Raw genomic sequence first — 230686 nt, 5'->3', positions numbered from 1 at the left:
GCTTGTCGGCACCATTCTCGTTTCGATGTTTTTGGGACGGCGGGAAGGACTCTACTACGGACTGGCGCTCGGGTTTTTGCAGGATGTGCTGTACGGACAGGTGATCGGCCTGTACATGATGACGATGATGGTGGCCAGCTACTTTGCGGGATTGATCGTCTTGTTGTTTCAGCGGGGCTTCGGGATGGTGTTTGTCACGTGCAGCCTGATCCTGTTCGCCCACGAGTGGCTGCTGTACAGCCTCCATCTGCTGTTCACCACGGCACCGGTTGACGTGCAGTGGATGCTCAACCGGCAGATCCTGCCGACCGTCGCGCTGAATGTGCTGTTTGCCCTGGTGATCTACACACCGATCAAGCGTCTGTGCGAATCCGTGCAGTCCAAGCGCGACCTCCCGTTGGAGTAGCGGCGCAAGCGGCCGGGTCATCCCGGCGGGGAACTGGAAAGGAGGAGAGGGGTCGTGGACGAAAAGAAAGAACAGCAGTCGGACATTCCCGTTCGATTAAATGTTCTGTTTTTGCTTGTGTTCCTGTTTTTTGCCGCCATCATCCTGCGTCTCGCCTACGTCCAACTGGTGGAAGGGGAGCAGTACCGACACGAACTGGAGAAATTCAGCATCCGCGAGCTGCCGATTTCCGCCCCCCGCGGCCGCATCCTGGACCGAAACGGCGAGGTGCTGGTCTCCAACAAGCCGGTGTACACGGTCACCTACGTGGAGGAGCAGGGGCAGGAAATCGACGAGGAAAAGGTGGCTGATCGGCTGGCCCGCATCCTGACGATGGACGGCCTGAAAATGGGGACGGACAAGGAACTGCTGAAAAAGACGGTCGAACTGGGCTCCACGCTGCCGGTTGCGTTTGGCCCCGAGGACACGAACAAGCTGATCGCGCAGATCGTGCCCAAGCTGCAGCAGGTGCCGAAGGTAAGCCAGATCGACGGCATGTCCGACTTTCAACTGGTCAAGACGGCGCTGTACGTCGGGTTGCATGTGCGCTCCCCGTTTGACGACACGTCGCGGAAAAATGCGTTGAGTCTGCTCAAAGCGAAGCTGAACGACCCGGGACAGCGCTCGGCGCTGGACGAAATGTCCGATACGGAGCTTTTGAAATACGCCATCGCCAGCAACGTGGAACTGAAGCTGACGCTGGACAAAGAGTACCGGGACGACCTGAGCAAGCAGGTGAAATACCAGATCAACATTCTGCCCAACCCCGAGGATTTGAAGCAGAAATCGGATACGGAACTGCTGCGCTACGCGGCCATTTTTGACCTGGACGTAAAGCTGCCGCTCAACGACCAGCAGCGCCAGTTCCAGTGGCACAAGCTTTCCCTGCTGCAGGAAATGCGCTCTCCGCATATGCCGAGCTACATCCCGCGCCGGGTAAAGGTGAACATCTCGGATCAGGAGCGGTATCAAATCGAGGAGCGTCTGTCCGAGCTGCCCGGCATTTCCGTTGTGCTGGAACCGGTGCGGAAAATTATCGAGGACGTGGACGGAACGCCGTTTGGCACCAACTTCCTCGGCTATATCAACGCCATCAAGCCGGAGCAGTTGAAGGAATACCAGGCGCAGGGATACAATCCGTTCGACCGCGTCGGCGTGACCGGTTTGGAGGCGTATTACGAGCGCTATCTGCGCGGCAAGGACGGCGTGATGCAAGTGCACGTCAACAAGAACTCGGAGACGGTCGAGAAGCGGATGAGCCGGGAGCCGGAACCGGGCAACGATCTGGTGCTGGCGATGGACTGGCGCTTCCAGAGCAAGGTGGAAGCCATTTTGAGAGAGGAGTTCCTCAAGTTCAAAAGCAAACCGTCCACGCCGAAGGAATTCAAGGAGGCCCACGTCCTGGTGATGAACCCGAACACGGGGGAAATCCTGGCGATGGCCAGCTATCCGGATTACGATGTGAACTGGTACTACGACCGCAAGAAGTTTAACGAGGTGTATTCGTCGGTCATCCTGCCCAACGAGGCAAACCGCTTCATTTACACGCCGTTTCCTCCGGCGTCCACCTACAAGCCCATGTCGGTGATGATCGCCTTGAACGAGGGACTTACCACCCCGAACGAGACCATCATCGACCGCGGGGGTCTCAAGGTGGGAAACACGTTCAAACGAAACTGGAAACCGGGCGGACATGGGGCGGTCAACGCCCGCCGCGCGCTGGCGGTGTCCAACAACACCTACATGTACGAGATGGCGATCCGCCTGGCGGGACGGGCGAAAAACCACTGGTCCGAACAGTTCTCCGTGCTGGACTACTACAACGCGCAGTTCGGACTGGGCGTCAAGACGGGCATCGATCTTCCCGGCGAGAAAACGGGATGGGAAAACCCCTACACGCACTACGGCAACCTGGCCGACGCCTTCATCGGCCAATACGACCTGTTCACGCCGATTCAGATCGCCCAGTACGTCTCCACGATCGCCAACGGCGGATACCGGGTGCGGCCGCATCTGGTCAATGAAATTCGCCGCGGCACGACGGACCCGAAACAGCCCGGGCAGACATTGACCGTGGTCGAACCGCAAGTGCTGAACCGGGTCAACGTCGATCCGAAGTACATCCAGGTGGTCAAGGAAGGGATGCTGGCAGTGACGAAGCCCGGCGGTACGGCGGCGCGCACGTTCCAGGGCCTTCCGTTCAACGTCGGGGCCAAGACGGGGACGGCGCAGACCGGGCGCAAGGCGGAAAACGCCCTGCTGGTCGGATTCGCTCCGTACGAGAACCCGCAATTGGTGTTTGTCGTGCTCGCTCCCGACAGCTTGCGCAACGGCACGTCCAGTTCGGACGCCACCGGTCCGATTGCCCGCAGGCTGCTGGAGGCGTACAACGAAATGTATCCGGGCGTGCTCGCTCCCGCCTCTCACGCCGCTTCGCAGCAGCAGCCGGCTGCGGCCGATCAGCGCTGATGCCGCAGCCGACTGCGTTCGGCAATTTTTTTAACCGGAGCAGGAATCTTTTGTAATAGTGGCGAATGGTATCGGTCGAGGTGAAACAGGTGACGACTGTGAAAAACAAGGTCACGATCAAGGGAACAAAAGATGGTCTCGTCTTTTTCATGGATGACGCCTGTTCCTTCGACGAACTTCTGGCCGATTTGCGTGAAAAGATAGAGCACAGCCATCAACAGATCTTGTCGGGTCCGTTGATTCGCGTTTCGATTAAATTGGGAAAAAGGTACTGCTCCCCTGAACAGCAGGAGCAGTTGACGCAAATTATCCGGCAAAAAGGCAATCTGGTGATCCACACGATCGAAGCGGACGTGATCACCAAGGAAGAAGCGTTTGCCGAACGTCTCAAATCGACTTTTTCCGTCCAGGTACACACGGTTCGCGCCGGGCAGGTGCTGGAGTTCGACGGCGATCTGCTGCTTCTGGGAGACGTCAACCCGGGAGGCATCGTGCGGACGACGGGCAGCATTTACGTGCTGGGCCATTTGCGCGGGTACGCCCACGCCGGGATCAATGGGGATACGCAGGTGATCATCGCCGCCGCGGTCATGAATCCAACCCAACTGCGCATCGCGGAAGTGATCAGCAGGCCGGGAGAAGAGTGGGCGAAAAACGGCGGCACGGAGTTCGCCTATCTGGAGGACGGCACCATGCTGGTAGCCAAAATGAACTATCTGCCCCGGATTCGCCCCGAATTGGGCGCGAAAAAAGTGTGAGGCGTTGAGGGTAAGAGGAGGAACGGACGTGGGTATTGGAATTGTCGTAACATCAGGAAAAGGCGGCGTGGGCAAGACGACCACTTCCGCCAATTTGGGAACGGCGCTCGCTCTCTTGGGCCAGAAAGTCTGCATGGTCGATACCGATATCGGACTGCGCAATCTGGATGTGGTCATGGGACTGGAGAACCGCATCATCTACGACCTGGTGGATGTGGCGGAAGGGACCTGCCGACTGCCGCAGGCGCTGATCAAGGACAAGCGGTTCGAAAACCTGTCCCTGCTGCCGGCCGCCCAGACCAAGGACAAGTCGGCGGTTTCCCCCGAACAGATGGAGGAAATCATCACGCAGTTGAAACGGGAGTTTGACTACGTCCTGATCGACTGCCCGGCCGGGATCGAGCAGGGATTCCGCAACGCGGTGGCGGGCGCGGACCAGGCGATTGTGGTCACGACGCCGGAGAAAGCTGCCGTCCGTGACGCGGACCGGATCATCGGGCTTTTGGAACGGGAACAGGTCGGCATGCCCAAGCTGGTGATCAACCGCGTGCGGCCGCACCTGGTGAAAAACGGCGACATGCTCGATGTGGAAGATATCCTGGATTTGTTGGCCATTGACTTGATCGGCGTTGTGCCGGATGATGATTATGTCATCAAATCGGCCAACCAGGGAGAGCCGGCGGTGATGAACCACGAGTCCCGTGCGTCCATCGCCTACCGCAACATCGCCCGCCGCCTGTTGGGCGAAGCCGTGCCGCTTCAGCCGCTGCAGGAAAAGACGGGCGTGCTCCAAAAGGTGCGCAGGTTTTTCGGATTGAAATAAAGCGTTTTTGCCATACCAAAAGAACAGGAGTTTTCCTGTTCTTTCATTCTTATCGGCGCGGATGCGCAGCGGATTCCAGGAAGCCGTGTCCCTCGTGAGAAGGGGAGCCAGGGAGGACGAAGGAAGGACTATGTTTGACCTTGAAAAACGACATCTCAAATCGATCGACTGGCCGATTGTCATGATCCTGTTTGGCTTGGCCGTCTACAGCTACATCGGCATCGCCGGCTCAGCCGCGGGCGTCGACAAAGCCAACCAGCAGATGCTCTGGTACGCAATCGGTTTCATGCTGCTTATCGCTACGCTGCTGTTCGACTATCGGCTTTATTACTCCATGTCGTACGTCTTGTACGCCATCGGCATCATCCTCTTGATCGGCGTGTACCAGACGGAGCCCATCAACAACGCGACGAGCTGGTACCGCCTGCCGGGGGGCGTTTTGTTTCAGCCGTCCGAGCCGATGAAGCTGTTTACCATCTTGACGGTGGCCCGCTACCTGTCCAACAAGGCTGACGATCCCGAGCGGTTCCGGTATTTCTATCAGCTCATTCCCGTCGGGCTCATCGTGGCCGTGCCCATGTTGATGATTTTGGTGCAGCCCGATTTGGGAAGCGCACTGGTGTACTGCAGCATTCTGGCCACCATGCTGATCGTGGGGGGCATCCGGCTCAAACACGTGCTCTACCTGGGCACGCTCGTCGGCAGCTTTTTCGGCGTCATGACGCTTCTGTACTTTTACAAGCAGTCGATTTTCTTCAAGATCATCAAGCCGTATCAGTGGGATCGGATCAAGTTCTGGTTGAACCCCGACCTGGAAGCGATGGGGCGCGGTTTTCAATTGAAGCAATCGCTGATCGCGATCGGCTCCGGCCAACTGTTCGGCAAAGGCATTGACACGCCGACCCAGGCCAGTTTCGGCTGGGTCCCCGTCGGCGAAAGCGACTTCATCTTCACCGTCATCGCGGAAAAGCTCGGCTTCGTCGGGGCAGGGGTGCTGATGATCCTGTTCTTCTTCCTGATTTACCGGATGATTCGCATCGCGATGGAGGCAAAAGATCCGTTTGGCTCCTACGTGGTGGCGGGGGTGGTCGGCATGCTGACGTTCCAGGTTTTCGAAAACATCGGCATGACCATCCAGTTGATGCCCATCACCGGGCTCCCGCTGCCCTTTATCAGCTACGGCGGCAGCTCGCTTTTGACCAACTTTCTGATCATCGGCGTCGTCCTGAACATCGGGATGCGCAAGGACACACTGCGTTTTGACTAAATGCGTGACAAACCGATCCGGATGTGATACACTCAATCTAAGTTAACCAGTTTTACTAGCTGTAGTGATTTGATATGGGTTGTGGAGTCGTACCTTGTTGAGAGACGCCACCATGTGGTCAAATCTCGGCTCGGTACGACTTTTTCCATACCGGCAAAAACTCCTCTGTAAAAACAGGTTAACGGAACACTTTTTCGCCCCGATTCGGGCGCATGTTTAGGAGGTTTTGTTTCATGCAACAAGGTATTGTAAAATGGTTCAACGCGGAGAAAGGATACGGCTTCATCCAGGTAGAAGGCGGAGATGACGTATTCGTACACTACAGCGCAATCCAGGCAGAGGGTTTCAAAACTCTGGAAGAAGGTCAAAAGGTTGAGTTCGAAATCGTCCAAGGCAGCCGCGGACCGCAAGCTGCCAACGTTGTGAAACTGTAAACGCCGGCAAATCAGAAAGCAGTCTCTCGATGGAGAGACTGCTTTTTTGCGTGTCGGGGCTGGCTGCAGCGGCCCCCGCGATCCGCCGGCATCCGTCCCTCTCGCAGCCTGCCGCGCCGGTTATAATGCGGGCAGACAAGTCATAAGATGGTACAAATGCTTGGCCATCGGAGGGATGGGACATGTTCGACGAAGTGGATCGTGTCAAAGAGAGGAGGCGGGAGCGGATGGAGCGGATTCGCACGCAGTCGCGCGACAGTCTGGCTCCGTTTGTCGACGACTGGAAAGATCCGATCGACCCCGACGCCGACCCGTTCCCGTACGCTTCCCGCCGGAACAGCGGCACCATGCCCCAACTGCCTCCCCGGGAAAAATGGGGCATCCAGATCTTCGCGTCCGCGCTGCTGGTGGGCATGGCCTATCTGGTTTTCCAATCGTCCGTCGTTCCGTTGGACTGGAAAAAATCGGCGCGCGAAGTGATGACGCGCGATTTTAATTTTGCCGGCGTGGCCGACTGGTACGAAGCGCGCTTCGGGGCACTGCCGGCGCTGCTGCCGTCCCTGTCGGTCAAGAAGGCGGTTCCGGTGAGCGGGTCCAGCACGCAGAAAGCCTGGAAATGGCCGGCTTCGTGGAAAGTGGTGAAGCCCTTTGACTCCGCCAGCGCCAAGGTTGTGCTGAGCACGGGGACAGGCGGCGCGGTCACGATGGGAGAGGCCGGGTGGGTGACGTTCGTGGGGGAAAAGCCCGGTTTTGGCACGACGGTCGTGGTACGTCTGGCCCAGGGACGTGAGATGTGGTTCGGCAATTTGGAGAAGATTCAGGTCGCGGTGAACGACTTTCTCCAGCCGGGACAGGTGGTGGGCGTCCCGCGTGCGGTTAATGAGACGGCCCGGTATCTGTACCTGGGGGCACGGGCGCAGGAGCAGGCGATCGACCCGCTGGAAGTGATCTCCTTTGAATGAGTGGCGCCCGTTCGGCATCCGCCTGCGCATTCACCTGCTGTTTTGGATCGTGATCGGCATGTCGCTCCTGCTGGGAAAGTTTTGGGAGGTCATCACCCTGTTCGTGATCGTGCTGATTCACGAGATCGGTCATGTCGCTGTCGCCAGGGAGCTGGGCTGGACCGTCACCGAAGTGGAGCTGCTGCCGTTTGGCGGCGTTGCCACGATGGAGGAAGCCTACGCGGCCGACCCGCTTGACGAGATTGTGGTGGCCTTGGCCGGCCCGTTTCTCAACGTGGTCATGATCGCGGTCTCCCTGGTATGCTGGCATGTTGGCATCTGGACGGACGAGTGGGCCCGGTTTTTCCTGGCCGGCAACGTGGCGGTCGCCGGCTTCAACCTGCTGCCGATCTGGCCGCTGGACGGGGGGCGGATCGTTCAGGCGATCCTCTGCTGGTACATGCCGTACCGCCGGGCAGCCATCGCGTCGCTGGCACTGAGCGCCATGCTGGCCGCGCTGATGCTGGGTCTGTCCGTCCTTGCCCTGCAGACGAATGTCGCCGTGGTGGCCGTGTACCTGCTGGCCGTAAACATCCAGGCTTTTTTTCGCTTTCCCTACCAATTCATCCGTTTTCTGATGGAAAAGTACGCGCGCCAGCCGGAAGAGTACGGCGTGCGGGCCTTGACCGTCCCGCCCGAGTCGACGGCGATGGAAGTGTCTCATCTGCTGCGGCGCGGCTGTTCCCACCTGGTCTACGTGCAGGGGAGCGGCCTCTTGGCCGAGGAGCGGCTGCTGCATGCGCTGCTGTTTGAAAAAAAGCACGACACCGCCGTCGGGCAGTTGGTGTGAGCGGGCGGTCCCGCCGCTTTTCTTTCCGCCTCCGCTGTGGTAGAGTACGTGTTGCAAGCGCCGTTTCCCTCTGGGAGCGGCGCGTTTGATGCAAGCGATGATGTGAACCCCGCCAAAGCCATGGCGGGCATGGCGTGGACGTACGCGGACAGGAGGCCGCCGTCCAGCCGGCCCATCCGTCTTTACGCGAGGGAAAAAGGAGAGGAACGGCGTGAAACAGGTGGCTATCAGCGGGGCCGGCGGCTGGCTGCGGGCGGCGCTGCTTGAACAGGGGCGGCTGGTCGAATGGCGCAGCGAACAGGCGGAGACGGAACCGCTGGCGGGCTGTGTCTACCGGGGCAGGGTGACGGATGTGCTGCCGGGGATACAGGCCGCCTTTGTCGACATCGGCCAGGGGAAAAACGCCTTCCTGTACGTGGACGATGCCCTGCCGCCGTTTCACGGAACGGAAAAGCGCCCGATCAACGAGCTGGTGAGAGTGGGTGAAACGCTGCTGGTGCAGGTGAGCAAGGAAGCCGCGGAAGGGAAGGCGCCAAAAGTGACGACGCGCGTCAGCATCCCTGGCCGTCTGCTGGTCTACCTGCCTCCGGAGGGACGAGCCGCCGGGATGTCGGCGAGCGGCCTTCCGGGCGCAGGCGTACCGGTCGAGCCGGGTGCCCGCGTCTCGGTCTCGCGAAAGATTGCGGACGAGGCGAAGCGGCGGAAGCTGCGTGAGCTGGCCGCCGGACTGCTGGCGGACGGCGAAGGGGTGATCGTGCGGACGGAAGCCGAGAATGCCGGCGATGAAGAGGTGGCCCGCGAGCTTGCCTATCTGCGAAAGCGCTGGCGGGAAGCGCTCGCGTCGGCCGCCGGGCGGAAAACCCCGTGCCTGATCTGCCGCGATGCCGACCTGATCGAGGCCGCGCTGCGCGACTTTGGGGCGGAGGACGTGGAGGAAATCGTCGTCGAAGAGGCGGCCGCCTTTCAGCGCGTCAGGGAACTGGCGGAGGCGCTGTTCCCCGGCGCGGCGGACAAGCTTCGCCGCTATCAGGGGAGGGAACCGCTGTTTGAGCGGCTCGGCGTGGCGGCCCAACTGGACCGGGCGCTGCAGCGGCGCATCCCCCTGCCGAGCGGCGGCCATCTCGTGTTTGACCGCACGGAAGCGATGACCGTGATCGACGTCAACACGGGGGCCTTTAGCGGAAAAGGGGGACAGCAGCGCGAACAGGCCGTGACCGCCGCCAATCTGGAGGCAGCGCGGGAGATTGCCCGTCAACTGCGGCTGCGCGACATCGGAGGAATCGTCCTGATCGATTTTGTGAACATGCAGGAAGCGGCCAATCGGGAGCGGGTGCTGACTGCGCTGCGCGCCGAAGCGGCCAAGGATACGGCGCCAGTGGCGGTGTTGGGAATGACCGCGCTCGGCCTGGTCGAGCTGACCCGCAAACGAGTGCGGGCCAGCCTGGCCGAACGCATGACGGAGCCGTGCCCCTGCTGTGGCGGAACGGGACGGGTCCTCTCCGTCGACGAGCTGGAGCGCCGTCTGTTCGACGAGCTGAGCGGGCTTGTCCGCAGCCAGGAGGCGGAAGCGGCGCTGGTCGAGGTGCCGGCCCGGCTGTACGAACGCTTGGCGGCCGGCGGGCACGAGGAGCGGGAGCGGCCGCTGCATCTGTACGTGCTGCGCTCCGACCGGCTGCCGCCCGAGCGATACCGCATCCTGTACGCCGGCCGCAGCGAAGAAGCGGAACGGCTGTATCGGGAAAAATCGGAAATGCCTTGACTGTGCGGCGGCAAGTATGGTAACCTAATGTCTGTCATGCAGCTATGCCTCGCGCATACTGTAACCGCTCGAATCAGGTTGGACAAGACGCCGTTCGCGGCGCACCTGCACAGGCGAGTCTGAGTATAGGAGGTGCACAACATGTACGCAATTATCGAAACCGGCGGCAAGCAATACAAAGTGGAAGAGGGCTCGGTTCTCTTCATCGAGAAACTGGCTGCAGGCGAAGGTGACGTTGTTACTTTCGACAAAGTTCTCTTTGTAAGCAAAGACGGCAAAGTTACGGCAGGTACGCCTACCGTAGCAGGCGCAACGGTAACCGGCAAAGTAGAAAAACACGGTAAAGGCAAAAAAATTATCGTGTACAAATACAAAGCCAAGAAAAACTACCGTCGCAAACAAGGTCACCGTCAACCGTTCACCAAAGTTGTGATCGAAAAGATCAACGCGTAATTTTGGTGACGCACCGAGATGATTACCGTAACCGTTCAGCGCAATGCGCACAGCGAGATTGAAGAGATTGCGATTTCGGGACATGCCAACGCCGGCAGGCACGGATCGGACATCGTCTGTGCAGCCGTGTCCGCGGTCAGTCTCGGGATCGTCAATTCGATTCAGCCACTGCTCGGATTTGTTCCGGACGTTCAGCACGCAGCAGAGGAGGGCGGGTTTCTCCGCTGGAGAGTGGGCCGTCTCGACGACGCCCGCCTTCATGAGAAACAGCAGCTCTTGGCTGAGAGCATGGTTGTTGCCCTGTTTGTTGTAGCCGAAACGAACGGAAAATACGTGGCGATTCACGATTCAAAATGGCAAGGAGGTGCCTGATATGAAATTCCTGTTCCCTGTTGACCTGCAGTTCTTCGCCTCCAAAAAAGGGGTAGGTTCCACCAAGAACGGCCGCGACTCCATCTCCAAACGTCTGGGCGTGAAGCGCGGCGACGGTCAATTCGTGAAAGCTGGCAACATCCTCGTACGCCAACGCGGTACGAAGATCTACCCGGGTGCTAACGTCATGAGAGGCGGCGACGACACGCTGTTTGCAACGGCCGACGGCATCGTTCGCTTCAAGCGTCTGGGCCGCGATCGCAAACAAGTGGTGATCGAGCCGGTCGCTTCTCAAGCGTAAATAGTTCGGAGACGAAAACCCAGCCTTGTCGCTGGGTTTTCTTTTTGTCCGGCACTGAGGATTTCTTTCAGTCGCTACGCCCGTGTGGTACAATGGTACAAGAAAGAAATTCTTATCGGTTTGGGTGGGGAAGATGAGGGACGAGCGCACGCTGTTCACGCAGCAAACAGATCAACTGCTGGCCGTATTGAACCGGCAGCGTCACGACTGGCTGAACCATGTCCAGGTTTTGCTCGGCTACCTGCGTCTGGGCCGCTTGGAGGAAGGAGAAAAGTACCTGAAACGCGTGGCGGAGCTGGCCATGCAGGAAAGCATGGTGGCCAGGCTGAACAGCTCGCTGCTGTCCGTCTTCTTTTTGACGTTTAACGCGCTGAACAATGACCTGCTGCTGGAGGTGGACGTCTGCAGCGAAGTCGATCTGCGGAAGGCAGCGGCAGACGAGCACGACCTGTTTCAGTTGGTGGCGGGCATTGTGTTCACGGTCCGCGAGCACCTGGACCGGAATGAATTTGAACCGGCCAGCATGCAAATCACCTTGTACCGGGGTGAGCAGGGCATCCATTTTCGCTTTGACCTGGCCGGGAAGCTGCGTGCATCCGGGCAGGGCGAACTGGAAAAACTGGTACGTGACAAGAGTCGGATTCCGGTGAAGGTCACCGCGTGCATACATACGGACGAGGAATGGGTACTGGAAACGGTTGTTCCAGTGGCGGAATGAGAGAGGTGACAGCATGTTTGTCGATCAGGTAAGGATTTACGTGAAGGGCGGAGACGGCGGAAACGGGGCCGTCTCTTTCCGGCGGGAAAAATACGTGCCGCTGGGCGGGCCGGCCGGCGGTGACGGCGGGCGCGGCGGAGATGTGGTCTTCGTCGTGGATGAAGGGCTGCGCACGCTGGTGGATTTTCGCTACCAGAAGCATTTCAAGGCCCCGCGCGGCGAAAACGGACGCAATAAAGGGCAGCACGGAGCCGGGGCGGAAGACCTCGTCGTGCGGGTTCCTCCGGGGACGACCGTGATTGATGACGATACCGGGGAAATCATCGCCGACCTGGTGGAGCACGGACAGCGGGCCGTCATCGCCAAAGGCGGCCGCGGCGGACGGGGCAACATCCGCTTTGCCACACCGGCCAACCCGGCGCCGCACATCTCGGAGAACGGCGAACCGGGACAAGAGCGCTATGTGAGACTGGAGCTGAAGCTGATTGCCGATGTCGGACTGGTCGGGTATCCCAGCGTCGGCAAATCGACGCTCTTGGCCAGCGTAACGGCGGCCAAGCCGAAGATCGCCGCCTACCACTTTACCACACTGACGCCCAACCTGGGCGTGGTCGATCTGGGCGAACGCAGTTTTGTCATGGCCGACCTGCCGGGGCTGATCGAAGGGGCGCACGAGGGTGTGGGACTGGGTCACCAGTTTTTGCGCCACGTGGAGCGGACCCGTCTGATCGTCCACGTGATCGACATGGCGGCCGTGGACGGGCGCGACCCGGTGGAGGATTTCCATCAGATCAACCGCGAGCTGAAGCTCTACAACCTGAAGCTGGAAGAGCGGCCGCAGATCGTCGCCGCCAACAAGATGGACCTGCCCGAGGCGAAGGAGAATCTGCGCCGCTTTCAGGAACAGGTGCCCGGTGTGACCGTGTACGAAATATCGGCGGCTACCCGTCAGGGGGTACAGGAGCTGATGCACGCCGTGGCCGATCTGTTGGAGACGCTGCCGGACAAGCCGACCGTCGAAGAAGTGGCGGAGGTGGAAGAGCGCGTCGTCTTCCGCGCGGAGAAAGAGCCGGAGCCGTTTGAGATTTCCCGCGACAACGAGGTCTACGTCGTCAGCGGCGAAAAAATTGAAAAGCTGGTCCGCATGACCAACCTGAACAGCTACGATTCCGTTCAGCGCTTCGCCCGCATGATGCGCAGCATGGGCGTGGACGAAGCCCTGCGCAGGCGCGGGGCCAAGGATGGCGACACCGTCCGCATCGGTGATTTCGAGTTTGAATTTGTGGAGTGATGACAGTATGGCAGACGTACCCTCCCTGACCCCGTTTATTGCGGACAAGCGGCTGCAGCGGGGCGGAGCGGTTGAACTGGTGGCGCCCGCAGCGGCGAAACAGCCGCTCGATGCCATCGTCGAACATGTCCATTCGGGTTATCTGATCCTCTCGTACGTGCAGGGCGACGCGGCCGTCTCCCTGTTGGGAACGGTCGTCCGTCTGCGCTTGGAAACGGATGAAGCGATTACCTGGCTGAGTCTGCAGGTGGTGCAGGAACAGGCGGTGTGGCCCGTGAAGCTGGCGCGCCTGGTGCCGGTGGGCATCGAGCAGGAAGCCAAGGGCGAGCGGCCGCTCCTGCAGCCGGATTTTGTCATCAACGTCCCGTACAAGATCATGGGAGCCCGACCCATGGAAGAAAACGGGGAAGGCGTCCTGCTTCGTTTTTCCCCGACGCATCTGATTGTGGGCACGGACGGTTTCGTCTCCGTCGGCGATTTTTTGCACTTGTCCTTTCTGCTTCCGCATTACAAGCAGGAGCCGGTGGCGATGACCAAAGTGGTGGAGAAGACGTTTCAGGACGGCTCGACGGTGCTGAAGCTGGTCATCACCGATATGGAGGAAAAACATCGCCACGTGCTGCAGAGCTATTACGAAAAACTGGCGCAATCCGCTCCCCGATAGGGGGCGGATTTTTTTGTGCGCTGCGCGTTTCCGCAGCCGGCCGGAACGCTGCCTGATCGAAACGGTTTGCTCCGCCGGCAGCATGGCCGATGGGACGGGGCTGTGCAGCGCGCATTCCGGACGCAGCGAATGACTCGCGCGGTTCCCACCGCGGCGAGAACGAATGCGTGAACGTCTCAGGGAAAAGCGATCATCGCGCACTTGACAGGAAATAAATGGAAGAATACAGGGCCAAAAAAGTATGCCTGGGGTCAGGCATACTTTTTCGCTGTGCCAGTTTACTTGTTGCCGCTCGGATCCTCCACAACGTGGGGAGACTGGGCGATTTTTTTGCCCCGCGTGTTGTCGCCGAACTGGTCCAAATCGCTCGGCCTGGCGGCGGGGTGATTGTTCCGGCGCTCCGATTTGTCCGTCTTGCCGCGTCCTGCCATCGGTCACTCACCTCGCTTTGCTCAGGATCCGTTATAGTCTGTACCAAGGGAAATCCGCTCATGTAAGGGAAGGCGAGCAGCGAAAGAAAAAACGCCGATAAGGATTGTCAGGGGGAAAAGGATCGGCTATAATGTCCTCTAGGTGAAAACAACTGTTTTTCTCAGGAGGACACAACACGTGAAGCGGGAAGAAAAGTTTTACTTGATCCGCTCCGACATCCTGCCGGAGTCGATCGCCAAGACCATCGAGGCGAAAAAGCTGCTGGAGGCCGGAGAAGTGGATACGGTAAACGAGGCGGTGGAACGGGTAGGCTTGAGCCGCAGCGCCTTTTACAAGTACAAGGACGGCATTTTCCCGTTCAACGCGATGATGAGTGAGAAGATCATGACCATCACCTTTTCGCTGGAACACCGCTCCGGCTACTTGTCCAAGGTGCTGCAGTACGTGGCGGAGCAGGGGGGCAACGTGCTGACGATCAACCAGACGATTCCGCTCCAGGGCATTGCCAACATTTCCATGTCGGTGGACATGGCCCATCTGAAGGTGTCCAGCACGGAGTTTCTGGAAGGACTGCAGGAGATAAACGGCGTGCGCAAAGCGATGATTGTCGGTCGCGGGTAGCGGCTGCCGGATAGGAGGAGAGAGACATGGACAAGCAAACGGTAAAACTGGGGTTGATGGGGTTCGGCACGGTGGGTACCGGCGTCGTTCGCATCATCCAGGCCCATCAGGAGGATCTGCAAAAACAGACGGGGCTGGGCATCGAGATCAAGCGGATTCTGGTGCAGGACGCGGAAAAGTCCCGCAGCATCCCGTCGATGAACAGCGTGATTACCACCGATGCGTCCGAACTGCTGGACGACCCGGAGATCGACGTGATCGTGGAAGTGATCGGCGGCATCTCGCCGGCCAGGGAGTACATCCTGGGAGCGCTGGAGCGGGGCAAGCACGTCGTCACCGCCAACAAGGACCTGATGGCCCTGCACGGCGGCGAAATCCTGCAGAAGGCGCAGGAAAAAGGTTGTGACGTCTTTTACGAGGCCAGCGTCGCCGGCGGCATTCCGATTCTGAGAGCCTTGGTGGAAGGCTTCTCGTCCGACCGCATCACCAAGATGATGGGGATTGTCAACGGCACGACCAACTACATCCTCACCAAGATGAGCCAGGACGGCGCCGATTACGGCGACGTGCTGAAGGAAGCGCAGGCGCTCGGTTACGCCGAAGCGGATCCCACCTCCGACGTCGAAGGCTATGACGCCGCCCGCAAGATGGCGATTCTGGCGACGCTGGGCTTCCGCGTGCCGATGAAGCTGGAGGACGTGGACGTCAAAGGAATCAGCGGGGTGTCCAAGGAAGACATCGCCTACGGCAAAAAGCTGGGCTACGAGGTGAAGCTCCTGGGTCTGGCCCGCCGGGACGGCGAAGCGATCGAAGTGAGCGTGCAGCCGACGATGGTCGCCAAGTCCCACCCGCTGGCATCGGTCAACGGCGTGTTCAACGCGGTCTACGTGCACGGGGAAGCGGTGGGCGAGACGATGTTTTACGGCCCGGGCGCAGGCGAACTGCCGACGGCGACGGCCGTCGTGTCCGACCTGGTGACGGTCGTGAAAAACATGAAGCTGGGCGTAAACGGACGCGGCATGGTCGCTCCGTACAAAGAAAAGATTCTCAAGGATGACAAGCAGAAATTGTCGAAATATTTCCTCCGCATCGTCGTGGCCGACAAGCGCGGCGTACTGGCGCAGATTACGCAGTTGTTGGCCGACAAGAACATCTCGCTGGAGCAGGTGCTGCAGCAGCCGTACAACAACGGAGAGCAGGCGGAAATCATCATGGTGACGCACCTGGCGTCCAAAGGGGACATGGACGAGGTGCTGCAGTGCATGGAGGAGATGGAGATCGTGAGCGAAGTGAAAAGCTGCTACCGCGTGGAAGGAGGCGAGCAGGCATGAGCCAACGGCAGCCGTCTGTTCAGGCCGACCGCCAGTCCGGCATCATCGCCCGTTACCGACAGTTTCTGCCGGTGACGGAAAAGACGCCGCTCGTCAGCCTTCACGAGGGAAACACGCCGCTGATTCACGCCCCGTCTCTCTCCCGGCAGTTGGGTGTGGAGCTGTACTTCAAGTATGAAGGGCTGAATCCGACCGGTTCGTTTAAAGACCGCGGCATGGTGATGGCGGTCGCCAAAGCGCTGGAAGAAGGCAGCACCACCATCATGTGCGCGTCCACCGGCAACACCTCCGCCGCCGCGGCTGCCTACGCCGCCCGCGCCGGGCTGCGCTGCATCGTGCTGATTCCGAGCGGCAACATCGCGCTGGGCAAGCTGGCGCAGGCGATCGCCTACGGGGCGGAGGTCATCGCCATCGACGGAAACTTTGACGAGGCGCTGCGCATCGTCCGCGACATCACCGCCAGCGAGCCGATCACGCTGGTCAACTCGGTCAACCCGTACCGGATCGAGGGGCAAAAAACCGCCTCGTTCGAAATCTGCGACGCGCTCGGCAAGGCCCCGGACATTCTCGCCATCCCGGTGGGCAACGCCGGCAACATCACGGCCTACTGGAAAGGCTTCAAGGAGTATCACGCCGCCGGCAAAACAGCCCAACTGCCGCGCATGTTCGGGTTTCAGGCGGCGGGGGCGGCGCCGCTGGTCCTCGGTCATCCCGTGCCCAATCCGGAGACGATCGCCACGGCGATCCGCATCGGCAACCCGGCGAGCAAGGAAGGAGCTCTGGCGGCTATCGCCGAATCGGACGGCCTGGTGGACAGCGTGACCGACGAGGAAATCCTGCGCGCCTACCAACTGCTCGCGAGAAGCGAAGGTATCTTCTGCGAACCGGCATCGGCCGCTTCCCTGGCCGGCGTGATCAAGCTGCGCGAGGCGGGCAGACTGGAGCAGGACTTGACGATCGCCTGCGTGCTGACGGGCAACGGACTGAAAGATCCCAATGTCGCCCTCAAGCTGGTGGGCGAGGAACCGCGCTCCGTGCCGGCGACGCGTGACGCGGTGATGGCGTTGATCCGCGAAAAGGCGGGGGACGTTTCGTGATGAACCGTCCTCTCGTGCGGGTCACCGTCCCCGCCAGCACCGCCAATCTGGGACCGGGCTTCGATGCCGTGGGGATGGCCTTCCGGCTGTACTCCACGGTGGAGATGGCGCTCAGCGAAACGACGGAAATCGTGCTGATCGGCGAGGAACTGGAGGGGCTGCCCACGGACAAGGGCAACCTGCTCTACCAGGTGGCCGCCGGACTGTTTGAGGAAGCGGGGCTGCCCGTCCCCGAACTGTATATCCGCGCGGAGACGGAAGCGCCGCTGACGCGGGGGCTGGGCAGCAGCGCGGCAGCGATCATCGGCGCGCTCGTCGCCGCCAACAGCCTGGCCGGGGAGCCGTTTGACCGGGAGCGGCTGTTTGCCATCGCCACCCGGCTGGAAGGCCACCCGGACAACGTGGGGGCTTCGCTGTTCGGCGGCATTGTGGTGGCGACGATGCCGGAGCGGGACGGAGAGCCGATCCCCTACGTCCGCCTTGCGCCCCCGGAGGGGCTGCACACGCTCGTGATCATTCCCGACTATCCGCTGTCGACGGAAAAGGCGCGCAATGTCCTGCCCGATGTGTACAGCAAACAGGATGTCATATATAATGTTGGTCATAGCAGTTTGCTGGTGGCCGCTTTGGCCCAAGGCAGATTGGACCTGTTGGGTCAGGCGATGGGGGATCGGCTGCATCAGCCGTACCGGGCCGCGCTTGTCCCCGGCCTGCGTGAGATCCTGGACGGGGCGACCCGCAACGGCGCGCTCGGCGCGGCGCTGAGCGGCGCGGGGCCGACGATTCTCTGCTACTACTCGACGGACGCCGAGCGGGAGAAACTGCAGGCGTTTGTGGACAGCGTGATGCGGGAGCACGGCGTTTCCTACCGGATGATGCGGTTGAGACCCGATGAGCGTGGCGCACAGGTGACAATCTCGACCAGATAGAGAATGCGGATAGGAGTATTGTCATGGAGAAACAATTGGCTTTTCTCGGACCGCGCGGAACGTTTTCGGAAGAAGCGGCCCGCGCCTTGACCGCGCGTCGGCCGTTTCGTTACCTGGCGTGTCCGAGCATCATCGACGTTCTGAACGCCGCTGCCACAGGAGAGGCCGACTACGGCGTGGTGCCGGTGGAAAACACGATTGAAGGCACCGTCAACGCGGCCATGGACTGGTTGATTCACGAGGTGGACCTGCCCATTTTGGCCGAACTGGCGCTGCCGATTTCGCAGCACTTGCTGGTGGCCAAGCGGGACGACGCCCTGCCGCTTGCGGCCATTACCCGGATTTTGTCGCACCCGCACGCCATTGCCCAGTGTCACAACTTTATCCGCGAGCACCTGCCCCACGCCGAGATTGAGTACACCAACAGCACGGCGCAGGCGGCACAGATCGTGAGCGAGCATCCGGAGGAACCGTGGGCGGCGATCGGGACCCGGCTCAATCCGGAAATCTACCCGCTGTCGTTTGCGCAGCAGGAGATTCAAGACTATTCCAACAACTACACCCGCTTTGTCCTCGTCGGCCGGGAACCGCTGGATATGCCGCCGTCCGACAGGGAAAAGACGACCATCCTGGTCACGCTTCCGGAAGATTTTCCGGGCGCCCTCTACCAGGTGCTGGCCGCGTTCGCCTGGCGCAAGATCAACCTGTCCCGTATCGAATCCCGCCCGACCAAGAAAGGGCTGGGCAGCTACCTGTTCGTGATCGACATCGAACAAAAAATGGACGACGTGCTGCTCCCCGGCGCGTTTGCCGAGATCGAGGCGCTCGGCTGCCAGGTCCGCCAGCTCGGCACGTATCCGTTTTATCTGAAGGTCATCTCCTAGGAGATGGCTTAGTGTGTAGACAAAGTGGCTGCTGGGGGGAGAAGCACGTTTCCGTCATCCGCTCCGTGCTCGCCCAGCAGGGAAGAACAGACTGCACGCTCCGCATCGATTTGCGGGGGATCGCCAAAGCCGCATTGCTACGCAGCCCATTCAAAGGTGGCGCTCCTTTTTCCCGCAAATCGCTGCTCCGCTCGGTAGGGCTCACAAGTCGCTCTGCCTGGAAACATGCTTCTCCTTCGATGCAATAGGTTTGTCTTCAGTCTAGGCCATCTCCTGGGAGATGGCTTTTTTCTGTGGTAGGATAAGGAAGAAACGAACTGCGCAAGATGGGGGAGCAAAGAACCTGCAGGGGCGGGGCATTGTCATCGTGCAGGAAAACGGGATGATCATCGAATCGGCGGGAGCGGAAGACGAATTGACCTATCACAATCGCTCCGACGATCAAGACCTGCTGAACAAGCTGAAACGGGCAGGGGTCAGCGTGAAGACGTACAAAAAGCTGGAAGCCTTGATCCGCCGCATGAATTGGGACGCGTTTACCACGACCGATCTGTCCGCCCACCTCGCCATGACGAACCGCAACGCGAGACGGATCATTGCCAGCCTGTGCGACTACGGCCTGGCGGAGTGTATCGGGGAAACGTCCCACGCCACGAGAGGGCGGCCGAGCAAAATGTACCGGCTCACGTGAGGAAAGGGGAACCCCCAATTCGGGCGCGGGCGGGCTGATCGCCGACCTTCTGAACCATTCGAACGGGCAAGGGCGTCGCGTTGGAGGAAAAAGGGCGGGTGAAGCGTTGCAAGTGCGTGACGGAGGGCGGCGGTTTCACTGCTCTGCCGCGGAACGCTCCCATCGGAACGGTTGTTTGACGACACGTCAGGCAGCCGTTTTTTCTTGCGCTCCGCAAGATGGGCGAAAGCCCTTTTTTGCCGGGGTGAGCAAAACGCCCATGGGTGCATACCATGGAAGGGAGTTTCCGAGAGGGAGGAGAAACAGTGAGAATCCACGTAGTCCAACGAGGCGACACCATGTGGAAAATCGCCAAAAAATACGGCGTCGATTTTAAGGAACTGCTGCGCCTGAACAGCCAGATAAAAAACCCCGACATGATTTATCCCGGCATGCGGGTAAAAGTCCCGGCCAGGCGCGTGCCGGTTCGGCCGCAGCAAAACAGGACGTCCCCGTCCCATGAATCTCCCCGGGTAAAAGAAAAGCCGATCAAGGAAGAACAAGTGGAGCCGGAAGTGCCGCAGCAGATCGAGAAGCGGCCGATGGAGGCACCGGAAGAAGACAGGGAATTGGAGCTGGAACCGGAAACGGAACCGGAGACGGACACAGACATCGGGCAAGACCGCGAGCTGGAAATCGAGGCGGAACCGGAAACGCCGCAGGCCCTGCCTCCCAAGCCGCCCGCGAACGTGAGCCCGTACATGCCGCCCGTGCCGCCTGCACCGCCCGGCCAAGTGGGACCGTTTGGGCCGAATGTGCCGCCTGCACCGCCCGGCTACGTGCGTCCGTTTGGGCCGAATGTGCCGCCTGCACCGCCCGGCCAAGTGGGACCGTTTGGGCCGAATGTGCCGCCTGCGCCGCCCGGCTATGTGCGTCCGTTTGGGCCGAATGTGCCGCCTGCACCGCCCGGCTACGTGCGTCCGTTTGGGCCGAATGTGCCGCCTGCGCCGCCCGGCTATGTGCGTCCGTTTGTGCCGTACGTTGCGCCTGCGCCGCCCGGCAGGGTATCGCCGCAGGTTGTGCCTCCCCCCCAGCGTCCGGTCGCCCCGCAGCCGCCGATTCAGCCGATCCGGCCGCCCGTGCCGCCTCTACTGAGGCCAGTTCCGCCGACGGCTCCTCCAGCCAAGGTGAGTCCGCCGCAGCCGCCGTCCTACGTCAGTCCGGCCCAGCCGCAGCCGCCGTACCGTCCGTACCCCGTCCGTCCGTATCCGACGCAGCCGATATGCCCGCCTTGCGGAAGGCCGCCGATGAGGCCGCAAGTGCTGCCGGAGACGCAGCCGCCGAACGCAAGGCCGCCGTGGATAAGCCCGGAGACGCAGCCGCCGAACGCAAGGCCGCCGTGGATAAGCCCGGAAACGCAGCCGCCGAACGCAAGGCCGCCGTGGGTGAGTCCGGAAACGCAGCCGCCGAACGCAAGGCCGCCGTGGGTAAGTCCGGAAACGCAGCCCCCGAACGCAAGACCGCCGTGGGTAAGTCCGGAGACGCAGCCGCCGAACGCAAGGCCGCCGCGGTTAAGTCCGGAGACGCTGCCGCCAAACGTGATGCCGCCGTGGGTAGGCCCGGAGCTGCTGCCGCCGAACGTGCCGTGGGTAAGTCCGGAGATGCTGCCGCCAAACGTGCCGTGGGCGGGTCCGGAGCTGCTGCCGCCGAACATGCCGTGGGCAGGTCCGGAGATGATTTCGCCGAACATGATGCCGCCGTGGGCGGGTCCGGAGCTGCTGCCACCAAATATGCCGTGGGTAGGTCCGGAGATGATTTCGCCGAACATGATGCCGCCGTGGGTAGGACCGGAGCTGCTGCCGCCAGACATGATGCCGCCGGAATACCTGTTTGAAGAAAGTCCGTACAGCCCGCCGAGGTGGCGGCGTCCGCCCGCCCGTACCCGCCGCAAGAAGAAGCGGCATCATCGGGAGTGGTGCGATTCGACGTCCAGCTCTTTCTCGTCCCGGGATAGCCGTCACGATGGTCCATATGACTTGCCCTATCAAGATTGTCGGTTTGACAGCGGCACACAGGAGAACGCTACACCGTTGACGTACCCTGCTTCCCATTCCATGCCGGCCCTGCCCGCTCAGGAAGTGTGGCCCAATTGGGAACAAGGGCACGATGAATCTTCCTCTTCCTGATCGTCAGGATATGAGCAGATCCTTTGTTCTTTCTCTTGAAAAAGCGTTCCGCTGCCGCATCTATGGGGTAAAGCCCCGGCGCAATGTTCATCTTCTCAAGACGGATCGGGGCCATTGGATCATCAAGGGCTACAAAGAACGGGAGAAGGCAGAGTGGGTGACCCGACTCTCCGATACCCTGCAAGAGAAAGGATTTTACCAAACGGTTCAGTACATCTCCGATGAGCGCGGAGAGAAAATCTTTCCGTTTCAGAACCGTTACTACACCGTGATGAAAATGATCGATGGCCGGGAAGCCGACAACACCTCGATATCCGACGTAAAAAAATCGGCCGCGACGCTGGCCAGATTTCACCTGGCGGCCCGCGGCTTCCCCGTCCCTCATCCCTATGCCTTTGAAGGAAAGCCGGCCATGCTGGACAAATGGGAAAGCCGATTGGAGCATTTCGAGCGGATCATCTGGCACGTGGAACAGAACGGCCCGCAAAACCGGCTGGAACAGATCATCCTGGAGATGGCAGATGAAGTCATCCGTGACGGCCGTGAGATTTTGCAGGCGGCGTACAAACTGCCGCTGGCGTCGGAGCTGTTTGCCGTGGTCGAACAGGGCACGCTCGCTCACCGGGACGTGGCCAGCCACAATTTTCTGATCACGTCGCGGGGCAGCTGCTACTTGATCGACCTGGACACCGTGGGCCACGACATGCAGCTCAGCGATCTGGTCCAGCTCATGGGGCGCATGCTGCTGATGCAGGGGTACCGCGTCGACTCGTTTGTGGAAGCGATTGAGGCGTACAGCAGCGTGAATGTGCTCAGCGATGCCCAAGTCTGGATGATCCACCAGCTTCTGCGCTACCCGGACAACTTTCTGCGCGAAGTGACGGGCGTGTACGCCAACAGACCGGGCTACACCATGCGCGGCGTTCTGCAGCTCGTGCAGATGGAAGCCCGCCTGCGCCGGTCGCGCCGGACGTTTCTGGAAGCGGGCCACGCCATTTTCCAGCGCTCTCCCTGGGGCTCCTATCATTTTGTCGGGTGAACGAAAAAAGCTGACGGCACGGATGCCATCAGCTTTTTTTCGCGTTACTTGGAGGCCGCCTTGGACAGGTCGATGGAGTATTTGGCAAAGCCGTTTTCCAGCGTGGTCAGGTACTTGAGATGCGGCATTTTATCGGCAAACGGTTTGGCGTCCGGGGACGTGGTGAAGGTCACGTTTACCTTCCCGTTTACCGGGGCGAACGACCAGTTGTTGTCGGCGGCCGGGTTGATCGTCTTTTGGCTGAGGATGTAATCGATCACGATCTGGCGGTTTTCGTCCGGCGAGTCGATGACGATGTTGCTGCCGTCCAGACCCGGGAAGTTGCCGCCGCCGCTGGCCCGGTAGTTGTTGGTCACGACGATGAACTTGTCCTCCGCCTTGACCGGTTTGCCGTTGTACGACAGGTTCTTGATCCGGCTCGCGTTCGGATTGACCATCTTGCCGTCTTTGTCGTACCTGGACGGCTGGGTGACGTCGATCTGGTAGGTGACGCCGTCGATCACGTCAAAGTTGTAGGTCGGGAAGGCATCGTTGATCAGCGGCTGCTCCTCCGTCTTGTTCACGTCGATCTGGTTGAATTGGCCGGCGGAGCGTTCCAGCCACTCTTTCAACTGCGCGCCGTTCACCAGCACCGCTTTCAACGTGTTGGGGTAGATGTACAGGTCGGACACGTTCTTGATCGCGATGGTGCCGGCCGGGATGTTGGTGTAGTAGCTTGCCCCGTTGCGGCCGCCCGCTTTGAACGGAGCGCCTGCGGACAGCACCGGGATGCCGTCATACTCCGTGCCCTTGATGTTTTTCTCCACGTACCACTTTTGGGCGTTGGTGACGATCTGGATGGACGGATCGTCTTGGACCAGCGCAAAGTAGCTGAAGATCGGAGAAGTCGTCGTTCCCACCGCGGAGCGCACCCACTCGACGGTGTGGTCGTGGTCGTCCTTCACGGCGTTGACGATGGACGTATCCACGTCGGCCAGCGCTTTTTTGTTCGTTTTGTCGTAGATCGGGATCGCCCGGGACGCGGATTCGACCACTTTCCATTTGCCGTTTTCCTGTTTCAGCGTCAGGTCGATCACGCCCAGATGGTTGCCCCAGTAGCCCGGCATGACGGCCGGCTTGCCGTTGATCAGCCCTTTTTCTCCGTCGACGCCCGGAATGTTTTCAAAGCCCGGGCCCGGGAAGACGGAGTGGGAGTGGCCGAACAGGATGGCGTCGATGCCGTCCACTTTGCTCAGTTGATAGCTGGCGTTCTCCAGATTGGCGCCCGCTTCGACGGGGCCGAGGCCGGAGTGGGGAATGGCGACGATGATGTCGGCTCCCTTTTTCTTCATTTCCGGCACGTATTTTTTCGCCGTCTCCACGATGTCCTTGGCGATCACCTTGCCTTCCAGGTTGGACTTGTCCCACAGCATGATCTGCGGCGGAACGAAGCCGATCACGCCCACTTTCAGCTTGACGTCCTTGCCGCTCTCGTCCTTGAACGTGCGCTCCAGGATCAGGTAAGGCGTGAACTTGTGCTGGTCGTTGTCCGGATTGTTGTCCTTGTCGTCCACGTACACGTTGGCGTTGACGTAGGGGAATTTGGCCCCCTTCAGGCTGCGCTCCAGATGCTCCAGGCCGAAGTTGAACTCGTGGTTGCCGATGTTGCCGGCATCGTAGTTCAACAGGTTCATCGCTTTGTAAACGGGATGGGTCTCGCCGTCCTTCAGCGGTTTTACCTTTGCCACGTAATCGCCCAGCGGATTGCCCTGAATCAGGTCGCCGTTGTCGAACAGCATCGAGTTTTTCGCTTCTTCGCGGGCTTTTTTGATCAGCGAAGCAGTCTTTGCCAGGCCGAACTCGTCCGTCTCCTTGTCCTGATAGTAATCGTAGTTGACGATGTGCGTATGGATGTCAGTCGTCTCCAAGAGGCGCAGCTTCAGCGTGGAGTCCCCGTTGGCGCTTGCCGGAACAAGCGGGAACGAAAGCGCTGCCACAACCAGGGAAGCGGACAGGAGAAAGCCCGCCAGCTTGTGTGTGCGTGCCTTTTTCATAGGATTGCATTCCTCCCATGGAAAAAATAATAGATCGAAAGCAACCATAGTGTATCACGTCTGTTGCGGGTTGGGTAGATTTTCCATGAAAAGTTGTCGCAAAGATGAGAATTTTGGCGATTCCCGGGTATTTCCTTCCATCAAATTGGCAATACTGGTTGGAAACGGGTGTAAAAGGAGTACTGGGAATCATGAGGCGGCATTGGTTGTTTTACATGTCGTGGACGGCCGTGTTTGCCGTCGGTTTGGCCGGCGGCATTGCGGTAGGAGAAATGATCCGGGGCCAAAACGGGAGCGGATTCTCCTGGCTGGCCGCGGAGGCAGGCGGATCACTGGACGCCCTGGAGAAGCCGTACCAACTGGTGCTGGCTCGCACCTATCTGTGCGGCGTCAAGGACGAGGAAATCAAACAGGTTCCGCACGATCAACTGGCGCAAGCCCTGGTGACGTACAGCGGGTGGGAGATTATCGCGTCCGATCCGGCCAAGCTGATCCTGTTTAAGCGGGAGAACGATCTCGCTCCGTCGTGCAAGGCAAACGGATACTTCGGCTTGTCGCCCGACGGCGTGCTGACCCTGTTCAACGGCCTGCCGGCGGATCAGCAGGTGGTGCAGACGTTTTACCGGATCGACACGGCCAAAATGGAAACGAGACTGTCCAAGGATGAGCTGGAATCGCTGAAACGGGGCATCCGTGTCCGCGATCTGGCGGAGTACAACAGCGTGCTGTCCACGTACAGCGAGTTTCAGGCAGACGAAGCAGACAGTTGAACAGGGAGGCTGCCCGGGTGTGGGCAGCCTTTACTCGTCGGCAAAAACACCGGTGATTTTCCACCGGGCCCAGGGGGCGGTTCGGTACAAGTGAAAGACCCAGCGATCCTGCTTTGTCGCGCCCTCGCTGTTTACGTAGTCGACCCGCACCGGGATCTCCACGGCGAGGGCGTCGGCGGTATCGCCGGGCCGGATCTCCTCTATCCGTTTGACGGAATCAATCCCCTGAAGGAACGAGGGCAGTGCAAAGCCGTCCGTGGTCATGCGCAGCGCCTGCAGATCGTGTTCGTTCAGGGAAGTGAGGAAGTAATCCACGAGCTGTTCCGGCGAGGCGGCCATCACCGTTTCCGGCAGTTTTCCCGACGCCTTCAAAATCATCAGGCTGTGGCTGGGGTCCGGCTCCTTCCGCCGGTGGGTGGAACTGCCCATAAAGTGGATGCAGAAATGGCCGGGGAACTGGTTGCCGCGGATCGCGCCCGCCCCGTGCGGCATGCCGTGCATCGAGGCGGCGAAGTACGTGCCGTTCACCTCCACCAGGATCGCCCGGCGCTTCCAGCTCCACCTGCCCTGGTAGATCTGCTTCATGATCCGGGTGTCCTCCTTGGTGAGCGGCTGCACGTCGGCGTGACGGCTGCCCGCCCGCCGCTGCACGCGGAACCGTTCCCCTGTCTCCAGGTCGATGACGGTGGCGTAGCCCATCCGTTTGAACACGCGGCGCACTTCGCTCCAATCAAGCGGTTTGCCGAAGTGGACCTGTTCCAGACGATGCACGTACCCGTCCAGCTCTTTGGCGGCATCGGCGGTCAGGTGCACGGCAGACTGCCGGTTTTGGTCGTACAAGCGGCCGTCATACCCGTACAAAAAGGAGCGGGAGCCGATGGTGACCGTCGCCCTGACGGGTTCGGGCGGGGAGCCGGCGGGGCCGGTGGGGCTGCGCAGGATGACCTGTGCCAGCCCGTCCGGTTGGCGAATCGACAGCGTGGACCAAAAGTCGGCATTCGGCCCGACGCTGACGGCGATCAGCAGATCGGGCGGGGGTGCGGCCGCTGTGGTCTGCAGGGGCTGCCCCAACAGCGCGGAGCAGAGGAAGAATGTGACGATCAGGACATAACGCAAGTCAGGACACCTCCCGCGTGATAGTGTGCCCTGCCGGGTGCATCCCGCTTGCGGAACAAATCTTGCCATCATAACAAGGAGACGCTCACGCCATACTGTTTTCATACGGCGCTCCAAGGAGGAGTCTTTCCAGCATGTCTTCGATGCCTCGAGGAAGCTACAAAGACCAGTATCACCAGCGTTTGTACATTCAATTGAACCAGGGGCACAACAAGCTCGACTATCGCCGGATCAACCAGATCCGCGAACAGATGCGGGATGGCGTGGACGAATACGCGCACATGCAGCACGACGAAGCGGATGCACTTGGATTGAACAAACACTAGGTGACGCCGTATGCAGCCCGACCCTGTGAAAGGGTTGGGCTTTTTATTTTGGGAATGGAAATGCACGTTCGCTTTTTCTCCGCTTTGTGGTACAGTAGGAACAGAAACTTGTACGCGGAGAGTGGGCCCATGCGCATCATCGGTATCGACCCCGGCATTGCCATCGTCGGGTTTGGCATCTTGGACAAACAGGGGAGTCAACTGCGCCCTGTGCAGTACGGCAGCATTCAGACGGAGGCGGGCCTGCCGGTTCCGCTGCGGCTGAAACAGGTCTTTGAAGCGATGCAGAGCCTGCTTGATACATACCGGCCGGAAGAGATGGCCGTCGAGAAGCTGTTTTTCAACAAAAACGTCACGACCGCGTTTACGGTCGGGCAAGCGAGGGGGGTCATACTGCTGGCCGCCGAAATGGCCGGCATTCCCGTCTACGAATACACGCCCATGCAGGTGAAGCAGGCGGTTACCGGCTATGGCGGAGCGGAAAAAAGGCAGATTCAGGAGATGACGCGAATGCTGCTCCGGTTGAAGGAGACGCCTAAACCGGACGACGTCGCCGACGCCTTGGGCATCGCCATCACCCACGCGCAGTTCCGCGCGTTTATCTCCCTTTCGGAAGGAGCGCAACGATGATCGATTTTGTGGAAGGCACGCTGGCATACCTGGATGCCGAGTACATCGTCATTGAGGCCGGCGGCATCGGCTATCGCCTCTTTTGTCCCAACCCGTACCAGTTCGTCCGGTACGAAGGGACGAAAACCAGGCTGTACACCCATCACCACGTCAGGGAAGACGCCATCCTGCTCTACGGGTTCGCCACGCGGGACGAACGCGACTTGTACCGCAAGCTGCTGGACGTCAACGGCATCGGCCCCAAAGGAGCGCTGGCCATCCTGGCCGCCGCGACGCCGGAACAGATCGTCATGGCCGTTCAACAGGAGAACGTCTCCTATCTGACGAAGTTCCCCGGAATCGGGAAAAAGACCGCGCAGCGGATGATCCTTGACTTGAAAGACAAGCTGACCGGCTACACGCCGTCGGCGGTCATGGCCGTCGCCGCGACGGAACTGGCGGCAGGCGAAAAGGCGGCTTCCGCGCTTCAGGAGGCGCTGGAGGCGCTGACGGCGCTGGGCTATTCCGACGCCGAACTGCAAACGATCCGCGGCGCCCTGTCCGAAGCGGCCAAGGGTGGCGCGGCGGTGGAACAGTTGATCAAGCAGGGGCTTGCGCTGTTAATGAGGGGGTGAGGAGTTGGATCATCGCATCATTACGACGCAGATGCATGCGGAAGAGGATGCGGCGGAGCTGAGCCTGCGTCCCCGCTATCTGAACGAATACATCGGACAGCAGCAGGTAAAGGATAATCTGAAGGTGTTCATCGAGGCGGCCAAAATGCGCAAGGAGGCGCTGGACCACGTCCTGCTGTACGGTCCGCCCGGCCTCGGCAAAACCACCTTGTCGCAAATCATCGCCAACGAACTGGGGGTAAACATCCGCACCACCTCCGGCCCGGCGATCGAACGTCCCGGCGATCTGGCCGCGCTGCTCACCAATCTGCAGGAGGGCGACGTGCTCTTCATCGACGAGATCCATCGGCTCAACCGCAGCGTGGAAGAAGTGCTGTACCCGGCGATGGAGGACTTTGCCTTGGACATTGTCATCGGCAAAGGGCCAAGCGCCCGCAGCGTCCGGCTGGACCTGCCGCCGTTCACGCTGGTCGGGGCCACCACCCGGGCGGGGATGCTCTCGTCGCCGCTGCGGGACCGCTTCGGCGTGGTCAACCGGCTGGAGTTCTACACCGTTCCCGAACTGACGTTCATCGTCACCCGGGCCGCCGACATTCTGCAGATCGGCATCACCGAGGGCGGTGCTGAAGAGATTGCCAAACGCTCGCGGGGAACGCCCCGGGTGGCCAATCGGCTGTTGAAACGGGTGCGCGATTTCGCCCAGGTGCAGGGAGAGGGCGTGATTACCGCGGAGATTGCCCGCGAAGCGCTGGAACGACTGCAGGTGGATGCCTGCGGACTGGACCACATCGACCACAAACTGCTGCTGGCGATCATCGACCGGTTTGACGGGGGGCCGGTCGGGTTGGACACGATTGCCGCCACCATCGGAGAGGAAGGGCAGACGATTGAGGACGTCTGCGAGCCGTACCTGCTGCAAATCGGCTTCATGCAGCGGACCCCCCGCGGCCGCGTGGTGACGCCGCTGGCTTATCAACACTTTGGTCGGGAGATGAAAGCGTGAATCCGGTAGCCAAACTGCTGATCATTGGAGGAGCCGTGCTGATCGCAATCGGTCTCTTGTGGCAGGTGGGCGGCCGCTTTCTGCCGCTCGGGCGCCTGCCCGGAGACATCGTGGTGGAAAAGGAAAACGTAAAGTTCTACTTTCCCATCGTCACCTGCATTGTGATCAGCATTCTGCTGTCATTGGCCGGCTATTTGTTCCGCCTGTTCAAATAGCCATGAAAGACGGGAGCCTGCCCTTCGTTTGAAGAGTGGGCTCCTTTTGTTGTACGGCCGGAAAAACAAGCAAGCGATCAGAGTATCCCGTTTTACCGGCAACCCGCCGGCCGTCCCTTCCCGAACATCGGTCTTTTTCCCCTCTCCCGGTCCCAAATTCGCAAACGGGGCAGGAAAAATCGCGATTTTGTCGAAAAAACATGGGAGTTGATGCCATTTTTCGACGCGCAACAAATCATCGGAGAGGAAGGACGAGACGGCATGTGCAAGCGTTGGATGGGGAAAGTCCTTACGGCCGGCCTTCTGTCGGCGGTGCTTCTGGCGGGACAGGTTCCCGTGGAGGCGGCCGACCCCAGCATAAGGGTCGCGCTGTTCATCGATATCGGACAAGGGTACCGCGGCGTGGTGCCGACAGTGACGTTGACCAGCGGCACGGGATTGGAGGTGACGCTGCGCGGCAGCGAGGGGACGGCAAAACTGCCTGCCCTGGGGCAGGATGCGGCGCGTTTTCGCGTCGACGAATATCACCTGCTGGTGACGGAAACAGGCGACCTCAACCGGGCCCAGCAGGTGGCGCAGCAGCTCAGCCAGCGCAAGTGGGACGCCTCCATCCAGGTAGCGCAGCGGGGCGGACAGACGCTGTACCAGGTGGTCAGCGGCACGTACGACACGTATCAGGCGGCGGCAGCCCAGGCCCAGACAATCGCCCAGGCGATCGGGCAGCAGCCGGCGGTCAAAGGGCCGATGAGGCTGGAAGCGGGCCGCTTCGGCAGTTGGCAGCAGGCGTTGGATGCGCAGACGGCGCTGGCTGCCGCAGGACTCCCGGCGTACCCGGTGCTGCTGGCGGACGGCGGCAAGCTGGAGTACGCCGTGTGGATCGGAGACGAGGTAAGCCAGGACGCTCTCCAGCGCCTGGCGCAAAAAGCGGCGGCGGCCAAGCCCGGCTATTCCTACCGGGCAGCGGCGGGGCGTTCGTACGCGGTGCTGAAAAAGGACGTGTACGGCTCCGAGACCATTTGGAAATACGCGTTTTCGCCGCAAGCCAAGCTGATCGTGGAGCCGAAGAAGGGAGGCGCCCTGCCGCTGATCGGCGTGGAGGAGCGGGACCAGCGCAAGTACCGGGGGAAAATCGAGCTGTCCGAGTACAACGGGCATCTGACGGTCGTCAATGAACTGCCGCTGGAGCAGTATTTGTACGGCGTGGTCGGCTCGGAAATGGCTCCGGGCTGGCCGCTGGAAGCGCTCAAGTCGCAGGCCGTGCTGGCCCGCACGCGGGCGCTCGGCCAAGGGAACAAGTACGGCGTCGCCAACGTATCCGACACCGTGTACGAGCAGGCGTACTACGGGTACGGGCGGGAGTCGGCCGATATCCGCCAGGCCGTCGACCAGACGGAAGGCGAAGTGATCAAGTACAGGGGGAAACTGGCTGAAGCCTTGTTCTATTCCAACGCCGGCGGCATGTCCGCCGACGGTACGGAAGTGTGGGGCAATCCCGTTCCTTACCTCCGTCCCGTGCCGAGCGAGGACCGCGGACCGCTGGAAACGGCCAACCGCTGGTACTACGTGTCGCTGCCGGACGGCACCCTGGGGTATGTACGCAGCGACCTCGTCCGGTTGAACGGGGGCGTCAATCCCATGGGATTGAAGCAGGCCGTGATCGCGACGGAGGGGACCAACTTGCGTTCCGGCCCCAGCACCACCTACCACCGCGTACTCTCCACGCTTCCGGCAGGGACGCAGGTGACAATCATCCGGGAGGAACCGGAAGAGAACGCCTACGCCTGGACCCGGGGACCGTATACGCCGGAAGAAGTGGCGGCGATGGTCAACGCCAGCCAGGATCGCAACAAGGCACCGCGGGTCGGCGGATCGGTGGAGTCGCTTGTCGTCACCAAACGGGGGCCGTCGGGACGTGTGCTGGAAATGGAGGCGAACGGCGTGACGCTCAAGGTGTCGTCGCCGGACGCGCACCGCTCGATCTTCACCCAGGGCGGAAGCGGTTTGCGCAGCACCAAGTTTGACGTGGAAGAAATGGGGACGTTTACGGTGCTGGGCGCGGACGGCAAACGGCGCGAGTACACGCGGGGCGGCAGCGTGGCGGCGATCGGGGCCGACGGATGGGAGCCGGCTTCAGCCAACGGCTACAGCTACCAGTTCCTGATTTACAGCGGCACCGGCGACTGGCGCACGCTCAGCAAGCGGCAGATGTTCCTGTTCCGCGGCAACGGCTTTGGCCACGGCCTCGGCGTCTCTCAATACGGCGCGAAGGCGATGGCGGAGAACGGGTATGACTACAAGCAAATCTTGCAACACTACTACCAGGATGTGACAATCGAGCCGTGATTGCGGTCGCGGCTCGTTGAACTGCAGATGAGGAGTCGGAATTGTGGACGTACAACTCTTTGATTTTGAACTGCCGGAACGGCTGATAGCGCAGCATCCCCTGAAGGATCGGACGGCGTCCCGACTGCTTGTCCTCGACAAGCGGACAGGGGAGATGGCGCACCGCCGCTTTACGGATTTGGTGGAATACCTGCGGCCGGGCGACGTGCTGGTGCTCAACGACAGCCGCGTGCTGCCCGCCCGCCTGATCGGGGAAAAGGCGGGGACGGGAGCCAAAATCGAAGTGCTCCTGCTCAAGTCGCTCGGCGGCGACCGCTGGGAGACGCTGGTCAAGCCGGGCAAGCGGGTGAAACCGGGGACGGAAGTGGTCTTTGGCGGCGGACTGCTGCGCTGCGTCTGCGAAGAAGTGACGGAGACGGGCGGGCGCATTGTCCGTTTTCAATACGAAGGGATATTTTACGAGATTCTGGACCAGCTCGGCACCATGCCGCTGCCGCCGTATATCCACGAACAGTTGGAAGACCAGGAGCGCTATCAGACGGTGTACGCTCGTGAACGGGGATCGGCGGCCGCTCCGACGGCAGGCCTTCACTTTACCGAGGAGTACCTGCGGCGGGTTGCGGAAAAGGGCGTCGAGATCGCCTATGTCACGCTGCACGTCGGATTGGGCACGTTCCGCCCGGTCACCGCTGATGTCGTCGAAGAGCACGTGATGCACGCCGAGTATTACGACATTCCGCCGGAGACGGCCGAGACGGTCAACCGGGCCAAGGCGGAAGGCAGGCGCGTCATCGCGGTCGGCACCACCTCCTGCCGGACGCTGGAGACGGTGGGCGGGCTGCACGACGGCAGGCTGGCGGCCGGATCGGGCTGGACGGACATTTTCATCTATCCGGGCTACCAGTTCCGGATTATCGACGGCCTGTTGACCAACTTCCACCTGCCCAAGTCGACGCTGGTCATGCTGGTCAGCGCGCTGGCCGGCCGGGAAAACGTGCTGCGGGCTTACCGGACCGCGGTTGCCGAGGAATACCGCTTTTTCAGTTTCGGAGATGCCATGCTGATTTTGTGAAACCGGGGGCTCACCCCCGGTTTTTCCTTGTGAAAAGCTGCCAGTTTCTATATAATAGGTGAGAATTACATCCAGAGGTTGAGGAGTGCACACAGATTGGCTGTACGCTACGAATTGATCAAAACCTGCAAGCAGACGGGGGCGCGGCTTGGCAAGCTGCATACGCCGCACGGGACCATTGACACCCCCGTGTTCATGCCGGTGGGAACGCAGGCGACCGTCAAGGCGATGAGTCCGGAGGAACTGAAGGAGATCGGTGCCGGCATCATCCTGAGCAACACCTATCACCTGTTTCTTCGGCCCGGTCACGAAATTGTCCGGGAGGCGGGCGGGTTGCACGGCTTCATGAACTGGGACCGGGCGATTTTGACCGACTCCGGCGGATTTCAGGTGTTCAGCCTGAGCAATTTGCGCAAGATCACGGAAGAAGGCGTCTTCTTTCGCTCCCACCTGAACGGGGAGAAGCTGTTTATCGGACCGGAAGAAGCGACTCAGATACAAAATGCGCTCGGCGCCGACATCTTCATGGCGTTTGACGAGTGCGCGCCGTACCCGGCCGAATACGATTACGTGAAGCAGTCGATGGAGCGGACCACGCGCTGGGCGGAGCGCTGCCTGAAAGCCCACACCCGGCCAGAGGACCAGGCGCTGTTCGGCATCGTGCAGGGAGGCATGTACAAGGATTTGCGCGAGCAGAGCGCCCGCGACCTCGTCTCGCTCGATTTTCCCGGGTACGCGATCGGGGGATTGAGCGTCGGCGAACCGTTTTCGTTGATGTACGAGGTGCTGGAGCATACGGTGCCGCTGCTGCCGTCCGGCAAGCCGCGCTACCTGATGGGCGTGGGTTCCCCGGACGCGCTGATCGAGGGAGCGATCCGCGGCATCGACATGTTTGACTGCGTGCTGCCCACCCGCATTGCCCGCAACGGGACATGCATGACAAGCCAGGGCCGGCTGGTGATCCGCAACGCTAAGTACGCCCGCGACTTCACCCCGCTGGACCCGAACTGCGACTGCTACACCTGCAAAAACTACACCCGCGCCTACATCCGCCATCTGATCAAGGCGGACGAAATCTTTGGCGTCCGGCTCACCACGTATCACAACCTGTATTTTCTGGTAAAGCTGATGGAACAGGTGCGTCAGGCGATTGCCGAAGACCGGCTGCGCGATTTCCGCGACCAGTTTTTCGCTCAATACGGATTGAGTGAAGATAGATCTTTCTAAGCAAAAAGGAGGACAATCATGCAACAACTGCAAAGCTTTCTGCCCATCATCATCATGTTTGCGATCTTCTATTTCCTCTTGATCCGCCCGCAGCAGAAGCGGCAGAAACAGCGCAACGCCATGCTGGCGGCGCTGAAAAAAGGAGATAAAGTCGTAACCATCGGCGGCATGCACGGCACGATTCAGGATCTGTCGGACGATACCGTCACGCTGCGGATCGCCCACAACGTTCACGTTACGTTTGACCGCGGCGCCGTCAACAACGTGGTGTCCGCAAGCGAACCGGCTGCGGAATCGAAGGAAGAGTCGAAGTAAGCCGCCGTCCACGCGAAAACATCCGGCCTCACGCAAAGGTGCCGGATGTTTTTCTTGTTTGCCCTCGGGCCCGGACGCGGGGCGAGACCGGATGCCGCTCCTGCGGCCGTGGTCCCGCGAACCCCTTCCGTGAACCGGTTCAATACCGCTTGGAAGCGGAGTTGACGCCGAATATGCCGCCGACGGCCGCCGTCACAAACGCTCCCAGCAGGTACACCAGGGTGTTCCACTGCATGGTCGCGTCGAAGCCCAAAAACCCGATCAAAAGCACGAGCAGGAAGTAGGACAGACCGGTCAGACCGCCGTAGTACCAGCCTTTTCCTCCGCAGCGGCGCCCTGTGACGTAGCCGCCCAACAGCAGGCCCAGCGCGTTGATCGCGTAGGTGAAGTACGGCAGGGAGCTTTCGCGCAGGTTGGTAAAGGACAGCAGCAGGGCGGCCAGGAGAGCGCCCGTCAGCACCAGACCGAGCGTGTACAACAGACCCGTAAACACCGAGGTGGAAGCACTCCGCACGGATAACCCTCCTCACTGGTCAGTTTGTACCATCTATATGACAGGCTTGGGCGGCGTATTCATCTTCGCGTTGAACATCGGAAGGAATTTTCGTATGATGGATGAGGAACCAGACGGGGGGTGAGGAATACGTGATCAAGACCTACTTTTACAACCACTCGGAACAGAAGATGTACCACGATGTCGACCTGAGCAAAAAGGACGAATGGCTGAAGTCACCGGAAGATTTGCTTTGGATTGATCTGTACGATGTGGGGAACAATGAACTGCAGTACATTGCCAAAATCTTTGACTTCCACCCGCTGGCGATTGAAGACTGCCTGCACGTCAGCCCGCGTGCCAAGGTAGACAAGTACGACGACTACTACTTTTTCGTGTTTCATGCCCTGCGCTACAACGAAGAGAGCGACGACGAAATCACCACGGTGGAACTGAACGTTTTTCTCGGTCCCAATTACATCGTCACGATTCACAAGTCGCCGATGAACACGATCGGCCGAATCGCGGCCATGTGCCACCGGAACATCTCCTATCTGAACCGCGGTCCCGACTACCTGCTGTACGCGATTGTGGACGGCATCACCGACGAGTACTTCCCGATCATGGACAGGATCAGCGTGCGGATCGACGAGTTGGAAGACGAGATCTTCGAGCACAAGATGGAGGAGATCACGGAAGAATTCCTGGCGCTGAAGCGAACGATTATTTTGATTCGTCGCGTGATTTTGCCCCAGAAGCGCATTTTCGCCAATGTCAACGGACGCTATTCGTTTGACATATCCGAGGAAAACGTTCCGTTCTACAGCGACCTGACGGATCACCTGGAGCGGATTGCCGACTCCACGGAAACGTTCCGCGACCTGGTCAACGGCGCGCTGGACACCTACTACACGATCATCAGCGCCAAGACCACCGAGACGATGCGCGTGCTGACGATCATCTCCACGATCATTCTGCCGCTGACGTTCATCACCGGCCTGTTCGGAATGAACACGTTCAGCTGGCTGGGCCCGGAGGCGGAGCCGTACATGCTGATCACCGCCCTCGTCGTCATGATCGGCATGACCTTTGCCATGCTGCACATCTTCCGCAAGCGAAAGTGGCTGTAGCGCAGTCGGGTGGGGATTAGTCAAAATTGGCGCTTATACTCGCACGGCCTCCCGCGGAGACTAACGTCAAACTCTGCGTGGGGAGGCCGACGGAAATGGAAGATCTGACAACCGCGCTGATGCGCACCCTGTTTTCCTATTTCTTTCTCCTGGTCCTGCTGCGCCTGATGGGCAAGCGGGAATTGGGAAAACTGTCCGTCTTTGACGTCGTCATCTCCATTATGCTGGCGGAGATGGCGGTGCTGGCGATTGAAGAAATCGACAAACGGGCGTTCCTGTTCTATATCCCGATGCTGCTGATCGGACTGCTGGAAGTCGGCATGGCGTATCTGTCGCTGAAAAACAAGAAGTTTCGCGACGTGGTTGACGGTTCGGCCGACTTGATCATTGAAAACGGCCAGATTCGCGAAGACGCGATGCGGCGCAACCGGCTCACCTTTGACGACCTGATGGTTCACCTGCGGCAGAAGAACATCAAGAACCTGGCGGACGTGGAATTTGCCGTTCTGGAGCCGACCGGGCAGATGAGCGTCTTTCCCAAACAGTCGAAGCACCCGCTGACCCGGGAAGACCTGAAGCTGCCGGATCCGAAACCGCAGGGCGGGGTGACGTTTGCGGGGCTGCCGATCCCGCTGATCCTGGACGGCCAGGTGCGGGAAGAGGCGCTGAGAAAAATCGGCCAGAACAAGCTGTGGCTGAAACGGGAAATCCGCAAGTACGGCATCAAGGACATCCGCGATGTCTCGTTCTGCAGCATCGACGAGCGGGGGATCATCTACCTCGACACCAAGGACAAACCGCTGCATTGACGAAAAAGGCGTCAGCGCCGGGGGAAAAAGATGGCCAACTGTTCGCCGATCCAGGGGATGCGGCGGACGTCCTGTTTGCCCAGAATCCGCATCGCCACGAGCAGCACCAGGTACAAAAGCGTGCTGGCGGCGGAGCAGAGGAGGAGCAGCCGGATGACCGGCGCGTCGGCAAACCAGTGGGCGGCCATGTACGAACCGGCGTATCCCATGGCCACCATCGCCGCGCCGATCTTGCACAGCTCCAGCACGTTCACGGTGAAGCCGATCACCTTGACCAGGCTGGCGAGGTGCAGGAGCGTGACCAGCGTGATGTTGATGTTGAGCGCGATCACCGCTCCGTGAATGCCGAACTGGGGCTGGACGGTGAAGACAAACATCGCGGCCGTCTTGACAACGGCGCCGATCAGCGTGTTGCGGAAGACCACCTGCGCGTAATCAAGACCCTGCAGCGCAGCCGCCAGCGGCGCCTGGAAAAAGAGGAAGACGGAAAACGGCGCCATCTCCTTCAAAAGCAGCCCCACGTCCGGGTTGTTGTAAAGCAGCCCGCAGAGCGGCTCGGCAAAAATGTACAGCAGGACGGTACACGGTGCTCCGATGACGAGTGTGATCCGCATCGCCTGGTAGATGCGCCGATGCACGAGAGGAGCATTTTTTTGATAGGACGCTTCCGCCACGGCAGGAACGAGCGAAACGGACAAGGAATAGGTTAAAAACGTGGGAAACAAGAGCAGAGGGACGGCCATCCCGGCGAATTGACCGTACAGGCTGGTCGCGACCGTCGTCGACACCCCGGACATCACCAGGGCGAACGGCACGATCATCGGCTCCAGCACATAGGCGATCGAGCCGACGATCCTGCTCAGGGTGACGGGAAGCGATACGCTGAACAACTGGCGCAGGCTCTTCCGGCTCTGTGAAAAAACAGCCAGCAGCGGCTGTTCCCAGACGCGCGCCGCCGTGTTCCGGCTGGACCGCCGGTACTGCCAGAGAATGTACAGAAGGCCGGCCGCTTCGCCGAAAATGATGCTGCCGACGGCGCCTGCGGTGGCGTATTGGATGCCGAGCGGCAGAAAGGCGAGCGTCATCACGACCACCAGCACCATGCGGACCACCTGCTCCACCAACTGCGAGACGGCGGTCGGCGTCATGTTGTGTTTGCCTTGAAAATAGCCGCGCAGCACCATCGAAATGCTGGCGATCGGGATCACCGGCACCGCGGCCAAGAGGACGATGTCCGCCCGCGCATCGGCAAACAGCAGCTGCGAGATGCGCCCGGACAGCGCGAGCAAAAGCGAGCACAGGATCAGGCTGATTCCCCCGGTGACCGCCAGCGCGAGCAGCAGGAACCGGCGGCTCTGCCGGCTGTCCTGCGCCGCCTCCGTTTCCGCCACCTGCTTGGCGATGGCGACGGGCAGACCAAACGTGGTGACCGTGATGAGAAAATACAGCAGGGGAACCACCATCTGGTACAAGCCCATCCCTTCCGCGCCGATCAAGCGCGACAGGACGATGCGGTTGGCAAAGCCGAGCACCTTGGTCACGCCGCCCGCGATGATGAGGATGACCGTTCCGTAAAAGAAAGACTGTCTCATGGCAGGCTCCTTTACCGCCCAAATTTCGTGAACAGTTCGTACTATAAGAATATGGACGTGCCGCTCACGGCATGACTACTTTGAGGGGGAGAGCAGATGGACGAGCAGCGCAAACGGGAATGGTACGCACAGGTGGCCGGCCTGTGCGAAAGCAAGGCAGAGGAATTCGCCCTGCTCGGCTACGAAAACGTCACGGCGGAGGACGTCTGGGAGTGCGTCACCGCCGCATACAAGGAAATTCCGCCCCTGCACTGCCTGGTCAACGACATCCTGTCGCTGAAACCGACCAAGTACATGAACTGGCTGATGCTGCAAATGTACAAGCAATCCCAGTGAAACTTTTCGCCTCAACATTCGTAAAAGTAGGCTGATGCGTACGACAAGGGGTTGGTTGCCATGGTTTTGCTTTCCAGCAAAAATTGACACGTTTTTTTCCACTTCGCTATAATGGGCATATTGGTTTGCGTCTTCTGACGGAACCCTGGAAGGAAAGAGGGGTATTACTACATGATCAAATGGGGAAGATTCCTCCTGTTCCTGGTCGTCGTGGGCATGCTGGCCACGCTCATCACCACGACGACCCAGCAGGTGGCAGGCAAGATCCGGCTTGGTTTGGACCTGCAGGGCGGCTTTGAAATTCTCTACGTCGTAGAGCCGCTGGAGCCAAACCAAAAAGTGGATATCGAATTGTTGAAAGCGACCGCGAGCATGGTCGAAAAGCGGGTCAACATCGGGGGCGTGGCGGAACCCGTGATTGAGACGGAGCTGCCCAACCGCATCCGCGTCAAGATCGCGTCCGAGAAGGCCAATCAGGACGAGCTGCGCGAGTTGATCGGCAAACCGGCGGTGCTGGAGTTCCGCGACGAAAAGGGCAACGTGCTCCTGCGCGGAAGCGACCTTGCCCCGGGCGGTGCGGGCGTCGGATACGACGACCTGAAACGTCCGGTCGTGACATTGAAAATTTCCGACCCGAAAAAGCTGGAAGACATCACCCGGGCCAATCTGGGCAAACATATGGCCATTTACCTGGACGACAACCTGCTGACCAATCCGGTCATCCAAAACGTGATTACCGGCGGAAGCGCCCAAATCACCGGCAACTACACGCAAGAGTCGGCGCAGGAACTGGCTGACATCCTCAATTCGGGCGCCCTGCCGGCGAAACTGATCGAGAAGCAGGTGACCTCGGTCGGCGCGTCGCTCGGTACGCTGGCGCTGCAAAAAACGATCTACGCCGGCTACGTGGGCGCCGCGCTGATCATCGTGTTCATGCTGCTGGTGTACCGTCTGCCCGGTCTGATCGCCAACATCACGCTTGTCGCGTTTACCTACTTCTGTCTTGTCGTGCTTGACTGGATGGACGCGACGCTCACCCTGCCGGGGATCGCCGGTTTCATTCTCTCCGTCGGGATGGCGGTGGACGCCAACATTATTACCTACGAACGCATTCAGGAAGAGATTCGCGCCGGAAAGACGATTCTGTCTGCATTCCGTGCGGGGGAACGCCGTTCGTTGATCACGATTATCGACGCGCACGTGACCACGCTGATCGCGACAGCGGTGCTGTTCTACTTCGGGACAAGCTCCATCCAAGGGTTCGCGATCGTGCTGGCCATGACGCTGATCGTCAGCGTCATCACCAACGTGTTTGGTTCCCGCTTCCTGTTGTGGCTGCTCGTCCGCTCCAACATGATCAAGAAGCCGTTCTGGTTCGGGGTAAAGGAGAGTGAGATCGGTGAGCTCTAAACGACACGAAGATATTGTCAAATTTGACATCGTCAAAAACCGGCGGAAGTTCTTTCTCTTTTCCGGTGCCATTCTCGTCCTGGGCCTGCTTTTCACACTGTTTATGGGATTGAACCTGGGGGTCGACTTCAAGGCGGGGACCCGCCTCGACATCTACATCGGCAAGGAGTTTAATCCGGCCGACGTGGAACAGTTGATCAAGCAGCACGTGCCGAATACCGTCTTCACCCATGTGACGCCCTATGGCGACCATCAGGCACAGACCCGTTTTGACCAGACGGTGGACGCTGAAAAGCTGAAAGCGCTGGAAAAGGCACTGAAGGACAAGTACGGGCCGCAGGTAACCAAGCAGGAAGCGACGGTTGATCCGAGCATCGCCCGCGAACTGGTGCAAAAAGCGGCAATTGCCGTAGCGATTGCCGGCGTCGGAATCATCGTGTACATCGCGATCCGCTTCCAACTGCTGTTTGGCATCGCCTGCATCATCGGCCTGATCCACGACGTCCTGATTCCGATCGCGCTGTTCTCCGTGTTCCGGCTGGAAGTGGATTTGACGTTCATCGCGGCGATTTTGACGATTGTCGGTTATTCGATCAACGACACGATCGTAATTTTTGACCGGATTCGGGAAAACCTAAGGACGATGAAGTCCAAAACCGTGGAAGATCTGGAACACCTGGTCAACGTCTCGCTGTGGCAGACGATGCGCCGCTCCATCTTTACGGTGGCGACGGTGTTCTTCACCGCCCTGGCGATTGCCGTACTGGGCAGTGAAAGCATCCGCAACTTCTCCCTGGCCCTGATTTTCGGTCTGGTGAGCGGGACGTACTCGTCCATCTTCATTGCCGCTCAGGTATGGGTGGCCCTGAAAGAACGGGAAATGAAAAAGAAACGTTTTTCTCCGGCTCCAAATGAGGGCTGAGTGACGAAACCGCGGGGGAGCTTCCCCGCGGTTTTTCTTCTCTCCACCATACTTCCCGCGAAAGGGGCGATGGCTGTGGATAACCGTTTGGCCAAGGCGCAGTTTGGCGCCTGGGTGGGAATCGTCGGCAACCTGGCGCTGGCCGCAGCCAAGCTGCTGATCGGCTGGCTGGCCAAATCGCAGGCGCTGATTGCCGATGCGGTCCATTCCGCCTCCGATGTGGTCGGGTCGGTGGCCGTCCTGATCGGACTGCGGGCGGCGGATCGTCCGCCCGACGAGGATCACCCGTACGGACACGGAAAGGCGGAATCCGTGGCGGCGATTATCGTCTCCGTTTTGTTGGCGCTGGTCGGCGTGGAAATCGGGTCGGCGTCGGTCAAATCACTGTTCGCCCCGTTGGAGCCGCCGGGCATGGCGGCCGTCTGGGCGGCTGTCGGCTCGATGATTGTCAAGGAGTGGATGTTCCGCTACAAGTACAACCTGGGCAAAAAGCTGAACAGCCCGTCGCTGATTGCCAACGCCTGGGAGCACCGCTCCGACGTCTTTTCCTCGTTTGCGGCGTTGATCGGGATTGGCGGGGCGATCCTCGGCGGCCGCCTGGACATCCCCTGGCTTTTGTACCTGGACCCGATCGCGGGCATTTTCGTCTCCGCCTTGGTGTTGAAAATGGCCTACCACATCATGATGGAATCGATTCACAACACGCTCGATCACGTGCTTCACGAAGAGGAGACGGTTGAGCTGCGCCGCGCCATCGAGGCGGTGCCCGGCGTGAAGCGGATCGATTCGTTCCGTGCACGCGAACACGGCCACTACCAGATCGTCGACGTGAAGATCGGCGTCGATCCCCACATCACCGTGGAAGCGGGCCACCGGATCGCGAAACAGGTCAAGCGGGAACTGATGGCCCAATTCTCCGCGGTTCGCGACGTGTTTGTCCACGTCAACCCGTACGATCCCCGCCCGGAGGAAAAAGCGGCGGACGTCCAGGCTCCTCCGGACGGACAGGCGTAAATGTTCGCCAGTTGTCAGTCTCCCGTCCTTTCCTCTATAATGAATGAGGATTGGAGGAAAGGCCTATGCTCAAAGCGAAAACACGCTGGCAACTGGCCGCGTATGACGAGAAGCTGGCGGACGAGATTGCCCGGGAATGCGGATTGTCTCCGCTGATCGCCAAGCTCCTGGTCATCCGCGGCATCGATTCGCCGCAGCGGGCGCGTGCCTTTCTGGAGGCAGGACCGGAGTTGTTTCACGACCCGTATCTACTGGACGGGATGGAAGAGAGCGTGCACCGGATTCGCCGGGCGATTGAGCGGAACGAACCGATTTGCATTTACGGCGACTACGACGCGGACGGTGTCAGTTCCACGTCGTTGATGGTTCATGTCATGCGCCAATTGGGCGCTGTGTTTGACTGCTACATCCCCAACCGCTTTACGGAAGGATACGGTTTACATAAAGACGCACTGGCCCACCTGCAGGAAAGCGGTTACAAGCTGATCGTCACCGTCGACACCGGCATCAGCGCGGTGGAGCAGGTGGCATTTGCCAATCAACTGGGGCTGGACGTCATCGTGACGGACCACCACGAACCTCCGGCAGTTTTACCGGAGGCCTTTGCCGTGATCAACCCGAAAAAGCCGGGCTGTCCGTATCCGTTTGACATGCTGGCCGGCGTCGGGGTGGCATTCAAGCTGGCCCATGCGCTGCTGGGAGAGCCGCCGCTCTATCTGGCCGATCTCGCCGCGCTGGGCACGATCGCCGACCTCGTCCCGCTGGTGGATGAGAATCGGGTTCTCGCCCGTCTCGGGCTGCAGCGGCTCAATCAGACCCGCAACATCGGACTGCAGGCGTTGATCCGCGTCTGCGGCCTGGCGGACAGCGAATTGACTGCGGGCCACGTCGGCTTTGCCCTCGGGCCTCGTCTCAACGCAGGCGGCCGGCTGGAGACGGCGGAAGCAGCCGTGAAACTGCTGACGACGCAGGATCCTGAGGAAGCGGACCAATGCGCCCGCATCCTGGATAACCTCAACCGGGAGCGGCAGGAGCTGGTGCAGGCCATCACCGACGAGGCCGTGCAGATGGTGCGCGAGCAGTTTCCCCTGGACGAAAACCGCGTGCTCGTCCTCGCCAAGGAAGGCTGGAACGTCGGGGTGGTCGGCATCGTCGCTTCCCGGCTGGTGGAGATGTTTTACCGGCCGACGATCGTGCTCGGCATCGATCGGGAAAAAGGAACGGCCAAAGGCTCCGCCCGCAGCATTGCCGGTTTTGACATGTACGAAGCGCTGACGGCGTGCAGGGAATGGCTGCCCCACTACGGCGGGCACACGATGGCGGCGGGGATGACACTGCCGATCGAGAATCTCGAGCCGCTCCGCGACCGGCTCAACCGGCTGGCCGCCGAGTGGTTGACGGAAGAAGACTTCGTGCCGCTGACCAAGGTGGATGTCGCCCTGGACCTCGCGGAGATCAGCCTCGACACGGCAGAGCAGTTGGAACAACTGGCGCCGTTCGGGATGGGCAACCCCACGCCGCTGGTGCTGGTGCGGGATGTGGAGGCAGCCGGCATGCGCACGATCGGCCGGGACGACAGCCATCTGAAATGCTCGCTCTGCAAGGAGGGCGGCAGCGTGGACGCGATCGGCTTCAACTGGGCCCATGTCGTGAGCGAAGTGACGCCGAAAGCGCGGTTTGAAGTGCTGGCGGAGCTGTCCGTCAACGAGTGGAACGGTCATCGCAAACCGCAGCTCACGATTCGCGATCTCGCCGTGCCGCACAGACAGGTCTTTGACTGGCGGGGGTGCCGGGACAAACAGGAAAGGTGGCGGCAGTTGGCCGCCCGGCACGAGATGCTGACCGTCCTGTTCCGGCGGGAAAGCTACGAGGCGCTGGCCGCCGGATTGGCCGCGGCGGAGCAGCCGGGAAGGCTCCTGGTCGTCGCGGATGACGCGTGGGACGGTCATGTGCCGGCCCTGCCGACCGTCGTCCTCTACGATCTGCCCAAGCGGCGGAGCGACCTGAACAGGGTGCTGGCCCGCCTCGAACAGGCGGAGCGGATCTACTGCCTGTTCGGCGATCCCGATCTGGGGGCGGAGCGGCTGTCGTGCCCGGGGCGGGAGCAGTTCAAGGCGCTGTACCAGTTTTTGCTGCAGGTCCCCTGCGTCCAGCGGATTCATCTGGACGCGTTGGCCCGTCGGTTGAAGCTGAAGCGGGACGTGTTGGACGGCATGCTGGCCGTGTTTGCGGAACTGGAGTTTGTCCGCTCGGACGCGGAGAGCTTCCGCCTGCAGCCGGAAGCGCCGAAACGGCCGCTGGAAAGCTCCCGCTACTATGCGGAGTGGAAGGAAGAGGCGGAACTGGCGACGGAACTCCTGCTTTCCTCGTACGACGCCCTGATTCACCATTTTCAACAACAGGTGGAGACTGTCACCTGGTAGGAGGAATTGTTTCATGGACTTTAAATCATACATTCGCGTGATTCCTGATTTCCCTCAGCCGGGCATTCGCTTCAAGGATATTACCACCCTGCTGAAAGACGGGGCTGCCTACAAAGCGGCGATTGACGAACTGGCCCAGTTTGCCCGCGAGATGCAGGCTGACGTGATTGCCGGACCGGAAGCGCGCGGTTTTGTCGTAGGCGCTCCGCTGGCCTACACGCTGGGCCTGGGCTTCGTGCCGATCCGCAAATCCGGCAAGCTGCCGTACGAGTCGATCAAGGCGGACTACAGCCTGGAGTACGGCAAGGACGCGCTGGCTGTACACGTCGATGCCATTCAGCCCGGGCAGCGCGTGCTGATCGCGGACGATCTGCTGGCGACCGGCGGCACGATCACCACCACGATCAACCTGGTCGAGCAGTTGGGCGGCAAGGTGGTCGGCGCTGCCTTCTTCATCGAGCTCACCTATCTGGACGGACGCCAAAAACTGGGCGACATTCCGGTCAAGTCGCTGGTTCAATACTAGCAGCGTTGCTCTCTGTCCCTCGCAGCGGACGGAGAGCTTTTTTTCCTTGGCCGCAAGGGCGTCAGGCAGCCGCCGCTGCCCGATTGTGGCCCTTTTCACGGTTCCTTCATACTTTGCGGGGAGAATCACCTTTACAAGGCAAACGACTTACAAGATAATAGTATGAAATAGACGTGTTGTATCGATTCCACCCTTACGACGAGATGGAACGGTTGAACCGGCTTCGTAGGAAGTTTTCTGTATGAGAGGATAAGGGAAGGGAACTATGAGCACCGGCGTTGAAGAAGTACTGAATAAAGCAAGCAGCTATTTGTCCCAAACCGATCTGGACCTGATTACGCGCGCCTACCGCCTGGCGGAGCAAGCGCATGAAGGTCAGGTGCGCAAATCGGGTGTTCCGTACATCATGCATCCGATTGCCGTCGCGGGGATCCTCGCCAACCTGCACATGGACGCGGTGACGATTGCCGCCGGCTTTTTGCATGACGTCGTGGAAGATACCGACATTACGCTGGATCGCATTCGCGAAGAGTTCGGTTCGGAAGTGGCTCTCCTGGTCGACGGCGTGACCAAGCTGGAGAAAATCAAATACAAGTCCAAGGAGGAGCAGTTGGCGGAAAATCACCGCAAGATGCTGGTGGCGATGGCCCAGGACATCCGCGTCATCATGATCAAGCTGGCCGACCGCCTGCACAACATGCGGACGCTGCGCCACATGTCCGAGGAAAAACAGAGGGAGATTTCCGACGAGACGCTGGAAATCTTCGCGCCGCTGGCTCACCGGCTGGGGATCGCTTCCGTCAAGTGGGAGCTGGAGGACACGGCTCTGCGCTACCTGAATCCGCAGCAGTACTACCGCATCGTCAACCTGATGCAGAAAAAGCGGGCCGAGCGGGAGGCGTACATCAACGAGGCGGCCGACACGATCAAGGAGAAGCTGAAAGAGCTGAACATCGAGGCGGAGATTTCCGGCCGGCCGAAGCACATTTACAGCATCTACAAGAAGATGACCAAGCAAAACAAGCAGTTCAACGAGATTTACGACCTGCTGGCGCTGCGCGTCATCGTCAACGACATCCGCGACTGTTACGCGGTGCTGGGCATCGTCCACACGCTGTGGAAGCCGATGCCGGGCCGCTTCAAGGACTATATCGCGATGCCCAAGGCCAACATGTACCAGTCTCTGCACACTACCGTGATCGGGCCGAAAGGGGAGCCGCTGGAAGTGCAGATCCGCACCTGGGAGATGCACCGGACGGCGGAGATCGGGATCGCCGCCCACTGGGCCTACAAGGAAGGCAAGAGCGTCGTGCAGGGCTCGTTTGCCGAAAAGCTGGGCAACCTGCGCGAGATCATCCAGGGCGGTTCCGAGGAGGCGCCCAACGCCCAGGAATTCATGGAGTCGCTGAAGCAGGACTTGTTCTCCGACACGGTGTTCGTCTTTACCCCAAAAGGAGACGTGGTGGAACTGCCCAAAGGCTCCGTGCCGCTGGACTTTGCCTACCGGATTCACTCGGCGGTCGGCAATCGCACCATTGGCGCCAAGGTCAACGGCAAGATCGTCCCCCTGGACTACGCGCTGAAAACGGGCGACATCGTCGAGATTCTCACCTCCAAGCATTCGTACGGCCCCAGCCAGGATTGGCTGAAGATCGCCAAGTCGGCCCACGCCCGCAACAAGATCAAGCAGTGGTTTAAAAAGGAGAAGCGGGAAGAGAACGTCGCCAAGGGGCAGCAGATGGTGGAGGCGGAGATCAAGGCCCGCGGCTACGACGTCAAGGAGGCGATGACCGAAGCCAACCTGAAAGAGGCGGCGGCCCGCTTCAACTTCCAGGGGCACGAGGACATGTTCGCCGCGGTCGGCTACGGCGGCATCACCGCCGCGCAGATCGTGACCCGGCTGATCGACAAGCTGCGGCGGGAGCGGGAGGAGCAGAACCCGCCCGCACCTGAGTACAAACCGAGCTCGTCCCCGCAGGTCGTACGCAGCGAATCGGGCGTAAAAGTGCGCGGCGTGGACAACCTGCTGGTGCGGATATCGCGATGTTGCACGCCGATCCCGGGCGATCAGATCATCGGCTTTGTCACCCGCGGCCGGGGCGTATCGGTTCACCGGCGCGACTGTCCCAACGTGCTGACGGAAGAGTGCGTGGAGCGGCTGATCGACGTGGAGTGGGATGCCGACGCCAAGCACAACTACAACGTGGACATCGAAATCACCGGCCAGGACCGCAGCGGCCTGCTCAACGACGTGCTGCAGGTCGTGGCGGAGACCAAGACCAACATTGCCGCAGTCAGCGGCAAGGCGGACAAAAACCGCCTCGCCACGATCCACATGACCATTACGATCAGCAATGTGGCTCACCTGCAAAAAGTGGTGGAACGCATCAAAAGCATCAAAGACATTTATTCCGTTCGGCGGATTTTAAGCACCTGATCGCGAGAGATTGGGTGCTCTTCATTTGGGAGAGAAGGGAGAATCATGCATGCGCGTAGTGGTACAGCGCTCCAGGGAAGCAAGCGTTACCGTAGGGGGAGAGATCGTCGGACAGATTGAGCACGGGCTGGTGCTCCTGGTCGGCATTACCCATGAGGACACCGAAAAGGACGTGGAGTTTGTCGCCGACAAAATCGCTCACCTGCGCATTTTTGAAGACAGCGAGGGAAAAATGAACCACTCCGTGCTGGAGCGGGAGGGACAGATTTTGTCCGTCTCCCAGTTTACCCTGTACGGGGACTGCCGCAAGGGAAGGCGGCCCAACTTCATGGCGGCGGCCCGCCCCGAACAGGCGGAACCGCTGTACGAGCTGTTCAACGCCAAGCTGCGGGAAAAAGGGCTGCGTGTGGAGACGGGCCGGTTCGGCGCGATGATGGAAGTGCGTTTGGTCAACGACGGCCCCGTCACGTTGATCGTGGAGTCGTGACACTTCCACGGCGGGAGGTCCGGGTTAATCGCGAAGCGTACGGGAATCGGAGAGGGGGATGGCGGTGGGACGGGAAGCGTTGGTGATCGGCGGGAGCGGCATGCTGGCCGGGGTCTCGCTGTGGCTGCAGGAAGCGGGATACCATGTGGCCGTGATCGGGCGAGACCGGAAGAAGCTGCAGGCCCTGGCGGAGCGATCCGGCAGGCCGGAGGGGGTTCTCCCTGCTGCCGGTCGATTATCACCAGACGGACCGGTTTCGGGAAGCGGCCGCGTCACTGGTTCGCGAGCGGGGCGGAATCGATCTGGTGGTCGCCTGGATTCACTCGACCGCTCCCCACGCGCTCCCGGCGGTTCAGCAGGAACTGTCGGCGCAACGCAGGACATGGCGGCTGTTTCACGTCTGCGGCAGCCGCGCCTACAAGGAACCGCCCCGCGTCGCCGACGTGCCCAACTGTTTGTACCGGCGGATTCTGCTCGGGTTTCGGCTGCAGGGAGACGACTCCCGCTGGCTGACCCACGCGGAGATCGCCGCCGGCGTCCGTGCGGCGATCCAGGGCGACCGGCCGTTCTCGGTCGTCGGCCAGGTGGAGCCGTGGGACAGGCGGCCCGTGTAAAGAGGAAACGAAGCCGAGCCTAGCTCGGCTGTTTGTGTTTCAACACCATGTGCACAGCCTCCACCACCGCTTCCGGCCGCACATCCGGGATCATGTGGGCGGTGCCGGGCAGCACCACCAACCGGGAGTGGCCGATCTCCCGATGCAGGCGGCCGGCTTGCAGCGCGGGGTGGAACGGATCGGCATCGCCGACGACGATCACGACCGGAGTGCGGATGTCGGCGTATCGCGGCTCCCACTGCGGGACCGTCCGGACGTAGGCCAAAATGTCTTCGCGATTGGCCCTCAACTGACCCGGCCTCGACCACAAGGCTCTGGCTCGTTCCAGGTAGCCCGGCGGCACCGGGTCAGGGGAAAATGCGGCCGTGACCATCGGTTTGACGAGCAGCCGCGCCAACGGCGGAAGCACGGTGTTGGCCAGCAGGCCGCCCAGCCAGGGAACGCGCAGCAGGCGGCCGATCAAGAGGTCCGCCGTTCCGGCCGGGTAGGCGTCACCCGCGTAGGCCCCCGGTGCCAAAAGCACAAGGCCGGCGATCTCGTCGGGATAGGCCAAGGCGTAGGCGAGCGCGAGCGATCCGCTCCACGAATGGGCCACCAGGACGGGCCGTTCGGCCTTGAGGACGGACAGCGCCTCCCGCAGCAGGCGGGCCTGAACCGCAGGCGTCGCCATGTCCCGCCGGGGCCGCTCGCTGTAGCCGTAGCCCGGCCGGTCAAACGCGATGGCCCGGAAGCCCGCTTCTGCGGCCAGCTCCAATACCCCGGCGTAATCGCAGGAGGAGAGAATCCCGCCGTGCAGCAGCACGACCGGCTGTCCCGCCCCCTGGCAGACGTAGTGCAGGCGCAGTCCTTCCGCCGTGACGAATGATCCACGCGGCGGAAAAGCGTTTTCGGCGCGGCGAACCTCCCGTTGATTGTGCGCATAAAGCGCCAGCATGACCGCCGCCACCCCCGTGATCGCACACATCCCCATCATCCCTTTCTATTCGTTTTACATACGTAAACGTATGAGAATAACGTACCAATCGGTATGTGGTTGCTGGCAAAAAACCCGTTTGCCTTTCAAACGGGTGCAGTGGCGTCGTCCGCCGAGGGCTGCAGGCCTTCCCAGAGGACTCTGGACAGCTCGGGCACCACCTGCTCAAAGCGGATGCGGTCTGGGTCAATCAGCCAGCCCAACAGCAGGCCGTTGATCAGCGCCTGGAACAGAACGGCCAAGGCGCCCGGGTCGCAATCGCGTTTGACGGCGCCGCTTTCCTGCAGCTGCGCGATGACGCCGCTGACGCCGTCGATGATCTTTCCGTACGCGGCCCGCAGCGCTTCGCCGACCGCCGGATCACGGCTGGCGGTGACAAATTCGAAAAACAGCATCGGATTGCCCTGTCCCTCCTCCACGCAGGCAAACTGCGACTGCAGCAAGCGGGCGAGCCCCTGCGCCGGAGCAGCCGAATTGAGGGCTGACTCCGCCTGCCGCGGCATCACCTGAAGCTGCTGCGTGAGGTTCTTCTCGCACAGGGCGGCGAACAGATCGCTCTTGCTTGAAAAATGCCAGTAGACGGCTCCCTTTGTCATTCCGGCGTCGGCGGCCACCTGCTCCAGCGACGCTCCGGCATACCCTAGCCGGGCGAATACGCGGGCGGCCGCATCCAAAATGCGCGTCCGCGTATCGGCCAGCGACGGCGCGCTGTCCGCCTGCTGTTGGGCCAGCCAGGCTCTCATCTCCTGCTTGCTGCCGAAGTGGCGTCTCACCGCTGTCCAGTGGACGCCGGCCGCTTTCGCCACATCGGCGAAACTGATTTTGTCAAAAGGGTGGCGGGCGGCCAACCGGCGGGCCGCTTCCATGATTCGTTCGCGTGTCGTCATCGTATCTCTCCGACCATGTATTCATTCCATACTGATGAGTATGTCTTCAGCATAACGGTTGCATGAAATGGATGTCAAGGAAATGGTTTCCTTGCATCGCGGACGAACGAAAAACCCCCTTGCCGCTTTCCGGATTGAAAACGGCCAAGGGGGTTCTCAGGTTATCCTCCCTGAACGTTCTGGGAGGCGAAGTACTGAAGGATGCCTTTGTACAGCCCTTCGGCAGCCAAATCCTGCTGTTTTTCGGAACGAAGCCGGATTTCTTCGTTGTAGTTGGAGAGGAAGCCGATCTCCGCCAGGATGGACGGAACCGGATTCTCCCGCAGGACGTAGTAGTTGCCGAACCTGGACTGCAGGTCCTTGTAGCTGGTCGCCTTGACGATTTCGCTTTGCACCAGCGAGGCGAGCTTGCTCGAATTGCCCTTGTTGTAATAAAAGACAATCGTGCCGTTGGTCAGCGTGTTGGGATGGGTGTTGTGGTGGATGCTGACGAAAATGTCCGCGTTGTTTTGCACGGCAATGTCCACGCGCTGCTGCAGCGTCAGCTTGCGGTCGTCGCTGCGGGTCATGATCACCTTGGCGCCGGCCGCTTCCAGCTTGTTTTTCAGCAGCAGCCCCACCTGCAGGTTGACCGTCTTTTCCAGCGTGGAAAAGCTGGAGCCGGTCGCTCCGGTGTCGTTGCCGCCGTGGCCGGGGTCGACCACGATCACCTTGCCGACCAGTTCGTTGCCCTTGATGACGGGGGGCATGCCCACCGGAGCCACCAGCCATCCGGCGACGTAGCCCGTCGAACCGTCGCGCAAGGTGATCTGGAACCAGTCGCCTTCTTTTTTGACAATCGCGTATTTTTCTCCGGGCTGTACCCGTCTGACGATGCCGTACTGGGTGCCGGGACCGGAGCGGATGTTGGTGTCCGGGTTCAAAATGGTGACGTGCGGACCGGACATCGCCGGCTCCTGCACGCTGATGAGCCAGCCGGCCACCCAGCCGGTTTTGCCGTCCGGTGTCTGGACGCGGTACCAATCTCCCTGCTGCTCCAGAATGGTCAGCGTGGTTCCCAGCTTCAACGTCCCCAGGACGGGGCTGGTTGTGCTGGCCTGGCCGCGCAGGTTGAGACCGTCCGTCTGGACCGTGGCCGTCCGCTTGGCGGGAGCTTGCGGCTGTCCGGAGCCGCTGTCAGGCGCGGGCGCACCGGCGTCCGGAACCGGCTGCGGCGGATTCGGATTCGGCTGGCCGCTGCCGGCGGCGGGAAGCGGTGTCTGGACCGTTCCCTGCTTGGGAATCCAGGCGTTGACGCCGCCGTAGGGAAACTGGATCCACCCGTTCTGTTCCGCCAAAACGGTGATGATTTCGCCGTCGTGAAGCTGTCCGATGGCTGGCTGCGCGGCGTCCGGAGCGGGGTAGACGTACGGCGCGTAGTCCAGGATCAGCTCGCGCCCCTGCTGATTCGGCTGTCCGCCGGGGGGCGTCACCGGTGCACTGCCGGTTGCCTGTCCGCCGGGGGGCGTCTCCGGCGCGCTGCCATTAGCTTGTCCGCCGCTTACGCCGCCGGGCGCCGCTGTCCCTTGACTGGCGGCGGGGTGCTCGGTGACCAGCCAGCCGGCCACCCACCCTTTTTTCTGGGAGGAAAGCTGAATCTGCAGCCACTGCCCGCTGCGCTGCACGATCGGATACCGGGTACCCGGATTGATGGTCTGAATGACGGGAAACGTCTGGCCGGGGCCGGAACGCACGTTGAGGTTGGTCGTTTGGCTCTCCGCCTGCGGTCCCACGCTCTGCTGGGCCACCGGTTTGACCAGCCAGTTGGCCACCCAGCCGGTGCGGCCGTCGGGAAGCCGGACGTTCAGCCACTCTCCCTGCTCGGCGAGGACGGGCAGGACGCTTTTGGCGGGCAGCGTGGTAAGCACCTGATCCTGCAGACTGGGCCCGGACCGAACGTTCAGATTGTCCACGGTGACCTGGACGGAGCCGTCCGCCCACGCGGCGGATACGGGAAACAATACGGCGCAGACCGCAGCCAGGATGGTCCGCAGAAGCTTTTGTCGCTCAAACACGGTAGACATCCTTTCCATGGTTTTGAAAGTCGATCAATGCATGATTTGCCAGCTAATACCTTCTGCCTTTCCCCTTCTTTTTCCTGCATCATCCGACAAACTTCTTCCGCGATTGCAAATAGTTACACGCAAAGCGGCACGCATCGACCCGCCCCGCTTATGCTTTTCCCCGGACGAGGCCATACTAGGGAGCAGAGCATTCATCGAGAAAGCGAGGAGGACACGGTGAGACAATCCAACAAGGAAACGTTTGCCCAGGAAGCCAACCGGCGCCTGTTTTCCGTCGATTTTCACGACTTTCTGGAGAAGGAATCCGCGCTCAACGACGTGGAACTGTCGAGGGAATTTCACATCAGTGTGCGGGACGTTCGGACATTGAGGCGAAAGCTGCACCAATGACGCGGCGCCTTCCGCCGGCCGCGTCCGGTTGACCCGGCTTTTCAGGTCGGATAAGATGAAGAATGGCATACTGAAAAGCAGGTGGAACCGATGATACAAGTCAAATGTGAAGGACACGCATTCGAGCGGGAAATCGCCTTGATTCTCGCTTTGTTTTACGAAGACCCCGACATCGCCTACGTGGACGAATGGAGCAGCGGCGAGGGGATCCGCATCCGGCTGGCTCTCGCGGACAGGGGCGGCAGCGTCTCGGCGGAAGGCGAGCTGATCGCCGGAGAACGCCGGTTCGTCCACAGCGCGGAGAGGCAGACCGCCGGCCTGGATGAGGTGGGCAAGCGGAAGGTCGCCAAGCAGGCGGTCAGCTACGTCCTGTTGGTCATGCTGGAGGAGTTCACCGGCATGGAGCAGGGCTGGGGCATCCTGACCGGCATCCGTCCCACCAAGCTGCTGCATCATCTGCTCTCCTCCGGCGCCAGTCAGGAAGAAGCGCACCGCCGGCTGCGGGAGGACTTCATGGTCCGGCCGTACAAGCTGCGCCTGCTGCAGGAGATCGTCGACCGGCAGTTACAGGTGGTGCCCGATTTGTACAGGATCGACCGGGAGCTGTCCGTCTACATCGGCATCCCGTTTTGTCCCACCAAGTGCGCCTACTGCACCTTTCCCGCCTACGCCATCCGCAGCCACACCGCCTCCGTCAATCCGTTTCTGGAGGGGCTGCACTACGAGATGGAGCGGCTGGGCGAGTGGCTGAGACGGCATGACATGCGGATTACCTCCGTGTACTTCGGAGGCGGCACGCCGACCAGCATTACAGCCGAGGATCTGGATCAACTGTTCGACAAGATGCACCGCTCGTTTCCGCACATGGCGGATGTGCGCGAGCTGACCGTGGAAGCGGGACGTCCCGATACAATCACGCGGGAAAAGCTGGCGGTGATGAAGCGCTGGAACGTGGACCGGATCAGCATCAATCCGCAGTCCTTTACCCAGGAGACGCTGCACGCCATCGGCCGCCACCACACGGTCGAGGAGACGATCGAAAAGTACCATCTCGCCATGGAGATGGGGCTGACCAACATCAACATGGACCTGATCATCGGCCTGCCCAACGAAGGACTGGCCGAGCTGGAACACAGCCTGCGGGAAGTGGAAAAACTGATGCCCGCCTCGCTGACGGTGCATACCCTCTCGTTCAAGCGGGCGTCCGAGATGACGCAGAACAAAGAGCGCTACAAGGTGGCCAGCCGGGAGGAGATCAGCCGGATGATGGCGCTGGCGTCAGAGTGGACGGCGGCCCACGGCTACCAGCCGTACTACCTCTACCGGCAGAAAAACATCCTCGGCAATCTGGAAAATGTCGGCTACGCCCAAGATGGCCGGGAGAGCATCTACAACATCATGATCATGGAGGAAGTGCAGACCATCCTGGGGCTGGGATGCGGCGCCGTCTCCAAGCTGATGGCTCCCGGCAGCGGCAAGTTGACGCGCTGGCCCAACCCGAAAGATCCGAAGACGTACAACGAAACCTACCGGACGCTGACGGAAGAAAAGCTCCGCGATCTGGACCAGGTCTACTTCGGGACGGCAGCCGCATCGGCAGGACAGGCGGAGTAACCGGTGGAAAAAGTTTTACCGAGCGCCTGTTGACGACCGATTGGCGGTTTGCTATGATTTTCAGTAAGCTTTCATGCTAGATCGATTGTCTGATCTGATGACGGGAACAAGTACCCAGGAGACGGATAGCCAGAGAGGAAGCGCCGCGGCTGAGAGCGCTTCTCTATAACGGCCTGGCGAATGACATCCCCGAGGACCGTCGGTGAACGGAAAACGGCCGCGCGCGTTTCGGCCGCCATCCCAGTAACCGGCAGGCGTACGCCGGCGTTAACGGCCAACAAGCGGGACTCCCTGTTGGAGTCCAATCAGGGTGGCACCACGGGAATACCATCTCTCGTCCCTGACATGTCCGTACGACATGTCGGGCGGCGGGAGATTTTTTATTTTGCTTACCAACGTTCCTGCGGGAACAGACAATGGAGGTTCAGGCAAGATGACAAGGATTCAAATTCCCCGCGGTACGCAGGACATCATGCCCGGTACCGTGGAGCTGTGGCACTACGTCGAGGCCAGGGCCCGCGATCTCTGCCGCCGCTACAATTATCAGGAAATCCGCACGCCGCTGTTTGAGAGCACGGAGCTGTTTCAACGGGGCGTGGGCGAAACCACGGACATCGTGGAAAAGGAGATGTACAGCGTCTCCAATCCGCGCAGCGACGACGCGCTGACGCTCAGGCCGGAAGGGACCGCCGGCGTGGTGCGCGCCTACGTCGAGCACAAGCTGTACGGGCAGCCCAACCAGCCGGTGAAAGTGTACTACCTGGGCCCGATGTTTCGCCATGAGCGCCCCCAGGCAGGACGCTACCGCCAGTTCGTCCAGTTTGGGGTGGAGGCGATCGGCTCCAGCGATCCGGCGATTGACGCCGAAGTGATCGCGCTGGCGATGCGCTTCTACCAGGAGCTGGGACTGACGGGCTTGAGCGTGGAGCTGAACAGCGTCGGCACCCTTGAGGACCGCGCCCGCCACCGCGAGCACCTGCTCGCCCACCTGAACGGCGTCCGCAGCGAGCTGTGCGCGGACTGTCAATCCCGGATCGACCGCAACCCGCTGCGCGTGCTGGACTGCAAAAACGAGAAGTGCCGGACGCTGACCAAGGACGCGCCGTCCATTCTCGACTACCTGAGCGACGAGTCCGCCGCCCACTTCGAGGCGGTCAAGCGCTATCTGACCGCGCTCAACATCCCGTACACGGTCAATCCGCGGCTGGTGCGGGGACTGGATTACTACACGCTGACGGCTTTCGAGATCAAGATGGCGGAAATCGGCGCCGTCGAAACGCTCTGCGGCGGCGGCCGCTACAACGGGCTGGTGGCCGAGCTGGGGGGCGAGGACATGCCGGGCATCGGCTTTGCGCTCAGCATTGAGCGGCTGCTGCTCGCGCTGGAAAAGCAGGGCGTCGAGCTGCCCGTGAGCGGGGGGATTGACTGCTTCGTGGCGATCCAGACCCCTGAAGCGAAGCAGGACGCGTTCGTCCTCGTCGACGAGCTGCGCCGCGCCGGGGTGTCCGCCGATCTGGACTACCTGGACCGCAAAATGAAGGCGCAGGTCAAACAGGCGGACCGGCTGGGCGCCGCGTTTACGGCGATTATCGGCGAAGCGGAGCTGGCAAACGGCACGGTCGTCCTCAAGGAGATGGCGACCGGTGAACAGCAGGAAGTGAAGCGCGACCAGGTCGCCGCCGTTCTGGCCGAACGCCTGGCGGCACGCGCGTAAAGAAATGTTTCGCGTTATTTCATAGACAAGAAGAGTGGAGGATTACCGAAGATGACGTGGCAATACCGTACCGTGCATTGTGGAGAAGTGGGCAAGGAACACATCGGACAGGAGGTTGTCCTGAACGGCTGGGTGCAGAAGCGGCGCGACCTGGGCGGGGTGATTTTCATCGACTTCCGCGACCGGACGGGCATCGTGCAGATCGTGTTCAACCCGGAGTTTAACAAAACGGCGTGGGAAATCGCCGACAAGGTCCGCAGCGAATACGTGCTGGCCGTAAAGGGAACCGTCGTCAAGCGCGATCCGGAAGCGGTCAACCCGAAGCTGAAAACCGGCGAAGTGGAAGTGCACGTCGCCGAAATCGAGATTCTCAACGACGCGAAAACGCCGCCGTTCCCGGTCGAAGACGAGATCGACGTGGATGAGCAGGTTCGCCTCAAGTACCGCTATCTGGACCTGCGCCGTCCGGAGATGCAGCGCTCCCTGATGCTGCGCAGCAAGGCGTCCAAGGCGTTCCGCGACTTCCTGGACAGCCGCGGCTTCGTCGAAGTGGAGACGCCGATCCTGACCAAGAGCACGCCGGAAGGGGCGCGCGACTACCTGGTGCCGTCCCGCGTGCATCCGGGCGAATTTTACGCGCTGCCGCAATCGCCGCAGTTGTTCAAGCAGCTGCTGATGGTCTCCGGAATGGAGCGCTACTACCAGATCGCCCGCTGCTTCCGCGACGAGGACCTGCGCGCCGACCGTCAGCCCGAGTTTACCCAGGTGGACATCGAGACGTCGTTCTTGTCCATGGAAGAGCTGCTGCCGATGATGGAGCAGATGGTCGCCCACGTCTTCAAGGAAACGATCGGCGTGGACGTCCCGACACCGTTCCCGCGCCTCACCTACGCGGAAGCGATGGCCCGCTACGGTTCCGACAAGCCGGACATCCGCTTCGGCATGGAGCTGACCGACGTGTCCGACCTGGTGGCCAACAGCGATTTCAAAGTGTTCGCCAGTGCCGTCGCCGGCGGCGGTCAGGTGAAAGCGATCAACGCCAAAGGGTGCGGCCATTACTCCCGCAAGGAAGCGGACGATCTGGGCAAATTCGCGGCCCGCTACGGGGCGAAAGGGCTGGCCTGGATGGGCTTCAAGGACGGCGAGGTGAAAGGGCCGATCGCCAAGTTCTTCTCCGCGGAGGAGATCGACGCGCTGAAACAGCGTCTGGCGGCGGAAGAAGGCGACCTGCTCCTGTTCGTGGCCGACAAGCCGAAAGTGGTGGCGGACGCGCTGGGCGCTCTGCGTTCCAAACTGGGTGCGGAGCTCGGCCTGATCGACCACAGCAAATTTGCTTTCCTGTGGGTGGTGGACTTCCCGCTGCTGGAATGGGACGAAGAGGCGCAGCGCTACGTCGCCCTGCACCATCCGTTCACGCGTCCGAAAGACGAAGACCTGCACCTGTTTGAAACCGACCCGGGACAAATCAGGGCACAGGCGTACGACATGGTGCTCAACGGCTACGAGCTGGGCGGCGGTTCGATGCGGATTTACAAGCGCGACGTGCAGGAGAAAATGTTCAAGGCGCTCGGCTTTTCGCAGGAGGAAGCGCGCGAGAAGTTCGGCTTCCTGCTGGATGCCTTCGAATACGGCACGCCTCCGCACGGCGGCATCGCGCTCGGTCTGGACCGTCTGGTCATGCTGCTGGCCGGCCGCAGCAACCTGCGTGAAGTGATCGCCTTCCCGAAAACGGCAAGCGCCAGCGACCTGATGATGGACGCGCCGGGACAGGTGGAGCCGGTGCAGCTCGCCGAACTGAACATCACCACCACGGTCAAAGGAGAAGACGAGAAGGCGTAAGCGTACTTGCACAGGCGCATCCGCCTCTGATACATTGGTAATACTGAAGAATAGCCCTGCGATGTACGTGACTTCCGAATAGTTTTGAGCCACAAACTCTTTTCAGGGAGTTTGCCGTCCCAAACCGCGAGGACATGCCTCCGTCGAGTGGACGTCCGGGACGGTTGGGCGAGACACCCACCTGCGCAGCGCAGGTTCAAAACTTCAGGAGCAGCACGGCATAATGGGGCTCCTTTTTTGCCCGGGATTCCTACTTTTCCGATGGATCATTTCAACGGGCAGCAGGGAGGAGCCGGGTCGTTCAGATCGTTTGAGAGGAAGAGGTTGACGGAAACATGCTTCATCAATTTTCCCGTTGTGAGTTGGCCTTCGGTCCCGAGGGCTTGGAAAAAATGAAAAACAGCGCCGTCGCCGTGCTGGGAATCGGCGGCGTCGGTTCGTTTACGGTGGAGGCATTGGCCCGCACCGGCGTCGGCAAGCTGGTGCTGGTGGACAAGGACGTGGTGGACATCACCAACATCAACCGGCAGATTCACGCCACCCTGCACACCATCGGCCGGCCAAAGGCGGAGCTGATGAAGGAGCGCATCGCCGCGATCAATCCGGAGTGTGAAGTGGTCACGTTGAACATGTTCTACAGCGAAGAGACGGCCGATCAGTTGTTCGCCCACAAGCTGGATTACATCGTCGACGCGATGGACATCATGACGGCCAAGCTTCACGTGATCCAAGAGGCGAAGCGGCGCGGCATTCCGATCATCTCAAGCATGGGGGCGGCCAACAAGATGGACCCGACCCGCTTCGAAGTGGCCGACATTTCCCAGACCAGCTACGACCCGATCGCCAAGGTGATCCGGCGCGAACTGCGGAAAAAAGGCATCCACAAAGGCGTCAAAGTGGTGTATTCGAAAGAAATTCCGGTAACGATCCGCGAAGACGTGCGAAACCAAATTGCCGATCCCCATTCTCCGATCAGCAAGGCGCGCCGTCCCCCGGCGAGCAACGCGTTTGTGCCTTCCGTCGCGGGGCTGATTCTGGCCAGCGTCGTCGTCCGCGACATACTGGGCTGGCAGCCGGCAAAAGGATAACCCAAGGAAAAGCTGCTGCGTACAGTGCGCAGCAGCTTCCAGTGTATAGACAAAGTAGCTGCTGGGTGGAGAAGCACGTTTCCGGCACCCGCTCCGTGCTCGCCCAGCAAGGAAGCATAGACTGCACGCTCCGCACCGATTTGCGGGGGATCGCCAAAGCCGCACCGCTGCGCAGCCCATTCAATGGTGGCGCTCCTTTTTCCCGCAAATCGCTGCTCCGCTCGGTAGGGCTCACAAGTCGCTCTGCCTGGAAACATGCTTCTCCTTCGATGCAATAGGTTTGTCCTCAGTCTGAAAGCTGCTGCGAAAAGGGCGCAGCAGCTTCTTTGACTGCAGACAATGTAATGACACAAAACCCACTGCCAGCTTTCGGTAGTGGGTTTTGTTCATTCATCGATCGGGCTGCTTCCACTTGATATTGCAGCCGAGGCTCGGTTTTTGCGGGACCGTCACGGGTTCGCCGTTCAGCAGTTGATCCAGGGCGGCGCGGATGGACGCGCCGGTGACGGGAATGTCGTTGCCGGGACGGGAGTCGTCCAATTGACCGCGATAGGCGCACGCCAGATTCCCGTCGAACACGTAAAAGTCGGGTGTGCACGCTGCCTGATAGGCGCGGGCGACCTCCTGCGTTTCGTCGTACAGGTACGGGAAGGGATACTTCCATTCTTCCGCCACCTGCTTCATCCGCTCGGGCGAATCGTCCGGATAGGCGGCAGCGTCATTGGAGCTGATCGCGATGAAGGACACGCCCTTGGGAAGGTAATCGTTCGCGAGCCGTACCAGCTCCGCCTGAACGTGTTTGACAAACGGGCAGTGGTTGCAGATGAACATGATCACCGTCGCCTTTTCCGAGGCAAGCTCGGAAAGCGACACGACCTTGCCGGTTACCGTGTCCGGCAGCGCGAAGTCAGGTGCCTTTCGACCGAGCGGGAACATCGTGGATTCTGTCCGGGCCATGTGGGGCACGCTCCTCTCCTTGGATATCGTTTCCGTCTACTATAGCGCATCCTCTCTCCCCGATCAACGGGGCTGCGCGTTTTGCTTATCATCACTCGCAAAACGCGCAATGTTTTTGACGATCGTAAGCAAAACGCTTATGATAAGGATATCTTTTCCGTAAACGAGGGAGTTTCCATGCAGCAAGAAGAACGTCTCGCCGCTGTCCTGCGCCATTTGCAGCAGCACCATCGAATCACCGTGGAGCAGATGTGCGACCGGTTCGGCATTTCCCGCGACTCGGCCCGACGCGATCTGGTCAAACTGGAGGAGCGGGGGGAAATCATCCGCGTCCGCGGCGGAGCGGTGCTGCCCACCTTGACCAAGCACGTGCAGAGCTACGAAGAGCGGCTGAACAACCCGGCAGGCAAACGGGAGATAGGCAGGGTGGCCGCGTCGTTGATCCACAGCGGTGACTATCTCCTGTTGGATACGGCAACAACGGTGCAGTTCGCAGCGGAATGGATGTCAGCCGAACCGCACGTCGTCGTCACCAATTCCATTGACGTGGCCGACATTTTCAGCCGGAAGCGGTCGGCGGAAATCCATCTGCTCGGTGGTCAGCTAAACGTTTGGCATCGCGGCTTGTTCGGACCCAAGACCATCGCCGCGCTGCGCGACATGCGCGTGGACAAACTGCTGCTTGGCGCTTGCGGCATCACGCCGGAAGGACTGACCGCCCACACGGTGGACGAAGCCTACGTGAAAATGGCGATGCTGGAGTGCGCCGATCAGGTCATCGTTCTCGCCGATTCCAGCAAGTTCGGCAAGCGGCTGTTTCACAAGGTGTGCGGCCTGGACAAGATCGACATCGTCGTCACCGACGCGGAGCCGGCCGAAGAGGTTCGCGCGGCATTGGAGCAGGCGGGCGTGGAGCTGCTGGTCGCTTCCCGATCGACGGAGCAAGGGAGAGGAGAATCGTGAAACAGGTAAACGTCGGGTTGATTGGCTACGGATTGTCCGGCCAGGTCTTTCATGCACCGGTGATCCGGTCGGTGCCGGGATTGAAGCTGGCAAAGGTCGTCTCGTCCCGTCCGGAAAAGGTGCGTGCAGACCTGCCCGAAGCGCAGGCGGTCGCCAGCGTGGACGAACTCCTGCGTGACGAACAGATTGAGCTGGTGGTCGTTGCCGCGCCAAACACCTTGCACTATCCGTACGCCAAGCAGGCGCTGGAGGCAGGCAAGCATGTCGTGGTGGAAAAGCCGTTTGTGATCCGATCTTCGGAAGCGGAAGAACTGATCCGGCTGGCCGAGTCGCGCGGACGCGTGCTCAGCGTCTACCACAACCGCAGATGGGACAACGATTTTTTAACGGTGAAACACCTGCTTCAATCCGGCGTGCTGGGGGAGATTTCCCTGTATGAAGCGCACTACGACCGCTACCGTCCGGAGGTGACCGACCGCTGGCGGGAGCGGGATTTGCCCGGTTCCGGCATTCTGTACGACCTGGGTTCCCATTTGATTGATCAGGCGCTTCATCTTTTCGGTCTGCCGCAGACGGTGATGGCCGACGTCGGCGCACAGCGCCCCGGAGCCAGGACGACGGACTACTTCCACATCGTGCTCGGGTACGGATCGCTGCGGGTGATTCTGCACGCCGGTTCGCTGGTCAGACAGCCCGGTCCCCGTTTCCAGATCCACGGCGACAAGGGCAGTTTCGTGAAGTACGGATTGGATCCGCAGGAAGACGCGCTGCGGGCGGGCCTGATACCGGGAGGACCGGAGTGGGGCAGGGATCGCGAAGAGACGTACGGACAGCTCACGCTGAGCGTGGGAGAACTGAACGTGAGCGGCAGCGTGGAAACCATCCCGGGCGCCTATCAGACGTACTATCAGCAGATGTACGAAGCGATTGTGTCCGCAACACCCGCGCCCGTTTCGCCTGCGGACGCGATGAACGTGATCCGGGTGATCGAGTGGGCGGAACAGAGCAGCCGGGAACAGCGCGTGATCACGGTGCGGTAGCGGGGAAACGGCAGTATGGGGAAAACGCTTTCGCCGCTGCGGACGGCTGACCTGCCGACTTGCCGGAACGCCGATTGGTTGCTTGCCAATGCACGTTTGTTTCCAGTATGCTATGATATTGAGACAACCCCATTAAAATGGAAGGGTATGTAGCAATGGATCTCTTTTCGTTCGCATACGAACAGCACGATTCGGGCAAACTGCAGCCACTGGCGGCGCGGATGAGGCCGCGCACCGTGGATGAGGTGCTCGGACAATCACATATTTTGGCGCCGGGCAAGCTGCTCAGGCGAGCGATCGAGGCCGACCAGGTCTCGTCGCTCATCTTTTACGGTCCGCCCGGGGCGGGAAAGACGACATTGGCAAAAATCATCGCCAACACGACCAAATCCCACTTCGCCGAACTGAACGCGGTGACGGCAGGGGTCGCCGACATCCGCCGCATCGTGGAGGAGGCGAAAGACCGTCTGGTGATGAACGGTCAGCGCACTACGCTGTTTATCGACGAGATTCACCGCTTCAACAAGGCGCAGCAGGACGCACTGCTCCCCTGTGTGGAGGACGGGACGATTATCCTGATCGGGGCGACCACGGAAAATCCGTTTTTTGAAGTGAACGCCGCCCTGCTCTCCCGTTCGCAGATTTTTCCGCTGCATCCGCTGAACGAAGAGGAACTGCGGCAGGTGCTGGAGCGGGCGATTACCGACCGCGAACGGGGACTGGGAGAATTGAACGTCACGGTCACCCCCGACGCCGCCGATCACCTGATCCGGTACGCCGAAGGAGATGCGCGGAGATTGCTGAACGCGCTGGAACTGGCCGTGAAAACGACGCCTCCGGATGAACGCGGCCGGATTTGCGTCACGCTGGAAGTGGCGGTGGAGTCCATCCAGCGGCGCGCCGTTCGCTACGACAAAAGCGGCGACAACCACTACGACACCATTTCCGCGTTTATCAAGTCGATTCGCGGCTCCGATCCGGACGCCGCGCTGTACTGGCTGGCGCGGATGATCGACGCGGGCGAGGATCCCCGGTTTATCGCCCGCCGGTTGGTGATTTCCGCCTCGGAGGACATCGGCAACGCTGATCCGCAGGCGATCACCATCGCCGTTTCCTGCTTCCAGGCGGTGGAGCTGGTCGGCATGCCGGAGGGGCGGATTCCCCTTGCCCAGGCGACCACGTACCTGGCGACGGCGCCCAAGAGCAACGCCGCCTACAACGGGATCAACCAGGCGCTGGCCGCGATCAGGAAGGACGGGCACAAACCGGTGCCGCTCCACCTGCGCGACGCCGCCTACAAGGGAGCGTCCCGGCTCGGTCACGGCGAAGGGTACCTCTATCCGCACGACTATCCCGGCGGATACGTCCCGCAGCGGTATTTGCCGGACGGGACCGACTACACGTTTTATCAGCCGAAGCCGATCGGCTACGAGCAGGAGATTCGCCGTCGGCAGGCGGAGCGCAAGCAGACGCCCGGACCGTAAACGTTCCCCCGGGTGGCGGGGGAACGAGCGTTCAGGTGCGGACGGTTCCTCCCGGTTTGTTGGGAAGATCGCCGTTTTCGTTCGGCTGTTTGCTCTGCTCGCTGGCTCCGTAGCGCGCCTTGTGGGCGATCGTGCCGGCCGGCTGGTCGTACAGCGTCGCAGAGGGATGGTTTTTGCCGTCTACCGCTTTTTGATTGGTGGCCATGTGCATTCACCCCCTGCAACGTAGTGTGTCCCCAACCGCCCGTCTCATGTAGGTCAACCGTCATGGAGGAGGTGGGCAGGGAGCGAGAGGAAAAAAAGGAGAGTTGGTACAGTGAAAATTTCTACGAAAGGACGTTACGGCCTGACCATCATGATGGAACTGGCCAACCGCTTCGGCGAAGGCCCGATTTCGCTGCGGAGCATTGCCCAGCGGCACGATTTGTCCGAGCATTACCTGGAGCAGTTGATCGCGCCGCTCCGCAATGCCGGACTGGTGAAAAGCATCCGCGGCGCGTACGGCGGGTATGTATTGGCGAAAAAGCCGGATGAAATCTCCGCCGGCGACATCATCCGCGTGCTGGAAGGGCCGATCAGCCCGGTGGAGTTTACCGAGGAGGAAGACCCGGCCAAGCGCTACCTGTGGCTGCGCATCCGCGACAGCATATCCGCCGTCCTCGATTCCACGTCGCTGCAGGATTTGATCAGCTACAAGGACGAAGGACAGACGGACGGTTACATGTTTTACATTTGACGCAACAGCGTACGAAGCAAAGGAGAGCGCGAGATGATCTATCTGGACCACGCCGCCACGACCCCTGTCCATCCGCGCGTGGCGGAAGCGATGCAACCCTATCTGACAAACGTATACGGCAATCCCTCCAGTCTGCACGGCTTTGGGCGGGAGGCGCGCATGGCCCTGGAGCAGGCGCGCGACCGGATCGCTCACATTCTCGGCGCCGAACCGCAGACGCTCGTCTTTACCAGCGGCGGGACGGAGGCGGACAACATGGCGATCATCGGGGGAGCGATGGCCCAGCGGGAGCGGGGGCGGCACGTCATCACGTCCAGCGTCGAGCACCACGCCGTCCTGCATGCCTGCGCGCATCTGGAGCAGATGGGTTTTGAGGTGACGTACCTGCCGGTGGACGAGACGGGCATGGTCAGCCTGGAGGAGCTGAAACAGGCGGTCCGGCCGGATACCGTGCTGGTCTCGATCATGTACGGCAACAACGAAGTGGGCACGATCCAGCCGATTGAAGAGATCGGCCGGTTCCTCCGCGAACGGAACATCGTGTTTCACACCGACGCGGTGCAGGCATTCGGCGTGATGCCCCTCAGCGTCAGCGAACTGCCGGTGGACATGCTCTCCGTCTCCGCTCACAAGATCAACGGCCCGAAAGGCGTAGGGGCCCTGTACCTGGGGCGGAAGGTGCCGTTTCTGCCGCATCTGCACGGCGGTAACCAGGAGCGGAAGCGGCGGGCCGGCACGGAAAACCTGGCCGGCGTCGTCGGCTTTGCAGAGGCGGTGGAGATCGCTGCCAGGGAGATGGAGGAGCGCGTCGCCAAGTACCGGCAGATGCGCGAAGCCATGCTTGCCGTCTGGCGGGAGTCGGGCATCGCGTTTCACGTAAACGGCCACCCCGAACGGCATCTGCCGCACATCCTCAACGTCAGCTTTCCCGGCGTCCATACCGAGACCATGCTGATGAACCTGGATCTGGCCGGAATCGCCGCCGCCAGCGGCTCCGCCTGCACCTCGGGTTCGCTGGAGCTGTCCCACGTCCTGAAGGCGATGTGTCTGGACGATCCGGTGATGCGTTCGGCTGTTCGCTTCAGCTTCGGCATCACCAACACGGTGGAAGAGGTGAAGCAGGCGGCGCAGACGGCGGCGGACATCGTCAAACGGGTGGCGCGGTAGCCCCGCAGACGGCCGCGGGAGACCGCGGCCGAGACGACGGGCGTGCGCCGTTCCATTGTCGGAAACGCAACCAAAAACCAGCAAGCGCAAGAGAACGCTGCTGGTTTTTTTCATGCCAACACGGCGTGCAGGACGACCCGTTCGCTGTCGGCGCGGTTGTCAGATCCGGCAAAACGATTTTATAATCGAACAAGAGTTTCGGGGGAATCCCGCGGGATTCTCCCATCCGGGAGGCGTGTGCGGTGTCGCAGCAGACACTTTCCTTGTTTGCCGAACCTTACATACGCGGCTATGTCGCGCAAGAAATTTTTTACAATGAAGAAACATGGTACGGTGTCATCCGTCTAACAGTGGAGGAGACTACAGAACCGGTGAAGGATGCGGAGGTCGTGGTCGTCGGCAACTTCCCCCGGCCGCATTCGGAGGAGCTGTACACGTTTTACGGCGAGTGGAAGACGCATCCGAAGTTTGGGCAGCAGTACGCGGTCAAAAGGTATGAACGGGAGACGCCCAAGTCCCGGGCAGGGGTGGAGCGCTATCTGGCCAGTGGGCTGTTTCAAGGCATCGGCAAAACCATGGCCAAACGCATCGTGGAACATCTGGGCGTAGAGGCGCTCACGGTCATCGCCGAGCAGCCGGAGCGGCTCGTGGAGGTGCCGGGCATCTCGGAAACGCGCGCGAGGCAGATCTACGAGTCGGTGATGGAACACCGCTCCCTGGAGCGGGCGATGGTGTTTCTCTACGAGTTCGGCATCGGCGTCCAGTTGGCGCTGCGGATTTATCAGACGTACAAGCTGGAGACCATGACCGTGCTGACGGAACAGCCGTATCGGCTGATCGAGGATGTCCAGGGCATCGGGTTCAAACGGGCGGACGACATCGCCCGGGCCACGGGAATTGCCGCTTCCTCGGAGGAGAGGGTCAAGGCGGCAGCCCTGTACGTGCTGCAGGAAGCCTGCTACTCCGAGGGACACGTGTTTCTGCCGGCGGACGAGCTGTGCGCCAAAACGCTCCGCCTGCTGGACGAGTGCGGGGGACACCGCTTTCAGCCGGAGGAGATCACGCTCGCCGTGGAATCGCTCTTTGTCGAGAGCAAAGTGGTTTGGGACGAAGACCGGGTCTATCTGCCCTCGCTGTTTTTCGCCGAAATCGGGCTGGCCAAGCGGCTGCGCTACTTTGCCGAGCGGGACGAGTTTGGCGCCTTTCCCGCTTCGGAGTTTTACCGGGCGCTGGGCGTGGTGGAAGAAGAGCTGGGCATCACGTACGCCCAGACGCAGCGGGATGCGATCGAGCAGGCGATCAAATCCGGCTTGATGCTCTTGACCGGCGGGCCCGGCACGGGGAAAACGACGGTGATTCGCGGGATCTGCCGCGTGTTTGCCCAACTGCACGGCATTTCGCTCGACCTGAAAAGGTACGACGAAGAAAATCCCTTCCCCATCCTGCTGGTCGCCCCCACCGGCCGGGCGGCCAAACGCATGTCGGAGACGACCGGTCTGCCGGCGATGACCATTCACCGCCTCCTGGGCTGGAAAGGGGAGAGCTTTGAGCACGACGCGGAGCATCCGATCCGGGGCCGGCTGTTGATCGTCGACGAGATGTCGATGGTGGACGTCTGGCTGGCCAATCAACTGTTTCGCGCCGTGCCGGACGAGATGCAGGTGATTCTGGTCGGCGACCCGGATCAGCTTCCGTCGGTGGGCCCCGGCAACGTGCTGCAGGACATGATCCGCTCGGGTCTATTGCCGCGCGTGCAGCTCAGCGAGATTTACCGGCAGGCGCAGGAGTCCTCGATCATCCGGCTGGCTCACGACGTCCGCAAGGGAATGGTTCCGTCCGACCTGTTGGCCACGACCCCCGACCGGCGATTTTTCACAAGTTCGCCACAAGATGTGGCGGAAGCGGTGAAACAAATTTGCGCCGGAGCCGTAAAGAAAGGGTATACGGCCAAAGATGTACAAGTCCTCGCTCCCATGTACAAGGGGAATGCCGGGGTGAACCGGCTGAACGAAGAACTGCAGGAACTGTTCAACCCCAAGACCGAACAGAAGCGGGAGGTGACGTTCGGCGACACCGTCTTCCGCACCGGGGACAAGGTGCTGCAGTTGGTCAACAACGCCGAGGAACAGGTGTTCAACGGCGACATGGGGGAGATCGTCGCCATTTTTTACCCGAATGAAAACGCAGAGAACACCGAGATGATGGTCGTTTCCTTTGACGGCCGGGAAGTGGTGTACAGGCGTTCGGAGTATCACCAGCTCACACTGGCCTACTGCTGCTCCGTGCACAAGTCGCAGGGCAGCGAGTTTCCCATCGTGGTCATGCCGTTTGTCCGAAGCTACCACCGCATGCTGCGGCGCAAGCTGGTGTATACGGGAATCACCCGCAGCAAGTCGTTTTTGATCATGTGCGGGGAGCCGGATGCGTTTCGCCTCGCGGTGGAAACCGACGAGGAAGGCGTGCGCTACAGCTACCTGGAAGAGCGATTGAAGCAAGGGTGAGCCTTGGAACAAGTTGTTCCGCATGGATCGTCCCGCTCCGCTTGATACTAAAGAAGCGGAAGGGGGATGTCCCGACATGCGCAAGGCATTGGATGTAATCGGCTTGCCGATCGTCTGCCTGGAAACGGGTGAGGAGCTCGGCACGGTCCGTGACATTCTCTGCGACTCCGCCTGGCGTGTAAGGGGAGTCTTGCTGAGCGAACAGGGCTGGTTCCACCCTGGCACCTGCATTCCTTCCGAACGCATCCACGCGGTAGGCGAATCCTGCCTTACCGTGACGGGCAAAGACGCCATCACCTCCCTTGACCGTCTCGCCGACCTGCCGCTTACCGGCATCCTGACGGGAAGGACAAAGCTGAAGGGGAAAACGGTCATCACCGCTTCCGGGGAACTCCTGGGCAGGCTGGAAGATGTTTACTTCTCTGCGGATTGGGAGAAACTTGTAGGGTACGAATTATCGAACGGTTGGCTTGCGGACATCACCGAAGGGCGCAAACGCCTGTCCGCGCCACCTTCCGTCATCGTCGGGGAAGAAAACCTGATCGTGCCGGACTGGGTTCGCAGCCAGGCGTGAAAGGGAGGAAAAGCGTGTGATGCGTGTCATATGCCCGAACTGCGGTTCCAAAGATATCGGCAAGATTGGAACCACGCAGTATTACTGCTGGAACTGCTTCATCGAGATGAGCGTCGACGGCGACCAGATCGCTTCCGTCTACCAGGTGGAAGAGGATGGCTCGCTGCATTCGCTCAACGACCTGTTTATCGAAGACCAGAATGTTTCCGCCCCGTTGAACATGTGAACAGACGGCCCATTACCCGAGGAGGTGTCATCGGCATGTCCGGACGCAATCTGATTGGCGTAATTGCCGCCAGCGGTCTGATCGCAGCGATCGGGTTTATGGTCGCGCCGCGGCGGCGCAGACGGCGGTTTGGGTTTCGTTTCAACCGTTTGCCCGTTTCGCTGCGCAACGTGATGAACGTGATCAACATGAGCCGCACGCTGCTTCGTGCCGTCGCCCGTTAGCCGGTGTCACATGGCAAGCGGAAAAGTCCATGAAAACAGCCCGAACGGTCCACTGCCGTCCGGGCTCTTTTTTTGCGGCTACGATTGTTCGGCCATGCGCTTTTGCTGTTGATTCTTCATGCGGCCGATCAGCAGGACGCCGACGACCACCGCCGTGATGATGATCCATTTCAGGATCGGGTATGCGGCGAAGAAACCGGCCAGCAGTTTCTCGCCCGTGATCATGCTGCCCGCGGTGTAGGCCAATACGGCGGCCCCGATGTAGATGACGGCGGGGAAGCGATCCATCAGCTTCAACACCAGGGTGCTGCCCCACACCATGACCGGCACGCTGATTAATAGGCCGACCACGACGAGCAGGAAGCTGCCGTGCGCGGCCCCTGCGACCGCGATCACGTTGTCCAGTCCCATCACGGCGTCCGCGACGATGATCGTCCAGATCGCCGAGGCCAGGCTCGATCCCGCTTTCACCGTCTCATGCCCCTCGTCCTGCACCAGCAGCTTCAGGGCGATCCAGATCAGCATTAATCCGCCGACGAGCAGCAGGCCCGGGATTTTCAGCAGCCAGACAACCGCCAGCGTAGCGGCGGCCCGAATCACGATCGCCCCGATCGTTCCCCAGACGATCGCCTTCTTCTGCTGATGGGCCGGCAGGTTGCGCGCGGCCATCCCGATTACGATTGCGTTGTCGCCCGCCAGCACCAGATCAATCACGATGATCGCCAACAGTCCAGACCAAAACGCGGGGGTAAACAACACGTCCATTTGTCTCTCCAACCTCCTTTATTGCGGACATTTCTCGTAAAGGCCGGCGTCCTCCTTCAGACAGACATTCGTTATGTAGTCTGCGTCAAGGGGAGGAAAACAAAACGACCTTTACCTCAACGGGTAAAGGTCATGTGAACAGAAAAGACCCTTACCCATACACGGCAAAGGTCTTGCTTACAACATTACGTTGCCAACAAAGCCGGGGATTTCTCCCGTAATGACGACTTTGCTGTAACAAGCTACTCCCCTTTGGAGAATATCCGTTTGTACTCCCATCGTACACCGGTGCGGCACGCATGTCAATACCGTACATGTTTTTCCGCGTCTTGCACACGCTAAATCATACGAATCAGAGGGAGGAGGGGGCAGGGTGGAGGAACTTCGCCGCAGCCGCCTGTTTGCCGCGGCCGTCTGGGCGATTGTGCTGCTGGCCATCGGCAATCTGCTCTGGCTGCTGCGCCCTGTGGTCGCCAAAACGTTTCACTTGCTGTCGGAGATCGTGATGCCCTTTCTCGTCGGCCTGCTGATCGCCTACGTGCTGCATCCGATCGTGCAGGCGCTGGAAAACAGACGGGTGCCGCGCATGGTGGCCGTGCTGCTGATCTACGCGGCGTTCATGCTGATCATCTCCATCGGGATCGTCAATGCCATCCCGATCTTCGCCAGCCAGCTCGCGGAGCTGTCCGACGATCTGCCGCGCCTGACGGAGTGGTACCACACGTGGATGCGGGAGTGGGAAGCGCACAAGTACTTTTTGCCGGACAGCATCTCGCTGGGGGTGGACCGGGTGATTGTCCAGTCCCAGGAACGGATGTCCCATTCAATTACGCTTTTGGTCGACAACGCGCGCAACACGCTGGGCAAGCTGCTCGCCTACGCGGTAGTCCCGTTCATCGCCTTTTACCTGCTCAAGGACATGAAAGACCTGCACCGTACAGGCATGTCCATCGTCCCGGCGAAGTACCGCAAGCAGGTGCTGGCCGTCCTGCGCGACGTCAACGAGTCGCTCGGCAATTACATACACGGCCAGATGATCGTGGCGCTGATTGTGGGCGCCTGCGCGTACGTCGGCTACTGGCTGATCGGCATGCCGTATCCGTTCGTGCTGGCCACGTTTGTCAGCCTGACCAACGTCATCCCCTACATCGGACCGATCATCGGCGCCGCTCCCGCCCTGATCGTAGCCCTGACGATTTCCATGAAAATGACGCTCATGGTGCTGGCCGTCAACGCTGTCATCCAGGTACTGGAGGGAAACATTCTCTCGCCCAACATCGTCGGCCGCTCGCTTCATCTGCACCCGCTCCTGATCATCATGGCCCTGCTGGCCGGAGAGGCGGCGGGGGGCATCATCGGCCTGATCGTCGCCGTTCCGGTGCTGGCCGTCTGCAAAGTGGTGATCAGCCGGATCGCCCTGATGCTGCACGAAAGTTGACAGGCTTCGGCAAACAATTTTATAATACGGATAATGGAAAAGAGCATGGATCGATGAAGGAACGAGTACGCTGCAGCCCTTCTCCAGAGAGGACGCTCCAAAGGCTGGGAGAGCGGCCAGAAGAAGTGCAGCGGAAGGCTACTCCCAAGACCGGGCAAAAACCGGCGGCTTGACACCGTTACCCGTCCGCAAGCGAGCGACAGGCAGACGCATGTGATCAGGCTGCCTGTAAGCAGGGTGGTACCGCGAGACAAGTTCTCGTCCCTGAGGGGATGGGGACTTTTTTTTCGCGCAGGCCCGCCGCTCCGGCCGGGAGGGAGCAGCCCTTTTTCGGATCATGTACGCGTTGTTTCACACTCATCTACGGGAGGATTTTTCCATGAAGAAACTGACTGGCAGCCAAATCCGCCAAATGTACCTCGATTTCTTCAAAAGCAAGGGACACCATGTGGAGCCGAGCGCGCCGCTGATTCCGCACGACGACCCGTCGCTGTTGTGGATCAACTGCGGGATGGCGCCGCTGAAAAAGTACTTTGACGGCCGCGTCGTGCCGGACAACCCGCGGATCACCAACTCGCAGAAATCGATTCGCACCAACGACATCGAAAACGTGGGACGCACGGCCCGTCACCACACCTTCTTCGAAATGCTGGGGAACTTCTCCATCGGCGACTACTTCAAGGAAGAGTCGATCACCTGGGCGTGGGAATTCCTCACCAGCCCGGAGTGGATCGGATTTGACCCGGAGCGCCTGTGGGTCACGATTCACCCCGAAGACGACGAGGCGTTCGAGATCTGGCACAAAAAAGTGGGCATTCCCGAAGAGCGGATCATCCGTCTGGAAGCCAACTTCTGGGACATCGGCGAAGGCCCCTGCGGCCCCAACTCCGAGATTTTCTACGATCGCGGCGAGCGATTCGGCAACGACCCGAACGATCCGGAACTGTACCCGGGCGGCGAAAACGAGCGCTTCCTGGAAGTGTGGAACCTGGTGTTCTCGCAGTTTAACCACAACCCGGACGGCAGCTACACGCCGCTGCCGAAAAAGAACATCGACACCGGCATGGGGCTGGAGCGGATGGCGTCCATTATCCAGGAAGTGGACAACAACTTCGAAACGGACCTGCTGTTCCCGCTGATCGAGGCGACCAGCGCCATCTCCGGCGTCGCCTACAAGCAGGACCCGGACTTGGACGTGGCGCTGAAGGTGATCGCCGACCACGCCCGCACCGTCGTCTTCGCCATCAGCGACGGCGCGCTGCCGTCCAATGAAGGGCGCGGCTACGTGATTCGCCGCTTGCTGCGCCGCGCGGTGCGGATGGGCAAAAAGCTGGGCGTGGAGCAGCCGTTCCTCTACCGCCTGACGGAAACGGTCGGCAAGATGATGGGCGATTTCTACCCGGAAGTGGTGGAGAAGCGCGCCTTCATTGAAAAAGTGATCCGCGCCGAAGAAGAGCGCTTCCACGAAACGCTCAACGACGGCCTCGCCATTCTGGCCGAGATGGTGAAGGCGGCCAAGGCGGAAGGCAAGAGCCAACTGTCCGGCCAGGACGTCTTCAAAATGTACGACACCTACGGGTTCCCGGTGGACCTGACCGAAGACTTCGCCGGCGAACAAGGACTGACGGTGGACCGCGAAGGGTTCGAGCGGGCGATGGAGGAACAGCGCGAGCGCGCCCGTGCCGCCCGTCAGGACGTGGACAGCATGCAGACGCAGGGCGGCCCGCTTGCTGATTTGACGGTTACGAGCGAATTTGTTGGGTATACTGAATTGGTAGCAAATGGAAAAGTGGAGGCGATTATCGCCGACAACCGGCTGGCTGACGAGGCGGAAGAAGGCCAGACCGTCCAGGTGGTCTTGAGCCGCACCCCGTTCTACGCAGAAAGCGGCGGTCAAATCAACGACGAGGGCCTGCTCGTCTCCGACTCCGTCAAGGCGCGCGTCACCGACGTGCAAAAAGGGCCGATGGGCCAACACGTCCACACCGTCGTCGTGGAAGCGGGAACGCTGCGCGTCGGCGACGAGGTCCGCGCCGAAGTAAACCGGAACGCCCGTCTCGACATCACCAAAAACCACACGGCCACACACCTGCTGCACCAGGCGCTCAAAGACGTGCTGGGCACGCACGTCAACCAGGCCGGTTCGCTGGTGGCGCCGGATCGCCTGCGGTTTGACTTTACCCATATCAGTGCCGTCACCCCGGAAGAACTGGAGCGGATCGAAGCGATCGTCAACGAAAAAGTGTGGGCCAACCTGAACGTGGACATCTTCCACAAGTCCCTCGACGAAGCGAAGGCGATGGGAGCGATGGCGCTGTTCGGTGAAAAGTACGGCGAGATCGTCCGCGTGGTCAAAGTGGGTGACTACAGCCTGGAGCTGTGCGGCGGCTGCCACGTGTCCAACACGGCGGAAATCGGCCTGTTCAAGATCGTCAGCGAGAGCGGCATCGGGGCGGGCACGCGCCGGATCGAAGCAGTGACGGGACGCGGCGCCTACCAGTACCTCAACCAGCAGTTGAGCACGCTGAAAGAGGTGGCCCACGCGCTGAAGGCACCGGTCCTGGCGGAAGCGCCGGCCCGTGTCGAAGCGCTCCAGCAGCAGTTGAAAGACGTGCAGCGCGAGAACGAATCGCTGCGCGCCAAACTGGGCAACATCGAAGCGGCTTCGCTGACCGACAAGCTGAAAGAGGTGGAGGGCGTCAAGGTGCTGGCTGCCCGCGTCTCCGCGACCGACATGGATAACCTGCGCGGCATGGTGGACGAACTGAAAAACAAGCTGGGGTCGGCTGTCATCGTTCTCGGCGCAGTGGACGGCGAGAAGGTCAACCTGGTGGCCGGCGTGACCAAGGACCTGATGGACCAGGGCTTCCACGCGGGCAAACTGATCAAGGAAGTGGCGACCCGCTGCGGCGGAGGCGGCGGAGGCCGTCCCGACATGGCCCAGGCGGGCGGCAAGGACCCGGCCAAGCTGCAGGAAGCGCTGGAGCTGGTCTACGATCTGGTGAAAGGACAGGCGGTGGCGAAGTAACGCCGCCGTCTTTCCTCGCCATGTTTCGCCATCCAAGAAAAGTGCCCGATCGACAAGGAATCGGGCTGCTTGAGGCGAATACACTTGATAGGAAGAGCAAATGCGGAAGAGTCTCAGAGGAATCGAGGTGTTGATCGTGAGTTCGATGGATAATACCATGAAGTTCACGGTGCCCAAGGAAACAAATACGGTGGAAGTGCGGGAAACGCTGACAGAGGTCTACAAGGCCCTGCAGGAAAAAGGGTACAACCCGATCACGCAGATCGTCGGCTACCTGCTTTCCGGTGATCCGGCGTTCATTCCCCGCCACAACAATGCGCGCAGCCTGATCGGCAAAATTGAGCGGGACAGAATCATCGAAGAGCTGGTAACCGTCTACTTGTCGGAAGAACGCAAGTAGGTGCGTGCAGGCGATGGCACGGATTCTGGGATTGGATGTGGGCGAGAAGACCATCGGCGTGGCCGTCAGCGATGAACTGGGCTGGACCGCCCAAGGGGTGGAGACGATCAGGCGCCAGTCAAAGGAAAAGGATCTCGCCCGCTTGGAAGAATGGATTGCGCATTACCAGGTCGGCGAAATTGTCGTGGGCCTGCCCAAAAATATGAACGGAACCATCGGACCGCGCGGGGAAAGCTGCCAGGCGTTTGCCCGTTTGCTCGAAGACCGGACGGGACTGCCCGTCCGTCTCTGGGACGAACGGCTGACCACCATGGCCGCCGAGCGGATGCTGATCGCAGCCGATGTCAGCCGGCAAAAACGCAAAAACGTGATTGACAAAATGGCGGCCACGTTAATCCTGCAGGGTTACTTGGACGCAAAATCGAGGTGACCGAGATGAGCGAGGAATTGTTTGAGGAGTTTGAAGTCGGGGATGTGATCGCGCTGACGGAAGAAGGCGACGAGAACCCGCGTGATTTCCGCATCATGTACATTTTTGACATCGAAGACCGCACGTATCTGGTACTGGTTCCCGTCGATCAGGAAGAAGAGGAGGAGTACGAGGTTCACTTCCTGCGCTACGACGGCACCGACATGCTCCAGCCGATCGAGGACGACGCGGAGTGGGAACAGGTGGAGGCGACGTTCGAGACCCTGATTGCCGACCTGGAAAAAGAAGAGCTGTAAGACCAACGAGAGGGCGATGCGGCCCTCTCGTTTTCTTGGCGTGTATTCACTCTCCGCCTGCGTGCCGCCTGATTACCGGATGGTCGCTGTCCAGACGGTAGAGAAGCGTGCCGCTGCGGTCATAGGCGTACAGCGCCGCCGCCCCGGTTTCTCCAGAGGAAGCCAAACGGGCGGTCCATGAAAAAATGATGGTAGATCCGGTGTTGTTCGTCATAAAACAGGACGGAGTACAGTCCTCCGGTGTCGATGACGGAGACCGCCCGGACCGTATCGGCGGGGATGGACATGCCTCTCAGCGTTTCGCTGACGGCTCCCTCGGGCGTCCACGGGTCAGGGTAGCAGGCGGAAAACAACAACGCCAGGGAAGCGGCGATAATCAGCCAGCGGATGAACCGGTTCCGGCGTCCGCGCATCACGGCGTCCCTCCCTTTGCGAGCGGCACCGTAAACGAGAATGACTCGCCATAGCGTTCCTGGTGAATGCGGATGGCTTTGATGTCAGCCGATCGCGTCTCAAAGCGGTATTCCCCCACTCCGCGACGAGCAGCATTCGCTTCATTTCGACCCTCCCTGCACACAATTCCCATCCTCTATCATTTTCCATTTTATGACACGAATTCCTCCCGAAGTGCCCAAAAACTGCATGGGGGGCGCGCTGGTGACAGCGGGACAGGCCTTGGGTATAATGGAAAAGATGCAGGGACGAGCCCTCTTTGGGGTCCCGGGTGCCGCGTGTCGAAATCAATGGGTCGGCAGAGAGGCACCGCGAAAAAAGGAGGACTCTGTCGTGAATCTACTGTCACTGAAACAAGATCGCAGCGCCGAATGGCCGCCGCCGCAGCGGCGCAGGCGGGGCCGCTTTTTTCGGTTGGGGGTCGCGCTGTTCTGTCTGCTGATCGCGGCGGGAGGAGCGGCATGTTACGTCTATCAAGGGCTGCAGCCGCCGAATGGCGAGCACACCGTCAAAAAGGTAAGCATTCCGTCCGGTTCGTCGGTGCGGGAGATCGGCCGTCTGCTGGAAGAGCAGGGGCTGATTCGCAGCGCCGACCTGTTTGCCTACTATGCCATGTACCAGGGGATCGGCTCCCGCCTGCAGGCCGGGACCTACCAGTTCCAGACGGGCGCCACCGTCGATGAGATCCTGCAAACCATGGCGGAGGGCAAGACCGTGGTGGACACCGTGCGCTTCACCGTGCCGGAGGGCTGGAACGTGGAGCAGATCGCCGATCATTTGGCGCAAAAAGGGCTGGCCGACAAAGCGGCATTTTTGCGGGAAGTCAATCAGGGGAGCTTTCCGGAGTTTCCGTTTGTCGCGGCCATTCCGAAAACGGAAGGGCGCAAATACCGCTTGGAGGGCTACCTGTTTCCCGAGACGTACGAAGTGAAAAAGGGGGCCAGCGCGCACGAGATCATCGCGAAGATGCTCGCCCAGTTCCAAAAGGAATGGCAGCCGGAGTGGACGGAAACGCTGAAACAGCGGGGCATGACGATGGACGAGGCGGTCCGCCTGGCGTCCATCGTGGAGCGGGAGGTCGTGGTGGACAAGGAGCGGCCGATCGTGGCCGGCGTCTACTACAACCGCCTGCGCGAAGGGTGGCTCCTGCAGGCGGACGCCACCGTCCAGTTTGTTCTCGGCAAGCAGCGCGACCGGCTGACGTACGACGATCTGAAGGTAAACAGTCCGTACAACACGTACATGCATCCGGGACTGCCGCCCGGGCCGATCGCCAACCCCGGCAGGGCGTCGCTGGCCGCCGCCGTCCATCCGGCCCAACACGATTATTTCTTTTACGTGACCAAAAAGGACGGTTCGTCCGAGCACTACTTCTCCCGCACGCTGGCGGAGCACGAGGCCAACGATGCGAAAAGCAGAGGGAACTGACGCGGTTTCCTCTGTTTTTTGCCCGCGGGTATGCTATAATGATGCGGTTGCTAGGTAAGGGGGCGTGATGTGATGATAACCAATCCGGCGATTGATGCTTATGTGACGGGGCTGATCCTGCCGCGTTCACCGCTGCTGGCGCGATTGGAGCGGGAAGCGGCGGAAGAGGGCATTCCCATCGTCCAACTGCCGACAGCGCAGGTGATGCGGACGCTGCTCCAGCTTCACCGGCCGAAGTCAATTCTGGAAGTGGGGACCGCCATCGGCTATTCGACCATCTGGATGGCGGAGGCGGCACCGGAAGCCCGCATCGTCACGATGGACATCGACGAGCAGCGTCTGGAGCGGGCACGTGCCAACATCGCGGAAGCCGGGTTGTCGGCGCGGATCGAGATCCTCGCCAGAGACGCCACGCTCGGTCTGCCGGACACGTACCGGTTCGACTGTCTGTTTATCGACGCCGCCAAAGGACAGTACCGCACGTTTCTCGATCTCTACCTGCCGCTGCTGCGCGAGGGGGGACTGGTGCTGTCCGACAACGTCCTGTTTCGCGGGCTGGTGGCGGCGCCGGAAGAAGCGGGGAAACGGCAGCGGCCGCTGGTGGACAAGCTGCGGCAGTTCAACGCCTACCTGGCGCAGCATCCCCAACTGGAAACCACGTTTGTTCCGGTGGGCGACGGCCTGGCCGTCAGCCTGAAGCGGACAGCCGATTGAGTGCACATCAGAGAACGGGCCCCGGCTGTAAGGCCAGGGAGCAGCAAGAGGAAGGAGACATGGAGCATGGGTCACCCCGTATTGATTGGGGTCGCCGGGGGCAGCGGCTCCGGCAAAACTACCGTGGCGCGCGAACTGTTTCGCCAGTTTCAAAACGACAGCGTCGCCATGATTGAGCAGGATTCGTACTACAAGGACCAGAGCCACCTCAGTCTGGAAGAGCGCTCGATGACCAACTACGACCACCCGTTTGCGTTTGACAATGATCTGCTGCTGTTTCACCTGCAGGAGCTGATGCAGCGCCGGCCGATCCAGAAGCCGATTTACGACTTCAAGGTGCACAACCGGAAGCGGGAAACGGTGCTGGTGGAGCCGAAAGACGTGATCATTCTGGAAGGCATGCTGATCCTGGAAGATCCCCGCATTCGCGACATGATGGACATCAAGGTGTTTGTGGACACCGACGCCGACGTGCGGATCGTCCGGCGGATCATGCGCGACATCGAAGAGCGCGGCCGTTCGCTCGAATCGGTGGTCAACCAGTACCTCAACGTCGTAAGGCCGATGCACCTGCAGTTTATCGAGCCGACCAAGCGGTACGCCGACGTGATCATCCCGGAAGGCGGCTACAACCGGGTGGCGCTCGATCTTCTGTCGACCAAGATCCGCAACATCCTGCTGGAGAAACAGCAGCTTTCCAACGCGTAGGGACGTCAGCCGAGCCCGGGACAAGAGGGCCGCTGTCTTGTAGGGCCGATTCCATGCCCCGGGCAGCGCGACCGGCACGGGGACATCCCCTCACACGTGAATATCCGAAACCACACGCGAGCGCGCCGTCCGAAAGCGGCGCGCTTTTTTTCATGCCTGTGCGCATGTTGGGCCAGATCGGGTTTTCCCGCCGCCCGTACCGGCAATACTGGAAAAAAAAGGCGGGAGGAATGCGGCATGGACCTGGAACGCCGGGTGAAACGGCGCCACTTTCTCGTGCTGTTGTTCATGACGCTGGTGTGGGCCGGGCTGTTGGTCCGCCTCTGGTGGATTCAACTGTGGGCATCGCACCGCTTCTCCAGGCACGGTGTCGATTTGGTGAAAAATGCGGTCAAGCAGCGGCAGCAGAGCATCGTGCTGCACAGCGGCCGGGGCGACATCCTCGACCGAAACGGCTACCCCTTTACGGGGGAGGAACAGCTCGCCCTGCTCCTGTTCCCCCTGGCGCGGGGCAGCCTGCAGGAAAACGGCGGATGGAGACGGCTGGCGGAGATCGTGCGCGTGCCGGAAACGATGCTCGAAGACGTGATGACCAAAGCGAAAGCCCCGCTCATGCTGAGACAGACGGACGGCAGGCTGGTCCCCCTGAGCGAGCGGCAGGCGGATCAGGTAAACGCGCTGGGGATCCCCGGCGTCGTCGCCCTGAAAGTGACGGAGCGCTACCGCGCGGACGAGGTGGCCAAGCACGTGATCGGCTACATCCACCGCAATCCCGAACTGGTCCGCACGCTGTATCCGGACGAGTGGGCGGAAGGGAAGATGAACGCGGACAGCACGGTAGGGGCGTCCGGCTTGGAGCGCAGCTTCGACCGGTTCTTGCAGGGAGTGGAGCCGTCCGTGCTCTCCTACTACGTGGATGGCGAGGGAAAGCCGCTCAAGGGGCTGGACATCCGCTACACGCGGCAGGAGAACCAGTACTACCCGCTGTCTCTCGTCACCACGCTGGACGCCGACCTGCAGCGGCGCCTGGAGCGGGTGGCGGACAGCGCCGGCCTGCGGGAAGGGGCGATCGTCGTGTTGGACGCGACCCATGCAGACGTCCTGGCGATGGTCAGCCGCCCGCAGTACGACCAGACGAAAGTGGACGTGCAGCAGGGGGCGTGGCGAAACCGCGCCGTCAAGCAAATCACCCCCGGTTCCGTCTTCAAGACGGTCGTGGCCGCGGCCGCCCTGGCGGAGGGGCTGGTTTCCCCCACCGAGCGGTTCGTCTGCCGCGGCGATTACGGCAAATACGGCTTTTCCTGCTGGAAGCGGGACGGTCACGGCGCGCTGACGATGGAAGAGGCGTTTGCCCAGTCCTGCAACATCACCTTTGCCGAAATCGCCAAACGGATCGGCGGGGACAAGCTGGAGGCGTATGCCCGCCGTCTGGGCTTGTCCTCTCCGGTGGGATACGTCACGCCGCACCTGTTCAAACTGGACGGCTTCCGGCAGGTGGACGGCGAGGAGCAGGGACGGGTGTTCGCCGAGCAGGTTTCCCGCCAGGATGAAGGCGTCTTGATCCAGACGGCGATCGGCCAGCGGGACGTTCGCGTCACGCCGCTGCAGGCCGCCAATCTGATGGTGACCATCCTGCGCGGGGGGCAGCCCGGCCAGGTGCGGTTGGTGAGCGAGATCGCGTATCGAAACGGCCAGACGTTTTACCGCTTTCCGGAACACCGGCTGCCGGAGTCGGGGATCGACTATGTGACGGCCAAAAAAATGAGGCGCCTGCTGCGCCTCGTCGTAACCGAAGGAACCGGCCGGATGCTCCTGCAGGCGCCGTGGCCGGTCGCGGGCAAAAGCGGCACCGCGCAGACGGGGGCCGGCGACGGCAGCAACCACCTCTGGTTTGTCGGCTACACGCCGGTCGACACCCCCCGGTACGCCATTGCCGTCGTGGCGGCACACCAGCCGGCCGGGGAGACAACCCGGGCTATGGAGATTTTCCGCCGCGCTGTCGAAGCGATTGCCGAGTGGCCAGGTCAATCTTCCCCACTTCGCGCAGGGAGTTCTCAAGAATAAAGGCGCGAGCCTGCACCTTGTCTTGTCTGTTGAGACCGACAATCAGCATGATCGGCGAAGAGGACATGTAGAGGGACTGACTCGCCTTCGCCCAAATCGTGCGGCGGTCTCCCTTGCTGGGCGACAGCCTTTTGATCGTGTGGCTGTGCCAATCCCCGATGTACTGCCAGCGCTGCCGTCGGCTCAATTTGCGCACCAGCCTGCGCAGGTGGTCGTCGTCAAACAGGATGGCGTTGGGATGGCGAACGGCATTGGGACCGGGACCGCTGGCGTAGGTAACCAGCCACTCTTCATCATTCAACGCGTATCCCATCAATACCCCTCCCGTCTCCAGGGAGGGGTTTTTTCTGACGGATTGTTCGATCTGCTTCCACGCCTTGGGCGTGATATACAACGAGGTCATGGCCTTGTCTACCTCCTTGACTCAACCTCCACAGGGCTGCCTTTTATCCTATGCAGCGGCGCGCCAAAGTGATCCGTGACGTTTGTCGTGCGACAATTGTCGAAAAAAGGTTGTCAGCAAAAGTATTTCTTTTCTATAATTTAGAAAAAATATGAATAGAAGGAAAGGTTTGATGCTATGCCAATGGCTTTTGTAAATCCCGCGCTGGTCGGCAAGGTGCTGGCCGAGGATCTCTACTCGGATGCCGGTGTGCTGCTTCTGCCCCGGCGCACCGTGCTGACAGCCGCCCACGTCAACGCGCTGCGCAACCAGCGCATCACGCGCGTCAGCATCGCAGACGACCTGTCGGAGGGGAATGGCGAAAAGATTTCCGCCCAACTGCTGGACAAGGGAGGGGACCGGGAGAGCGCGTTCTGCTACCTGGATGCGATGGAACAGACGAGGCGGCTGTTTGAGCGCGTGGACCTTGGACAGGTGCCGAGCCTGCACGAGTTCTGCCAAGCGTTTCACGCGCTGGCGGAGCGGACGGAGGAGCGGCTCGGGCTGTTCCGGTCCCTGTACGTGCTGGAAGGGGCGGACAGCTACACGTATCGCCACTCGCTCAACGTGGGGATTCTCTGCACGCTAATCGCCCGCTTGCTGAAATGGGACGAGGAGCGCGTATGGTTGATGGGAGCGGCCGGATTTCTGCACGATATCGGCAAAACGCGCGTGCCCCGGGAGATCCTGCTCAAACCCGGCAGGCTGACGGACGAGGAGTTTGCGGAAATGAAGCGGCACACCGTGTACGGGTACGAGATTCTGCAGCAGATGGAGGGCGGCCATGAGACGCTCGCCATTTGTGCCCTGCTGCACCACGAGCGGCTGGACGGCTCCGGCTATCCGGAAGGGCGGAAGGATGAGCAGATTCCGCTGGAGTGTCAGGTGGTGGCGGTTGCCGACATGTTTGACGCGATCTGCTCCGATCGCGTCTACAAGCAGCGGACGTCGCCGTTTGAAGCGGCCCGCGTGCTGTGGAAGGCGGCGTGCGACGGGCTGCTCAACATCGAAATCGTCTCCCTGTTCGTCCATTACATCGCCCAGCTTTACGTGGGAGCCAAGGCGCGTCTCAACAGCGGCGAGGAGGTGGAAGTGATCCTGATTCACCGGGATGAGCCGATGCGTCCGCTGGTTCGCCGGCAGGGCCAGTTCGTCGACCTTCGCTGCCACCGTCAGTTGAGCATCGAAAAAATGCTCGGATAGCCGCCGCTCGCCGGCCGTGATGCGCCTTTGCCAGCGGCGGACGAGCCGAATCCCGGTGAAAGGCATCGATCGCCGCTCGGGACCTCTTCCCGGCGGCGGACGTTCCCATGCGGATGCCACATGTCACGGTTTTGTGGCAAAAGGCCGGAGAACCTCGACACCCCCGTCCCGCTGTGCCAAAATAGAACAGATCGCACTAGGGACGGGGAGGGAACAGGCGAACCAGCATGATACGCAAAGCGACACCGGCAGACGCGGCATGCGTCGCGCCGCTGATTTACGAAGCGATTGGCAGCATTGCCCACACGCTGACCGGCGCTGTGGAAGCGGACGAGGCCATTCGCGTCATCGAGGCGTTTTTTCGGATGGAGGGGAACCGACTCAGCTACGAGAATGCGGTCGTGGCCGAAGTGGGGGGAGAACCCGTCGGACTGGCACTGTTCTACCACGGCAGCCGGACCGAAGAGCTGGACCGTCCGTTTGTTCAGCGGTTGGCCCGCTTGACGGGCATCGCTCCGGTCATTGTAAAGGAAGCCCGGTCCGATGAGTTTTACCTGGACACACTGGCGGTCAGCGCCGACCAGCGCGGCAAAGGCATCGGCAGACGGCTGCTGGCCCGTTTTGAAGCAGAGGCTCGCGCGCGCGGACACGAGCGGATTGCGCTGCTCGTGGACCAGGAAAACCCCCAGGCGCGCAAGCTGTACGAATCGATCGGCTATCGGCCGGACGGCACGCTTCTGGTAAGCGGCCACCTGTACGACCATATGGTCAAGCAAATATCCGTGCTGATCTGACGACACCTCCCGTCTGCCCGCGGCATCCGTTGCCATGCCCCGGCCAGGCGGGAGGTGTTTGTACTCGTAAAAAACAAAAGCATTCGTGTCCGTTGTGGCAAGCGGAAGAAACGAACGGATGTTGATATGCCAAAATAGTGGGAGTAAAATAACAAAAGAAAGCAATAAAAATCGATTGATTTTTGTTGCAAATCAAACGGTTGACAAGTGAAACAAAAGGAGGAACTGCGTGTCATGTTGGCTTCAAAAAGGCAGCAGGAGATTCTCGAACTGCTGGAACAGAAGGGACACGTCTACGTCTCCAACTTGAGCAGGCAGTTTCAGGTGACGAAAGAGACGATACGCCGCGATCTGGAGGCGATGGAAAAACAGGGATTGATTCACCGCACGCACGGCGGCGCGGTGTTGAACCGGAAGGAAAAAGAAGCGTCGCCGCTCATCCAGCGCGAAGTCGCCCATCTGGAAGCGAAGCGGGAGATCGCCAAGGAAGCGGCCAAAGGCATCCAGGACGGGGACATCATCGCCCTCGACTCCAGCGACGTCTCCTTTCAGTTGGCCCGGCTCCTGGGCGAGCGGGAGATCACCGTGATCACCAATTCCATCGCCGTCACCCTGGAGTTTCTCCGTCAGGACAAGGTAAAGGTCATCACCGTCGGCGGCTATCTGAACAAGGACTGTACCTCGTTTTTCGGCACGATGACGGAAAAGTCCATCGAAGGCTACCACGTGGACAAGTTCTTCTTCTCCTGCCACGGGGTTCATCTGGAACACGGCATTTACGAGAACAACGAGATGGAAGCACAGGTCAAACAGAAGTTCATCTCCATCTCCGACCGCTTGATCCTGCTGGCCGACCACACGAAGTTCGGGCAGAAGTCGCTGACCAACCTGCTCTCCCTGGACAAGGTGGACCAGATCATCACGGATCACGGGCTGCCGCTCAACCAGTTGTCCGCTTTCAAAGCAGAGGGTTTGAATATACAACTCGCCCAGTCGTAACAGGTGGGTTCTTTTCTGTTTTCCAACCAAACATTTTCAACTGGAAAAGAGAAACAATCCCGCAAAAACATGTGGAATTGTTTCTCTTTTGTTGGTTTCGGAATATTGAAAAAGCAGAAAAATGCGGATAATATGTGGGGCAAACAAAGCATCAATCGATTCAGGAGGAGCCGAGATGCACGACAAGCTGGTGTTTGGAGTTGATTTTGGAACGGAATCGGCTCGCGCCGTTCTAGTGGATGCAGCAAACGGAGAAGTGAAAGCGATTGCAACCAAACCGTACGCCCACGGCGTGATCGTGGAGACGCTGCCGGGCACGTCGGTTCGGCTGAACAGCGAATGGGCGCTGCAGGATCCTCAGGATTACCTGGATGCGCTGGTGGATACGATCCGCGCCTGCATGAACGAGGCCGGGGCCAGACCGGAGCAGGTGATCGGCATCGGGGTGGACTTTACCGCCTGCACGATTCTGCCGATCCGCGCCGACGGGGAACCGCTCTGCGCCGATCCCGCCTTTCGCGGCAACCCGCACAGTTGGGTGAAGCTGTGGAAGCACCACGCCGCGGAACCGGAAGCGAACGAGATCACCGAGCTGGCGCGGGCGCGAGGAGAAGCGTTTCTCCGCTATTACGGCGGCTCCCTCTCGTCCGAGTGGCTTCTGCCCAAAGTGCTGCAGATCCTGCGCGAAGCCCCCGAGGTCTACCATGCGGCTGACCGCTTCGTGGAGGCGGGCGACTGGATCGTCCTGCAGTTGACGGGCGAATTGAAGCGCAACTCCTGCGCGGCGGGGTACAAGGAAACCTGGAACAAACGGAACGGCTACCCGTCGTCCGATTTTTTGAAAGCCCTTCATCCGGACATGGAGCATTTTGTCCGCGACAAGATCGCCACCCCGATCTACCCGGTCGGCACGTACGCCGGCCGTCTGACGGAAGAGATGGCCCGCCGGCTGGGCCTGACGGAACAGGTGGCTGTCGCCGTCGCCACGATCGACGCCCATGCGAGCGTGCCCGGGGCGGGGATCGTCGAACCCGGCCAGATGCTGATGGTGATGGGCACGTCCATCTGCCACATGGTGATGGCGGAAGAGGAGCTGTTTATCCCGGGAGTAAACGGCGTGGTGGAAGACGGGATTCTCCCCGGACTGTACGGATACGAAGCGGGGCAGGCGGCCGGGGGCGATACGCTGGCCTGGTTCGTCCGCAGCGGCGTGCCGGCCGCTTATCACCAGGAAGCGGAACAGCGGGGCATGTCCCTGTACGCCCTGCTGGAAGAGAAAGCGAGGGCGATCAAGCCGGGAGAGAGCGGTCTCATCGCGCTGGATTGGCTGAACGGCAACCGCTCCGTGCTCAACGACGCCTCCCTGTCCGGCCTGATCGTCGGCATCCGGCTGGAGACGAAGCCGGAAGAGATCTACCTCGCCCTGATGGAAAGCCTGGCGTTCGGCACGCGCACCATCATCGAAGCGTTTGAAGACGGCGGCCTCCCCATCCGCAAGCTGTACGCCTGCGGCGGCTTGTCCGTCAACAACCGCCTGCTGATGCAGATTTTCGCCAACGTGACGGGCAAACAGGTGGAAGCGGTTTCGAGTCCCAATGCTTCCGCGCTGGGCGCCGCCATGTTCGGCGCGGTTGCCGCGGGGGCAAAAGCCGGCGGATACGATTCGATCATGGAAGCGGCCAGCCGGATGAAAGACGGCCACTCCGTCGTCTACCGGCCGGATGAACAGGCGCGTCAGACGTACGACCGGCTCTACCGGCTGTACAAGGAGCTTCACGACACCTTCGGACGGGGCTCCCTGATGAAGGAATTGAAAGCGGTAAAAAAATGGACGGAAAAGAGCGTATGACATGAAAATTTGCGTGGTTGGCAGTTTGAACACGGATATGGTGATCAGGACCAAGACGTACCCCCGCCGGGGAGAGACGCTGTTTGGCGAGACAATGGACATCCTCCCGGGCGGCAAGGGAGGCAACGCCGCGACCGCGATCGCCCGGCTGGGCAAAGAGGTGCTGCTGGTCGGATCGGTCGGGCAGGACCCGTTCGGGGATCGGCTGCTGGCAGAGCTCAGGGCCAACGGCGTCGACGTGTCGGGGGTGAAGCGCAGCGCGGCCGCCAAGACCGGGACGGCGATGATCACGATTGACGCCTACGCGGAAAACACCATGCTGGTGGTGCGCGGGGCCAATGCGGACCTGGCTCCGGAGGACGTCGACAAGGTGCTGCCCGAGCTCCAGTCCTGCCGCATCCTGCTGACGCAGATGGAAACGGGCGAGCGGGCGGTCGTCTACGCGATGCAGAAGGCCAAGGAGAACGGCAGTCTGGTGATTCTGGACCCGGCGCCGGCGGAGGGCATCACGATGCGGGCGCTGCAGTACGCCGACATCGTCATTCCAAACGAGCAGGAGACGAAGTACATGACCGGCATCGAGATCGAGGGCCCCGACGACGCCCGGCAAGCGGCCCTGTACTTCCAGTCGCTCGGCGTCTCCCAGTCGATCATCAAGATGGGGCAGCGGGGCTGCCTGGTCTTCACCCCGGAACGCTCGGAGTTTATCGAAGCGATTCCGGTTCAGGCGGTGGATACGGTCGTGGGCGACACGTTTTCCGGCGCGCTGGCCTGTGCGCTGGCCGACGGGAAAAACCTGTTTCAGGCGGCCCGGTTTGCAAGCGTTGTCAGCGCGCTGAAGGCAACCCGTTTCGGCGCCCAGGTGGGCATCCCCACACTGGCGGAGGTGCGGTCCTTCATCGCCGAACGCGGGCTGCGCGATTATCTGGACGGGACAGCCGCGGCACATGAATGACGGAGGTGTGGACGATGCAGCCGTATTTGTTGGAAATGAAACACATCAGCAAGACGTTTCCGGGGGTGAAGGCGCTCGACGACGTGCAGTTGGCGGTGCGTGCGGGCGAAGTGCACGCCTTGATCGGAGAGAACGGGGCGGGCAAATCGACGCTGATCAAAATCCTGGCAGGCGTGTATCACCCCGACCCCGGAAGCCGCTTCTTCTTTGACGGCAAAGAGGTGGAGATCAAAAAGCCGCTGGACGCGACCCTGCAGGGCATCTCCATCATTTATCAGGATTTGAGCCTCTTTCCCAACCTGAGCGTGGCGGAAAACATCTGCATGGGCCGCGATGCCGGAAAAGGACCGTTTCGCCTGGTCAAGCGGAAAGAAAAGAGGGAGCTGGCCGCCCGCATCCTGAACGAATGGGGGTTCGGCATCGATCCCGACGCCCGCCTGGACAGGCTCAGCATCGCCAAGCAGCAGCTCGTCGCCATTGCCAGAGCGATCGCTTTCGAGGCCAAGCTGATCATCATGGACGAGCCCACCTCGTCGCTCTCGTCCGGCGAAGTGGAGCTGCTGTACAAGGTGATCGACGACTTGAAGCGAAAGGGAATCGCCATCCTGTTCGTCAGCCACAAGATGGAGGAGCTGTTCAAGGTGTCGGACCGGTTCACCGTGCTGCGGGACGGGAAGTACGTCGGCACGTACGACAGGGATGAGCTAAACGAAGAAAAGCTGATCGCACTGATGGTCGGACGAAAAGTAGAGGCGGTGTCGAGGCAGGAGACGCAGCCGGGCGAGCCGGTCTTGGAAGTCGTCTCGCTGTCCAAGCGGGGCCATTTCAAGGACGTCTCGTTTACCCTGCGAAAAGGGGAAGTGGTCGGCATCACCGGGCTGGTCGGCTCGGGCAGGACGGAGCTGGCGCACGCGCTGTTCGGCCTGCAAAAGCCGGATGCGGGCGAGATCAGGCTGAACGGAAAAGCGGTGAGCATTTCGTCCACGCAGGAGGCCGTGAAATACGGCATCGCCTACGTGCCGGAGAGCAGGCAGCGGGAAGGGCTGATCCTGCAGCAGTCGATCGTCCGCAACGTCTCCCTGCCGATCCTCAAGCAGTTGAAGAACCGCCTGGGGTGGATCGACGGAAAACAGGAGGCGAAACTGGCCGAGGGATACATCCGCTCGCTGGACATTCGCCCCGCCATCCCGGAGATGGCCACCGGCAACATGTCCGGCGGGAACCAGCAAAAAGTGGTCATTGCCAAATGGCTGTCGACAAACCCGCGCATCCTGATCGTCGATGAACCGACCAACGGGATCGACATCGGGGCGAAGACGGAAATTCACAGGCTGATCCGCTCCCTGGCCGCCAACGGGCTGGCGGTGATCGTCATCTCGTCCGATTTGCCGGAAGTGCTGGCCGTCAGCGACCGCGTGCTGGTCATGCGAAAAGGGACGATCAGCGGGGAACTGTCCATCAAGGAAGCGACCCAGGAGAAAATCATGAACCTGGCATTGATCGGATCACCAAAGGCGAAAGGAAATGAGGCGGTCGGGTTATGAGCAAAATCCTGAAATCAAGCGAGCTTGGAATCGGAGTCATCCTGCTGCTGCTGTCCGCGGCGCTGGCCGTCACCAGTCCCGTCTTTTTGACGGGGGACAACATCCTCGACATCTTGAAGGGCAACGCCGTGCTGGGCATCCTCGCGATCGGGATGACGCTGGTGATCATCACCGGCGGGATTGACGTCTCCGTCGCCGCGGTGACGGCCGCCATCACCGTCATCATCGGCAAATTGGCCGTCTCGCTGCACGACAGCGGATGGAGCCTGGTCGCCATTTTTCTCGCCGCGCCGCTCGTGGGAGCGCTGCTCGGCCTGGTAAACGGGCTGCTCGTCGCCAAAACAAAGATACCGCCGATCGTGGCCACGCTGGGCACCAAAAGCATCTTGGCCGGGGCCACGCTGTACGTCACAAACGGGGCGTACATGAACAGCAGCGATCTGCCGGAAGCGTTTCTTCGCTTCGCCCAATGGAAACCCCTCGGGGTATCGGTTCTCATCCTCATCTTTTTTGCGGTCGCGCTGTTTACCTGGTTTCTGCTGAACCACACCGTCATCGGCCGCTCGGTAGTGGCGATGGGCGGGAATCCGGTTTCCGCGATGCGGGCGGGGATTCACCTGCAGTCCGTGCAGTTGTTTGTATACGCATACATGGGCTGCCTCGCGGGCATTGCCGCAATCGTGCAGACCGCGTACACCAAAGGGGTGGACCCGAACGGGTTCAACGGCTTCGAGCTGACCGTAATCGCCGCCGTTGTCCTGGGCGGGGCCAACATCATGGGCGGCTACGGTTCCATCCCGGGGACGATCCTGGGTGTGCTGCTGCTCGGCGTGATGCAGAACGGCCTGATCCTCGCCCATGTCGATACCTTCTGGCAGGATATCGTGACCGGCGCGATTATTTTGATCGCCGTCACCTATGACGTGATCAAGCGGAAGCGCGAGGAAGCCAACCGGGCGAAAATCGAGATCGAGGCGTAGGAGCGGGGTGAGGACATGAATTTTCTCTCGAAAGAATGGATTCTCGGCTACGTGTTTGCGGGACTGTTTCTCTTGATGACGCTGTTTGTCCCGGGGTTTTTTGACGCGTACAACCTGATCAACATGCTGTTTCAGCTCCCCGAACTGGGAATTTTGTCGCTGGGGATGATGGTCGTGCTGCTGACGGCCGGGATCGATTTGTCGATCACCTTCCTGGCGGCGCTGGCCGGCGTGATCGTGGCCACGCTGCTGACCAACGGGTATTCCGTGCCGGTGTCGATCCTGGCGGGCGTCGCCACCGCGCTGGCCGGCGGTCTTCTCAACGGGTTTTTCATCGCCGTCGTCGGCGTTTCCCCCATCCTGGTCACGCTGGGCACGATGACCCTGTTTGAGGGGATTGTCCTGCTGCTGACAAAGGGCAACAGCATTTCCGGCTTTCCGGAGAGCTATTCGCTGATCGGCAACGGCCTCTTGGGAGTCGTTCCGATTCCGATCCTGATCTTTGCGGCGATTGCCGTGATCCTGTCCATTCTGCTGAACAAGACGGCGTGGGGCCGCAGCGTCTACATGTTCGGCAACAACCCGACGGCGACGCTGTTTTCCGGGATCAACACGACCCGGGTCGTCCTGTGGGTCTACCTGTTCGCCGCGTTGATGGCGGCGGTGGCGGCCATCATCATGACCAGCCGCTACAATTCGGCCAAGGTGGACATCGGCAGCTCGTACCTGCTGCAAAGCATCGCCGTCGCCGTCCTGGGCGGCACCAGCATCTCCGGCGGGTACGGCAAAGTGATCGGAGTCGTGCTGGCCGTGGGGATTTTCCAGATCATCTCCAACGGGCTGAATCTGCTGGGCGTCTCCAGCATGGTCATCGACATGCTGATGGGCACCATCCTGATTGGCGTCCTGCTGATCAACTATGTCTCGGCGAAGCGCAAGCAAAGCCAGACCGCGTGAAGGGAGGGATGCTGACGGACCGACGATGTCACCCGCTTCTTTCCGCTTTTGTCCAAGACCAATGTCTGATCAACTGACACAGGGGGAGTTTCGATGAAAAAGATGAACAAAATGCTGTCTGTTTCCGTCTCCGTTTTGCTGGCACTGGGCCTGATGACGGGCTGTGCCGTACAGAAAAACACGGCCGCTCCGGCTGATGGCGCGGCAGGGGGCAAAAGCGACGGCAAGCTGACGATCGCCGTCGTTCCCAAACTGGTCGGCATCCCGTACTTCAACGCGTCCGAAAAAGGGGCGAAGCAGGCTGCCGACAAACTGGGCGTTGAGCTGATCTACACCGGCCCGACCCAACCGGACGCCGCGCAGCAGGTGAAGGTGATCGAGGACCTGATCTCCAAAAAGGTGGACGTGATCGCCGTCGCGCCGAACGATGCGGCCGCGCTGACGCCGGTGCTGAAAAAGGCGAAGGATCAAGGCATCAAGGTGATGGACTGGGACACGCCGGCCGACCCCTCGGTGGTTGAGCTGTCCGTCCATCAAATCGACGACGAAGTGTACGGACGCCACATGGTTGACCTGCTCGTCCAGGCGATGGGCACCGACAGCGGAAAAGTGGCCATCGTGACGGGCGGCCTGTCGGCGCAAAACCTGAACACCTGGATCGACTGGTCGAAGAAGCAGATTGCCGAGAAGTACCCCAACCTGCAGATCATCGGAGACAAGATCGGCACGGACGAGAAACAGCAGGTGGCCTACCAGAAGACGCTGGACCTGCTGAAGGCCAACCCCGACCTGAACGGCATCCTGGCCTACTCCACGGTGGCGCCGCTCGGTGCGGCCCAGGCGATCCAGGAAAAAGGCCTGCAGGACAAGGTGTCGCTCGTGGGCGTGGCGCTACCGAAGGACTCCAAGCCGTTCCTGGAAGACGGATCGCTCGATACGGCGACGCTGTGGGACCCGGTGAAGCTGGGTTACTTGACCGTCACCCTGGCCAAAGACCTGGCGGAAGGCAAGAAGCCGACCGACGGCCAAGAGGTGGAGAACGTCGGTAAGATCGAAGTGAAGGCAGACGGCAAAACCGTCATCATGGGACCGCCGAGCGACTTCACCAAGGAAAACGCCGGCAACTACGATTTTTAATCAAAACCGAACCGCCGCATCGGCTCACGACACGCCAAAAGGCTGCCTGAACACAGGCAGCCTTTTTCATTCTGCAAAACCCGATCGGAAGCAACGCTCAGTCCCACTCCGCGTCCTGTTATCTCCCCTGCGCCTGCTTCGTTCGGTAAAACTCGTTGAACAGCTTCATCAGGGCCCGCTTCTCGATCCGCGACACGTACGAGCGGGAGATGCCCAGCTCGCGGGCGATTTCCCGCTGGGTCTTCTCTTTGTCCTGGTCCAGCCCGAACCGGCCGATGATCACTTCTTTTTCCCGCTCGTCGAGGATGTGAATGTGCTGGTAGATCTTGTTTGACTCCAGCTTGAGCTGCACCGTGTCCACCACTTCGTCAATCTCCGTGCCCAGCACGTCAATCAGGGTGATTTCGTTCCCTTCCTTGTCGGTTCCGATGGGGTCGTGCAGCGACACGTCCTTTTTTGTTTTTTTCAAGCTGCGCAGATGCATCAGAATTTCGATTCTACAGTCAAAAGTATGGCTTGATGCCTGGCACGAGCAAAGGAGCGTTTGTCACGCTCCTTTTTCTGATCCCTGATTGTTTGGGGGAAACCAGGCGAACGCAGCGCCAGATGCCGCTCCGTTCGGATCCCGCCTTAATGGGAGGCGGGATTTGTTTGTCGGTTTTGGACGCGTACCCGTCGCTGCGCGATCGCTTTCGCAACCACACCGTGACGCGGTGAGAAGAGAAAGGCCAGCAGGAACAATACGCCGGATACGGCGGTCATGGCCCCGGCAATCGAACTGTCCAGCCAGGACGCGAGCATATAACCGAATACCGAGCAAAGCACGCCGATACCCATGCTGATGAACAGCATCACGTGCAGGCGGTCGGTCAGCAGATAAGCGGTAGCGCCGGGAACGACGAGCATGGCGACAACCAGAATCGCTCCGACGCTTTCAAAGGAAGCGACCGTCGTGAGCGAGACCAGCGTCATCAAGAGATAGTGGAACAGCACGACGGGAATGCCTACGGCGGCTGCCATGGCGGGGTCAAAGCTGCACAGTTTGAACTGTTTGAAAAAGAGACCGACGACCAGGAGGCTGATCAGAAACACGCCACCCACCGCCCAGACGGCGCGCGGTCCCATGTCCATGCCGCCCCACTCCCACGTGTCCCAGGGAACGTAAGCAATTTCGCCGTACAAGACGCAGTCGAGGTCCAGGTCTACCTGCTGGGCGTACAGCGAGATCAGCACAACTCCCACGGAGAAAAGGGCGGTGAATGTGACCCCGATGGCCGCGTCCGATTTCACTCCGCTTTGGTGCAGAAGTTGAACGAAAAAGACGGTCAGCAGGCCGACCACGGCAGCGCCGATCAGCATCGGCAGCGTTTCCCGGCTGCCGCTGAACAGAAAGGCGATCACAATCCCCGGCAAAATGGCATGGCTGATCGCATCGCCCAGCATCGCCATGCGCCGCAGGATGAGAAAGCAGCCGAGGAACCCGCAGGAGGCGGCCACAAGCGCCCCTGTCAACATGATCCAGAAGCTGTTCATACCGACAGACCTCCTCGGTTGGTGGGGTGAAGCTGACTCGCGGCGGGCACGTGCTGGTTCAGCTTGGGCGTCAAATTGTACGCATGGAGCTGCTCCAACATCTGTGCAAGCGTCTCATCAGACAACTGCGACGCCAGTTCTTCCCGGTTTACATCGATGTGCTGGGAAGCATACCTGTCCTCGTTCATGTGATACACGTCCCACAGCCGTTGATTGAGCACCAGTCCATGGGCTTTTTTCAGTCCTTCCGGGGTAAACGTCCAACGCCGATGTCCGGATGCCTCATCTACGGCCCGTACATATCCCTGCCGGCGCAGCCCGCGCAAAGCTTTTCGGACCGCAGCAGTGCTTTTTCCGCTTTTCTCGGCCAACTCGTGCTCTTCGATGCCGAAGGTCAGGCTGCCCGCTTGGAGGTGATGTGGTTCCTCCATCCGTTCGTACAGGGCCTGCATTACGTCTTCGTGAAGCACTTTGCTGCGCAGGCGCAGGAAGCGGATCAGCCGGACAAGTACCCCCCGGCGGGGAGAAACGAGCAGCGAGATGACAAAGAAGCAGGTAGCAGCCAACACGATGGTAGGGCCGGTAGGCAAATTTTCCAATTGGGTGCTGAGCAGCGTGCCCAACGCGCCGCTGAAGGCGCCGAACAGTCCGGACAGCACTGCCATGACACTCAGTTTATCCGTCCAGTAGCGGGCCGTGACGGCAGGGGCGATCAACATGGCGGCGACCAGCACCACGCCGACGGCCTGCAAACCGATGACCACGGTCATCAACAGCATCAGCATCAACAGCGCGTCCAGGAAGCCCATGGGAAACCCGAGACCACGTCCGAACCCCGCGTCAAACGAGAGCAGGGTAAATTCCTTGAACAAGAGAATCGTCAGCAGGATCAAGGCGCCTGACACGATCATCATGGTCGTGACATCGCTGGAAACGAGGGAAGCGGCCTGGCCGAACAGAAATTTGTCCAGTCCGCTTTGATTGCCGCTCGCGCTGTGCTGGATGTAGGTGAGCAGCACGATCCCGATCCCGAAAAAGACGGAGAGCGTCAGCGCGAGCGCGGTATCTTCCTTGATCCGCGAATGGCGGGAGATGGACGTGATGCAGTAAGTGGCCAACAGTCCGGCCGCACCCGCGCCGATGAGAAACAGCCCGATCGATTTGGAGCCGGTGAGAAGGTAGACCAGACACACCCCCGGCAGTGCGGCGTGAGCCAGGGCGTCGCCCATCAGCGAACGACCGCGCAAAAAGGCGAAGCAGCCAAGCACGCCGCTGCTGATTCCCAGCAGGATGCACCCGGCCAGCACCCACTGCGTATTGGGGTCTTGCAGAGCGAGCCACAGGTTCATCGTTCGTCCTCCTCGTCGTTGACCGACTGAGAGGAAACGAGCAGTTGGCCGCCCAGCACGTGAAGCCGTCCGCCGTACGTTTTTTGCAGGTTTTCCGCCGTAAACGTCTCGGCGGTGGGGCCCGCGGCAATCACCCGGCGGTTCAGCAGAATCACCCAGTCAAAGTATTCTTCCACCGTCTGAAGGTCGTGATGGACGACGAGAACGGTTTTTTTCTGCTGTTTCAGTTCATTCAGCAGATGGATGATCGCCTTTTCCGTAGCGGCGTCCACACCGGCAAACGGTTCATCCATAAAGTAGAGCTGCGCTTCCTGGGCCAGCGCACGAGCGAGGAACACGCGCTGCTGCTGACCGCCGGACAACTGGCTGATCTGCCGCGAAGCGTAGTCGGCCATGCCAACTTTGCGCAGACATTCCAAGGCAAATGCCCGGTCTTCCCTGCCGGGGCGGCGGAACCAGCCAAGCCGACCGTACCGGCCCATCAGGACGACATCCAGCGCATCGGCGGGAAAGTCCCAATCGACCGATTCCCGCTGCGGCACGTAGCCGACCAGCTTCCGCTGCTGCTTGTACGTCTTGCCGTAGATCTCGACCTGGCCGGACGCAATCGGCACCAACCCCTGTACCGCCTTGATGAAGGTGGATTTTCCCGCACCGTTGGGGCCGATGATGCCAATCAGCTTTCCTTCCGGCACCTCCACGGAAACATTGCGCAGCACCGGTTTCTTCTGGTAGGCGACAGTCAAATCCCGGACAGTCAAAGGCGCTGTGGTAATGGTAGGCGCCATCGTCGTTCTCCTCCTTTCGCGGATTATTTTAAGGCGTTCACGATCGTGTCCACATTGTGTTTCACCATGCCGATGTAGCTGCCTTCGGGCGTGCCGAGCTCACCCATCGCATCCGAGAACAGCTCCCCGCCGATCGTGACCGTGTGGTTTTTCGCCGCCGCTCCTTGCACAACCGCTTCAATGGAGCGCTTCGGCACCGACGACTCGACAAATACTGCTTTGATCTTGCGGGAAACCAGCGTGTCGACGAGCGTTTGCACGTCTTTCAGCCCGTATTCCGCCGCCGTGCTGATTCCCTGCAGGCCCATCACTTCCACGTCGTAGGCGCGGCCGAAGTATTGAAACGCGTCATGGGCCGTCACCAGAACACGACGTTCTTTAGGAATGGAGGCGAGCTCCGTACGGGCGTAGTCGTCAAGCTGTTTCAGCTCCGCCAGGTACTTTTCGGCGTTGGCCGCGTACACCTCTTTATGGGCTTGGTCAAAAGCAGACAAATTATCCCGGACCTGTTCCACCGCTTTCATCCACAGCGACACGTCAAACCAGACGTGCGGGTCGGGGTTTTCCGGTGCCGCCGGGTCGGCCAGCAGCTGCTCCTTGCTCAATCCGGCCGTGACGGCTTTCACCGGCTTTTTCTTGCTCATTTTTTCAAAGATTTCCACCATTTTTCCTTCCAGGTGCAGACCGGAGTAGAAGATCAGGTCGGCGTCTTCAATCCGTTTGATATCCCCCTCGGACGCTTTGTACAGGTGAGGGTCGACTCCAGCGCTCATCAACTGCGTCACTTCCACGTGGTCGCCTCCGACCTGTTTGACGATATCGGCAACCATCCCGGTAGTGGCCGTCACCTTCCATTTGCCATCGGGCGCTTCCGCCGTCTGGGCAGCACCGCAGCCGGCGAGCAGCACGGCAAGCGACAGCATGCCTGCAAACAGCCCGTTTCTTATGCGGAAAACATATGCATCTGCCATTGTTTGTCCTCCTCAATTTTTTTCTCTTTAGTCACAATTGTTTCCTTGAGGCAAATTCTACACAAAAAAATGACAATGAGCAACACTATTTTACGAGAGAAAAAAAGTTTCCTTAGGGAAAAATATTAGATGCTTCTGATGGGGGAGGCAGCACGACTGAATGATCACGTAGAGGATAAGTGATCGTACGAGGCCTGTCAGCCGTTTCACAATGAAAGGAATCCAGATCGTGCAATGAGTGGGAGGAGGGGGGGCGTCGTCCCCAGTGCCGAACGGGCTGGCGTTCGGCGGCAGCGGGGACGGCGCACTCGTCTGTGCCGGTGGCGGGTACGGCAGTTACGGATTGGGGATACCTGCCTGCTGAGCGGCCCCCGACGTTCGTTCGTTCTTGTCTCTCATGCGGCTGAAAATCGTGGCGAGAATCGAGCCCGATATATTGTGCCACACGCTGAAAATCGCACTGGGTACAGCGGCCAATGGCGAGAAATTCGCCGTTGCGATCGCCACGCCCAATCCGGAATTCTGCATCCCGACTTCCATGGCCACCGCCTTTTGTTTTGCCAAATCCATTCCGAACAGACGGGCGAGGTAAAAGCCCAGCAAAAAGCCCAGCACATTATGCAGGATCACAACAGCAAAAATCAGCGGGCCGGTGGAGGCCAGCTTGGCCTGACTGCCTGCCACAACACCTGCTACGATCATGACGATCGCGATGGTGGAGACGAGCGGCAGCGCCTTTGCACTCGCTTCCGCCTGTTTGCCAAAGAACTTCTTGATGACAAACCCGAGAGCCAGCGGAATGATCACCACTTGAATAATGGACGCAAACAATGACCACATGTTGATGTCAACCCACTTGCTGGCAAGCAGCAGGATAAGCAGAGGAGTCACAATGGGTGCGAGAATCGTTGAAACCGATGCGATCGCCACAGCGAGGGCAACATCCCCTCTTGCCAGAAACACCATGACATTCGATGCCGTTCCACTCGGACAGCATCCCACCAGGATGACGCCAACAGCCACTTCCGGCGGCAGGTCCAATCCCCATGCCAAGAGGAAGGCCAATCCCGGCATGATGACGTAGTGACACACCACGCCGATCGCCACATCCTTTGGCCGACGAAATACTTCTGCAAAATCGGCTGCGGACAATGTAAGTCCCATCCCGAACATGACGATTCCCAACAAGGGAACGACATAGCCCCCAATCCACTTGAAATGGTCGGGGAACAGATAGGCAATCACCGAAACGAGAATGACCCATACCGTAAACGTTTTCCCTGCAAACGAACTGATTTTTTCGATAAGCATCATCGGCTTTGAAACAGTGCCAGACATCGACATGGAAATCCTCCTTAACTGATTTGTCCGCCCATTGTCACGATATCTTCTTCGAGTTCGACTGCGACATCAATCGCGATCTTTAGCCCTTTCACAATGGTTTCCAACGCCATGCTGGGCTGCCCCGGCTGGCGGGCAGCCTGTTCCGGAAGATAGGGGATATGAATGAATCCGCCCCGAATGGCGGCTTTTGATTCGGCGATGTAATGCATCAATCCGTAGAAAACATGATTGCACACGAACGTTCCGGCTGTATGGGATACGGCGGCCGGTACTCCCTGCCGATTCAACTCTTGTACGATTGCCTTGATCGGAAGGGTAGACCAGTATCCAACAGGCCCGCCGGGTACAACCGGCGTATCAATCGGTTGGTTTCCTTCGTTATCGGGGATGCGCGCATCATTCACATTGATCGCCACCCGTTCGACGGTCATTTGGGGTCGTCCGCCTGCCTGACCGACGCAAATGACAAGATCGGGCTTGACCTGTTCGATCGCAGCGTACAAGCAGTCAAGCGCCTTGCCGAATACGGTAGGCATTTCCCTGACCTCGACTGCATACGTTTCGGTTTTCAGATGGGCCAGGCATTTGACCGCTTCCAACGTCGGATTGACGGATTCTCCGCCAAACGGATCAAATCCCGTTACGAGAACGTTTTTCATCGTATCTCCTCCGTCTTATCTCCACTGAGTCCCATTCTCTCGCCAGCCGAGCTCGAATGAAATCCGTTTGACAGCCTCCTGCAGCACATGGATTAACTCTGGTAACCGCTCGTCGCCGAATCGAACATCCGGACCGGCAATGCTTAATCCGGCGCAGATGCGGCCGTGATGATCAAAGATTGGCGCAGCCACCGAAGCGGTGTTTTCCTCCAGTTCCGAATAGCTGACGGTATAGCCGTTTTTCCGCGCTTCGGCGAGGACTTCCCTGAGCCGCTGCTTGTCCGTAATGGTTCCGGATGCATATGGAACCAGCGTGATCGCGTTTATATACTGTTCGCGTTCCTGTTCGTCCAGATAGGCGAGGATGATTCGGGAACAGGCTCCCGCGTAGAGGGGGGATCTCCTGCCAATTTTCGTGTAAAGCCGGACCGGATGCAGCGTGTCCAATTTTTCAATATACATCGCCTGGTCCCCGTCTCGAATGATCAGATTGACGGCCTCGTCCACCTGATCCCGCAAGGTTTTCATCACCGGTAACGCGATTTGGCGGATATCCAATCGCTCGGCCACCAACTGGCCGAACTGCAGGAATGTCAGGCCCAGCGAATAGCTGCCGTCTGCGTTTTTCTGCAGGAGCCCCATCTCTTCCAGCGACCCTGCCATGCGATGAATGGACGTTTTGGGCATGCCCGACAGCTCTACCATGTCGTTGAGGCTTAGTTTTGCGTGCTGGAGAAAAAGATTCAGCACTTCCATCGATTTGACAATCGTCTTGTTCTTGTTTTGTATCATGAGCCCCCTTGATCCTCCCCAGCCAATCAAAATGGATGAAGCACAACGGGCTGCCGCCGACTTTTCATCGGCGGCAGTCTTCGTCTGCATGCGTCCGCTCACAGGGAGAGGACATACATCAGGACGATGTTAAACGCCAGGATAATCAACGCAGTGGGAACCTGCACACGAATGACGTGGTTTTTATCTTTCAAGTCAAGCAGGGCGGCAGGCACAATGTTGAAGTTGGCTGCCATCGGAGTCATCAGGGTGCCGCAGTAACCGGCAAACATCCCGATGGCCGCCAGATGGTTGGCATCCACACCAAATTGCTTGATCAACAGCGGGACAGCGATTCCCGCCGTCATCACCGGGAAAGCGGCAAACGCATTCCCCATCACCATCGTAAACAAAGCCATACCGATACAGTAAGCAAAGACGACCCAGAACAGGGAATGGGTAGGAATGATTTTTCCCACCAAATCAGAAACAACAGTGCCAACCCCGGCGCTGGTAAAGATCGTCCCCAACGTTGCCAGCATCTGCGGCAGGAGGGAGGCCCAGCCGATGGCTTCCAACAACCTTCGCGATTCCTTTACAGCGACAACAGGTGCAGATTTGGTCATCCACAGACCTGCAAGCAGTGCGATCAGCGTTGCCACGCCAAGTGACACGAGGGTGATGTTCTTTTGGTCAAAGATAAACAGGTCACCGATTTTTACGCCTTTGAACCCTGTCGTGCCAATCACGGTGATGACCGGGATCAATAAAGCAGGAATGAACAGAAGATTCTTCAAGCGGTTGCGATTTTGCATTTTCTCTTCCGGAGTTGCTTCCCCGTGGCTGCCGGGTTTCAAACCGCCTGCTCCCACGATGGCAACCATCACCAGCACGAGCAGTCCCATGTAAAACGGCGGGATCACACTGCCGAGCAGCAGGGAAGTCCCGTAGAGGAAATAAAACAGTCCGGATGTGAGGCGCCGCGGATTTTTCCGGTCAGCGAAGGTAAACAAACTGCCCAACACGACGATTATTCCCAAAAAGATATAGACGGCTTCGATGGACAGCAGCATCGATTATTCCTCCTTTCCGATCGCCGCATGGCTGCTGGCGGAACCAAGACGCTTCTGAAGAGAACGATCCAGCAGATACAGACGAATACAGTGGACGATCAAGGCGGCAACAGCGGTCGGAATCGCCCACAACGCCATGTGCAGCGGATCGGAAGGAATGTTGTTTTGATCAAAGAAGCCTTTCATCAACAAGATTGCCCCGATGGCGATAAAAACGTCTTCACCGAAAAATACCCCGATGTTGTCAGCAGCGGCGGCATGGGCACGGATTTCATCGCGAACGTTGTCCGGCAATTTGCCGTATTTTGCTTCTGCAGCCCCTTCTGCCATGGGAGCGACAAGCGGACGAACCATCTGCGCGTGTCCGCCGATGGAGGTTAATCCGACGGCTGCGGCTAATCCGCGAACGCAGGCCCGCCGGGGCGCTCCTTCCCTCATGCGAGTAGAAAAGTCCATCGGTTGTCCAGAAATGTTGCGCAGTCATCAGGATCTCCTCGCAATGCGTCGTTCCGTATTTCGGAACATTCATTTCGAAATTGTTACTCTTATGATAGTATTCAGTAAAAGAGAAAATCAATATTTATTTTTTGAAAATTTGTCCTTTTTTAAAAATCATTCAACTGTTCCACTTTCAACACTTCCCTCGCTGCGGCGGGGGATTTTTCTTGCGATGGGATCAATCCGGTGCTGTCAGGCCAAAAAAGTCATGGACCATACATAACTGGTTGGAATTCAAAATACACATTACCATGGACAATCTTCTACAGGGAGGGACATTTTCAATTTTGAAAGCAATCCAATTCGATCCCACCATCCTGCATTACACGGTTAGTAAAGCAATCGGACGGTTTTTTCCATCCGTATTTTTCGGACCCATGTCATGTCTCTCCTACCGTGACGTAGAGGAGCCGTCTTTTCCTAATCAAGAATGGGTGAAAGTACGCGTAACGTACTGCGGCATCTGCGGCAGCGATCTCAACCTGATTTTTCTCCATGACAGCCCGGCCACTTCTCCCTTCGCTTCCTTTCCCTTTACCATCGGTCATGAAATCGTTGGCGTAATTGAAGAAGTAGGGAGCGAGGCACAAGGTCTTTCGGTAGGTGAGCGGGTGGTAGTCGATCCCATCTTGTCATGCGAAGCAAGAGGCTTCCGCGAACCTTGTCCAGCCTGTCGTCGGGGGGATTTGAGCCTGTGTGAGCGAATGACCGCGGGTATTGTCTCACCGGGGCTGCTTATCGGAGCCTGCCGGGATACAGGGGGAGGCTGGAGTTCCCGCTTGGTCGCTCACCGCAGTCAGATTCTCAGGCTGCCTGCGGAAGTAAGTGATGTGAATGCGGTGATGATCGATCCGTTTGCCACAGCCTTGCACGGCATCATGCGCGACCCGCCGCAAAAAGGTCAAACCGTTCTGATTGTCGGCGCGGGGGTGATCGGCATTTGTGTGCTGATAGCCCTCCGAACGCTTGGAATCGAGGCGCGCGTCGTCGTCTTGGCGAAGCATCCGTTTCAGGCGGAATTGGCAGTCCAATACGGAGCGGATGAAGTCCTGCTGAATTCCGGTGCTGATTGGGATCGGCAATTGGCCGACATTCTCGGTGCAAAGGTACTCAAGCCGATTTTCGGCAGTCCAGTGATACAAGGGGGTGCAGACGTCGTCTACGAGTGTGTCGGCAGGGATCAAAGCATTAACGACGCGCTGCGCTTCGCCAAAAGCAAAGGGAAAGTGAACCTGCTCGGCGTTGCAAGCATTCCCCGAAAAGTGGATTGGACACCGATCTGGTTGAATGAACTGGAAGTAAAGGGCAGTTTTGCGTGCAGCACGGAAGAATATCGCGGGGAGCGCCGCCGGACCTACGACGTGGCAATCGACTTGCTCCGGTCCGGAAAAGCAGACCTGACTGCTTTGGTAACCCATCGCTTCCCGTTGGATCAATACCGCGATGCGCTTGCCACCGCTGCCGGCAAGCGAAAGACCAAAGCGGTAAAAGTTGTTTTTGAGCCGTAAGCGTTTTGATCCTGTCAATGAGGAAAAGCGAGAGAAGGGATACGGATGAAATTTTGCTTGCTTGGTGAAACGAACAGTCAGCATGGGCAATGGTTTGCCAATGGGATCACAGCGGAGCTGGTCGCCAACGGATTCCACTTTTGCAACGAACCTGCGGACCAGGTTGAGAACATACGCGTTGTGTTCAATTTTTTACATCCCGCTAACATGAAACCGTTCCGCCGGAAAGCACAAGCTACTTTTTGTGTCGCGATTGCAGAGACAGATCGGGTTCCCGAAGACATCTTGAAAGAAGGGTACCCGATCCTGATTCGAACGCTGTCAAACCTGTTGCTGTACGTGGTGAATGCAGGGGAAACGTTTGACCTTTATTTCATTACTCCTGAACGTGGATGCTACTCTGTCCGTTACGAGAAGGGAAATGATCAGGCGTTTTTTCGTCGTGTCTCGGAAAAGCTCATTCCGATTGTTTCCTCGCGCTTGGTGATCAACAACGAATTTTACCGCGATTTGCCTGAAGAACTGTGGAACGGCGATACCATAACCGCACAATTGGCGGAGGCGGGGAAAAAATTGGACGGGCTGAATCTTTTGCCGGCACCGTTTCCCTTGGAAGAACTGCTTACACAGCAAGATTTGCGGCATTTGAAGAGACTGTTCGGGATTGGCGGGTTGAGTTACGGCAATCTCAGCGCGCGCAAAGACAGACAGCGATTCTGGATGAGTGCCAGCGGGGTAAACAAGGGCGACATGCGGGTGATCGGACGGGACATCCTGCTCGTCGAGGGTTACAGCGAGGAACGAAATGCGATGATTCTCAACGTGCCGCCGAACATCGAACCCCGGCGGGTGTCTGTCGACGCGATCGAGCATTGGATGATTTACACACGCCATCCTGATGTACAGGCGATTGTTCATGTTCACGCCTGGATGGAAGGCATATCTTCGACCGAGATCAATTACCCCTGCGGCACCTGGGAATTAGCGAAATCCGTGTCAGACTTGATACGCCAATCAGACGATCCGTCCAGGGCGATCATCGGTTTGAAAAACCACGGTGTAACGATTACCGGACGCTCTTTGGAAGACATCTTTCAGCGTATCGAGGGCCGCATTATTCGACAAGTCCCAATGACGTAAGCAAAGAACCCATGGGGAGGAGGTGCTTCCCATGGGATTGTTTTGACCGTTACAGGCGGGCAGTTATCCATTGAAACACATTGTTTAGGGCTTCGTTCCTGCAATGTTCTTGCAGCGGTCTGTGTCTTCCTTCCGAAAATACCACGTGTACTTTGTCTTCGCTGGAAATTGATTGAAAAAATCGCTGAACGGCTCCCAGATCAATCAACGGGTCATGTTGACCGCAGAGACACAACAATGGCACGTTGCACTTTGCGGCCTGCGACAAAGCGTGTGCCCCATTTTGCAGCAACTCACTGAACCAGCGAGGGGTGTATTGGGTTGTAAACAGAGGGTCAAATGAGGTGTCAGACGGATCGTCCAGCAAAATCGGTTTTAACCAGTTCCACTTGAACGGGTCAACCGGCAGATTGGGCGCAAGCCAGGAAATCCATTGGGTTACTGTTTTCAGGGGATAAGGCAGGCGAATCCGGATCCCGAGTACAGGTGACGACAAGATGGCTCCTTTTACCGGATGCGTGTATTCTTGCACATAACGAATGGCGATTAATCCCCCTAAGCTGTGACCGAGCAGGAAGAGCGGTGCATCCGGGTATTGTTTTTGTAACCGCCTAACGAGAGTTTCCAAATCATCCAGGTACTCCTGAAAGCGATTGACATGGCCGCGGGCTCCGTCGGATTTGCCGAACCCCCTCAGATCGGGAGCAATCAACCCAACGTGACGGCGCAAACACTCCTCGCCTATGTGGGAATAAAAACCCGAATGTTCTCCGGAACCATGAAGCAAAATCATCAGCGCCCGAATTTCGGTCGGGAGCCAGCCTTGAAAGTATAGATTAGCTCCCTGTGTTCCTGTATAGTAGCCGCTCATGTAGCACTGTGTATTCATTGAAATCCCCCCAGGAAATATTTGCCACATCTAGATTAACCACCGTCGCATTCTTTCAAACCGAACCGTCGAAGGCTATAGAAGGCGGCTTATTCATGGGGGGAAACCTTTTTGTTCAGTCGAAATCCTTTGGAAGGAGCAATTGCATAATCGATGCCGCACTATCCAGCGGATCTATTTTTTGTGTATACCGTTTCATTCTTTCTTGAAACAGTTCCATCTCTCGCGGGCAAAAGAGCAGTGTATGGATCCAGTCGTCCACCTCGTTTTCGCTGTCGATCCGTACGGCCAACTGGTTTGATATTAAAAAATCGCAATTTTGTTCTTCATGTCCGGGAATCGGCTGAAACAACAGCATGGGAATGCCCTTGGACAAGGCCTCGAAACAGGTTAATCCACCCGGTTTGGTAATCAGTAAATCGGAAGCGTCCATCCATTGATCGATGGTATCGACAAATCCCAATACCCGTATATGGGGATGATGGAAGCTTGCGTGTTCGGATAAGGCCTGTTTCAGTGTTTCATTGTGTCCGGCGCAGATGATGAGCTGCAGCGATTCTTTCCACTTCGCCAGCGTGTGGGCAAGTCGCCCGATACCTCCCAACCCGTATCCTCCGCCCATCACCATCACGGTAGGCATGTCCTTCAATTGTAATTTCCGCCGCACTTCCTGTTTGTCATGTTTGGACCAAAAAGTCGCTTTTGTTGGGATGCCGGTGATGCGGATCCTGCTCTTGTTTACGCCCATATCGACTAATTCTTGTTGTACCGCATCACTTGAAACCAAGTAGAGATCCACCTCCGGCTGAACCCATACTCCATGAGCGTGAAAATCGGTAATGACCGTACACAATTTGAAAGGGTAGCCGATCCTTTTTAATCTCGACATCGACGAACTGGTAAAGGGGTGAGTGCAGACAACCAAGTGTGGCTTCTCTTGGTCAAGCAGATCTTTCACTTTACGGTGAAACATCTGGTAAATGACATATTGAAGCCGTTTGGAAACTGGCTGGCTTTGTTTCTTCTCATATAGTTTTCTCAACGCAGAAGGGTATGTAGTGATGAGCTGCACGTAAAGACGGAACATAAGAGTAGTGGAGATAGGGTGGCCTGCCTCGACAATTTGTGTACGTACAGCAGGGGCGAGCAGAGAAATGTTCTCTGCCAGTGCTTCGGCCGCTTTGGTATGACCGGTACCGAATGCTTCCGACAGGATGAGGATCTTTTTGTTGTACATGTACTCCCTCACGATTACACAATGTAAAGTCCCTCTTGTTTGATGGCCAGTTCCAGTGGGGGTTCACCGAGAATCTCACCGTCACCGTGAGCCGTCAACGGAGTCGACGACATAATCTTGATCCTTCGCCCGGTTAAGATCGTCACAGCATCGTCATAGATATGCGTGCCGAAGAAGACGCGGGGAAGCAAGGTTACCAGCTTCCAACGGGAAATCCCGTGAACGATGCATAAGTGAAGCAGACCATCATCATATTGGGCCTGCGGACATATGATCATGCCGCCTCCATAGAACTGGGTATTGGCGACTGCGACAAGCCACACATCTGTGAAGGTTTGCTCACGTTCATCAATGACCAGGCGTACTTCCGTGGGTTGGTAACGGAACAAAACCTTGAAAAAACTGAAGACATAACAGAAAGCTCCCAATCCTAAGCGATTCAGCCATTTTTTGTATTTTGCTTGGTTGGTCACTTTCGCCACTTGAGCGTCAAATCCGATCCCCGCGACATTGATAAAGACTTCATGGTTGATGTGGGCGATGTCAATTTTTCGTTTTTGTCCGGACAATGCTTTCTCCAGCGCTTGTTCGCTGTGCTTTGGAATTTGCAATCCTCTGGCAAAATCGTTTCCCGATCCCGCCGGGATAGAGCCAAGGGGAATTTCCGAACCTGCCAATCCGTTGGCTATCTCGTGCAGGGTACCGTCACCGCCAATTGCAATCACGACGTTCGCGTTCTTTTGTTTCGCCAGTTCCCTGGCGATGTTCGTAGCGTGTTTTGGCCCTTCCGTAAACACCACATAATAATCGATTTGTTTTTCCAAAAGCAACCGCTCTACATGTTTCCACACCTTATGACCCCTGCCGTTTCCAGCAACGCCGTTAACAATAAAACAAATCATTCCATCCCTCATATACGTTTTTTTCCATCATTTTTGCCGTTTCGCTCGTCCTTTAAACGATAGCAGGGAATCCATTCAAAGCTTTCGTATTCGGAAGGACTGACTGCTCACCTGATCCATGTTCCGATCCATCCGAGAATCCGCTACTTTTGACAAGCCGTAGACGCATACCTTCTGACAGGGAGGGATGCGCGGTGCATGTACAGCTCATACCTGGAGATTCTGCTGACAGTATCCGTTCCGCCTGTTATCAGTACTTGTTAGGAAAATACAGGAGGGAGAAGCTGAATGGTCGGGATATACGCCAGGGTGAGTACGGAAGAACAAGCGAAAAGCGGATTCAGCCTCAACGACCAAATCAGGGAGTGCCGGAAGAAGGCGGGGACCCGTGAGGTGGTCGAATACGTCGATGACGTATCCGGTGAGTTTCTGGATCGGCCTGCCCTCACCAAGCTGCGGCAAGACGTAAAAGAGGGCCTCATTACAAAAGTCATCTGTCTGGACCCGGATCGTCTTTCACGCAAGCTGATGAACCAGCTGATCATCACGGACGAGTTTGACAAACGCGGGGTTGAACTGGTGTTCGTGAATGGGGAGTACGCCAAAACACCGGAAGGGCAGCTGTTTTACAGCATGCGCGGGGCCATCGCGGAGTTCGAAAAAGCCAAGATCAATGAGCGGATGAGCCGGGGGCGGAGGGAAAAGGCACGACAAGGACGAGTGCTGCGGGATTTTAAAATATACGGGTATGGCTATGACCCCACCACCGAGCAAATGGTGGTGAAAGAGGACGAGGCCGTGGTGATCCGGCTCATCTTCGATCTTTTCACACAGCCCAATGACCTGGTGCAGGGCATCAATGGAATTGCCAAGTATTTGACGGACAAGAGGGTGCCAACGAAACGCGGAGCGGATGTGTGGCACCGGCAAGTCGTTCGTCAGATCCTGATGAATGAAGCGTACATTGGGAAGTTTTATCAGAATCGCTGGAATACAGAGGGGATGCTTGGAAACAGGTTTCGTTCGCCCGAGGAGAGGGTCCGCATGAGACAGCGGCCAAAAGAAGAGTGGATTTTACTTCCGTGCCCCGCGATCGTCGATGAATCCACATTTGTGCATGCGCAAAAATTGTTGAAGGAATCCCGGAGAAGATGGGCCGGCAGACGCCTTCATCCCTATTTGTTAAGCGGGTTGGTTCGCTGCGGGGACTGCGGAAACACGATGACCGGTCGAAAGACAAAGCATTGGGGGAGGGATGTCTACGAGTACACAGACATCAAAAACACGGCAGGAGCCAAACACCACGGATGCGGGCGGCGAGTGAAGTGCGAGGACCTGGACAGGGAAATTTGGGAGACGGTCCGATCCTGGCTGGATCATCCGGAGGAAATGGCTGCAGCCGTTGAGGAGCGCGACGAAACCTCTTTCGAGCAAGCTGAAATCAACCGGCTGACAAAAGAGTTGGAAAAAACCAGAGTCGGCCGCAAGCGATTGCTGAAGCTGTTTGCTTCAGGCGAAGAGGCCCTGGGGGAAGAGGAGATTCGCCAGGAACTGCGTGAATTGAAGGACAAAGAGTACCGATTGGTGCAGCAGCTCGCGGAATGGCAGGATCGGGTCAAACGCATGGAAGAAAGCGGGGACAACCGGAATGTCCTGCGGGAAGCGGCCCACTACTACTTGTCCAAGGCGCCTGATGAGCTTACGTTCGAGGATAAACGGGAACTGATTCGCCATGTCGTTCGCGAGGTCAAGGTCTTTCAGGATCACATCGACGTCTACACGTTCTGATGCATCCCGATTGACAGTAGAAGTTCGTTTTCAATGCAGCGGGCGGCATACGTCGCCAGTTTGGTCCCTTTCTCCACCTGGTAGCTCTCGATGGCTTTGATCAGCCCGATCGTGCCGATGGAAATCAGGTCTTCGCTGTCTTCGCCGGTGTTTTCAAACTTTTTGACAATGTGGGCCACGAGCCGCAGGTTGTGCTCGATCAGCTTGTTGCGTGCGTACGGGTCCCCTTCTGCCATCAGCCTCAGGTATTTTTCCTCTTCCGTATCGGGCAGCGGCTGGGGAAACGCGTTGTTCTTGACGTAGGCCACAAACAGCATGAGTTCCTTGAACAACAGGGAAAGCGCCGCAAAGATGCTGGACACGCCTGCCACCTCCACGTCTGGAATGCTTACACCTATCCATATGTGGGCGACTGCCCATGCGTGCCTGTACGGGAAAAAGGACGGCGCAGATGGAACCGTTGGAAAACCTTGAACAATTGGGGATGTGACCGCAAGCGGTCAAGACAAAACGGCGCCCCGGGACACGACGCCGGGGCTGGATTTGTGTACGCGATCACTCGGCGTCGGTAATTCGCAGATAGGAAATGTTTCGCACGTTGATCACGATGTCATCGTATTGAAGCCATCCATCGCTCAGGTTGGCAACCATCTGGACGATCTCTTCCGGTTCGGTCGTCCGGATGGACACCGAATCCCCTCCGGAAAAATGAAACGTGATGTTCTTTACTGCCGTCATCGGTACCATTCTCCTTTTCACAGCTTGCCACAGAGGCAGGGTGTTCCTCGATGGAGAGGGGCTTCGGTTCAGGAGCCGTGAGTCCCCTTCCCTACACCCCATGTATCGGCAAAATCAGTGTTTTCTGAAAGAGCATGTTGGAGAGGATTCGGCTTTCTGCGTTCCCGTCGCGTTCGGCAGGATGGTGGAGACGGTTGGCCGGTTGCTATCCGTCCTTTTGCCCCCACTTGTTCGCCAACTCCGGCCGTTGATAGTCGGTCAGTTTGTCCAGCAGGCGGGCGGGGTCGCTGTCGCTGACGAGCAGGTCGGCGTGGGAGGCGGGCATGAACCCGGCGCTCACGGCTTTCTCAATCATCTGCAGGAGCGGTGTGTAATACCCGTTGACGTTGAGAATGCCCACCGGTTTTTGGTGGATGCCCAACTGGCACCAACTGACGGCTTCAAACAGTTCTTCCCACGTGCCGTAGCCGCCGGGGAGAGCGATAAAGGCGTCCGACAGCTCCGCCATTTTCGCTTTCCGCTCGTGCATGTCGGCTACTTCGTAGAATTGGCTCAATCCCGTGTGTGCCATTTCGCCTCGAAATAATCCGCGCGGCATCACCCCGATCGCTTTGCCTCCCGATTCCAGCACGGCGTTGGCGGTGCAGCCCATCAGCCCCATGTTGGAGCCGCCGTAGACCAACCCCAGTCCCCTGCGGGCAATCTCATGGCCCAATTTTCGGGCCGCCTCGGCGTACACCGCATCGACGCCCGGATTGGAGCCGGCGTAGACACATACATTGTTCATGGTTTCTCCCTCCTGACGCTGTGGTTGACTTTCTATTATATACTGGTGATTATGGAAAAAGAAAGGGAGAGTGCCAGGACCATTGATTGAGGTTCAGCAGCGGGGTTCCCGGTTTTACGGCAGGCGCGGCTGGACGGGGTACGGACCGAGGCACTCCACGAAGGAGACGTTACAAAAGGAACGGATGGCTTGTTTCGAAAATCAAAAAGGGAGAGGTTCGTATGGGCGATATATTCCGTTACGTACCCAACCATGCGGAGATTGGAGTTGGGCTTGCGCTAAAGGATGAACAGGGCGACTATGTATTCGTGTTGGCTGGAACGCGACACAAGTTCACTTCCAATGAACTCTTTTACGCTGGCATTGGGGGACATCTGGAACAAGGGGAAGATTTGCCATCTTGCGGAAAAAGAGAAGCGATGGAAGAAATCGGAGCGGAGGTGCACATACAATGTTCACCTGCAAATCCAGTGTACATATCCAGGGACAAGGAAATTCGGACCATTACCATGGCAGACGAATGCAAACCACTGGCCATTTATGAAATGATTCATCCGAGCGGCAGTTCCCGGGAAGGGGAAATCTATTACATTGTCATCTATCTGGCAAAATTGATATCTTCACCCGGAGACCTGAAAACAGATGAAGTTTCCGGGGTGATTACCATGAAGAAAGAGCAGGTAAAGAAAGGAATTTTCAGAAGAGCAACCCTGCAAACGCTGATGGACGAAGGGGCTCGCCTGATTGCACGCAGTCCTCACATTCAGCCTGATGTCATTGTATATCCGATCGGGACTGCTGAGGCATTGTCTTACTACCTGAACCACATCGAAAAGCATCACCCTTACTCGTAGCAGAAGCCGGTGCTGCCAGCGGATTGAAGGGGCGCTTTTGACGTGGTCGAGGCAAGACAGCGGTGGCGGTGCCGCTGAAAACCAAAGCAGTCCCCTTACGCCGAGGGGGGACTGCTTTTTCGCGGGACGGACGGCTGCTTCCGGCTTTTCAGCAAGGCCGCCTTTACCTGTTCCCGCTTCGGTTTTTCGCACAAGACGTACAGGACGTCTCCCGCCTGCAGCCTCGTCGAGCCGTGCGGCGTGATCAGCCTGTCATCGCGGATGACCGCGGTGATCAGCGTGTTGTCGGGGAGCGACAGCGACTGGATCTCCCGTCCCGCCGCCGCCGTATCCGCCTTGAGTTCGATTTCCATCATCTCCGAATTGGTTTTGCCGATGGAAACCAGTTCCAGGCTGTGGGGAACCACCGTCTTTTGACCGGTGGAAAGCCCCCAGCGGTTGGCCAGCGGGGAAATGGTGCCGCCTTGAATCAAGGCGGACGTCAGGACGACGAAAAACACCACGTTGAAAAAGAGCTGCCCCTTGTCCAGTCCGGCCAGCAGCGGGTAGGTGGCCAGGACGATGGGAACGGCCCCCCGCAGTCCGGCCCAGGCAATGAACATCTTTTCCCGGAAGCTGAAGCGGGTGAACCAGGTGCTGACAAAGACGCCGACCGGCCGGGCGACGAACATGAGCAGCGCGGACAGCACCAGCCCCTGCCACGTCACGTCCAGCAGTTGATCGGGGAAGACCAGGAGCCCCAGCAGGATGAACATCAGGATCTGCATCATCCAGGCAAAGCCTTCGTTGAAGCGGAAGATGGAGTGGCGGTAGGTCAGGTCGGAGTTGCCGACCACCAGCGCCATCACGTACACCGCCAAAAGGCCGCTTCCGTGCAGGAGCGCTGTGCTGCCGTAGGTGAAGATGGCCAGCGCGAGGGAGAGCACCGGGTACAGGCCGGAGGAGTCCAGATTGATCTGGTTGATGACCCAGACGGACGCTTTCCCCAGCAGCATCCCCATCACCAGGCCGAAGCCCATCTCCCACAGCAGGGACAAGACCAGTGAGAAGAAGCTGGCGTCATCGGGCATCGCAATGAGCTGGATCAGCGAGACGGTCAGAAACATGGCCATCGGGTCATTGGTCCCCGACTCCGCCTCCAGGAGGGAAGAGATCCGCTCTTTGATGTTTTTGCTGCCGAGCACGGCGAAAACGGCTGCCGCGTCGGTGGAGCCGACGATCGCTCCGAACAGCATGCCCTCCAGCCAGGAAACCTGCAGGATGAGCGCGGCGAACGCGCCGATCACCAGTGTGGCGAGAAAGACGCCGATCGTAGCCAGCGAGAGGGAGGGGACGATGACGGGCCGCACTTTGCTCCATTTTGTCTGCATGCCGCCCTCGAACAAAATGACAATCAGGGCCAGGATACCGAACAATTGGGTGAGGGCGGCGTTGTCAAAATAAATGAACCGGTTGAGGAACATGCCGACGGCGATAAAGAACACCAGGGCGGGCAGGCCGATCCGGGAGGAAAACTTGGTGGTAAGGACACCGACGACCAACAGGATGGCGATCAACAGGCTAAAGTGGTCGGTGGAAATGGACATGCAATCACCTACTTTCACATGAATCGGCAGGACCGATGCCAGCCATTCGTTTTATCTCCGTGCTGCCGAACGTTTCACAGGGCAATATGTAATTATATCGCAATTTTTTGTCAATTGAAAATGTCGGTGTGTCCGCAATGTGCGCTTGAGATGGCCGCCGGGGGATTGGCCGGCGTGCACGGCGTGGGACGATGTTTCATGCGCGGCCGGATGGCGGGCCTCGAGAGGATAAACCTTTGGGTGTGCGGGAAATGTAACCATATCGACAAGACTACTTCTCGTACGGTACGGAGGATCGATTGTGTTGCGAAAAACATGTGCCGCGCTGATTGTCTCTGCCCTGCTGTCTCTCGCCATCGTCTCCTGCGGCGGTCCGAATGCGGATGAGACGCCCCAGTCCGGGACAGCCCGTCTCCAAACGACTGCCGACAGGCCAAAGGTCATCGTCCTGCTGGTCGATTCCCTGCTGTCCCCGTCGATCGACCGGCTGCTCGCCGCCAACAAGCTGCCGGCGCTCCGGTTTCTCATCGAGAACGGCGTGTACAAGCGGGATGTAATCAGTTCCTTTCCCACCATGTCGGTCACCATCGACAGCTCGCTGTTGACCGGAACCTATGCCGACGGGCACGGAATTCCCGGGCTGCTCTGGTATCACGCCGCGGAGAAGCGGATCGTCAACTACGGCGACGGCTCGCGTGCCGTTTGGCAGAACGGCCCCCGGCAGCTTTTGACGGACAGCTTGTACAACCTGAATCAGCAGCATCTCTCCAAGCGGGTCGAGACGCTGCATGAAGCGCTGGATCAGGCGGGATTCACCTCCGCCTCCATCAACGGTCTGATCTACCGGGGCAGCGTCCCGCACGAACTGGTCCTGCCGGCCAATCTGGCCAAGCTCGTCCTGAAGACGCAGAAGGTTTCCGTCATGGGGCCGCATCTGCTCGGCTTCGGGACGCTGTCCAGCGTGACGAATCAGCCGCTGCCGGAGGGACCGCTGCAGTCGTTCGGCTTCAACGACGCCTACACCGCTCAGAGCCTCGTCAGCCTGGCGGGAGGGGGACGGCTTCCGGATGTGACGGTTGCCTATTTTCCCGACATGGACGGACGGCTGCACAAAAACGGCCCCGGCGATACGTCCGGCGTGGAAAACATGGACCGGCAGCTTCAGATCATCCTCAACGCGTTCGGCGATTGGCGGCGGGCGCTGGAACACCATGTGTTTGTCGTCATGGGCGACAGCGGAGTGGCAGCGACGGCGGCGGACAGGACGGCTGCGGTCATCGAGCTGGACAAGATGATGGCCGCTGTCGGGTACCGCGTCCTGCCGATGGGAAGGCAGGCGGGCGCCGACGACGATGTCGCGATCGCTGTCAACGGCCGGATGTGTTACGTGTACGCCTTGTCGCCGCGGGCGCCGCTGTCCGGACTGGCCGGAGCGCTGGGCAACGAGCCGCGGATCGATCTGATCGCCTGGAAAGAAGGGGAGTGGGTGCAGGTCCAGAGAGGAGGCAGCGGCAGCCGTCTTCGCTTCCGACTCGGCGGGACGTACCGGGACCCGTACGGGCGCACATGGGACGTGGAGGGGGACTGGGCGGTGATGGGCCTGGCCCGCGATGCCGTCACCGGGCGCATCCTTTCACGGGAATACCCCGATGGACTGACCCGGCTGCATGGCGCGCTGCATTCGCATCCCGGCGATTACCTGGTGGTGACGGCCGTTCCCGGTGTCGAATTTCACGCCAACGGGTCGCCCAACCATCCGGGCGGGGGCAACCACGGGGGACTGCACCGCGAGGATTCCCTGTTCCCCTTCATCGCGGCGGGGAAAGGGAGACTGCCCGCGCCGCCCGCCCGCATCGTGGACGTGAAAGCATACCTTCTGTCGCTCGTGCAGGCGGGCCGCGTGCGGATCGGAGCAGGCAGATGACGCGGGCGATGAGCACGGGGGGATGAGGAGCGGCCATCCTTTGCCGATGGCCGCCGTTCGGGAGGTGTATGTGCACAGCAATCCGCGGCAGACGGGATTGCCGTTGTTTTCCACGTTACCAGTCGACGAAGCGGATGGCGCGGACGATCACCTCTGCCGTGCCCATGGGCATTTCCAGGCGCAGCGTGTCGTCTACGGCATGCATCAACAACTGTCGACCGAGGGGCGAAAGGAACGAGATGCGTCCCGCATCCGGATCGGTCTGTTCCGGGAAGCAGATCGTCAACTGCTCCTCGTACCCATCCTCAACATAGTGCAGCGTTACTTGCGATCCGATCACCACCCTGGGCAGATCGGAAGTCGTGTTCCCGGCTGTCTCATGAAGCAGGGATTCCACTGTGGATACGTACTGATCCAGCCACTGACTGGCTTTTTGGCGCTCGGCCTGTTTTCCGGCAAAATGCAAATCCAGGAACGGAATGCGCTGTTCGTCAAAATAGACAAGCTGCTCCACCAGTCGGCGGTGCAGGGGCGTAAGGGTACTACGGTTCACCGTAATCATCTCCTATTCGTATTGGTATGGACCACCGGTCAGCAAAGGTGGTGAGTCGCCAGGGCGTTCGCCTCATTTTCATATACAATCTCCTCCGAATAAAAGAATGTGGCCCCCTGCTCCAACCGCATGGGACCTTGCTTCCATTTTACCTGAATCCTGGAAAATTACAACATGGTTTCCAGCGGGAGTGCAGCGTCCGCCTGTTTGCTGCAAGCGGCCGCAGACGAAAAACAGCCCTTCGGTGCGTTGTTCCTGCACCATAGGGCTGTTTTTGGGGAAGGCATAAACACCGGTCAGGAAGTTTTCGGCATGGTCCGCTGCGGAAACACGTAAATGGCTACTGCGTGACGGGCTGCCCCTGCTTCCATTCGATCGTCCGTTCGATCTGTGCCCGCTCCGGCTCGGTGAGAAGGCCCAGCCGCCAGAGGGCAATGCCTTTCAGGCCGTAGCGTTTGGCCAGCCCGATCTTGCCGTTGACCGTCTGCTCGTTTTCGCTGGCGAGCGAGATACCGAGCAGCAGTTTTTCCTTGGGCACCTGGGCCATCGCCAGCTTGACCGCCTCGTCCACCTTGGCGATCGGCTCGGGCTGCTTTTCGTCCCCATAAGCGTACGCCATCAGGATCAGCTCGTTGGCCAACTGCCCCAACGCGGCGAAATCGTACCCTTTATACGCCCCGTTCGGCGGATGCAGTACCAGCGAGAGCGACAGGCCCGACTCGTGCAGATGGTGGGCGAGCAGCCGGACAAAATCGGTGTACTGCTGCCGGGCGGCTGCGATGTCGCCATCCAGGCCAAGGCCTTCAAAATCAAGCGCGACGCCGGCAAATCCCCGCTCGTTGGCGAGCGAGACGATTTGCTGTACCGCCTGCTGCCGCAGAGCCGGATCGGACAGCAGCCGGGTCAGTTCGCCCGTTCCGTCTGTGGCGAAGACCATCAGATAGGGGGCGGTGCCCTGCTGTTTGGCGTCCTCCACGATCACCTCCGGGGTGATGGCGCCCGCCGGTTTGGGCCAGTAAAAGTCATTCCCCGTCAGCGTCAACTGCCCGCTTCCGTCGATCCGCGCCCATCCGAAGGCGACGGCGTCAAACGACGGAATGAGCTGCCGCTGGGAAAACGACGAGATGGCGTAAAAGGCCAGGCTGTACATCCGTTCGCGCGGAGACGTGACGGAGACGGTGCGCGTCGTCCCGTCCCAGCTCACCGCGGCGCCAAACTGCGTGCTGAAAAACGACAGCGGGATCAGCGTGTGGCCGTCTTGTTCAAACGGCGCGACCGGCAGCCGGACAGGGGCGCCGTTGACGGTCACGGTCGGATTGTGGAGCTGCATCCGCACGGTTGTGCCGCCTTTGGCCGCCGTGATCGTCCGTGTCGTCCCGTCCCACTGCACGCTGATGCCGAGCGATTCGGCAATCGCCCGAAACGGCACCATCGTGTACCCGTTCACGATCCGCGGTTCCGCAGGGAATGCCAGCGGGTACCCGTCCAGCACCACGGACGTTTTGGGGGCAGCCGCAGCCGGATGGACAAGCCCTGCCGTCAGGCACAGACTGAGGACGAGCAGCAGTCCGAATGTTCTGTTCACTTTCATCAGGATCCTCTCCCCTGTTCGTTTTCTCTTTCACCCATGGCGCGCCATGCGATCGACCAGGACATTCACCGCCTGCAGCCGCCGCAGACGATCGCGGCGCGGATTTCTTCGTTTGGCTTCAACGTACAGGAAAACCCTTGCACATGCAAGGGTTTTCGCCGCGATTATCGGACGTGGAGGGTATACTCCTTGTGGTCGTGGATCGTTTCGTCTTTTTCCACGTGGACGTTGACGGTGTAGTCACCGGAAGCGGGCAGGGTGACGGATGCGCCGTATACGCCCGGCTGCGTTTCCGCCGCGTCGACAAACTGGTGGCGTTCTTCGCCGGCGCGCCAGTATTCAAAACGCACCGCGGCCTTGGCAAGCGGCTGGTTGTCTTTCGTCAGGCGGACGGTCAGAGCGGCCGCTTCGTTGGCTGTGAGCGTGTCGGCCGGCTGGAAGTGATAGTCGACGCCGCTGGTGTGCCGGTGATTCGCGCCGTGTTCGCCGCCGTGCTCGTGATCGGCGGCCTGCCCGCTGTCGTGACCGTCGGGGGCACCTGCGGCATGTTCGGCCGGTTGGGACGCGGGTTCGCCGCCACCGGCTTCCCTGACCGTAAACGGATGCTTCTGCATGTTGTGGAAGTCGCGCGCGGTCACGTGGTACATCACGTAATAGGAGCCGGGTTCGGCAAATGTTTTTTGCGCCGTGTAGACGCCGTCTTTCTCCAGCGCCGCGGGAATCATTTCGTGCTGTTCCTGCCCGTCTTTCCACAGTTCAAACTCCACGCTTCTGGCGTCGTTGACGGGAGCGCCGTCCTGTGTCACCGTGACGGCAAAGGTGATCGCTTCTCCGGCGACCGGTTCCTTCGGCGCGAGGGCCAGCGCCACTTCCACCGGACTGGCGGACGGCGCGGCTTCTTCCTGGCTGCCGCAGCCGGCGGCCATCAGGGCCAGCGCCACGGCCAATGCTGCTATGTATTGCTTCATGCTGAATGTCCCCTCTTTCTTTCCTGTTCCCGACGCGCAGGCAGTCGCCGTCGGGATGATCGCCTCTCCCCAAAGGCGGGCTCGATTGCGGACGTCCCGCCTCCTTCACCATTATAGGCAAAAGCAGGGAAAAGCCTTATGGCTCGAACGGGCTATTTCCGGACGGATGGACGGAGTGTTCACACAACCGCCACCTTTATGGCCAACGGCACAGGAAAACCTCCCGCAGGGGGAGGCTCATGTCATTTCGTTTGCTCCTGGAACCAGGCTTTCAACTGCTCGGCGGTTTGTTCGCCGACGAGGCGGGAGACTTCCTTGCCGTCCTTGTAGTGGACCAGGGTCGGGGTAAACTCGATGCCGTACGCGTCCCAACTGGCGCTGAACTCCAGCAGGTTGTGCTTTTTCACGTCCACCTTCAGCTCTTTCGCCACCGGCACCAGGATGGGAGTGGTAGCCCGGCAGTGCTCGCAGGTGGGGCTGTAAAAGTAGACGAACAGTTCCTCTTTCCCGTCCAGCTTTGCTTTCAGTTGATCAGGGAGAATCTGGTTGTCGTAGAGCGGATCATTCAGTTGTTCGATCGTGGCCGGATGCAGGTTGGCCTTGCCGAAGGGATTGCCTTCCGCCGCTTTTTGGTTCGCGATGTCGGAGTAGACGATCGCGGCGATCAACAGGGCGGCCACAATGACCGAAAGGACGATGACCTTTTTCATGACTTAGCTCTCCTTTTCGTATCTGCGGATGAAGACTTGCAGCACAGCAATCATGATGAAGGCGACCAGGGCGAGAAAAGGTATGGTGATGAAGCCCAGCCAGTTGATATAATCCGTGTTGCAGGGAATGATGCCGCAAGCGGTACCCAGATCGTTCAGCGCGGGTACTTTCTGAATCAGGTAGTGGTACAGGGAGATGCATCCGCCGATGACAGACAGAATCAAGGCGTATGACGACATGTGGTAATCTTTTTTGGCGGCGGCGACTCCCAACAGAATGACCAGCGGGTACATGAAAATCCGCTGGAACCAGCACAGTTCGCAGGGAATGTATTTCATCACCTCCGAAAAAAACAGGCTTCCAGCCGTGGCGATGAGCGATACCACCCATGAACCGAACAGTGCGTATTCCTTGATTTGTTCTCGTCGCATATCAACACCTCGTCCTCATCTTACCACACATTACGAATGGGAAGTAACTTATTCAAAGTAATATTTGTGAAAGTCATTGGATTCCGTCGAGTAATGGTTTGGAAAGACAATGACGCATACTACGGAAAACCGGACGAATTGATAAGGTTGGAGGTTTACATGTCGATTGCTTTTTTTGTCAGTGGTCTCGTTCTCGTCTTTCTCTTGGGCACGCTCGCCAGCTACAACCGCAGGGGCATCCGGCTTAGGCCGATCGCCATCATGCTGGCGGTGCAGCTTGTGCTGGCGTTTGTGCTGTTGAATACAGAGGTGGGAGTGGCGCTGATCGGCACCGTGTCCCGCGCGTTTGGCAAGCTGATGGAGCTGGGGGTCACCGGGGTCGATTTCGTCTTTGGCGGACTGGAAAACCAGGGGGTTTCCAACTTCTTTCTCGATGTGCTTCTGCCGATCATCTTTATTTCCGTGCTGATCGGCATGCTCAACTACTTCCGCCTGCTGCCCGTCATCATCCGCGGCGTCGGACTGGCCCTGAGCGCGGTAAACGGGATGGGCAAGCTGGAAAACTACATCGCCGTTTCGTCGGCCATCCTCGGTCAATCGGAAGTGTTTCTGACGACGAAAAAACAGTTGGGCGCGGTCTCCAAACAGCGGCTGTACACGCTCTGCACCTCGGCCATGAGCGCCGTCAGCATCGCCATCGTCGGCGCGTACATGACCATGTTGGAGCCCAGGTACGTGGTGACGGCGATCGTGCTGAACATGTTTTCCGCCCTGATCGTCGCCAATCTGATCAATCCCTATACGGTCAGCAGGGAAGAGGACCTGCTGGAGGTGGAGGAGATTGGCCGGAAGCTGACCTTTTTCCAGATGATCAGCGAGAGCATTCTGGACGGACTGAAGGTGGCGATCCTCGTCGCCGCGATGCTGATCGGGTTTATCTCGCTGATGAATCTGATCGACTATCTGTTTTCGTACGTGTTCGGGCTGTCGTTTCAGTCCGTGCTCGGCTACCTGTTCGCCCCCGTCGCCTTTTTGATGGGCATTCCCTGGGCGGAGGCAGTGCAGGCCGGCGGGATCATGGCGACAAAGCTCGTGACCAACGAATTCGTGGCGATGCTGTCGTTCAAGGAACAGGCGGCGCAGTTCTCTCCCAAAACCGCGGGCATCGTCTCCGTCTTTCTCGTCAGCTTCGCCAATTTTGGATCGATCGGCATCATCACCGGCGCAGTCAAGGCGCTGCATGAAAAGCGGGGCGACGAGGTGGCCTCGTTTGGCTTGAAGCTGCTGTACGGCTCCACGCTGGCGTCCATCCTGTCGGCGACGGTGGTCGGTCTGTTTTTGTAGAAAAAAAGCGCCTGTCTACAGTTGCCGGAGGCGGGCGCGGATGGCTCCTCACAGTTGTTTCCCTGTGTGGTGGACGAGCCGGATGAGGATGAGGGTGAGCAAGGGTTGTAAAGCGTGGCGATTACGGTTTGTCAGGCTGATGTGATCCGTTCACACCACCTTCGCTCCCTGTTGAAAAGTAAGCCCGGCCGATCATGCGCAGCATGGCGGACGAGGCTCTATGCTTGTCGCAGAAAGTCCGCTGCCGCGGGCGAATCGTCATTTCAAAACTGCAGCATACCATAGACACGCACGGAAAGCCGCCGACTTCGTTTCGGCGGCTTTCTCTCTGCAGGAAGCAGGGACCGCTCTGTCCGTGCCACCGCCGCCGATCCTGCGCTACCGAAGATGAATGCGCGGCGTGGGATATATCTCTCGCACCGGTACGTACACGTAGCGAAGCGACGGCCACTCCACCAGCAAAAGACCGCCCTGCCAGGAGGCCGCGCCGCCGTCGATGCCGATCAGGCTGCCGCGCTGCCATACCCCGCTCCCGGTATAGCCGGGGAGGATGGAGACAGGCGTGTGGCCGAACACGACCACCGTCTCTCCCCTGTAGGACTCGTAAAACGGCTGGCGGATCCAGAGGAGGTCTTCGGGCCGCTGCTGGGCGAGCGGAACGCCGGGACGGATGCCGGCGTGGACGAAGAGGGCGGCCGGGGTCCCGGATGCCGGATCGGCAGGCATTTCCGCGTACAGCGGCAGGGAGGCGAGCGACGGCAGCAGGTAGGGATAGCGGGAGAGAATGTAGCTGCGTGCCGTTTCCTGAACGGCCGGAGCAGGAAGGCCGCCCATGAAGGCGCGCCGCAGGGGCTGGTGGCCGAGATAGGAGCGGACGGTGGCGTCACCGCCGTTGAACCGCAGGTAGAGGTTGGCGTCTCCCTTCCCCTCCAGCCAATCCTGCAGCATCTGCTCGTGGTTGCCCTTCAAGAGAACGATCCGGTCCGGATAGGTTTGTCTCAGTTTCAGCAGGTACCGGAGCGCTTCCCTCGACTGCGGTCCGCGGTCCACCACGTCCCCCAGGACGTACAGGCGGTCGCCGCGCTGCGGAGAAAAGGCGGCGCGATTCAACGCTGCCCGCAGCACCCGATAGTGACCGTGAATATCCGACACCAAATAAATGGCCATGCCGACGCCCCCTCGTATACAAACGCAACTCTCTTCCTATACAATATGTGTAGGGAACGTTTGCGTGAAAACGGGAGGGATCGCGGATGAACAAGCTGGTGGAATGGCTGCGGGAGGCCAGACATGCCGTCGTGTTTACGGGAGCGGGCATGTCGACGGAAAGCGGGCTGCCCGACTTTCGTTCGGCGCTGACGGGAATCTGGCGGGGAAAGGACCCGACCCAACTGGCCAGCACCCACGCGCTGCGGCACAATCGGGAGGGGTTTGCCGCCTTTTACCGGATGCGCATCGAAGGGCTCCTGGCCTGCCGTCCGCACGCGGGGCACGCCATTCTGGCCGAATGGGAACGGCGCGGGCGGATTCGCGGAATCATCACCCAAAACGTGGACGGCTTCCATCAGCAGGCGGGCAGCCGGAACGTGGCCGAACTGCACGGCACCCTGGGCACGCTGCGCTGTCTGGCGTGCGAGCGGACGTACCTGGCGGCGCGTTACCTGCAGCCGGACGGGACGGTTTGCGATTGCGGCGGTTTTCTTCGCCCGGCGGTCGTGCTGTTCGGAGAGGCGCTGCCGGAAGCGGCGCTGGCGAAGGCTTCGGAGTGGACGGAACAGGCCGACCTGTTTCTCGTGCTGGGATCGTCGCTCGTGGTCAGCCCCGCCAACTGGTTTCCGCAGCAGGCAAAAGCGGCCGGGGCCAGGCTGGTGATCGTCAACAGAGAGCCGACACCTTTGGACGATCTGGCCGACCTGGTGATCGACGACGCATCGATCGGCACCGTGCTGAAAATGGTGGAAGAGGAGCTGTCGGGACACTGACAGAAAAAAATGGAGGATTTTTTTCATTTTCCTCTTGATTTTTTGTAGAATGTTTACTAGAATAAAACCTGTGAGCGCGATCGACAAATAAACCGGTCGGTCGAGCGTGAATCACAAAAGAAAACAATGCTGGTGTAGCACAGTGGTAGTGCAGCTGATTCGTAATCAGCAGGTCGGGGGTTCGAGTCCCTTCACCAGCACCATACACAGGCAGGGGAGGATTCCCCTGCTTTTTTCCTGTCTGCCGAAAGGTCAACCGTCCCGAGAGAACGTCCCGCTCCCCGCTTATTCCTCGATAAATCGCGCCAATTCCTTGTTGAACTTGTCACGCTCTTCCCAAACCAATCCGTGGCCGCTGTTTTCAAACGGCACAAGCCTGGCGTGTCGGATCCCCTCTTTTTGGGCGACAGCCAATGGAAACGGGCAGACCTTGTCATGAATCCCGTGAAGAATCAACGTGGGAACGCGTATCTTGCCGAGATCGGCAAACAGGCTTTCGTCCCTGAGGGAGGCGGCAACCGCCGCGGTGGACCAACCTGCTGCCTGCAGCCCCAACTGGAAGAACCAATCCGAAAAGGGCCCCGTCACATGCTGGAAGAAAAACATGTCGCCAAATCCCCGAAGCATGTTCGGCCGGTCACGATACGTGTCCTGTATGAGTTTCGTCACATCTTCCCTGGGTAATCCATAGGGAAAATCGGGCCGTCTCGTGAAGCTGGGAGCAGCGGCGGCAAATAAAGCCAGTTTGGCTGCCCCGTATCCGTTGTGGCGAGCCATGTAGCGAATGGCGATCGCTCCCCCCACGGAGTGACCCCCGAGGGTAAACTGCTGCAATTGCAGTGCGTCCACCACGCCTCGGACGTCGTCTGCCAGCCGATCGTAGCTGTAGCCTCTCCACGGCTTGTCGGAAAGGCCGAATCCCCTGAGGTCCATCCCGATGCAGCGATACCCGCTTTGGGGAAGGTGATCAAACTGATATTCAAACAGCTTATGGTTTGCGGGCCAACCGTGTATGAACAAGATGGCCTTCCTGCCCGCCGGGTTGACATCTTCCACATAGATCTTCACGTCCGGCTCTACTCTCACGTAGTATCCCACGCCGAATCCTCCCTGTCGAAAAAGTCTTTTTCGAAAACAAGGTACGCACCCGGTCCGGCATGGGTGAATGACCCATTCGCATGCAGATGAAAAAAAAAAGAGAAGATTCTTTCCTGTCTTTCCATCAACCACCTAAGGACATCTGTATCAATCGTGCATATAATGAACGTATTCACGTACTACTCCTCCGATCACTTTCATGGTGGTCGGAGCTTTTTTTTACGTGCACCCCCCGCTTTTACCTTCCCGGCGTCCGTGTTGTATAATAAAACCATCAACAAAGTTCATATCCGACACCTCATGAAAGGAACACCTGAGCACGATCTCGTTTTCGCAAGGAAAGGATTTGATGATCATGGGACTCCTTCATCATGACGTGACGTTGCTGAACTTTGACAACGCATATCCCTGGCAGCACAAGCTGTCCGACGCTGCCGACGAATGGATCGACCTTGCGGACATTGCGGAAGCCAACCTGTTTTGCGCAGAGAGGGCGCTGACAGAAATCGGCCGCAGGCTGTCCGCCCGGACCGGTCGCGGCATCACGTTTATCGGAAACGGAAATTATCACTATGTCACCTATCTTCTGCTCAGCGAAATCAACCGGCCGTTCAGCCTCGTCCTGTTCGACAACCACACCGATGCGAAGCTGTCGGACGGCATGTCCGGGCTGTTGTCGTGCGGATCGTGGGTGGCCGAGGCGGCAGCCCGCCTTCCGCATCTGCAGCACGTGCTGATCGTCGGCGTTTCTGCGGAGCGAAATCTCTGCCTGCCGGATGCGCAGGGGAAAATCGTCCTGCGGCCAAACGCAGGCGAACCGCAGGAACTGCTTTCCCTGATCCCGACCGAAGACGTGTACATCAGTATCGACAAGGACGTGCTGAATCGCGCCTTCGCCGTAACCAACTGGGATCATGGAAACATGCATCTGCGGGAACTGCTCGCGGCACTGCAGGCGCTCGTCCGCACGAAAAACGTCCTCGGCATCGACGTCTGCGGCGAACTGCCGGTGCCGCCAGCCGACGTCTGGCGTCACGCCGATCAGCTCCGGCTCAACGAACAGGCCAACCTGGCCATCCTGCAATCAGTAATGTGCGCGTAGTCCGTTAGGCCGAGAAACGGCGGGCGGGGGACAGCCGGAGTTCCGCTCCGCACCCCCGGACGATTCCGCGCAGCCGCTTTTCCTCCACACCATTCCGCATGTGTCTGCGTCCCGATTTCCATAGGGCTTTTGTCTTGTCGGGCCCTGCGCAGACACGCGTTCAACCGCCTGGAATCCTACTCGCTTTTCAATCCGCGCCGCTCTTTCAGGACTGCAGGTACTCCTCGCCATCCAGGAAATGGTTTATGATGGTTACAAACGAAAACAGAGGAGGAGAATATGTCTGCAGCGTTTCATGAACGGAAGGCGTTACAGATGACCCTGCAGTCATTGCTGGAACTGCGGGTATCCTTGAGACGCGAGTACGTTGATCGTGACAAAGAATTGGGGCACGAGATCAAGCAGCTTTTGCACCGAATCCGTGAGCTGGACGAGCAGTATGGCGTTCCTGTCGATACCGCAGGGCGGGAAGAGGACCCTGTGAGCTGGCAGGCGCTTCCAAAAGATGTGTTGGACAAGCAGGTGGGGAAGCCCAGAAAGGCGTATCAGCACCACGATTATCCGGGCATCGCCAGGGAGGTTGAAGCGATTCTGGAGGAAGCGGCGGCGCCGCTGACGCTGGCAGAGCTGTACGACGAACTGCAACAGAAGAAGGGCGTCGATTGGCCAAGTCCATACATAATTATTCAAAAGGCATTGAAGCATACTGATCGCGTTCGGGTTTCGAAGGAAGGCAGAAAACTGCTGTTTTCCCTGCAGTAATCCCCGGAACGCTCAGGGACGGCGGTCTGTTCCGCGTCGAATGGCCTTCGCTTGGCGCAACCGTCTGCGCGGGATCGGCCGCCCCCTTTGACGAAAGAAGCCGTGTTTTGCTACGATGAAACGGCGAGGATTTCCCCTTTCGTGACATGTTGTAGAGCCAATGAGCTGTCAGCAATCGATCGCAGGTACGGATCCTGTCACAAGCCCCATCGGGAAAAAACGGGTGCCAGGGGAGAAGTCCCCTGGTTTTTTGCTATCTTCATGAAAACGGGTTGAACCATATTTCCACAAGTTTGGGTGACGACAATGCACATCTTATCGGTCGAACATCTCTCCAAGAGCTACGGGGAGAAAGTCCTGTTTGACGACATCTCCTTTCATATCGCCGAACAGCAGCGGATCGGGCTGATCGGCGTCAACGGTACGGGCAAATCCACGCTGTTGAAAATCCTGGCCGGACAGGAGACGGCAGACAGCGGCAGCATCGTTCACGCCAACCGCTTTCGCGTGGAGTATTTGCCGCAGCATCCGGTTTTCGCGGAAAACTCCACCGTTCTGGAACAGGTGTTTTACGGCGACTCGCCGCTCATCCAACTGCTGCGCGAGTACGAGCAGGCCGTGGCTGACCTGCAGACCGACCCGCATGACGAGAGGAAACAGGCGCGGATGTTTTCGCTGCAGAGCAGGATGGACGCGGCCGATGCCTGGGAGGCCAATACCCAGGCCAAAACGATTTTGACGCAGTTGGGGATCCACGATTTTTCCCAACAGGTGCACGAGCTGTCCGGCGGGCAGCGCAAACGGGTGGCGCTGGCCCGCGCCCTGATTCAACCGGCAGACCTGCTCATCCTGGATGAGCCGACCAACCACCTGGACAACGAAACGGTGGAGTGGCTGGAAGAGTACCTCTCCCGCTACAAAGGGGCGCTCTTGTTCGTCACGCACGACCGCTATTTTCTCGACCGCGTCACCACCCGCATTTTCGAGCTGGACCGCGGCAAGCTGTACAGCTATGAGGGCAGCTACGCCGTCTTTTTGGAAAAGAAGGCGGAACGGGAAGAGCGCGAAGCGGCTGCGGAAAGCAAACGGCAGAACCTGCTGAGGCGGGAGCTGGCCTGGCTGCGCCGGGGCGCAAAAGCGCGGACGACCAAACAGAAGGCCCGCGTCCAACGGGTGGAGGAACTGCGCGACCGAAAAGTGGACGGACCGGCGGAAACGATCGAGATGTCGCTGCGGGCCAGCCGATTGGGCAAAACCGTCATGGAGATCCAGCACATCAGCAAAGGGTACGGGGATCGCAAGCTGATTGACGATTTCAGCTACATCGTCCTGCCCGGGGATCGCGTCGGCATCATCGGCCCCAACGGCAGCGGCAAATCGACCCTGTTGAACATGCTCGCGGGCCAAATCCAGCCGGACACGGGAACCATCGAGGTGGGGCAGACGGTCAAACTTGCCTACTACACGCAGGAGAGCGTGGAGATGGACGAAAGCCTGCGGGTGATCGAATACGTCAAGGAAGCGGCCGAAGTGATTCACACCAGCGACGGCCAGACGATCACCGCGTCCCAGATGCTGGAGCGTTTTTTGTTTCCGCCTCACCTGCAGTGGACGCCCATCTCCCGGCTGTCGGGCGGGGAAAAACGGCGTCTCTACCTGCTGCGCACGCTGATGGGCGAACCCAACGTCCTTTTCCTGGACGAGCCGACGAACGATCTGGACATTCAGACGCTGAGCATCCTGGAAGACTATTTGGAACACTTCCCCGGCACGGTGATTACGGTGTCCCACGACCGCTACTTCCTGGATCGGACCGTTGACCACCTGTTTGCCTTTGAAGGGGACGGGAAGATTCGCCACTTCATGGGCAATTACTCGGAGTACCTGGACACAAGACGCCAGGAACAGGAAGCGGAAGCCCTGTCCAAACGGCACGCGGACAAGGCGCAGTCCGTACCGGCGTCCGACTCCCGAGACCGAAGCGGAGCGGCTAGGGGAACCAACCGTCCTCGCAGGCTTTCCTACAAGGAGCAGAAAGAGTGGGAGGAGATCGAGTCCCGGATCGCGGCGCTGGAGGAGCGGAGCGCGGCGTTGAAACAAGCGATTGCCGAAGCGGGCAGCGATTACGCCAAGGTGGAAAAGCTGTTTGCGGAAGAACAGCAGGTGTCAGCGGAGCTGGAGGCAGCGATTGATCGCTGGGCGGAGCTGTCCGCGCTGATCGAGGAGATTGAGCGCAGCAAGTAGTCTGCCGCTCAGGCGCAGGTTTCGTTCTTTTTGCAGGAGACCTCCCGGCTTCTTTGGCTCAAGGGAGGTCTCCTTTTTTGCGGAACGACAGTACGGCTGCGATTCGCGTATCGAACGCAGTCGCATCTGCATGACCGCCATATTAATGTTCTGAATAGTTTTTCATTTTTAGGGCGGTTGTGCTATAGTTACGAGTAATAACGATTCGTATCGAAGAAAAGGGAGATGCATGGAAGATGTCGTACCCGATCACCGTCACGCAAACCGACCGCAAAAAAGAGAAGCCCGACAGCGGCAGTCTGGGGTTTGGCCGGTATTTTACCGACCATATGTTTGTCATGGACTACTCTGCGGAAAAAGGATGGCACGATCCGAGAATCGTTCCGTACGCGCCGCTCGCGCTCGACCCGGCGGCCATGGTGCTTCACTACGGGCAGGCCGTATTCGAAGGCTTGAAAGCGTATCGAACCAGGGACAATCGAATCCTGCTGTTCCGGCCCGAAAAAAACGCGCAGCGGTTGAACCTGTCCGGTGCCAGACTCAGCATGCCGCCCATTGACGAAGAGGTGTTCCTGGAGGCTTTGCGAACCCTGATCAGCCTGGAAAAAGACTGGGTGCCGCAGGAACGGGGAACGTCGCTCTACATACGTCCGCTCATGTTCGCCACAGAGCCCTGTTTGGGGGTCCGGGCATCCGAGTCGTACAAACTGGTGATCGTCCTTTCACCCGTCGGCGCCTACTATGCAGGGGGGATGAAGCCGGTCAAGATCCATGTGGAGAGCCGCTACGTCCGCGCCGTCAGGGGAGGGACCGGCTTTGCCAAGGTATCCGGCAATTACGCGGCCAGCCTGAAGGCACAGGAAGAAGCGAATGCAAAAGGCTATGAACAGGTGCTGTGGCTGGATGCCATCGAGAACAAATACATTGAGGAAGTAGGCAGCATGAACGTGTTTTTCAAAATCAAAGGGGAAGTGTGGACGCCTGCCCTGAACGGGAGCATCCTGGGTGGAATTACGAGGGACTCCGTCATCCACCTTCTGCGCGATTGGGGCATTCCCGTTCGCGAAGAGAAGCTGTCGATGGAGGAGCTGTACGACGCGTACACCAAGGGCGAACTGGAGGAAGCGTTCGGCACGGGGACGGCGGCGGTCGTTTCCCCGATCGGAGAGCTGCGCTGGAATGATCACAGTCTGGTCATCAATCAGGAACGGATCGGAGAACTGACCGCGAAGCTCTATGACACCTTGACCGGCATCCAGTACGGAGAGATTGCCGACCCGTACGGCTGGACGGTGGAGGTCGAATGAGTACGGGAACCCGCTCGTGAACGGAAACCTGCGGGGACGGCGGAAGCCCCCTGTTCGGGACCCGTAAAGAAGCCCTCCGGCGGCGGTTCGTCCAGCCGGAGGGCGTTGGCCGTACGGCCCGACAGGGTTGCCAAGCGGCAGCGCGGGCTGCACCGGCGTCAGGCCTGGGGGCGCAGATCGCGATAGGCCGGGATTCCCCCCGCAGTCTCGGCGGCGAGGATCGCGTTGACGACCGCTTCGGCGAGCACTTCCGCCGACAGCGTGCCCACCAGATCGACGGAGGCGTCCACTCCGCCGGTGGCGGCCGCGAAGATGGTGTCGCCGTCGTGCATCGTGTGGATGGGGAAAATCGTCCGGGCCAGGCCGTTGTGAGCCATCTGCGCCACCTTGTTGGCCTGGGCCTTTGTGAAATTGGCGTTGCTCGCCACGACGGCAATCGTCGTGTTCGTTCCGGGCCGGACGGGTAAAGAGCCCTGTTCGATCATCAGGGAGAGGATGTCGCGAATCTGTCCGTGCTCGTCCCGCACTCCGGCCAATACCCTGCCGGTCGCCGGATCGCGCACTTCGCCGACGGCGTTGACGGCGACGATCGCCCCTACGACCAATCCGTTCGGCAGGCGGCGGGAGGCGGAGCCGAGGCCGCCTTTCATCGCGTGGCGCATGCCGGCCAGCTTCCCGACCGTCGCGCCGGTTCCCGCCCCGACGTTGCCCTGCTTCACCGGATGGGTGCTCGCCTGCTGGGCCGCTCTGTACCCCATCTGCTGATCGGGCCGCACCTTGGCGCTGCCGACGGACAGGTCAAACAGCACGGCGGCGGGCACGATGGGAACGACGCCCACGCCGACGTCAAACCCGATGCACCGCTCTTCCAGCCAGCGCATCACGCCGCTTGCCGCATCCAATCCGTACGCGCTGCCCCCCGACAGGCAGATGGCGTGCACCTGTTCGACGAGGTGGGTCGGGTGGAGCAGATCGGTTTCCCGCGTGCCGGGGGCAGAGCCGCGCACATCGACGCCGCAGACGGCCCCGTTTTCCATGACCAACACCGTACAGCCCGTCAGCGCCGCCTCGTCCTGCGCCTGTCCCACCTTGACGCCCGGTACGTCCACGATGCTTCCGTATTCCTCGTTCCGTTCCTGCGTCACGTTCTCACCGTCTTTCCTCTTGGTTTTCGCTGACCGAACCGGCGGCTCTCCGGTGTCAGCAGGAAACCGGGAACCGCCGCCGCCCATTCCGGCTGGGCCGTCCTGTGCGGGAATTCGCGGCGGGACACGTTTTGTCCGTTCTGTTCGCATTTGTCTTCCCAGACCTATCATTCCCGCCTGTTTCCGTTGGCTTGTAAGGATGTCTCCGCCATACTGCCTGAAAATTCCGTCTGATGTGATTCCATCATATACGATTGCCATCTCCCGATCAATGGCTTGGCGGGGGCGCAAGACGGGCGCAGGATTTACGGAAAATCGGGATACCGCAGCCCGTCCCGGACAAACTGCGTTCGTACCCAGGCGTAGAGGCGGAGCGGGATGGAAGGAAAGACGATGGCCAGTTCGCCGTCTTCCAGCACAGGCAGGTCCACGGGTGACTGGATCCGGTAGGGGATCCCCTTGGCGTTCAGCAGCGTCTTGTACCGCTGGGCGTCACGCCAGCTTACCGGGTAGTAAAACGATTTTTCCATCTGACATCAACACACCTTTCCGGGGATTGCTGGTAACCATACTATGCCGAAGCCGTGAGATAAAAAAAGGCCGCCGTCCGAGGAGCGGAGGCGGCGGTGTGAGAAAAGGCGGTTGACGGATCGAAGCGGCCGTGCTTACGGCAGGTCGATCAGCATGAAGAACGCGCCCGACGGACTGGTCAGCGACAGCTTCGGCGTGTCGGTGATGCGGGCTGCGTCCCGCTTGGCCAGTGCCGTCTCGCCGTTGACGGCCAGATCGCCTTCGATCACAAACAGGTAGATGCGGCGGCCCGCTTCCTGTTCAAACGTGAGGGCGGCACCCGGCTCGAGACGGGACAGGTACAGCGTCAGGTCCTGATGGATTCGGGCAATCTGCTCCCCGCCCTCCCGGGAGACCACCGGCAGCAGCCGATTGACCATCTGTTCGGGATCGTACGCCGTTTGCTCGTAGGAGGGAGCCAAGCCGTATTCGGCCGGTTCAAACCAGAGCTGCAAAAAGTTCACTTCTTGCGTCGCCGACGGGTTCATTTCCGAGTGAATGATGCCCGTGCCGGCGCTCATCCGCTGTACGTCGCCGGGCCGGATCACCTCCTGGCGTCCCGTGCTGTCCTTGTGCTCCAGCTCGCCTTTCAGGACGATGGAGACGATTTCCATTTCGCGGTGCGGATGTGGGCCAAAACCGGTCAACGGCTGCACGACGTCATCGTTGAACACGCGCAGCGGGCCGAATCCCATGTTGGCCGGGTCGTAGTATTCGGCAAAGGAGAAGCTGAAGCTGCTCTTCAGCCATCCGTGGTCGGTCGTATAGCGGGACTGCGCCTTGTAGACGGATATCATCAACATACCTCCTGTCGCGGAATGCCGTCTCGTCTCGGATGCCGCGAAAGATTGAGCGTTCCCCCGCGGGGGAGAATGGCTACCAAACATACTACCCCTTACACTTACAATTGTAAAGTTGGTGTAGTTACGTTCGCAGCTTGTGGAGGGAGGAAACGCGGATGCCGCACACGCATTTGCAATTTGACATACACATCGGCCGGCAAAAGCCGGAGAACGTCACCAACCGGGAAGCGGCCTGTCCGTTCTGCAGCCCGGACGAACTGGAGGGCGTGCTGGAGCGGCGCGGGCCAATGATTTGGCTGCGCAACAAATACCCCGTGCTGAAGGACGCCTTCCAGACCGTGCTGATCGAGACCGACGACTGCGACGCCGAACTGTCCGTCTATCCCCGGGAGCATCTGCATGCCCTGTTTTCGTTTGGGGTGGAAAAATGGCGGGAGATGGAACGGAGCGGCTCGTTTCGCTCCGTCCTGTTTTTCAAAAATCACGGCCCGTACTCGGGAGGAAGCATGCGCCATCCGCACATGCAGATTGTCGGGTTGGAGACCTACGATTACCTGCAGCATGTAAAACCGAGCGATTTTGAAGGCATCGTCATCGATCGGGAGGCGGGGGTGGAGTGCAATCTGTCCACGCTGCCAAGGGCCGGTTTCTTCGAGTGCAACGTGGTCCTCTCCGACATGGACCGTCTGCCGCGCATGGCCGATTACGTGCAGATTCTGGCGCACTGGATCCTGAACCGCTTCAATCGCCGCTGCCAGAGCTACAACCTGTTTTTCTACCGCTGGGAAGAGCGCATCGTCGTCAAGGTGGTGCCCCGTTTTGTCACCTCGCCGCTCTATGTCGGCTATGCCATCCCCCAGGTGCCCAACAATCTGGAAGAGGTGGTGCGTGAGATTCAGCGCATCTATTTTTTGTGAGAGTGCGTCTTTATCATGAGGGCGTCCCTGGCGCAAAAGAGACGCAGCAAAGGAGGAGACGGAGTGGCACCCTATACGATAATAGCCAAGGCGGCGCTGACCCCGGAAGATCTGTCCGACATCAGGGAGTTGGCCGCCCTTTGCAATCAGCATGACGGGATCGATTTGAAACTGAATGAGGACATGCTGGAACATCGGCCGGGAAACTGCACGGACGATTTTCTCTGCTACGCGGACGGCCGCCTGATCGGCTATTTGGGGCTGTATTGCTTTCATGCCGGGGAAGCGGAGGTGAGCGGCATGGTCCATCCGGCCTACCGCCGCCAAGGCGTTTTCCGGCAGCTTCAGGAGCGGGCGGAGGAGGAATGCAGGGGTCGCGGGATCCCTCAGCTGCTGTTTATCGTGCAGCGGGAATCGCAGTCCGGCAAGGCATTCATGGAGGCGATCGGGGCGTCCTACCGGTTCTCCGAGTACTGGATGGAGCTGGGCGATGTTCCGCAGCAGACGTCCGTTTCTTCCGTGGAAGTGAAGCCGGCCGGGAGGGAGGATCGGGATACGCTCGTCCGCCTAAACGTCCTCGGCTTTCACATGGACGAAGAACACGCGCGGGAGATGACGGCGAAGATCGAACTTGCTTCCGATCGGGAGACGTATCTGGTGATGCTTGGCGGGGAAGCTGTCGGCAAAATCAGCGTGGTCAAGCAGGCGGAGCAGGCCGTGGTGTTTGGCTTTTGCATCCATCCCGACCACCGGGGACGCGGTTACGGCCGCCAGGCGCTGGCGCGGACCATCCGTACGCTCCGTGATCAGGGGTACGGGCGGGTGGCGCTGGAAGTGGCCTGCGAGAACACCCGGGCCCTCATCCTGTACGAATCGTGCGGCTTTGCGGTCAAGTCGGCCAACGACTACTATCAGCTTCCGATCACCTAGAGAATGGGCTGCATACGACGGGCAATGAATGATGGAGAACATCCGGACGGATCGTTCTCCTTTTGTTTGGGCCGCCAAGCGAATGGAATGACGCAAAGTTGCGTACGATACGGGAAGATTTCTGCGTAGATGCGAGGGGACAGGGGAAAAGGCCGCCCGGGCTGTCGGCAGTCCCGCAGAGGGCGCGTGGAGCGGCACGCCGCGGCAGGCCGAGTGCAGTTGCGCGGGCCGCTGACATGGAAAGCCCGGGACAGACGTGCTACGATAAAAGGGAGTGATTGTGGCTGGAGGAGTGATTCCATATGAAACTGTTGTCCATCGAGCCGACGCCCAGTCCCAACGTGATGAAGCTGAACGTGGACGAGCGTTTGCCGGACGGTGTGCAGCGCGTCTATACAAAAGAAACGACGGCGTCCCTCCCGGACCTGATCCGCAAACTGCTGGCGATCGAGGGTGTGACGTCCATTTTCCACACGGCCGATTTTTTCGCCTTGGAGCGAAAGTCGAACGCCGACTGGCAGCGGATTCTGACGCAGGCCAGGGAAGCGTTTGGCTCAGGCGGAGAGGCCGCGCTGCCGGCCCTGACGGAAGAGGCGAGCGAAGCCGGCTGGGGGGAAGCGCAGGTGTACATTCAGATGTTCCGCGGCATTCCCATGCAGGTGAAGGTGACGATGGGGACGGAGCAGATTCGCGCCGCGTTGCCGGAGCGGTTCGGCAAGGCAGCCGTCCAGGCGGGGTCCGCTTCGCCCAACCTGATCATGGAGCGCAAGTGGGTGGAACACGGCGTCCGCTACGGCGATCTGCGCGAGATCGGCGAGGTGGTGGCGCAGGAGATCGACGCCGCGTATCCGCAGGAGCGGGTGGACGAGCTGGTGAAGCTGGCGATGCAGCAGGAGCCGGGCGAGGCGCCGCCGCAGCCGGAACAGCGGGAGAAGAAAGTCGTCACCCTGGAGATGCTGGACGATCCCGACTGGCAAAAGCGGTATGCCGCCCTGGATCGGCTGGAGCCGACCGAAGCGGATTTGCCGGTGCTGGTGAAGGCGCTGCGCGATCCCAAAGCCTCCATCCGCCGGCTGGCGGTGGTCTATCTGGGCATGGTCGGCGGGGACGCGGTGCTGCCCTATCTGTTTGAAGCGCTGCGGGACGAATCCGTCTCCGTCCGGCGCACAGCGGGGGACACCCTGTCCGACCTGGGGGACCCGCGTGCCATCGGACCGATGGCGGAAGCGCTGAAAGACCCCAACAAGCTGGTTCGCTGGCGGGCGGCCCGCTTCCTCTACGAAGTGGGCGACGAGTCTGCGCTGGAGGCGCTGCGTGCGGCCCAGGACGAACCGGAATTCGAGGTGCGCCTGCAAATCAAAATGGCGCTGGAGCGGATCGAAAGCGGAGAAGCGGCCAGCGGCACCGTCTGGCAGCAGATGACACGGCGAAACGAGCAGGGCTCCTAATCGGCGGCCCCCCAACGAAGCAGGGTGCGGACACGCAGGAGAAGCTGCTGCTTTTCCGCCTCCGGCACATGCTCGGCCAGTCGGGCAGCCGCGACGGGCAGCTCCCAGGCAGTGACCTGCTCGACAGTCCCGTCCGCGAGGCGCAGGTACTCGTGCAGGTAGAAGCGGCAAAAGCGGCGGCGGACGATCTGCAGCAGGGACTGCAGCGGACGGGGCAGCTCCCCGGGAAGCGAACCCGTGCGCAGCATCAGCACCGTGCGCGCCACGTCGGCCAGCGGGTCGCCGCAGTGGGCCGTCAGCCAGTCGAGGATAACGGGGCCGTCGGGAGTCAGCAGAATGTTGTCGGGATGCAGATCCCCGTGGCAGGTGACCGCGCCGTCCGGCAGTTGCGATAGCCGCGCAAGCACCGCCGCTTTTTGCCTGTCGGTGAGCAGCGGGGCGCTTCTGATCTGATGCTCCAGCACCGCTTTTTGCGGGGGGAGACCGGTTCCGCCGTGTGTGTGCACGTCCCGGTGCAGGACCGCAAGCTGCCTGGCGTGCCGGCGCAGCCGCCACGGAGAGCGGAGAATGTGGGTGAGCAGGGGGATGCCGGTGACGTAATCGTAGACAATCGCCGGCCGTCCCTGCCACTCTTCCCTGGCGCGGGCGGCCGGTGCGGGCAGCACCAGCCGGGTGACGTGCTGCGCCGCCAGCCATTCCGCCTCCGCAAGCTGTACCGGAATCCCCGGCCGAAACAGCTTTACCGCCAAACGGTTGTCCCGGAAAAAGATCTCCGCGGTATGTCCTTCACCGATTTTCGGCCCGATGTTCACGTGCGTTCCTCCTGTCCAAACGAATCTCTTCGATTATATCACCCGGCGGCGGAAGAAATGGCGCGTTTTGTAAAAAACTGGTGAGAAAAGGCAATAAATGGTATATCGAGTATAACAATAGACACAGTTCATTGATAGTTGACTTCCACCTTGTCTATCCCTTATTCTATGGAGGATTAGGAATCAACTTCGAGAGTGCGTAAGGGAGATTGTTGTATGACCACCAATCACTATGACGTCGTCATTGTCGGCGGCGGACTGGCCGGTTTGTCCGCTGCTGCCTATCTTTCGTCCAAGGGCAAGAAAGTGGCGCTCTTGGAACGGGGTTCCTTGGGCGGACGAGCTGTCACGCTGAAGCTCAAGGGCTTCAATTTCAACTTCGGCGCCCACGCCATTTACGGCCGCGACACGTCCATTTTGAAAACGTTTGAAAAAGAGTTGGGCCTCCACATCGACTGGCAGGACTTCAACCCCAACAAAGCCAAATACGACCTGGGAGACGACCTGACCGCCGTTCCGGCCAACGTGCAGGGGCTGTTCCGCACCAAGCTGTTGAAAGGGCTGGACAAGGTCCTCTTTACCTTTGAAATCCTGAAAACGATGCTGAAGATGGAGACGGGCCATCCGCACCTGTCCATCCAAAAGTGGATGGAGAAGAAAAACGTCAGCGAGGACGTGCGGGAAATGATGCTGACGCTGGCGTCTTCCAACTTCTTTACCCGGGAGCCGGAAAAAATCCCGTCCGACGTGTTCTTTACCTACTATCGCCGCCTGTTTACGACCAACAAACCGGTGGCCTACATCGGCGGCGGCTGGCAGGCGCTGATCAACGAGTTTGTCCGCGTGATCGAGGCCAACAACGGCACGATTCTCACCAAGACCAGAGTGGAGGCGTTCCGCTGGGAAAACGACCGCGTGATCGCCGCCGTTACGCCGGACGCGGAGTATACGGCCGACGAGTTCGTCTGCTGCATTCCGCCCAAGGAAATGGTAAAGGTGTTCAAGGATACCAAGCTGGAGCACGCCATCGAACAGTACGCGTCGTACGAGCCGACGGTCGTGGTGGTGTACGACGTCGGCTTGAAACAGCGGATCGACGTGCCCTACACCTATGTGTACGACAAGCAGAACAACATTTTCATCACCGACATCTCGTACTACGACACCACCTGCGTGCCGGAGGGAGGCCAACTGCTGCAGGCGACAGCCTACCTGCGCCAATCGGAAGTGGGCAGCAAGGAAGCGGTCGAACAGCGCAAGCAGGAGATTGAACAGCTGTACGACAAGCACTTCCCGGGCTGGCGCGAAGAGCTGGTCGTCCCGCGCGTTTCGACGCGCGCCGTGGTGCAGGAGATCAAGTGGACGATGAACCAGAAGCCGATGCCGATCTTCCTGCCGGACTACCGCAATCTCTTCTTTGCCGGCGACTGGTGCGAAGGGCAGGGACAGCTTTCCGAGCTCTCCTTCTCCAGCGCGTACGAGGCAAGCAAGCTGATTCTCGAAAAGTAAACACGCCACGCAAAATCAGGGCGTCCTTCCCGGTTGGGGGAGGACGCCCGTTTTTGTCTGCGCGGCACCTGCCTGTGCGGTTGGGTGGTTCGAGTATCCTGAGAGCAAACACAAGTCAAAGGCACGTCCGCAAGAGAGCGATTCGTGCCGGGCTGCCGCTGACCACGGGTTTTGGTCAGGAGCGGCCCGCGTACAGGTCGTACACCATCCGTCCGATCCGTCCCATCATCTCGCCGGCCGCTTTGGCGTCCACGTCCCTGGACAGGGTACAGATGGTAACGGCGTGCCCGCCCACGTACAAGATGCCGGCGTCATGCGTGATGTTGGTCACCGTTCCGGTCTTGTTCGCCAGCTCCCACTTGGGCAGCATGCCGATGACATCGCCTTCCGGATTGGGCAGGCGGCACGGGATCCGGTCGCGGTGCTGCTGCCGCTTGAGAATGTTGATCATGTGCAGGCAGCTGTTGTACGAGATCGCTTTTCCCGTCGCCAGACAGCGGAAATGGCTGCCCATGTCGGCGGCGGTCACTTCGTTGTAGCCCTCCGGCTCCGCCGGGACAATCATCAGCTTGTTGTAAAACGAACTGTTGACCATCTCCGTACGGCTCATGGCGGCGCGGATGGCGTCCGTGCCGACCAGGTCGATCAGCATGTTGGTCGCCGTGTTGTCGCTCTGAATGATCATCAGCGTCACGGCGTCGTAGACGGTCAGTTCGGTGCCCGGCGTCAAGTGCTGCAGCACGCCGTCTCCGCCCACCTGATCCTCCCGCCGCAGCCGGAGCTTGTCTGACAGGGCCAGTCTGCCGGCGTACGCTTCGGCAAACACCGCCGTCATGATCGGCACCTTGATCAGGCTGGCGGCGTAGAAGCGCTGATGTTCGGCAAAGCCGAGCCGTTCCCCGGTCCGCACATCCTCCAGGTAAATGCCCCATTGGCCGCCGGTTTCTTCCATTAATTTTCCAATTGAAGGTCCGAGGGCAGACAGCACCGCAGCCATCTCCTTTCGCGTTTTACATTGGTATAGACAAAATTTTCATAAGATAATATTATTTAATCATGCTTGGAACAATCAAGAAAAAAAGTTACACGAGGGGGATTTTATGAAAGCACTTCAGAGACTGTCTCTTTGCGCTGTTCTTCTGTCCAGCCTCGCTTTTGCCGGCTGTGGAGGGAATGGCCCGCAAGACGCGGCCAAACCTGCGGATACGCCAGCCGCGCAGGGGCAGCAGGCAGCCGCGCAGGAACTGCGCGTTAACCTGAATACGGGTGACCCCAGCACGATTGACCCGGGACTGGCGGAAGACATTCCGTCCATGTCAGTGGCCCGCGCGGCGTTTGACGGTCTGCTGCGCCTCGACGCAAACGGCCAGCTCAAGGAAGCAGTCGCCGAGAAGTACGAAGTGTCTCCGGACGGACTGACCTACACGTTCCATCTGCGCGACAGCAAGTGGTCCAACGGCGATCCGGTCACGGCTCACGACTTTGAATACGCCTGGAAACGGGTGCTCAACCCGGAAACGGCATCGGGCTACGCGTACCAGCTCTACTATCTGAAAAACGGGCAGGCGTACAATGCGGGCAAGGCCAAGGCGGAAGACGTGGGGGTAAAGGCAACGGACGACAAGACGCTGGTCGTCACGCTGGAAAACCCGGCGCCGTTTTTCCCGCAGTTGGTCGCCTCCGTCACCTACTTCCCCGTCAACAAGAAAGTGGTGGAAGCCAACAAAAACTGGGCGGGCAGCCCCGACACGTACGTGGGGAACGGTCCGTTCGTACTGAAAAAGTGGGAGCACAAGTCGGTCATCGAACTGGAGAAAAACGAGTCGTACTGGGACAAGGATGCCGTCAAGCTGTCCAAGCTGACGATCAACATGATCGAAGACGCCAACACCGAGCTGTCCATGTTCGAGAAAGGCGATCTGGATTGGGCGGGCTCGCCGCTGGGCGACTTGCCGCTTGACGCGCTGGATGCGTTGAAGGACTCGGGCAAAATGCAAACCCAGGCGACCGCCGGTACGTACTGGTACGTTTTCAATACGACCCAGCCTCCGTTCTCCAACAAGAAGATCCGCCAAGCCTTCGCGTACGCGGTTAACCGCAAGGAAATCTCCGAGAATGTCGTGCCGTACAAGAGCACGCCGGCGCTCGGCATCCTGCCGCCGACGATGGCGTTCAATCCGGACGGCTACTTCAAGGACGGCGACGTGGAAACCGCGAAAAAGCTGCTCGCGGAAGGGATGAAGGAACTGGGCATCTCCAAACTGCCGGAGATCACGCTGTCGTACAACACGACGGAAGTGAACCAGCGCATCGCGACCGTCATTCAAGACCAGTGGAGAAAGGCGTTCGGCATCGAAGTCAAACTGGTCAACAAGGAAAACAAGGTTCACCGCGAGCAGATGAAGGCGGGCAACTTCCAAATCGGCCGGGCAAGCTGGATTGGCGACTTCAACGACCCGATCAACTTCTTCGAGGTCTTCAAGGGCGGGCTGAACACGTCCAAGTGGGAAAACAAGGAATTCCTCGCCCTGCTGGACCAGTCGGCAAAAGAAGCAGACCCGGCGAAGCGCAACGAAATCCTGAAAAAGGCGGACGCCATCGTCATGGACGAAATGCCGGCGATGCCGATTTACTACTTCACCTACGCGTGGGTGAAGCAGGACACGGTAAAAGACGTCGTGGTCGACCCGCTCGGCTTCATCGACTTCAAATACGCATCCAACGAAAAGAAATAACAAGGAGTGACCGCTCGTGCGTCCGATCATTGGCGTAGCGTGTACCAAAATGTACTTTCCCAACAACAACCTCGACCAGTTCTTCTACGTGGGTTCCGGCTATGTGGACGGGGTGGCCCGCACAGGCGGGATTCCGTTCATCCTGCCGCTGATGACGGTCCCGGACGCGCCGTTCCGCGCGATGGTGGAATCGCTGGACGGCCTGATCCTCACCGGCGGAGACGATCCCGCCCCCCATCTGTACGGCGAAGAGCCGCTGCAGGGGCTGGGGGAAGTGGAGTACGAACGGGACCTGGCGGAGCTGGCGGTGATCAAACTGGCTCTGGAGCTGAAGAAGCCGATTCTCGGCATCTGCCGCGGCATGCAGATCCTGAACGTGGCGTGCGGCGGCACGCTGATCCAGGACATCCCGAGCCAGGTGCCGGGTGCCTTTCAACACGCGCAAAAAGGTTCGCGCCAATACGGAGCGCACAAGGTCACGCTTCAGCCGGGGTTTGTGGCGGAAGCATTGGGCAAGACGGAAATCCTCGTCAATACGTCGCATCATCAGGCGGTGAAAGACGTGGCCCCCGGGTTCAAGGTGACAGGGGTGGCCGCTGACGGGGTGATTGAGGCGATTGAAAGCCTCGACGGGCTGCACGTGGGCGTGCAGTGGCATCCGGAGCGCATGTGGGCGCACGACGACACGATGCTGAAGCTGGCGGAAGCGTTCGTCAACAAGGCGCGTCAGGTGAAGGCGCTGGCCCGGTAAGGCGTCAGCCGCTGCAGGCATTGCGGAAGATAGAAAAACAAAAACGCAAACCGCTCTTCTCTCGGGAAGGGCGGTTTTTTCGTCAAAACGGCGGCGGCATCCGTCCGCGGCAGGCGGCTGTATCTTGCATCCGGCTGGAAAAAGGACGATAATAGCGATATGAGAATGTATGTTTGGTGGTATCTCCCGTGAAGAAGATCCTGCATCTGGACATTGACGCGTTTTTTGCCAGTGTGGAACAGTTGGATCACCCGGAACTGCGCGGCCGGCCGGTGATCGTCGGCGGCACGGGAAACCGCGGCGTGGTGTCCACCTGCAGCTATGAAGCGCGAAAATACGGGGTGCGGTCCGCGATGCCGATGGCGCTGGCCCGCAAAAAATGTCCGCACGGCGTGTTTCTGCCGGTTCGCTACGAGCGCTACGCGGAAAAATCGGCGGAGATCCGCGAGGTGTTTGCCGCCTATACGGATCGCTATCAAACCGTGGGACTGGATGAGGCGTACCTGGACGTCTCCGGCTACGACAACGCCGTTCCCGTCGCCCGGGAGATCAAGCGGCGGATTCAGAGTGAAACCGGGTTGACCTGCAGCGTCGGCCTCTCCTACAACATGTCCCTCGCCAAGATCGCCAGCGATTTGAAAAAGCCGGACGCCTTTGTCGTCATCCGGCCGGATCAGGCGCTGGAGGTGCTGCGGCCGCTGCCCGTCGGGACGCTGCACGGAGTGGGCAAAAAATCGCAGGAGCTGCTGACGAGAAAGGGCATTCACACCGTGGAAGACTTTTGGCGGCTTTCCCTGGACGAAGTGGTGCAGTTGTTCGGCAAGTTCGGGCAGGCGCTGTACTACCGGGCCCGGGGCGTGGACGACCGGGAAATCGTGACGGAGCGGGCTCCCAAATCGCTGAGCCGCGAGACGACGCTGCCGTTTGACCTGCACGACCGCGAGGCGGTCGCTCCCGTGGCCGCTTCCCTGCTGGCGGAGGCGGAGCAGGATGTGAGGCGGGAGGGAGTCGTCCCGCAAACCCTGACGCTGAAAATCAAATACGCCGACTTCACCCTCAGGACCAAACAGCGCAAGGCCGCCCCCGGCGCAAACTGGGCCGAACTGCTGGAAGAGCTGCTGGACGCGTTCGACTACTCCCCGGGGGTGCGCCTCGTCGGCGTCGGCTTCTCCAACTTTGCGCCGCCGGCGGAACAGCGGTACGAGCAGTTGACGCTGTTTTCATGGAAGAGCATGGAGGAAGCGGTGGAAGCGGAATCGGGAATTCTCCGTCTCGGGCGGTGACGCCGCGCTGCCTCGCGGATTGTTTTCGGACGCGGATTGAAACTTTTGCAAGCCGGTGGCGGAGTGTGGTATAGTAGGTGCCGAAATCGCGGTTCTCGTCAGGCCGTGTTGGAGGTGCCCCGTGTTTCTGGAGAAGCTGATGCCGGACCAGTTTGTGGAGTCCATCCATCATATTGACATAGATCAACTGCGGAAAAGACACATACGCGCGGTCATTACCGACCTGGACAACACCCTGGTGGAGTGGGACAGGCCGCACGCCACCCCCGAGGTAGAAGCCTGGCTGAAACGGCTGAATGAGGCAGGCATCCAGGTGACGGTCGTGTCCAACAACAATCAGGACAGGGTGGACCGCTTCTGCGCCCCGTTGGGGGTCCGGTTCATCTGCGCGGCGCGCAAGCCGTCCCGCCGCGCCTTTTTGCAGGCGGTCCGGGACATGAACGTGACGATCGCGGAGACGGTTGTGATCGGCGACCAGTTGTTTACCGACGTGCTGGGAGGCAACCGGCTCGGTTTTCATACCATTCTTGTCGTCCCCGTTGCCGAGACGGACGGGTTTTGGACGCGGATCAACCGCCGGATGGAACGGGTGGCGTTATACTTGATGCGCAGGAAAGGAATGATTACGTGGAAGACAAAATCGTGAACGAACAAACGCCGGGGACGTGCGCAGGCTGCGGCGTGGCCATTCAGACGGAGGACCCGAAACGGCCGGGGTACGCGCCGGCGTCGGCCCTCGCCCGGGAAACCGTCATCTGCCAGCGCTGTTTCCGGATCAAGCACTACAATGAAGTGGCGCCGGTCAGCATGGAGGACGACGACTTCTTGCGGATTCTGCACGGCATCGGCGCGACCGACAGCCTCGTGGTGATGGTGGTCGACATCTTCGACTTCCAGGGGTCGTGGCTGAGGGGCCTGCCCCGTTTTGTCGGCAAGAACCCCATTTTGCTGGTCGGCAACAAAGTGGATTTGCTGCCCAAAAACATCAACCTGAACCGCGTCCGCAACTGGATGCAGCACGAGGCGAAAGAGCGCGGACTGCGCCCGGCGGACGTCATCCTGGTCAGCGCGCAAAAAGGCGTCAACATCGACGAGCTCCTGGCGCGGATCGGCGAGTTGCGGCGCGGGCGGGACGTCTACATCGTCGGGGTCACCAACGTCGGCAAGTCGACCTTGATCAACCGCATTCTGCACGACTACGGTTCGGCCGACTTGGAAATCACCACGTCACCGTTCCCCGGCACGACGCTGGACAAGATCGAAATTCCGCTGGAAGACGGCCGCTCCATCTACGACACGCCCGGGATCATCAACCGCGACCAGATCGGCCACATGGTGTCGCCGCAGGACCTGCGCAGGATTACGCCCACGGCGCGGATCAACCCCAAGGTCTACCAGTTGAACGACAGACAGACGCTGTTTTTGGGAGGACTGGCCCGCATCGATTTTGTCCGCGGCCAGCACCAGCCGTTCGTCGTCTACGTGGCCAACAACCTGTACATTCACCGCACCAAGCTGGAGAATGCCGACGAGGTCATGGCCAAGCACCACGGGGAACTGCTTGCTCCGCCCACGGGAGCGGAGGCGGCCCAGGCGCTGCCCCCCTTTGTCAAGCATACGTTCAAGATCCCGCCTGCGGGCGCGACGGACATCGTCATTTCCGGATTGGGCTGGGTCAGCCTGCGGGGCAAGCACGAGGCGCACGTCGTCGTGCACGCGCCCAAGGGCGTCAGCGTCGGGATGAGAAAAGGCCTGATTTGAAGCGGCGGCGGTTTTTCGCCTGCCGCCTGCCCTGTCATATGCTACAGAAAGAGCAGCAGAGGGGAAGGAGATCCGCATGATCACGAGCAAAACACAGTTGGTTGGCCTGTTGGGCCATCCGGTTTCGCATTCGCAATCGCCGCTGATGCACAACGCCGCCTTTTCCGAAAAGGGGCTGAATTTTGCCTACGCCGCTTTTGATGTGGAACCGGAGCGCTTGGAGGAAGCGGTGGCCGGCATTCGCGCGCTGGGGATCAAAGGGGTCAACGTGACCATTCCCCACAAGGTGGCGATCATGCCGATGCTGGACGAGATCGATCCCCTGGCCCAGCGGATCGGCGCGGTGAACACCGTCGTCAACCGGGACGGCCGCCTGATCGGCTACAACACCGACGGCACGGGCTACGTCCGTTCCCTGGTGGAGGAGACGGGGATTGACTTGCGCGAGCAGGTTGTCACCATGATGGGGGCCGGGGGAGCGGCCCGCGCCGTCGCCTTCACCCTGGCCGAACAGGGCGTTCGCGAGATCCGGATCATCAACCGCTCGCGGGAACGAGCGGCGCTCCTGGCGGAACACGTGGGAACGATCGTGCCCACCTCGGTGATCGATCCGACGGACGGAAAAGCGGCGATTGCCGACGCCACGCTGCTGATCAACACCACGTCGATCGGCATGCACCCGCAGGTGGACGAGATGCCGGTGCAGGCGGAATGGCTGCACCCCGGTCTGATCGTCAGCGATCTGATTTACAACCCGCTGGAGACCCGTCTGCTGAAAGAGGCGCGCGCGTGCGGTGCGCGCGTCCATTCCGGCGTGGGCATGTTCGTCAACCAGGGAGCGCTCGCGTTTGAACTGTGGACGGGGCAGGCGGCGCCCGCCGAGACGATGCGGGACATTGTTTTGCAGCAGCTTACGAAGACTAGTTCATGACGATAGACGTCAGAGAAGGAGGCAAGCCGATGCTCACCGGCAAGCAGAAGCGTTTTTTGCGGGCGCAGGCCCATCATCTCACCCCGATTTTTCAGGTGGGAAAAGGCGGCGTCAACGACAACATGATTACGCAGATCAAAGAGGCGCTGGAAGTGCGGGAACTGATCAAGGTGTCCATCCTGCAGAACAATCTGGATGACAAACACGAGGTGGCGGAAGCCCTGGCGGCGGGAGCGGAGGCCGAACTGGTGCAGCTCATCGGCCATACCGTCGTGCTTTACAAGGAGTCCCGGGAAAACAAGACGATCGAGCTGCCGTAAGCCATGGAACAGCGGGAAAAGCAGATCGGCATCATGGGCGGCACGTTTGACCCGATTCACTGCGGCCATCTCCTCGCCGCGGAGCAGGCCCGGGAACAGATGGGGCTGGACGAAGTCTGGTTCATGCCGGCCCGGATACCGCCGCACAAGACGAGATCGGGCATCACGCCGGCGGAACACCGGCTGCGCATGGTGGAACTGGCTGTCGCGGACCATCCGGCGTTTCGCGTGACCGACGTGGAACTGCGGCGGGAGGGGCCGTCCTACACCTACGACACGATGCGCCAATTGGTGTCCGCGTATCCGGACTGCCGCTTTTCGTTTATCGTCGGGGCCGACATGGTGGAGCTCCTGCCCAAGTGGTACCGTTTTGCCGAGCTGATCCGGCTGGTACGGTTTATCGGGCTGGCGCGGCCGGGGACACGGCTGGACCGTCGGGCGCACGAAGCGTACGTCAGCTTCGTGGAGATGCCGGCCTGGGACATCTCGTCCTCGCTGATCCGGCAAAAAGCGGCCGCGGGCAGGAGCATCCGCTACCTGGTCCCGCCGGTCGTAGAGCGTTATATAAAGGAGCACGGGTTATATGAACGGAGCGATTGATCGGGAGGCGCTGCTCGCGAAGGTGCGCGCCCAAATGCATGACAAGCGGTACCGCCACACCCTGGGAGTGGCGGAGTCGGCGAGACGGCTGGCGGAGCGCTTCGGCGCCGATCCGGACAAGGCGGAGCAGGCCGGCTACCTGCACGACTACTGCAAGTGCTGGCCGGTGGAGCAAATGCGCGACATTCTCGTCCGCCACGACATGCCGCGCGAGCTTCTGGAGGGGGAAAAAGAGCTGTGGCACGCGTTTGCCGGTGCCATCGTCATCCAGACGGAGCTCGGCGTGACCGATCCGGAGATTCTGCAGGCCGTCCGCTACCACACGACCGGCCGTCCGGGGATGAGCCTGTTAGAAAAGGTGGTCTGTGTGGCAGACTATATAGAACCGAACCGGGATTTCCCCGGGGTGGAGATGATTCGCGCCCTGGCCGAGCAGGATCTGGACGAGGCGCTGGCGTGCGCGCTTGGGGGCACGATCCAGCATTTGATCGACAGGCGGAAAACGGTGTATCCGTTGACGCTCTTGGCATACAACGATCTCGTATCCCGCAGGGATGCACAAGGAGGAGTTTGATGGTTAAAACGGTGGAAGACCTGGCACGCCTGGTGGTAAAAGCTGCGGAAGAGAAAAAGGCGGAAAACCTGATCGTTCTGGACATCAGCAAACAGTCCGTGATCGCCGACTATTTCGTGATCTGCCACGGCAACAACGAGCGCCAGGTTCAGGCGATTGTCAACGAGATTCGCGATCAGGCGCACAAACACGGCTACAACGTCCGCGGCATCGAGGGGGCGGACGAGGGACGCTGGGTGCTGGTTGACCTGGAAGACGTGGTCATTCACGTGTTCCACCGCGAAGAACGGGAGTTTTACAATCTGGAGCGGCTCTGGGGAGACGCGCCGGCGGTCTCCTTTGGAGAGCAGGGCTGACGGCGATGGCGTACGCGCATTTGGCGGCCGTCTACGATAGGCTGATGGCCGATTCGCCCTACGATCAATGGCTGGATTGGCTGGAGCGGGTCTGGGAAAAACGGGGAAAACCCCGGCAGGTGATCGACCTTGGCTGTGGAACGGGCAGCATCGCCATTCCGCTCGCCAAGCGCGGTTACCGGGTGACGGGGGTGGACCTCTCGGCGGAAATGCTGGCGGTGGCCTACGATAAAATGAAGCGGGAGCAGGTTCAGGTCACCTGGGTGGAGCAGGACATGCGGGAGCTGGATCTGCCCGCGGCCGACGCCGTCATTTCCCTGTGCGACTCGCTCAGCTATCTGACGGAAGAGGAAGACGTCAAGCGGACGTTTGCCCGTGTCTATCAGCATCTGAATCCCGGCGGCACGTTCTTGTTCGACGTTCACAGCCCCTACAAGATGCTCCACGTGTTTGGCAATCAGACGTTTACGCTGGTCGAAGACGAAGTTTCGTACATTTGGCAATGTTTCTGCGACCCGATTCGGCTGGAGGTGGAGCACCAGCTCACCTTTTTCCTGCGCCAGCCGGACGGGCTGTACCAGCGGGTGGAGGAGGAGCACTGGCAGCGGGCGTACCAGCCGGTTCAGATGATGCGCTGGCTGGCGGACGCGGGGTTTGTCGAGGTGGAGATCACGGCCGATTTCACCGGCCTTCCGCCGCACGAAACCAGCGAACGGCTGTTTTTCGCCGCCCGTCGACCCGAGCGTTGACACGGTTGGTACGGATTGACTATAATCGGAATACAACCGCAAACGTGAGAATGCGTTGAAGAGGAGTAGTACGAAAGGCAACCACGGCATCAGAGAGTTGACGGCAGGTGCGAGTCAACCCGTGACTTTCCGAACTCGCCTCGAAGCACTCCGCCCGAAGGCCGGCTGGTTCCGCCGGCTGCGTAAGGAGGAGCGTCTCGTCCGCGATAGGGACATCAAGCGGGTGAACGATTCGTTCGCCAATCAGGGTGGTACCGCGGGAGCGTCTGAATCCTCTCGTCCCTTTCGGCCGTGCGCCGGGGGCGGGAGGTTTTCTTATTATCGTTATCTTTTCACGATGGGAGTGCGTCACAATGGTTTACAATCATCACGAGATCGAAAAAAAGTGGCAGGAATACTGGGAGAAGAACAAAACGTTTAAAACCCTGGAAGACAAGAGCAAGAAGAAGTTTTACGCGCTCGACATGTTTCCGTATCCGTCCGGCGCGGGGCTGCACGTCGGCCATCCGGAGGGCTATACGGCTACCGACATCCTGGCCCGGATGAAGCGGATGCAGGGCTACAACGTGCTCCATCCGATGGGGTGGGACGCCTTTGGCCTGCCGGCCGAACAGTACGCGCTCGACACCGGAAACGATCCGGCGGAGTTTACGCAGCGCAACATCGACAACTTCCGCCGGCAGATCAAATCCCTGGGCTTTTCCTACGACTGGGATCGCGAGGTAAACACGACCGACCCCAACTACTACAAATGGACCCAGTGGATCTTTACGAAGCTCTACGAACACGGGCTGGCCTACATCGATGAAGTGCCGGTAAACTGGTGCCCCGCGTTGGGAACCGTGCTGGCCAACGAGGAAGTCATTGACGGGAAGAGCGAGCGCGGCGGCCACCCGGTTGAGCGCCGCCCGATGAAGCAGTGGGTGCTGAAAATCACGGCCTACGCCGACCGCCTGCTGGAAGACCTGGAAGAACTGGATTGGCCGGAGAGCATCAAGGAGATGCAGCGCAACTGGATCGGCCGCTCGGAAGGGGCGGAGGTCGTCTTCGGGATCGAGGGTCACGGCGCGACCGTCACCGTCTTTACCACCCGCCCGGATACGCTGTTTGGCGCCACCTATGTGGTGCTCGCGCCGGAGCACAAGCTGGTGAAAACCATCACGACGCCGGAACAGCAGCAGGCGGTGGAGGCGTACCTGGAGCAGACCAAACGGAAGAGCGATCTGGAGCGCACCGACCTGGCCAAGGAAAAAACCGGGGTGTTTACCGGCGCGTACGCGATCAATCCGGTAAACGGGGAGCGGCTGCCGATCTGGATCGCCGACTACGTGCTGATCAGCTACGGCACGGGCTCCATCATGGCGGTGCCGGCGCACGATGAGCGCGACTACGAGTTTGCCCAAAAGTACGGCCTGCCGATCAAGGAAGTGATCGTCGGCGGAGACGTGACCAAAGCGGCCTACACCGGCGACGGCGAGCACGTCAATTCCGGCTTCCTGAACGGGCTGAACAAGGAGCAGGCGATCAACAAGATGATCGAGTGGCTGGAGGAACACGGCAAGGGAGCGCGCAAAGTGTCCTACCGCCTGCGCGATTGGCTGTTCAGCCGTCAGCGCTACTGGGGTGAGCCGATTCCGATCATCCACCTGGAAGACGGAACGATGAAAGTGGTGCCGGAAGAGGAGCTCCCGGTCGTCCTGCCGAAGACGAAGGAAATCAAGCCGTCCGGCACGGGCGAATCGCCGCTCGCCAACATCACGGAATGGGTCAACGTCGTCGACAAGGAAACGGGGCTGAAGGGACGCCGCGAGACCAACACGATGCCGCAATGGGCGGGAAGCTGCTGGTACTACCTGCGCTATATCGATCCGCACAACGACCAGCAGTTGGCCGACCCGGAAAAACTGAAGGAATGGCTGCCCGTTGACATTTACATCGGCGGGGCGGAACACGCCGTGCTCCACCTGCTCTACGCCCGCTTCTGGCACAAGTTCCTGTACGACATCGGCGTCGTGCCGACGAAAGAACCGTTCCAGAAGCTGTTCAACCAGGGCATGATCCTCGGCGAGAACAACGAAAAGATGAGCAAGTCCAAAGGAAACGTGGTCAATCCGGACGAGATCGTGCAGAGCCACGGCGCCGACACGCTCCGCCTGTACGAGATGTTCATGGGGCCGCTGGACGCCTCCATCGCCTGGTCCACCAAAGGGCTTGACGGGGCGCGACGTTTCCTCGACCGCGTATGGCGCCTGTTCGTCGACGACAACGGCCGCTTGAACGAAAAAATCAAGGAGAACTGCGAATCGGCCGCACTGGAGCGCGTGTACCATCAAACCGTGAAAAAGGTGACCGAAGACTACGAGGCGCTCCGCTTCAACACGGGCATTTCGCAGTTGATGATCTTCGTCAACGAAGCCTACCGGGCGGAAGTGCTGCCGAAGAAATACATGGAAGGGTTCGTCAAGCTGCTGTCGCCCATCTGCCCGCACATCGGTGAAGAGCTGTGGGAAAAACTGGGCCACACCGATACGATTGCGTACGAGCCGTGGCCGGAGTACGATGAATCCAAGCTGGTGGAAGACGAAGTGGAAATCGTGCTGCAGATCAACGGCAAAAACAGGGAAAAGCTGCGCATCCCTGCCGACGCGACCAAAGAGCAGATGGAAGAACTGGCCGTCAGCAACGAGACGATCAAGGAACTGACCAGCGGCAAAACGATCGTGAAAGTGATCGCCGTCCCCGGCAAACTGGTCAACATCGTGGTCAAGTAACAGGTACGCATCCATTCCCGCACGCTTCACAGCGGAAGCACGGAAGACAAATAGGCAGCACGGAAGATACAGGAGGCAAACGCATCTACCAGAAGAGGCGCGTTCCGGCAGGGAACGCGCCTTTTTGGTTTGGTGCGTCAGTCAGGCGGCGCCTCAAGATGGCGGGCCATGTGCTCGCGATCTTCGGCAAATTTGGCGTGCGTCCGTTCAAACACCTGCTGGAACAGGCCGGGAACGGCTTCGCGCAGGGGGATCAGCCCTTCGCCAGTGATGCCGCCCGGCACGCACACCCGCTCCTGTAGGGCAGACAGCGTAAACATCTCCTGTTTCAGCAGGTCTGCCATTCCGATGAGCATCTGGGACGTCAGATAAGAGGCGGCTTCGGCGGAGATGCCGGTTTTCTCGACGGCGGCCTCGATCATCTGGCTCAGGATATAGCTGAGAAAGGCCGGGCCGCAGCTGCTGATGTCGGACGCGATGCGCAAAAACGGCTCCGCCACTTCCACCGGATGGCTGATCTGGGAGAAGAGGGTCAGAATTCGTTCCCGCGTGTCACTGTCGATTCTCGACCCGAATTCGAACAGGCTGACGCCGCTGCCGGCGGCATTCGTAATGCTGGGCACCACTCTGGCTACGGCGCAGGGGACGAGCGTTTCCAACTGCTTCAGACTGACGGGGCTGGTGATCGTAAGCAGGGTGTGTTCCGGTGTGAGCGCCGGAAGCGTCTGTGCCAAGGCTTGCCTGTATTCGAACGGTTTGACGCACAGCAGCAGCATACGGGCATCGCGGGCCACGTCGGCGTTGCTGGCCGCCACGGTCAGACCGGGGTGACGTTCGGCCAACCATTCCGCTTTGGCGGGGGTGCGATTGCTCGCGATGATCTGGCCGGGAGACAGGGCTTTGGCCGCGAGCAGGGCTTCGATCAGGATGCTGCCCATGCTGCCCGTGCCGATAAACCCGATCCTGTCCATGTCCATTCCTCCCTCGCTGGTTCTCTCCCCATTGTATGTGCACAGGAGACGGAACATGACCATCACTAGCGGACACGGACGAGGTCTTTTAGCCGTTGGTACAGCTTGTCGCCGATGCCGCTGATCCGTTTCAGCTCCTCCGGCGAACGGAACGCCCCGTTTTCCGTCCGGTAGGCCAGGATCGCCTTGGCCCGCGCTTCGCCGATTCCGGGCAGCGTCATCAATTCCTCCAGACCGGCGGTGTTCAGATTGACGGGTTGTGCGCCGCCGGCCTTCCCGCTGCCGGAAACGCCGGTGGAGCTTCCCGCAGCCAGGCTGCCGCCCGGACTGCCCGCTCCCACGCTTCCGGCGCCTGCCCCCGCGATTGCGGAGAGAGCCGCCGTCTGGCCGCAGGGAGAGGCCGAGCTGCCTTTGGCCGGCACCACGACGGCGCTGCCGTCCGTTAGCGGCTCGGCCAGATTGATCCGCTCCACGTCCGCATCCGGCGCGGCTCCCCCCGCCCGGGCAATGGCGTCGGCTACTCGCGCTCCGGCCTCAAACCGGTACAGGCCGGGCTGCTTTACCTTTCCTTTGACGTCCACGAACAGGGGCGGAGCTCCGGTATCGGGCGGCCGCCCAAGCTCTACCGCATCCTGCTGAAGGGAACGTTCGTCCCCAGCCGCGTCTGGTTCGCCGGAAGGACGCGTTTCCCCGGCAGGGGGAGACGGCTTGTCCTCCGCTGCGGCGGCCACTTCTCGCAGCGGCAGTTCCGCTGTACTCCTGGCCTGCTGTTCTCCGTACAGCCAAACACTAATTCCCGCAAACAGGATCACTGCCGCGGCGATTGCGATGCGTCGGTATCGTTCCCACCATTCGTACAGCATGAAAAAACCCCCCTTGCGTCTCGTCCGGCCATGCCGCGAGGGCTTCAACGGCTCTCTACCCGGATGCTACAAAAAGACAGCGGGGGTGTGCAAATGATTCGGAAAGGGTGGAGCAATCATAAGTTGTAGCCTGCGCTTCCATCAATAAAAAACATGGCAGGGAGAACAAAAATAACGTTCTAGACTGCCACGTTTTATTGAACGATCGCTACCCGATAGCGGAATGATCTGACCTCTCATTCATGGTACGGTTCTCCGCTCCATCTGTAGCGGCAAGGGCCTCACGCACCACGGCTTTTCATAAGGTTTATACTTTTCTGACGACCGGAACCCATAACTCATTTTTATTCTCTTCGATAGGCAAATAGCATTCAATTGCGGGCAAATCAGCAAGATCATAGGTTGATACGGGAAGCCACTCCGTATATAGACGTTTCCAGATGGCTTGAATACCATCCGGGGATCCAGGTGCTTCAAATACCGCCCAAGCAGCTTCCGGAACGTTCATTCTTATCATACCTTCCGGAGGAACTTGATCAGACACGATAGCTAATAGGTAGTCGAATTCTTCATTTTTCCCCCATTCTCCATTCGCACAAACCCCTAAAATACCTCGTAACTTGTGGGTAGCATTACGAATCTCCCACAGTTTCTCGAAGACGCCCTTCTCTCTTGCACCAGTCCATATTCCAGGCACTAGGCGAAAAGCATTTTCTGTGTTGACACGTTCCTTTAAACCAACAATTGTAAATCCACTGAGTTCTTCAATCCTGTAGTTCATTTCCGCAACTCCTTTGATTGAGAATTGAAAGGTCATTCGTGGATAGGCTTTCAGTTTGGTTCCTACGTTACGTGCAGCAGTCGGCGTAGTGCCGTGTAGATTTTGAAACGCACGGGCAAAAGCCTCGGGTGAATCGTAGCCATACTTGAGCGCAACATCAATTACTTTTATATTGCTGCTTTGAAGTTCAAAAGCCGCTAACGTGAGACGCCGTCGTCGAATATATTCAGACAAAGAAACATCAGTCATAAAAGAGAACATGCGTTGAAAATGGTAGGCGGAGCAACACGCGACTTTGGCTACTTCAGCGTAAGCAATATCTTCGGTAAGATGATCTTCGATATAGCGAATTGCCTCATTCATTCTGGAGACCCAATCCATCCTCATGACCATCCTTTCGCCATTCAATATAAAGCAATCGAAATAACAAGGTCTTGCATTTCGTGCACAATATTGCAAGATAACAACGAATAGACGTACTTGTGCCATGTTCTTTCCAGCAGTTATAAAACCGAATCAAATGGAAAACGAAGACATATATCATATTCGTAACACAGTACCAAGCCTCCTTTTACGAGGGTTTTTCATACGTCTGGCTTGTGTTAGCAATGGAAGTTCATGATGATTTGTTTTCAGCAGCTGCTCCAAGATACTTTTTGAAAAATAAAAAACTTGCATCTAGGCAAGTTCATCAAATATAGATATAGCGGTCTTCACGTTGTAAACAGGGGGAAAACGGGCTCATTGAAAAAGGCCCCGCCCGGAGTCGTTCCGGGCGAAGCCGTTGGGGTTCGGGTACCGCTATTATCCGATGTGCTCCAGCGATTCCTTTTTGCGGCGGATTTCCACACTGGGGCTGACATACGGCCCGAAGCTGTATTTCTGCTCGATAAAGATCTGATGCCACAGCATGAAGATCAAAATCGTCCAGATCTTGCGGCTGTAATCGGCGTTGCCTTCGCGGTGCTCATCCAGCATGTACAGGACGTACGCCTTGTTGATCAGATCGTCCACCTTGGATTCGAAGATGATCTCCTTTGCCCACTTGTAAAAGTGGTTTTTCAGCCAGTGGCGCGTCGGCACGGGGAAGCCCAGCTTTTTGCGCGTCTTGATTTCCGGCGGGAGAAAATCTTTCATCGCTTCCCGCAGCACGTGCTTGGTGGTGCCGTTGGCGATCTTGTACTTGGTCGGGATGGTGGCGGCAAATTCGAACACCTTGACGTCGATGAACGGAACGCGCAGTTCCAGAGAGTTGGCCATCGTCATCTTGTCCGCTTTCATCAGGATGTTGCCGCGCAGCCAGGTGTGAATGTCCAGGTACTGCATTTTGGTGACGTCGTCGTACTCGCTGGCCCGCTTGTAGATGTCTTCCGTAATCGTCCACGGGGAGCGGTACTCCTCGGAGCGGCGAATGTCTGCCATGACGACCCGTTCCTTCATCTCTTCGCTGAAGATCAGGGCGTTGCCGAAGAAGCGTTCTTCCACCGTCTTCGAACCGCGGATCAGGAAGTTTTTGCCCTTGACCTGATCCGGCAGCTTTTCCGCCAGGTAGCGGATGGAATGGCGCATCCAGCCGGGCATTCGGGAGAACATCCGCAGCGAGTGCGGTTCGCGGTAGATGTTGTAGCCGCCGAAAAATTCGTCGGCCCCTTCCCCGGAGAGCACCACGGTGACGTGTTCGCTGGCCATCTGCGCGACGAAATAGAGCAGGATGGCGGACGGGTCGGCCACCGGTTCGTCCTGGTGCCAGACGAGTCGGGGCAGTTCGTCCATGTAGCGCTGCGCGTTGACGACCAGCTCGTGGTGTTCGGTGCCGAGGTATTCGGCGGTACGGCGGGCGTAGTCCAGCTCGCTGTAGCCAGGGATGTCGGAGCCGACGGAAAACGTCTTCACCGGCTCAAACGTGCGCAGCATGGCGACGATGCTGCTGGAGTCGACGCCGCTGGACAGAAACGCGCCGCGCGGCACCTCGCTGACCCGGTGCTTGTCGACGGATTCGAGCAGGATGCTGCGCGTGCCTTCCACAAAGTAGGAGAACGGCTTGCTTTCGTCCGGTTTGAACTCGACGTCCCAGTAGCGCTGCAGCCGAATCCGGTCGTTCTCGATGACGAAGGAGTGGGCGGGCGGGATGCGGTAGATGCCCCGGTACATCGTCTCCGGATCGGGGACGTATTGGAACGTCAGGTAATGATAAAACGCGGTGTGGTTGACTTCCCGGCTGACTCCGGGCAGTTCCAGCAGGCTCTTGATCTCGCTGCCCACGGCGATCGCGTCGTCCGTCTCCACGTAGTAGAGCGGCTTGATGCCGAAGTGGTCGCGGGCGCCAAAGAGCCGCTTGTTGCGGGAATCCCAGATGGTGAAGCCAAACATGCCGCGCAGGTGTTTCGGTGCGTCCATTCCCACCTCTTCGTACAGGTGCAGAATGGTTTCGATATCGGAATCGGTATGGAAAACGTGTCCGCACCCCTTCAACCAGTGCTGCAGTTCCTTGTAGTTGTAGATTTCGCCGTTGCCGATAATCCAGATGTCACGCGTCTCGTTGAACAGCGGCTGGTGGCCGCCTTCCACGTCAATGATGCTCAAACGACGAAAGCCCAGGGCGATGTTGTCTTCCAGGTGAAAGCCGTCATCGTCTGGACCGCGGTGCAGGATGACACGCGTCATGGCGCCGATCGTCTCTTGGTCGACGGGCGCTTGCCGCTTGTTGTAGACTGATACGATTCCACACATATGAAATGACTCTTCCTCTCACTGATTGCTCTAGCTAACTCTATCACGGATTGACGGTCAACGCAATCGCTCCGAATGCCCAAGCTGTCTCCGCAGCAAAGAGAGGTCCCCTCGGGCACCTCATCGAAAACGGGCGTGTCGTGCGCGCCGCCGGGTCTTTCGGACGGGGGAGCAGAGCGGAAAGTGCCCCGCTTCGCTCACAGGAGTCAGTCCCGCCGCGACGGTTCCGGCGGCATGTGAACGACTTCCAGATCCTTGAGAAAGTACTGGTTCCATTTGTTCGGATAGGCGTTGCGGTAGACGATCCGCCTGATGCCCACCTGGGCGAGAATTTTGGAGCAGGTTTCGCACGGTTCATGCGTCACGTAGGCGGTGGCTCCCTTGAGGCTGTCCCGATCCGCGTGCAGGCAGGCGTTTGTCTCGGCGTGGATCGTCCGGTGGCAGCGGTTGTCGTCCCCCAGAAGACAGCCTGCGTCTTCGCAGTGATCGTGTCCGTGGATGGAGCCGTTGTAGCCAGTGGCGACAATGTGCTTGTCCTTCACGATGACACAGCCGACGTGCAGCCTGTTGCACGTAGAACGGGCAGACACCTGCTCGGCGATGTCCAGGAAGTATTCGTCCCAACTTTTCCTCGTCATGACTGCCCTCCCTCTGATCGGACCATGCGGGTCTGGTTTCCGCTGGCACGCATTTTTTGCACCGTTTTTTTGTCCCTTCCCCCTTGTGTACACTCGATGTCTCAGGCACATGACACGGGGGTGACGTTCGTGACCGTTTTTACCGCGAGCCTCGCGGCAGTCTGCGGGCTGCTGGCGGGGGCCTACCTGCAGGCCGCCTGGCTGGCCCTTTTGGCCGCCGCCGCGTCGGCAGTGTGCCCGCTCCTGCCCCGCCCGCACCGCAAACGGATTCTTTGCCATGCGCTCATCTGTATTCTAGCAGGTCTTTACTTTCAAGGGTACGACTATCTCCACCGTTCGACGCTGCTGCCGATGGCGGAGGACGGCGAGACGATCGTGGTCGCCGGCGTCATTGACTCGCCGGTGAAGCGCGACGGCGATACGGCCCGGCTTTTTCTGTCCGTCGAAACGTGGGGAAAAAACGGGCGGCAGATGTCCGGGATGGCGGCAGCGGAGCGGATCGCCCTGCGGGTCCGTTTGTCCCGTGAGCCGGAAGCGCGTGAGGCGGAGCGGTGGATGCAGGGCAGCCGCCTGTCGGCCACGGTCCGGCTGTCGCTGCCGTCTCCGGCCCGCAACCCCCATGCGTTCGACTACGCCCGCTATCTGCGTTGGCAGGGCGTGCGGGTCACGGCGGAAGCGGAGTACGGCGACATCCGGGTGGAGCCTGCCGAGTCCGGCGTGATGATGCTGTTTCGCCTGTGGCAGACGGAAGCCGCCGACCGCATCGCCCTGCTGTTTCCCGACCAGGAAGCGGCCGGTTACATGCAATCGCTGCTGCTGGGCATCACGGACGGGGTGTCGCCGGAAACGGAAGAGATGTACGACAACCTCGGCTTGAGTCACGTGCTGGCCATTTCCGGGCTGCACGTGACGCTGGTCAGCGGGATGTTCGTGTGGAGCGTGGAGCGGGCGGGGATGCCGCGCCGGCCGGCCCTGGCGCTGACGATGGTGCTGCTGGCCGGCTATGTCCTGATCGTGGGGGCCGGCGCCTCCGCGGTGCGCGCCGGAATCATGGGGGCGATCGGCCTGCTCTGCCAGGCGGGAGCCCGGCAGGCGGAGGGGAGGGACGTGTGGGGCTGGGCGCTGCTGTTGATGCTGGGGTACAATCCGTACTACCTGTGGCACCTGGGGTTCCAGCTCTCGTTCGGCGTGACGCTGGGGCTGATCGTCCTCGTGCCCGTCGGCCGCCGGTTTTTCACGCGCGGTCCCGAGTGGCTGCGCACGTCGCTGGCCGTCACCTTTGCCGCGCAGGCCGTCTCGTTCCCGTTTCTCATCTACCATTTTCACCAGTTTTCGCCGCTCTCCTGGCTGGTCAACCTGCTGGCAGTGCCGCTGCTCTCGATAGTGGTGCTGCCCGCAGGCTACCTCGCGCTATTGCTCGGTCTGATTCACCCGGCGCTGGCCGTACTGCCCGTCCGGCTTGCTTCCGCCCTGCTGCGCTGGCTGCACGGGCCGCTGTTTTGGCTGGAGGAGCTGGCGGTGCCGTTTTCCCATTGGCCGCATCCCCAGTGGTGGTGGATCGCGGTGTACGCGCTTTTTCTCGCGGCGCTGCCCGTTCTGTGGCGGCGGGGCTACCATCGCCCGAGAGACCGCTGGCTGTACGCCGCCCTTTTTCTGTTTCTGCTCGCGGCCGCCAGACAGCCGTTCGCCGACGGGGACGAAGTGCGGATCACGTTTCTTGACGTCGGTCAAGGAGATTCTATCGTTGTCGAAGTTGGCAAAAAGAAGGTATACTTAATAGATGCGGGTGGAACACCCCGGTACCCTGCCAGGGAATCCTGGCGGGAGCGACGCGATCCGTTTGAAGTGGGGAAAGACGTCGTGCTGCCTTTTTTGCGAGCGCGCGGGATTGAACGGATCGACCATGTGGTGATGACGCACGGGGATCACGACCACATCGGAGGGATGGCAGCGCTGGTGCCGCGCTTTGCCTTTGGCTCGGTGCTCGTCAACGGCACACCTCCCCGTGAAGAGGAAGCAGCGATTCTCGAACGTTTCCGCGCAAGACGCGTACCTGTCCTGACCGGCAGGCCGGGACAGACATGGACGGACGTCCCCGGCGTGGAGTGGACCTGGCTTCACCCGGACGGAGATTCGGCACATACGGGTAACGACGCTTCTGTCGTGCTGCGTCTCACCGCTTACGGCACGACTGTTTTGTTTACCGGCGATATTGAACGGGCAGGGGAAGAGCAGCTGCTTTCCCGCAGCCTGCCGTCACCCGTCGACGTGCTGAAAGTGGCGCATCACGGCAGCAGCACATCCAGCTCTCCCGCTTTGCTGGCCGCAGCAAAACCACGGTCTGCCGTCATTTCGGCCGGCCGCAACAACCGCTACGGGCATCCCTCGCCCGTCGTGGTCAAGCGTTTGATGGACACGGGGGCAGATGTTTACCGAACAGATCTGCAAGGGGCCGTCACCCTGGTCATCCGCAAGGGATCGGTGCACTGGCAGACGCAAATCACCGATATATAAAAGCTTGCAACCTTTTTCAGCAGCGCCCCGTCTGTAGGAGGGAGAGGAGATTATGCGAGAAGCAGAGCTGATCAGGATGGCGCAAGCCGGGGATCACGACGCGCTTGTCGAGCTGCTCCGATCGATTGAGGCCTCTGTTTACCGCAGCGCCTATTATATCCTAGGAAATGAACAGGACGCTCTCGATGCTTCCCAGGAAGCGTTGATCCGGATTTATCGAAAGCTGGACACGTACCAGGAAAAGGCAAAGTTTGCCACATGGGTGCAGCGGATCGTCAACAACGTTTGCATGGATAAATTTCGCGCCAAGAAGGAAACGGTCTCGATTGACGAGCATGAGCTCATCATCCCTGATCGAAACAACGTAGAAGACGAAATCCTTCTCACCAGTTTGTCGAGCGATATTCAGCAGGCGATCGGAAAACTGCCCAAACAGTACCGCATGGTGGTGGTGCTCCGCTATCTCGAGGATTTGTCCTACCAGGAGATCGCCGAGACATTGGATCTGCCGCTGAATACGGTCAAGTCGTATTTGTTTCGGGCCAGACAACAACTGCAGGAGTTGTTGCACGACTATCAGAAAGGGGGGATCGGTTGATGATGGACGAAGAAATCTGGGAGTGGATGCAGCGGGATATGGACGGGGACCTCTCACCGGAAGAGCGGGAGAAGCTACTCGCCATGCTCCGGAACGATCCCGACCTGCAGCTCAAGTACGACCGCTTGAAAAGGGTGTCTGAGCAGTTGGAACAACTTCCCCCTGTCACACCACCCTACAGCCTTGTGGACGCGATCCTGCCGCAGTTGGAGTCAGGCTCGGTCCGGCCGGCAGCTGAATCAGGCCCGAAGCGGGAACCGCTGCCCAAGCTGGAGGTGAAGCAGGCGGCTTCTGCTGCCGAGAAACCGGCGAAGTGGCGGCGGGCGTACGTCTGGATGGCCCGCATCGGCAGCGGCGCAGTTGCCGCCTGTCTGCTCGTTTTTCTGCTCTTCATGGGCAGCGGCGACAAGCAGCCGGAAGCGGACGGTTACCAGCAAGGTTCGCCTGGTGAAGAAGCGCCTGCGGTGGCCCCTGCCGTGGTCGGCCCGCCAGTGCCCCCACCGAGCACTCATTCATCATCCGTAACACCGGGGGAACAGCCGGAGAAACCGGCGCAGACGGTGAAACCGAAGGCTACAGAGAAAAAAGATCAAAAGCCCAAGGCGGAACCGAAATCGCAACCAGCAAAGCCAGCCGCCCAACCGAAAAAGACGGTGGAACCCAAACCGCCCGTAAGGCCGGTCATCGAGCCTCCGGAAGAAAAGCCGGTTTTTCCGATTGGCCTGGAAGAAAAGCAGGACGATAAGGAAAAAAAGTCCGACAGGAAGGAAAAAAAAGAGCATGACGGCGGCGACGACCGCGATGATCGGAACAGCCGGGATGACGACGATCATTCCGGCAGCGACAGAGGGAAATCGCGCGACAGGGACTGACGCCCCCTCTGCGCGTGCAGCGTTCGTGTCCGCTCGTGACAAACGCGTCTTTTACCAATGGACCGGCACCGGCAGGGAGGGTGTTGCGTATATTGCAGTATCCAGCACCCCCTGCTTACCGTTTCAGGAGGAGGCATCCCGGGACTTCTCCCAAAACGTTTACATAGAGGTGCCCATACGAAAAACCGCAGCCTGTACGGCTGCGGTTTTTCGTTTCGCCCTACAGGAGAACACCCCCGCCGGGAAGGAGCGGACCCGCCCGCCGCGTCTGTGACGGAGACGTCCCCGGGTGCCCGTTGCGCGCGCAACTGTGCTATAATAGCCCAGGAATACGAAGGAGGAGGAGAAGCCATGCCGCTGCTTTCGGCCATCCGGGAGATCAGACAGAAGCAGTTTGCGCCGGTTTACGTCCTGTACGGCCCCGAGTCTTTTCTCGCCGAAGAGTTTCTCGCGGCGGCCCGCCGGGCGATGATCGATCCGGCCTTCGCCGATTTGAACCTGAGCGTGTACGACTGCACGGAAACACCGCTCGCCGAAATCGTCCAGGATGCGGAGACGCTGCCGTTTTTGGGGGACCATCGCCTGGTGATCGCCCGGCAGGCGTACTTTCTGACCGGCAGCAAGCCGGCGACGAAGGTGGAGAGCGATCCCGACGTGCTGCTTGCCTATCTGGAGCAGCCGCCGACCTACACCTCGCTGGTGCTGCATACGGAGGCGGACAAGCTGGACGAGCGGAAAAAACTGGTCAAGGTCCTGCAGCAGAAGGCCAAGGTAATTCCGTTTCAGCCGCTGCGGGACGCCGATCTGTACGCCTGGGTGGAGCGTCAGGCGGAAAAGTACCAGGCCGTCATTCAGCGGCCGCAGGCGGTGAAGCTGGTGGAGCGCGCAGGCGGCGACCTGCGCCTGCTGGACAAGGAGCTGGAAAAGATGGCGCTGTTCGTGGGGGGAAGCGGAGCGGTCATCACGGACGAGGTGATCGAAACGCTGGCCTCGCGCACGCTGGAACAGGACGTGTTCGCCCTGATCGAGCATGCGGCCGCAGGCAGGCTGGACAAAGGTTTGCGGATGCTGTACGACTGCCTGAAGACGGGCGAAGAGCCTATCCGCCTCGTGGCGCTGATGGCAAGGCAGTTCCGGCTGCTTTTGCACGTGCGGCAGTGGGCGCCGCGCGGGTATTCGCAGCAGCAGTTGGCCGGCATGCTGAAAGTGCACCCGTACGCGGTGAAAAAAGCGATGGAGCAGGCGCGCCACTTTTCCGAAGCAGCGCTGAGAAGGCTCCTGGCCATATTGGCCGAGGAAGACTACCGGATGAAGTCCGGACAGGTGGACAAGCGGCTGGCCCTGGAGCTGTTCATGACGCGCGTCTACGAGGAACGGACCAAAGCAAAAAACCCGTGAACCAGGTGTTCGCGGGTTTTTTCTCTGATGTACCGTTTACTCTTACGCCACAGGAGCGTTCAGAGCGTTGAACTTTTTCATCAAGCGGGACTTTTGACGGTTTGCTGCGTTTTTATGAATGAGACCTTTCGTAGCGGCCTTGTCCAGCTTTTTCACAGCCACCAGAAGAGTGGATTTCGCCAGTTCGACATCGGAAGCAGCGACCGCTTTCTCAAAGTTCTTCATCGCAGTACGCAGGTCGGACTTTTGAGAAGCGCGTTGTGCGCGGCGCTTTTCGATTTGTTTGGTGCGCTTGATCGCGGATTTAATGTTTGGCATGTGTGTCACCTCCTTAGACGACCATAGGCATGCAGGAAATACAACAAAACTTATTCTAGCACGCAGACCTGCCATTTGCAAGAAAGGATTCGGAATAAAAAACGGGGTTTCAAGCAACCTAACAGCAGGAACAAATTGGAGAAGGGAGCATGTACAGATGGAGCACAACATCGATTTGTCCGGGTATGCCATCCGGACCGACCTGGCCCTCGAAGCGCATGAACTGGCCCAGCAGCGGCAGCCGCAGGGCGGCCCGATTTCCGGCGTCCGGATCGAGACGGACGATTCGGAAGCGGGGATCAAGGTAACGCGCCTGGCCGTGGAGAGCGAGGAAGCGGGCCGGCAGATCGGCAAGCTGCCCGGCCACTACATCACCATCGAGGTGCCGAAGCTGCGCGACAACGACACGGCCGTCGAAGAACGGGTAGCCCAGCGGTTCGCCCGGGAGTTTGCCCGGTTTCTCCGCGAACTGGGCATCACGGAAGAGAAGAAGGCGCTCGTCGTCGGCCTCGGCAACTGGAATGTGACGCCGGACGCGCTGGGACCGATGGTGGTGGAAAACCTGCTCGTCACCCGCCATCTGTTTACGCTCGCTCCCGAGTCGGTGGAAGACGGGTACCGCGAAGTGAGCGCCCTCTCGCCGGGGGTGCTGGGGATCACGGGCATCGAGACGAGCGAGATCATCTACGGCGTGGTGGAAAAGAGCAGGCCCGACTTTGTCATCTGCATCGACGCGCTGGCCTCCCGCGCGCTGCACCGCGTCAACACCACGATCCAGATCTCCGACACGGGGATTCACCCCGGCTCCGGCGTCGGCAACAAGCGGAAGGCGATCGATGAGAAGACGCTGGGCATTCCGGTTATCGCGATCGGCGTACCGACGGTCGTGTTTGCCTCCACGATTGTCAACGACGCCATCACCTATCTGCTCGGCCACTTTGGACAGTCGATGCAGGAAAGCAACCGGCCTGCCAGCAAGCTGGCGATGAGCAGCCTGCCGGAGCGGAAAGAACCGTATACGGAAGAAGATCTGCCCGACATGGAGGCGCGCAAGACGTTTCTGGGCCTGGTGGGCTCGCTGCCCGAGGAGGAAAAGCGGCAGCTCATTCACGAGGTGCTGCGGCCGCTGGGACAAGACCTGGTGGTGACGCCCAAGGAAGTGGACGACTTCATCGAAGGGGTGGCCAACGTGCTCGCCACCGGGTTGAACCAGTCGCTGCACCGTGCCGTCAACGGGCAGAACAGCGCTGCCTACACGCACTGACGGACCGCCGTCTTGGCCGTCTTTTGGAGAGCGCTCCCCTGTGACGGCGCGGACGGAAAAACTAGCGGTGAGAGAAAAGGTAGAAAAGGGTTCTATCGTCTCTATGACGCTCATAGGCTAAAGCATAGACAAGCGTTCGGCGATTGTACAGTCCGCTGTCAATGCAAACAGCATGAGGAGGGAGACAGATGGCAACCCTGATTCAGCGCCAATTTGTCGCGCTTTCCATTATTACGGCCTTCCTGTTCATCGTCACCGGAGTGATGGCGATGCACGGCAACCGCGTCATGATCGCCTCGTCCGCCGTGCAGCAGGCGGCGGCCCGCGTGTCCAGCCTGGCCATGCTCAAGTGGATGGGACAGGAGATTCCCGCCCTGACCGAGACGGTGCAGGCGTCGACAGAACGGGGCGCCAACAGCGTATCCGGCTTTTTGTTCCAGGTGGCCACCGGCATCCAGCCGGGTGACCTGCGCAGCCTGCTGGGAAGGGAACTGCCCGGCATGCTGACGGCGGACGACGCCCGCTTTGTCGTCGCCGGCAAAGACTCCACGCTGGCCGACCTGTACGTGGAATATCCCGCCTATCCGCATCAGGTGATCGATGCAGCGCCGTCCGGCGACAGCGGCGAGACGGCAGCGGACGATGCGCAGCCGAAGCCGGAGGAGAACAAGGCGGCACCGCTGCCCAACCCGACCACCGGCGGAAAGAAAATCGTCTACGTCTACAACACCCACAACCGCGAGTCCTGGTACAGCGAAACCAAGCCCGTGGGGACATCGGTCGACCACCCCCAGCGCAACATCTCGCTGGTCGGCAAGCGGCTGGCGGAAGCGCTGAACGAGAAAGGCATCGGCACGGAGTTCAATGCGGAAGACATCTACCAGAAGCTGCTGGACAAAAAATTGGACTACGCCCTCTCCTACGCCGAATCGCTGCGGGCGGTCAAGGCGGCGACGGAGCGGAACCGGGAGCTGCACTACTTCTTTGACCTGCACCGCGACACCGCGCCGCGCAGCAAAACCACCGCCACCATCAACGGCAAGACCTACGCCCGCGTCCTGCTGGTCATCGGCAAGCGAAACAAAAACTACGAGAAAAACGAGCAGTTTGCCACCGAACTGCACCACCTGATGGAAAAGATGTATCCGGGCCTGTCCCGTGGCGTCATGGAAAAAGGGGCGAAAACCGACCACGGCGAGTATAACCAGTCCATCTCACCGGGAAGCCTTTTAATGGAAATCGGCGGAACGAGCAACACGCTGCAGGAGTCGCTGAACACGGCGGAAGCGCTGGCGGACGTGTTCGCCGAGTACTACTGGCAGGCGGAAAAGGTGGGCAAACCGCTCACCGGCGAGCCCGCCAAGAGGTGAGGACGCATGAACGTGACGGTGAAGCTGGCGGGGATGGTGGTCATCCTGCTCGTCGGCGTGGCGCTGGGGCTGCAGACGGCCGAGCGCGGCATCCACAAGGTGAGCGGAACGCCGGAGCAGCATCCGCAGACCTTTTACATCAAAAAGCTGGACAAGGGCCAGATGGAGATCGCAGTGATGGGCACACAGGTGCAGGCGGCGGCGCCGCAGGAGATGGTCAACTACGTCAGCAGCGCGGGCCAATCGCTGGGGCGGCTGGTGAAAGACGGGGCGAAGTCGGCCGTTGAGTGGATGGCCGGGATTTTTGCCCCATAAGCGGTCGTTTACGGACAAATAAATGAAGGCGAACAGTCAGGTTTCAAACAGGCTCGCTGCACATGCGGGTCTTTCTTGTTGGTTCAAACGGATAAAAGATTTTGTTTATTTAGTCAAGTTGTAATTATATGAATTTAATACGTTGCCAAAAAATTGGATTAATGGCATAATTGATCACAGCTAGTCGTCTTGTCCTATGGAATATATCGGTAAGAGAGGTGCACGGCGTGTCACAGCCTTTGCTTGAGATCGAAAACCTGCAGACGCACTTTTTCACGGACCGCGGACAAATCCCCGCCGTCGACGGCGTTTCCATCAGGGTGAACAAAGGGGAAGTGGTCGGCATCGTCGGCGAATCCGGGTGCGGGAAAAGTGTGACCTCGCTTTCCGTGATGAGACTGGTGCCGAACCCTCCCGGCAAGATTGTCGGCGGCTCCATCCGGTTCAAGGGGGAAGAGCTGGTCGCGGCCAGCGAAAAGCGCATGAGGGAGCTGCGCGGCAACGAGATCGCGATGATCTTTCAGGAGCCGATGACATCGCTCAATCCCGTCTACACGATCGGCGACCAGATTGGCGAAGTAATCCGTTTACATACCGGCGCGACGAAAAAAGAGGCCAGGCAGCGCTCGATCGACATGCTGAAAAAAGTGGGCATTCCGCGTGCGGAAGCGATCGTTGACGAATACCCGCACCAACTGTCCGGCGGCATGAGGCAGCGGGTCATGATCGCCATGGCGATGGCCTGCAATCCCGAGCTGTTGATTGCGGACGAACCGACGACGGCGCTGGACGTGACGATTCAGGCGCAGATCCTCGATCTGATGCGGCAGCTCAACCGCGAGTCCGAAACGGCGATCATGATGATCACGCACGACCTCGGGGTGGTTGCGGAGATGTGCCACCGCGTCGTCGTGATGTACGCGGGCAACGTGGTGGAGGAAGGCGACGTCCGCTCCATCCTGAAAGAGCCGAAACATCCGTACACGATCGGTTTGCTCCATTCCCTGCCCAAGCTGGAGGGGGCGCGGAAGCGGCTGTACTCCATTCCGGGCAACGTGCCGATCCCCGGATCGCTCACCGTGGGCTGCCGATTTGCCCCGCGCTGCGAGCACGCGACCGACAGGTGCAGGACGGAGATGCCGGAGCTGAGACCGGCGGGACCGAATCGACGCACCCGCTGCTGGCTGTACGATTAACCCGAAAGGAGCATGCAGGTGGCTGAAGATCTGCTGATTGTCAAGAACCTGAAAAAATACTACCCCATCACAGGCGGCGTTTTCGGGAAAGAGATTGGCGTAGTCAAGGCGGTGGACGACGTGTCGTTCACGGTCAAGCGGGGGGAGACGCTCGGCTTGGTGGGCGAAAGCGGCTGCGGCAAGTCGACGACCGGACGTTCCCTGCTGCGGCTGATCGAACCGACCGCCGGCGAAGTGACGTTCGACGGCGTCAACATCACCGCGCTCACAGCGGACGAGATGCGCAGGATGCGCCGCCACATGCAGATTGTCTTTCAGGATCCGTTCGCCTCGCTCAATCCGCGGCACAATATTGAGAAGATTTTGGAAGAACCGCTCGTGGTGCACGGCATCGGCACGCCCGCCGAACGGAAAAAGCGGGTGAGGGAGATGCTGGAAGTGGTCGGCTTGAGCAGCTACCACGCGCAGCGCTATCCGCACCAGTTCAGCGGCGGCCAGCGGCAGCGGATCGGCATCGCCCGGGCCCTGATGCTCAACCCCAAACTGATCGTGGCGGACGAACCGGTGTCCGCGCTGGACGTGTCCATCCAGTCGCAGGTGCTCAACCTGATGCAGGACCTGCAGCGGGAGCTGGGGCTCACCTACTTGTTCATCGCCCACGATCTGAGCGTCGTCCGCCACATCAGCGACCGCGTCGGCGTGATGTACCTGGGGCGTCTGGTGGAACTGGCGGACAGCGAAACGCTGTACGCCCATCCGCTTCACCCGTACACCCGCGCGCTGCTGTCGGCGGTGCCGTCGCCCGATCCGGATGCCGCGCGGGAACGGATCATCCTGCAGGGGGACGTGCCCAGCCCGGCCAATCCGCCCGGCGGATGCACGTTCCACACCCGCTGTCCCCATGTGACCGAGGAATGCCGCAGCGTGCGTCCCGCGTTTCAGGACGTTGGCGGCGGCCATTTCATCGCCTGCCATCTGTACAAGGCCTGAGTCACGGAGGGGACCGGGCAGGAGCGGAAGACCGCCACACGGGCGGGGGAAACGCTGCCTGTTCCCAGGCAAAGGGGGGATGCGGAAAACGGTGACGGTCCAAACCAATCAATCGACGGCATGTCAAAAAAACGGAGGAAAAGGGGGCATTCATCCATGAAGAAGAACGTGCTTACCGCTGCGATGGCCAGCCTGTTGGCGCTCTCCATGGCGCTGGCAGGATGCAGCGGCTCGCAAACGGCCCAGCAGCCGGCTGACCAGTCGAAACAAAACCAGCCGGGGCAGACGGCGACGGAACCGGCCAACAGCGGTCCCAAGCAGTTGATCATCGGCCGCGGCGCCGACACGAAAAGCCTCGATCCCATCCGGGAGACCGACGGCGAAACCTTCAAGGTGACGGAAAACATTTACGAAACGCTGGTCAACTATGAAGATACCAGCACCAAGGTCATTCCGGGATTGGCGGAGAGCTGGGAAATCTCGCCGGACGGCTTGACCTACACCTTCAAGCTCCGCCAGGGCGTGAAGTTCCACGACGGCACCGATTTCAACGCCGAGGCGGTCAAGTTCAACTTTGACCGCTGGATGGACAAGAACAACAAGTACCACGACAGCGAGGGCTATCCGTACTACAACGACATGTTCGGCGGCTACAAGGGCGACAAGGACCACGTGATCAAGGAGGTCAAGGTGGTCGATCCGTACACCGTGCAGTTTGTGCTGAACCGGACGCTGGCGCCGTTCCTGGCCAACCTGGGCATGTCGCCGTTTGCGATCGCGTCTCCGAAAGCGATCGAAGGCGGAAAGCTGGGCGAGCAGCCGGTTGGTACGGGGCCGTTCAAGTTCGTGGAGTGGAAGCGGAACGACACCATCACGCTGGAGAAAAACCCCGACTACTGGAACAAGGGACTGCCCAAACTGGACAAGGTCGTCTTTAAAGTCATTCCGGAAAACACGGCGCGCCTGACCGCGCTTACCTCCGGCGAAATCGACCTGATGGACGGCCTCAATCCGGACGATGCGGAGAGCGTGAAGGAGAACCAGGACCTGCAGTTGATCCTGCGCCCGTCGATGAACGTCGGCTACCTCGCGTTCAACACGGAGAAGAAGCCGTTTGACAATCCGAAGGTGCGTCAAGCCATCGGCCACGCCATCAACAAGCCGGAACTGGTCAAAGCGTTCTACAGCGGCCTGGGTGAACCGGCCACCAACCCGATGCCGCCCAGCCTCTGGGGCTACAACGACCAGATCAAGGACCGCGACTACAACCTGGACAAGGCCAAACAACTGCTGGCGGAGGCGGGCTATCCCAACGGCTTCAAGGTTCAGTTCTGGGCGATGCCGGTGCCGCGTCCGTACATTCCGGACGGCAAGAAGATGGCCGAGGCGATTCAGCAGGACCTGAAAAAGATCGGCATCGAGACGGAAATCGTCACGATGGAGTGGGCCACCTATCTGGAAAAAACGAGGAAAGGCGAGTACGACATGTGCCTGCTCGGGTGGACCGGCGACAACGGCGACCCGGACAACTTCCTGTACACGCTGCTTGACAAAAACACGATCAACGGCAACAACATTCCCCGCTACGCCAACGAGGAAGTCCACCAACTGCTGCTGAAAGCGCAGTCCTCGCCCGATCAGGCGGAGCGGGAAAAACTGTACAAGCAGGCACAGGAGATCATCTTCAACGACGCGCCGCTGATTCCGATCGCGCACTCCACTCCGCCGCTCGCCGCGAAAAAGAGCGTCACGGGCTATCAGCCTCATCCCAAAGGCAGCGAAAGCGTAGAAAAGGTAGACATCCAATAAGGCAGACGGCAACAAAGGGTAAGAGGAACCCTTCTTCTTACCCTTCTCTCATGTGCAAAACGCGAAGGAAAGCGAGGAGATGGCCTTGCTGTCATACACCATTCGACGATTGTTGATGCTGATTCCCGTGCTGTTTGGCATGTCGCTGATTGTATTTGCCATTATTCACGCCATCCCCGGCGATCCGGCGCTGACCATTTTGGGGGAAAAGGCAAGTCCCAAAGCTCTGGAGGAGCTGCGGCAGCAGCTCGGGCTGAACAACCCCTGGTACGTGCAGTACTTCCACTACCTGTGGGACATTCTCAGAGGAGACCTGGGCGACTCGCTGCACACCAAGGCCCCCATCGCCAAGGAAATGGGGCCGTACCTGGCCGCCACGGTCGAATTGACGCTGGTCAGCATGATATTTGCCGTCTTCATCGGCGTAAATGCCGGAATCATTTCGGCCTGGAAGCAAAACTCGTGGTTTGACTACATCTGCATGCTGATCGCGTTGATCGGCGTATCCATGCCCGTATTCTGGCTGGGATTGATGGAGCAGTGGGTGTTTGCCCAGGAGTTGAAGTGGCTGCCTTCCATTGGACGCGACAATCCGCGTGATCCCGTAACGGCGATTACGCATTTCTATATCATCGACGCGATGCTGGCCGGACGTTGGGATCATCTCCGCGACGTCATCCAGCACCTGATTCTGCCAAGCATCGCGTTGGGGACCATCCCGATGGCGATCATCGCCCGCATCACCCGTTCCAGCATGCTGGAAGTCATGCGCGCCGACTACATCCGGACGGCGCGTGCCAAGGGGCTGGGGCAGTTTTTCGTGGTGTACAAGCACGCCTTGAAAAATGCGATGATTCCCGTCCTGACCATCGTCGGGCTGCAGACGGGGCTGTTGATCGGAGGGGCCGTCCTGACCGAGACGATTTTCGGCTGGCCCGGCGTAGGCCGCTACATTTTTACGGCGATTGGAAACCGCGATTATCCCGTCATTCAATCGAGCATTCTCGTGATCGCCACCATTTTTGTCCTGATCAACCTGTTGGTCGACCTCCTCTACGCCTACGTCGATCCGCGCATCAAATACCGCTAAGGAGGACGTCTTATGGCAGAAACCCATGTGGAAACGGTACGCGTGCAGCAACCCGACGAGCCGGTCTCGTCTCCTTGGCGCGACGCTTGGCGGACGCTCCGCAAAAACAGGATGGCCATCGCCGGCTTCGTCATCATTTTCGTGTTTGTGCTGCTGGCCCTGCTGGCTCCGTACATTACCCCCTACGCATACGACAAGGGAGAGCTGATCGACAAGAACAAGCCGCCGTCGGCCGAGCACTGGTTTGGGACCGACTACAACGGGCGGGACGTGTTTACCCGGGTGATCTACGGGGCGCAAATCTCCCTGCGCGTCGGGCTGTTCTCCGTTATCGGGTCGGTGATCGCCGGCACGTTTCTCGGCCTGCTCGCCGGCTATTACGGCCGGTGGGTGGACATGATCATCTCCCGGCTGTTTGACATCATGCTGGCCTTCCCCAGCATCCTGCTCGCCATCGCGATTGTGGCGATGCTCGGCCCGTCGCTGGAAAACGCCCTTTTGGCGATCGCCATCGTCAACATTCCCACCTACGGGAGGCTGGTCCGTTCGCGGGTGTTAAGCCTGAAAGAGGAAGAGTTCGTCATGGCGGCGAAGGCGATCGGATCGAAAAACTCGCGGATTATTCTGCAGCACATCCTGCCCAACAGCCTGGCGCCGATCATCGTCACCGGCACGCTGGGCATCGCCACGGCGATTCTCGAAGCGGCGGCCCTGGGGTTCCTCGGACTGGGTGCGCAGCCGCCGCAGCCGGAGTGGGGACTGATGCTGTCCGACTCCCGCCAGTACATTCAAAAAGCGCCGTGGACCGTCATCTTCCCCGGCTTGTCCATCATGCTGACGGTGCTCGGCTTCAACCTGATCGGCGACGGTCTGCGCGACGCGCTGGACCCGCGGATGAAACACTGAAAAAGCCAACCCGTCCGGCTGTCGAGGTGCTCGGCAGCCTTTTTGCATGGGCGGCAGCCTTTTTCGGCTTCATCCGCCGGGTCCATGCAAAGACCCAACCGGACGGATGCCTCTGCGCTCACCTTACATCGACAGTCTCGCGTCCAACCGATTGGACAAACGCCCGGCACCGTTCGTTACACGCATCGGCGCCCCGGGTGACGACCTGATGCGTGACGCCGGGAATCAGGACCAGCCGGGCATGGGGCAGGCGCTTGGCCAGCAGCCGGCCGTACGCGTGCATCCGCTTGTCCTGCTGGCCGTAGACGAGCAGCGCCGGCACGCGAATTTCCGGCAGCCGTTCGGTGCAGCGGTAGCGATGGCCCGCCGCGTACTGCCGGCACAGGGTGCGGGCGTCGGTTTTTTTTGCCCGTCCGCTTCTTTTTTTCCCGGGGACATGGTATCCTCGCAGTAGAAACCAAGAGAAAGCAGGGTGAGCGAGTTGTACCAGGAGCGCATGCAGCAGTTGCGCGCGTATATGGAAAAGGAAGAGCTGGACGCGGTGTTGATCACCTCGCCCAAACACGTTTACTATCTGACCGGCTTTTTTACGGAACCCCACGAACGGTTCATGGGCCTCATCATCCCGGCGCAGGGCGAACCGTCGCTGATCGTCCCGGCGCTAGATCGCGAAGCGGCGGCCGAGGCGGCGTCCGGCGTCAAGCAGATCCTGACGCATACCGATACGGACAATCCGTACGACGTGTTGAAACAGGCGCTGCCCGCCGGGTTGACGCGGCTGGGCATCGAAAAGAGCCACATGACCGTGGAGCGCTTCGAAGCGATGAGCGCGGTCGTGGCGGCAGCGCGGTACGCCGATGTGGAAGAGCCGCTCCGCGAAATGCGGCTGATCAAGTCGGCGGAGGAAGTGGCCCGCATCAAGCACGCCGTACGGCTGGTGGAAGAGGCGCTGCGCGAGAGCCTGAAAAAAGTGAAACCGGGCGTCACCGAGATGGAGATCGTCGCCGAACTGGAGTACCAGATGAAGCGGCTGGGGGCGGACGGGCCGTCGTTTGACACGATAGTGCTGGCCGGGGAAAAATCGGCGCTGCCGCACGGAACTCCGGGCAGCCGGCAGGTGTGCGAGGGAGAACTGCTGCTGTTTGACCTGGGCGTGGCGGCTGACGGCTACGTGTCCGACATCACCCGCACCTTTGCGGTCGGCGAGATCAGCCCGCAGCTCCGGGAGATCTACGAGACGGTGCTCGCGGCCAACGAAGCGGCCATCGCCGAGGTGCGCCCCGGCGTCACGCTGGCTCACCTCGACCAGACGGCTCGCCGCGTGATCGAGGAGAAAGGGTACGGCCCGTATTTCATGCACCGTCTGGGCCACGGGTTGGGCATGGACGTCCACGAGTATCCGTCGGTTCACGGGCAAAACCAGGCAGTGCTTCGTCCCGGCATGGTCTTCACGATCGAACCGGGGATTTACCTCCCCGGCGTGGGCGGCGTGCGGATCGAGGACGACGTGCTGGTGACGGAAAACGGCAGCGAGGTATTGACGCAGTTCCCGAAACAGCTGACCGTCATCGGGTAAGGCTCAGACGAAAAAACGGAATAGCGCGTTTCACGGTGCCGTCCGGGTGCAGGTGCGCCCGGGCGCTTAAAAGGGAAGTTCGGTGAAAGTCCGACGCGGTCCCGCCACTGTGACGGGGAGCGCCCTGCGACAGCCACTGTCTCGCTTGATTCGGGGAGATGGGAAGGTGCAGGGGGCGATGAACCCAAGCCAGGAGACCTGCCGTGAAGCGATCACGCTCAACCCACGAGGATGGGGATGTGTGGAAAGCAGGGAACGGAAAGAAAAGGCGCCCCGCGTCTGTTCTTTTGTCGTGTCCGCATGCAGACTGGCATCTCTCGTCCAACACGGGGGATGCTTTTTTGTTGCTGCGGAACACGTGGGAAAAAGGTTTACAACGAGCGGGCGAGACCGTATCATGGAGGTTTTGTATAAAACGTAATGATTGCGATTATCAAATATGCAGAGGAGGACGTGTCATGAAAAAATTTCGTTTCAATTCCCGCTTTTGGCTGGTCAAAACAGTGCTGCTTGCCCTTCTCCTGTCGGCGTGCGGCAGTTCCCACCCGGACGACCGTCAACAGCAACCGGCCGCAGAGCCTGCAGCAGCGGAAGCGGCGCAGCCGGTTACCGTTCAAAACGGCGATCGCGTGCTGACCTTTGAACAGCCGCCCAAACGGGCCGTCACGCTGAATCAGCACACGACGGAAATCATGCTGGCCTTGGGTCTGGCGGACAGGATGGCGGGAACGGCTTATCTGGACGACCGCATTTTGCCGGAATACCAGGAAGCGTATGAAAAAATCCCCGTGCTGTCCAAGACATACCCGTCCAAGGAGGTGCTGTTGGCGGCGGAACCGGATTTCGTCTACGCCGGATGGAAAAGCGCCTTCACCGACAAAGCGGTGGGCACGGTGGAAGAGCTGGAGAAGCTGGGGATCAAGGCGTATCTGCATCAGTCCTCCAACATGACGTCGCCCACACTGGAAGACGTGTACACGGACATCCGCAACATCGGCCGCATTTTCCGCGTGGAAGCAAAGGTGGACGAGCTGATCGCCCGGATGAACGAACGGATGGAGCAGATCGCCAAGCGGATCGGACAGCCGGAAAAACCGCTGCGCGTGTTTGTCTACGACAGCGGGGAGGATCAGCCGTTGACGGCCGCCAACAACTACATGACCCGCTTGATCGCGATGGCGGGCGGCAAAAACATCTTCGACGACATCCCCAAGGGCTGGGCCACCGTCAACTGGGAAGAGGTTGTCAACCGGCAGCCGGACGTGATCGTCATCGTCGACTACGGCGACAAGACCGTCGAGCAAAAACGGGAGCTGCTGCTGTCGAAAAAAGAGCTGGCCGACCTGCCGCCCATTCGAAACCAGAAGCTGATCGTCCTCCCTCTCTCCGCGGCGGCAGAGGGGGTCCGGGCGCCAATGGCCCTGGAGGCGCTCGCCAAAGGATTCTATCCGGAGAAGTTTCAAGACTAAGGCCGTGCGGGCGGGACGGAGCCGTCCTCTCCCGCCGCCTCACCACATTCGACAGGAGGGATTGGTTTGCGGAAAGCAGCGTTTTTCATCGGGGAGAGAGGCCGGGGGTGGTTCTGCGCGGTTCTCGTCGGTCTGACGGCTCTCCTGCTGGCGTCCGTTACGTTTGCCGTCACGCTGGGCTCGGTTGACATCCATCCCCGTACGGTCTGGGGAATTGCCCTGTCCAGGCTGCCGTTTTTCGGCGAATGGGTGCAGCCCGACTGGTCAAAGGCGGCAGAGACGATCATTTGGGAGATTCGGCTCCCCCGCGTCCTGCTTGGCGCCCTCGTCGGGGCCGGCCTCTCCGTAGTCGGGGCGGCCATCCAGGCGCTCGTCCGCAATTTCCTTGCCGATCCCTACATCCTGGGCGTCTCCTCGGGGGCGTCTGTCGGGGCCGCGTCGGTCATGCTGTTTGGCGCGTTCGGGCTGTATGGCCAGTACGCCCTGTCCGTCGGCGCGTTTACCGGATCGCTTGGCGCCCTCCTGCTGGTCTTTTTCCTCTCCCGGCTCGGCGGGCAAAACGCCACCGTTCGCCTGCTGATGGCGGGCATCGCCGTGTCTGCCGTCTTGTCCGCCGCGACCAGCCTGCTCGTCTTTTCCTCTCCCCAAGAACACGGCATTCAGGCCGTGCTGTTCTGGATGACGGGCAGCCTGGCCGGCGCCAAATGGGAGTTTCTCGCCCTCCCGGCTGCTGCCGTGACCGCCGGGCTTGCGTTTCTTCTGACCCGCTACCGGTCGTTGAACGCCATGCTGATGGGCGAGGAGACCGCCCGCACGCTGGGGGTGCATGTGGAACGGTTCCGCAAGGGGCTGCTCGTGATTACCGCGCTTTTGACCGGCGTGATGGTGGCCATCAGCGGCGCAATCGGATTCGTCGGGCTGATGATGCCTCACATCGTGCGGATCGTCGTCGGCTCCGACCATCGGCGGGTGCTGCCCGTCTGCGCCCTGCTGGGAGCGGTATTTCTCGTCTGGGCCGACGTAATCGCCAGACTGGCGTTCGCGCCGCAGGAACTTCCCATCGGGATCGTCACGGCCCTGTGCGGCGGACCGTTCTTTCTCTGGCTGATGCGCCGCAGTTCCTATTCGTTTGGAGGTGATGGACGGTGAACGTGACGGCCCAAGACCTTTCCGTGACGCTCGACAAAAAAGCAGTGCTCCACGATGTCGGCCTGCAGGTCCGGACAGGGGAGCTCGTCGGCCTGATCGGCCCGAACGGGAGCGGGAAGTCGACGCTGTTGAAGAGCATCTACCGCGTGCTGAAGCCGGACGCCGGGCTGATCTCGCTGGACGGCGATGATCTCTACCGGCTGTCGCCGCAGCAGGCGGCCCGGCGGATGGCCGTGGTGCGCCAGGAGTCTTCGATGGAAGTCGACTTCACCGTGGCCGAAATCGTCATGATGGGACGATTTCCGCACAAGCGGTTTTGGGAGGCGGATACCTCCGAGGATCAACAAATCTGTGAGGAGGCGCTGTCCCGGGTGGGGATGCAGGCGTTTGCGCAGAGAAGCTACCTGTCGCTGTCCGGCGGGGAAAAACAGCGGGTGCTGATCGCCAGGGCACTGGCGCAGCAGGCGAAGCTGCTCGTCCTGGACGAACCGACGAACCATCTGGACATTCGATGTCAACTGCACATGCTGGATTTGTTGAAAACGCTGCGGGTCACCGTCCTCGCCGCGCTGCACGACCTGAACCTGGCCGCGATGTACTGCGACCGTCTTTACGTGATCCGGGAGGGACGGATCGTCACCTCCGGCACGCCGGAGAAGGTCTTCACGCCGGAGCTGATCCGCGACGTCTTCGGCGTGGAAGCGGACGTGATGATCCACCCCCGGACGGGGAAGCCGCACATTTTCTTCATGCCGGAGCGGACGGGCGGCAGTCAGGCAGCCGTCTGGCATAGGTGACGTAAGACGTACTTCCGCGCACCTGGACCCGTTTTTCGCCATAAACGTTGTAACATTCCGTCGGCCGGCCGCATCTAAACAGGTGAATGCACACGAAGGGAGGCGCGCCGCGTGGAGAAACTGCAGCCGACGGCGGAAGCGGTGCTGGAACAGATCATGCGGGAATACGGGACGCGCGTGCTTCGCCTGGTCACCTTGATGGTGAAAGACCGCAGCCTGGCGGAAGACATCACGCAGGACATCTTTTTGAAAGCGTACCGTCACCTGCCCCGTTTTCGCGGCGAGAGCAGCATCCGCACCTGGCTCTACCGGATCGCCGTGAACGAGTGCAAAGGGTGCCTGCGCTCCTGGGCGTTTCGCAACCTGCTGCCTCGTTCCTGGATCAGCCGGGAGAGCGACGTGTCCGCGGAGCGGCAGGTCATGGAGCGGGCGCAACGGGACGAGCTGGTTCGCCTGGTGCTGGAGCTGCCGCCGCTGTACCGCCAGGTGATCGCGCTGCACTACTACGCCGATCTGTCCATCGCGGAAACGGCCGAAGTGCTTGGCGTGACGGAGGGAACGGTCCGGACACGGCTGCACCGCGCCCGGCAGCAGTTGAGACAGCGGATGGAGTCAAGGGAGGAATGGGAATGGAACGGGACCAATGGCTGCGAGAGCTGAAGGAGCGGGCTGACGAAACGGTGTGCAAGGACGTGACGTTTACCCCCGGAATGGAAGAAGCCGTGCGAAAGCGCATCAGACAGCGGTCGCAGCGGCAGAGGCGCGGACCGCTTCTGGCGTCGGCGTCCGCCGCGGTGACGCTGCTGGCCCTGTGGATGTGGTGGCCCGATGCGCTGCAGCCCAAGCAGCCGACCGCCCCCGGCCCCGCGCCGGAGACAACCGTACCCCCGCTGTTCGGCCTCGTCTCCTCTCCTCCCGTGCTGTGGAAACCGTCGCCGCAGACGGAGACGGTCCATGACGGCAAACCGTTCCGCTACGTCGGCGAGAAGCCGGTGCGCATCATCACGGATGAGCTGTACGAAGGACAGATGCAAAACGTGTTCTGGCTGCTGAATGGCCCGTTTGCCCCGGAAGTGAATCTGGTCGGGTGGAGCACCGAGGGGGAGCGCGTGGAGCTGGGCAGCTACCGGGTGGCGGGACCGCAGTATGACGCGGACGGCCATTTTCCTTCCGGGATCGTACTGCCGCATGCGGGCATCTGGAAGCTGCAGGTCGTCTCCGGCGGCAAGCATTTCGGACAGGTGTTCGTCGAGGTGAAGGAGGGCGTGTCGCCGGCCAACCGGGAACTGGTCACGCCGCTGATTACCCGCTACCTGCAGAGCGTCCGGGGCGATCTGGACTGGCTCGGCGGTGAGCGGGACGTCAAACTGGACGTGATCGGCGTGGAAGCCCCCAATGCGGAGAGCCGGCGCGTGTACGCATGGGTGCAGATCACCGGCAGGGGCGGGGACCATCAGCAGCCCGCGCTCAGCGCCCCGATGGTCTTTGACATCGCGTACAGGGTCTCTCGCGGCGGCAGCGCCGGGTACCAGGTCACAAGCCACCGCATGCCGGAGGACGGCAGCCGTTACCAGAGCAGCCTCGAGTCGATGTTTCCGCCGCAGATCGTGCAGAAACTGAAAAGGTACGGCTCTGCACACTGACAGGGCCGTACCCGGCTGCTGCTCCCCTAATTCTCCCGCCGCCCTCTCCTCCAGAAGGGGTGCGCCCAATCATGCCCCTTCCATCTCCCATCTTCCCTCTCCTTCCGCTCCGCCGCGCTGCAGAAGGCCGAGCCGCGCGCGGCATTTCGTCATGTCCGCTCCGTTCCTGCTTATTGCTCCGCTATCCCGCCTTTGTTATAATTGACGTTAGTGTATTTTTTCGGAACGCGATCTGAAAGCGACTTTTGGATGGCGTGGGAGGGAACAAACAACAGATGGATCGCCGTGAAAGACAGAAACGAATTCGCAACTTTTCCATTATCGCCCATATCGACCACGGAAAGTCAACCCTGGCGGACCGCATTCTGGAGCTGACCGGGGCGCTTTCGGCCCGTGAAATGGAAGACCAGTTTCTGGACACGATGGAGCTGGAAAAGGAGCGCGGTATCACGATCAAGCTGAACGCCGTGCGGTTGAATTATAAAGCGGATGACGGAGAGGAGTACATCCTGCATCTGATCGACACCCCCGGGCACGTCGACTTCACGTACGAAGTGTCCCGCAGCCTGGCCGCCTGTGAAGGGGCGCTCCTGGTGGTGGACGCCGCCCAGGGTATCGAGGCGCAGACGCTGGCCAACGTCTACCTGGCGCTGGACAACAATCTGGAGATCATCCCGGTCATCAACAAGATCGACCTGCCCAGCGCGGAGCCGGAGCGCGTCAAGCAGGAGGTGGAGGACGTCATCGGGCTGGACGCCAGCGACGCCTGCCTCACCTCGGCCAAAGCGGGCATCGGCATCAAGGACGTGCTGGAGGCGGTGGTGAAAAAGGTGCCGGCGCCGCAGGGCGACCCGGACGCGCCGCTGCAGGCACTGATCTTCGACTCCTACTTTGACCCGTACCGGGGCGTGATCGCGTCCGTGCGGATTGTCAACGGTACGCTGAAAAAAGGCATGAAAATCAAGATGATGGCCACCGGCAAAACGTTTGAAGTGACGGAAGTGGGCACCTCCACGCCCCGCCAAACGCCGGTTGACGAACTGTCCGTCGGTGACGTGGGCTACGTCGCCGCCTCGATCAAGACGGTGGGCGACACCCGCGTCGGGGATACGATCACCGATGCCAACCGGCCGGCCGCCGAGCCGCTGCCGGGTTACCGCAAGATCAATCCGATGGTGTTTTGCGGTCTTTACCCGATCGACACCAGCGAGTACAACGACCTGCGCGAGGCGCTGGAAAAGCTGCAGTTGAACGACGCGTCGCTGCAGTTCGAACCGGAGACCTCGCAGGCGCTCGGCTTCGGCTTCCGCTGCGGCTTCCTCGGGCTTTTGCACATGGAGATCATCCAGGAGCGGATCGAGCGCGAGTTTAACATCAACCTGATTACCACCGCGCCGAGCGTCGTCTACCGCATCACCAAGACGAACGGCGAAGTGATCGAGATCGACAACCCGTCGAAAATGCCGGAGGCGCAAAAAATCGAGCAGATCGAGGAGCCGTACGTCACCGCGACGATCATGGTGCCCAAGGATTACGTCGGCGACGTGATGCAGCTCTGCCAGGGCAAGCGCGGCGACTTCCTCGACATGCAGTACATGGGGGAAAACCGCGTCCAGCTCAAGTACGACATGCCGCTCTCCGAGATCGTCTACGACTTCTTCGACCTGTTGAAGTCGGGCACCAAGGGATACGCTTCCTTTGACTATGAACTGGCCGGCTACAAGCCGTCCAAGCTGGTGAAAATGGACATCCTGCTCAACGGCGAAGTGGTCGACGCGCTGTCGTTCATCGTCCACCGCGACAGCGCCTACCAGCGCGGACGCGTCATCTGCGAAAAGCTGAAAGAACTGATTCCGCGCCAGCAGTTTGAAGTGCCGATTCAGGCCGCCATCGGCCACAAGGTGATCGCGCGCGAGACGATCAGCGCGCTCAGGAAAAACGTGTTGGCCAAGTGTTACGGCGGCGACATCTCCCGGAAGCGCAAGCTCCTGGAAAAACAAAAAGAAGGGAAAAAGCGCATGAAAGCCGTCGGCTCCGTCGAGGTGCCGCAAGAAGCGTTTATGGCTGTGCTGCGCATGGACGACAAGAAGTAGGCCTGACCGCGCGTCAGGTCTTTTCCATTCCACTACCGCAAAAAGGAGGGGAGCGGATATGCCGCAGTCGGTGTACATCCACATTCCCTTTTGCACCAACAAATGCTACTACTGTGACTTCAATTCGTTCGTCACCAACAACCCGCAGGTGATCTGGGACTACCTGGAGGCGCTGGACAAGGAGATGGAGCGGACGTTTGCCCAGTGGCCGCCGGAGAAGGTCAAAACCATTTTCGTCGGCGGGGGGACGCCGACGTTTCTCGACCGCGACCAGATGAAGGTCTTTCTGGAAGCCGTGCGGAAGCATACGGAACGCTTCTGGACCGACGATCTGGAATTTACGATGGAGGCCAATCCCGGCACCACCGACGTGGAAAAGCTCAGGCTGATGCGCGGGCTGGGCGTCAACCGGCTCAGCTTCGGCGTGCAGTCGTTCGACAACGCGCTCTTGAAGCGGCTGGGCCGGATTCACGACGTGGACGACGTCTACCGCAGCATCGACAACGCGGTGGCCGTCGGCTTTTCCAACCTGACCATCGACCTGATGTTCGGGCTGCCGGACCAGACGGAAGAGATCTTCCGCCGCACGCTGGAAAAGGCGTTTGAACTGCCGACCACGCACTTTTCCGCCTACAGCCTGAAGGTGGAAGAAAACACGCTGTTCCACACGCTGTACCAGAAAGACCAGCTCCCGCTGCCCTCGGAGGAGGACGAGCTGGCGATGTACCTGATGCTGATCGAGGAAATGGAGGGACACGGCTACCGCCAGTACGAGATCAGCAACTTTGCCAAACCCGGCTATGAAAGCCGGCACAACTGCACCTACTGGCTCAATGATGAATATTATGGGTTGGGCGCGGGGGCCCACGGCTATGTAAACGGCGAACGGCACGTCAACGCCGGGCCGCTGGCCGTCTACATGCGCATGTGCCAGGAAGGGCTGCCCCGGGTGGAGCAGTTTTCCGTCTCCCGCGAGGACGCCATGGAGGAACAGATGATACTGGGGCTGCGGCTGCGCGACGGGGTGAACCTCGCCCGGTTTGCGGAGCGCTTTGGCGTCACGGCGGAGCAGGTGTTCGGACCGGTGATCGACGAAGAGGTGGCAAAAGGGATGCTGGAACGGGCGGACGGCCACGTGCGGCTGACCAAACGGGCCCTTCCGTTGGGAAACGAAGTGTTCGCCCGCTTCCTGCGCGACTAGCGGCAGGCTTGAGGGGACAGGGTGCTGGGAAAACATTGACAAAACCTTCGCATATTGATACCTTAGTAGATAGATTTAGCACTCGATGCGGTTGAGTGCTAACAACAGGGGGCGAAGACAGCATGTTATCGGAACGCCAACGACTGATTCTCAATGCGATTGTCGATAATTACATTCATTCCGCCGAACCCGTTGGCTCACGCACCATCTCCAAACGGGAGGACATCGGCTTCAGCTCCGCGACCATCCGCAACGAGATGGCCGATTTGGAAGAGCTGGGGTACCTGGAACAGCCGCATACATCGGCAGGGCGCGTGCCCTCCACGAAAGGGTACCGCTTCTACGTCGACAACCTGATAAAACCGCACATGTTGAGCGATCTGGAGTTGAGCAAACTGAAACAGCTGTTTGCCGAACGGATTCATCACTTTGAGCAGGTGATCGACTACACCGCTCAAATTCTCTCGCACGTGACCAACTACACGGCCATCGTGCTGGGTCCGGAGATTTTCGAACAACGGCTGAAACACATTCAGATCGTTCCCCTGAATGAAACACAGGCGGTGGCCATCGTGGTCACGAACACCGGCCGCGTGGAAAACAAGCTGATTGACCTGCCGCAGGGCGTTCGCCCGCAGGAGATCGAGAAGCTGGTCAACCTGCTGAACAGCAAGCTGACCGACGTGCCGCTGTGGCAGCTTCGCCAGCGCCTGTATCAGGAAGTGGCGGGCGAGATGCGGCGCCATGTGGAGCAGTACGAAGAGATGCTGCAGATTCTGGAAGAGTCCCTCCAGCGGCAGGAAGGCGAACGCGTCTACCTCCGCGGTGCGACCAAGATCATGGATCAGCCGGAGTTCCGCGACGTGGACAAAGTGAAGGACATCCTGGAACTGCTGGAACAAAACGATCAACTGGTCCACTTGTTCGGACCTCCGACCGAGGGCATCACCGTGCGCATCGGACAGGAAAACCAGCTTGACGCGATGAAGGAATGCAGCATCATCACCACCTCGTATTACATCGGCGGCAAGCCGGTCGGGACGGTGGGGATTCTGGGGCCGACGCGGATGGAATACAGCCGGGTGATCACCGTGCTCAACTATCTGGCGGAAGGTCTGTCGCGTATGCTGACATCGCAGTTTGAGAAATAGTAATGGAGTGAAAGGCTGACCCGGTGCAGCGGCAGCGGACAGTCTGGGGAGGTATCGAACGTTGAACGATGACAAACTGACGCAAGACCAGGCACAGGAAAAGGAAGCGGAAGCTGCAGCAGCCGAGCAGCAGGAGCAGCAGGAAACCGCCGGCCAGGAGCAGCAGGAGCCGGCGGCGGAGATCGACTGGCAGCAGGAAGCGGAACGCTGGAAGGCGCAGGCGGAAGAAAACCAGAACCGCATGCTGCGCGCCTTGGCCGACATGGAAAACCTCAGACGGCGGACGCGCAAGGAGCAGGAGGATCTGGCCAAATACGCCTCGCTCAAGATCATCACGGAGCTTCTGCCCGTGCTCGACAACTTCGAACGGGCGCTGGCTGCCGACAAGGATTCGATGACCGTCGAATCCCTGCTCGAAGGCGTCAACATGGTGTACCGCCAGATGGTGCAGATCTTTGAACGGGAAGGCTTGACGCCGATCCAGGCGGCCGGCCAACCCTTTGATCCCAACGTGCACCAGGCGGTGATGCAGGCCGAAGACCCCGCGTACGAATCGGGCGTGGTCGTGGAAGAACTGCAAAAGGGCTACCTCTTCAAGGATCGAGTCATCCGGCCTGCGATGGTCAAGGTAAACGCCTGACCGTTCTTATATGATTCCAGTTCGACAGAAGTGTAAGGAGGATATCCAGTATGAGTCGCGTTATCGGTATTGACTTGGGAACCACAAACTCTTGCGTAGCCGTAATGGAAGGCGGCGAACCGGTCGTCATCGCCAACGCGGAGGGCAACCGCACCACTCCGTCTGTCGTCGCGTTCAAAAACGGCGAGCGCATCGTCGGGGAAGCGGCCAAACGCCAAGCCATCACCAACCCGGACAACACTGTGATTTCCATTAAACGCCACATGGGGACCAACTACAAAGTAACCCTGGAAGGCAAGGAGTACACGCCGCAGGAAATTTCCGCGATGATTCTGCAAAAGCTGAAAGCCGACGCGGAAGCGTACCTGGGCGAACCGGTCACCAAAGCGGTGATTACCGTTCCGGCTTACTTTAACGACAGCCAGCGTCAAGCGACCAAGGACGCCGGCAAAATCGCCGGCCTGGAAGTGCTCCGCATCGTCAACGAGCCGACGGCGGCTGCGCTGGCGTACGGCATCGAAAAAACGGAAGACCAAACCGTGCTCGTCTACGACCTGGGCGGCGGTACCTTCGACGTCTCCATTCTGGAGCTGTCCGACGGTTTCTTTGAAGTAAAAGCCACTTCCGGCGACAACCGCCTGGGCGGTGACGACTTTGACCAGGTGATCATCGACTACCTGGTGAGCGAGTTCAAAAAGGAACACGGCATCGACCTGTCCCAGGACCGCATGGCGCTGCAGCGTTTGAAAGACGCCGCGGAAAAAGCGAAAAAAGACCTCTCCGGCGTGCTGACCACGACCATCTCGCTGCCGTTCATCACCGCGGACGCGACCGGTCCGAAGCACCTGGAGGTAAACCTGACCCGCGCCAAGTTTGAAGAGCTGTCCGCGCACCTGGTTGAGCGCACCATGGGACCGACACGCCAAGCGCTTGAAGATGCGGGACTGACGCCAAACGACATCGACCGCGTCATCCTCGTCGGCGGTTCCACGCGGATTCCGGCCGTACAGGAAGCGATCAAGAAATTTATCGGCAAAGAGCCGCACAAAGGGGTTAACCCGGACGAAGTGGTGGCGCTGGGCGCAGCCGTTCAGGCGGGCGTGCTGACCGGCGACGTGAAAGACGTCGTGCTGCTCGACGTAACCCCGCTGTCTCTGGGTATCGAAACGCTGGGCGGCGTGTTCACCAAGCTGATCGAGCGCAACACGACGATTCCGACCAGCAAGTCGCAGATCTTCTCCACGGCGGCCGACAACCAAACCTCCGTGGAAATCCACGTGCTGCAGGGCGAACGCCCGATGGCGGCCGACAACAAGACGCTGGGCCGCTTCACGCTGTCCGACATCCCGCCGGCACCGCGCGGCGTCCCGCAAATCGAGGTAACGTTTGACATCGACGCCAACGGGATCGTGAACGTCCGCGCCAAAGACCTCGGCACCGGCAAGGAGCAGCGCATCACCATCACCTCCAACTCCGGCCTGACGGACGAAGAGATCGAGCGCATGGTGAAAGAGGCGGAACTGAACGCCGAGGCGGACAGAAAGCGCAAGGAAGAAGTGGAGCTCCGCAACGAAGCGGATCAGCTCGTCTTCACGACCGAAAAGACCTTGAAAGAGGTGGAAGGCAAGGTCGACAAGGCGGAGATCGACAAGGCCAACGAAGCCAAGGACAAACTGAAAAAGGCGCTGGAAGGCGGCAAGATCGACGAGATCAAGACTGCCAAGGACGAACTGTCCCAGGTAATCCAACAAATCTCCGTGAAACTGTACGAACAGGCCGCGCAAGCCGCTCAGGCGGCACAAAACGCCGCTGGCCAAGGCGCATCCGGCGAGGCGAAAAAGGACAACGTCGTCGATGCTGACTACGAGGTTGTCGACGACAAGAAGTAATCGAGCGTGAACGAAAAAAGTCAAAGTCACGGAATGCTGACTTTGACTTTTTTTCAAGTCAGTCACATGCTATGATAACAGTTGACTGTCATGGGAGTGATCGAGCAGATGAAACGGGATTACTACGAGGTGCTGGGTGTCTCCAGGGGAGCGGACGCCGACGAGATCAAGAAGGCGTACCGCAAGCTGGCGCGCCAGTACCACCCCGATGTCAACAAGGCGCCGGATGCGGAGGAGAAGTTCAAGGAAGTAAAAGAAGCGTACGACGTCCTCTCCGACCCGCAAAAGCGCGCCCAGTACGACCGCTTCGGCCATCAAGACCCCAACCAGGGCTTTGGCGGCGGGTTCGGCGGGTTTGACACGTCCAACATGGGCGGCTTCGGGGACATTTTTGACATGTTCTTTGGCGGCGGCAGACGGGCCAACCCGAATGCGCCGAGAAAAGGGGCGGATCTGCAGTTCGGGCTGTCCATTGAATTTACGGAAGCCGTCTTTGGCAAGGAGACCGACGTGGAGATTCCCAAGGAGGCGGAGTGCGACACCTGCCACGGCACGGGAGCGAAGCCGGGCTCCGGCGTGGAGACGTGCAAGACGTGCGGCGGCACCGGCCAGCAGGAAGTGGTGGCCAACACCCCGTTTGGCCGCATCGTGAACCGTCGCGTCTGCCCGACGTGCGAAGGCAAGGGCAAGGTGGTCAAGGAGAAGTGTACGTCCTGCCGCGGTACCGGCCGGATGAAGGTGCGCCGCAAAATTCACCTCAACATTCCGGCGGGCGTGGACGACGGTGCGCAGCTTCGCGTCGCGGGCGAAGGCGAACCGGGCGTAAACGGCGGCCCTCCCGGCGACCTGTACGTCGTGCTGCGGGTGAAGCCGCACGAGTTTTTTGAAAGGGAAGGCAATGACATCTACTGTGAAGTCCCGCTCACCTTTGCCCAGGCGGCGCTCGGGGACGAAATCGAAGTACCGACGGTCGACGGTCGGGTCAAATTGAAGATTCCTGCCGGTACGCAGACGGAGACGTTCTTCCGGCTGCGCGGCAAAGGGGTGCCGTACCTGCGCGGAAGCGGCCGCGGCGACCAGCATGTGAAGGTGCGCGTCGTCACGCCGACCAAGCTGAACGAGCGGCAAAAGGAACTGCTTCGCGAATTCGCCTCCCTGTCCGGTGAGTCGGTAGGCGGGTACGGCGTGGAAGACGAGGGCTTTTTTGAAAAAATGAAGCGGGCGTTCCGCGGCGAGTAGCCGGGAATCGCGCCTGTCAGCGAGACTTTGGCAGGAAATGAGCAGATTGGGGAGTTGGTAGTTCATGAAATGGTCGGAAATCAGTATCCACACGACAGCGGAGGCCGTGGAAGCGGTGTCCAACCTGCTATACGAGATGGGGGCCAACGGTGTCGTCATTGAAGACCCCGAGGTGCTGCATCGCGATTGGGATACGCCGTTTGGTGAAATCTACCAGCTCTCCCCGGATGATTTTCCGGCCGAGGGCGTATTCGTCAAGGCGTATCTGCCGATGGATTCGAGCCAGCTCGTCGACGTGCTGGATGAGCTGAAGGAGCAGCTCAGCCACCTGACCGACTACGGTCTCGACATCGGCAAAGGCACGATCGCCGTCAACGACGTGCACGAAGACGAGTGGGCCCACGCCTGGAAAAAGTATTACAAACCGGTCAGCGTGTCGGAGCGGATGACCATCAAACCGGTCTGGGAAGAATACGAGCCGAAACGGCCGGACGAGATCATCATCGAGATGGACCCGGGCATGGCCTTTGGCACCGGCACCCATCCGACGACGATCCTCTGCCTGCGCGCGTTGGAAAAGTACCTGCAGCCGGGCGACCGCGTCTACGACGTGGGGACGGGAACGGCCATCCTCAGCATCGCCGCCGTCAAGCTGGGCGCCGAGCACGTGCTGGCGATGGATCTGGACGAGGTGGCGGTCCGCTCCGCGCAGGCCAATACCGAACTGAACGGCGTCCACGAGCGGATCACCGTCCGGCAGAACAACCTGCTGGACGGAGTGGACGAGCAGGTCGACGTGGTGGTGGCCAACATTCTCGCGGAAGTGATCGTCCGCTTTACGGACGACGTGTACCGCGTGCTGAAACCGGGCGGGGTGTTCATCGCGTCCGGGATCATCGCCGCACGGGAAGCGGATGTGAAAGCGGCGATGGAGAAGTCGGGCCTTGCACTTGTGGAAACCATTTTCATCGATGACTGGGTAGCAATTGTGGCAAAAAAACGGTAGAATAGTGAGGTTGGCGAGATGCAAAGATACTTTGTCGAGCCACACCTCTTTTCCGAACAAGAGGTAACGATTGTCGGCGACGACGTTCATCATATCGTAAACGTGATGCGGGCCAAACCCGGCGAGGAAATCGTCGTGTGCGACGGGGCGGGCCGTTCGGCTGTCGCCCGGCTCGTCTCCCTGTCCGCGAAGGAAGTGACGGCCGAGATCGTCCGATTCCTGGACGAGCAGACGGAACTGCCGATCCGCATTACCATCGGCCAGGGACTGCCGAAGGGCGAGAAAATGGAGTGGATCCTGCAAAAGGGGACGGAAATGGGGGCGCATGCCTTTTTTCCGTTTACCTCCGAACGCACCATCGTCAAGCTGGACGCCAAAAAAGAGGCGAAGAAGCTGGAGCGCTGGCGCAAGATCGTCAAAGAGGCGGCGGAACAATCCCACCGAGCGGTGCTGCCGGAGATTCTGCCGCCTGCGTCATTTCGTCAAGCGATCGCGTCAGCCGCCGGTTACGCGCAGCGTGTGATCGCCTACGAAAAGGAAGGCGGCTCCACGCTTCATCAGGTGTTTGCCGCCATGAAGCCGGGAGAGTCGCTCGTTGTCCTGATCGGGCCGGAAGGGGGCTTTTCTCCGGACGAGGTGGCCCAGGCAGAGTCGATGGGCTTTCAGTCCGTTTCGCTCGGTCCGCGCATCCTGCGCACGGAGACGGCCAGCCAGTACGTGCTGGCCGCCGCATCCTACCAGTTTGAACGCCTGGACCCGTAGAGCGTTTCGATGCGCCAAACGGTCTACTTACAGAAAGGAGGAAGCGCCATGTCTACGGTTGCTTTCCATACATTGGGCTGCAAAGTGAACAGTTATGAGACGGAAGCGATCTGGCAGCTGTTCAAGGCCAACGGCTACGAGCGGGTGGACTTCGAACAGGACGGCGCCGACGTCTACGTCATCAATACGTGCACGGTGACCAACACCGGAGACAAGAAGAGCCGTCAGGTCATTCGCCGGGCCATTCGCCGCAATCCTGACGCGATTGTCGCCGTGACCGGTTGCTACGCGCAAACCTCCCCCGGAGAAATCGCGCAAATCCCGGGCGTGGATATCATCGTCGGTACCCAGGGCCGCGAGAAGCTGATCGAATACGTGGAGCAAATCCGCCGGGAGCGCCAACCGATCAACGCGGTCACCAACATCATGAAGGCGCGCGAGTTTGAAGAACTGGAGGTACCGTCGTTCACGGACCGCACGCGTGCGTCCCTGAAGATCCAGGAAGGCTGCAACAACTTCTGCACCTTCTGCATCATCCCGTGGGCACGCGGCCTGATGCGCTCCCGCAAACCGGAGAGCGTTCTCGAGCAGGCACGGAAGCTGGTCGATGCCGGGTATCTGGAGATCGTGCTGACCGGTATCCACACCGGCGGCTACGGCGAGGATCTGGAGAACTACAACCTGGCCAAGCTGCTCGTGGACCTGCATCAGGTGGAGGGACTGAAGCGGATTCGCATCAGCTCCATCGAAGCCAGCCAGATTACTGACGAAGTGATCGACGTGATCAACAACTCGGACCGCGTCTGCCGCCATCTGCACGTGCCGCTGCAGGCGGGTGACGACGAGGTGCTGAAGCGGATGCGCCGCAAGTACACCACGGCGGAATTCTACGAGAAGATGGTGAAAGTGCGCGAAGCTCTGCCAGGCGTGGCCCTGACCACCGACGTGATCGTCGGCTTCCCGGGCGAAACGGAAGAGCAGTTCCAAAACACCTACGATTTCATCAAAAAAGTGGGGTTTGCCGAACTGCACGTCTTCCCGTACTCCATGCGCACCGGTACGCCGGCCGCCCGCATGCCGGATCAGATTCCGGAAGACGTGAAGCATGAGCGGGTCGCCCGGCTGCTGGAGCTGAACCAGCAGTTGACCCTGGCGTACGCCCAGCAGTTCGTCGGCGACGTGCTGGAAGTGATTCCCGAACGTCCGTACAAGGAAGACCCGTCCAGCGGCATGCTGATGGGGTATTCCGACAACTACCTGAACGTGGTTTTCCCAGGGGATGAGTCGATGATCGGCAAAATCTGCAAGGTCCGGCTGGACGAACCCGGCTCCGAATACTGCAAAGGCACATTTGTCCGCGTGCTGGACAATGTGCGTCCTGTGCTGCTTGAGGAACGGGCGATATGAAAGAGGTATCGGCGGGAGGTGTCGTCTACCGCTTTCACGACCAGGATTTGCTGATTTTGCTGATTGAAGACCGCTACGGCAAGGTGACGCTGGCCAAGGGAAAACAGGAACGAGGCGAGACCATCGAGGAAACGGCACTCCGGGAAGTGCTGGAAGAGACGGGAATCCGCGGGGTGTTGGGAGAAAAGCTGGACACCATTTATTACGACTACCATCACCCGGTAACCGGAGAAGTGGTCAACAAGGAAGTCCACTATTTTCTGGTGGAGGCATACACCACGGAAATTACCGTGCAGGTGGAGGAGATCAACGACGTCCACTGGCACACGCCGCTGGAAGCGTGGGCTCTCCAGCAGGAACGGGGTTACCGCAACAACGACAACGTCCTGCGCAAGGCGTTGCAACATTTCGGGATCGAGGTGTAAAAAGGATGAATCTGAACAAGTACATTGACCATACCCTGCTGAAGCCGGAAACGACGGCGGCGATGATCGACAAGCTGTGCGCGGAAGCAAAAGAACACAACTTTGCCTCCGTCTGCGTCAACCCGTTCTGGGTGAAGCGCTGCGCCGAGCTGCTGAAAGGCACCGACGTAAAGGTGTGCACCGTCATCGGGTTCCCGCTGGGAGCCAGCACCCCGGCGGTAAAAGCGGCGGAAACCCGCGACGCGATTGCCAACGGCGCAACGGAAGTGGACATGGTGCTCAACATCGGCGCGCTGAAATCCGGCGATCTGGACCTGGTGAAAGCGGATGTGAAAGCCGTCAAAGAAGCGGCCGGCAGCGTTCTGGTCAAAGTGATTCTGGAAACGGGCCTGTTGACGGACGAAGAAAAAGTGACCGCCTGCAAGCTGTGCGTGGAAGCAGGCGCCGATTACGTCAAAACCTCCACCGGCTTCGGACATGGCGGTGCCACCGTGGAAGATGTCGCCCTGATGCGCAAAACGGTGGGGCCGAACGTTGGCGTAAAAGCCTCCGGCGGTGTGCGCGACCGCGCCGCGGCGCTGGCCATGATCGAAGCGGGAGCGAGCCGCATCGGCACCAGCTCCGGCGTCGCGATCGTGACGGGCGCAAACGAGGGCGGAAGCGGTTACTGACACGTAGGAAAGCCTGACCGTATGAGTGGTCGGGCTTTTTTCTGCAGGTGGGTCAGACCGCTGCCCTGCAGCGTTTGACGAGGCTGCCTGAAGAGCGCACCAGGGGCAGGAAAGACCCGCCTGGCTGATCCGGGCGTGACCATACGGAGAAAGACCGGGAGAGAGGAGCGCATCGCATGAAAACCATCAAGGGCATGTTGATTCTGCTTGCCTTTTTTGGAGCGGGTACGCTGGCCAACAAATGGCTTCACGTCCCGCTGCCGGGCAACTTGCTGGGCATGCTGCTGCTGACGCTGGGGCTGTGCACGGGAATGGTCAAGATGGATTGGGTCGAGTCGGCCAGCAATCTGCTGCTCCGGCACATGATGCTGTTTTTTGTACCGATTCTGGTAGGGGTGGCGTCGTATCTCAAGTGGATCGCCGGCGACCCGTGGCCGATCGTCTTGTCGCTCGTGCTGGGACCGCTCGTGGTGATGCTGGTGTCGGGCCGGGTCGTCCAGTGGTATCTGAACCGGCGCAAGCAAAAAGCGGAGCATCGTCCGCTGGAAGGGAGGACGCTCGATGCTTGACCAACTGCTCGCTGTCGCGGTGACGCTGGTGGGATACAAGGCGGCGGTACTGGTGGTGGACCGCTTTCCCCGCCTGCAGCCGCTGGTCGTGGCAACGGTCTGTGTCTGGTTCGTCTGGTGGCTGCTCGGCGGGGACTGGGAAGCGTACCGCGCCGGCGGGGAATGGATCTCGTTCTGGCTGGGACCGGCCACTGTCGCGCTGGCCGTTCCGCTCGCCAAGCAGGTGAAGGAATTTGTCCATATCTGGCGCGGCGTCTTGCTGGGCGTGGCGGCGGGCTGCGCCGTCGCGATCCTGACGGTCCGGCTGGTGGGATGGCTGCTGGGCACGGATCAGACGCTGGTGAACAGCATGATGGCCAAATCGGTGACCACGCCGATCGCCGTGGAACTGACCCGCAGCATCGGCGGCATTCCGGCACTGGGGGCCTTGTTTACCGTCTTGACGGGAATCGTCGGCATCACGATCGCCCGTCCGCTCCTTCCCTGGGCAGGGATCAGGGACGATTGGGCGATCGGGATCGCCATCGGCACCAGCTCCCATGCGGTCGGCACGGCCAACCTGAACCGCGTGTCGCCGGTGCAGACGGCGGCGTCCAGCGTGGCGATGATTCTGGCCGGTGTGGTGACGTCGCTGTATCTGATTCCGTTTTCGCTGTAGACGGGGTTACCGGCGCCGCTTTCGGTCCGGCACCAGCCACTGGACGGCGGCGGCGATCTGCCGGGTAAACGGCAGGGCGGCCAGGGAACAGCCCACATTGAAAAGGGTCTGGGCGTGGGCGATCTGCATCGACGGGCTGTCCGTTAAAAAGCTGCTGACCAGGTCAAGCTGTGGAAGAAACGGCAGAAATGCAAGAGCGCCGGCCAGGTTGAACAGCGTGTGGCACCAGGCGACCTGGCGGGAGGCCGCATTGGTTCCGATGCTGGCGATGATGGCGGTAAAGCAGGTGCCGATGTTGGCCCCGAGCACGATCGCCAGCGCGGTCTCCATCGAGAGCACCTGGTGGCTCATCAACCCCATGGTGATGGCGGTCGTCGCCGAACTGCTGTGGATGAGCGCGGTAAACACCAATCCGGTGATCAGGCCGATCCAGACGGAATGGCGGCTTTCCAGAAACAGCGAGCGAAACGCGTCCGACTGTTCCAGCGGTTTGGCCATGACCTGCAGGGTGTCGATCCCGAGGAAGATCAGGCCGAACCCGGCCACCACCAGCCCGATGCAGCGGGTCAGACGGCGCGGCATCAGCCACAAGGCGACGCCGACCAGGAGCATGGGCACGGCGAACGACTCCAGCCGAAGCGCCATCAGTTCGGTTGTGACCGTCGTCCCCACGTTGGTGCCGAGAATGATCCCCACCGTACGGGAAAAGCTGATCATGCCCGCATGCGTGAGCCCGATGGTGAGCACGGTGACGGCGCTGGAGCTCTGCAGCACAAAGGTGGTCAAAAGTCCCACCCAAAAGCTGTGGACCGGCGTGCGCGTGAAGCGTCCCAGCCAGTCCGCCATTTTCTTTCCGGCGAGGTTTTGAAAACCGGTGCGCATGGCATACATACCCAACAGAAAAAAACTGAGTCCACACGTAAAGGGAGCGAGGATGGCAAACACGGAGCGATCCTCCTTACCAACAATGAGAACGCCCCCGCGCGGCCTTCGCGAGCGCCGCCCGAGCGGGTAAACGCCGCCGGCAGCCGGGAGGGTTCGAATTACTATACGCTATGCCTGTACCAAGACGAGCATGACAAGGAGGAACCGACAACATTGGCACGAGTGATTCTGCACAAGCACCGAAAAAAGCGGCTGGAAGCGGGCCATCCGTGGATTTTTCAGTCGGAAGTAAAAGAGATTCAGGGAGAGTTTGAGCCGGGCGACATCGTCGAGGTGACTAACCACCAGGGACACTTCCTCGCCAAAGGCTACATCAATCCCGCTTCGCAAATCATCGTGCGGGTCCTGACCTACAACCCGGACGAAGCGATCGACTACGCCTTTTTCCTCCGCCGCATCCGCGAAGCCGCCGCGTTTCGCACCCGGTTCGTCGACAATCCGCGGGCCTGCCGCGTCGTGTACGGAGAGGCGGACTTCCTGCCCGGACTGATCGTGGACCGGTACGAAGACGTGCTGGTTGCGCAAATTCTCTCGCTCGGGATGGACGTGCGGCGCGACTGGATTCGGGACGCGCTGGTGGAAGTGTTTCAGCCGCAGGGCATCTACCTGCGCAACGACGTCCCCGTGCGCGAGCTGGAGGGGCTGGAGCAGGGCAAGGAAGTGCTGTACGGCGAATGTCCGCGGGAAGTGACGATTGAGGAAAACGGCCTGAAATACATCGTGGATATCGTCGAAGGGCAAAAAACCGGCTTCTTCTACGACCAGCGGGAAAACCGGGCGGCCATCGCTCCGCTGATGAAAGGCTGGGGAGAAAAGCACGGCATCACCCTGAAGGCGGTGGACGTGGACGGCGAGCAGAAGATCGTCCCCGTAGACCAGCGCGGCAAGGTGATCAAAAATCCGTTCTGGGACGGGGCGGAGGTGCTGGAATGCTTCACCCATACCGGGTCGTTTACGCTGAACGCCTGCAAGCACGGCGCGAAAAAGGTGACGGCGCTTGACATCTCCGAGCACGCCATCGAGACGGCCAAGCGAAACATCACGCTGAACGGCTTTTTGCACCGCGTCGAATTCGTCGTCGCCAATGCGTTTGACTACCTGCGCGAGTGCGTCGACGCCGGCCGCCTGTGGGACGTGGTCATCCTCGATCCGCCGGCGTTTGCCAAATCGCGCGCGGCGGTGAAGAGCGCCTGCCGCGGCTACAAGGACATCAACCTGAACGGGATGAAGCTGGTGCGGTCCGGCGGGTATCTGGTGACGGCCTCCTGCTCCTACCACATGTCTCCCGAGCTTTTCCTGGAGACGATCCAGGACGCGGCGATGGATGCCCGCAAGATCCTGCGGCTGATCGAGTGGCGGGGAGCAGGCAAGGACCACCCGCAGATCAGCGGGGCGGACGAGTCCCATTACCTCAAGTTTGCCATTTTTGAAGTAAGGGATCGGCGGTAAACATCCGCTGCCAGGCGCGGCGGACAAAAAACGAGCGGCATGTCGCAGCAGCGCGGCATGCCGCCTTTTTGCGCTGATCTCCCGTCGGGCAGCAGGGGAAACAGGCTTCTCTGGCCGCTGCGAAACGAGCATCCGCATACAGAAATGGCAGTTGCTGGAATGAATCGGCACTGGTAAAATGAAAGCGCTTCCCAGAAAGAAAGGGAAGGAAGAAGAGGAGGGATCGAGAGATGAGCATGTCATGGTCGCGTCTTGTGCTTGCGTCGGCGCTGATGGTTCCGCTGGTTCCGGCCGGCCTGTCATCCGCCGGGGCGGCCTCGGAACCTGTCGTACCGGGCGCGCATGGCGTGACGGTCACCCGCTTTGACGGCCAGGCGGGCAACTGGCTGACCACGCGCAACCCGCAGCAGTACGCGGCGGCCGTCCAATTCGGCAATCTGGGGCTGGTCCCGGCCGCGTGGGGCGGTTGGGAAACGATGTACGATCCGGCCGAAGTGACGGGCACACAGGTAAACGGCGCGTTTGACGACGCCCAATTCGTCATTCGCGTGCCGGATGAGTGGAACGGCAAGCTGGTCGTGTCCGGCATCCCGGCCACTCGCAACGAGACGGCCACCGATCTGTTGTTCAGCGATTACGTGCTAGAAAAAGGCTACGCCTTTGCGGCCATTGACAAAGGGACGCAGGGAGAAAGCGATCCCGCCGATCCGCTGGCCAAAGCAAAAAACGCCCTCGCGTCCGAGGAAGACTCGGTGGCCGAGTGGCATGTCCGCTTCCGGCAGATGACCAAGGCGGCGCAAGCATATCTGGCGGCGCATCATCGAGACCGGCTGATCGATCCCTCCGACAGTGCCCCCGCCGCCCGGCTGGTCTCCACACAGCATCCGATCCCCACGTACGCCATCGGCATTTCCAACGGCGGGTACGTGGTCCGGTACGCCTTGGAACACGATGATCCGAAACAGACCAAAGAGACGCGGCTGTACGACGGCGGCGTCGATTGGGAAGGGGTGCTGTGGCGTGCCGACAGGCCCAACCTGATTACCACGCTGACCGACGTCGTCAACCACGCGGAAGCGGCCATCTACGGCGAGGGCAAAGAGCAGGAGCGCGCCCGCGCGGCCCTGTACCAGGCCGGTGTGCCCAAAGGCTCGGAAAAGCTGTGGGCCTATTACGACCAGATCTACTGGTTCCTTTCCCTCAACATCTACCGGGACGAGTTTGACCCGCACGCGCCGAAGCGCTTGCAGTGGCCGGACTACCTGCGGTTCAACGCCGACGGCACCCGCGACCGTTCGCTGGACGGCATCTTTCGCACCTACGATTTCACCAGGCGGCCGAAAAAGGTGAAAGAAGCGGTGGAGGCGATCGAGAATACGGGCAGGATTGACGTGCCGCTGATCTCCGTGTTCGGCACCTGGGACGCCCTGATCTTCCCAGAGGTACATGGGAACGCCTACCGGCGGTTGGTCAAAGCGGCGGGACGGGAAAACCTGCACCGGCTCTACCTGGTGGAAAAGGGCAATCATGTCGACGGCCTGGTCTGGAGCGCATCGGACCCGGACAAGGAACTTCAGCCGCTGTTACCGTACGTCCATCAATGTTTTGACCTGCTTGTCCGCTGGGTGGAAGAGGGCAGGCAGCCGCCTGACAGCGGGACGATTTCTGCACCGCGCGATCCCCTGCGGGTGAAGGACATCCGGACGGGGGAAGAGATCGAGCCGTACTGACACGCTGAGCGGACATATGCGTCCGCTTCTTTTTTTGTATCGACAAAAAAACGGCCCGCTGCCCGGCGGGTCGCAAGCGTTGCGTTCAGGCAAACTGTTTGTCGGACAGGACGCGGCGTACCAGTTCCAGGGCTCGTTTGATGCCCAGTTCTTTGCCGAGCAGCACCTGCCCTTCGGCCGAGCTGGCCGCCTTGACCTGACCCAATGCGTCCAGTTCGTGCGACAGCAGGTGTTCGAGGATGTAGAGGCGCACCTGACCGATCTCCCGTTCGCTCTGCCGGTCCCGTTCCTGGTACTTGACCAGCGCCAGACTTTCTTCCACGTACTTGTCGATGTCGTTTTCCAAAAAGTGAGAAGCTGTGCAGATGATGTCGCGGTACTCGTCCGTTTGGGAGGGGATGGCGCGCAGTGCGTGTCCGAGGTGGGCGAGCAGAAACTTGTGGAGCACGACGCTGTTGTGCGTGTAGGCGTTGTGCAACAGGGAGTACTCGCCCAGAAACGTCCCGGTCTCCTTGTCGTAGCGGTGCAGGAGCGTGTAGGACGAACAGTACGTACAGAAGAGCAGATAGTCTCTCATGGACATTCCCCCTGCGTCGAAAAAAATCTTCTGTGACGTTTTTCATAGGATATGTGGGTCGGCGGCTGCTTGTGATTCTCCTGTCCCCTTGTATTTGCGAAAGGGATTGTGTATGCTGAATGGGGTATTGCGCCCGGCGGCACACGAAAGGCGGGCGTTTGCATACCATGGGAGAGCAGGAGACGCGGGATCGCGCTTTTGCGCAGGCAAGGCGAAAGGAGCTTGGAGTTCATGGGGAACAAAATACGGCTGGGGATCATTTACGGAGGAAAGTCCTCGGAACATGAGGTTTCGCTGCGCACCGCCCTGTCGATCATGAAGGCGGTCGATTTCGATAAATACGACATTACGCCCATCTACGTGAAGCTGGATGGTAGCTGGGTGAAAGGGGAGAGCCTCAGGGGCCGTCTGCCGGAGGGCATCAACGAGCTCCGCCTGACAGACGGGACGGCACCCGCCGGCGGAGAGACGAGAACGGAACTGGTCGCCGCCAGCCGGACCTCGCCGGTCTTTGGCATCGCCCAGGAAGTGGACGTGATTTTTCCGGTCGTGCACGGCCCCAACGGCGAGGACGGCACGATTCAGGGCCTGCTGGAACTGGCCAACCTGCCTTACGTCGGAGCCGGCGTCATGGCATCGGCGGTGGGGATGGACAAATGGATGATGAAAAACGTGTTCGCCCAGGCGGGACTGCCGCAGGTGAACTACGTGGGCGTGCTCCGTTCGCAGTGGGAACGCGACCAGGAGGGAATCATCGCGCGCATCGAGCGGGAGTTGGGCTACCCGTGCTTCGTCAAGCCGGCCAACATGGGGTCCAGTGTCGGGGTCAGCAAGGCAAAAGACCGGCAGCAGTTGATCGACGCGATGACGCTGGCCGCCAAATTTGACCGCCGGCTGATCGTGGAGCAGTTCGTCAAGGCGCGCGAGCTGGAAATCGGGCTGCTCGGCAACGAGGAGCCGATCACGTCGGTCGTGGGCGAGATCGTGGCCGCCAAGGAGTTTTACGATTACGAGGCCAAGTACAAAGGCGCCGGCACGGAACTGCAGATCCCGGCCCGGATTCCGGCCCACGTGGCGGAGCAGATGGCCGAAATGGCCAAAATCGCGTACCGCGCCCTGGACGCGTCGGGCCTGTCGCGGGCGGACTTTTTCTGGGACGAGGAAAACGACCGTCTGTACATCAACGAAGTGAACACGATGCCCGGCTTTACGCCGTACAGCATGTACCCGCTGCTGTTCCAGGAAGCGGGCATCAGCTACAGCGAGCTGATTGACCGGCTGGTCCAGCTTGCCCTGGAGCGCCACGCGGATAAACAGCGGAACGTGGTGGACGCGGAAGAATTGGAATAAGGGTTCGTCTGGAGGGAGTGCCCCGGGGCACTCCCGTTTTCATTTCTGGGCAAGGAGCCTCCGCTTTAGCGGGGGCTCTTTTTGGCAGGGAAGCCTTCGCAAACGCTGCCGGCCGGATGCTGCCACAGCTCGGCCGATTTTGCCCTGCCTTTCACAAAAATGGAATAAAAAGGGGGTTATCCGCGATAACAGTGGGAGTGAGGGGCAGAAGCAGGTGACGTTCCCTGTCACGCGGGAGGAGGATGACCATGTCCGGCACAGGACGTTATCGCGTCGTCATCGTCGGAGCCGGTTCGGCGGGCATTACCGTCGCGGCGAGGCTGCTTCGGGCCGAGAAGTCCCTGCGCGGCAGCCTGGCCGTGCTCGACCCGGCCGACAAGCACTATTATCAGCCGCTGTGGACGCTCGTGGGCGGAGGGGTGGCAAAAAAAGAAGCCACCGAACGGGAGATGCGCACCCTCATTCCCCGGGGAGCGGTGTGGATCAAGGACGCTGCCGCCGCTGTTCAACCCGGGAAGAAGGAACTGACCACCCGGGAAGGCAGGCGCATTTGCTACGAGTACCTCGTCGTGGCGGCCGGATTGGAGATCCGATGGGACGGCATTTTGGGCCTGCGGGAGGCCTTGCGGACAGACGGAGTGTGCAGCAACTATTCCTATGACTTCGTCGGGAAGACCTGGGAATGCATCCGCAGCTTCCGAGGCGGGACCGCCATTTTTACCCATCCCAACACCCCCGTCAAATGCGGCGGCGCTCCGCAGAAGATCATGTATCTCGCCGACGACTGCTTTCGCCGATCCGGGGTGCGGGACCAGGCGGAGATCGTCTTTGCTTCCGCCGATGCCGCCATTTTTCAGGTGAAAAAGTACGCGGACACCCTGGAAACCGTAATCGCCCGCAAACAAATCACAACCGCCTACCGGCGAAACCTGATCGAAATCCGGCCGCTGACCAGGGAAGCGGTCTTCGAGCATCTGGATACGGGCGAACGGGAAGTGATGCGCTACGACATGCTGCACGTCACCCCGCCGATGGGGCCGCCGGCGTTTCTCAGGGAAAGTCCGCTGGCCGACGCAGACGGATGGGCGGACGTCGACAAGCACACCCTGCAGCACAAGCGGTATCCCAACGTGTTTGCCCTGGGCGACTGCAGCAACCTCCCCACTTCCAAGACCGGGGCGGCGATCCGCAAGCAGGCGCCGGTCGCAGTGCAAAATCTGCTCGCCCTGATGCGGGGCGCACCGCTTGCCGCCCGGTACGACGGGTACACGTCCTGCCCCTTGGTCACCGGCTACAACAAGCTGGCGCTCGCCGAGTTCGACTACACCCTGTCTCCGAGGGAAACGTTTCCGTTTGACCAGGCCAAGGAGAGATGGAGCATGTACGTGTTGAAAAAAGACCTGCTGCCCGTCATGTACTGGAACGGCATGCTGAAGGGGAGGATGTGACTCGCGGACGTGGACACGAGCCGGGTTTGATGCCGGCAAAGAGAAGCGAGACAAGGGTGAAGGAAAGAATTCGCCCTGCTGCGGGAAGGAGTGGTTCGCATGCTGCTTCGCTACTTGTACGACGAGAAGCTGGCCCACGCCTCATACCTGGTGGGCTGCCAAAAAACGGGGGAAGCGATCGTGATCGATCCGGGGCGCGACGTCACGCCATGCCTTCGGGCGGCCCGAGCGGAAGGACTGCGGGTGGTGGCCGCGGCGGAAACGCACATTCACGCCGACTACGTGTCCGGTGCGAGGGAATGGGGTGTCCGCCACGGTGTCAAGCTGTACCTCTCCGGCGAGGGAGACGAGTACGGGAAGTACCACTACGTTGATCAGGTCGACCATCAACTGCTTGCAGACGGCGACCGTTTTTCGGTGGGCCATCTGCTGTTTACCGTCATGCACACGCCCGGACACACCCCGGAGAGCATCTCGTTCCTGCTGACGGACAGGGGGGGGAAGGCAGACAAACCGATGGGCATGTTTACGGGAGATTTTGTCTTTGTCGGGGATGTGGGCCGGCCCGACCTGTTGGAAAAGGCGGTGGGACTGAGCGGAACGGCGGAACAGGGAGCGCGGGCGATGTATCGCTCCCTGCAGCGCTTCAAGGCGCTGCCCGACTATCTGCAGGTGTGGCCCTCCCACGGCGCCGGGAGTGCATGCGGAAAAGCGCTGGGCGCCGTGCCGTCGTCCACGGTCGGCTATGAAAAGCTGTACAACTGGGCGCTTCAATGCGACGACGAGGAGGTGTTTGTCCGGGCGCTGTTGGACGGCCAGCCGGAGCCGCCTCCCTACTTTGCCGTCATGAAACGGGTAAACAGGGAAGGGCCCGCCCTGCTGGACCAACTGCCCGAACCGCGCGCGGTAGCGGCGGAGGAACTGCCCGTTTTGCTCGCCGGCGGAGCCCGCGTGCTGGACACAAGGCCGTCCCAATCGTTTGCCAGCGGACACATCCGGGGAACGCTCAACATCCCGTACAACAAGTCATTTACCACCTGGGCCGGCTGGCTGGTGGACGATACGCGTCCGCTCTATCTGATCGCCGCTCCGGAGGATCTGTCCGGCATCCTGAGCGCCCTGCGCTCCATCGGCATCGACAACGTGGCCGGCTGGACCGATGTTCGCCAGGTGCGGGAGCGGGCCGAGCTGGACCGGTATCTGGAAGCGGCCCCTGCTGCGATCGCCGACGAGGTGATGAGGCGGGAGGTGCTGGTGCTGGACGTGCGCAATCAGGACGAATGGGACGACGGTCACATTCCCGGGGCCCTGCACATCATGCTGGGAACCCTGCCGCGCCGCCTCGCCGAGATTCCTGCGGAGAAGCCGATTCTCGTGCAGTGCCGCTCCGGCGCCCGCTCGGCGATCGCCGCCAGCATCCTCAAGGCCCACGGCTTTTCGCACGTCATCAACCTGAGCGGCGGTTATCTGCAATGGAAAAAAGAGGGAAGGCCGCTCGTCCGGCCCAATCCGGGGAACTAGAAAAAAGGAGCCTCCTGAAGCGAGGCTCCCTTGCTGTTTTTCGCGATTGCCGTACCAGTCGCGGTCACGCGTGATCTTCCAGCGCCTGAAGCAGCGTCCACATCTCCATGCCTTGCGACGCCTTGAACAGAAAGGCGTAACCGGCGTCGCGAAGCGGGAGGAGCGTTTCGACCGCTTCCGCCTTGGTCGGGAAGTAGCGCTTTTCCCCCTCGTACGCGTCGTACAGGTGGCGCGCCTGGTCGCCGACGGCCACGAGCAGTTCGATGCGGTCGCGGTAGCGGTTGGCAAACGCCCCCACCTGGGCGTGCATGGCCGGGCTGTTCTCGCCGAGCTCAAACATGTCGCCCAGGACCAGCACCTTTTTCCGCTCGGGGAACAGCTCCGCAAACGTGGAGATGGCCGCTTCCATCGACGAAGGGCTGGCGTTGTAGGCGTCGTTGATGTAGAGCGCGCCGTGGGCGGACGCGATCCGTTCGAAGCGCATGGCCGACAGGCGCACCGTCGCCAGCGCGCGGACGATCTCCTCCGTTGTCATGCCGAACCGGCGGGCGATCGCCACTGCAGGCAGCGCGTTCAGCACGTTGTGCGTGCCGAAAAGCGGCAGGAACGCCTCGAAGCGCTCCCCGTCCCGGAAGCGGACCTCAAAGCGCGTCCCGTCGTCTTCGGACCGGATGTTCTCCGCCCAGATGTCGGCCGGTGCGCTGACGGAGTAGTACATGATGCGGCCCGGATAAAGCGGTGCCACCTTGCGCAGGTATTCGCTGTCCCCGTTCAGCAGCACAAGCCCGTCCGGATCGGTGTGGGGCAGCAGTTCCGCCTTGGCGAGCGCGATTTTCTCCCGCGAGCCGAAAAACTCCATGTGGGCTTCGCCGATGTAGGTAATCACGCTGATCTGCGGCTTGACCAGCGAGGCGAGCAGGTCGATTTCGCCGGCGTGGTTCATGCCCAGCTCCAGCACGGCCGCCTGGTGGTGCTCCTCCACCTGCAGCAGGGAGTAGGGAACGCCCAGGTGGTTGTTGAGGTTTTTGTAGGTTTTGTAGATGGCAAACCGGCTTTCCAGCAGGTGGGCGACGATGTCTTTCGTGGTCGTTTTGCCGTTGCTGCCGGTGATGGCCACAAAGGGTATGGAAAAGGGCTTGCGGTACGCCGCCGCCAGCTTTTGAAACGCGCGCAGCGTGTCGTTCACCAGAATCAGGCCAAATCCGGCCGGCAGGCTGTCCGGCACCTTTTGTTCGTTGGAGATGATCGCCGCCCGAGCGCCTTTTTCCGCCGCCTGCAGGAGAAAGTCGTGCCCGTCCCGCGCTCCGGCGATCGCCACGAACAAGGCGCCCGGCGAAAGCTGCCGCGTGTCGAAGTGAACGGATGTCACGGGCAGGCCCGGATCGCCCGCCAGCAGCAGTCCTTCCGCCATGACGGCCGCTTGTCCCAGTGGAATCTCTCTCATATGCCCAGTCCCCTTTTCATCGATTCGTTTTCGATCGTGGAAACCACGAAGTCATGCTATCACTCCTGTCCGGCCGCGGCAAGGAAAAAATGGCGGTTCGCCATTGCAAACAGCCAAAGCGGTCGGCTATCATGGAACTATCATGCGGACAGGCTGCGGCTGCCGCCAGCCGGGCGGCCAGGGCCGCGTCACTTATACATACAGGATGAACGCCTGCAATATGTTGAAAACGGAGGATAGCGATGGAAAAAAGCATTTTTACCAAGATCATGGACAAAGAGATTCCGGCCCGCTTCGAATACGAGGACGAGCACGTCATCGTCATCCACGACATCGCCCCGAAAGCGCCGATTCACCTGCTGATCATCCCGCGCAAGCCGATTCCCACGCTGATGGACGTGCAGGAAGAGGATCTGCCGCTGATCGGCCACATTCACCGCGTGGCGCAAAAGCTGGCCGAAAAGCTGAATGTGAAGGGCTTCCGGCTGATCAACAACTGCGGCAAGGAAGGCGGCCAAGAGGTATTCCACATCCACTACCACTTCCTGGCCGGCTTCCAAGAATAAGTTGGAAAGAAAGGTTGACCTGCCTTGCTTTTCTGTCCTATAATGAAGTGTGACAGTCTGTTGGTAACAGGCGTCCCACGGTTTTAGCGGAGGGAGGGAAGACAGATGGCAGAAGTTCGAGTCAAGAAAAACGAGTCTTTGGAACAGGCACTTCGTCGCTTCAAGCGTGAGAGCGCCAAAGCAGGGGTTATGGCGGAACTGAGAAAACGCCGCCACTTCGAAAAACCCAGCGTTCGCCGCAAGAAAAAATCCGAAGCAGCTCGCAAGCGCAAGTACTAATTGACGGAGGGCTCATCATGAGTGTAATGGAGCGACTCGATCAAGATATGAAGCAAGCGATGAAGGACAAAGCTGCGCTGAAACTCTCTGTTATTCGCATGGTGAAAGCTGCGTTAAAGAACGAAGAGATTAGTAAAGGTAGACTGTTGTCTGAAGACGAAGAGCTGACCATCTTGACTCGCGAGTTAAAACAGCGCCGTGAATCCCTCCAGGAATTTGAAAAGGCGGGTCGTGACGACCTCGCCGCCAAAACACGAGAGGAAATCGACGTGCTCTCCGCGTATCTGCCCGCTCAATTGAGCGAGGACGAACTGCGCGGCATTGTACGGGACGCGATCGCCGCCACCGGAGCCTCCTCCAAAAAGGAGATGGGCAAGGTGATGGGGGCGATCATGCCGAAAGTAAAAGGAAGAGCCGACGGTGCCCTCGTGCAAAAGATTGTATCTGAGGAATTGCCATCGTAATGAGGAACAACCTCATATAGATACGAACCGAAAGACTCAGTCCCACGCGGCTGGGTTTTTCTTTTTGGCGCGAAACATGAAAAATCATGAAACGGCCGCGAACCTGACCCGTATACCTTAGTAGCCATTCGCTGAGGCTGTATAAGGAAAGGAGGTGGACGCGATGAGTGTGTCACGGATCGCTTCCCGTCCCTTGCGCCTGCTGCTGGCGTTCCTCTGCGTGGCCGCAGGGCTCGCCGGTCTGCTGGCGGGAAGTCCGGCTGCTGCCAAGCCGTATCACAAAGCGGTCTGGATTCCCGTGGAGCACGAGATCGAGCGGGGGCTGGAAAGCTTTCTGCAGCGGGCGTTCGCCGAAGCAGAGAGCAGGGGCGCGGACCTGATCGTGCTGCACATCAACACCCCCGGCGGAGAAATCAATGCGGCCGACTCCATCGGCCAACTGGTCAGACAGTCTCCGATCCACGTGGTGGCCTACATCGACAACCAGGCGTTTTCGGCCGGCACCTACATCGCCCTGAACGCAAACGAAATCGTCATGACCCCGGGCAGCAGCATCGGTGCGGCGACGCCGATTGACCTGGCGGGCAACGCCGCCGACGTGAAAATCGTCTCCGGATGGGCAAACAAGATGGAGTCGGCGGCCAAGCTGAACAACCGCAATTCCGACGTGGCCCGGGCCATGGTGGAAATCGACCGGGAGTTTCCGGGGCTGAAGCCGAAAGGCACCGTTCTTTCCCTGGACGCCGAGCGGGCCAAGCAGTTGGGCTACGCCGACCAGGTTGTGGCCAACAAGGAGCAGCTCCTCGCGTATCTGGGCGTCAAGGCGGATGAGCTGGAAACGATTGAACCGACAGTCGGCGAGCGGGTGGCCCGTTTCGTCACCAGTCCGGTCGTGATGAGTCTTCTGTTGATCATCGGCCTGGTGGGCATCGTCGTCGAGCTGTTCGCGCCCGGGTTTGGCGTGGCCGGCACGATTTCGTTGTGCGCCTTTGGCCTGTACTTCTTCGGCCATTACGTGGCGGGCTTCGCCAATTGGCTGCACATCGGCCTGTTTGTCTTGGGCATCCTGCTGATGATTTTGGAGATCTTCGTTCCCGGCGCGATCGTCGGCGCGCTCGGTTTCGTCAGCATCGTCACCGGCCTGGTCATGGCTGCCTACGACACGCAGCAGGGGCTTGCGTCGCTGGGGATCGCCGTCCTGGTCACGGTCATCGTCGCCTTCGTGCTGATCAAAAAATTCGGCATCAAAGGGCTGGTCAGCCGGTTTGTGCTGGGCGACGTGCAGCGCAATGAAGCGGGCTACGTGGCGCCCAAGGACCAGCGGGACCTGCTGGGTAAGGCGGGCATCGCCCTGACGCCGCTTCGCCCGGCCGGCGTGGTCAAGATCGAGGGGCGGCGCATCGATGCCGTCAGCGGGGGCGGATTTATTGCCGCCGGCACCTCCATCGCCGTGGTGCAGGTGGAAGGCACCCGCGTCGTCGTGCAGGAACAAGAACAAAAGGAGTAGATGATTCATGCTGGAAAGCGGATTGATTCCCCTTATTTTTATGGTGGCAGTGGCGATCGTCGCCCTGTCGATCTTTTTCTCGTTCGTCCCGGTGATGCTCTGGATTTCCGCGCTGGCCTCCGGTGTGCGCATCGGCATCATCACGCTGGTGGCCATGCGGCTGCGCCGCGTGATTCCCTCGCGCATCGTCAACCCGCTGATCAAGGCGAGAAAAGCGGGGCTGGAGCTTGACACGAACCAGTTGGAAAGCCACTACCTGGCAGGCGGCAACGTAGACCGCGTCGTCGATGCGCTGGTGGCCGCGCAGCGGGCTGACATTCCGCTGGGCTTCGAGCGGGCCGCCGCGATTGACCTGGCGGGCCGCGACGTGCTGGAAGCGGTGCAGATGAGCGTAAACCCGAAAGTGATTGAAACCCCGGTCGTCGCCGCCATGGCCAAGGACGGGATCGAGGTGAAGGCGAAGGCGAAGGTGACGGTTCGCGCCAACATCGACCGACTGGTTGGGGGCGCCGGCGAGGAAACGATCATCGCCCGTGTCGGCGAAGGGATCGTGACGACGATCGGTTCGTCCGACTCCCACAAAGACGTGCTGGAAAATCCGGACCGCATCTCGCAAACCGTGCTGAACAAAGGGCTGGACGCCGGTACGGCGTTTGAAATCCTCTCCATTGACATCGCCGATGTGGACGTGGGCAAAAACATCGGGGCGCAGCTCCAAACCGACCAGGCGGAAGCGGACAAACGCATCGCCCAGGCGAAAGCGGAGGAGCGCCGCGCGATGGCGGTCGCCCAGGAACAGGAAATGAAGGCGCGCGTCGTGGAGATGAAGGCCAAGGTCGTGGAAGCCGAGGCGCAGGTGCCGCTCGCGCTGGCCGAAGCCCTGAGAAGCGGCAAAATGGGCGTAATGGATTACTACAACCTGCAAAACATCTCCGCCGATACGCAAATGCGCCAGGCATTCGGCGCCACCGGCGACAAGCAAAAGTCCGACCTGCCTGACCAAGACCACGAGTAAGAGGCGATAGCCGATGGACGATCTTTTTGACGTGTTGGTTGAACTGCTGGGATGGGTTCTGCCTCTCCTCGGCAAGTTCTGGGTTCTGATCCTGGGGTACCTGGGCTACCTGCTGTTTGGCAAACAAGCCAGACGAGGGCGAAAAATGACCCAGGGAAAACAGCAGCTCCCACCGCTCACCCCGGTGGACGGCGGCGGTACCGTACGTCCCATGGAAACGCGGCCGGAACGGCGCATGGTGGTGCGGCAGGAACCCCAGCCTGCGCCAATGGAAGAACGCACCGCAGAACCGGAATGGCTGGAAGAGGAGAGGCGCGCGCCGCTGGCGAAAGCGGAGGCGGCACCAGCCGCCCAAGCCGTTGGGTCCGGCGAGGCGGGCCATCCGTCCCGGGGAGAAGGAGCACCGGAAACGCCGACTGCTCTCGATCCCCGGGAAGGAATGAAGTGGGCGATCATTTTCGGTCCGCCCCGGGCCAAAAGCCGGCCCCTTCCCTTCCGCCGCAGCCTTTGACGCTTGCGCGAAACAGACAGGCGAACATTCCCGTTCGCCTGTTTTTTTTTCGCAAAAACGAACCCCGCTGTCCTCTTGCTCTCCACGATGGGGGAGCCGTCCCTGGCTTGTCAACGCTTTTTGTCGAAAGAAATCGAACATCTGGTCTTGTGCCCCAAGTCCCGGTTGACTATTCTTGATCTAGAGACAAACTCTGGACATGAATGGTGAGGGGTAGAGCGGCGAATGGACCGACAGGCACTGGAGAGGATGAGCAAGTTTCGCCAAAAGGTGATCCGGCTTGTCATCTATGAAAGAAAATCGATCTATGAAACGGCGATCGCCTGCGGATGTACGGCAGAAAAAGTAAAGCGCGTGATCAAGAAGTGGAAGGCCCTTCAACGGTACGGAACGCCTTCTCCCACCGACGAACAGAAGACCTGACGGGACGAGCCCCGACGCTTGCGGAAGCGAGTGTCGGGGCGATTTTCTCTGCATGATTTTCTCCCCCCGCCGCATACGGTTATAGAAGAAGGGCGCACCGGGCACCCGGACTGGCTTGGAGGGGATGCATTCCGGCGCAGCAGCGCCAGTAAAGGGGGGCTTGCTCATGAAGCGATGGGGCCGCCGTCTGCGCCATCTGGCCGTGGGAGTGCTGGATCTGCCGCAAGATGTGGTGTTGGAAGTCCCGCGCATCACGATGATCGGCCATCTGCAAATGTATATCGAAAACCACCGCGGAGTTCTCCACTTTAGTGAAAAAGAGCTCCGCTTGCTGTTGACCAACGGGCAGCTGCTCATCACCGGGGAACAACTGGTGATCCGGGCGATCCTGCCGGAGGAAGTCCTGTTGGAGGGGCGCATCGGCGGCGTCAGGTTTCTGGAAAAACCGTAGTAGACGTTCCGGCGACAATACCTGGGAAAGTGGGGACGGGCACATGCGCAATGGATTGCAGGAATGGATGGACGGCTATATCACGATCACCGTCCGTGGAAAGCGCTTTGAGCGAATGCTGAACATGGCGGTACGGGAAGGCATCCGGATCTGGAACATCCGCAGAGTGGGGCAGGAGGTGGGCCGCTGCGACATCCTGATCCGCGATTATTTCCGCCTGCGGCCGTTTTTAAAAGAGACAGGCTGTCGCCCCCACGTGGAACGGCGGGGCGGGCTGCCTTTCTGGCTGGTCCGGCTGCGCCGGCGGGCCGGTCTCGTCATCGGCGCGTCTTTGTTTTTGGTCGGATTGTACATGCTCTCCTCGTTCGTCTGGGAGGTGGAGGTGCGGGGAGTCAAGCAGATGCGCCCGGAGGCGGTGAGTATGGCGGCGGCACAGCTCGGGATTAAAGAAGGGGTGTGGAAGGCCAAACTAAAAGAATCGCACGTGCTGCAGCGGGAACTGCTGAACTTGCTGCCGGAGGCGTCCAGGGTCATCGTCGACATTCAGGGCACCAAGGCGATCATCCAGGTGGTAGAGAAAGAAGAGCCGGAAAAGCCGGTCCCGCCCAGTCCGCGACACCTGGTCGCCAAGAAGCGGGCGGTTGTGCACACGATTTTGCCGGAAGCGGGCAGAAGCATGGTGAAAGTCAACCAGTTTGTGGAAAAAGGGCAGCTGCTGATCTCCGGCATTATCGGCAACGAGGCCCGGCAAAAGGCGGTCGCCGCCCGCGGCACGGTAAAGGGGGAGGTGTGGTACGTCAGCAACATTTCGATTCCGCTCACCCAGGTGCACTACCGCTTGACCGGCGAACGGCAGCAGAAGCAGTACCTGCTCGTCGGCCCCTACGCCGTGCAGGTGTGGCCGTTCAAGGAGCAGCCGTTTGCGCAGGCCGAGTCGGCCGAGGAGCGCTTCCAGCCGTCGTATGCGGGCTTTACGAGTCCGATCGGCTGGAAGACGGTCACGCAGGCGGAGGTGCAGCCGGTCCGGCGGGAATTGAGCATGGACGAAGCGCTGGCGGCCGCCAAGCAGGCGGCCCGGGAGGACGTGCTGCGGCAGGCGGGCAAGGATGCCGTGATTCAGGACGAAAAAGTTTTGCACGCGAAGAGAGAGAATGGTAAAGTTTATTTGAGTATTCATTTTTCCGTTATTGAGGACATTGCCGTCGAGCAGCCGATTCTGGGCCTGCCCCCGGCTCCCAATGCAAACGGCAATCCGTAACGCATTGCTGACAACCGCTGCAAGGAGATGGAAGCCTGTTGCACGTACAAGAAGAGGTAAAAATTCCGTTTGCTGACGCATCGGAAGCGTTGATGCTGTTCGGCCCCCACGATGCGTACCTCAAATTGATCGAGGAAACGACCGCGGCAAAAATCATGACGCGCAGCGGTGAGCTGGTCATCAGCGGCGAAAAGGCCGAGGTGGATAAGCTCTCCCGCTTGTTTGCCGTCCTGCTCCAGTTGATCCGGCGGGACATCGCCCTGTCCGAGCGCGACGTCTCGTACGCGCTGCAGTTGGTAGAACGGGGAGAAGCGGAACAACTGCTGGACGTCTACGACGAGGAAGTGGCCCGCACCCAAAAGGGCAAGCTGATTCGCGCCAAGACGCTGGGACAGCGCCACTACCTGTCCGCCATCAAGCGGCACGACATCGTGTTTGGCATCGGGCCGGCCGGTACCGGCAAAACCTACCTGGCCGTGGTCATGGCGGTCAACGCGCTGAAAAACGGACGGGTCAAGCGCATCGTGCTGACGCGCCCGGCCGTGGAGGCAGGGGAGAGCCTCGGCTTTTTGCCCGGCGACCTGCAGGAAAAAGTGGACCCCTATCTGCGTCCGCTCTACGATGCCTTGTACGACATGCTGGGCACGGAACAGGTGGCGAAAATGATGGAGCGCGGGCTGATTGAAGTGGCCCCGCTGGCATACATGCGCGGGCGAACTCTGGAAGACTGCTTCGTCATCCTGGACGAAGCGCAGAACACCACGCCCGAACAAATGAAGATGTTCCTCACCCGTCTGGGCTTCGGCTCCAAGATGGTGATTACCGGCGACGTGACCCAGATCGACCTGCCCAAAGGGAAAAAATCGGGCTTGCGGGAAGCGGAGCGCATTCTGGCCCCGATCCCCGAAGTGGCGTTTATCCGCTTCCAGGAAGCGGACGTGGTGCGCCACAGCCTGGTGCAGAAGATCATCGAAGCGTACGCCAAAGACGAAATCGACCACAGCTACCGGTAAAGGAGATTGGGTACCCGTGCTATCCGTAGAAATTCTTCACGACGAAATCGAACCGATCGACGAATCCCTGCAGGACCTGATCGTCCGCTGCCTCGAAGCGGCTGCCGAGCGGGAAGGCGTGGACGGCGAAGTGGTGGTGACGCTGGTGGACAACGAGCGCATCCACGAGCTGAACCGCCAGTACCGCGGCGTCGACCGTCCCACCGACGTGCTGTCGTTTGCGATGAACGAGTCGGGAGAGGGAGAGTTGGACATTTATATAGACGAGGAAGAGTTGGACGCATTCCCCAACATGCTGGGGGACATTGTCATCTCCGTTCCCAAGGCGAAGGAACAGGCGGCGGAGTACGGACACTCGCTCGAACGGGAACTGGGTTTTCTCGCTGTTCACGGTTTTCTCCATCTGCTCGGGTACGACCACGGCACGGAGGAAGAGGAGAAAGAGATGTTTTCCCGTCAAGAAGCGGTACTGCAGCAGATTGGCTTGACGAGGTAGGCGATTGCGTTTGAAAGAGTGGCGCCGTTTGGTCAGCAGTTTTTCCTATGCCCTGCAAGGCATAGCCCATACCGTGAAGACACAGCGAAACATGCAAATCCACGTCGCCTTCGCCGTGCTGGCGCTGGCGGCGGCGTGGTGGCTGCGCATTCCCCGCGGCGATGTTTTGCTGGTCTTTTTTTCTATCGGTCTGGTGTTGGCGCTCGAGCTGGTCAATACCGCCCTGGAGGCGGCGGTCGATCTGGCCTCCCCCGACTGGCACGCGAAAGCGAAAACGGCCAAGGACGCCTGTGCCGGCGCCGTCCTGGTGGCGGCTGTCCTGTCCGTCGTGATCGGCGTCGCTGTTTTCGGCCCCCCGCTCTGGGGAAAACTCTCCGTGTGGCTAACGGCGTAACAGGAGGGGCGGCCTGATGAGGATCGACGGCACCGCCCGCACGCCGGCGGGCGCCGCGTGTTTGCTTCACCCACCACACATGCTGAGATCTGCGAGGGAAACGAGTGATGATGAACATGGATAAGCAAGCCCTGCTGGAGCAGGCGAAAGAAGCGAGAAAGCTGGCGTATGTGCCGTATTCCCACTTTCCCGTGGGGGCGGCTCTCTTGACGGACAGCGGCAAGGTGTATCTCGGCTGCAATATCGAGAACGCGTCCTACCCGCTGTGCAACTGCGCGGAGCGGACCGCGCTGTTTAAGGCGTATTCCGAAGGGGATACCACCTACAAGGCGATCGCCGTGGTGGCTGACACGCCGCATCCGGTTTCTCCCTGCGGCGCGTGCCGGCAGGTGATGGCGGAGCTGTGCCCGCCCGACATGCCGGTCATTCTCGCCAACATGAACGGCGACGTGACGGAAACAACAGTATCCGCCCTGCTTCCAGGGGCGTTCACCAAGGAGGATCTACGTGGATAATCGCACGAAAAAAGGCTTCAAATCCGGGTTTGTCTCCATCGTGGGCAGGCCTAACGTGGGGAAATCCACGCTGTTAAACCACATCGTCGGCCAGAAGATCGCGATCATGTCCAACAAACCGCAGACGACGCGAAACAAGATTACCGCCGTCTACACGACGGAGCAGGGACAGGTCATCTTCCTCGACACGCCGGGGATTCACAAGCCCAAGTCCAAGCTGGGCGACTACATGGTCGCCGTCGCGGAAAACACGCTCAACGAAGTGGACCTGGTGCTGTTTGTCATCGACGCCACGGAAAAGCGGGGGCCGGGCGACGAGTACATCATCGAGCGGCTCAAGCAGGTGAAAACACCTGTCTTTCTGGTGATCAACAAAATTGACAAGGTGCACCCGGAGGAACTGCTGCCGATCATCGACGACTACCGGAAGCTGTACGAGTTCAAGCAGATTATCCCGATCTCCGCTCTGGAGGGGAACAACACCGGTCCGCTGATCCAGGCAATCTTTGACGAGATGGAAGAAGGGCCGATGTACTACCCGCCCGACCAGGTGACCGACCACCCCGAGCGCTTTATCGTGGCCGAACTGATCCGGGAAAAGGTGCTGCATCTGACCCGCGAAGAGGTGCCCCATTCGATCGCCGTGACCGTCGAAGAGATGAAGCGGGGCGAAAACGGCAAGACCCTGTACATCTACGCGGCCATTTACGTCGAGCGGGATTCGCAGAAAGGCATCCTGATCGGGGAGAGAGGGCAGATGCTCAAGGAAATCGGCCGCCGCGCCCGTCTGGACATCGAGCGGCTGATGGGGGACAAGGTGTATCTGGAACTGTGGGTCAAGGTGAAAAAAGACTGGCGCAATCAGGAACGAATGCTGCGCAATTTTGGTTTTTACGACGAAGACTAGCGGTGTCAATTTTTCCATGGCATAGAAAAACGGGCGCAGGTGAATCTAAGAAGGAAGTGGATACAGCCGAAACAAGAAAGGATGATGCTTCATGCTTCGTGACTTTTCTTGGAGTTATTTCGCTTCGACCGGTGACATCCATGCTTACCTTCTCTACAGAGAACACCTTCAAACGACTGCCGACGAGGAGGCCGCGTTTGAGTTCGCCCAAAAGGAACCGGGTGAAACGCACGCATGCTTGTAAAGTGGGAAGGGATTGTCATCCGCAGCGTGGACTATGGAGAGTCCAGCAAAGTGGTGACGTTGTTTACGCGGGAGCATGGCAAGGTGGGCATCATGGCCCGCGGCGCGAAAAAGCCGAAAAGCCGCTTGGGGGCCGTCTCCCAACTGTTTACCCATGGATACTATCTGTGCAAGGCAGGACCTGGAAGCGGCATGCCCGACCTGTCCCAGGGAGAGATCGTGGAGTCGTTCCGGGACTTGCGGCAAAACCTGGCGGCCACGGCTTATGCCGCGTACATAGCGGAGCTTTTGGACCGGTTGACGGATGAACGGGAAGCCAATCCTTTTTTGTTTCACATGCTGCTGCTGTTGTTTCGCTATCTGGACGAAGGCAGGGACGCGGAGATTCTCTGCCGGATTTTCGAGACGAAAATGCTGCGGGTGGCGGGCATTGCCCCGCATCTGTCGGGATGCGCCAACTGCGGGGCGGAGCGGGAGCCTTATGCGATCAGCGTGTCGCAGGGGGGACTGCTCTGTCCCGTCTGCCTGCCGCAGGACCCGTATGCGATTGCCGTCTCCCCGTCGGTCTGGAAGCTCCTCCGCCTGTTTCAGGTGTTTGACCTGGAGCGGCTGGGCGAGATCGAGGTGAAGCCGTCGACGCGCAGCCAGCTCAAACACGTGCTGCGCAGCTTTTTGGACCAGCATCTTGATCTGCGGCTGAAAAGTCGGGCGTTTCTGGATCAGATCGAGAACATCGGTTTGTAGAGAGCACAACACAAGAAGCGTTCCGGATCACGATGAGCAGAGTTGCAACGCGAACTCTGCTTCTATTTTTGGGCATTCGTTTACGCAACATGCGAGGGGAAATCGTGGCGAACTAAACGCGAAAGGGGAAAATCACCATGTCAAATAAATACCTGGTGTTCCTTGTGTTATCCCTGTCGCTGTTCATCATCTGTGCAGCTTGCGGTACCCATGTAAACGGCGGCGGAGAGGATTCGGTTACGGGCAGGGTTGAATTTGTCGTGAGCGGGACGTCTGACGGCGGCAGTGCAATCGCGTTGCCAAACGCAAAGGTACCCAACGATCCGCATTGACATCCGTTTTGCTTTTCGCTATGATAAGTACCAAATGTGATACCGACCGTTGCTGTGAAGGAAAGGAGTAGTCGGCCGCTGGCTGAAAGAGAAGGCGTCGCGCCTTCTCGCGTAGCGAACCGGGGAGGGTGGAAGCCCGGTAGTCATGTCGATGAACGGCGTTCCGGAGCAAGGTGAACAGCAAAAGTGGACGAAGCGGCTGGCATGCCGATTCGTCAAGTAGGGTGGAACCGCGGGAAATCCTCTCGTCCCTACACTGTGGAAGTCACGGTGTAGGCGGCGGGAGGTTTTTTTGCTGAATCAGCGAGGAGTGGCTTTTCGGAGCCGCTTCCTGATTCGGCAGGACCAGCGTCCTTTCCAACAGGAGCCATGGCGCATGGGCGTTCGCAAACACCCAACCGCGCCGCGCTTCGCTTGGAGCTTTGTTACCTTCAGGAGGTGGAACGAACCATGAAAAAGACCTTTCAAGACATCATCTTGACGCTGCAGAACTTTTGGGCAAAACAAAACTGCCTGATTGTGCAGCCGTACGACGTGGAAAAAGGGGCCGGCACGCTCAACCCGATGACGTTTCTCCGTGCGATTGGGCCGGAGCCGTGGAATGTGGCCTACGTGGAGCCGTCCCGCCGTCCCGCCGACGGCCGTTACGGGGAGAACCCCAACCGCTTGTACCAGCACCATCAGTTCCAGGTGATCATGAAACCGTCGCCGGACAACATCCAGGAAATCTACCTGGACAGCCTGCGCGAACTGGGCATTGATCCGCTGGAACACGACATCCGCTTTGTCGAGGACAACTGGGAGCACCCGGGACTCGGCGCCTGGGGCCTGGGCTGGGAAGTGTGGCTGGACGGCATGGAAATCACCCAGTTCACCTACTTCCAACAGGTGGGCGGACTGGAATGCAAACCGGTGGCGGTGGAGATCACCTACGGCCTGGAGCGCCTCGCTTCCTACATCCAGGAGAAGGAAAACGTCTTCGAACTGGAGTGGGTCAACGGTTACACCTACGGCGACGTTTTCCTGCAGCCGGAGTACGAGCATTCCAAATACACGTTTGAGCTGTCCGACGTGGACATGCTGTTCAACCTGTACAACACCTACGAGGCGGAAGCAAAGCGCCTGATGAAAGAGCGCCTGGTGTTTCCGGCCTACGACTACGTGCTGAAGTGCTCCCACACGTTCAACCTGCTGGATGCGCGGGGGGCGATCAGCGTGACGGAGAGGACCGGCTACATCGCCCGCGTCCGCAACCTGTCCCGCGAAGTGGCCCAAACCTATCTGGCGGAGCGCGAACGGCTCGGCTTCCCCTTGCTGAAAAAAGGCCAATCGAGCGAGGAGCCGGCCGCGCACAAAAGCGCGTCCAGCCGTGAGGAAGGAGTGAACGCAGATGAGTAAGCGCGACTTGTTGCTGGAGATCGGTACGGAAGAAATGCCGGCCCGCTTCGTCGCCGGAGCGGCCGCGCAGTTGAAGGAAAAGGTGGAAAAATGGCTGGCGGCGGAACGGATTCCCTACGACGCGGTCGTTTCGTACGAGACCCCGCGCCGCTTTGCCGTTCATGTGAGCGGACTGGCGGAAAAACAGCCGGACCGCAACGAGGAAGCGAAAGGGCCCGCCCGCAAAATCGCCCAGGACGAGTCCGGCAACTGGACCAAGGCGGCGCAGGGCTTTGCCCGCAGCAACGGCGTCGACGTCGACCAGCTCTACTTCAAGGACGTGAACGGCGTCGAGTACGTGTTTGCCCGCAAGTCGGAAGCCGGGAAAGCGACCAGGGAACTGCTGCCCGCGCTGGCCGATGTGATCGCCGGCATGACGTTCCCGAAAAACATGCGCTGGGGCGCGTACGAGCTGAAGTACGTGCGCCCGATCCGCTGGCTGGTGGCCCTCTTCGGCGAAGACGTGATCGAGATGGAGATCGCCGGCGTAAAGGCGGGACGCGTGACGCGCGGCCACCGCTTCCTCGGCAGTCAGGAGGTGACGCTGACCCAGCCGGGCGAGTACGCGGCCAAGCTGGCGGAACAGCACGTCATCGTCGACCCGGACGAGCGGCGCCGTTCCATCGTCGAGCAGATTCGCCGCATGGAGCGGGAAAACGGCTGGCGCATCCCGATGGACGAGGGCCTGCTGGACGAAGTGGTCCATTTGGTCGAGTATCCGACCGCGCTGTACGGCACGTTTGACGAAGCGTTCCTGTCCATTCCGCGCGAGGTGCTGGTCACCTCCATGCGCGAGCACCAGCGCTACTTCCCGGTGGAGGATGGGAACGGCCACCTGCTCAACCACTTCGTCACCGTCCGCAACGGCGACAGCCGCGCGCTGGACAACGTGGCCAAAGGAAACGAAAAAGTGCTGCGCGCCCGCCTGTCCGACGCCCGGTTCTTCTACGAGGAGGATCAAAAGCTGTCGATTGAAAGCTGCCTGAAGCGGCTGGAGACGATCGTCTTCCACGAAGAACTGGGGACGATCGGGGACAAGGTGCGCCGGGTTCGCGACCTCGCAGGCCGCATCGCCGGCCGGCTGGAGCTGGGCGAAGCGGAGGCTGCCTGCGTGGACCGCATCGCCGAGATTGCCAAGTTTGACCTGGTGACCAACATGGTGGGCGAATTCCCCGAACTGCAGGGCATCATGGGCGAGGATTACGCCCGCAAGGCCGGCGAGAGCGAAGCGGTGGCCCGGGGTGTCTTCGAACACTACCTGCCCCGTTTTGCCGGCGACCAACTGCCGCAGTCTGCCGAAGGAGCGGCTGTCAGCATCGCGGACAAGCTGGACACGATTGTCGGCTGCTTCTCCATCGGCATCGTCCCCACCGGCTCGCAGGACCCGTACGGACTGCGCCGGATGGCGGCGGGGATCGTGGCGATCCTGCTCGACCGCGGCTGGAAGCTGCCGCTGGACCGCTTGTGGGACGCCGCGCTGGACATCTATGCCGCTCAGGGCGTAACCAAGCGCGACAGGGATGAGGTGAAGAAAGACCTGGCCGATTTCTTCGCGCTTCGTCTGAAAAATGCGCTGCAGGAAGAACAGATCCGTTACGATGTGATCGACGCCGTGCTGTCGGCTGACATCGCGCTGGTGCCGGACGTGCTGGCCAAAGCGAAAGCGCTGATGGCTGCGGTGCAGGCGGACGACTTCAAGCTGACCGTGGAACAGTTCAACCGGGCCGGCAACCTGGCGCAGAAAGCGGAGGACGACGCGATCGACGAAGCCGTCTTCACCGAGGACGCGGAGCGCGCCCTGTACAAGGCGTATCTGTCCGTGCGGGAGCAGGTGGAGGGCCTCGACGATCAGGCTGCGGTGCTGTCGACGCTGTCCCAGTTGCGCGAGCCCATCCAATCGTTCTTCGACGCCGTCATGGTCATGGCGGACGATCAGGCCGTCCGCCGCAACCGGCTGGCGCTCTTGCTCGGCATCTCCCGACTGATCGGCGCATATGCTGATTTTTCCAAACTGGTTTTCGCCTGATGACTGGCTCCACACGCCTCCGCCTGCCCGGCGGGGGCGAGCTTTTTTCCCGCGGAGAGAAGGAAAATCCGCGCGAATAGAGTAATACTAGGGATAGGTACCAGACATGAACCGGGGTGATTGGTCATCGAGCTTACCAAACGACAAGAGCAGATCTTACAGATCGTAAAGGATGAGGGACCGATTACCGGCGAGCAGATCGCGGAGCGGCTCAACCTGACCCGGGCTACGCTGCGCCCCGACCTGTCGATCCTTACGATGTCAGGTTATTTAGAAGCCAGACCTCGTGTCGGTTATTTTTATGCAGGCAGACCTGCCGGCTCGGTCATAAGTGAACGGCTTCACAAGCTTCTCGTCAACGACTACAAGGCGATGCCCATCGTTGTTTCCGAATCGGCTTCCGCCTACGACGCGATCGTGACACTGTTTCTGGAAGACGTAGGCACATTGTTCGTCGTCAACCAGAAAGGCTATCTGGCCGGCGTTCTCTCCCGCAAGGACCTGCTGCGCGCTTCGCTCGGCAACAAATCGCTGGAAGACGTGCCGGTCGGGATCATCATGACCCGCATGCCGAACATTGTGACCTGTCAACCGGAGGACACCCTGTATTCGGCCGCCAAAAAGCTGATCGATTTTCAGATCGACTCGCTGCCCGTTGTCCGTCCCGCCGAGGGAGAGGACAGCCGAAATTACGAGCTGGTGGGCAGGGTGACGAAGACGACGATCGCCAAGGCGTTTGTGGAATTGGGCAGCGAATCGAAAGTCTAGGAGGAGAAGCGATACACATGGCTCAACAAGCACAGCTCATCTATGTCGTCTCTGATTCCATCGGCGAAACCGCCGAGCTGGTCGTCCGCGCAGTGGCCAGCCAATTTGACCGTTTCGCGATCGACGTACACAAGTACCCCTATATAGAAGACAAGGAATCCATCGACGAAATCATCGCTTCGGCCAAGGAATCGAAAGCGATGATCGTTTTTACGTTGGTGGTGCCCGAACTGAAGTCGTACATCGTGGAGCAGGCCGCCCGACACGCCATTCCTGTCGTCGACGTGATGGGGCCGCTGATGAACACCCTGCAGGAGATGCTCCACGAACCGCCGATTGGCAAACCGGGTCTGGTTCGTCGCCTGGACGAGGAGTATTTCCGCAAGGTGGACGCCATCGAGTTTGCTGTCAAGTACGACGACGGCCGCGACCCGCGCGGGCTCCTGCGCGCTGACGTGGTGCTGATCGGCGTCTCCCGCACGTCGAAAACGCCGCTCTCGATGTACCTGGCCAACAAACGGCTGAAGGTGGCCAACGTGCCGCTCGTGCCGGAAGTGGAACCGCCGGAGGAACTGTTCCAACTCCCGCCGGAGCGCTGTATCGGGCTGACCATCAACCCCGAGCAGTTGAACAGCATCCGCACCGAGCGCCTGAAGGCCCTGGGCCTGACTGCGCAGGCTAACTACGCCAATCTGGAACGGATCAACGAAGAACTGGCCTATTCGCAGCGGATCATGAAGCGGATCGGCTGCCCGGTGATTGACGTCTCCAACAAGGCTGTGGAAGAGACGGCCAACATCATCCTGGAAATGATTCGCAAAAACAAGCTGCGCGGCGAAAAGAAGTAGAGCAAAAAAAGGGTTTTGGCGTTTCTTGTAGAAGAAGAGATAGCCGTCCTTCCTCTCGGGATGCGGCGGCGCGGCGTTTATAGTCTGCGGAAATGTGGAAAAGTAGAAAAGGAGTGCATTTCCAAGAAGGAAAATGACGAATTTTGACGAACTAAATATCCTCATTGCGCGATTCTCTAAAAAGGTGGAAAGACATGGCTGGTCCCTATTCAGCTGATTTTGTGAACCGAGTCCGTGCCGCTGTGGACATCGTGGACGTGGTGGGAGAATACGTTCAGCTCCGGAAAAGCGGGCGGGCGTTCCTCGGTCTTTGTCCGTTCCACTCGGAAAAGACACCCTCCTTCAACGTCAACGCGGAACGACAGTTTTTTCATTGCTTTGGCTGTGGGGCAGGCGGAGATGTCTTTTCCTTTTTAATGAAGATGGAGCAGTTGACCTTCCCCGAAGCGCTGCACAAGCTGGCGGAACGCGCGGGGATTGAGCTGCCTCCGACGCACGGCAAGGAGGATGACGATCCGCCGGAGAATCGGGCCAAGCAGGCGATGCTGAAGGCCCACCAGTTGGTCGGCAAACTGTACCACTACGTCCTGACGGAAACGCCCTACGGGAAGGAAGCGATGACGTATCTGTCGAAGCGCGGCCTTTCGCCGCAGACCATTGCGGAATTTCAGATCGGGTTCGCGCCGGATTCGTGGGATTTCGTCACACAGTTTCTGCAAAAGCGCGGCTTTTCCCTGGACCTGATGGTGGAATCGGGACTCTTGGCCAAAAGCGAAGCGGGCAACATCTTTGACCGCTTTCGCGGACGGATCATGTTCCCCATCCACGATTCGCAGGGCAACATCATCGGCTTTGGCGGCCGGCTGCTGGATACCGCTTCCGCGTCCAGGCAGCAGGCCAAACAGCCCAAGTACCTGAACAGCCCGGAAAGTCCGCTGTTCAACAAGAGCGCCACCTTGTTCAATCTGCACCGGGCCCGTCCTTTCATGCGAAAGCGGAAGCAGGCGCTGCTGTTCGAGGGCTACGTCGATGTCGTCTCGGCATGGCAGGCCGGTTTTCCCCAGGGCATCGCCACGCTGGGAACCGCGCTTACCGAGCAGCAGGCGCGGATCATCCGCCGCAACGTGGAGCAGGTCGTCCTCTGCTATGACGGAGACGCTGCCGGCCAGGAGGCGACGGCCAAGGCGATTCACGTGCTGCAGGAGGCCGGACTGATCGTGCGGGTGGCTCCGCTGCCGCAGGGAACGGACCCCGACGATTACATCCGTCAGCACGGCCCGGAGGCGTTTTCGCAGCAGGTGCTGCTGCAGGCGATGCCGGTTACCGCGTTTCGCCTGAAACATTTGCGCGCCAGCCACGTAATACAGGATGAGACGGATCAGGCGCAGTTCATCGAGAAGGCGCTTGCGATCGTCAACGAACTGAACAGCCCGGTAGAGCGGGACTTGTATTTGCGGCAGTTGGCGGAAGAATACGCGATTTCGCTTGACACGCTCAAGTGGGAGGCCCGGCGGCTGTACAAACAGCAAAAAAGTAACAGCCACAGGGATAAAGTATCGCCAGCATGGAATAATAGTATAAATAATGGCAAAGTTACGCTCGCAAAAACACTGCCGCCCGCTTACCACACGGCCGAGCGCATGCTGCTGTACTACATGATGCGAAACCGGCACATCGCCGAACGCGTCCAGACGGAGTGCAGCGCCTCTTTTCAGGTGGATGAACACGACGCGCTGGCCGCCTACCTGTACGCCTACTTCGCGGAAGGACATCCGGAAGACCCTGGACAGTTTATCCATTACCTGCAAGATGAATCGTTAAAGCAATTAGCCTCGGGATTGGCGATGATGGAGTGTAGAGAAGACGTATCTGATCAAGAGATCGGGGACTACATCAAGCAAGTGAATCACTACCCGAAGCGCGCCGAGCTGGAGCGTCTGCGCGAGGAACAGCGCAGCCTGCATCTCCAAGCCTCCTCCGCGGACAGCGAGGAAGCGCGCAGAGAACTGGAAATTCAAGCAGCCGTCATAGGGATGAAGATTCTTGAATTGGAAAATGCTTTAAAGGAAGGGTAGCATCCGATCATTCCCGGGGAAGGAGGGATAGTAGATGAACAAACAAAACATCACGTCAGACATGGAAGCAGCGTCCATTGAACAAGTGAAGGAACAGTTGGTCGAGTTGGGTAAAAAGCGCGGCGTGCTGTCGTACAAGGAAATCATGGAACGCCTCTCCGGATTTGAACAAGACTCGGACCAAATGGATGAGTTCTTTGAATATCTGAGCGATCAGGGCATCGAGCTGAACAACGACAGCGATGACGACGACGATGTGGACGATTTGATCATGAAGGATGAGGACACCGAAGAGTTCGACTTCGACGATCTCTCCGTACCGCCCGGAATTAAGATCAACGACCCTGTACGAATGTACCTGAAGGAAATCGGCCGTGTTCCTCTGCTTTCCGCCGAAGAGGAGATCAAACTGGCGCAGCGGATCGAGCAGGGGGATGAGGAGGCAAAGCGGCGTCTGGCGGAAGCCAACCTGCGCCTGGTGGTGTCCATCGCCAAGCGTTACGTCGGCCGCGGCATGCTGTTCCTCGACTTGATTCAGGAAGGAAACATGGGCTTGATCAAAGCCGTTGAGAAATTCGACTACCGCAAGGGATACAAGTTCAGCACCTACGCGACCTGGTGGATCCGCCAGGCCATCACCCGCGCCATCGCCGACCAGGCGCGCACGATCCGCATTCCGGTTCACATGGTGGAGACCATCAACAAGCTGATCCGCGTATCCCGCCAACTGCTGCAGGAACTGGGACGAGAGCCGCTGCCGGAAGAGATCGCGGAAAAAATGGATCTGACGCCGGAAAAAGTGCGGGAGATCATGAAGATCGCACAGGAGCCGGTGTCGCTGGAAACGCCGATCGGGGAAGAAGACGACTCCCATCTGGGCGACTTTATCGAAGACCAGGATGCGCTGGAGCCGTCTGACGCAGCCGCTTACGAACTCTTGAAAGAGCAGTTGGAAGACGTGCTGGACACGCTGACCGATCGCGAAGAAAACGTGCTTCGCCTGCGTTTTGGCTTGGATGACGGGCGGACCCGCACGCTGGAAGAAGTGGGGAAAGTGTTTGGCGTGACCCGCGAGCGGATTCGCCAGATCGAAGCGAAAGCCCTGCGCAAACTTCGCCATCCGAGCCGCAGCAAACGCTTAAAAGATTTCCTCGAATAACCGATATAGGTAGTAAGTGGCCTACGTGAAGCCGGCGTAGGCTTTTCTTTTTCCATCGGGCAAACGATACGCTTCCGGCGGCTGCCGCTGTTTGCCCTCCACCTTAGTACCTGTCGTGAGGAGGGGCTCGCGTTGGACGACCAGCGCAAACGCATCATCATCGCCGAGATCGAAAACTGGCGGCGCAACAACCTGCTGCCTGAACATTACTGCATCTTTTTGTTGAACCTGTACACCGAAGGAGATCGTCCGCCAACTCCCGCTGCGGTGGGCAAAGGAGGAGAGAAGGGAACAGGATCCGGTTCGGCGGCTGCGGGGGGGACGAAAACAACGCGGCCGTACGTGTCTGGGAGCGGCCATCCCGTATCGGGGAAGATGATCCTGGCCTGGCTGTTGGGCGCCTGCCTGATTGCAGGAACGATCTTACTTGCTTTCCATTTTAACCGTTTTACCCCCTTAATGCAAATTGCCATCTTTGCCTGTTTTGCGCTCGCCTTCTATATCCTGGCAGTCGTTTTCCGGCGGTCTGCCACACCTTTGCCCCATCTTTTGCTGGGGTTGTCGTCCCTGGTGCTGATTTTCGGCGGGGTCTACATCCTCAACCAATGGGAGGGGCCGCTCCCGCTCTTGCTCGCGTACCTGGCCGTTGTCTGCCTGCTGTGGTGCGCCAGCGCGTTTCTGTTCGGCTATGAGTATCTGCTGTACTGCGGCCTGATCGGCCTCAGCCTGGTGTACGGAGTGGCGACGCTGGAGCGAGTGGGGACCGAGTATGCCTGGTGGCGGGCGGAGCTGTACTGGGTGCCGATTGCCGGCCTGATGACCGGGCTCGGGTTTTTGCTGCACGGCCGTCAGCCGAAATGGGCAGGCGTGCTGGCCGTCTGCGGCATGATCATCTGGTTTGGCGCGGAGATTCAGTCCCTCTACATTCCCCAGGCGCGGCAGGACGTCATCCAGCTTCTGCTGTTCGTCAAGGTCTTCGCGAGTTCCGTGCTGTTTTTTATGACCCGTTCCTACTGGTTTCAATGGCTCAGGCTGTAGAGCCTGTTTGGCCTGTGGATGAGAAAGGTGTACGATTGGTCTACATGCGACGTGCGAGGTGAAACATGTGGAAAGCAAATGGCGGGTATTGATCTTCATCGTGTTGACCGCCGTGTTCTTCGGCGTCGAGACGTTTGCCAAAGTGGTCAACGTTCCGACCTACAATCTCGGGTACATTCTGGGCATTCTCTCGTTCATGGCGGGGATTGTCATCGGGGCGCGCAGGCGGTAAGCGCGCCTTTTTTCTTTCAGCCAAGATCGGCGAAAAACTTTTCTGAAAAAACATACACATCCGACAGTTTGCTGGTGTATAATGGTGATACGATCTGAACAAACGCTCAGTCAGAACGGAAGACACGTTGATGATCTTGTAAAAAAGCGCTTGCAAGGAGGCGGACAACCATGCATTTTGACTTGACGGAAGAACAGCGGATGCTGAAAAGCATGATCCGTTCGTTCGCCGATGAAGTAGTGGCGCCGGGAGCGGATGAGCGGGATCGCACCAAGGCGTTTCCCGTGGATATTTTTCGGCAGTTGGCCGAGCTGAATCTGCTCGGGCTGCCGTTTCCCGAGGAGTACGGCGGTGCGGGGGCGGATACGGTCAGCTTTGCCATCGTCGTCGAAGAGCTGAGCCGTGCGTGCGGTTCGACCGGGATCACCTATTCGGCCCACATCTCGCTGGGCGGGGCGCCGCTCGCCCTGTTTGGTACGGAAGCGCAAAAGGCGAAGTACCTGACGAAAATCTGCTCCGGCGAGAGCCTGGGCGCCTTTGGCCTGACGGAGCCGAACGCCGGTTCAGACGCGGGCGGCACGAAAACGACCGCCGTGCGGGACGGCGGCGAGTGGCTGATCAACGGGTCGAAGTGCTTCATCACCAATGCCTCGTACGCCCAATTTCTCGCGTTGACGGCCGTTACGGAGAAAGAAAAAGGTTCGCGGGGCATCACCGCGTTCATCGTACCGACGGATGCGCCCGGCTTTACGGTGCTGGCCAACTACGAAAAACTGGGCCTGCACAGCTCCAACACGACGGAGCTGATTTTGGAAAACGTCCGCGTGCCGGACGAGAACATCCTCGGAAAGCCGGGCGAGGGCTTCAAACAATTTCTGATCACGCTGGACGGCGGGCGCATCGGCATCGGCGCGATGGCTGTGGGCATCGCCCAGGCAGCTTACGACAAGGCGCTGCAGTACGCCCGGCAGCGGACGGCGTTCGGTCAGTCCATTTCCAAGTTTCAAGCCATCCAGCACAAGCTGGCGGACATGGCGATGCAGATCGAATTGGCCCGCAACATGGTGTACAAGGCGGCCTGGCTGAAAGACAACGGCCGCCCGTTCACCAAGGAAGCGGCGATGGCGAAGCTGTACGCGTCGGAAGTGGCGATGGCCGTCACCCATCAGGCGATCCAGATCCACGGCGGCTACGGGTACATGCGCGAATACCAGGTGGAGCGCTTCTTCCGCGACGCCCGTCTGCTGGAAATCGGCGAAGGCACTTCGGAAATCCTGCGAAACGTGATCGCCCGCGAAATCGGCTGTTAGCGGTTGGCGTGCGTATTCCCCGCCTTGACGAAAGGCGGGGTTTTTTGCGCTTTTTTGCATTGGGCAATCTTGGACAAATAGGGTAGAATAAAGGACATGGAAGGTGAAGAGTAGGTATGACATCATCATTGATCATTTCCAAGCGGCTTGAGACGATTGCCCGCTATTGTCCGCAGGGAGCCCGCGTCGCCGACATCGGTTCGGACCACGCGTTACTGGCTTCTTATTTGCTTGTGCGGGGCATCGCGTCGTTTGTGATCGCCGGAGAGCTGAACGAAGGTCCGTACCAGGCGGCTCTCCGACAAATCCAGACGCTGGCGCTGCGCGACCGTGCGTCGGTGCGCAAGGGGGACGGGCTGTCGGTCCTCCGTCCGGGCGAAGTGGACGCGGTCTGCATCGCCGGCATGGGCGGTCAACTGATTGTCTCGATTCTCGCCGCCGGGGCTGACAAGCTGGAGGGAGTCCGGCGCCTGATCCTGCAGCCCAATGTGGGAGAAGAACTGGTCCGCCGCTGGCTGCTGGAAAACGGTTGGCAGTTGGTGGCGGAATCCATTTTGGAAGAAGACGGCATCATCTACGAAATCCTCGTGGCGGAGCGGGGAGAGCCGGCCAAGCCGTACGAAGGGAAGGAGCGCAGCCTGGAGGAACTGCTGCGCATCGGTCCGTTCCTGTGGGAGGAAAAGTCGCCGATCCTCCTGAAAAAGTGGCGGCAGGAGCGGGACAAGTGGCAGCGGGTGCTGTCCCAACTGCAGCAGTCCCGCAAGCCGGAAGCGGCGGAGCGGACCCGGCAGATAGAAGCGGAACTGGAATGGTTAGACGAGGTGATCGCATGTTTGCACACGGACAAACGGTAATCCAATACGTGGAGCGGCTGGCGCCCAAAGCGCTGGCGCTGGAAGGGGACAAGATCGGTCTGCACGTCGGGACGCTGCAGAAGCAGGTAAAAAAAGTGATGGTGGCCCTTGACGTGCTGGAAGAGGTCGTCGACGAAGCCATCGCCGAAAAAGTGGACCTGATCGTCGCCCACCACGCGGTGATTTACCGGCCGCTCAAGCACTTGCGCACGGATCTGGCGGCCGGGCGGGTCTATGAGAAACTTTTGAAGCACGACATCGCCGTCTACACGGCGCACACCAACCTCGACGCGGCCGCCGGCGGACTGAACGACTGGCTGGCCGAAGCGATCGGTCTGGGCGATGTGGAGGTGCTTGACGTTAGCTATCAGGAGGCGTTGAAAAAACTGGTCGTCTACGTCCCGCTTTCCCATCGGGACGCGGTGTTTCAGGCCGTTTCCGAGGCAGGAGCCGGTTGGGTCGGCAACTACAGCCACTGTTCGTTCCAGGTGGAGGGAACGGGGACGTTTTTGCCGCGGGAGGGAACCAATCCTCACATCGGTCAGCAGGGAACGCTGGAGCGGGTGGAAGAAGTCCGGCTGGAGACGGTAGTGCCCGCTTCCCGTCAGGCGGCCGTGATCAAGGCGATGCTGGCCGCCCATCCGTACGAGGAGGTCGCCTACGACGTGATTCCGCTGGAGGCGTCCGGCACCGGGCTGGGAATCGGCCGAATCGGCAAGCTGCCGCAGCCCGTGACGCTGCGTGAGCTGGCGGAGCGGATCAAGGAGCGCTTCTCGCTTTCGGGCGTTCGCGTCGTCGGCGACCTGGACGCCACCGTGCGCAAAGTGGCGGTGGTTGGCGGGGACGGCAGCTCGTTTGTGTCCAAAGCCGTTTTTCGCGGAGCCGACGTGTTCGTGACGGGCGATATCGGCTATCATACCGCTCACGACGCGCAGGCGGAGGGACTCTTTATCATCGACGCCGGCCACAACATTGAAAAAATCATGAAAGAGAAGCTGGCTTCCTATCTGGCGGAACAGTTGAAAGCAAACGGCTACCAGACGGAAGTGTTCGCATCCTCCGTACACACGGATCCGTTCCAATTTGTGTAAGCAGGCCGCGCGCGCGCCGACGTCAGGCGGAAGGCCCGCGTTTGACCGCAGGCGGAGCGCCGGGGCGGTTTGCGGAAGGTGCGTGTGAGCAAAACGTTAGGGGGATTTTTGTGCGAAAGACAATCCAAATCATGGCGTGCGGGCTGCTCGTCTCTGGGCTCTTCGCCCCCGTTACCGCCCGCGCCAGCGAAGGGGTCGTCCCGTACGGGGACATCGGCAAACACTGGGCCAAAGCGGCGATCATCCGCGGGGTGAAGGCCGGATTGTTTACGGCGGGCGCCGGCATCGACCGCTTTTATCCGGAACGGGAGATGACCCGGGCCGAGTTTCTCGTCCTGGTGGATCGGCTGTACGAGCAGGGGCAGCTTCATCTGTACCCGCTCACCTTTTTGTCCGAACACGAGGAGTACGGCCAGGGAGAAGGGTTTGACGAGCCGTATCTGCCATACGCGGACGTGGACCGGCTGACCTGGATGTACGATCCGATCCTGCGCGTCTCCGTTTTGCTGGAGCGCCTGTACGGTCCCGGGGCGATTCAGCAGGTGTTTCCCGGAAAGGAACTGCATCCCGACCAGCCCATCACCCGCGAGGAAGCGGCCAAACTGCTGCAGATGTACGCGATGGGCGCGGACGGGGAGCAGGCCTGGCAGAACATCACCGCAGCGGGGTGGATGGACGGCCGGCCGGAGGAGAAGCTGAAGCGGGGTGAAGCGGCCGTCGTGGCCGACCGACTGCTCGCCTCCATGCAGGGGGACCTGCTGCTGCCGCTGCTCGATTACAACGGCCAAAAGTTTCCGACGGTTCCAGAGATTCGGGAACTGTTCCCGCTGTTCGCGACGTACACGAATCAGATGACCAAGGACGAAGAGACGTTTGTCCATGCGGTGGAAGCGATCCGCAGCCACGAAGACAGCGAGCAGACGTTCGCCGACCTGAAGCGGCTGGCCGCGTCCACGTTTGACAACCGGATCGGGGTGCACTACTACCTGAGCTGGGACCCGGGGACCCCGCTTTCGGAAAATCTCGACCAGGCGTTTTCCGCCATCGACGCGTATTTCGCTGACAAGATCATCCTGCCCGACACGCTTCGCCTTCTCTGTGCCAACGTCTACGACATCGCGCTGCAGATGGGGGCGGAAGACCCTGCCGTGTACGGGCGTGTCCTGGAGCGTTTGGGCAGCTACGAACCAAAAGTGCGGCAAGGTTCCGAAGAATGGCAATCGCTGGCCGTTTACCTGGCCGCGCTGGAAGCTAAAAGCGGAAAAACGGAAGAGGCGCTGGTCCGTTACCGCTCGTTTGCCGACAAAAAGCCGGAAGCGCTGCTCAACGCGGTGTACTATCTGGTGGAAGCCAACCGCTTGGATGAAGCGGAGGCGTGGCTGGCCAGTCCGGACATCTCCGAGGCGACAGAAGCGGTCCAGCAGTTGGCCCGGCTGCTGTCCCAGGAGCTGGCCGTGCTGAAGCAGCAGCCGTCGCTGGTCACGGACCTGGCGCATACGCTCAAACGGATGGACAACAAGGACGGCTACATCGTCCACGGGGAGTCGGTGCTGCGCGGCTTTTTGCTGAAGTACACGCAGGAAGTGGACCAACGCGATCAGATCGGCCACACGTTCGGCATCTTCCAGTCCCCGCAGCAGCTTGTGCTGGACAAGTGGGAGAGCTACACCGACGGCCGCAAGAACGTGCAGTACGAACGCAATTTTGAACGCGGGACCTGGGAAAAAAGCAGCGTCAAAGAGCCGGAGTTCCTCCACGAATGGGTGGACGATATCAGCATCGCGGAACGGGCGCGGACACTGCACGCCCGGTATTACAAGCAGTCGCTCGGCCGTTACGAGGTCATCACCGAGTGGATTCCCGGTCCCGCTTTGGCGGAGCGGGTGAAGCACCGCTCGTTTGGCGCCGGTACGGTGAAGCAGATCCCCGTGTACATGACCAAGTACTACATCGACCGCGACACGGATTTGCTGGTGCAGCGGGTCTGGCGCTACGAGGAGATTTACGACACCCAGGAGTACGTGGCCTATGCGGGCAAGGAAACGTATGCATTCCCCTATGAGGTACACGTGCGAATTCCGGACGAAGCGGTGAAGGGGGCGACACGATGAAGCGCATGATCACAGGGCTGCTCGCCGCTGTTCTGACGGCCGTATCCGTCCCCGTGCAGGCGGAGGAGCAGCCGTTTGCGGAGACGGCGGAAGTGTTTCAGTATGTACTGGACAACCATTTGAGCAAGCCCACCGCCAAGCAGTTGGTACAGGGAGCGCTCAGCCATGTCAGCGAAGAGGCGGGCAGACAAGCACACCTGACGCTGAAGCCTTCGGCGGACGACGACACGCTGCCGGAGATGGAGCAGCGGTTGGCGGAATGGCAGCGTGCCGCACGACTGGATGAAACGGCGCTGAACCGCTGGGCGATTGACGGGATGCTTGTCACACTGGACGACCCGCACACGATGTTTTTCACCCGGGACGACCTGCAGATGTTTGAGGCGGGCGTCGAAAACCAGTTTGTCGGTTTTGGTTTCCGGCTGCGGATGCAGGACGGGCTGCTGGTGATCCGCGACATCGTGCCGCAGTCGCCGGCCGCCGCTTCCGAGCTGAGGAAAGGAGATCAACTGCTGGCGGTAGACGGCAAGTCCCTCAAGGGCAAAAGCTTTGAGGAAGCATTCGCCATGCTGCGAGGGGAAGAAAACAGCGAAGCGGTTCTGACCATCTACCGGCCTTCGGAAAAACGGGAAAAACAGGTCCGCCTGAAGCGTGCCGCCGTGACGATGCCCGAAGTGGAAGGAGACCTGTTTGAAGGCGGCGCGATTGGGTACGTCAGTCTGGCCACCTTCGGATCGGAAGCGGCCGTACAGCTTCGTGACAAGCTGGACCAGCTTTCCCGCATCCGGCCCTTGAAAGGGCTGATCCTGGATTTGCGCGACAACAGCGGCGGCTACCTGTCCACCGCCCGTGACGTGGCCAGCCTGTTTATGGAAGAAGGCCTGCTGATGTACACGACCAACCGCAACGGCGTGGAGGTGGAGACCTGGGTACGAAACGGCCGGGACGTCGGGTATCCCGTCCGCATTCTCGTCAACGAAGGGACCGCCTCCGCGTCCGAACTGGTGGCCGGGGCCCTGCGCGACCACGGCATTGCCGTGCTGGTGGGAACCAAAACCTACGGAAAAGGCAGCGCGCAGCAGATCATTCCGCTGTCCAACGGGGATGCCCTGAAGCTGACGCTGCACGAATACTTCACCCCCAAGCATACCGTGGTCAATCACGTCGGACTGCAACCGGACCTCGCGGTGGAGGACTACGCGGCGCAGGTCGTGGAAGCCCTTCGATCCCTCGACGTACAGGCGTATCGCCTGACGGAAGAGAACGGCGACACGGTGATCAACGGCATCGCGTTTCCCACTGTCGATCCCCTGTTCAAACGGGAAAACGGCCAGTGGCTGGTGCGGGCGGCCGTACTCTCCCGGCTGCTCGGCGACTCCGCCGTCGGGGAGCAGGATTACGTGCCGATCGCTCCGTATCTGCAGCGGTACAAAACGCTCGTGCTGCAGCAAAACAACGACCAGCCGGTGCTCGTCTACACGGCGGCAAAACCGGCCGCGTCCCGCTGAATCGAGGCCCCTGCCGAAGAAGGCAGGGGCTTTTCCTCTGCATAGAGCACCTGAAAAGACAAACACTAACATGTGCGACAAACACTAACGGACAAGGAAGGCAGACGGATGAAAAAAGTACTCCTCTTCCTCATCGACTCCATGATGTCGGATGTGCTGGAGCGATGCATAGCGATGGGTAAAGCGCCCGGTTTGAAGTTTTTCATGGAGCGGGGACAGTACATTCCGGACTGCGTGACCGTGTTTCCGACCATGACCGCCTCGATCGATTGTTCGCTTGTCACGGGCGTATACCCCGATCAGCACAAGGTACCGGGTCTGATCTGGTACGATCCGGAGACGAACCGGATGATCAACTATATAAACGGAACCGCTTCGGTTGGGAAACTCGGCCTCGAGCACTGTGCGGAAAACGTGCTGTTCGACTTGAACGAACGCCACCTCAGCCGGGACGTAAAAACGATACACGAGGTGCTGGAGGAAAACGGGCTGGTCTCGGGCTCGATCAACGTGATCGCCCACCGCGGGCACAAGCGCCACAAGGTCCACATGCCGCCCGTGCTGGATGCCGTCACCCGCTTCAGCATGCGCGAAAAAGCGAGCGGCCCCACGATCATGAGCCTGGGCACGCTGGTCCGGCCCGCCCTCTTTCGCCCGATTGTGTGGAATTGGGCGCAGTCTGCCGCCAAGGGGTACGGCATCAACGACACGTACGCCATCGACGTCCTGATCGAAGTGGTCAACAGCGGCAAGCAGCCGGATTTTACCCTGATCTATCTCCCGGAGAACGACCACAAGCTGCACGTCTCGCCGCACAAGGCGGTTCAGCATCTGGCCGAAGTGGATGAGCAGTTGGTACGCTTTCTGAACAACTACAGTTCCTGGGAACAGGTGCTGGAGCGAAACGTGTGCATCTTTATCAGCGACCACGGCCAGACGCTGATCGGTGAAAGCAAAGAGCACAACATCGATCTGGATGCCATGCTTTCCGGGTTTTCCGTCCACCGGCTGGGTACGGACGTGACCGATGAGTATGACGTCGTCATCTGCAACAACGAGCGGATGACGTACCTCTACCCGCTGAAGGCGGAGAAACTGGTACGCTTGGCAGACGCCGTGTCCCAGGACCCGCGGATTGATCTGATCGCCTGGCGGGAGGGGGATCGCGTGGTGGTCCGCCGCGGCGCTTCCGACCGGCTTCTGCGGTTCTGGAAGGGGGGACCTCTTCGCGATCCGTACGGCAACGAATGGGGGACGGAAGGAGATTTGGGCGTGCTGGAAGTGGAACGGGAGGGGCGGGACATCCGTTTCGGGACGTATCCGGACGCGTTCTCCCGCCTGTACGGTTCCTTGTTTTCGCAGCGGGGGCCGGTTCTTGTACTGTCGGCTGCCGAAGGCTATGAATTTTTGTCAGAGGCTTCACCGACGCACCTGGGCGGCGGCAGTCACGGTTCCCTGCACAAGCAGGACTCCCTGATTCCACTGCTGGTAGCGGGGGCATCCCGGCCGTTTTCGGTACCCGCGCGTTTGATCGACGTAAAGGACTTTATTTTGCAGGAACTGGGGGTAACAGTTCCAGCTCCGCTATGATCGGGACGTGATCGGACCATTTTACGGGCGCAACGGCGTAGTGCTTGATTCGCCAATGGCTGGACGCAAACAGATAGTCAATGCGGCGGCGAAAAGCCGGCAGCGTGGCGAGATGGTCCTGCCCGGTGGCGAGAGCGCAGTCGGTGAGCATCGGGGCAAACGAGACGTTCAGCGCGTTGAAATCCCCCATCAGCAGCAGGGGGGTGTTTTTTTTCGCGGCCTTGTCCGTGAGCAGCTTCATCTGCTCCAGCCGGCTTGCTTGATTGAGGCTGCAGTGGGTCACCCAGAACGACACGCGGGTGCCCGAGCAGAAGAGGGATGCTTGCAGGACACAGCGCTTTTCTTTTCGGGCAGGCAGGTCCAACCGGCCGACATGCTCGACGGGCAAACGCGTCAACAAGGCGTTTCCATAATAGCCGTCCGCGATGGGGATGGAGGGGGCAAAGGCGAATTCGTACTCCAGCGCGTCCGCCAGATAGGCGGCTTGAAAGCCGTATTTGCCGTTCTGATGGACTTCCTGCAGGCCGATCACGTCTGCCTGCAGTTCGCGCAGCGTCGCAGCCATCTCGTTCAGCCGTTTGCGCCAGAAAAGGTCCCGCCCGCTGTGGATGTTATAACTGACGACCCGTACCATGTCTGTTCCCCTTTTCTTTGAAATGGACGTTTCTGCTTGTAGTATGGTCGAATTCCCCATTTGTTTGCCTTGCGAGGTTGTGCTGCATGGATAGACCCGGGATGCCCCGGAAGGTCCTCGACAGAACGTTTGCCGATGCGATCCTGTTCGACAACGTTCTTTGCCGGAACGATGTTTGTCGAGAAGACGAAATGCGTTCCAACTTACTTAGAATTTCCTGTTGCATTTGTTTTTAGCCTATGCTATATTAAAAAACGTCGCCTGAAGCGTGAAGGAAGAATATACATGCGACACGATGTTCCTTGAAAACCGGATAGAATCGACCTGTACTATCGCTGATGATTGTTCAGTAGCCAGTGTTTTTTCATTCAACTCAACTTTATTGGAGAGTTTGATCCTGGCTCAGGACGAACGCTGGCGGCGTGCCTAATACATGCAAGTCG

Annotated in this window: 220 protein-coding genes, 1 tRNA gene, 1 rRNA gene, 1 other RNA gene, 3 pseudogenes, 1 riboswitch and 3 other annotated features (1 of these 230 cut by a window edge); of the genes and pseudogenes, 173 read left to right on the top strand and 53 right to left on the bottom strand. The window is 59.9% G+C overall.

The window, feature by feature from the left end; translation table 11 throughout:
- The 15 genes from mreD to FOI68_RS09065 form a co-directional block, all read left to right on the top strand.
- Positions 1 to 406, top strand: partial view of a rod shape-determining protein MreD gene (mreD, locus tag FOI68_RS09135; RefSeq protein WP_035300256.1) — the 3' portion only. 119 nt of this gene lie to the left of the window's left edge; only the last 406 of its 525 coding nucleotides appear in the window; its start codon lies off the left edge, out of view; it ends in the stop codon at positions 404 to 406.
- 54 nt (positions 407 to 460) lie between these two features.
- Positions 461 to 2914: a peptidoglycan D,D-transpeptidase FtsI family protein gene (locus tag FOI68_RS09130; RefSeq protein WP_143862914.1), complete on the top strand. Its 2454-nt coding sequence runs from the start codon at positions 461 to 463 to the stop codon at positions 2912 to 2914.
- Between the two features lie 89 nt (positions 2915 to 3003).
- The gene (minC, locus tag FOI68_RS09125; RefSeq protein ID WP_029097477.1) at positions 3004 to 3672 is read left to right on the top strand and encodes a septum site-determining protein MinC; all 669 of its coding nucleotides are present in this window, start codon (positions 3004 to 3006) and stop codon (positions 3670 to 3672) included.
- Between the two features lie 28 nt (positions 3673 to 3700).
- Positions 3701 to 4495: a septum site-determining protein MinD gene (gene minD / locus FOI68_RS09120; protein WP_029097476.1), complete on the top strand. Its 795-nt coding sequence runs from the start codon at positions 3701 to 3703 to the stop codon at positions 4493 to 4495.
- 130 nt (positions 4496 to 4625) lie between these two features.
- Positions 4626 to 5762 (top strand): rod shape-determining protein RodA, encoded by a 1137-nt coding sequence (rodA, locus tag FOI68_RS09115; protein WP_044899561.1) that lies wholly within the window; start codon positions 4626 to 4628, stop codon positions 5760 to 5762.
- A gap of 233 nt (positions 5763 to 5995) precedes the next feature.
- Positions 5996 to 6196 carry a cold-shock protein gene (locus FOI68_RS09110; RefSeq protein ID WP_029097474.1) on the top strand — a complete coding sequence of 67 codons (201 nt, stop codon included), beginning with the start codon at positions 5996 to 5998 and terminating at the stop codon, positions 6194 to 6196.
- Between the two features lie 182 nt (positions 6197 to 6378).
- Complete coding sequence (locus FOI68_RS09105) at positions 6379 to 7158, top strand: M23 family metallopeptidase (protein WP_143862913.1); 780 nt, start codon at positions 6379 to 6381, stop codon at positions 7156 to 7158.
- Positions 7151 to 7987, top strand: coding sequence for a M50 family metallopeptidase (locus FOI68_RS09100; RefSeq protein WP_255433413.1), 837 nt, complete (start codon positions 7151 to 7153; stop codon positions 7985 to 7987). The genes FOI68_RS09105 and FOI68_RS09100 overlap by 8 nt, the downstream gene beginning before the upstream one ends.
- A gap of 211 nt (positions 7988 to 8198) precedes the next feature.
- Positions 8199 to 9746, top strand: coding sequence for a ribonuclease E/G (locus FOI68_RS09095; protein ID WP_143862912.1), 1548 nt, complete (start codon positions 8199 to 8201; stop codon positions 9744 to 9746).
- A gap of 52 nt (positions 9747 to 9798) precedes the next feature.
- Positions 9799 to 9877 (top strand) — a sequence feature (ribosomal protein L21 leader region).
- 10 nt (positions 9878 to 9887) lie between these two features.
- Positions 9888 to 10199 carry a 50S ribosomal protein L21 gene (gene rplU / locus FOI68_RS09090; protein ID WP_029097470.1) on the top strand — a complete coding sequence of 104 codons (312 nt, stop codon included), beginning with the start codon at positions 9888 to 9890 and terminating at the stop codon, positions 10197 to 10199.
- A gap of 18 nt (positions 10200 to 10217) precedes the next feature.
- A complete protein-coding gene (locus tag FOI68_RS09085; RefSeq protein WP_029097469.1) occupies positions 10218 to 10571 on the top strand; it encodes a ribosomal-processing cysteine protease Prp in 354 nt (117 codons plus the stop codon).
- A gap of 1 nt (position 10572) precedes the next feature.
- The gene (gene rpmA, locus FOI68_RS09080) at positions 10573 to 10872 is read left to right on the top strand and encodes a 50S ribosomal protein L27 (protein WP_029097468.1); all 300 of its coding nucleotides are present in this window, start codon (positions 10573 to 10575) and stop codon (positions 10870 to 10872) included.
- A gap of 133 nt (positions 10873 to 11005) precedes the next feature.
- Entirely contained in the window at positions 11006 to 11590 is a 585-nt protein-coding gene (locus FOI68_RS09075; RefSeq protein WP_029097467.1) for a Spo0B domain-containing protein, read from the top strand.
- Positions 11591 to 11603: 13 nt separating this feature from the next.
- Complete coding sequence (obgE, locus tag FOI68_RS09070) at positions 11604 to 12881, top strand: GTPase ObgE (RefSeq protein ID WP_029097466.1); 1278 nt, start codon at positions 11604 to 11606, stop codon at positions 12879 to 12881.
- A gap of 7 nt (positions 12882 to 12888) precedes the next feature.
- Positions 12889 to 13545 carry a PilZ domain-containing protein gene (locus FOI68_RS09065; protein WP_143862911.1) on the top strand — a complete coding sequence of 219 codons (657 nt, stop codon included), beginning with the start codon at positions 12889 to 12891 and terminating at the stop codon, positions 13543 to 13545.
- Positions 13546 to 13823: 278 nt separating this feature from the next.
- Here the strand turns inward: FOI68_RS09065 and FOI68_RS23380 are convergent, their stop codons facing one another.
- Positions 13824 to 13976, bottom strand: coding sequence for a hypothetical protein (locus tag FOI68_RS23380; protein ID WP_162836745.1), 153 nt, complete (start codon positions 13974 to 13976; stop codon positions 13824 to 13826).
- A 178-nt stretch (positions 13977 to 14154) separates the two neighbouring features.
- Here FOI68_RS23380 and FOI68_RS09060 point away from each other — a divergent pair, with 178 nt between their 5' ends.
- The 8 genes from FOI68_RS09060 to FOI68_RS09025 all read left to right on the top strand — a co-directional run bounded on the left by FOI68_RS09060 (position 14155) and on the right by FOI68_RS09025 (position 22734).
- Positions 14155 to 14598 carry an ACT domain-containing protein gene (locus tag FOI68_RS09060; RefSeq protein WP_029097464.1) on the top strand — a complete coding sequence of 148 codons (444 nt, stop codon included), beginning with the start codon at positions 14155 to 14157 and terminating at the stop codon, positions 14596 to 14598.
- Between the two features lie 26 nt (positions 14599 to 14624).
- Entirely contained in the window at positions 14625 to 15929 is a 1305-nt protein-coding gene (locus FOI68_RS09055) for a homoserine dehydrogenase (RefSeq protein ID WP_035300247.1), read from the top strand.
- A complete protein-coding gene (thrC, locus tag FOI68_RS09050; RefSeq protein WP_143862910.1) occupies positions 15926 to 17026 on the top strand; it encodes a threonine synthase in 1101 nt (366 codons plus the stop codon). The genes FOI68_RS09055 and thrC overlap by 4 nt, the downstream gene beginning before the upstream one ends.
- Positions 17026 to 17955, top strand: coding sequence for a homoserine kinase (gene thrB, locus FOI68_RS09045; RefSeq protein ID WP_143862946.1), 930 nt, complete (start codon positions 17026 to 17028; stop codon positions 17953 to 17955). The genes thrC and thrB overlap by 1 nt, the downstream gene beginning before the upstream one ends.
- A gap of 23 nt (positions 17956 to 17978) precedes the next feature.
- Positions 17979 to 18839, top strand: coding sequence for a prephenate dehydratase (gene pheA, locus FOI68_RS09040; protein WP_143862909.1), 861 nt, complete (start codon positions 17979 to 17981; stop codon positions 18837 to 18839).
- A gap of 382 nt (positions 18840 to 19221) precedes the next feature.
- Positions 19222 to 19530 (top strand): helix-turn-helix domain-containing protein, encoded by a 309-nt coding sequence (locus tag FOI68_RS09035; RefSeq protein ID WP_143862908.1) that lies wholly within the window; start codon positions 19222 to 19224, stop codon positions 19528 to 19530.
- A 305-nt stretch (positions 19531 to 19835) separates the two neighbouring features.
- Complete coding sequence (gene safA / locus FOI68_RS09030) at positions 19836 to 21695, top strand: SafA/ExsA family spore coat assembly protein (RefSeq protein ID WP_185973910.1); 1860 nt, start codon at positions 19836 to 19838, stop codon at positions 21693 to 21695.
- A gap of 10 nt (positions 21696 to 21705) precedes the next feature.
- Positions 21706 to 22734, top strand: a complete 1029-nt coding sequence (locus FOI68_RS09025; RefSeq protein ID WP_143862906.1) for a phosphotransferase — start codon at positions 21706 to 21708, stop codon at positions 22732 to 22734.
- Between the two features lie 44 nt (positions 22735 to 22778).
- On the opposite strand, the gene FOI68_RS09020 is transcribed toward FOI68_RS09025, so the two are convergent.
- Positions 22779 to 24767: a bifunctional 2',3'-cyclic-nucleotide 2'-phosphodiesterase/3'-nucleotidase gene (locus FOI68_RS09020; protein WP_035300239.1), complete on the bottom strand. Its 1989-nt coding sequence runs from the start codon at positions 24765 to 24767 to the stop codon at positions 22779 to 22781.
- A gap of 191 nt (positions 24768 to 24958) precedes the next feature.
- Here FOI68_RS09020 and FOI68_RS09015 point away from each other — a divergent pair, with 191 nt between their 5' ends.
- Entirely contained in the window at positions 24959 to 25537 is a 579-nt protein-coding gene (locus FOI68_RS09015; protein ID WP_143862905.1) for a BofC C-terminal domain-containing protein, read from the top strand.
- Positions 25538 to 25567: 30 nt separating this feature from the next.
- Here the strand turns inward: FOI68_RS09015 and FOI68_RS09010 are convergent, their stop codons facing one another.
- Positions 25568 to 26653 carry a hypothetical protein gene (locus FOI68_RS09010; RefSeq protein WP_143862904.1) on the bottom strand — a complete coding sequence of 362 codons (1086 nt, stop codon included), beginning with the start codon at positions 26651 to 26653 and terminating at the stop codon, positions 25568 to 25570.
- 134 nt (positions 26654 to 26787) lie between these two features.
- Between FOI68_RS09010 and FOI68_RS09005 the strand changes: the two genes are divergently transcribed.
- The 9 genes from FOI68_RS09005 to yajC all read left to right on the top strand — a co-directional run bounded on the left by FOI68_RS09005 (position 26788) and on the right by yajC (position 34398).
- Positions 26788 to 26979: a hypothetical protein gene (locus FOI68_RS09005; RefSeq protein WP_143862903.1), complete on the top strand. Its 192-nt coding sequence runs from the start codon at positions 26788 to 26790 to the stop codon at positions 26977 to 26979.
- Positions 26980 to 27108: 129 nt separating this feature from the next.
- Positions 27109 to 27609, top strand: coding sequence for a crossover junction endodeoxyribonuclease RuvC (ruvC, locus tag FOI68_RS09000; protein ID WP_029097453.1), 501 nt, complete (start codon positions 27109 to 27111; stop codon positions 27607 to 27609).
- Entirely contained in the window at positions 27606 to 28223 is a 618-nt protein-coding gene (gene ruvA, locus FOI68_RS08995) for a Holliday junction branch migration protein RuvA (RefSeq protein WP_029097452.1), read from the top strand. The genes ruvC and ruvA overlap by 4 nt, the downstream gene beginning before the upstream one ends.
- 4 nt (positions 28224 to 28227) lie before the next feature.
- Positions 28228 to 29226 carry a Holliday junction branch migration DNA helicase RuvB gene (ruvB, locus tag FOI68_RS08990; protein WP_029097451.1) on the top strand — a complete coding sequence of 333 codons (999 nt, stop codon included), beginning with the start codon at positions 28228 to 28230 and terminating at the stop codon, positions 29224 to 29226.
- Positions 29223 to 29441: a DUF2905 domain-containing protein gene (locus FOI68_RS08985; protein WP_035300231.1), complete on the top strand. Its 219-nt coding sequence runs from the start codon at positions 29223 to 29225 to the stop codon at positions 29439 to 29441. The genes ruvB and FOI68_RS08985 overlap by 4 nt, the downstream gene beginning before the upstream one ends.
- A 261-nt stretch (positions 29442 to 29702) precedes the next feature.
- Entirely contained in the window at positions 29703 to 31784 is a 2082-nt protein-coding gene (locus tag FOI68_RS08980; RefSeq protein WP_143862902.1) for a SpoIID/LytB domain-containing protein, read from the top strand.
- A 43-nt stretch (positions 31785 to 31827) separates the two neighbouring features.
- Positions 31828 to 32856 (top strand): tRNA preQ1(34) S-adenosylmethionine ribosyltransferase-isomerase QueA, encoded by a 1029-nt coding sequence (gene queA, locus FOI68_RS08975; RefSeq protein WP_143862901.1) that lies wholly within the window; start codon positions 31828 to 31830, stop codon positions 32854 to 32856.
- Positions 32857 to 32952: 96 nt separating this feature from the next.
- Positions 32953 to 34083, top strand: a complete 1131-nt coding sequence (tgt, locus tag FOI68_RS08970; protein WP_029097447.1) for a tRNA guanosine(34) transglycosylase Tgt — start codon at positions 32953 to 32955, stop codon at positions 34081 to 34083.
- A gap of 18 nt (positions 34084 to 34101) precedes the next feature.
- Positions 34102 to 34398: a preprotein translocase subunit YajC gene (gene yajC, locus FOI68_RS08965; RefSeq protein WP_029097446.1), complete on the top strand. Its 297-nt coding sequence runs from the start codon at positions 34102 to 34104 to the stop codon at positions 34396 to 34398.
- 139 nt (positions 34399 to 34537) lie between these two features.
- Here the strand turns inward: yajC and FOI68_RS08960 are convergent, their stop codons facing one another.
- On the bottom strand, positions 34538 to 34912 hold the full coding sequence (locus FOI68_RS08960) for a TIGR04086 family membrane protein (RefSeq protein ID WP_029097445.1): 375 nt from the start codon (positions 34910 to 34912) through the stop codon (positions 34538 to 34540).
- 131 nt (positions 34913 to 35043) lie between these two features.
- Here FOI68_RS08960 and corA point away from each other — a divergent pair, with 131 nt between their 5' ends.
- Positions 35044 to 36021, top strand: a complete 978-nt coding sequence (gene corA / locus FOI68_RS08955) for a magnesium/cobalt transporter CorA (protein WP_029097444.1) — start codon at positions 35044 to 35046, stop codon at positions 36019 to 36021.
- Between the two features lie 95 nt (positions 36022 to 36116).
- Positions 36117 to 36830 (top strand): DUF421 domain-containing protein, encoded by a 714-nt coding sequence (locus tag FOI68_RS08950; RefSeq protein ID WP_143862900.1) that lies wholly within the window; start codon positions 36117 to 36119, stop codon positions 36828 to 36830.
- 11 nt (positions 36831 to 36841) lie between these two features.
- On the opposite strand, the gene spoVB is transcribed toward FOI68_RS08950, so the two are convergent.
- Positions 36842 to 38422: a stage V sporulation protein B gene (gene spoVB / locus FOI68_RS08945; protein WP_035300221.1), complete on the bottom strand. Its 1581-nt coding sequence runs from the start codon at positions 38420 to 38422 to the stop codon at positions 36842 to 36844.
- Between the two features lie 96 nt (positions 38423 to 38518).
- On the opposite strand from spoVB, the gene FOI68_RS08940 reads away from it, so the two are divergent.
- From FOI68_RS08940 to FOI68_RS23920, 9 genes are all read left to right on the top strand, one after another.
- Positions 38519 to 38758, top strand: coding sequence for a post-transcriptional regulator (locus FOI68_RS08940; protein ID WP_143862899.1), 240 nt, complete (start codon positions 38519 to 38521; stop codon positions 38756 to 38758).
- Between the two features lie 171 nt (positions 38759 to 38929).
- Positions 38930 to 40168, top strand: coding sequence for a protein translocase subunit SecD (gene secD, locus FOI68_RS08935; protein ID WP_035288555.1), 1239 nt, complete (start codon positions 38930 to 38932; stop codon positions 40166 to 40168).
- Positions 40158 to 41090, top strand: a complete 933-nt coding sequence (gene secF / locus FOI68_RS08930) for a protein translocase subunit SecF (protein WP_052660149.1) — start codon at positions 40158 to 40160, stop codon at positions 41088 to 41090. The genes secD and secF overlap by 11 nt, the downstream gene beginning before the upstream one ends.
- 69 nt (positions 41091 to 41159) lie before the next feature.
- A complete protein-coding gene (locus FOI68_RS08925) occupies positions 41160 to 42104 on the top strand; it encodes a cation diffusion facilitator family transporter (protein ID WP_044897592.1) in 945 nt (314 codons plus the stop codon).
- Between the two features lie 65 nt (positions 42105 to 42169).
- A complete protein-coding gene (gene recJ / locus FOI68_RS08920) occupies positions 42170 to 44527 on the top strand; it encodes a single-stranded-DNA-specific exonuclease RecJ (RefSeq protein WP_143862898.1) in 2358 nt (785 codons plus the stop codon).
- A gap of 13 nt (positions 44528 to 44540) precedes the next feature.
- Positions 44541 to 45053: an adenine phosphoribosyltransferase gene (locus FOI68_RS08915; protein ID WP_029097438.1), complete on the top strand. Its 513-nt coding sequence runs from the start codon at positions 44541 to 44543 to the stop codon at positions 45051 to 45053.
- Between the two features lie 265 nt (positions 45054 to 45318).
- Entirely contained in the window at positions 45319 to 47490 is a 2172-nt protein-coding gene (locus FOI68_RS08910) for a RelA/SpoT family protein (RefSeq protein ID WP_029097437.1), read from the top strand.
- Positions 47491 to 47539: 49 nt separating this feature from the next.
- Complete coding sequence (gene dtd / locus FOI68_RS08905) at positions 47540 to 47977, top strand: D-aminoacyl-tRNA deacylase (protein WP_029097436.1); 438 nt, start codon at positions 47540 to 47542, stop codon at positions 47975 to 47977.
- A gap of 305 nt (positions 47978 to 48282) precedes the next feature.
- Positions 48283 to 48591, top strand: a complete 309-nt coding sequence (locus FOI68_RS23920) for a Rossmann-fold NAD(P)-binding domain-containing protein (RefSeq protein ID WP_255433412.1) — start codon at positions 48283 to 48285, stop codon at positions 48589 to 48591.
- Between the two features lie 19 nt (positions 48592 to 48610).
- Here FOI68_RS23920 and FOI68_RS08895 read toward each other — a convergent pair whose 3' ends face one another.
- From FOI68_RS08895 to FOI68_RS08885, 3 genes are all read right to left on the bottom strand, one after another.
- A complete protein-coding gene (locus FOI68_RS08895; protein ID WP_185973909.1) occupies positions 48611 to 49555 on the bottom strand; it encodes an alpha/beta fold hydrolase in 945 nt (314 codons plus the stop codon).
- Positions 49556 to 49650: 95 nt separating this feature from the next.
- Positions 49651 to 50451, bottom strand: coding sequence for a TetR/AcrR family transcriptional regulator (locus FOI68_RS08890; RefSeq protein ID WP_143862896.1), 801 nt, complete (start codon positions 50449 to 50451; stop codon positions 49651 to 49653).
- 161 nt (positions 50452 to 50612) lie between these two features.
- Positions 50613 to 52514, bottom strand: coding sequence for an N-acetylmuramoyl-L-alanine amidase family protein (locus FOI68_RS08885; RefSeq protein ID WP_255433411.1), 1902 nt, complete (start codon positions 52512 to 52514; stop codon positions 50613 to 50615).
- Positions 52515 to 52730: 216 nt separating this feature from the next.
- Between FOI68_RS08885 and FOI68_RS23375 the strand changes: the two genes are divergently transcribed.
- The 6 genes from FOI68_RS23375 (at position 52731) to FOI68_RS08860 (ending at position 59159) form a co-directional block, all read left to right on the top strand.
- Positions 52731 to 52904 carry a hypothetical protein gene (locus FOI68_RS23375; protein WP_185973908.1) on the top strand — a complete coding sequence of 58 codons (174 nt, stop codon included), beginning with the start codon at positions 52731 to 52733 and terminating at the stop codon, positions 52902 to 52904.
- A 90-nt stretch (positions 52905 to 52994) separates the two neighbouring features.
- The gene (locus FOI68_RS08880) at positions 52995 to 54518 is read left to right on the top strand and encodes a coproporphyrinogen III oxidase (protein WP_143862894.1); all 1524 of its coding nucleotides are present in this window, start codon (positions 52995 to 52997) and stop codon (positions 54516 to 54518) included.
- A gap of 88 nt (positions 54519 to 54606) precedes the next feature.
- Positions 54607 to 54863: a binding site (T-box leader), on the top strand.
- Between the two features lie 88 nt (positions 54864 to 54951).
- Positions 54952 to 56232 carry a histidine--tRNA ligase gene (gene hisS / locus FOI68_RS08875; RefSeq protein WP_143862893.1) on the top strand — a complete coding sequence of 427 codons (1281 nt, stop codon included), beginning with the start codon at positions 54952 to 54954 and terminating at the stop codon, positions 56230 to 56232.
- 51 nt (positions 56233 to 56283) lie between these two features.
- Positions 56284 to 58071, top strand: a complete 1788-nt coding sequence (gene aspS / locus FOI68_RS08870) for an aspartate--tRNA ligase (RefSeq protein ID WP_143862892.1) — start codon at positions 56284 to 56286, stop codon at positions 58069 to 58071.
- Between the two features lie 50 nt (positions 58072 to 58121).
- Positions 58122 to 58305, top strand: a non-coding RNA gene (gene ssrS / locus FOI68_RS08865) — 6S RNA.
- A 101-nt stretch (positions 58306 to 58406) separates the two neighbouring features.
- Positions 58407 to 59159: a tRNA threonylcarbamoyladenosine dehydratase gene (locus tag FOI68_RS08860; protein WP_029097429.1), complete on the top strand. Its 753-nt coding sequence runs from the start codon at positions 58407 to 58409 to the stop codon at positions 59157 to 59159.
- A 390-nt stretch (positions 59160 to 59549) separates the two neighbouring features.
- On the opposite strand, the gene FOI68_RS08855 is transcribed toward FOI68_RS08860, so the two are convergent.
- The gene (locus tag FOI68_RS08855; protein WP_035300207.1) at positions 59550 to 60116 is read right to left on the bottom strand and encodes a thioredoxin family protein; all 567 of its coding nucleotides are present in this window, start codon (positions 60114 to 60116) and stop codon (positions 59550 to 59552) included.
- 177 nt (positions 60117 to 60293) lie between these two features.
- On the opposite strand from FOI68_RS08855, the gene FOI68_RS08850 reads away from it, so the two are divergent.
- From FOI68_RS08850 to FOI68_RS08840, 3 genes are all read left to right on the top strand, one after another.
- Entirely contained in the window at positions 60294 to 61079 is a 786-nt protein-coding gene (locus FOI68_RS08850; protein WP_143862891.1) for a DeoR/GlpR family DNA-binding transcription regulator, read from the top strand.
- A complete protein-coding gene (locus FOI68_RS08845) occupies positions 61076 to 62119 on the top strand; it encodes an oxidoreductase (protein WP_143862890.1) in 1044 nt (347 codons plus the stop codon). Before FOI68_RS08850 ends, FOI68_RS08845 begins: the two co-directional genes overlap by 4 nt.
- A gap of 155 nt (positions 62120 to 62274) precedes the next feature.
- Complete coding sequence (locus FOI68_RS08840) at positions 62275 to 63603, top strand: AAA family ATPase (RefSeq protein ID WP_143862889.1); 1329 nt, start codon at positions 62275 to 62277, stop codon at positions 63601 to 63603.
- A gap of 31 nt (positions 63604 to 63634) precedes the next feature.
- Here FOI68_RS08840 and FOI68_RS23370 read toward each other — a convergent pair whose 3' ends face one another.
- Positions 63635 to 63808: a hypothetical protein gene (locus FOI68_RS23370; RefSeq protein ID WP_162836713.1), complete on the bottom strand. Its 174-nt coding sequence runs from the start codon at positions 63806 to 63808 to the stop codon at positions 63635 to 63637.
- Positions 63809 to 63919: 111 nt separating this feature from the next.
- Here FOI68_RS23370 and cymR point away from each other — a divergent pair, with 111 nt between their 5' ends.
- The 6 genes from cymR (at position 63920) to FOI68_RS08805 (ending at position 69031) form a co-directional block, all read left to right on the top strand.
- Positions 63920 to 64339 (top strand): cysteine metabolism transcriptional regulator CymR, encoded by a 420-nt coding sequence (cymR, locus tag FOI68_RS08830; protein ID WP_029097424.1) that lies wholly within the window; start codon positions 63920 to 63922, stop codon positions 64337 to 64339.
- A 33-nt stretch (positions 64340 to 64372) separates the two neighbouring features.
- Positions 64373 to 65506 (top strand): cysteine desulfurase family protein, encoded by a 1134-nt coding sequence (locus FOI68_RS08825; RefSeq protein ID WP_143862888.1) that lies wholly within the window; start codon positions 64373 to 64375, stop codon positions 65504 to 65506.
- Between the two features lie 242 nt (positions 65507 to 65748).
- A complete protein-coding gene (recD2, locus tag FOI68_RS08820; RefSeq protein ID WP_143862887.1) occupies positions 65749 to 68007 on the top strand; it encodes an SF1B family DNA helicase RecD2 in 2259 nt (752 codons plus the stop codon).
- Positions 68008 to 68083: 76 nt separating this feature from the next.
- Positions 68084 to 68581: a PRC-barrel domain-containing protein gene (locus tag FOI68_RS08815; RefSeq protein ID WP_029097421.1), complete on the top strand. Its 498-nt coding sequence runs from the start codon at positions 68084 to 68086 to the stop codon at positions 68579 to 68581.
- A 19-nt stretch (positions 68582 to 68600) separates the two neighbouring features.
- A complete protein-coding gene (locus tag FOI68_RS08810; RefSeq protein WP_029097420.1) occupies positions 68601 to 68807 on the top strand; it encodes a hypothetical protein in 207 nt (68 codons plus the stop codon).
- A gap of 35 nt (positions 68808 to 68842) precedes the next feature.
- Positions 68843 to 69031, top strand: a complete 189-nt coding sequence (locus FOI68_RS08805; RefSeq protein WP_029097419.1) for a hypothetical protein — start codon at positions 68843 to 68845, stop codon at positions 69029 to 69031.
- 78 nt (positions 69032 to 69109) lie between these two features.
- On the opposite strand, the gene FOI68_RS08800 is transcribed toward FOI68_RS08805, so the two are convergent.
- Entirely contained in the window at positions 69110 to 69796 is a 687-nt protein-coding gene (locus FOI68_RS08800; RefSeq protein ID WP_029097418.1) for a TerC family protein, read from the bottom strand.
- Between the two features lie 373 nt (positions 69797 to 70169).
- Between FOI68_RS08800 and FOI68_RS08795 the strand changes: the two genes are divergently transcribed.
- The 5 genes from FOI68_RS08795 to FOI68_RS08775 all read left to right on the top strand — a co-directional run bounded on the left by FOI68_RS08795 (position 70170) and on the right by FOI68_RS08775 (position 75388).
- Entirely contained in the window at positions 70170 to 71234 is a 1065-nt protein-coding gene (locus FOI68_RS08795; protein ID WP_065068158.1) for an AI-2E family transporter, read from the top strand.
- A 379-nt stretch (positions 71235 to 71613) separates the two neighbouring features.
- Entirely contained in the window at positions 71614 to 74262 is a 2649-nt protein-coding gene (gene alaS / locus FOI68_RS08790; protein ID WP_035300193.1) for an alanine--tRNA ligase, read from the top strand.
- A gap of 136 nt (positions 74263 to 74398) precedes the next feature.
- The gene (locus FOI68_RS08785) at positions 74399 to 74662 is read left to right on the top strand and encodes an IreB family regulatory phosphoprotein (RefSeq protein ID WP_029097415.1); all 264 of its coding nucleotides are present in this window, start codon (positions 74399 to 74401) and stop codon (positions 74660 to 74662) included.
- Between the two features lie 13 nt (positions 74663 to 74675).
- On the top strand, positions 74676 to 75092 hold the full coding sequence (ruvX, locus tag FOI68_RS08780; protein WP_029097414.1) for a Holliday junction resolvase RuvX: 417 nt from the start codon (positions 74676 to 74678) through the stop codon (positions 75090 to 75092).
- Between the two features lie 5 nt (positions 75093 to 75097).
- Complete coding sequence (locus tag FOI68_RS08775) at positions 75098 to 75388, top strand: DUF1292 domain-containing protein (protein WP_029097413.1); 291 nt, start codon at positions 75098 to 75100, stop codon at positions 75386 to 75388.
- 119 nt (positions 75389 to 75507) lie between these two features.
- Here FOI68_RS08775 and FOI68_RS08770 read toward each other — a convergent pair whose 3' ends face one another.
- Positions 75508 to 75801: a hypothetical protein gene (locus tag FOI68_RS08770; protein ID WP_143862886.1), complete on the bottom strand. Its 294-nt coding sequence runs from the start codon at positions 75799 to 75801 to the stop codon at positions 75508 to 75510.
- 373 nt (positions 75802 to 76174) lie between these two features.
- Here FOI68_RS08770 and mltG point away from each other — a divergent pair, with 373 nt between their 5' ends.
- From mltG to FOI68_RS08750, 4 genes are all read left to right on the top strand, one after another.
- The gene (gene mltG / locus FOI68_RS08765; protein WP_231558783.1) at positions 76175 to 77269 is read left to right on the top strand and encodes an endolytic transglycosylase MltG; all 1095 of its coding nucleotides are present in this window, start codon (positions 76175 to 76177) and stop codon (positions 77267 to 77269) included.
- A 72-nt stretch (positions 77270 to 77341) separates the two neighbouring features.
- Positions 77342 to 77983 (top strand): O-methyltransferase, encoded by a 642-nt coding sequence (locus FOI68_RS08760; protein ID WP_143862885.1) that lies wholly within the window; start codon positions 77342 to 77344, stop codon positions 77981 to 77983.
- Between the two features lie 6 nt (positions 77984 to 77989).
- The gene (gene udk / locus FOI68_RS08755) at positions 77990 to 78691 is read left to right on the top strand and encodes a uridine kinase (protein ID WP_255433419.1); all 702 of its coding nucleotides are present in this window, start codon (positions 77990 to 77992) and stop codon (positions 78689 to 78691) included.
- Positions 78692 to 78928: 237 nt separating this feature from the next.
- Positions 78929 to 80755 (top strand): peptidoglycan D,D-transpeptidase FtsI family protein, encoded by a 1827-nt coding sequence (locus FOI68_RS08750; protein ID WP_044897563.1) that lies wholly within the window; start codon positions 78929 to 78931, stop codon positions 80753 to 80755.
- On the opposite strand, the gene FOI68_RS08745 is transcribed toward FOI68_RS08750, so the two are convergent.
- Positions 80667 to 81158 carry a Mov34/MPN/PAD-1 family protein gene (locus FOI68_RS08745; protein WP_035300186.1) on the bottom strand — a complete coding sequence of 164 codons (492 nt, stop codon included), beginning with the start codon at positions 81156 to 81158 and terminating at the stop codon, positions 80667 to 80669. The two genes, FOI68_RS08750 and FOI68_RS08745, sit on opposite strands and share 89 nt — an antisense overlap.
- Before the next feature lie 177 nt (positions 81159 to 81335).
- Between FOI68_RS08745 and FOI68_RS08740 the strand changes: the two genes are divergently transcribed.
- The 9 genes from FOI68_RS08740 (at position 81336) to FOI68_RS08700 (ending at position 91615) form a co-directional block, all read left to right on the top strand.
- Positions 81336 to 82400, top strand: coding sequence for an HD-GYP domain-containing protein (locus FOI68_RS08740; RefSeq protein WP_035300185.1), 1065 nt, complete (start codon positions 81336 to 81338; stop codon positions 82398 to 82400).
- Between the two features lie 227 nt (positions 82401 to 82627).
- On the top strand, positions 82628 to 83194 hold the full coding sequence (locus FOI68_RS08735; protein WP_143862884.1) for a GNAT family N-acetyltransferase: 567 nt from the start codon (positions 82628 to 82630) through the stop codon (positions 83192 to 83194).
- 234 nt (positions 83195 to 83428) lie between these two features.
- Positions 83429 to 84193, top strand: a complete 765-nt coding sequence (locus tag FOI68_RS08730) for a DeoR/GlpR family DNA-binding transcription regulator (protein WP_029097404.1) — start codon at positions 83429 to 83431, stop codon at positions 84191 to 84193.
- A 175-nt stretch (positions 84194 to 84368) separates the two neighbouring features.
- Positions 84369 to 86042 (top strand): ribulokinase, encoded by a 1674-nt coding sequence (locus tag FOI68_RS08725; RefSeq protein ID WP_143862883.1) that lies wholly within the window; start codon positions 84369 to 84371, stop codon positions 86040 to 86042.
- Between the two features lies 1 nt (position 86043).
- The gene (gene rbsK, locus FOI68_RS08720) at positions 86044 to 86997 is read left to right on the top strand and encodes a ribokinase (RefSeq protein WP_044897566.1); all 954 of its coding nucleotides are present in this window, start codon (positions 86044 to 86046) and stop codon (positions 86995 to 86997) included.
- A gap of 14 nt (positions 86998 to 87011) precedes the next feature.
- Positions 87012 to 88541, top strand: coding sequence for a sugar ABC transporter ATP-binding protein (locus tag FOI68_RS08715; RefSeq protein WP_143862882.1), 1530 nt, complete (start codon positions 87012 to 87014; stop codon positions 88539 to 88541).
- On the top strand, positions 88538 to 89521 hold the full coding sequence (locus FOI68_RS08710) for an ABC transporter permease (RefSeq protein ID WP_035300181.1): 984 nt from the start codon (positions 88538 to 88540) through the stop codon (positions 89519 to 89521). The genes FOI68_RS08715 and FOI68_RS08710 overlap by 4 nt, the downstream gene beginning before the upstream one ends.
- Before the next feature lie 15 nt (positions 89522 to 89536).
- On the top strand, positions 89537 to 90478 hold the full coding sequence (locus FOI68_RS08705) for an ABC transporter permease (RefSeq protein WP_143862881.1): 942 nt from the start codon (positions 89537 to 89539) through the stop codon (positions 90476 to 90478).
- A 93-nt stretch (positions 90479 to 90571) separates the two neighbouring features.
- A complete protein-coding gene (locus FOI68_RS08700; protein ID WP_051188051.1) occupies positions 90572 to 91615 on the top strand; it encodes an autoinducer 2 ABC transporter substrate-binding protein in 1044 nt (347 codons plus the stop codon).
- A gap of 118 nt (positions 91616 to 91733) precedes the next feature.
- Here the strand turns inward: FOI68_RS08700 and FOI68_RS08695 are convergent.
- The 10 genes and pseudogenes from FOI68_RS08695 to FOI68_RS08650 form a co-directional block, all read right to left on the bottom strand.
- Positions 91734 to 92108, bottom strand: a pseudogene (locus tag FOI68_RS08695) (sigma-70 family RNA polymerase sigma factor); the annotation flags it as partial.
- 137 nt (positions 92109 to 92245) lie between these two features.
- A complete protein-coding gene (locus tag FOI68_RS08690; RefSeq protein ID WP_143862879.1) occupies positions 92246 to 93148 on the bottom strand; it encodes a metal ABC transporter permease in 903 nt (300 codons plus the stop codon).
- The gene (locus tag FOI68_RS08685; protein ID WP_029097394.1) at positions 93145 to 94497 is read right to left on the bottom strand and encodes a metal ABC transporter permease; all 1353 of its coding nucleotides are present in this window, start codon (positions 94495 to 94497) and stop codon (positions 93145 to 93147) included. The genes FOI68_RS08690 and FOI68_RS08685 overlap by 4 nt, the downstream gene beginning before the upstream one ends.
- The gene (locus FOI68_RS08680; protein ID WP_143862878.1) at positions 94494 to 95285 is read right to left on the bottom strand and encodes a metal ABC transporter ATP-binding protein; all 792 of its coding nucleotides are present in this window, start codon (positions 95283 to 95285) and stop codon (positions 94494 to 94496) included. Before FOI68_RS08680 ends, FOI68_RS08685 begins: the two co-directional genes overlap by 4 nt.
- 23 nt (positions 95286 to 95308) lie before the next feature.
- A complete protein-coding gene (locus FOI68_RS08675; RefSeq protein ID WP_370512116.1) occupies positions 95309 to 96208 on the bottom strand; it encodes a metal ABC transporter solute-binding protein, Zn/Mn family in 900 nt (299 codons plus the stop codon).
- A 384-nt stretch (positions 96209 to 96592) separates the two neighbouring features.
- Positions 96593 to 97570: a bile acid:sodium symporter family protein gene (locus tag FOI68_RS08670; protein WP_143862944.1), complete on the bottom strand. Its 978-nt coding sequence runs from the start codon at positions 97568 to 97570 to the stop codon at positions 96593 to 96595.
- Positions 97571 to 97611: 41 nt separating this feature from the next.
- Positions 97612 to 98259 carry a pyroglutamyl-peptidase I gene (gene pcp, locus FOI68_RS08665; RefSeq protein ID WP_143862876.1) on the bottom strand — a complete coding sequence of 216 codons (648 nt, stop codon included), beginning with the start codon at positions 98257 to 98259 and terminating at the stop codon, positions 97612 to 97614.
- 15 nt (positions 98260 to 98274) lie between these two features.
- Entirely contained in the window at positions 98275 to 99048 is a 774-nt protein-coding gene (locus tag FOI68_RS08660) for an IclR family transcriptional regulator (RefSeq protein ID WP_176703371.1), read from the bottom strand.
- 101 nt (positions 99049 to 99149) lie between these two features.
- A complete protein-coding gene (locus FOI68_RS08655) occupies positions 99150 to 100103 on the bottom strand; it encodes a DUF979 domain-containing protein (RefSeq protein WP_143862875.1) in 954 nt (317 codons plus the stop codon).
- Positions 100104 to 100106: 3 nt separating this feature from the next.
- Positions 100107 to 100511, bottom strand: a pseudogene (locus tag FOI68_RS08650) (5-oxoproline transporter, DUF969 family subunit); the annotation flags it as partial.
- A gap of 377 nt (positions 100512 to 100888) precedes the next feature.
- Here FOI68_RS08650 and FOI68_RS08645 point away from each other — a divergent pair.
- Together FOI68_RS08645 and FOI68_RS08640 are read left to right on the top strand one after the other, a co-directional pair.
- Positions 100889 to 102109 carry a zinc-dependent alcohol dehydrogenase gene (locus tag FOI68_RS08645; protein WP_143862943.1) on the top strand — a complete coding sequence of 407 codons (1221 nt, stop codon included), beginning with the start codon at positions 100889 to 100891 and terminating at the stop codon, positions 102107 to 102109.
- 45 nt (positions 102110 to 102154) lie between these two features.
- Complete coding sequence (locus FOI68_RS08640) at positions 102155 to 103249, top strand: class II aldolase/adducin family protein (RefSeq protein ID WP_143862874.1); 1095 nt, start codon at positions 102155 to 102157, stop codon at positions 103247 to 103249.
- Positions 103250 to 103298: 49 nt separating this feature from the next.
- On the opposite strand, the gene FOI68_RS08635 is transcribed toward FOI68_RS08640, so the two are convergent.
- From FOI68_RS08635 to FOI68_RS08625, 3 genes are all read right to left on the bottom strand, one after another.
- Entirely contained in the window at positions 103299 to 104138 is an 840-nt protein-coding gene (locus FOI68_RS08635; protein WP_185973907.1) for an alpha/beta hydrolase, read from the bottom strand.
- Positions 104139 to 104253: 115 nt separating this feature from the next.
- Positions 104254 to 105375 carry an MGDG synthase family glycosyltransferase gene (locus FOI68_RS08630; protein WP_143862872.1) on the bottom strand — a complete coding sequence of 374 codons (1122 nt, stop codon included), beginning with the start codon at positions 105373 to 105375 and terminating at the stop codon, positions 104254 to 104256.
- Between the two features lie 14 nt (positions 105376 to 105389).
- Complete coding sequence (locus tag FOI68_RS08625) at positions 105390 to 106277, bottom strand: diacylglycerol/lipid kinase family protein (RefSeq protein ID WP_143862871.1); 888 nt, start codon at positions 106275 to 106277, stop codon at positions 105390 to 105392.
- 288 nt (positions 106278 to 106565) lie between these two features.
- Between FOI68_RS08625 and FOI68_RS08620 the strand changes: the two genes are divergently transcribed.
- Positions 106566 to 108065, top strand: coding sequence for a recombinase family protein (locus tag FOI68_RS08620; RefSeq protein ID WP_143862870.1), 1500 nt, complete (start codon positions 106566 to 106568; stop codon positions 108063 to 108065).
- An 8-nt stretch (positions 108066 to 108073) separates the two neighbouring features.
- Here FOI68_RS08620 and FOI68_RS08615 read toward each other — a convergent pair.
- From FOI68_RS08615 to FOI68_RS08605, 3 genes and pseudogenes are all read right to left on the bottom strand, one after another.
- Positions 108074 to 108427, bottom strand: a pseudogene (locus tag FOI68_RS08615) (sigma-70 family RNA polymerase sigma factor); the annotation flags it as partial.
- Positions 108428 to 108620: 193 nt separating this feature from the next.
- Positions 108621 to 108803, bottom strand: coding sequence for a hypothetical protein (locus FOI68_RS08610; protein ID WP_029097384.1), 183 nt, complete (start codon positions 108801 to 108803; stop codon positions 108621 to 108623).
- 205 nt (positions 108804 to 109008) lie between these two features.
- On the bottom strand, positions 109009 to 109590 hold the full coding sequence (locus FOI68_RS08605; protein WP_143862869.1) for an LOG family protein: 582 nt from the start codon (positions 109588 to 109590) through the stop codon (positions 109009 to 109011).
- Between the two features lie 221 nt (positions 109591 to 109811).
- Between FOI68_RS08605 and FOI68_RS08600 the strand changes: the two genes are divergently transcribed.
- The gene (locus tag FOI68_RS08600) at positions 109812 to 110444 is read left to right on the top strand and encodes an NUDIX domain-containing protein (protein WP_052660155.1); all 633 of its coding nucleotides are present in this window, start codon (positions 109812 to 109814) and stop codon (positions 110442 to 110444) included.
- Positions 110445 to 110539: 95 nt separating this feature from the next.
- Here the strand turns inward: FOI68_RS08600 and FOI68_RS08595 are convergent, their stop codons facing one another.
- Complete coding sequence (locus FOI68_RS08595) at positions 110540 to 112030, bottom strand: potassium/proton antiporter (RefSeq protein WP_143862868.1); 1491 nt, start codon at positions 112028 to 112030, stop codon at positions 110540 to 110542.
- A gap of 301 nt (positions 112031 to 112331) precedes the next feature.
- On the opposite strand from FOI68_RS08595, the gene FOI68_RS08590 reads away from it, so the two are divergent.
- A complete protein-coding gene (locus tag FOI68_RS08590; RefSeq protein ID WP_185973906.1) occupies positions 112332 to 113954 on the top strand; it encodes an alkaline phosphatase family protein in 1623 nt (540 codons plus the stop codon).
- A 115-nt stretch (positions 113955 to 114069) separates the two neighbouring features.
- Here FOI68_RS08590 and FOI68_RS08585 read toward each other — a convergent pair whose 3' ends face one another.
- From FOI68_RS08585 to FOI68_RS08565, 5 genes are all read right to left on the bottom strand, one after another.
- Positions 114070 to 114507, bottom strand: a complete 438-nt coding sequence (locus FOI68_RS08585) for a GreA/GreB family elongation factor (RefSeq protein ID WP_029097380.1) — start codon at positions 114505 to 114507, stop codon at positions 114070 to 114072.
- A gap of 340 nt (positions 114508 to 114847) precedes the next feature.
- A complete protein-coding gene (locus FOI68_RS08580) occupies positions 114848 to 116098 on the bottom strand; it encodes a stalk domain-containing protein (protein WP_029097379.1) in 1251 nt (416 codons plus the stop codon).
- 164 nt (positions 116099 to 116262) lie between these two features.
- Complete coding sequence (locus FOI68_RS08575) at positions 116263 to 117066, bottom strand: FixH family protein (protein WP_143862866.1); 804 nt, start codon at positions 117064 to 117066, stop codon at positions 116263 to 116265.
- A 242-nt stretch (positions 117067 to 117308) separates the two neighbouring features.
- Entirely contained in the window at positions 117309 to 117776 is a 468-nt protein-coding gene (locus FOI68_RS08570; RefSeq protein ID WP_035300155.1) for a thioredoxin family protein, read from the bottom strand.
- A 3-nt stretch (positions 117777 to 117779) separates the two neighbouring features.
- Entirely contained in the window at positions 117780 to 118208 is a 429-nt protein-coding gene (locus FOI68_RS08565; RefSeq protein WP_143862865.1) for a disulfide oxidoreductase, read from the bottom strand.
- Positions 118209 to 118367: 159 nt separating this feature from the next.
- Between FOI68_RS08565 and FOI68_RS08560 the strand changes: the two genes are divergently transcribed.
- Complete coding sequence (locus tag FOI68_RS08560) at positions 118368 to 119552, top strand: NupC/NupG family nucleoside CNT transporter (protein ID WP_143862864.1); 1185 nt, start codon at positions 118368 to 118370, stop codon at positions 119550 to 119552.
- 378 nt (positions 119553 to 119930) lie between these two features.
- Here the strand turns inward: FOI68_RS08560 and FOI68_RS08555 are convergent, their stop codons facing one another.
- Positions 119931 to 120719: a metallophosphoesterase family protein gene (locus tag FOI68_RS08555; RefSeq protein ID WP_029097374.1), complete on the bottom strand. Its 789-nt coding sequence runs from the start codon at positions 120717 to 120719 to the stop codon at positions 119931 to 119933.
- Positions 120720 to 120805: 86 nt separating this feature from the next.
- On the opposite strand from FOI68_RS08555, the gene FOI68_RS08550 reads away from it, so the two are divergent.
- Entirely contained in the window at positions 120806 to 121534 is a 729-nt protein-coding gene (locus FOI68_RS08550) for an NAD-dependent deacylase (RefSeq protein WP_143862863.1), read from the top strand.
- A gap of 128 nt (positions 121535 to 121662) precedes the next feature.
- Positions 121663 to 121737 (top strand) — tRNA-Thr (locus tag FOI68_RS08545).
- A gap of 82 nt (positions 121738 to 121819) precedes the next feature.
- Here the strand turns inward: FOI68_RS08545 and FOI68_RS08540 are convergent.
- On the bottom strand, positions 121820 to 122632 hold the full coding sequence (locus FOI68_RS08540) for an alpha/beta fold hydrolase (protein ID WP_029097372.1): 813 nt from the start codon (positions 122630 to 122632) through the stop codon (positions 121820 to 121822).
- A gap of 349 nt (positions 122633 to 122981) precedes the next feature.
- Between FOI68_RS08540 and FOI68_RS08535 the strand changes: the two genes are divergently transcribed.
- The 4 genes from FOI68_RS08535 to FOI68_RS08520 all read left to right on the top strand — a co-directional run bounded on the left by FOI68_RS08535 (position 122982) and on the right by FOI68_RS08520 (position 128047).
- A complete protein-coding gene (locus FOI68_RS08535) occupies positions 122982 to 123734 on the top strand; it encodes an arginase family protein (protein WP_338010423.1) in 753 nt (250 codons plus the stop codon).
- Positions 123735 to 124013: 279 nt separating this feature from the next.
- The gene (locus FOI68_RS08530) at positions 124014 to 124496 is read left to right on the top strand and encodes a hypothetical protein (protein ID WP_029097370.1); all 483 of its coding nucleotides are present in this window, start codon (positions 124014 to 124016) and stop codon (positions 124494 to 124496) included.
- Between the two features lie 306 nt (positions 124497 to 124802).
- Positions 124803 to 126740, top strand: a complete 1938-nt coding sequence (locus FOI68_RS08525; protein ID WP_143862862.1) for an ABC-F family ATP-binding cassette domain-containing protein — start codon at positions 124803 to 124805, stop codon at positions 126738 to 126740.
- Positions 126741 to 126976: 236 nt separating this feature from the next.
- Positions 126977 to 128047 (top strand): branched-chain amino acid aminotransferase, encoded by a 1071-nt coding sequence (locus FOI68_RS08520; protein ID WP_029097368.1) that lies wholly within the window; start codon positions 126977 to 126979, stop codon positions 128045 to 128047.
- A 158-nt stretch (positions 128048 to 128205) separates the two neighbouring features.
- Here the strand turns inward: FOI68_RS08520 and FOI68_RS08515 are convergent, their stop codons facing one another.
- The 3 genes from FOI68_RS08515 to FOI68_RS08505 form a co-directional block, all read right to left on the bottom strand.
- Positions 128206 to 129192: a P1 family peptidase gene (locus FOI68_RS08515; protein ID WP_044897605.1), complete on the bottom strand. Its 987-nt coding sequence runs from the start codon at positions 129190 to 129192 to the stop codon at positions 128206 to 128208.
- A 305-nt stretch (positions 129193 to 129497) separates the two neighbouring features.
- Positions 129498 to 129722 (bottom strand): hypothetical protein, encoded by a 225-nt coding sequence (locus tag FOI68_RS08510; RefSeq protein WP_029097366.1) that lies wholly within the window; start codon positions 129720 to 129722, stop codon positions 129498 to 129500.
- 135 nt (positions 129723 to 129857) lie between these two features.
- Positions 129858 to 130559: a pirin family protein gene (locus FOI68_RS08505; protein ID WP_044897586.1), complete on the bottom strand. Its 702-nt coding sequence runs from the start codon at positions 130557 to 130559 to the stop codon at positions 129858 to 129860.
- Between the two features lie 161 nt (positions 130560 to 130720).
- Here FOI68_RS08505 and FOI68_RS08500 point away from each other — a divergent pair, with 161 nt between their 5' ends.
- The 3 genes from FOI68_RS08500 (at position 130721) to FOI68_RS08490 (ending at position 133860) form a co-directional block, all read left to right on the top strand.
- On the top strand, positions 130721 to 131482 hold the full coding sequence (locus FOI68_RS08500; protein ID WP_029097364.1) for a DUF4931 domain-containing protein: 762 nt from the start codon (positions 130721 to 130723) through the stop codon (positions 131480 to 131482).
- A gap of 63 nt (positions 131483 to 131545) precedes the next feature.
- Positions 131546 to 132412 carry a GNAT family N-acetyltransferase gene (locus FOI68_RS08495; protein ID WP_255433409.1) on the top strand — a complete coding sequence of 289 codons (867 nt, stop codon included), beginning with the start codon at positions 131546 to 131548 and terminating at the stop codon, positions 132410 to 132412.
- Between the two features lie 302 nt (positions 132413 to 132714).
- Positions 132715 to 133860: a virulence factor gene (locus FOI68_RS08490; protein WP_029097362.1), complete on the top strand. Its 1146-nt coding sequence runs from the start codon at positions 132715 to 132717 to the stop codon at positions 133858 to 133860.
- Here FOI68_RS08490 and FOI68_RS08485 read toward each other — a convergent pair.
- On the bottom strand, positions 133857 to 134672 hold the full coding sequence (locus FOI68_RS08485; protein WP_143862860.1) for a phosphotransferase family protein: 816 nt from the start codon (positions 134670 to 134672) through the stop codon (positions 133857 to 133859). The two genes, FOI68_RS08490 and FOI68_RS08485, sit on opposite strands and share 4 nt — an antisense overlap.
- Positions 134673 to 134888: 216 nt before the next feature.
- Between FOI68_RS08485 and FOI68_RS08480 the strand changes: the two genes are divergently transcribed.
- Complete coding sequence (locus FOI68_RS08480) at positions 134889 to 136181, top strand: phytoene desaturase family protein (RefSeq protein ID WP_035300137.1); 1293 nt, start codon at positions 134889 to 134891, stop codon at positions 136179 to 136181.
- A gap of 175 nt (positions 136182 to 136356) precedes the next feature.
- Here the strand turns inward: FOI68_RS08480 and FOI68_RS08475 are convergent, their stop codons facing one another.
- Positions 136357 to 137178 carry a serine hydrolase gene (locus FOI68_RS08475; protein WP_255433408.1) on the bottom strand — a complete coding sequence of 274 codons (822 nt, stop codon included), beginning with the start codon at positions 137176 to 137178 and terminating at the stop codon, positions 136357 to 136359.
- Positions 137179 to 137281: 103 nt separating this feature from the next.
- Here FOI68_RS08475 and FOI68_RS08470 point away from each other — a divergent pair, with 103 nt between their 5' ends.
- The 12 genes from FOI68_RS08470 (at position 137282) to leuS (ending at position 149012) form a co-directional block, all read left to right on the top strand.
- On the top strand, positions 137282 to 138916 hold the full coding sequence (locus tag FOI68_RS08470; protein WP_029097358.1) for a peptide ABC transporter substrate-binding protein: 1635 nt from the start codon (positions 137282 to 137284) through the stop codon (positions 138914 to 138916).
- Between the two features lie 16 nt (positions 138917 to 138932).
- Positions 138933 to 139667: a gamma-glutamyl-gamma-aminobutyrate hydrolase family protein gene (locus tag FOI68_RS08465; protein ID WP_029097357.1), complete on the top strand. Its 735-nt coding sequence runs from the start codon at positions 138933 to 138935 to the stop codon at positions 139665 to 139667.
- 188 nt (positions 139668 to 139855) lie between these two features.
- Positions 139856 to 140950, top strand: a complete 1095-nt coding sequence (locus FOI68_RS08460; RefSeq protein ID WP_143862858.1) for a DNA polymerase IV — start codon at positions 139856 to 139858, stop codon at positions 140948 to 140950.
- Between the two features lie 121 nt (positions 140951 to 141071).
- Positions 141072 to 141596, top strand: coding sequence for a YqeG family HAD IIIA-type phosphatase (locus FOI68_RS08455; protein WP_143862857.1), 525 nt, complete (start codon positions 141072 to 141074; stop codon positions 141594 to 141596).
- Positions 141593 to 142711 (top strand): ribosome biogenesis GTPase YqeH, encoded by a 1119-nt coding sequence (yqeH, locus tag FOI68_RS08450; protein WP_029097355.1) that lies wholly within the window; start codon positions 141593 to 141595, stop codon positions 142709 to 142711. The genes FOI68_RS08455 and yqeH overlap by 4 nt, the downstream gene beginning before the upstream one ends.
- 76 nt (positions 142712 to 142787) lie before the next feature.
- Entirely contained in the window at positions 142788 to 143642 is an 855-nt protein-coding gene (locus FOI68_RS08445; RefSeq protein ID WP_035300136.1) for a shikimate dehydrogenase, read from the top strand.
- A gap of 29 nt (positions 143643 to 143671) precedes the next feature.
- Positions 143672 to 143962 carry a ribosome assembly RNA-binding protein YhbY gene (gene yhbY, locus FOI68_RS08440; protein ID WP_143862942.1) on the top strand — a complete coding sequence of 97 codons (291 nt, stop codon included), beginning with the start codon at positions 143672 to 143674 and terminating at the stop codon, positions 143960 to 143962.
- Between the two features lie 3 nt (positions 143963 to 143965).
- Entirely contained in the window at positions 143966 to 144562 is a 597-nt protein-coding gene (locus FOI68_RS08435) for a nicotinate-nucleotide adenylyltransferase (RefSeq protein WP_143862856.1), read from the top strand.
- Positions 144546 to 145136, top strand: a complete 591-nt coding sequence (gene yqeK, locus FOI68_RS08430; RefSeq protein WP_143862855.1) for a bis(5'-nucleosyl)-tetraphosphatase (symmetrical) YqeK — start codon at positions 144546 to 144548, stop codon at positions 145134 to 145136. Before FOI68_RS08435 ends, yqeK begins: the two co-directional genes overlap by 17 nt.
- Complete coding sequence (gene rsfS, locus FOI68_RS08425; RefSeq protein WP_029097350.1) at positions 145136 to 145492, top strand: ribosome silencing factor; 357 nt, start codon at positions 145136 to 145138, stop codon at positions 145490 to 145492. The genes yqeK and rsfS overlap by 1 nt, the downstream gene beginning before the upstream one ends.
- Before the next feature lie 5 nt (positions 145493 to 145497).
- Positions 145498 to 146241: a class I SAM-dependent DNA methyltransferase gene (locus FOI68_RS08420; RefSeq protein WP_143862854.1), complete on the top strand. Its 744-nt coding sequence runs from the start codon at positions 145498 to 145500 to the stop codon at positions 146239 to 146241.
- Between the two features lie 46 nt (positions 146242 to 146287).
- Positions 146288 to 146528 (top strand) — a binding site (T-box leader).
- Positions 146529 to 146594: 66 nt separating this feature from the next.
- Positions 146595 to 149012 (top strand): leucine--tRNA ligase, encoded by a 2418-nt coding sequence (gene leuS / locus FOI68_RS08415; RefSeq protein ID WP_143862853.1) that lies wholly within the window; start codon positions 146595 to 146597, stop codon positions 149010 to 149012.
- A gap of 137 nt (positions 149013 to 149149) precedes the next feature.
- Here the strand turns inward: leuS and comER are convergent, their stop codons facing one another.
- The 5 genes from comER to FOI68_RS08390 form a co-directional block, all read right to left on the bottom strand.
- The gene (gene comER, locus FOI68_RS08410; protein ID WP_044897612.1) at positions 149150 to 149983 is read right to left on the bottom strand and encodes a late competence protein ComER; all 834 of its coding nucleotides are present in this window, start codon (positions 149981 to 149983) and stop codon (positions 149150 to 149152) included.
- A gap of 65 nt (positions 149984 to 150048) precedes the next feature.
- Positions 150049 to 150846: a helix-hairpin-helix domain-containing protein gene (locus FOI68_RS08405; protein ID WP_143862852.1), complete on the bottom strand. Its 798-nt coding sequence runs from the start codon at positions 150844 to 150846 to the stop codon at positions 150049 to 150051.
- 307 nt (positions 150847 to 151153) lie between these two features.
- Positions 151154 to 152008, bottom strand: a complete 855-nt coding sequence (locus FOI68_RS08400) for an AraC family transcriptional regulator (protein WP_185973905.1) — start codon at positions 152006 to 152008, stop codon at positions 151154 to 151156.
- A gap of 423 nt (positions 152009 to 152431) precedes the next feature.
- Positions 152432 to 154357 (bottom strand): asparagine synthase (glutamine-hydrolyzing), encoded by a 1926-nt coding sequence (asnB, locus tag FOI68_RS08395; protein ID WP_143862851.1) that lies wholly within the window; start codon positions 154355 to 154357, stop codon positions 152432 to 152434.
- Positions 154358 to 154563: 206 nt separating this feature from the next.
- A complete protein-coding gene (locus FOI68_RS08390) occupies positions 154564 to 154995 on the bottom strand; it encodes a deoxycytidylate deaminase (protein ID WP_143862850.1) in 432 nt (143 codons plus the stop codon).
- A gap of 129 nt (positions 154996 to 155124) precedes the next feature.
- Here FOI68_RS08390 and FOI68_RS08385 point away from each other — a divergent pair, with 129 nt between their 5' ends.
- The 4 genes from FOI68_RS08385 to holA all read left to right on the top strand — a co-directional run bounded on the left by FOI68_RS08385 (position 155125) and on the right by holA (position 160377).
- Positions 155125 to 157509: a DNA internalization-related competence protein ComEC/Rec2 gene (locus FOI68_RS08385; protein ID WP_255433407.1), complete on the top strand. Its 2385-nt coding sequence runs from the start codon at positions 155125 to 155127 to the stop codon at positions 157507 to 157509.
- A 52-nt stretch (positions 157510 to 157561) separates the two neighbouring features.
- Complete coding sequence (locus FOI68_RS08380) at positions 157562 to 158107, top strand: RNA polymerase sigma factor (RefSeq protein WP_143862848.1); 546 nt, start codon at positions 157562 to 157564, stop codon at positions 158105 to 158107.
- A complete protein-coding gene (locus tag FOI68_RS08375; RefSeq protein ID WP_035300121.1) occupies positions 158107 to 158979 on the top strand; it encodes an anti-sigma factor in 873 nt (290 codons plus the stop codon). The genes FOI68_RS08380 and FOI68_RS08375 overlap by 1 nt, the downstream gene beginning before the upstream one ends.
- A 351-nt stretch (positions 158980 to 159330) precedes the next feature.
- Positions 159331 to 160377 (top strand): DNA polymerase III subunit delta, encoded by a 1047-nt coding sequence (gene holA / locus FOI68_RS08370; RefSeq protein ID WP_044899655.1) that lies wholly within the window; start codon positions 159331 to 159333, stop codon positions 160375 to 160377.
- 42 nt (positions 160378 to 160419) lie between these two features.
- On the opposite strand, the gene rpsT is transcribed toward holA, so the two are convergent.
- Positions 160420 to 160695, bottom strand: coding sequence for a 30S ribosomal protein S20 (gene rpsT, locus FOI68_RS08365; RefSeq protein ID WP_029097338.1), 276 nt, complete (start codon positions 160693 to 160695; stop codon positions 160420 to 160422).
- Positions 160696 to 160852: 157 nt separating this feature from the next.
- On the opposite strand from rpsT, the gene gpr reads away from it, so the two are divergent.
- The 8 genes from gpr (at position 160853) to nikC (ending at position 169635) form a co-directional block, all read left to right on the top strand.
- A complete protein-coding gene (gpr, locus tag FOI68_RS08360) occupies positions 160853 to 161959 on the top strand; it encodes a GPR endopeptidase (RefSeq protein ID WP_143862847.1) in 1107 nt (368 codons plus the stop codon).
- A gap of 188 nt (positions 161960 to 162147) precedes the next feature.
- A complete protein-coding gene (spoIIP, locus tag FOI68_RS08355) occupies positions 162148 to 163329 on the top strand; it encodes a stage II sporulation protein P (RefSeq protein ID WP_044899653.1) in 1182 nt (393 codons plus the stop codon).
- Positions 163330 to 163335: 6 nt separating this feature from the next.
- On the top strand, positions 163336 to 163644 hold the full coding sequence (locus FOI68_RS08350) for a DUF3679 domain-containing protein (RefSeq protein ID WP_143862846.1): 309 nt from the start codon (positions 163336 to 163338) through the stop codon (positions 163642 to 163644).
- Positions 163645 to 163871: 227 nt separating this feature from the next.
- Positions 163872 to 164840 carry an ABC transporter ATP-binding protein gene (locus FOI68_RS08345; protein WP_035300111.1) on the top strand — a complete coding sequence of 323 codons (969 nt, stop codon included), beginning with the start codon at positions 163872 to 163874 and terminating at the stop codon, positions 164838 to 164840.
- Positions 164841 to 164858: 18 nt separating this feature from the next.
- Entirely contained in the window at positions 164859 to 165830 is a 972-nt protein-coding gene (locus FOI68_RS08340) for an ABC transporter ATP-binding protein (RefSeq protein ID WP_029097333.1), read from the top strand.
- A gap of 156 nt (positions 165831 to 165986) precedes the next feature.
- Positions 165987 to 167639 carry an ABC transporter substrate-binding protein gene (locus FOI68_RS08335; RefSeq protein WP_143862845.1) on the top strand — a complete coding sequence of 551 codons (1653 nt, stop codon included), beginning with the start codon at positions 165987 to 165989 and terminating at the stop codon, positions 167637 to 167639.
- A 79-nt stretch (positions 167640 to 167718) separates the two neighbouring features.
- Positions 167719 to 168729: an ABC transporter permease gene (locus tag FOI68_RS08330; RefSeq protein WP_035288531.1), complete on the top strand. Its 1011-nt coding sequence runs from the start codon at positions 167719 to 167721 to the stop codon at positions 168727 to 168729.
- Between the two features lie 12 nt (positions 168730 to 168741).
- Positions 168742 to 169635 carry a nickel transporter permease gene (nikC, locus tag FOI68_RS08325; protein ID WP_029097330.1) on the top strand — a complete coding sequence of 298 codons (894 nt, stop codon included), beginning with the start codon at positions 168742 to 168744 and terminating at the stop codon, positions 169633 to 169635.
- 118 nt (positions 169636 to 169753) lie between these two features.
- Here the strand turns inward: nikC and FOI68_RS08320 are convergent, their stop codons facing one another.
- Positions 169754 to 169957 carry an alpha/beta fold hydrolase gene (locus tag FOI68_RS08320; RefSeq protein WP_143862844.1) on the bottom strand — a complete coding sequence of 68 codons (204 nt, stop codon included), beginning with the start codon at positions 169955 to 169957 and terminating at the stop codon, positions 169754 to 169756.
- Between the two features lie 159 nt (positions 169958 to 170116).
- Here FOI68_RS08320 and FOI68_RS08315 point away from each other — a divergent pair, with 159 nt between their 5' ends.
- The 19 genes from FOI68_RS08315 (at position 170117) to FOI68_RS08225 (ending at position 189980) form a co-directional block, all read left to right on the top strand.
- The gene (locus FOI68_RS08315) at positions 170117 to 171211 is read left to right on the top strand and encodes a M24 family metallopeptidase (RefSeq protein WP_255433418.1); all 1095 of its coding nucleotides are present in this window, start codon (positions 170117 to 170119) and stop codon (positions 171209 to 171211) included.
- 16 nt (positions 171212 to 171227) lie between these two features.
- Positions 171228 to 171431: riboswitch (cobalamin riboswitch) on the top strand.
- A gap of 238 nt (positions 171432 to 171669) precedes the next feature.
- Entirely contained in the window at positions 171670 to 172680 is a 1011-nt protein-coding gene (locus FOI68_RS08310; RefSeq protein ID WP_143862843.1) for an ABC transporter substrate-binding protein, read from the top strand.
- 66 nt (positions 172681 to 172746) lie between these two features.
- Complete coding sequence (locus FOI68_RS08305; protein WP_255433405.1) at positions 172747 to 173829, top strand: FecCD family ABC transporter permease; 1083 nt, start codon at positions 172747 to 172749, stop codon at positions 173827 to 173829.
- Positions 173826 to 174626, top strand: coding sequence for a heme ABC transporter ATP-binding protein (locus FOI68_RS08300; protein ID WP_143862842.1), 801 nt, complete (start codon positions 173826 to 173828; stop codon positions 174624 to 174626). Before FOI68_RS08305 ends, FOI68_RS08300 begins: the two co-directional genes overlap by 4 nt.
- Before the next feature lie 111 nt (positions 174627 to 174737).
- Positions 174738 to 175286, top strand: a complete 549-nt coding sequence (locus tag FOI68_RS08295) for a sigma-70 family RNA polymerase sigma factor (protein ID WP_143862841.1) — start codon at positions 174738 to 174740, stop codon at positions 175284 to 175286.
- Positions 175256 to 176269, top strand: a complete 1014-nt coding sequence (locus FOI68_RS08290; RefSeq protein ID WP_143862840.1) for a hypothetical protein — start codon at positions 175256 to 175258, stop codon at positions 176267 to 176269. The genes FOI68_RS08295 and FOI68_RS08290 overlap by 31 nt, the downstream gene beginning before the upstream one ends.
- A 275-nt stretch (positions 176270 to 176544) precedes the next feature.
- Positions 176545 to 178362 (top strand): translation elongation factor 4, encoded by a 1818-nt coding sequence (gene lepA / locus FOI68_RS08285; protein ID WP_143862839.1) that lies wholly within the window; start codon positions 176545 to 176547, stop codon positions 178360 to 178362.
- A gap of 58 nt (positions 178363 to 178420) precedes the next feature.
- Positions 178421 to 179563 carry a radical SAM family heme chaperone HemW gene (gene hemW / locus FOI68_RS08280; protein WP_143862838.1) on the top strand — a complete coding sequence of 381 codons (1143 nt, stop codon included), beginning with the start codon at positions 178421 to 178423 and terminating at the stop codon, positions 179561 to 179563.
- A 122-nt stretch (positions 179564 to 179685) separates the two neighbouring features.
- Positions 179686 to 180714 (top strand): heat-inducible transcriptional repressor HrcA, encoded by a 1029-nt coding sequence (hrcA, locus tag FOI68_RS08275; RefSeq protein WP_029097321.1) that lies wholly within the window; start codon positions 179686 to 179688, stop codon positions 180712 to 180714.
- Between the two features lie 61 nt (positions 180715 to 180775).
- Entirely contained in the window at positions 180776 to 181354 is a 579-nt protein-coding gene (grpE, locus tag FOI68_RS08270) for a nucleotide exchange factor GrpE (RefSeq protein WP_185973903.1), read from the top strand.
- Between the two features lie 50 nt (positions 181355 to 181404).
- Positions 181405 to 183243 carry a molecular chaperone DnaK gene (gene dnaK / locus FOI68_RS08265; protein WP_035300091.1) on the top strand — a complete coding sequence of 613 codons (1839 nt, stop codon included), beginning with the start codon at positions 181405 to 181407 and terminating at the stop codon, positions 183241 to 183243.
- Positions 183244 to 183351: 108 nt separating this feature from the next.
- Positions 183352 to 184482: a molecular chaperone DnaJ gene (dnaJ, locus tag FOI68_RS08260; protein WP_029097318.1), complete on the top strand. Its 1131-nt coding sequence runs from the start codon at positions 183352 to 183354 to the stop codon at positions 184480 to 184482.
- Between the two features lie 64 nt (positions 184483 to 184546).
- Positions 184547 to 185488 carry a 50S ribosomal protein L11 methyltransferase gene (gene prmA / locus FOI68_RS08255; protein WP_044899647.1) on the top strand — a complete coding sequence of 314 codons (942 nt, stop codon included), beginning with the start codon at positions 184547 to 184549 and terminating at the stop codon, positions 185486 to 185488.
- An 18-nt stretch (positions 185489 to 185506) separates the two neighbouring features.
- On the top strand, positions 185507 to 186250 hold the full coding sequence (locus FOI68_RS08250; protein WP_143862837.1) for a 16S rRNA (uracil(1498)-N(3))-methyltransferase: 744 nt from the start codon (positions 185507 to 185509) through the stop codon (positions 186248 to 186250).
- A gap of 48 nt (positions 186251 to 186298) precedes the next feature.
- A complete protein-coding gene (gene mtaB / locus FOI68_RS08245) occupies positions 186299 to 187657 on the top strand; it encodes a tRNA (N(6)-L-threonylcarbamoyladenosine(37)-C(2))-methylthiotransferase MtaB (RefSeq protein WP_035300088.1) in 1359 nt (452 codons plus the stop codon).
- Positions 187654 to 188082, top strand: a complete 429-nt coding sequence (locus FOI68_RS08240; RefSeq protein ID WP_029097314.1) for an NUDIX hydrolase — start codon at positions 187654 to 187656, stop codon at positions 188080 to 188082. Before mtaB ends, FOI68_RS08240 begins: the two co-directional genes overlap by 4 nt.
- Before the next feature lie 5 nt (positions 188083 to 188087).
- Entirely contained in the window at positions 188088 to 188753 is a 666-nt protein-coding gene (deoC, locus tag FOI68_RS08235) for a deoxyribose-phosphate aldolase (protein WP_029097313.1), read from the top strand.
- 176 nt (positions 188754 to 188929) lie between these two features.
- A complete protein-coding gene (locus FOI68_RS08230) occupies positions 188930 to 189322 on the top strand; it encodes a CidA/LrgA family protein (RefSeq protein WP_044899644.1) in 393 nt (130 codons plus the stop codon).
- Positions 189315 to 189980: an LrgB family protein gene (locus tag FOI68_RS08225; RefSeq protein WP_143862836.1), complete on the top strand. Its 666-nt coding sequence runs from the start codon at positions 189315 to 189317 to the stop codon at positions 189978 to 189980. The genes FOI68_RS08230 and FOI68_RS08225 overlap by 8 nt, the downstream gene beginning before the upstream one ends.
- A 6-nt stretch (positions 189981 to 189986) precedes the next feature.
- Here FOI68_RS08225 and FOI68_RS08220 read toward each other — a convergent pair whose 3' ends face one another.
- The gene (locus FOI68_RS08220) at positions 189987 to 190925 is read right to left on the bottom strand and encodes a Na/Pi cotransporter family protein (protein ID WP_143862835.1); all 939 of its coding nucleotides are present in this window, start codon (positions 190923 to 190925) and stop codon (positions 189987 to 189989) included.
- Positions 190926 to 191078: 153 nt separating this feature from the next.
- Between FOI68_RS08220 and FOI68_RS08215 the strand changes: the two genes are divergently transcribed.
- Both FOI68_RS08215 and FOI68_RS08210 read left to right on the top strand, forming a co-directional pair.
- Complete coding sequence (locus FOI68_RS08215; RefSeq protein ID WP_044899642.1) at positions 191079 to 192374, top strand: class I SAM-dependent rRNA methyltransferase; 1296 nt, start codon at positions 191079 to 191081, stop codon at positions 192372 to 192374.
- Positions 192375 to 192610: 236 nt separating this feature from the next.
- Positions 192611 to 194104 carry an alpha/beta hydrolase gene (locus FOI68_RS08210; protein WP_370512114.1) on the top strand — a complete coding sequence of 498 codons (1494 nt, stop codon included), beginning with the start codon at positions 192611 to 192613 and terminating at the stop codon, positions 194102 to 194104.
- A gap of 85 nt (positions 194105 to 194189) precedes the next feature.
- Here the strand turns inward: FOI68_RS08210 and FOI68_RS08205 are convergent, their stop codons facing one another.
- A complete protein-coding gene (locus FOI68_RS08205) occupies positions 194190 to 194681 on the bottom strand; it encodes a hypothetical protein (protein WP_035300082.1) in 492 nt (163 codons plus the stop codon).
- A 231-nt stretch (positions 194682 to 194912) separates the two neighbouring features.
- Here FOI68_RS08205 and FOI68_RS08200 point away from each other — a divergent pair, with 231 nt between their 5' ends.
- From FOI68_RS08200 to FOI68_RS08190, 3 genes are all read left to right on the top strand, one after another.
- A complete protein-coding gene (locus FOI68_RS08200; RefSeq protein ID WP_035300080.1) occupies positions 194913 to 196031 on the top strand; it encodes a D-alanine--D-alanine ligase in 1119 nt (372 codons plus the stop codon).
- A gap of 248 nt (positions 196032 to 196279) precedes the next feature.
- Positions 196280 to 197479, top strand: a complete 1200-nt coding sequence (locus FOI68_RS08195) for an NAD(P)/FAD-dependent oxidoreductase (RefSeq protein ID WP_143862834.1) — start codon at positions 196280 to 196282, stop codon at positions 197477 to 197479.
- 99 nt (positions 197480 to 197578) lie between these two features.
- Complete coding sequence (locus FOI68_RS08190; protein WP_143862833.1) at positions 197579 to 199000, top strand: MBL fold metallo-hydrolase; 1422 nt, start codon at positions 197579 to 197581, stop codon at positions 198998 to 199000.
- Between the two features lie 64 nt (positions 199001 to 199064).
- On the opposite strand, the gene FOI68_RS08185 is transcribed toward FOI68_RS08190, so the two are convergent.
- Positions 199065 to 200444, bottom strand: coding sequence for a UDP-N-acetylmuramoyl-tripeptide--D-alanyl-D-alanine ligase (locus FOI68_RS08185; protein ID WP_044899638.1), 1380 nt, complete (start codon positions 200442 to 200444; stop codon positions 199065 to 199067).
- A 242-nt stretch (positions 200445 to 200686) separates the two neighbouring features.
- Here FOI68_RS08185 and FOI68_RS08180 point away from each other — a divergent pair, with 242 nt between their 5' ends.
- The 31 genes from FOI68_RS08180 (at position 200687) to FOI68_RS08035 (ending at position 229609) form a co-directional block, all read left to right on the top strand.
- Positions 200687 to 201010 carry a histidine triad nucleotide-binding protein gene (locus tag FOI68_RS08180; protein ID WP_029097303.1) on the top strand — a complete coding sequence of 108 codons (324 nt, stop codon included), beginning with the start codon at positions 200687 to 200689 and terminating at the stop codon, positions 201008 to 201010.
- Between the two features lie 105 nt (positions 201011 to 201115).
- Entirely contained in the window at positions 201116 to 201289 is a 174-nt protein-coding gene (gene rpsU / locus FOI68_RS08175) for a 30S ribosomal protein S21 (protein ID WP_029097302.1), read from the top strand.
- Between the two features lie 17 nt (positions 201290 to 201306).
- Complete coding sequence (locus tag FOI68_RS08170; protein WP_029097301.1) at positions 201307 to 201753, top strand: GatB/YqeY domain-containing protein; 447 nt, start codon at positions 201307 to 201309, stop codon at positions 201751 to 201753.
- A gap of 163 nt (positions 201754 to 201916) precedes the next feature.
- Positions 201917 to 203260, top strand: a complete 1344-nt coding sequence (locus FOI68_RS08165; protein ID WP_143862832.1) for an NfeD family protein — start codon at positions 201917 to 201919, stop codon at positions 203258 to 203260.
- Between the two features lie 7 nt (positions 203261 to 203267).
- On the top strand, positions 203268 to 204275 hold the full coding sequence (gene floA / locus FOI68_RS08160) for a flotillin-like protein FloA (protein ID WP_029097299.1): 1008 nt from the start codon (positions 203268 to 203270) through the stop codon (positions 204273 to 204275).
- 13 nt (positions 204276 to 204288) lie between these two features.
- Positions 204289 to 204786, top strand: a complete 498-nt coding sequence (locus tag FOI68_RS08155) for a hypothetical protein (RefSeq protein WP_143862831.1) — start codon at positions 204289 to 204291, stop codon at positions 204784 to 204786.
- A 225-nt stretch (positions 204787 to 205011) separates the two neighbouring features.
- Positions 205012 to 205209: a sigma-70 RNA polymerase sigma factor region 4 domain-containing protein gene (locus FOI68_RS08150; protein WP_035288527.1), complete on the top strand. Its 198-nt coding sequence runs from the start codon at positions 205012 to 205014 to the stop codon at positions 205207 to 205209.
- Between the two features lie 166 nt (positions 205210 to 205375).
- Positions 205376 to 205660, top strand: a complete 285-nt coding sequence (gene yqfC, locus FOI68_RS08145; RefSeq protein ID WP_143862830.1) for a sporulation protein YqfC — start codon at positions 205376 to 205378, stop codon at positions 205658 to 205660.
- A gap of 43 nt (positions 205661 to 205703) precedes the next feature.
- Positions 205704 to 206918, top strand: coding sequence for a sporulation protein YqfD (gene yqfD / locus FOI68_RS08140; protein WP_143862829.1), 1215 nt, complete (start codon positions 205704 to 205706; stop codon positions 206916 to 206918).
- A gap of 38 nt (positions 206919 to 206956) precedes the next feature.
- A complete protein-coding gene (locus tag FOI68_RS08135) occupies positions 206957 to 207931 on the top strand; it encodes a PhoH family protein (protein ID WP_029097295.1) in 975 nt (324 codons plus the stop codon).
- 16 nt (positions 207932 to 207947) lie between these two features.
- A complete protein-coding gene (gene ybeY, locus FOI68_RS08130) occupies positions 207948 to 208427 on the top strand; it encodes an rRNA maturation RNase YbeY (protein ID WP_035300066.1) in 480 nt (159 codons plus the stop codon).
- A gap of 10 nt (positions 208428 to 208437) precedes the next feature.
- Entirely contained in the window at positions 208438 to 208821 is a 384-nt protein-coding gene (locus FOI68_RS08125) for a diacylglycerol kinase (protein WP_029097293.1), read from the top strand.
- Between the two features lie 116 nt (positions 208822 to 208937).
- Positions 208938 to 209336, top strand: coding sequence for a cytidine deaminase (locus tag FOI68_RS08120; RefSeq protein ID WP_029097292.1), 399 nt, complete (start codon positions 208938 to 208940; stop codon positions 209334 to 209336).
- Positions 209329 to 210243, top strand: a complete 915-nt coding sequence (gene era / locus FOI68_RS08115) for a GTPase Era (protein WP_029097291.1) — start codon at positions 209329 to 209331, stop codon at positions 210241 to 210243. Before FOI68_RS08120 ends, era begins: the two co-directional genes overlap by 8 nt.
- A 91-nt stretch (positions 210244 to 210334) precedes the next feature.
- Positions 210335 to 210487, top strand: a complete 153-nt coding sequence (locus FOI68_RS08110) for a YqzL family protein (protein ID WP_081656408.1) — start codon at positions 210335 to 210337, stop codon at positions 210485 to 210487.
- Positions 210478 to 211230: a DNA repair protein RecO gene (recO, locus tag FOI68_RS08105; protein ID WP_029097290.1), complete on the top strand. Its 753-nt coding sequence runs from the start codon at positions 210478 to 210480 to the stop codon at positions 211228 to 211230. Before FOI68_RS08110 ends, recO begins: the two co-directional genes overlap by 10 nt.
- A 137-nt stretch (positions 211231 to 211367) precedes the next feature.
- Positions 211368 to 211562, top strand: coding sequence for a hypothetical protein (locus FOI68_RS08100; protein ID WP_044899634.1), 195 nt, complete (start codon positions 211368 to 211370; stop codon positions 211560 to 211562).
- 450 nt (positions 211563 to 212012) lie between these two features.
- Complete coding sequence (gene glyQ, locus FOI68_RS08095) at positions 212013 to 212960, top strand: glycine--tRNA ligase subunit alpha (protein ID WP_051968064.1); 948 nt, start codon at positions 212013 to 212015, stop codon at positions 212958 to 212960.
- Positions 212953 to 215025, top strand: coding sequence for a glycine--tRNA ligase subunit beta (glyS, locus tag FOI68_RS08090; protein WP_143862828.1), 2073 nt, complete (start codon positions 212953 to 212955; stop codon positions 215023 to 215025). Before glyQ ends, glyS begins: the two co-directional genes overlap by 8 nt.
- Positions 215026 to 215145: 120 nt before the next feature.
- Entirely contained in the window at positions 215146 to 215793 is a 648-nt protein-coding gene (gene ccpN, locus FOI68_RS08085; protein ID WP_029097288.1) for a transcriptional regulator CcpN, read from the top strand.
- Positions 215794 to 215810: 17 nt separating this feature from the next.
- A complete protein-coding gene (locus tag FOI68_RS08080; protein ID WP_029097287.1) occupies positions 215811 to 216641 on the top strand; it encodes a pyruvate, water dikinase regulatory protein in 831 nt (276 codons plus the stop codon).
- 194 nt (positions 216642 to 216835) lie between these two features.
- Positions 216836 to 218716, top strand: coding sequence for a DNA primase (gene dnaG, locus FOI68_RS08075; protein WP_143862827.1), 1881 nt, complete (start codon positions 216836 to 216838; stop codon positions 218714 to 218716).
- Positions 218717 to 218750: 34 nt separating this feature from the next.
- The gene (gene rpoD / locus FOI68_RS08070; protein WP_029097285.1) at positions 218751 to 219875 is read left to right on the top strand and encodes an RNA polymerase sigma factor RpoD; all 1125 of its coding nucleotides are present in this window, start codon (positions 218751 to 218753) and stop codon (positions 219873 to 219875) included.
- A gap of 132 nt (positions 219876 to 220007) precedes the next feature.
- Complete coding sequence (locus FOI68_RS08065) at positions 220008 to 220913, top strand: hypothetical protein (protein WP_065068229.1); 906 nt, start codon at positions 220008 to 220010, stop codon at positions 220911 to 220913.
- A 67-nt stretch (positions 220914 to 220980) separates the two neighbouring features.
- Entirely contained in the window at positions 220981 to 221145 is a 165-nt protein-coding gene (locus FOI68_RS23365) for a hypothetical protein (protein WP_162836746.1), read from the top strand.
- A gap of 170 nt (positions 221146 to 221315) precedes the next feature.
- The gene (locus FOI68_RS08060; protein WP_029097283.1) at positions 221316 to 222455 is read left to right on the top strand and encodes an acyl-CoA dehydrogenase; all 1140 of its coding nucleotides are present in this window, start codon (positions 221316 to 221318) and stop codon (positions 222453 to 222455) included.
- A gap of 116 nt (positions 222456 to 222571) precedes the next feature.
- Positions 222572 to 223309, top strand: a complete 738-nt coding sequence (locus FOI68_RS08055; RefSeq protein ID WP_035300061.1) for a tRNA (adenine(22)-N(1))-methyltransferase — start codon at positions 222572 to 222574, stop codon at positions 223307 to 223309.
- Entirely contained in the window at positions 223285 to 224400 is a 1116-nt protein-coding gene (locus FOI68_RS08050; RefSeq protein WP_035300058.1) for a Nif3-like dinuclear metal center hexameric protein, read from the top strand. Before FOI68_RS08055 ends, FOI68_RS08050 begins: the two co-directional genes overlap by 25 nt.
- Positions 224401 to 224510: 110 nt before the next feature.
- Positions 224511 to 226511, top strand: coding sequence for an S-layer homology domain-containing protein (locus FOI68_RS08045; RefSeq protein WP_143862826.1), 2001 nt, complete (start codon positions 224511 to 224513; stop codon positions 226509 to 226511).
- Complete coding sequence (locus tag FOI68_RS08040; protein WP_143862825.1) at positions 226508 to 228019, top strand: S41 family peptidase; 1512 nt, start codon at positions 226508 to 226510, stop codon at positions 228017 to 228019. Before FOI68_RS08045 ends, FOI68_RS08040 begins: the two co-directional genes overlap by 4 nt.
- A 108-nt stretch (positions 228020 to 228127) precedes the next feature.
- Positions 228128 to 229609 (top strand): alkaline phosphatase family protein, encoded by a 1482-nt coding sequence (locus FOI68_RS08035; protein ID WP_143862824.1) that lies wholly within the window; start codon positions 228128 to 228130, stop codon positions 229607 to 229609.
- Here FOI68_RS08035 and FOI68_RS08030 read toward each other — a convergent pair.
- Positions 229566 to 230243 (bottom strand): endonuclease/exonuclease/phosphatase family protein, encoded by a 678-nt coding sequence (locus FOI68_RS08030; protein ID WP_143862823.1) that lies wholly within the window; start codon positions 230241 to 230243, stop codon positions 229566 to 229568. The genes FOI68_RS08035 and FOI68_RS08030 overlap by 44 nt on opposite strands.
- Before the next feature lie 379 nt (positions 230244 to 230622).
- Between FOI68_RS08030 and FOI68_RS08025 the strand changes: the two genes are divergently transcribed.
- Positions 230623 to 230686 (top strand): 16S ribosomal RNA (locus FOI68_RS08025); the annotation flags it as partial.

Source organism: Brevibacillus sp. LEMMJ03 (assembly GCF_007197875.1).
GTDB lineage: Bacteria > Bacillota > Bacilli > Brevibacillales > Brevibacillaceae > Brevibacillus > Brevibacillus thermoruber.
Note: the sequence above shows the minus strand (reverse complement) of the source record. Positions and strands in the feature narration are given on the sequence as shown.

Coding starts and splice junctions, on each gene's coding strand:
- rodA (WP_044899561.1), top strand. CDS start 4,626: ATGTTTGACCTTGAAAAACGACATCTCAAATCGATCGACTGGCCGATT.
- FOI68_RS09110 (WP_029097474.1), top strand. CDS start 5,996: ATGCAACAAGGTATTGTAAAATGGTTCAACGCGGAGAAAGGATACGGC.
- FOI68_RS09105 (WP_143862913.1), top strand. CDS start 6,379: ATGTTCGACGAAGTGGATCGTGTCAAAGAGAGGAGGCGGGAGCGGATG.
- rplU (WP_029097470.1), top strand. CDS start 9,888: ATGTACGCAATTATCGAAACCGGCGGCAAGCAATACAAAGTGGAAGAG.
- FOI68_RS09085 (WP_029097469.1), top strand. CDS start 10,218: ATGATTACCGTAACCGTTCAGCGCAATGCGCACAGCGAGATTGAAGAG.
- rpmA (WP_029097468.1), top strand. CDS start 10,573: ATGAAATTCCTGTTCCCTGTTGACCTGCAGTTCTTCGCCTCCAAAAAA.
- FOI68_RS09075 (WP_029097467.1), top strand. CDS start 11,006: ATGAGGGACGAGCGCACGCTGTTCACGCAGCAAACAGATCAACTGCTG.
- obgE (WP_029097466.1), top strand. CDS start 11,604: ATGTTTGTCGATCAGGTAAGGATTTACGTGAAGGGCGGAGACGGCGGA.
- FOI68_RS09065 (WP_143862911.1), top strand. CDS start 12,889: ATGGCAGACGTACCCTCCCTGACCCCGTTTATTGCGGACAAGCGGCTG.
- FOI68_RS23380 (WP_162836745.1), bottom strand. CDS start 13,976: ATGGCAGGACGCGGCAAGACGGACAAATCGGAGCGCCGGAACAATCAC.
- FOI68_RS09055 (WP_035300247.1), top strand. CDS start 14,625: ATGGACAAGCAAACGGTAAAACTGGGGTTGATGGGGTTCGGCACGGTG.
- thrC (WP_143862910.1), top strand. CDS start 15,926: ATGAGCCAACGGCAGCCGTCTGTTCAGGCCGACCGCCAGTCCGGCATC.
- thrB (WP_143862946.1), top strand. CDS start 17,026: ATGAACCGTCCTCTCGTGCGGGTCACCGTCCCCGCCAGCACCGCCAAT.
- pheA (WP_143862909.1), top strand. CDS start 17,979: ATGGAGAAACAATTGGCTTTTCTCGGACCGCGCGGAACGTTTTCGGAA.
- FOI68_RS09035 (WP_143862908.1), top strand. CDS start 19,222: ATGATCATCGAATCGGCGGGAGCGGAAGACGAATTGACCTATCACAAT.
- FOI68_RS09025 (WP_143862906.1), top strand. CDS start 21,706: ATGAGCAGATCCTTTGTTCTTTCTCTTGAAAAAGCGTTCCGCTGCCGC.
- FOI68_RS09020 (WP_035300239.1), bottom strand. CDS start 24,767: ATGAAAAAGGCACGCACACACAAGCTGGCGGGCTTTCTCCTGTCCGCT.
- FOI68_RS09015 (WP_143862905.1), top strand. CDS start 24,959: ATGAGGCGGCATTGGTTGTTTTACATGTCGTGGACGGCCGTGTTTGCC.
- FOI68_RS09005 (WP_143862903.1), top strand. CDS start 26,788: ATGTCTTCGATGCCTCGAGGAAGCTACAAAGACCAGTATCACCAGCGT.
- ruvC (WP_029097453.1), top strand. CDS start 27,109: ATGCGCATCATCGGTATCGACCCCGGCATTGCCATCGTCGGGTTTGGC.
- ruvA (WP_029097452.1), top strand. CDS start 27,606: ATGATCGATTTTGTGGAAGGCACGCTGGCATACCTGGATGCCGAGTAC.
- FOI68_RS08980 (WP_143862902.1), top strand. CDS start 29,703: ATGTGCAAGCGTTGGATGGGGAAAGTCCTTACGGCCGGCCTTCTGTCG.
- yajC (WP_029097446.1), top strand. CDS start 34,102: ATGCAACAACTGCAAAGCTTTCTGCCCATCATCATCATGTTTGCGATC.
- FOI68_RS08950 (WP_143862900.1), top strand. CDS start 36,117: ATGGAAGATCTGACAACCGCGCTGATGCGCACCCTGTTTTCCTATTTC.
- spoVB (WP_035300221.1), bottom strand. CDS start 38,422: ATGAGACAGTCTTTCTTTTACGGAACGGTCATCCTCATCATCGCGGGC.
- FOI68_RS08940 (WP_143862899.1), top strand. CDS start 38,519: ATGGACGAGCAGCGCAAACGGGAATGGTACGCACAGGTGGCCGGCCTG.
- secD (WP_035288555.1), top strand. CDS start 38,930: ATGATCAAATGGGGAAGATTCCTCCTGTTCCTGGTCGTCGTGGGCATG.
- FOI68_RS08925 (WP_044897592.1), top strand. CDS start 41,160: ATGGCTGTGGATAACCGTTTGGCCAAGGCGCAGTTTGGCGCCTGGGTG.
- recJ (WP_143862898.1), top strand. CDS start 42,170: ATGCTCAAAGCGAAAACACGCTGGCAACTGGCCGCGTATGACGAGAAG.
- FOI68_RS08915 (WP_029097438.1), top strand. CDS start 44,541: ATGGACTTTAAATCATACATTCGCGTGATTCCTGATTTCCCTCAGCCG.
- FOI68_RS08910 (WP_029097437.1), top strand. CDS start 45,319: ATGAGCACCGGCGTTGAAGAAGTACTGAATAAAGCAAGCAGCTATTTG.
- dtd (WP_029097436.1), top strand. CDS start 47,540: ATGCGCGTAGTGGTACAGCGCTCCAGGGAAGCAAGCGTTACCGTAGGG.
- FOI68_RS08895 (WP_185973909.1), bottom strand. CDS start 49,555: ATGTGTGCGATCACGGGGGTGGCGGCGGTCATGCTGGCGCTTTATGCG.
- FOI68_RS08890 (WP_143862896.1), bottom strand. CDS start 50,451: ATGACGACACGCGAACGAATCATGGAAGCGGCCCGCCGGTTGGCCGCC.
- FOI68_RS08885 (WP_255433411.1), bottom strand. CDS start 52,514: ATGTCTACCGTGTTTGAGCGACAAAAGCTTCTGCGGACCATCCTGGCT.
- FOI68_RS08880 (WP_143862894.1), top strand. CDS start 52,995: ATGATACAAGTCAAATGTGAAGGACACGCATTCGAGCGGGAAATCGCC.
- hisS (WP_143862893.1), top strand. CDS start 54,952: ATGACAAGGATTCAAATTCCCCGCGGTACGCAGGACATCATGCCCGGT.
- aspS (WP_143862892.1), top strand. CDS start 56,284: ATGACGTGGCAATACCGTACCGTGCATTGTGGAGAAGTGGGCAAGGAA.
- FOI68_RS08860 (WP_029097429.1), top strand. CDS start 58,407: ATGCTTCATCAATTTTCCCGTTGTGAGTTGGCCTTCGGTCCCGAGGGC.
- FOI68_RS08855 (WP_035300207.1), bottom strand. CDS start 60,116: ATGGCCCGGACAGAATCCACGATGTTCCCGCTCGGTCGAAAGGCACCT.
- FOI68_RS08850 (WP_143862891.1), top strand. CDS start 60,294: ATGCAGCAAGAAGAACGTCTCGCCGCTGTCCTGCGCCATTTGCAGCAG.
- FOI68_RS08840 (WP_143862889.1), top strand. CDS start 62,275: ATGGATCTCTTTTCGTTCGCATACGAACAGCACGATTCGGGCAAACTG.
- FOI68_RS23370 (WP_162836713.1), bottom strand. CDS start 63,808: ATGGCCACCAATCAAAAAGCGGTAGACGGCAAAAACCATCCCTCTGCG.
- FOI68_RS08825 (WP_143862888.1), top strand. CDS start 64,373: ATGATCTATCTGGACCACGCCGCCACGACCCCTGTCCATCCGCGCGTG.
- FOI68_RS08815 (WP_029097421.1), top strand. CDS start 68,084: ATGCGCAAGGCATTGGATGTAATCGGCTTGCCGATCGTCTGCCTGGAA.
- FOI68_RS08810 (WP_029097420.1), top strand. CDS start 68,601: ATGCGTGTCATATGCCCGAACTGCGGTTCCAAAGATATCGGCAAGATT.
- FOI68_RS08805 (WP_029097419.1), top strand. CDS start 68,843: ATGTCCGGACGCAATCTGATTGGCGTAATTGCCGCCAGCGGTCTGATC.
- FOI68_RS08800 (WP_029097418.1), bottom strand. CDS start 69,796: ATGGACGTGTTGTTTACCCCCGCGTTTTGGTCTGGACTGTTGGCGATC.
- alaS (WP_035300193.1), top strand. CDS start 71,614: ATGAAGAAACTGACTGGCAGCCAAATCCGCCAAATGTACCTCGATTTC.
- ruvX (WP_029097414.1), top strand. CDS start 74,676: ATGGCACGGATTCTGGGATTGGATGTGGGCGAGAAGACCATCGGCGTG.
- FOI68_RS08775 (WP_029097413.1), top strand. CDS start 75,098: ATGAGCGAGGAATTGTTTGAGGAGTTTGAAGTCGGGGATGTGATCGCG.
- FOI68_RS08770 (WP_143862886.1), bottom strand. CDS start 75,801: ATGCGCGGACGCCGGAACCGGTTCATCCGCTGGCTGATTATCGCCGCT.
- FOI68_RS08760 (WP_143862885.1), top strand. CDS start 77,342: ATGATAACCAATCCGGCGATTGATGCTTATGTGACGGGGCTGATCCTG.
- FOI68_RS08750 (WP_044897563.1), top strand. CDS start 78,929: ATGGACCTGGAACGCCGGGTGAAACGGCGCCACTTTCTCGTGCTGTTG.
- FOI68_RS08745 (WP_035300186.1), bottom strand. CDS start 81,158: ATGACCTCGTTGTATATCACGCCCAAGGCGTGGAAGCAGATCGAACAA.
- FOI68_RS08740 (WP_035300185.1), top strand. CDS start 81,336: ATGCCAATGGCTTTTGTAAATCCCGCGCTGGTCGGCAAGGTGCTGGCC.
- FOI68_RS08735 (WP_143862884.1), top strand. CDS start 82,628: ATGATACGCAAAGCGACACCGGCAGACGCGGCATGCGTCGCGCCGCTG.
- FOI68_RS08730 (WP_029097404.1), top strand. CDS start 83,429: ATGTTGGCTTCAAAAAGGCAGCAGGAGATTCTCGAACTGCTGGAACAG.
- FOI68_RS08725 (WP_143862883.1), top strand. CDS start 84,369: ATGCACGACAAGCTGGTGTTTGGAGTTGATTTTGGAACGGAATCGGCT.
- rbsK (WP_044897566.1), top strand. CDS start 86,044: ATGAAAATTTGCGTGGTTGGCAGTTTGAACACGGATATGGTGATCAGG.
- FOI68_RS08715 (WP_143862882.1), top strand. CDS start 87,012: ATGCAGCCGTATTTGTTGGAAATGAAACACATCAGCAAGACGTTTCCG.
- FOI68_RS08710 (WP_035300181.1), top strand. CDS start 88,538: ATGAGCAAAATCCTGAAATCAAGCGAGCTTGGAATCGGAGTCATCCTG.
- FOI68_RS08705 (WP_143862881.1), top strand. CDS start 89,537: ATGAATTTTCTCTCGAAAGAATGGATTCTCGGCTACGTGTTTGCGGGA.
- FOI68_RS08700 (WP_051188051.1), top strand. CDS start 90,572: ATGAAAAAGATGAACAAAATGCTGTCTGTTTCCGTCTCCGTTTTGCTG.
- FOI68_RS08690 (WP_143862879.1), bottom strand. CDS start 93,148: ATGAACAGCTTCTGGATCATGTTGACAGGGGCGCTTGTGGCCGCCTCC.
- FOI68_RS08685 (WP_029097394.1), bottom strand. CDS start 94,497: ATGAACCTGTGGCTCGCTCTGCAAGACCCCAATACGCAGTGGGTGCTG.
- FOI68_RS08680 (WP_143862878.1), bottom strand. CDS start 95,285: ATGGCGCCTACCATTACCACAGCGCCTTTGACTGTCCGGGATTTGACT.
- FOI68_RS08675 (WP_370512116.1), bottom strand. CDS start 96,208: ATGCTGTCGCTTGCCGTGCTGCTCGCCGGCTGCGGTGCTGCCCAGACG.
- FOI68_RS08670 (WP_143862944.1), bottom strand. CDS start 97,570: ATGATGCTTATCGAAAAAATCAGTTCGTTTGCAGGGAAAACGTTTACG.
- pcp (WP_143862876.1), bottom strand. CDS start 98,259: ATGAAAAACGTTCTCGTAACGGGATTTGATCCGTTTGGCGGAGAATCC.
- FOI68_RS08655 (WP_143862875.1), bottom strand. CDS start 100,103: ATGCTGCTGTCCATCGAAGCCGTCTATATCTTTTTGGGAATAATCGTC.
- FOI68_RS08640 (WP_143862874.1), top strand. CDS start 102,155: ATGAAATTTTGCTTGCTTGGTGAAACGAACAGTCAGCATGGGCAATGG.
- FOI68_RS08635 (WP_185973907.1), bottom strand. CDS start 104,138: ATGAATACACAGTGCTACATGAGCGGCTACTATACAGGAACACAGGGA.
- FOI68_RS08630 (WP_143862872.1), bottom strand. CDS start 105,375: ATGTACAACAAAAAGATCCTCATCCTGTCGGAAGCATTCGGTACCGGT.
- FOI68_RS08625 (WP_143862871.1), bottom strand. CDS start 106,277: ATGATTTGTTTTATTGTTAACGGCGTTGCTGGAAACGGCAGGGGTCAT.
- FOI68_RS08620 (WP_143862870.1), top strand. CDS start 106,566: ATGGTCGGGATATACGCCAGGGTGAGTACGGAAGAACAAGCGAAAAGC.
- FOI68_RS08610 (WP_029097384.1), bottom strand. CDS start 108,803: ATGACGGCAGTAAAGAACATCACGTTTCATTTTTCCGGAGGGGATTCG.
- FOI68_RS08605 (WP_143862869.1), bottom strand. CDS start 109,590: ATGAACAATGTATGTGTCTACGCCGGCTCCAATCCGGGCGTCGATGCG.
- FOI68_RS08600 (WP_052660155.1), top strand. CDS start 109,812: ATGGGCGATATATTCCGTTACGTACCCAACCATGCGGAGATTGGAGTT.
- FOI68_RS08595 (WP_143862868.1), bottom strand. CDS start 112,030: ATGTCCATTTCCACCGACCACTTTAGCCTGTTGATCGCCATCCTGTTG.
- FOI68_RS08580 (WP_029097379.1), bottom strand. CDS start 116,098: ATGAAAGTGAACAGAACATTCGGACTGCTGCTCGTCCTCAGTCTGTGC.
- FOI68_RS08575 (WP_143862866.1), bottom strand. CDS start 117,066: ATGAAGCAATACATAGCAGCATTGGCCGTGGCGCTGGCCCTGATGGCC.
- FOI68_RS08570 (WP_035300155.1), bottom strand. CDS start 117,776: ATGAAAAAGGTCATCGTCCTTTCGGTCATTGTGGCCGCCCTGTTGATC.
- FOI68_RS08565 (WP_143862865.1), bottom strand. CDS start 118,208: ATGCGACGAGAACAAATCAAGGAATACGCACTGTTCGGTTCATGGGTG.
- FOI68_RS08560 (WP_143862864.1), top strand. CDS start 118,368: ATGTCGATTGCTTTTTTTGTCAGTGGTCTCGTTCTCGTCTTTCTCTTG.
- FOI68_RS08555 (WP_029097374.1), bottom strand. CDS start 120,719: ATGGCCATTTATTTGGTGTCGGATATTCACGGTCACTATCGGGTGCTG.
- FOI68_RS08550 (WP_143862863.1), top strand. CDS start 120,806: ATGAACAAGCTGGTGGAATGGCTGCGGGAGGCCAGACATGCCGTCGTG.
- FOI68_RS08535 (WP_338010423.1), top strand. CDS start 122,982: ATGATCATGGGACTCCTTCATCATGACGTGACGTTGCTGAACTTTGAC.
- FOI68_RS08530 (WP_029097370.1), top strand. CDS start 124,014: ATGTCTGCAGCGTTTCATGAACGGAAGGCGTTACAGATGACCCTGCAG.
- FOI68_RS08525 (WP_143862862.1), top strand. CDS start 124,803: ATGCACATCTTATCGGTCGAACATCTCTCCAAGAGCTACGGGGAGAAA.
- FOI68_RS08520 (WP_029097368.1), top strand. CDS start 126,977: ATGTCGTACCCGATCACCGTCACGCAAACCGACCGCAAAAAAGAGAAG.
- FOI68_RS08510 (WP_029097366.1), bottom strand. CDS start 129,722: ATGGAAAAATCGTTTTACTACCCGGTAAGCTGGCGTGACGCCCAGCGG.
- FOI68_RS08505 (WP_044897586.1), bottom strand. CDS start 130,559: ATGATATCCGTCTACAAGGCGCAGTCCCGCTATACGACCGACCACGGA.
- FOI68_RS08500 (WP_029097364.1), top strand. CDS start 130,721: ATGCCGCACACGCATTTGCAATTTGACATACACATCGGCCGGCAAAAG.
- FOI68_RS08490 (WP_029097362.1), top strand. CDS start 132,715: ATGAAACTGTTGTCCATCGAGCCGACGCCCAGTCCCAACGTGATGAAG.
- FOI68_RS08480 (WP_035300137.1), top strand. CDS start 134,889: ATGACCACCAATCACTATGACGTCGTCATTGTCGGCGGCGGACTGGCC.
- FOI68_RS08475 (WP_255433408.1), bottom strand. CDS start 137,178: ATGGCTGCGGTGCTGTCTGCCCTCGGACCTTCAATTGGAAAATTAATG.
- FOI68_RS08470 (WP_029097358.1), top strand. CDS start 137,282: ATGAAAGCACTTCAGAGACTGTCTCTTTGCGCTGTTCTTCTGTCCAGC.
- FOI68_RS08445 (WP_035300136.1), top strand. CDS start 142,788: ATGATCACGAGCAAAACACAGTTGGTTGGCCTGTTGGGCCATCCGGTT.
- yhbY (WP_143862942.1), top strand. CDS start 143,672: ATGCTCACCGGCAAGCAGAAGCGTTTTTTGCGGGCGCAGGCCCATCAT.
- FOI68_RS08435 (WP_143862856.1), top strand. CDS start 143,966: ATGGAACAGCGGGAAAAGCAGATCGGCATCATGGGCGGCACGTTTGAC.
- yqeK (WP_143862855.1), top strand. CDS start 144,546: ATGAACGGAGCGATTGATCGGGAGGCGCTGCTCGCGAAGGTGCGCGCC.
- rsfS (WP_029097350.1), top strand. CDS start 145,136: ATGGTTAAAACGGTGGAAGACCTGGCACGCCTGGTGGTAAAAGCTGCG.
- FOI68_RS08420 (WP_143862854.1), top strand. CDS start 145,498: ATGGCGTACGCGCATTTGGCGGCCGTCTACGATAGGCTGATGGCCGAT.
- leuS (WP_143862853.1), top strand. CDS start 146,595: ATGGTTTACAATCATCACGAGATCGAAAAAAAGTGGCAGGAATACTGG.
- comER (WP_044897612.1), bottom strand. CDS start 149,983: ATGGACAGGATCGGGTTTATCGGCACGGGCAGCATGGGCAGCATCCTG.
- FOI68_RS08405 (WP_143862852.1), bottom strand. CDS start 150,846: ATGCTGTACGAATGGTGGGAACGATACCGACGCATCGCAATCGCCGCG.
- FOI68_RS08400 (WP_185973905.1), bottom strand. CDS start 152,008: ATGGATTGGGTCTCCAGAATGAATGAGGCAATTCGCTATATCGAAGAT.
- asnB (WP_143862851.1), bottom strand. CDS start 154,357: ATGTGTGGAATCGTATCAGTCTACAACAAGCGGCAAGCGCCCGTCGAC.
- FOI68_RS08390 (WP_143862850.1), bottom strand. CDS start 154,995: ATGACGAGGAAAAGTTGGGACGAATACTTCCTGGACATCGCCGAGCAG.
- FOI68_RS08380 (WP_143862848.1), top strand. CDS start 157,562: ATGCGAGAAGCAGAGCTGATCAGGATGGCGCAAGCCGGGGATCACGAC.
- FOI68_RS08375 (WP_035300121.1), top strand. CDS start 158,107: ATGATGGACGAAGAAATCTGGGAGTGGATGCAGCGGGATATGGACGGG.
- holA (WP_044899655.1), top strand. CDS start 159,331: ATGCCGCTGCTTTCGGCCATCCGGGAGATCAGACAGAAGCAGTTTGCG.
- rpsT (WP_029097338.1), bottom strand. CDS start 160,695: ATGCCAAACATTAAATCCGCGATCAAGCGCACCAAACAAATCGAAAAG.
- gpr (WP_143862847.1), top strand. CDS start 160,853: ATGGAGCACAACATCGATTTGTCCGGGTATGCCATCCGGACCGACCTG.
- spoIIP (WP_044899653.1), top strand. CDS start 162,148: ATGGCAACCCTGATTCAGCGCCAATTTGTCGCGCTTTCCATTATTACG.
- FOI68_RS08350 (WP_143862846.1), top strand. CDS start 163,336: ATGAACGTGACGGTGAAGCTGGCGGGGATGGTGGTCATCCTGCTCGTC.
- FOI68_RS08335 (WP_143862845.1), top strand. CDS start 165,987: ATGAAGAAGAACGTGCTTACCGCTGCGATGGCCAGCCTGTTGGCGCTC.
- FOI68_RS08330 (WP_035288531.1), top strand. CDS start 167,719: ATGGCCTTGCTGTCATACACCATTCGACGATTGTTGATGCTGATTCCC.
- nikC (WP_029097330.1), top strand. CDS start 168,742: ATGGCAGAAACCCATGTGGAAACGGTACGCGTGCAGCAACCCGACGAG.
- FOI68_RS08310 (WP_143862843.1), top strand. CDS start 171,670: ATGAAAAAATTTCGTTTCAATTCCCGCTTTTGGCTGGTCAAAACAGTG.
- FOI68_RS08290 (WP_143862840.1), top strand. CDS start 175,256: ATGGAACGGGACCAATGGCTGCGAGAGCTGAAGGAGCGGGCTGACGAA.
- lepA (WP_143862839.1), top strand. CDS start 176,545: ATGGATCGCCGTGAAAGACAGAAACGAATTCGCAACTTTTCCATTATC.
- hemW (WP_143862838.1), top strand. CDS start 178,421: ATGCCGCAGTCGGTGTACATCCACATTCCCTTTTGCACCAACAAATGC.
- hrcA (WP_029097321.1), top strand. CDS start 179,686: ATGTTATCGGAACGCCAACGACTGATTCTCAATGCGATTGTCGATAAT.
- dnaK (WP_035300091.1), top strand. CDS start 181,405: ATGAGTCGCGTTATCGGTATTGACTTGGGAACCACAAACTCTTGCGTA.
- dnaJ (WP_029097318.1), top strand. CDS start 183,352: ATGAAACGGGATTACTACGAGGTGCTGGGTGTCTCCAGGGGAGCGGAC.
- prmA (WP_044899647.1), top strand. CDS start 184,547: ATGAAATGGTCGGAAATCAGTATCCACACGACAGCGGAGGCCGTGGAA.
- FOI68_RS08250 (WP_143862837.1), top strand. CDS start 185,507: ATGCAAAGATACTTTGTCGAGCCACACCTCTTTTCCGAACAAGAGGTA.
- mtaB (WP_035300088.1), top strand. CDS start 186,299: ATGTCTACGGTTGCTTTCCATACATTGGGCTGCAAAGTGAACAGTTAT.
- FOI68_RS08240 (WP_029097314.1), top strand. CDS start 187,654: ATGAAAGAGGTATCGGCGGGAGGTGTCGTCTACCGCTTTCACGACCAG.
- deoC (WP_029097313.1), top strand. CDS start 188,088: ATGAATCTGAACAAGTACATTGACCATACCCTGCTGAAGCCGGAAACG.
- FOI68_RS08230 (WP_044899644.1), top strand. CDS start 188,930: ATGAAAACCATCAAGGGCATGTTGATTCTGCTTGCCTTTTTTGGAGCG.
- FOI68_RS08225 (WP_143862836.1), top strand. CDS start 189,315: ATGCTTGACCAACTGCTCGCTGTCGCGGTGACGCTGGTGGGATACAAG.
- FOI68_RS08210 (WP_370512114.1), top strand. CDS start 192,611: ATGTCATGGTCGCGTCTTGTGCTTGCGTCGGCGCTGATGGTTCCGCTG.
- FOI68_RS08205 (WP_035300082.1), bottom strand. CDS start 194,681: ATGAGAGACTATCTGCTCTTCTGTACGTACTGTTCGTCCTACACGCTC.
- FOI68_RS08200 (WP_035300080.1), top strand. CDS start 194,913: ATGGGGAACAAAATACGGCTGGGGATCATTTACGGAGGAAAGTCCTCG.
- FOI68_RS08195 (WP_143862834.1), top strand. CDS start 196,280: ATGTCCGGCACAGGACGTTATCGCGTCGTCATCGTCGGAGCCGGTTCG.
- FOI68_RS08190 (WP_143862833.1), top strand. CDS start 197,579: ATGCTGCTTCGCTACTTGTACGACGAGAAGCTGGCCCACGCCTCATAC.
- FOI68_RS08185 (WP_044899638.1), bottom strand. CDS start 200,444: ATGAGAGAGATTCCACTGGGACAAGCGGCCGTCATGGCGGAAGGACTG.
- FOI68_RS08180 (WP_029097303.1), top strand. CDS start 200,687: ATGGAAAAAAGCATTTTTACCAAGATCATGGACAAAGAGATTCCGGCC.
- rpsU (WP_029097302.1), top strand. CDS start 201,116: ATGGCAGAAGTTCGAGTCAAGAAAAACGAGTCTTTGGAACAGGCACTT.
- FOI68_RS08170 (WP_029097301.1), top strand. CDS start 201,307: ATGAGTGTAATGGAGCGACTCGATCAAGATATGAAGCAAGCGATGAAG.
- FOI68_RS08165 (WP_143862832.1), top strand. CDS start 201,917: ATGAGTGTGTCACGGATCGCTTCCCGTCCCTTGCGCCTGCTGCTGGCG.
- floA (WP_029097299.1), top strand. CDS start 203,268: ATGCTGGAAAGCGGATTGATTCCCCTTATTTTTATGGTGGCAGTGGCG.
- FOI68_RS08155 (WP_143862831.1), top strand. CDS start 204,289: ATGGACGATCTTTTTGACGTGTTGGTTGAACTGCTGGGATGGGTTCTG.
- FOI68_RS08150 (WP_035288527.1), top strand. CDS start 205,012: ATGGACCGACAGGCACTGGAGAGGATGAGCAAGTTTCGCCAAAAGGTG.
- yqfC (WP_143862830.1), top strand. CDS start 205,376: ATGAAGCGATGGGGCCGCCGTCTGCGCCATCTGGCCGTGGGAGTGCTG.
- yqfD (WP_143862829.1), top strand. CDS start 205,704: ATGCGCAATGGATTGCAGGAATGGATGGACGGCTATATCACGATCACC.
- FOI68_RS08120 (WP_029097292.1), top strand. CDS start 208,938: ATGGATAAGCAAGCCCTGCTGGAGCAGGCGAAAGAAGCGAGAAAGCTG.
- FOI68_RS08110 (WP_081656408.1), top strand. CDS start 210,335: ATGCTTCGTGACTTTTCTTGGAGTTATTTCGCTTCGACCGGTGACATC.
- recO (WP_029097290.1), top strand. CDS start 210,478: ATGCTTGTAAAGTGGGAAGGGATTGTCATCCGCAGCGTGGACTATGGA.
- FOI68_RS08100 (WP_044899634.1), top strand. CDS start 211,368: ATGTCAAATAAATACCTGGTGTTCCTTGTGTTATCCCTGTCGCTGTTC.
- glyQ (WP_051968064.1), top strand. CDS start 212,013: ATGAAAAAGACCTTTCAAGACATCATCTTGACGCTGCAGAACTTTTGG.
- glyS (WP_143862828.1), top strand. CDS start 212,953: ATGAGTAAGCGCGACTTGTTGCTGGAGATCGGTACGGAAGAAATGCCG.
- FOI68_RS08080 (WP_029097287.1), top strand. CDS start 215,811: ATGGCTCAACAAGCACAGCTCATCTATGTCGTCTCTGATTCCATCGGC.
- dnaG (WP_143862827.1), top strand. CDS start 216,836: ATGGCTGGTCCCTATTCAGCTGATTTTGTGAACCGAGTCCGTGCCGCT.
- rpoD (WP_029097285.1), top strand. CDS start 218,751: ATGAACAAACAAAACATCACGTCAGACATGGAAGCAGCGTCCATTGAA.
- FOI68_RS08060 (WP_029097283.1), top strand. CDS start 221,316: ATGCATTTTGACTTGACGGAAGAACAGCGGATGCTGAAAAGCATGATC.
- FOI68_RS08055 (WP_035300061.1), top strand. CDS start 222,572: ATGACATCATCATTGATCATTTCCAAGCGGCTTGAGACGATTGCCCGC.
- FOI68_RS08050 (WP_035300058.1), top strand. CDS start 223,285: ATGTTTGCACACGGACAAACGGTAATCCAATACGTGGAGCGGCTGGCG.
- FOI68_RS08040 (WP_143862825.1), top strand. CDS start 226,508: ATGAAGCGCATGATCACAGGGCTGCTCGCCGCTGTTCTGACGGCCGTA.
- FOI68_RS08035 (WP_143862824.1), top strand. CDS start 228,128: ATGAAAAAAGTACTCCTCTTCCTCATCGACTCCATGATGTCGGATGTG.
- FOI68_RS08030 (WP_143862823.1), bottom strand. CDS start 230,243: ATGGTACGGGTCGTCAGTTATAACATCCACAGCGGGCGGGACCTTTTC.